The following is a 230,686-nucleotide window of genomic DNA, read 5'->3' as shown; positions in this document are numbered from 1 at the left end:
TCAACTCTGCGCGCTGATCGGAAATTTGCTGACTGGCGATCACAGCCAGTACCTGGCCTTTTTTCACCGCCTGGCCGAGGTCAACCTTGACCTCTTCCACGATCCCGCCAACCCGCGGTACGACGTGGGTGGTGCGATCTTCGTCAAAGCGAATTTCGCCGGGGAACGTGACTGAAGTGCTCATCGACCGAGGTGCGGCGACGGCCAGCTCTATGCCGGCTGACTTGATCTGTTCTGCGCTGAGTTCGAGCTTGCCTTCTTCTTCGTGGGAGTCTTCGGCCCCTTCAGCACCGTGACCTTTCTCGCCATGCTCTTCATCACCATGGCTTTCCTCACCGTGCTCTTCGTCAGCGTGACCTTTTGCGTCGGCCTTGCCGTCGCTATGACTGTCATTCTCGGCGTGGCCTTTTTCGTCCGCATGCCCTTCTTCTTCCGAGTGTTCATGCTTTGCGTTCTTGACCGCTTCTGCCGCAACGGGGAGCCCTTGATTGCCCAGCGTCAGGCTGCCCAGACCAATGATTGCGACCACCGCCAAGGCAAGCGTCATACTTCGTTTGTTATCCATGGATGCTCCCGGCGATCACGTACGGATGTACAAAGCGATGCGCCCGATAAGTGCGAAAAGTGAGGGTTTAAGGATTGGCAGTAAACGCGGTGATGTCGCCGTAGATGCGCTCGACAGTTACTCTGGCGTCCGTGGCGATGGCCAGCGATTCGAGGTATTGGCTGCGCGCCGCAATCAGCGTGCGCTGTGCGTCGAGAACTTCGAGAAAGCCGAATTTACCCATCTCGAAACCACGGGTCGCAGCATCCACCGCGCTTTTCGCCGAGGGCAAAATCACCTGATTAAAGGACTCGACTTCTCTGCTGGCGGTCGCCCACTGATCCAGAGCGGCCTGAGTCTGCGTGCGCAACCTGAGTTCGACCGCGTTGCGTAAATCACGGGCCTGATCTGCGCGGCGGGATGCGGCGAGGACGTTGCCCTGATTACGGTTAAACAGCGGCAGCGGTGCCGATAAGCCGACGACATTGACCCGCTCACGGTCTTCCCGGCTGTATTGACTGCCAATACTTACAGTGAGATCAGGAATGCGCTGCGCCCGCTCTGAGCCTAACGCTGCATCACGCTGTTCGATCTGGGCATTGGCAAGACGCAGCTCGGCCGATTGATTGATCGCCGTGAGCATCTTCGCCGCTGGCGGGGATTTGCCCGGCGACAGCTCAGCGTATTCCAGGCGATCAAATGAAGAAGTCGACGACCCGGTGGTGCGTGCCAGATCGCGATAGCTATTGGCTTTCAGGGTTTCAGCGCGCCGCACCAGCAGGTCGGTTTCAGCCAGTTGTACCTGCGCACGTGTCACCTCGACGGGGGAAGACTTACCCGCGCGAACACGCCCGTCAGCAACCTCAAGGCCGCGCTGAGCCAAGGCTTGAGACTGCTGCGCGAGTTCCAGACCGGTTTGCGCACGCAATGCGGTGTAAAAAGCCTGGACGACTTCGGCACGTAGTTCGTTGCCACGCCGCTCCAGTTCGATCTGCGCTGCATCCTGGGACCGGCTAGCTGCTTCAATGCGGGCACCGCGCTTGCCGCCCAGTTCCAGTGCCTGGCTGAGCATGACCGTGGTGGTGCTGGTATTGCGACGAGTGTCTTCGACTTCCCAGGACAACTCAGGATTGGGCATCAAACCTGCCTGCTGCCTGTCGCCTTCAGCGATGCCTATTTCCCATCGCGCGGCGGCGAGGTCAGGGTTTTCCGCAAAGGCTGCCTCGATGGCCTGAGGCAGACTCAGACTCTGCGCAACCGCCATGCCAGGGGCCGCAAAAGATAGCAGCAACGCGTAAAGCAACCCCGTTTTCAGGGTCGGCTTCACCTCGGGTGCCATGGAAAAAACTCTGTGCCTGAGCGGGTTTGCACTGCTCCCGTCGCGCCTCTGCATATGTATAAACCATCCCATCAGATAACCAGAACAGACCCCGGCTGCGTTCAGCGGAGTTGGATGCGGGGACTTTATGCAAAGTGAGTTAGCAGAAGGATTGCTGAAAAATTACAATCCTGTCATTTAAGGAAAGTTGCAGTGGCTCGCCATTACACTGCGCAACACAAAGAAGTCTTCGAATATCACAGACATAAAAAGCAATAACTTAAACTTGCTTTTTCAGGCGACAGCAAAAGACAAACCGCCATGCTGGCAGCTTCCAGAGACGGTAAAAAAAATCCTCATATTCAATAACCTGCGGGGTTGACCCTGAAGCCGCTACAGACTCCAGAATCGCCGCAAAATCGATAGCTCGTGGAAGGCTGCCGGATACTTACGGCAGCGTTCAGAAGCTTAGCTTTAAAGAGCTGCAACTTTAAAGCGGGCATCTTTAAACAATAAAAGCCTGCGACATTCAGTCACTTTAATTAATACAGGACACTGATATGCGAATCCTTGTTGTGGAGGACGAGCCAAAAACTGCCGAATACATGCATCAGGGTTTGACCGAAAGTGGTTATGTTGTGGACCTGGCCGTCACCGGCCTTGATGGGCTTTATCTGGCCCAGCATCAAACCTACGATCTGGTCATTCTGGATGTGAATCTGCCCGAAATGGACGGTTGGGAGGTGTTGACCCGACTGCGCAGAAACAGCAACACCCGAGTCATGATGGTCACGGCCCGGGGTCGTCTTGAGGAGAAGGTTCGGGGTCTGGAAATGGGAGCCGACGATTATCTGGTGAAGCCATTCGAGTTCCCTGAGCTGCTGGCCCGGGTTCGTACCCTCATGCGTCGCAGCGAACAGGCCGGGTTGCCCGAGGTGCTGCGAGTCGGCGACCTTGAGCTGGATCAGGGACGACACAGAGCCTTTCGCGGCACCCAGCGCATCGACCTGACGACCAAGGAGTTCGCCCTGCTCCACCTGTTGATGCGTCACAGCGGCGAAGTCATGTCACGCACGCAAATCATCTCGCTGGTGTGGGACATGAACTTCGATTGCGACACCAACGTCGTCGAGGTATCGATCCGCCGCCTGCGGGCAAAAATCGACGAGCCTTTCGAGCAGAAGCTGATCCATACCCTGCGCGGCGTGGGCTATGTACTGGAAGTTCGTGAATGAAACCCACGCGTCTTTCCACACGGCTGGGTCTTGCCGTTACCGCAATGAGTGCGGTGCTGGTGCTGGTGATGGCAGCATTCGCCTACGCTTCCATTTCCCATCAGCTGGATTTGCGAGCCAGAAACGGCCTGCAGGAAAAGCTGGAGCAGATCGAGCACAGCCTTTCCGAGGGCTTCAGCTCCCCCGCTGACGTGGTTCTGGCACCGCACCACCTGCGTGACCAGATTGTCGGGCACGATGATTTCACCCTGACGATCCTCGATTCGGGCACCCCGAGAAAACGTTTGCTGAGCCTGGGTCAGGACGAACAAATGGTGCTGCCGGTGCCCTTCACCGAGGGCACACGGGCAGATTTTCAGCGGGTTGAATCCTCGGCAGGTCACGAGATATTGATTGCCAGCAAACACGTGCGCCTCAAAGGCGGCCAGAAGGTGCTGGTATTGCTCGCACTCGACAGGGAAAACGATGCTTTATTGCTCGGCGCCTATGTGAAATCCACGCTTATTGCTTTGCCACTTATTCTGCTGCTGGTCGGCGGTTGCGCGTGGTGGATCGTGCATCGCGGGTTAAGACCCTTACGTGCCTTTCGCAAGGTGGCACACAAGGTATCGGCCCGGGATTTGTCCCATCGCATGCAAGCCGCCGGACTCCCTGACGAACTCCGTGACCTGGCCCACGCGGTCAACGTAATGCTCAATCGACTGGCCGAAGACATTCAGCAACTGGCGCAATTTTCGGATGATCTGGCCCATGAGCTGCGCTCGCCAATGAACAACCTGATGGGCAAGGCGCAGGTCACCTTGTCCAGGGAACGACCACCCGAAGAATACAAACAGGCGCTGGAGTCGTGTACCGAAGAGCTTGAGCGCCTGTCACTGATGGTTTCCCAGATGCTGTTCCTGGCCAGCGTGACTCAACCCTCGGCGCTGTTGACGTTTACTGCCGTGGACCTTGAAGAAGAAGCCAACAAGGTCGCCGAGCTTTTTGATCAGTCAGCGGAAGAAAAAGACATGAAGCTGGTGGTTCAAGGCAGCGCCAAAACCCAGGGAGAGCGACTGATGATCCAGCGCGCGATCTCCAACTTAATCTCCAACGCCATCCGCCACGGCACGCCCGGCAGCACAGTGACCATCACCCTCGAAAGCCATGCCAATGAAGTCTCTCTGGCCGTCAGCAACCTGGGCGAAGGCGTCGAAGCCGAGCACCTGCCGCGCCTGTTTGACCGCTTTTACCGGGTGCATGCCAGCCGCTCCCGTCAACAAGGCGGCACCGGTCTGGGGCTGGCAATTGTTCGCTCCATCATGAATGTTCATCAAGGGCGGGTGACGGTGGAGAGTGAGCTGGAGCGGATAACAACGTTCAGGCTGGTTTTTCCGCAAGCGAAGTGAGTTATCAGCGAGCCGGGCCTGCTAGCGCAGGCCAAAACCCAATTGCTGCAATGCCCTGACCAACTCTTCACGGCCATGCAGGCTGGCAGTACTTCGCAAACGATTCACGACTTGCTCCGACCAGCCCGCAGCCTTCATCCCCTCCTGCTGATAGAAGGCGCCGAGGCGCTGATCATATTGCTCAACCGAGGACTTTTCAGACTCCACGCTGTAGCGTTCGTGATGCAAGACAGCCGCCTGGGGCAAGCGCGGCTTTACCTGCGCCGGGCGTTCAGCATCGGGATAACCCACACACATGCCGAACACCGGGTACACCTGAGGAGGCAGGTCCAATTCCTTCGCGACACTTTTGATGTCATTACGTATCGCACCGATGTAGACGCTACCGAGCCCCATCGACTCCAGTGCAACCACCGCATTCTGGGCAGCCAGCGATGCGTCGATCGTGCCCAACAAAAGGCTCTCGATGTAAGGCAAGGCTTCGAGCTCGACGCCCGCGCGCTCTGCTACTCGGGAAACTCTGGAGAGGTCGGCGAGCCAGACCAGAAACAGCGGTGCCTGGCGAATGTAGGCCTGATTACCGGCAAGCTCCGCGAGGCGCGCTTTGCGAGATGGATCCTGAACAGCGATCACGCTCCAGACTTGCAGATTTGATGAAGTTGCCGCTGATTGCGCGGCAGTGATCAGCGCCTCAAGCGTTCCTTCTGGCAGTGGCTTGTCGTTGAAAGCACGGACGCTGCGATGATTCACCAATTGATCGAGAATCGGATTCCAGTTCTCGGGAATCGTTGAGTCTGCATCGCCGTAGCGTAGGGCCAGACCGTGTTGGGTTGCTTGTGTCATGAAATCTCCAATAGGCCGTAACCGGGAAGAGCCTTTGATGAACGGGTATTTTTAATCCGAGCTAAATTAGCACGCGACGAAAAGCGGTTAGACGATATCAGGGGATGGCAATGGCGAGTGATTGTCCACCATGAGCCTCGCTTGAGCTCTCCGCGCATCAACCTCCCGCACGATGCGCTCGAATATGCCGAATCAGCTCCTCACTCGCGGCACTTTGCGATGCCTTGGCGCGGTGCAACGTAATTGCCATGGGGGCCAGCTCGGGTAGCGCGGCGTCTGGTGGCAGGATGTCGAGGCCGCTGGGCACGGTGGACTGCAACCATACGGACACCGCAAGGTCGCTGCTGACCATAGTAATCGTGGTCTCCAGGCTGCCGTTTTCGAACAGGGTTTTCCAAGGCCGGTCCTGGGCCTGCAACGCGGCAATAACGGGCGAGCGAAATACGCAGGTCTCGGCGACCATCGAGACAGGCAATGGCGACTTCAGATACGCAGCGCCGCCCTTGGCACCGGCCCAGACCAGGCGCTCAATGGACAGGCATTCGCCGCTTGCCTGCTCGACCAATTCTTCGGCAATTGCCACATCCAGTTCGCCGTTGGCAGTGGCTTGTATCAGCTCGGGCGAAGCGCCGCATTTCATAGACAGCTCTACCTGCGGATAGGTGGCCATAAACGCTCTGACCGCCGGCATTATCCAGGCGCCGGCCAGGTCGTAGGGCACGCCGAGGCGCACGATGCCTTGCACGGGATTGCCGTGCAGCTCCGTCCAAAGCTGGTCGTTGAGCGCAAGCATCTGGCGCGCCTTGGCGATCAGTCGCTCGCCCAGCGGCGAAAGCCGGATGCACGGCCGCTGGCGAATGAATAGTGACTCGCCGAGCAGCTCTTCCAGCTTGCGGATCTGATGGCTGACGGCGCCTTGGGTGAGGTGCAGGGCGTTGGCGGCGGCGGTCATGCTGCGTTGCTCGGCAACGACGACAAAGGTGCGCAGCAACACCAGATCGAAGTTGCGTAAAACCTTGCTCATTACGATTTGTAATCCTGAGCATGCTGAATATTAGCTTCCATACTAGCGGCAGATTGGCTATCTAGTCGATCTCAACCAAGGAAATCTTCAGCATGCTCGACGCCTTTTTGCCGCTTGTTCTGTTTGTGCTGGTCGCCACTATCAGTCCCGGCGGTGCCACCACCTTGGCAACTGCTTCTGGCGCCACTTTCGGTTGGTGGCGTTCGTTTCCGTTGTTGTCCGGTATTTCGTTCGGCCTGGCCAGCATGGCCGTGGCCGCTGCGCTTGGCCTGGGCGGGCTGATTCTAGCGATGCCGGCGCTGCAACTGGCTATGAAGCTACTGGGCTCGCTCTATCTGTTCTGGCTTGCCGTGCAGATCGCGCTGCGCGGCCAGCCCGGTAAAGCGGCCGTTACGCAGAAACCATCGCGTTTTATCGCTGGGGTCGGCCTGCTCTGGCAGAACCCCAAGGCCTGGGCGATGACCCTGAGTGCCGCCGCCTCATTTACTTCACTGGCCCACAGCGCAGAAGGCTTGGCCGTATTGCTCGGTCTCGTATTCGCCGTGCTGTCATTGGCCTCGCTCGCGCTCTGGTGCGTGGCCGGGGTAGTGCTGGCGCGCGCACTGAAAACCGAACGGCAGTGGCGAATGCTGAACAGATTTCTGGGGGCGCTGCTGGTCGCTTCGATTGTGCCGCTGTGGCTGTGAAACCAGGCTGGGAACGAGAGAAGAGCATAGTTTTTTTCTTTACTCGAACCGCCCAGTCCTGGTCGTTTACTGCCCTTCATGACTGGCTGGGAGTCGGCCAGTAGCTGCCCCTTGATCACCCATTAGCTACGCGGCTCGTTACATCCAGGATGAGTTACTCAGGAGTCCGCCAACACTCATGCGGCTGCGCTGGATAATTGTGAGCTTCGCGTAGGAAAGGTAGACTCCGCCCCCTATACCTCCGGCCGTGAGGCCACACCCAGCCACCAACGGATCACCTCGTACGGGCTATCACCGTGCACGTATGGATGCAGGTAAAGCATGACCCGAAACCTCGTATCAACCGCCCTGCTGGTCGCCTTGACCGGCTGCCAGAGCCTCGGCGACATGGGTAGAAGCACTGCCGACTACATCAAGGAGGCACGTAACAAGCCGACGCCGATGGAACGCTACCTTGAAGATCAGCGCAACCCTTACAAGCCGCTGGGCACCTTCGATTTCTCGCAGGATGACAGTCAGAGCCAGGCCTGCCGTAGAGCTTCTTACGGCAGGGCTGTTGCACCTGCGGCGTGGGAGATCGTGAAGAGAGGGAGCGATGCTGGTAATGCGACGTGTCGGCATGTGCTTGGCACGTTTTACGAGAGCGGCAATGGAGTTGCCCAGGACATTGGCATGGCACGGAGTCTTTATATCGAAGCGGCAAAGGACGACCCTTATGCCTATGTCGAACTCGGTCGCATGAAGCGCGACGGGATCGGCGAGCCGACTGATCCGGTTAAAGCCCGCGATGACTTCCGGCTGGCGGGGCGAGCCGGCGTTGTAGCGCTGGGCGGGATGATGGAGCAAGGCCAAGGCGGTGCTAACGATAGCCACGGGGCCTTGAAGCTGTACATTGAGACGACGCAGAAGTATGGCGACGCAGCTTGGCAGGCAATGCGACCACTGTTGTCGAAAGGGCTGGAACTCGATGCCGGGCAAATGCAGAAATACAACCGTTTGTGGACCGAAGATTTGATGCGCCAACAGCGCTACCTGTTGGCGAGCTCTAATGTGTTCGAACATATCAAGGGATCCGGCCAGACCTTCACGGTCACCGTGGGTTACCAGTTTAAAGCTGGCCAGCCCTACCCCAAGAAATATCTGGTCAAGAGCTGCGGCGATCCAGTGATCGACAGTCTCGTGGTGTCGGCATTGAGGGGCCTGCGCGTGGACGATCCCTTTCTGGTGCCTGCCGGTAAAGACATTCCAGTCATACAGGCGCCTATCGTTTTGCAGCCATCTGCTGATTGAAGCCGTGTGGTGCTATTGCTGACCTTCTCGGGCTAGCCTGCCCTTGCCACCGGCATCAAAAGCATCGCCGCGTTTCCGGTACTCAACGCATTATTGGCTGATGTGCTTCAACTCAGTGATGGCCAGAAAAATGGTCGGCCCATCAGGCGGCGTGGGCGCTCGGTAACAGCCCAGTGCATTCAGATGATGGACCGCAATGGCCGCAAGCTCCCAAGCCATGGCTTCGTCCTCAATAGAAAACGCTTCTTCATCACCAAACAGGCCAACGCCCAAGATGGCCTGCAACTCTTTGATCGGCAGTACTCGTTCACGAGACTCTTCAAGCACAGTGGGATTGCTCCAGGCCCACTTCCAGCTTAAGCGCTTCGGTGCAAAGGATCCGATATCGAGAATCCGCGCTTCGACCACTTTCCTGTTCTGTACCAGCGCGCCATGTCGCCCAGGCCATACTTTTGTTGCAGCCTCTCCTGCTTGTTCATCAACTCGACCATGGCCGTTTCAAGCAGCACGTAAAAGGTGTCTTGAGATGGAGTGCCGAGGGAGTCAGGGGGCATGGCTGATGGTTTCCAACGAGAAGAAATTACTCCAAATTTATGGAGGTAGACGCTATAAGACAACTCGCCCGGCTTACGATTACAGGTGCCAACTATCTTCGAAGAAGTATTTCAGTTCCCTTCTCCAGCCCGGATACTCCCAAATCTGGAATAGGTCATTAGTTGGTTGATTGTTCTTCGGTCGGCTTTTTGTTTGGTCACAAAACACCTGGCCTCTCGCGAAGGGGAAATCAGATTAAGCTTCCTTCAAGGCCCGAGATAAGCGCTCATCCCCCGCCCAGACAGCATCGGTGACGTTGAACGCTTCCGAGGCACGATCGGACGCCATGGCCTGCTCTCTGGAGAGCATTTGACCGAGAATGCTATTGCTTGCCCAAGATGTTTCAGAGGCATCGATTACACGACAACCGGGTCCGCTGTCGCCATTTCTCCACTCCAGGGCAACACACTCTTTAGCTGCGGTATCCGCACCGTCCCCCCAGCCTCTCAGGCTTACGGCCATGGCAACCCCAAACTCGGGATGCGATGACGTATAGGTGCACAGGTACACCGCATAAGCATCCTGGTGATTGAAGACAAAACCGCGAAAGGTTCGTGTCTCGTGACCGCAAGAGTCGCAATGTCCAACGACTGACTCTGCACCCGGCTCGACCCTGAAGACACTGTCCATCGCTGCGTATCCTTCTACTTATTGGTCTGCAAGCTTATAGCGGTGTCACCTCTGATACTGGAGTTATCTACAAACCAGGGGAGGTTCACAACATCAAACCTTGGCCATACTATTTTCCATTGGGCCTAACGGCCTGGAGGTTTGACACCCTGCGATGAGCCCCGTGATTGCCAGTACAACAATTGCCTTTTTCATGTGATGCATCCGTGGAATCCTGAGGGTTTAAGCATGATCATTATCAAGGCACGCAGCGTCACTGATAGATCGAATGAGATTGACCTCGCATGGTTTGCCAGATTATCTCCTGCATGAATGCAATCACGATCAATTGCGACGTCCAACATGACCACTGCGTTTTACCGCTGTGCTGTCACTGGTTCGCCCACATTAGAGACGACAGCGGCTACCTGTCCACAGTCTGCTGCAAGCAGCCCCAATTGAAAATTTATTGAATAACTTACCACCTTCCGCCGCGGTTAAGACCGCAGCAAGATGTGTGACGTCCTACCGTTTCTTTAGGCTTTAGCTCACGATACAGGGCCAAGCGCTGATCGATGGAGCCAACATGCGTATCGCCCAAGATTTCCGCTCAGACGAAACTCTCAGGCTTGAGCATCTATTGGAGGGCTTCAACTATTGCGTCTGGGTTAACACCTACGGGCCTTTTTGATCTAAGTAGAACGCTTCAAGAGCAACTGTCCCATTGCACTGGTAACGAAGTAATCATTGGTGGCCACTCCTGCGTGACTGCAAGCGAAGCGCGCAGCGAGATTACTGAGCAACTGCTGCACCTGGGGGATGGCAGTTAAGGTCCAATAGGTCTAACGGCAAAGCGCTCAGAAATACTGATCCTCCTTGAGAACCTATTCACCTATGTGTGCCTCGACCAAGCGAGTGCCATAACCTCACTTTGGCTAACCAAAGGCCATCCGGCGTACCCAGTATTCTGGGACTTCTCTTTCGATATTCAGGCTATGGGAAAAGATGGATTCTGATGGGTAGCAGCAGCGACTAGGTTAAGAAAGCCTTCAAACTCCCGTTTGGCCAAGCCTGCTGCTAATGAGCGCTATGGGGTCGATAGCGGACGCTCTTATCTCTCCAGCACATGACGCATCAACGGTCTATGCGCAAGCGTGTGGCCATCAATTGAACTACCAAGGCTGCCGACCGTGACTTCCAAAAAAACCACCGGTAGGGCCGTCAGAACCAAGTAACGCCATCTTGATTGCTGTTGCCGCTCCCTCTTCAGGCGATAGTACGCCCGAGTTGCCATTGAGATCAGTCCGGACGTGCCCAGGCTCAACGGCGTTCACTTTTATGCCAAGCGGCTCCAATTCCTTCGAGAAGGAAACCGTCACGGCATTGAGTGCGACTTTGGATGAGGTGTAGTCAAGGAGATTAACGGTGGAGTAAATCGAGACCGGATCGGTAATCAGCGCCAAGGAACCCACCCCGCTGCTCATCATCACAATCCGGGCCTGATCAGCAGCTTTCAATAACGGCAAGAACGCCTGAGTAACGCGAACAGGCCCGAACAGATTGACCTCGTAAACAGCTTTCATGTCCTCCATCCGCACCTCACTGGGCGCTTTAGTCATGTCGACCGCGATCCCTGCGTTGTTAACGAGAATATCCAGCGCAGTAATCTCGCAGGCTAGTTCCACAGCTGCACGCTGTACGCTCGCATCGTCAGCCACGTCCAACTCAAGCAGTCCTGCGCAAAGCCCCTTGCCACGCAACTGAGCCACGGCCTGCTCTCCCCGGAGACGATCACGTGCGCCAATCCATACGAAAAACCCCGCTTCAGCGAGCCCTCGGGCAATGGCCAGACCGATCCCTTTGTTTGCGCCGGTGACCAATGCTTGTCGTTTGTCATTCACTTGTAATTCCTCATGGAGTCGTGCTTTTTACAGTCGCCAGACAGGCACTCTGGCTTGCGCGCCTAATGCCGGCCAGGATGTGACTATGAGTTCTCACGCCCGGCCATTGCGCCAGGACGGGCATGAGTCGGGGCTGCTTTTACGCAGACTGCCCAGCGGCTTCGCTTTGAGGCCCCTTGACGTGGTGCTGTAGGTCGCCAGCAAAGCGCAAAGTCACCTCACGGCGAGTGAATCGCCATTGACCCTCATGCAGCTCGAACTTGTCGAGGTACTTGCCGACGCAGATGGGTTGCAACGGAAAACCGTCAAGTTGCTGATGCACGGTGTAATAGCTTGCCGAAGTGGCTTTATCACCCGCAGGAGAGACGTCGATCAGCACATTGGTAATCGAATGCCACGTGCGGGGCGTGCCGTCGGCATGAACCTGAAGGCCCGCCTCGAAGAACCCCAAAAGCCCCTCTAGCGAGGATGCTTCGTTGCCAAGAACATGGATCACCGCATGCTGAAGTACCTCGGCCACACCAGCGAAATCCCCGCTATCGAGACGATGGATGTAAGTGGCATGTAGGCGATGGATTGCACTTTCGGCTGCGAGGCGTGCAAGGAGTTGTGGTTGATTACTCATGACTTTCTCCAAGGGAATGGCTCTTAAATAGATGGCGTATAGCGTTGGCCACACGTTTGACACGCTCAGCACAGGGCCTTGGCTAGACCCAATATGACTTCTGAAGAACGCTGGTTTTGGTGCGTGGGTCGCTAGCATCTTGGCCAGCGAGAAGCAGTTTCGACGCTCGACGCATGCACACCTGGGTCAACGTCGGGCCAGTAGCTGGCGAGGCCGATTAGCTCTGCGATGCCCCACCATCAGCGAACAATTCCACGCCATTGACATAGCTGGCTGCGTCACTGGCAAGGAACGCCGCAGCGGCTCCAATTTCATGGGCCTGGCCGATACGCCCGATAGTGCTTTTTTCACTCAGGGACTTGATCACTTCATCAGCTTGCTCCGCGAGCATGTTGCGCAGCGATTGCGTATCCACCGGGCCTGGGCTTAACAGGTTGATGCGCACACCGCTGCCTTTGATGTCGAGAGTCCAGCTTCTCACCAGTGTTCGCAGTGCAGCTTTGGTCGCGCCGTAAACACTCAAGCCTGGGCCGGGATCGATGGAAGCCGTGGAGCCAATGATGACAATGCTGCTCCCCTTTGCCATGAGCGGCAGGGCGCCCTGAACAGTGAAGGTCACACCCTTCACGTTGGTATTGAATACGCGCTCGAAATACGCTTCGGTGATGCTGCCCAGTGGGGCGATCTCGCCCATACCGGCATTGGCGACCAGCACATCGATCCGACCATGGCGATGTTTGATCTCGGCGAACAACGTCGCGAGATCGGCTAAAACCGAGACATCAGCGACCACCGCGCTGGCCCGTTCTCCGAGGCTTGGGAGGGCCTCGTTCAGCTGTTCCTGCCGACGCCCCGTAATCACAACTGTAGCGCCCTGCCCTGCCAGCTCCTGGGCAATGGCGAGGCCCAATCCCGAGGAGCCTCCGGTTACCAGAACGACCTTGTCTTGAAACAGCATGCTGATGCTCCTTTCTGCTGGGAAGAATGAATTTATATAGCGAACACTACATAGCACCAATCAACGAAGCAAGCTATTTAGTGACTGCTATATAAATCCACCTTTCAGCGCAGTGCAGTTGCCCTGTCATATAGCGACCGCTACAATCGCGACCACATCGACGAGATCCTCATGAACGACAAAATCCGCCAACGTCGGCCCGCTTTCGACAGAGAGGCTGGAGTCGCCACTGCCCAGGCCATGTTCCACCAGCATGGCTTCGATGCGGTGAGCCTCACGGATCTGGTCGAAGCCATGGATATCAAGCCGCCAAGCTTCTACGCGGCTTATGGCAGCAAGGCCGAATTGTTCGAGAAAGCGATGCTGCGTTACGCCAGTGAGCACGCCCTGCCGCTGGACAAACTGCTGGCACCGGATCGGCCTGTGTCTGAAGCGCTCACCGCCTTGCTGGTCGCGGCAGCGAAGCAGTACGGAAAAGACCCTATCTTGCGAGGCTGCATGATCACCGAGGGCATGCGTGCGGACGATGAGGTTGCCCGTAACATGGCGCAAACCTTGGCCGATGGGGGCATCAAAGCGATCCGGGATTATCTTGACCGAGTGCTTCCCGATAAAGCGCAATGCCTCACCGATTACCTTTCGATCAACTTGCGCGGGCTATCAGCCGCCGCGTGCAATGGCATGCCCCGCAAGCGGCTGATTGAGGTTGCGCAGACGGCGGGTCGTTTCATTGCTCACGAACTAGCTAGCTCGCAAGCTGCAGAGCTACCATTCAGGGATGATCGTCCCGACGATGCTACAGGCTGACCCAACGCCGCTTGCTCTGGATAGAGATGTTTATTACCCGGATTTAGCCAGGCAAGTCAGTACCCCACACCACGAACACCGCCCGAAGCACGGATGGATTCGCCGGTTACCCAATGCGAATCTTCAGATGCCAGAAACACCGCCAATGGTGCAATGTCCTCAGGCTCCCCAAAACGTCCCAGCGGGGTTCCAGCCACCAGTTTTTCTCCGAACTCACCGGCAAAATTCCCATCAGTCGCCGGGGTGTGCGTATGGCCTGGCAGAATCGAGTTGACCCTGATGCCCCGCGCGCCCAACTCCCTGGCCAGGGCAAAGGTCAAGGTATCGACCGCGCCTTTGGTAGCCGAGTACACACTCGACGCCAGATAGGGGTCGGTACTGAGGATCGAGCTGATATTGATGATGCTGCCATTGGGCCCGAGCAGTTTGACGGCCTCACGCACCGCCAGCAGATAGCCCAGCACGTTCAGGTTGAATTGCTTATGGAAGGCTTCTTCCGTCAGGTCATCGATCATCTCGAACACTGCTACACCGGCATTGTTGACCAGGATATCCAGAGTGCCGTAGTTCTCACGAACCGTTTCAAACAGGCGCACCACATCGGTCGCCTGACTCATGTCTGCCTGCACGGCGAACGCTGATCCGCCGCTGGCCCCGATCCAGCCAACGACGGCATCGGCATCCGCCTGGCTGGTAGCGTAATTGACGATGACCGTTGCGCCCTGCGCCGCCAAAGCCTTGGCAATCCCGGCGCCGATGCCTTTGGATGCGCCGGTGACAACCGCTATTTTCCCTTCGAGTTTCATGAGGTGCCCTTTGGAAGTTGCGTGACAAATGGCTGCGTCGGTCATTGGCAATGAAAAACCGCAAGGCAACGCGCCGCTTGCCCTCAGTATTCAGGCAACGAGGGCGCCGACGTTTGCCGGTAAATCGCACATACTTGCCTATTCTTCTCAGTTGGCTTGCCATGCGTTGGGATATGACTCACGGTGGGCGGCATGGACCAATCAATGGCAGAACTGCGCCGCATCGTGATGCGAGCGCAAGACAAGTGGACCGAGACCGGGTTACCCCGCGTAACGATGGTGCGTGCCGAGGCCTGTGCGAGTCAGGTTTATCAACCGATGCTGCACCTGGTACTTCAGGGCACCAAAACCTTGTCGATTGGGGAAGTAGTTTCCAGATATCCGGCAGGCCACTATTTTCTGGTGCCTATGGATGTGCCTGCCACGGGACAGATTCACGCAGACGGGGTTGACAAGCCCTATCTGGCGGTCAGCCTGACGCTGGACCCGGATGTGATCGCCACGCTGTTGATGGACGAAGGCAAGACGTCGAGACCACCGCAGAGTACCTGTTTTGAGGGCGTCCTCGCCCCTGCGCAAATGATCGATGCGTGGCTGCGCATGATGCGGCTCATGGATCATCCCCACGAGGCTGCGATCCTGGCGCCGATGATCGAACGGGAAATTCTGTTCCGCGCCTTGCAGGGACCGCTGGGTGGCATTCTGCGTGACGTCGCGCGGCCGGATGGGCGGATGACGCAGATCCGCCGCGTCACACAATGGATTCGAGACCACTACACCGAGCCGTTTCGGGTAGAGCCGCTGGCACTCATGGCGGACATGAGTGTTGCCGCTTTCTATCGGCACTTCAAATCAGTGACAGCCATGACACCCATCCAGTACCAGAAACGCCTGCGCTTGCTCAGGGCGCGCTGGCTGCTGCTGTTCGACACTCTGGACGCGACGTCAATCGCTTATGCCGTGGGCTATGAAAGCGCCTCGCAATTCAACCGTGAATACGCAAGATTGTTTGGTCTGCCCCCTGCGCGCGATGCGGCGAAATTCAAGTCTCACCTCCCTGCCACAGACTGATAGCAGTCGGTTGAGCCACCTCAGAAATCGGTGATCTGCGTACTTTGAATGCTCTCGGCAAACCCGCTACCGAATACGTTAGCGGGTGTAGCGAACCCCAGCAGACGTTCGCCTTCCAGTACCCGCCGCGCGGCCTCCACAGCGGCAAGTGGCGTATAGGAATAGCCGTTTACGGTCTCGATCACAGACCGCGCAATTGACCCGTCAGCCCCCATGACCTCAGCCACTGCACGAGCGCGATGGGCCTCCCTTTCCTCCGGCGTCGGACCATCGGGCAGTTGCGCCAGATCGCCTTCTGGAAATGCGTCGCCTGAAATGTGCACGAACATCGCGATGTTCGGGATGCCGGTCGAATGCCAACCCGTCACCAGATCACCAAACGACAGCGGCACGCAAAGGACCGGGCCGTCACCGAAATCGAAATAACGCGGCGTTGCATCAGGTGTAGCGACCAGTTCGCCGTCGACCCTCGCCAGCAAACCTGCCGCAATGATTTCGCTGACGCTCATGGCCGAGCCACGGGACATCGAGCCTGGGACCTGAAGCGCAATGCTCAGCGCTAAAGGTTGTGCGACACGCTTGGCGACATGCACTGCCAGCGAATCGGTCGGCACGACGTCCCAACCCACACCCGGCAAGAGCATGACGTGATGCGAAGCGGCTTCTGCGCCTAGCCGCTCGGCCAGCAGATAGACGTTAATCTCGGCCGTAATGTCCAGGTAGTCGACCCCGGCATTGATACAGGCACGCATCAACGGCTCTGCGGTGTGCGCAAAGGGGCCAGCGAAATTGAGCAGGACAGAGATACCGGACAACGCGCCCGCTGCATCCGTATCGGCATCGAATACCCGAAACGACACGTCCAGATGCGCAGCGAGTGCCGCCAGACGCGCGTGATTGCGCCCGGCGATTTCGAACCGCAGGCCCAGCGCTTTTGCCCGTTCAGCGGCCATGCGACCGGTATAGCCGGTGGCCCCGTAAATCAGAAGAATGCTCATTGGACGTGCTGCCATTTCTTATAAACGAATTCGAGGCTGTACCCATCCGGGTCCAGCACATTGGCAGCGTAGTAATCCGGGTCGTAGTGCAGACGCGCACCTGGTGCGCCGTTATCGACCGCGCCCTCTTTCATGGCTGCGGCGTAGGCGGCGTCCACCTCAGCCTTGCTCTTGGCGACGAAACCCACATGGGCGGCCCGTCCTTCAACGATCCCCTCACGCAGCCAGAAAAACACCCGGCCATTGGCGCCGAAGCCTTTGAGGTCAGCATGCCCCGGCGGGCCATCTTTGCCGTCGTAGTCCAGGCGGGCAGTAATGCCCAACGTGGTCAAGGCCGCTTCGTAGAAACGGATGGAACGGGTGATGTCGCTGACCGACAAAAAGACATGATCCAGCATTGCGTAATCCTCAAATGGTGTAGCTGCGGGCGGCTCAGATGCTGTAGCCGCCCGCGACTTCGATGGTCTGGGCATTGATCCAGCTACCGTCCTGCGACAGCAAACTGGTAATCACGCGCGCGACGTCCTCCGGTTCACCTACCCTGCCGAGCGCAGTCTGCCCCGCAAGCAAGACCTCGAACTCGTCGTTCAAGCCGCCGCCAAGTTCGGTACGGATCGCGCCGGGGGACACGGCGTTGGCCCGAATCCGTCGTTCGCCAAACTCCTTGGCCATGTAACGCGTGAGCACCTCCAGCCCGCCTTTGAACGCGGCGTAAGGCGCCACGCCCGCCGTGGCCACGCGAGTGGTCGCGCTGGTCAGGTTGACGATACTCGCACCGTCTGCCAGCAGCGGCAGCAATGTCTGCGTGAGGAAAAACGGGCCTTTAAGATGCACATTGAGCAGGCCATCAAACTGCGCTTCGGTGACGCTGGCCAAAGGGGTGAACAGACCATACCCGGCATTGTTGACCAAACCATTCAGCATGGTGATGCCCCAGGTTTCGCGCAGGGCAAGTGTCACTAATTCGCGAAACCCGGAGAAGCCTGCAACGTCAGACACATCGAGCTTGAGCGCAACCGCCTTGCCTCCTGTGTGCTCAATGCGCTCGACGACCGACGCTGCCTCTTGCGCATGACGGTTGTAGGTCAGGATGACGCCCATGCCCCGTTGAGCAATATGCTCGGCGGCGATGGCGCCGATCCCGCGACTCCCACCTGTAATGACGATAACGCTCATGTACTGATCCTCAGGACTTCGAATGAGGACACAGCGTACTGATCACCGTGGCGCTGAACGCACCCGTTCCTGTTCGAAACCTGCCTGTTTCTGCTTTTTGCTTGCAGCACACCAGCCTCTGCCCTCAGCATGCATGGCATGGACAATCATCTAAACGAACTCAGGTCACTCGCGGCCAAGGCTGAAAATCGGCGAACCGAAACCGGCATTCCTCGCGTGGCTATGGTCAAGGGCAAGATCCCCGAGCACATGCTCGCGGCGGTCTATGGCCCGATGATCAACGTGATTTTGCAAGGCAGCAAAAGCATGACCGTGGGCGACCGCACGTTGCGGTATGACCCCGCGACCTACTTCGTGATGTCCATCGACCTGCCTGCCGCGGGCTCGGTGCACCCTGCCGAAACCGGGGAACCGTATCTGGCCGTAAGCCTGACACTCGACCCAGCAGTGTTGTCCACGCTGTTCGCCGACCTGCCCAAACCTGCCAGCCGCGTCGACGCTCACCCAGGATTTTCGGTCGCATCAATGACCACCGAACTCATGGACGCGTGGGTTCGAATGTTGAGGCTCATGGGTGATGCCGATGCCATCGCCGCGCTTGCCCCGGCGTACGAGCGGGAGATCATTTTCCGCGTGCTTCAGGGCCCCCTTGGCTGGATGCTGAGAGAGATCGCGGCCCCCGACAGCGCAATGGCCCGTGTAAACCTCGCGATCCAGTGGATCCGCCGCGATTTCGCCCAGCCCATTGGCGTAGAGCGCCTGGCCGAACGAGCGTCGATGAGCGTCTCGGCGTTTCACCGCCACTTCAAGGCTGTCACCAACCTGAGCCCGTTGCAGTATCAGAAACGCGTGCGATTGCTTCAGGCCAGAACACTGATGGTGGCGAATGCGAAGAGTGTGATGGCGGCTGCTTTCGAGGTCGGCTACGAAAGCGCGACGCAGTTCAGCCGTGATTATGCAAAGTTATTTGGGCTTCCTCCCTCGCAGGATGCGAACAGGATCCATGGAAAGCGAGAGTGATAGCAGGCGATTGAGCCGAATACCGCTGGTGGCTGTGACTGACAGCTATCGGCCAACAGCAGTCAGTCAGACTCCACACAAATCTCACGCCACAGCTATGAAAATCAGTTACGGGAGTACTCTCTCAAAGAATGGAGTCCGGAGTATGGCAAGCACGTGAGGCTGGGGCCGGCGGAAAGTATGTTGCAGAAACGGACTAAGGGTTGACCTGGACTACACTCCCGCGCGTAAGACTCGCTACTCTATAGCGTTTATGCTTGACGGGAACAAATCAAGCGTGTCGCACAAGAACTCTTAGGGCGGCAAATAGTGCAGCCGAGATCCTCCACAGACGGACCTGGTATGAAAAGCCGTTTCGATCTAAACAAACCCCATAATCGTCTCTAGAGCGATGTTCGGTCGACACCTTGTACAATCTCACTTGTTACAAAACCCACCCCGCAATGATCGCAATAAAACCCATCAACCAGCTGCTCCAGCGGCGCTGCTTTCAGAAGGGCAGGCTTGCATTCATCAACTGCTAGCTGATCCAAGCGTTGATAGCCTGCTTTTTCTTCCCCATTGAAGCGTTTTTTTGGGCTTGCTGCTCCTATCAGAATTCCCTTTGGTCTGACGTGTTGGACGGATCCACAGCGGGGGCAGGATTCCATAGGGTTTTGGTTCATGGCATGACCTGATTTGAGAGGGGCGAGAGTAATGATACCGATGAACTCAAGAAATCCTTTAACCAATGTCGTAAGAACTGACTTCCAGAGCAGTGAAGATGATTCCGTATATCTACGGACTTCACGTAGATACGCCCCGTCCCTATCGACGCTGACGTTTTCAGACAGCCTGGGTCGATTGCTGCCCGTCGCACAGAACCGCAATCGGCGAGAAACAGCCCGTCACACCCGTACGTTCAGGATCCAAAGCCGTCGATCTCTGAGGTAACCACTGCCAATTTCCCCCCACAACGTCCGTCCCTTCTTACATTACGCCGCCAGCGTCCCCGCAATAACCTCAGCGATTGATCGCAGTCGCACACGTGCCTTCGGATCGTCTTGCCCGGCCTCAAGCAACACAAATTCAGCATCAGGCAGCGCGGGCAAAACGCCTTTGGGCGCCTGCACCATGTCCGGCTCGATCAAGGCCGAGGCGTTGAGGCAGCCAATCCCCAGCCCTGCCCCAACGGCAGCCTGTAAGCCCGCGACGCCTGAGGCGATATGCGCAATGACATAGGGCCGTCGATGCAGGTCGAGTTGCTGACGTACCAGCCGGTGCAGCGAACAGGTCTCAGGCAACAAAGCAAGTTCAAGAGTCTTCTGCTCACTCGACAGGGGTTGCCCGGTGGCCATGACCCAGATCAGCGGCTCGGTCCGAAGCACGCGAGCGTCGTTGAGTGTCCCGGACGCAGAGCCGGCAATCCGCATCACGATTGCAAGATCGAGGGCACCGTTGCGGTAGGCGGCTATCATCTCATCGCTTTTGCCCACCTGAGTGCGAATCCTTAAGCCTGGATGCTGCTGGGCAATTCGGTTCAGCAGGCCCATGAGATGACTCGGTCTAAAGTAATCCGAGATGCCGAGATTGAGTTCGCCTTCAAGCGCAATGCCGTGCATGTCACGCCATGCCGCATCGGACAACGCCAGTATCTTGCGCGCGTGGGCCACCATGCGCTCGCCCGCTGCGGTCATTTGCACCCCCCTCTTGCTGCGAACAAGGAGTTGCCCGCCGGAGGCCTCTTCAAGTTTGCGCAACTGCTCGCTCAGTGAGGACTGCGACAGAAATCGAGTGGGCACAGCCGCTGAAATGCTGCCCGCATCGACGACCGCTACCAATGTTCTGAGCTGTTCGAAATCAAAACCACGCATGTTTATCCATCCGAAAAAACGACGATAACTATCGCATCATACGGCTTTTCCAATGGAAGGAGTGCTCTCAAAATGGCAATCATCACCCCACCGAAAGGATACCGTCATGCCTTCTGTCACGCTTCAGTTATCTGGCCCACGCAACCCCGATCTCGGTCAAAAAGCGATGGCGCTGATTAATCAGCTCACTGCCGAGGTGCTGGGCAAACAACCTCAACTCATGGCGACGACCGTTCAATACGTCGCTGATGAAGACTGGTTCATCGCCGGCCAACCCTTGTCGGTGACTGGGGGAAGTGCGTTTCACCTGGTCATCAGCATCACCGATGAGACCAACATCAAAAAGGAAAAGGCGCTGTTTCTGGCACAGGTTCATGCCGCGCTGAAGCAATTGATGCCTGGCCTGCACGACGTGTCTTACGTGCATCTCGTCGATGCGCGCGCAGCCGCTTACGGCTATGGCGGGCACACCCAGGAATGGCGTCACCAGCAAGCCGGCGTTTGACAGGCAACGTTTGCTCGCGATGAGGTTGAATGCAATCTGCCTGATATGTGCGGTGCGCTTATCGCGAGCAAACTCTGCTCCCACAGGAATCACTAATGACGTGGGACCGGCTTTAGCCGGGAAAACGGTATTTCTGCCGATGAAGATTCATCGTCTGTCCCGGCCTCTTCCCGGCTAAAGCCGGTCCCACGTCGTCAATCAGCTTGCGGGCAAACATAGAACCTCTCATAAGTCCGACGGAATACCGGCCTCTTTGCAAATGAGTTCGCGGAAATTATGTCTGCTGGCCGACGTGTGCACCATTAACTCTAAACGGCTACCCTGTTGAATTACCTCAGGAGGAATAGCCCGTGATCAAGAAAGTCGGCCCCACTGAAATCAAACTCAAACACCGCGCCTCCTGCCACTGCGGCGCGGTGTTGCTGGAACTCGACTTACCAAACGGCATTGTCGATCCTCGACGCTGCGATTGTTCGATGTGTCGCCGCAAAGGTGCCATCGTTGCCACGGTTGCGCTGGATGGCATCAAGATCATTCAAGGCCAGACCCAGCTCAAGCTCTATCAATTCAATACCCGCACGGCGCAGCATTATTTCTGCGGCAACTGCGGGATTTATACCCATCACCAGCGGCGCTCTTCACCGGATCAATACGGCTACAACCTCGGCTGCCTGGAAGGCGTGAACCCATACGATCTGGGGCAGATCAAGACCAGCGACGGGGTCAACCATCCAGCCGACCGCGAGCCACCGAGCAACGCGTCGGGCTGATTATTACGGCCTGTTCTGCCAAACAAAGTCAGTGCGTTGCGTGCAATGGACACCAGGCATCATGTTACGCAAGCGGTTTGCCCTCTGGCCGGATCTTGAACCAGATGGAATACATGGCAGGCAGGAACACCAGTGTCATGACGGTGCCGCCCAAAGTACCGCCAATCAGGGTGTAGGCCAGCGTGCCCCAGAATACCGAATGGGTCAGCGGGATAAAGGCCAGGATCGCCGCGAGTGCGGTGAGCAGCACTGGGCGCGCTCTCTGGACAGTCGCTTCTACCACCGCATGGAAAGGATCGAGCCCTTCTTTTTCGTTTTGATCGATCTGTCCGATCAGGATCAATGTATTGCGCATGAGGATGCCGGACAGCGCAATCAGCCCCACAAGGGCATTGATCCCGAATGGCTGGCCGAACAACAGCAAGGTCGGAACCACGCCAATCAGCCCAAGTGGCGCCGTCAAAAACACCATCACCATCGCCGACATCGAACGCACCTGAAGGATGATGATCAACAACGTGATCGCGATCATGATCGGGAATAAAGGTGCCAGTGCCACGGTGGCTTTCGCCGACTCTTCGATCGATCCGGCTTGCTCAATGCGGTAACCGTCAGGAAGGCTATCGATGATGGGCTGCAGCGCCTTCATGATATTGGCTGACACGTCCGGAGGCTGCAGATTCTCGGCGATATCGCCCCGTACCGTGATCGTTGGCACACGGTCACGGCGGCGCAGGATGGGGTCTTCCATTCGCACGCCCACTTCACCAATCTGGGACAGAGGTACGCGCTGACCAGCAGAACCTACCAGTGTGAAACCCTCGATCTTTGCCGGGTCCAGACGGATATCTCCGGCTGCCCTCCCCACCACTTCGACCGATCGAATGTCTTCGCGCACAGCAGTAATGGGAACTCCCGAAAGCAGAAACTGCAATTGCTGGGCAACTGCGCTGGACGTTAGCCCGACTGCCTGCAACCGGTCCTGATCCAGAGAGAAATGCAGTGTTGGCGTGCGAGGCCCCCAATCACTGTTGACTGTGCGCATCATCGGGCTCGCCATCAGGACGGTTTCTACCTGCCTGGCGATGTCGCGCAGTGTGTCGGGGTTGGGTCCCATCACCCTGTAAGCAACAGGAAAGGGTGAGTAAGGGCCGAATACCAACTGCGTGACCCGAATCCGCGCTTCAGGCGCCAAGCCCTGGGCAACAGCTTCGCGGATGGTGTGCTTGAGAGAGTCGCGGGCATCCTGAGTGTCGGTCAACACTACGATCTTGGCGAACGATGGATCAGGCAGCTCCGGTGCCATCGCCAGATAAAAACGCGGCGAACCCTGGCCGATATAAGACGTGACGATTTTTGCTGCATCCTGCTGTTGCAGCCACGCTTCGATCTTCGCCGTCGTGGCGCTGGTTTGCTCGATAGACGTGCCATATGGCATCTGAACTTCGATCAATACCTCCGGACGATCCGAGGTCGGGAAGAATTGTTTTTTAACCAGTCCCATGCCGATGATCGCCACGGCGAATGCGCTGATGACCGCGCCTGCTACCCACCATTTGCGCGCGATGACGTGAGTCAGGACTCGTCTGAAGCGGTTGTAGTGAGCAGTGTCATAGATAGCGGCATGACCGCCTTCTACGGGTTTGATATCAGGCAACATTTTCACGCCCAGATACGGCGTAAAAACCACTGCGACCACCCACGAGGCGATCAATGCAATGCCCACAATCCAGAACATGTTGCTGGTGTATTCACCCGCAGTTGACTGAGCAAAACCGTTAGGCATAAAGCCAACGGCAGTGACCAGCGTACCCGCCAGCATCGGTGCCGCTGTATGGCTCCATGCGTACGCTGAGGCCTTGATACGGTCGTAGCCCTCCTCCATTTTCACCACCATCATTTCGATGGCAATAATGGCGTCGTCCACCAGCAGCCCCAGTGCCAGGATCAGTGAGCCGAGGGTTATACGATCAAAGTTCTTGCCCGACGCCTCCATCACCACGAAGACGATAGCAAGGGTGAGTGGCACAGCCGCCGCGACCACCACGCCCACTCGCCAGCCCATGCTGAGAAAGCAGACCAGCATCACCACCAGCAACGCAACAAAGAACTTGATCATGAACTCGTCAACGGCGGAACTGATGTTGACGGACTGATCGGTGACCTTCGACAACGTCATACCCAACGGCATGCTTGCGTTGATTTTCAGCGTCTCGGCATCCAGCGCCTTACCGAGGTCCAGACCGTTCCAGCCCTCGCGCATCACAATTCCCAATAGCAGAGCCGGTTCACCCTGGTTGCGAACCATGAACGTTGCCGGGTCTTCATACCCGCGCTCAACAGTCGCAACGTCTGAAAGCTTCAGTGTTCTGGCCTGGACCACGATGGGTGTATTGCGGATCTTTTCAAGCGTGTCGAAGGCGCCATCCAGGCGCAAAAACACCTGAGGTCCGCTGGTCTCAATCGAACCGGCAGGTGTCAAAACGTTCTGGCTGTTCAGTGCCGAGAAAATGTCCTGTGGCGAAATACCCAGTGTCGCCAGCCGCTCATGGGAAAACGACACAAAGATGCGCTCGGTTTGCTCCCCAATGATGTTGATCTTCTTCACGCCGGGCACATGCAGCAGACGTTGACGCAGTGATTCGGCGTCGCGAACCAGTAACCGCTGAGGCTCACCTTTTGCTTTTAGCGCAAAGAGAGCGAATGTCACGTCCGAGAACTCATCATTGACCATCGGACCGATAACACCGGATGGCAGCGTGCGCGCAGCATCACTCAGTTTCTTGCGCGCTTGATAAAACTCTTCCTGCACTTGGGAAGGCGGCGTTTTATCCAGCAGTGAAACCATGGTGAACGCCAGACCTGGACGGGTGTAAGTTTCGCTTCGGTCATACCATTTGAGTTCTTGCATACGCTTTTCAAGCGGCTCTGCGACCTGGTCCTGCATTTCCTGCGCAGTGGCGCCAGGCCAGGCGGAAATAATCGTCATCTGCTTAACGGTAAACGGCGGGTCCTCTGCACGTCCCAGCTTGAAAAATGACAGCGTGCCTGCCACCCCGATCAAGATAATCAGGAACAGCGTGATGGACCGTTCGCGAACGGCAAGCGCGGAAAGATTGAAGCGACCGCTGCTCATTGCCTTGCCCCTGCTATGCCATTAGAGCCTGGTTGCGACACCAGTACTTCATCACCGTCATGGAGCAGATGTGCGCCCAGCGCCACAACCCGCTCTCCGGGCTCGAGACTGCCACTGACGCGTGCCGATTCATCACTTAAACCCAGCAGTTGAATTGCGCGCCACGTCACCGTTGCAGGTACGCCTGAAACAACCCAGACGCCCGGTCCGTTGCCGGGGTCATGGATAGCCGCCACGGGAACCGCAAGCGCAGGCCCGCCAGCCCCGTCATCAGCGATGCTCAGGGTGACCGTAGCACCCAGCGGCGCGTCGGCATGTGCGCCTTCGAGCACATACCGGGCCTCGAAAGTACGAGTGAGCGGGTCCGCAGCGTCAGAGAGAAGTCGCAATCTTGCAGGAATGACGCTCGTATCACTACCGTACAGCCTTGCCCGAGCTTGGCTACCTGGTACCGGACGCAGTGTTTCGGGGAGGTAGACGACGGCCTCCCTCTGCCCTGTTTTCGCCAGCCTCACTACGGCCTGCCCTGCACTGACAACCTGTCCGGGTTCGGCCAGGGTTTCTACGATCACTCCGTCGGCATCGGCCAGCAATGACGAGTAACCCGCAGCATTGCGAGCAACGTTGGCTTGAGCTTGCGCAGCGCTCAGTTCTGCTTTTGCGGTGTCGGCCAAGGACTTGATCCGGTCGTAAGTCGACGCGGAAATGGCGCCTGACGCGATCAGATTTCGATTACGGGCCTCGTCAGATGCCGTCTGCCGCGCACGCGCCTCGGCGGCCGCAACGGCTTGCTGTTGGGCGCGGAATTGCAGATCAAGATCGATAGGGTCAAGGCGCATCAGCGGTTGACCACGCTTGACGGTCTGGCCCGTATCAACCAGACGCTCCAGCACCTTCCCGGATACTCGAAACCCTAGGTCGCTCTGAACACGAGCAACCACGACCCCGGTAAACGAGCGAGATGGATCAACGGCGCTGGTGACCGTCGCCGTCCTCACCAGTGGAGGTTGGTTGCGCGGGTCGCGTACGTTCGAGGACTCGCCGCATGCTGCCAATAGGAAAGGCAGCAAGCCAACGACAAGGATTGCGGAGCTGGGCCGGAACATGGGATCCCTTACTTCAGTAAGTGAGAAGGAATCCAATTCTCTATTTAGTGACCAATTTAGTCAATGGTCACAAATCAAGGCGCAAGACTTCTCAGTATCAACGCTGATAAAAGCACGGGCGCCGTCGCTACGATGTGCAGGTTGTATTGCAACTGGACCGGGCTGATGTAGGGACGCATTACCAGGTGAATGGCCTGGACCGCTTCATCCAGCGGGGTCTTGCGCTCGAACTCGCCCGACTCGCGCCCTTCCAGCACGATCTGCTGGATAAGCAGACGCAGACGCTCGTCGTGGGCGACGGCTGAAGGCCACTGATCGCGTGCGGCAACAGAGGCTATGTCATAGAGTTTGCGGTCATGGAAAAACAAGTCACTACCCGCCTCCACAATTGCCCGAAACAGGCGCCGCAGCTTCTCGGAAGCAGTGGGGGCATCGTTAATGGCCGTGTCCACAACGGCCATGATCATCGCAAGCCGGTTAGAGCAAATCAGCTCTCCGATGGCCTGCTTCGAGTCAAAAAATTTGTAGATGTAGGCTTTGGAAAAACCGATCGCCTTGGCAAGGTCGGAGACCGTGGTCTTCTCATACCCATAGTGTCCGAAATGTTGCGTGGCTGCTTCCACGACCTGGTCGCGAACGCTGTGATCGGAAGGCCCGCGCGATGGCGGCGTGCTGATTGAATTCGTCATATTTCCAGCTTAGCTCTGAGAGCACTCATTGACAACTTGTGACCAATTTATGATTTGGTCACAGCATTGATCAACTCAAGGGGTATCAAGGCGGCCGCTTCGTTATTACAGCATCGCTGATGAATAACGACCTGTTGTTGGGCGGCGCAGAAGGGAGAGATTACCATCGTCCAGACGCCCCGGTGCTGGAACGCCCTGGTTTTGGAGTCCTTGATTTTATGCCACACGCCGGACCTGTGGGAGCTGAGCTTGCTCGCGATAGAGTGCATGCGATCTCACGTGAATCGCGTATGGTCTCATCGCGAGCAAGCTCGGCTCCCACAACACTGATACCTGACATGTTGACCTTGTTCCGGCTAAAGCCAGTCCTACCAAAATGCACAGGTTAGCTTTTGTGAGCAGGCTCGCAGTGCTTTGAGTTCAGGCAGGATGTTCAGCGCTGGAAAGGATGAGTTTTTCTCGCCGAAGTGTCTCCCAGAACTCTTGAGGAACTTTGACATTCATGGATTCGACATTAGCTTTGACCTGACCGGGGACCCGAGCCCCAGGAATGATGGCCGAGACTATTTTAGGTGCGACCGCAAATTGCAAGGCAGCGGTACGTATATCGATACCAAACCGGTTGCACACGGATGTTAGCCTGGCTCGCTTTTCCAGAACTCCAGCGGGCAGTGTTGTACTGAAGTTATAACGATTTCGGCCCCCCAGGAAACCATCATTCAGCGGTGTACCCACAACCACCGATATGCCCTTGCTCGCTAAAGCAGGAAAGGTTTTCGCGATAGCGAATTCGTGATCAATAATTGAGTACTGACAGGCTAACAACACGATGTCTGGAGTCGGAACACTGGATTGCGCAGCAAGTATTGCCGCGTCGGGGGCATTGATACCAAACCCCCAGGCGCCAATAAGCCCCTCCTCCCTCATCTTCGTCAGTTCTGCCATAGCGCCCTTGGTCGCTACTTCATAGTTTTTTTGCCATGTGCCCGGCAGTTCAGTGTTATCCGGCCCCAAGTCATGAATGTAGACGATGTCTATTTTTGCCAACCCTAATCGTTGCAAACTGTCTTCTACTGAGCGACGTGTCCCTGCAGCTGTGTAATCATATTCATAGCGAAATGGCAGAGGCTCCGTCCACAAGGAATCATCTACTTTAGCGTCTGGACTCGGTTTGAATACTCGTCCAACTTTTGTTGATACCAGATAGTCCTGGCGAGGCTTGCGCCTCAAGAACTGGCCCAATCTATGCTCACTGAGCCCATAGCCATAAAAGGGCGAAGTGTCGAAATACCTCACCCCGGCCTCCCATGCCTGATTCAGTACTGCCTGGGCCTGATCATCGCTGACAGGTGCAAATATATTGCCTATTTGTGTACCGCCCATGCCAAAGCGAAAAGGTGTGCGATAACGCATGCCCTCGCGCCCTGCATTTAACGGTAACGCGGAACCCTGTAATGACCCTCGAGTGGGTAATACATAGCCCCGATCCAATGGAGAAGCTTGAGCCACTCCGGATGCAGGCCTGGTTTGATCGGCCGACGCGATACCTGGGAGTGCAGCCAGCGCAACAGCGCTACCCGCCAGCTGTATAAATTCCCGACGCTGCATGATGGACATCTCCGAAAGTAAAAATGCAAATGCCTCCGTCCCTAGTCTAAAAATGACACTTTATCAATGCAGAACGGCTGTTAGGCATCTGCATGGATACTACTCATCGAACTACCGTTTTAAAGTACTTACAAAAAAGTAAGTGCGACAATTAACAAAGACATCAATGTGTTTTTGTAAGTACATATTTCGAAAACTTCAGCCCCATAAAAACATTCTAAATACGACGTCGTTTTTTTCTACGGTGTCAGTTGCTGACAACACAAACACGACGAGAAAAATTTTATTGAGACGGGACAGGAGTATCGGTATTCATTGAGCGCCAATACTTCATTGCATATTTGTAATCTTTCAACCATCTCGTTGTTACCTTCCACTCGTCAAGATTGTGCCCACTGGCAGCGCTCGAACTTATAAAAAAGCCAGGTCGACACATAAGAAATCTGCCGATTTGAACGGAGCGAACATGACTCATCTCAACAAATTATCTTTGGCCGTGCTTTCGACAATCGCGAGTGTCACACCGCTTACTGCTTATGCAGAGGAGCAAAAGGAAGGGTTCATAGAGGGCAGCACGCTGACCGTGCTCAACCGAAGTTTCTACATGAACCGTGACCACCGCAAAGGCGAGTCAAGTCCCACCGGCAATGGCTATTCCGAAGCGTGGGCACAAGGCGTCATCGGCAAATTCGAGTCGGGTTTCACCCAGGGTACGTTCGGCGTCGGTGTCGACGCCTTTGCCATGCTGGGCATCAAGCTTGATACCGGTGATGGCCGTAACGGCGGACGCAGCTCCTTCGATGTGCTTCCGGTCGACAGTGATGGCGAGGCCGAAGACAACTACAGCAAGGTCGGCGGCGCGCTGAAAGCCAGAGCATTCGATACGGTGGTGAAGGTCGGGGATGTTTTTCCATCAACCCCGGTGGTCTCCTTTGGCGACTCGCGGCTCCTGCCTGAAAGCTTTCGCGGCGTCACGGCGACCAACACAAGTATCAGTGGCTTAACCCTCCAGGGTGGGCGCCTTCATTCAATGAGCCAGCCAGCCTCCAGCGGCATGCGAGATAACTTCGCGACGTTTTATGCAGGTTCGGTCAACGCACCGTGGGTTGCTTATTTCGGGGGCGATTACAATGCCACTGACCGTTTGAGTCTAGGGCTGTACACCAGCAGGCTGAAAGACGCCTGGGATCAGACGTACGCATCCACTTCTTACACGCTGCCACTCTCGGATAATCTGGCGCTGACCGGCAGCCTTAACTACTACAACGCGACCGACGAAGGCAAAAAGCTCCTCGGCGAATTCGACAATGACATCTGGAGTGCAAAGATCGGCCTTCAGTACGGCGCTCATACATTGGCCCTCTCGCACCAGCGAAATGAAGGCGACGATGACTTCGACTACCTCAGACAGTCCGACTCGATCTACCTCGCCAACTCTATCCAGTACAGCGACTTCAACTCGCCGAAAGAGCGCTCGTGGATGGTCACCTACAACCTGGACATGACCACCTTTGGTGTGCCCGGCCTGTCGTTCATGACGCGCTACGGCAAAGGTACCGATGCCGACTACACCAACGCGAACAGCACTTACATGCGCCGGAATGCGGATGGCAATCCACTCACTGATCAGAAGCGCTGGGAACGCGATATCGAAGCGAAATACATCGTGCAGACCGGCAACCTTAAGGACCTGTCACTGCGCGTGCGACAAGCCACTACGCGAGCGACTGCATTTGAGTCAGACCTTGATGAGGTCAGGGTGATTGTCGAGTATCCGCTGAGCGTCCTGTGAAGAGCAGTCTGAGGATTTAGCAACACCGCCTTGGAAGCTCCCGCTCTGCAATCAAGGTGTTTCAGGCGCTCTCACGAGCGCCTTTTTTTGGTCATGCCTTTCTGTGCCGCGCTGCAAAAACTGAACCTGTAGGAGCTGCCGAAGGCTGCGATCGCGGTGTATCAGGAGAAATGCTTCGCAGCCTTCGGCAGCTCCTACAGACAATGCATTTCAATCCATTAATTTGATGAGAGTGAGCTTGCTCGATTCGATTTTTCTGTCGATGAATAAGTCGCCTGTACTGACGCTATCGCGGGCAATGTGGATCGCCACCCCGGTCACTCCTACAGGGGCGACGTTTGCTGCTAACGGCACTGAAATGAGCCGCTTCCATGCCTATCCATTGATCCGGCGCAGCGATTGAGTCAGCAAAAGCGTCTAGGCTGCAGGTTACCCCCCGACCAACAAGGCCACTGTCATGCCTCCTGCGTCATCCGCACATCTGTCCGCACGCTCCGAACCGCTGCACATGGGATTTGTCATCGCCTGGCTGTTCTGCGCCCTCTTCTACTTTGTTCAATACGCCCTGCGCTCGGCGCCCGGGGTGATGATGCCGGAACTGACCGAAGCATTTGGCCGCGACGTGGTCGCAGTCAGTGCGCTGGTCGGTCGGTATTACTACACCTATTCGATTTTTTCGATTATTGCGGGCGCGGCACTGGACAGACTGGGCGCCAAGTACGTGATCCCGGCGGGTATTCTGATGGTTGCCGTGGGCGCTGCACTATTCGGGCTGGGTGAGCTGCAAGTCGCGCAAATCGGTCGCCTGCTGCAAGGCGCCGGGTCTGCCTGCGCCTTCATCGGCGCGGTCTACCTGGCAACGCACGGTTTCCCGCCTCGTTATCTGGCCACTGCCGTCGGTTTCACTCAATGCTTCGGCATGATGGGTGGTTTCGCGGGACAGTTTGCGGTGGGGCCGATCATTCACGGCACCATCGCTTGGCAGCAATTCTGGTTCATCGCCGCCGGTTGCCTGTTCGTCATCGCGGTACTGGTGTTGTTCATGACGCCCAAAGGTCACGATCCAAGGCCTGCGGGGAGCAGCAACTCGCTGGGTTCGGTGCTGACGCCCTACAAGCAGGTGCTGAGTAATCCGCAGTCCTGGCTATGCGGCTTCACGGCTGGCCTGCTGTTTCTGCCGACGACGATTGGCGACATGATCTGGGGCGTGCCATTCCTGCGTGACGGCCTGGCGGTCAGCTATAGCGAAGCAGTCAATCGCAGCAGCATGATCCCTCTGGGCTGGGTGATTGGCTGCCCGTTGCTCGGTTATATTTCCGACCACATTGGCAGACGTAAACCAGTGCTGATCGGTGGCGCGACGTTGATGCTGATCGCCAGCGCGTCGATCCTGTATTTGCCGGCCGGATTTGCCCCGCCGTATCTGTTCGGGTTGCTGCTGGGTATCGGTTCCGGCGCAGCGATGATTCCCTACTCGATCATCAAGGAAGTCAACGCCGACAACGTCAAAGGCAGTGCGACCGGTGCGATCAACTTTCTGGTCTTTACCTTCAGCGCCCTGCTGACGCCGGTGTTTGGTTACCTGCTCGCGCGCATGGCGATGGGTGGTGCGTTGACCCTACCGATATTTCAGGCTGCCGGCGCCTGGTTGCTGGGTGGCATCGTCCTCGCTATCGGGCTGGCACTGTTGATTCTGGAAACAGGACCGAAAGGTCGGCAAGCGGCTGGCTAGAAGGTTTAATGAACGCCTCGACAGGCTCTGGATCGAACATTCAGGCTTGAATGACGGCAGCATGCGTATATGATCAGAGCGTAGTTGTACGATGACATATGACGCTAAGCATGCATTCATGTTTCTCAAAAAATAAAATGACGAGCGATCCACTATGACTCAAAGCAAAGCCGAAGTACTGGTCTGGGGCCAGATGCACGCCTCTCTCACTGAAGCGCTGGCCCGGGACTTTACCGTGCACAATCGCTGGGAGATTGCGGACCTGGAAGCCTGGCTCTCTACCCATGGCAAGAACATTCGCGCCATCGTCACCAGCGCTGTTTACGGCACGGACAATCAAGTGCTGGAGCGTCTGCCAAATCTCGAAGTCGTGACCAGTTTTGGCGTGGGTTACGACGCCATAGACACCGACTACTTGTCGGGCCGCGGCATCAAGTTCAGTAACACCCCGGATGTATTGAACAAGGCCGTTGCAGAGACTGCCCTCGCGCTGATGCTCTGCGTGAGCCGCAAGATCAGCGAAGCCGAGCGTTTTGTGCGAGCAGGCAAATGGCCAAACGGCAAATTCCCGCTGGGTCGTGATCTCGCAGGCAAAACCTGCGGCATTGTAGGCCTCGGCAAGATAGGTAAAACCATCGCGACCCGCGCTGCGGCGTTCGACATGAACATTGCTTATTTCCGTCGCGGCCAGGCATATCCGGATGTGTCTTACACGCATTACGCCGACCTCCACGAACTGGCCAAAGTCAGTGATTATCTGGTGGTGATCGTGCCGGGCGGTGCCGACACCGAGAAGCTGATCAGCGCTTCGGTGCTCAAGGCATTGGGTTCGGACTCGTTCCTGATCAACGTTGCACGCGGTACGGTCGTCGACGAAAAAGCTCTGATCGCGTCCCTGCAGGCGGGAGAGATCGCCGGTGCCGGGCTGGATGTGTTCGAGGATGAGCCAAATGTGCCAGCCGAACTGATCAGCCTGGATCAGGTAGTGTTGACTCCGCACATCGGCAGCGGCACTTACGAAACCCGCAAGGCCATGGCGGATCTAGTGTTCGCCAATCTGAGTCGTTACATCGATGAGGGTAAGTTGACTACGCCGGTGCTGGGTTAAACATTCGCATCTCCCCTCGCGGCTAAAGCCGCTCCTACGACGATGAAGGTCGTAGGAGCGGCTTTGGCCGGCCTTACGAATCCGTGATACCGGATTTGCCTACTGTTTCACGCATTTAACGATCGCTGGCCATGCAGCCTCGCCAAAATCACCTATCGTTCTGTTTCAGGTCGAAAAAAAGGTGAGTCTTCCATGGATATTGAAACGCTGTTCACCAAGTTACCCAGTCTCCCCAGCATTCCCAAAGTCGCACAGGACTTGATCCAGCAATTTGACAGCCCTTCTTCCAGCCTGGAAAGCATCGCTCGCAACATCGAAAAGGACCCGGTAATTTCGGCGAAGATTTTGCGTCTGGCCAACTCGTCAAGATTTCGCGGTTCACGTGAATCATCGAGCATTGAAGACGCGGCGATGCGCCTGGGATTCAACACGTTGCGTACGCTGGTGCTGGCTTCGGCGGTGACCGGTGCGTTCAAGGCCGGGCCAAGCTTTGATCTGAAAGGGTTCTGGCTGAAGAGTTTTCAGGTGGCGGGTATTTGCCGGATTCTGGCCAAGCAGAGCGGTCAGGACGCGGAAATTGCGTTTACCTGCGGCGTGATGCATGACATCGGCGAATTGTTGATCCAGACCGGCGCACCAGAAGTCGCCGAGCGGATCAATGCCGGGAGCAAGACCGGTACCCCAGGCCGCGCAGCCAATGAAACGATGCAACTGGGTTTTGGCTATCCCGAGGTCGGTGCCGAACTGGCTCGGCGCTGGCAGTTACCGGTGGTCATCCAGCAAGCCATCGCCTATCAGGCAAAACCTCTGCAAGCGCCAGCCGATGCTCCCCTGCCCCGTATCGTGGCTCAGGCGATGCTGATTTCCGATGCGCTCGAAGCCCACGGCGGTGCCACGCCCGAAGCGCAGCAGGCGGTAACCGGGCCGCTGACCGAGGGTGTTGATCTGGACGCGCTGTTCGCCGCACTGCCCGCCGTGCTGGAGGCGGACAAAGCGTTCGCAGAGCTGTTGAATTGAAGTTTGGAGATCGTTTGCAAACCTGAACCGGGCCCACCTTATCGCGGGCAAGCCTCGCTTCCACAGGAGATGCGATCTCTTGTGAGAGCGAGCCTTGCCCGCGATAAAGTCATCCTGTAGCCAGCAAAACATAGAGTCTCGGTTACTTCCCACCCAACCCCGTGATCAACGCTTTGTTAAACCCAACCGGGTCCTCCATCTGCGGCGCATGCCCCATGCCCGGGAATTCCACCAGTTTTGCGCCGGGGATCATCTTCGCCACGTCTTTACCCAACACTTTGTAATTACCCAGCCTGGCCTTGAGCTCCGGCGAAACAATATCGCTGCCGATGGCTGTGGTGTCCGCATCGCCAATCATCAGCAAGGTCGGAACGCTGACTTTCGGGAACTCGTAGAACACCGGCTGAGTGAAAATCATGTCGTAGATCAGTGCCGAGTTCCACGCCACCGCTTCCTTGCCCGGCCCTTTGCTCAGACCCGCGAGCATATCGACCCACTTATCGTATTCAGGCTTCCAGCGGCCTGCGTAATAGGTGTTCTGCTCGTACTTGCGAATGCCTTCGGCCGTGACTTTCAGCTCACGTGCGTACCATTGATCGACGGTTCGATACGGCACACCCAAGGCTTTCCAGTCTTCCAGCCCAATGGGGTTGACCATGACCAGTTGCTGGGTCTGCTGTGGGTACATGAGGGCATAACGAGTGGCGAGCATACCGCCAGTGGAGTGACCGATGATGGTCGCCTTGTCGACGCCCAGTTTGGCAAGTAACGCGTGGGTGTTAGTCGCCAATTGCTGGAAGGTGTATTGGTAATTATCGGGTTTGCTAGAGGTGCAGAAGCCAATCTGATCCGGCGCGACGACACGATAACCTGCACCACTCAAGGCCTTGATACTGTCTTCCCAGGTTGCGCCGCAGAAATTCTTGCCATGCATCAGCACCACGGTTTTACCGTTGGCTTTGCCTTGGGCGGCGACATCCATGTAACCCATTTCCAGCTTTTTACCCTGGGACTCGAATTCGAATTTGCTCAATGGATAAGGGTATTTAAAACCCTCAAGTTGCTTGCCATAGCTGGGTGTATCGGCCATCGCCCCTATGGGTAATGTCAGAGCCAGCATGAAACCGGCAATCTGTGCAGCGCGCATGTGCAATCTCTCCTGAGCCAAGAATATTCAACCCAAGGTGATACACCGCGCTTTGTGTTACGGGCAAGCAATGAAACATGAAGTAAGAGTTAAGTGCGGCTCGCCGGTCCGAGCAGACAGAAAGCCGCACTCAGGATGGCGTCAGAGAATATCCAGCGGATAAGTCACGATCACCCGGTGCTCGTCGCTGTCACGCTGAGTGGTGACTTGCGTACGCAGAGAGGCATGACGCAACTGAATGCCTAGCTTTTTCAACGGCCCCGATTGCACTACGTAACCCAGCGTCAGGTTACGTTCCCACTCCTTGCGATCCCCGTCCGGGGTGCGGATGTTCGAGCCGCTTTCGTACATGCCCAGAAATGTCAGCCCCGGAATGCCAACCTGAGCGAAGTCATAGCCGTAACGAACCTGCCAGGTGCTTTCACCGGCACGCTGGAATTTGCCGATCATCGACTCGGTCATGAAGTAAGCACTGGAGCCATCGCCCTGATTAAGCCAGACCGCGTCGCTGTCGCCGCTGACTTGCTGGAAACCGGCAGACAAGCTGTGACCGGCAATCATATAAGTGAACAGCGCACTGGAAAGCCGACTGTCAACTTTGCCTTTGGTTATGCCATCGCCGTAATAGCCGAGGGTGTAAAACGCCGGGTCATTGCCGTTGGCGCCATCAGAGCTGTTGTCGAAGTAACGCAGGTCCGAACGCACTACACCCGGCCCCACCGGCATGTCGTACTTCAATCCCAGAAAATGCTGTTTGTAGAAGTCTTTCAAGTTGCCGTAGTAATACTGAACGGTCAGGTCCTTGGTCGGTTTGTAGTCCACACCACCGTAATAGAACTTGTTGACGAACTCGCCGCTGACCGCATTATTCGCGCCGGGGATCGACATGCCCATCTGGTCACTCGACCCGCGTCCTTTTACATGTTCCAGCTGGCCGAGAGTAAAGGTAAAGTTATCCAGGTCTCTGGATTGGACCTGGCCTCCATTAAAAGTCTGCTGCAGCATGCGGTCAGTGGAAATCACCACCGGCAACATCGGCACCAGTGTGCCGTAGCGGAATTCGGTTTTGGAAACCAGTGCCTTGGCTGTCAGGCCGATGCTGCCAAACTCATCCACTGCCCGGCCATCGCTGTCGGTAGGAAACACGTTACCGTTAAACGCCGTGCTGGTCGGGTTATAGTGACGACCTTTGCCCGAGTCCAGACGGATACCGAGCATGCCCAGCGCGTCTACCCCAAAACCTACGGTGCCCGGCGTGTAGCCGGAACGAAAATCGAAAATGAAACCCTGGCCCCACTCCTGTGTGTAATTAGGGTCTGCTGTACCACTGCGGTTGTCCGCGTTACTGAAGAAGTTACGCGCCAGTACACTGGCTTTGCTGTCTTCGACAAAACCGGCACTGAATGCCTGTTGGGCCATGACCATTCCACAAATGCCGGCCACCACGCGGGGTGAGCGATAAATAAGCTCCATCGAGATATCCTTAGCTGTAGGTAAGTGTTGTAAGCAGTCAGGAGTGGGCAGTTAATTTTTTATTATTCAGGAGCAGTAGATTCAGAAGAGACAGGTTTAACAGCTGCTAACAACTTGACTGGCGCCAGACGAACAAGAACCAGTAGTGCGACAACACCCAGTCCGGCACACATCAACAAACCAACACCTACCGAGCGCGCCAAGGCGTCACGCGCCAGTTCCAGTAATTGATGATTGTCGCTAACGGAAGCCGAGGTTGAATCAAGTAAAACCTGCGGGTCGATATAACGAACCAGTTCCCCTTCATGGCCCGCCGCCAGAAACACTCGATTCAAATGGCTCACGTACAGCAAGTTAACCAGCACGCCCATTGCGGCCGTGCCGAGCAACCCGCCGACCAGACGCAGCGACTGTGTCAATGCGGTAGCAATACCGAGAAACTGCCGCTCAGCAAGGGTCTGGGTGAACACGGTCAGGTTGAGCAAGATGAACCCCAAACCGACACCGGCCAGCAGAATCAACATCAACAAGGTGTTGAACGACGCTTGCCTACCCGCCAGCGACAACCCGATACAGGCCAATAGCAGCGCGACGAACCCCGCCAGCGGCAGCAGATTGGGGTTACGCAACCGGGTCACGATACGGCTGTTGACGATTGCGCCGAGAGTGATGCTCAACGCCAGCGGCGTGATCAACAAACCAGCTTCCTTGGGTGAATAACCGTAACTGCCCTGCAGCAGCAACGGCAGGTAAAACAGCAAGGTGAACATGATTGCCCCCGCCAACATTGAAAGCAGGAACAAAATTCGCAGGCTTGGAACAGCAAACATCGCTGGGGGCAGTAACGCGGATTTGCAGCGTCGCTCCCAGTACCAAAGTACCGCGACTGATACCAGACAGATCAGCCCCAGGGTCGCGCTTAGCGCTGTACTGGAATGCCCCATCCATTCAGCCCCCAATTGCAGGCTGCCCAAGGCCAGGGCGATCAATAAGGCGCCAAACCAGTCCAGACGAATACCGGTGACCTGCACCGGCCGGTAATACGGCAAATACCGCCAGGCAAAAAACAGTGCCAGACACCCCAAGGGCAAGTTCAGATAGAACACCGAACGCCAACCATACGCCTCGGTCAGAAAACCACCCAGGCCAGGGCCAATTGCATTGACCACGCTGAACAGTGCACTGAGCATCATCTGCCAGCGCAGCCGCAGCCGGGTATCCGGGAACAGCTCAGGAATGCAGGCGAAGGCAGTGCCAATCAACATGCCGCCGCCAACACCCTGCAGCGCACGACCAATCACCAGCACCAGCATGTCGTTGGCCAGAGCACAGACCAGCGAGGCCAGAGTGAAGACGATGGTCGCGGCGATCACGAACGGCTTGCGACCGTAGTAATCGCCCAGCCTGCCGAACACCGGAATGGTGACAATCGAGGTCAATAGATAACCCGTGGCGACCCAAGCGTAGAGCTCAAACCCTTGTAGCTCGGCGACGATGCTAGGCAATGCGTTGCCGATCACCGTCTGGTCCAGCGCCGAGAGCATCAGCACCAATGAAATCCCGAGCATCGCCAATAAGGCTTGCCGGAAGCTCAGTGCACTCACTGGGGTCGTCATGCTCGCGCCTCAGCCCAATGCCGCAACGGCAGCGGCGATTCTTGAACAGCCCTGCTCCAGGGTTTCCACTGCAGTGGCGATAGACATGCGGAAGAACGGCGCGAGACCGTAAGCCGTTCCCGCCACGACTGCCACGCCCTGACTTTCCAGCAGATACATCACTACGTCGCTGTCGGTTTCCAGATTCTTGCCATCCGGCCTGGTTTTGCCGAGCAACGCGCCGCAGTTCACATACAAGTAAAAAGCGCCATTGGGTTTCAGGCAGCTAAGACCGTCGATGGCATTGATCAATTCCAGACAGCGATCGCGACGTTGCTGGTAAACCACCACGCTCTCTTTTACGAAAGACTGATCACCGTTCAGAGCAGCCACGGCCGCCGCCTGACTGACAGAGCTCGCGTTGCTGGTCGACTGTGACTGCAAGGTCGCCATTGCATTGATCAGGTCGGCGGGACCCGCCGCGTATCCAATGCGCCAGCCGGTCATGGCGTACGTCTTGGAGACACCATTGATCACCAGCACCCGATCACGCAGCGCCGGTTCAACGGTCAGGATGTGAGCATTTGGCGCATCGTCGAAACGAATGTGTTCGTAGATGTCGTCCGTCATCACCAACACATCGGGAAACTCAAGCAACACGTCGGCCAACGCCCGTAGCTCTTCAGCGCTGTAGCTGGCCCCGGTCGGGTTGCTTGGCGAGTTGATCAGCAGCCAGCGGGTACGCTCGGTAATCGCGGCACGTAATTGCTCTGCGGTGAGCTTGAAGCCGTTTTCTTCCGGACATGCGAGCGTCACCGGCTCGCCTTCGCAGGCCAACACCATGTCCGGGTAAGACACCCAGTACGGCGCAGGAATCAGCACTTCATCCCCTGCCCCAAGAGTCGCGGCAAACGCATTGAAGATCGCACTTTTGGCACCGCTGGTGACAACCACTTGCGACGCCGAGTAATCGAGGCTGTTTTCACGGGCCAGTTTGGCGGCAATGGCCTGACGCAACTCAAGGGTGCCCGCGTTCAGGGTGTAGCGGGTATCGCCATTTTCGATGGCAGCGCTGGCAGCTTCGCGAATGTGCTTTGGCGTATCGAAGTCGGGCTCGCCGACGACCAGATTAATGATCGATTTGCCCTGGCGACGCAGTTCATTGGCACGGTCGGCAGCGGCGCTGCTTGGCGAAGGTTTGATGCGTTGCACGCGGGCGGCGATGCGGGAGGCGTTCAAGGTGGTGATCCTCGGAGGTGACATTCGAGGCTCTACGTTACGAGGCCGCATCCTTGAGCGGATAAGACAGTTTCGTTCTGGGTTAATAGGAAGTGCTTATGACCGGGCATGGATCAGCTATGCACCAAAATGGAACGACTTAGTCTTTACTGTGCTTTGCGCAGGCAAAATTGCGCGTAACGCGCGTGGTCATAGCAAAGGCTTATAGGTTAGGGGTGGACCTTTGGGGATGCGGATCTACACAACGTCTTTATTTGTGTACATATCCGTTGTTTTGGTTACGGCTGATATTGGTTCCGCCCTTACGGCGGGTCACTTTTGGCAAACGCCCGGAAGCCGGCCCAGCCAAAAGTAACCAAAAAGTCTGTGCCCCACCACTCGGCACCTCGCTGTCGCTCGGTGTACCCGAACGCAGATCCTGAACCGTGGGCCGCCGCAATGGGCCATCCATGGCCCGGTGCGGCTAACCCGGCATCCTTGCCGGGTTGCCCACGGCTCAGAATCTGCGTTCGGCCAGCGTGGTTTGACGGGGCGCCTCACATCAAAATCAAAAGCGCGGCGGGCTGACAGCCGACCTGATTTGCGAATTTTCCGGGCTTCTGTAGGAGCTGCCGAAGGCTGCGATGCGGTGAGTCAGGCGAAGAATGGGTTGGCTGTCGGGACATCTCGCGAACAAGTTCGCTCCTACCGGTCCGAGGCGATACCACCGTTCTCGCTCTGCTTTTGATCTGCTTTTGATTTTGATCTTAAGCGCCCCGTTAAACCACGCCGGCCGGAATTCGATATTGCTGTGTGGGGGCTCTTGTTAAATGAAGGGGCGGCAGGGATGCCGGTTTAGCCGCCTCAGGCCATGGATGGCCGGTGGCGGCGGCCCCACGGAGCAATGTCGGATTACGGGTACACCGAGCACCAGCGAGGTGCCAAGTGGTGGGGCAAGAGCGCTTTGGTTACTTTCGTCTGGGCCGGCTTCCGGATTTTCGAAAGTGACGCGCCGTAAGGGCGCAACCAATACCAGCCGTTACCCCAATAACGGATATGTGTACAAATAAAGAAGTTATGCAGATACCTATGCCTTCGAGGCCCGTCGCATTCGATGGCCTGGCTTTTGCTAACACCCAACAGATGTCAGCCCACCATGAGCCCTCCTTTTGAACCTCCGTCGCCTGAAGTACTTCGTGAAAATCGTCGACATCGGCAGCCTGACCCAGGCCGCCGACGTCCTGCATATCGCCCAGCCAGCCCTCAGCCAACAGCTCGCCACGCTGGAAGCTGAACTGCATCAGCAACTGCTGATTCGCACCAAGCGCGGCGTGACGCCGACGGAAGCGGGCAAGGTCTTGTACGGCCATGCGCAACACATCCTGCGCCAGTGCGAACAAGCGATCAGCGACGTCAACGACACCGGCCACGCCCTGTCCGGGCAAGTGTCGGTAGGTCTTGCGCCCGGCACCGCTGCGTCGACGCTGTCGCTGCCGTTGCTGCGTCGGGTTCGCGAGCGTTATCCAGGGATTTTGCTGTACCTGAACGAAAACTTTGGCACCACCCTTAGCGAGCTGATCATGAATGGCCGCATGGACATGGCCGTGCTGTATGGCGGTCGCGAAATACACGGCCTGAGCTTCGTGCCGCTGCTGCGCGAGAACCTGTATCTGGTCAGCGCTGAAGAGCATCTGGATGGACGTGACGAAATTGCCCTGACTGAGCTCGCACCTATGGAGATGCTCCTGCCACGCCCTTACAACATCATGCGCAAACTGGTGGACGAAGCCTTCGTAAGCATCGGCCAGGCCGCCAATGTCGTCGCCGAAGTGGAATCGTCGGCGACCCTGACCTCGGCGGTAGCTGAACGCTTTGGTTCGACCATCCTTCCCGAATCAGCCGCCAAAGTGCTGGTCGCCGCCACTGGGGCGCGCATGCTGCACATCGTCGAGCCGGATATTCAGGCGCCGCTGGCGTTGTGTCTGTCGGGCCATTTGCCTTTGTCGGTTCCTGCTCAAGCGGTCAAGGCGATTCTTCTGGAGCTGGTCGCAGAGATGCGTGCCCAAACCGTTTCAGCGTCATAAGCGTGCCTTATTACCCCACAGTCAAACCGTCTTGGCGGTCCCGCGCAGCCCTCGTTAGATTGAACTTCATTCAATACGGCAAGCTGCAAAGGTAAAGGCAAGGGTATGGATCAAGAACGCATCAAGGCACTGATCGAGTTGCTGGCCGAGTCCGACCTGATCGAGCTGAGCCTCACGGAAGGCGACAGCACGCTGCGCCTGTTCAAGGATGCCGCGATTGGCACCGTGCAGAGTACGCCTGCAAAAGTTCTGACGGCCAAGGCGCCTGAAGCAGCGCCGAAAAGCTCCATCAAGGCGGCCGGTCCAGTCGCAAGCAACAACGAGGTCAAGGCAAGCCTGTATGGCGTGTTGCACCTGACCCCGGCGGCAGGCGAAGCGCCTTTTGTGAACGTCGGCGACCGCGTCGATGCAGGACAAACCCTGGCGATCCTGGAGGCGATGAAGATGTTCCACCCGCTCAAAGCTCCACACGCCGGAGTCGTTGAAGCGATCCTGGCAAGCGGTGGTACTGAGGTCGAATCCGGCCAAGCGTTGTTCCGTCTAGGTTGATTCCGACTCGAACTCTTTAGGTATCCCCAATGTTCAATAAAGTGCTGATCGCCAACCGTGGCGAAATTGCCCTGCGTATTCAGCGCGCCTGTCGGGGCCTGGGTCTGAAAACCGTGGTGGTGTATTCCGAGGCTGACCGCCACGCGCAATATGTCACTCAGGCAGACGAAGCCTTATGCATTGGCCCCGCTGCGCCGACTCACAGCTACCTGAATCAGGCCGCCCTTCTCTTTGCCGCACAGGTCAGCGGCGCTGAGGCGATACATCCCGGCTACGGCTTCCTTTCAGAGAACGCTGACTTTGCAGAACGCATCGAAGCAGCGGGTCTGACATTCATCGGCCCCAGCGCAGAGTGCATCCGCACTATGGGTGACAAGGTCGCCGCCAAACGGGCGATGCGCGAAGCCGGTGTGCCCTGTGTTCCTGGGCCGGACTCAAGCATGTCCAGCGACCCACAAGCGATCCTCGCCGTGGCGCGTGAAATTGGTTATCCAGTGATCGTCAAAGCTGCTGGCGGCGGCGGTGGCCGTGGCATGCGCGTGGTCCAGCAGGAGGCAGATCTGCTCGACGCCATCGCTCTGACCCGGGAAGAAGCCCGTCTGGCTTTCGGTAATCCCGAGCTGTATATCGAAAAGTTTCTTGGCCACCCACGCCACGTTGAAATCCAGGTACTGTGCGATGCCTTCGGCAATGCCGTTTGGCTGGGCAGCCGCGACTGCTCGTTGCAGCGTCGCCATCAGAAAGTCCTTGAAGAAGCTCCCGCTCCGGGTATCGATCCACAGCTGATCGCGCATGTGGGCGAACGCTGTGTGAAGGCCTGTCAGCAGATCGGTTATCGCGGCGTGGGCACGTTTGAGTTTCTCTACGAAGACGGGCAGTTCTTCTTCATCGAGATGAATACCCGCTTGCAGGTCGAGCACCCGGTCACCGAAATGACCACCGGCATCGACATCGTTCAGCAGCAGATACGCATGGCCCGTGGTGAACGTCTGGCATTGAGTCAGACGGATATCGTCACCCACGGCCACTCGCTGGAGTGCCGGATCAATGCCGAGGACCCGCTCACTTTCATGCCGACACCGGGGCAGATCACCCGCTGGGAAGTGCCCGGTGGTTTTGGTGTGCGAGTCGACTCCCACGTCACCACAGGCTATCGCGTGCCGCCCTATTACGACTCGATGGTCGCCAAGGTCATCAGCCACGGCGCAACCCGGGAAGAAGCCGTGGCGCGTATGCGCCTGGCGCTTAGCGAGCTGTATGTCGAAGGCATTTCCACCAACATCCCCTTGCACCGGGAAATCCTCGACGACGCTGCGTTCTGCACCGGCGGTGTCGATATTCATCACCTTGAGCACTGGTTGAAGCAACGGAGCCCGCAATGAGCATCGCTCTCCCGGACACGAGTCCGACCATCAGCTTGTTGGGCACTACTGCCCTGCTTTTCGAAGCGCCCGGCAGCCTTGATCTGGCTCCGCAACAACGGATCTGGGCCATGGCCCGAGTGACGGCGCAATGGCCGGAAATCCGTGAATCGGTGCCGGGCATGAACAACCTGATGCTGACTTTCAATGTCCCGCCGCGCCACCTGAGCGCGTTGACCGAGCGGCTGCTGCAAGCCTGGGAAGCCAGCGAGCCGCTGCCGCTTGAGGGCCGGATTATCGAATTGCCGGTGGTGTATGGCGGCGAGTTCGGTCCGCACATGGCCGACGTGATCGCCCATACCGGGCTGGATATTGAAACCATTGCGCACCTGCACAGTGAACCGCTGTACCCGGTGTATGCCTTGGGCAGCCATCCGGGTTATTGCTATCTGGGCGGCATGGATCCGCGCATTGCCACGCCGCGCCGCAAAGTGCCGGTGCTGAGCATCGGTGCCGGAGCCGTGTCCATCGGCGGCGTACAGACCGGTGTTTCCGCGTCTGCCGGGCCAAGCGGATGGAACACCATTGGCCGCACCGAAATGGTGTTCTTCGACCCTGAGCAATCCCCTCCGGCGCTGCTGCAGCCGGGCGATCTTTTGCGTTTTCGCATCGAGAGGATTATTCGATGATCGAGATTTTATCCGCCACCGCGCTGGCCACCGTCCAGGACCTGGGCCGCATTGGCAGCCTTGGCTATGGCGTAGGTACTTCTGGCGCGATGGACACTCTGGCGGTGGCGACCGGCAATATTCTGCTGGGCAATGCCGAAGACGCAGCCGCCATCGAGATTCCGGTATTCCCCTTCGAAGTGCGCCTGCTTGAAGACTGCGCATTTGCCGTAACGGGTGCAGCCTGCCCTTCAAGTCTGGATGGTGTTGGCTTTGCGCCGAACTGGGTAATGCAGGGTTTGAAAGGTCAGACGCTGACAATCAATCAGCCAGTTGCCGGCTGCCGTGCTTACCTTTGCCTGGCGGGTGGCGTAGACGTACCGATGGTGCTGGGTTCGCGCAGCACTCAACTGCGGGGCGAGTTCGGCGGCTTTCAGGGTCGAGCCTTGCAGCAAGGTGATCAGCTGGCTGCCGCGGCGCCGGGACTGCTCCCCCGTTCTGTGGATTTTGGATTACTGAGCCCGACTCACGCGCTGCACCTGAGCGTCGATGGTTTACCCGCCATGCGCGTGCTACCTGCTGCGGAATATCAGGCATTCAAGGCTGACTCACGTGCCTCGTTCTGGAGCGATGACTGGAAGATCACCTCACAGAGCAACCGTTACGGTTTCCGCCTTGAAGGCACACCGATCCTGCCCGAGCAGGCCATGGAAGTTCGCTCCCACGGCATCGTGCCCGGTGTGATTCAGGTGCCTCACGGCGGCCAGCCGATCATTCAGATGCGCGATGCCCAGCCCAGCGGCGGTTACCCGAAATTCGGCACTGTGATTGAGGCTGATCTATGGCGTCTGGGTCAGGCGGCCATTGGCAGCCGGATTCGGTTCATCGAATGCAGTTATGACCAGGCGCTGGATGCTCTTGAGCAAAATCAGGCTTATCTGGCTGAAGTGCGACGCCTTGTGGCCCTGCAGAATCTGGCCCGGCGCTGAGGAGCGAAGCATGAATATTGAACAGATTCGCCAATTGGTCGCGGACCTGAAAGCTGCCGGTTTGTCCGGCGCAGAAATCGAAAAACCGGGTTTCAAACTGAGTTTGAAGCGCGGCGTTGCGGGCCAGCCTGTGGCTATAGCAGAGACATCCGAGGTCGAACCTGAGCAGGGCGAACTTCAGATCAAGGCAACTGCTGTAGGCCGCTGGCTGAATGCGCATCCTGACGACGGCATCGTGCTCGCGCCGGTGGGCGGTGACATTCAGGCGGGTCAACGGATCGCATTTCTGGCCGTCGGCAACCTGCTTCTGCCCGTGTACAGCGCGCATAGCGGCCAGGTTTCCAGCGTCCTGTTAGCCAGTGGCACGACGGTTAGTTACGGCCAGCCGTTGATCAGCCTTTCACCTTACGACGCCAAAGCGGTGCAACCATGAAGATTGATTTGAATGCCGACATGGGCGAAGGCTTCGGTGCCTGGCGCATGGGCGAAGACGAAGCGCTGATGGAGATCATTTCCTCGGCCAACGTCGCCTGTGGTTTCCATGCCGGTGACCCGTTGATCATGAACAACACAGCATTGATGGCCAAAGCCAAAGGCATCGATCTGGGGGCTCACGTCGGCTTTCCCGACCTGGTGGGTTTTGGCCGCCGGCAGATGAATATCGAGATCAAAGAGCTGTGCACGTATGTGACGTATCAGTTGGGTTCGCTGGCCGCTATCGCCCAGGTCGCCGGGCATCACATGACGCACATGAGCTTTCATGGCGCGCTGGGCAACATGGTCGCTGCCGATGCCGAAATGGCCGCGCACCTCATTCGCACAGTCGCAGCATTTGATCCCGAAATAATCATCAGTTCGTCCACCAGCCGCGCTATTGAAACGGCTGCCAGCCAGTGCAATCTGCGGGTTGCCACGACCTTTCTCGCCGACCGCGCCTATGACGACGAATGCCTGCTGGTACCGCGCAAGATTGCCAATTCAGTGATCAAGGAACCCGCCGCGGTGTTGCAGCGGGTTCGCCAGTTACTGGAAGACGGCACCGTGACCAGCATCAGCGGCAAGCTGATCAGGGTCAGCGCATGCTCGATATTGCTCCACGGCGACACTCCAGGTGCCGTCGAACTGGCGCGTACCGTGCGCACTGAAATCGAATCGGCGGGTGGGCAGATCGTGCCTGTCAGCCGGTTGATGGATTAGCCCGCCAAGCATTGAATGAACCTGTAGGAGCTGCCGAAGGCTGCGATGCGGTACTCCTGGAGGTCCGCAATTCGCAGCCTTCGGCAGCTCATACAGGTCCATCGTTTTGCGAGAGCCCTATGTCATAAGAGACGCTTATAGCCTCACAGCCATTCCGTCTTGGTCGGCAGGGTTGGGGCTGGATAGAGTCGATACATCAGCAACACAACCGTATTGAACGTTCGCTGGACAGACCGGCGAGCCAATGGATTCAGAGGTACACGCAATGCCATTTTCCGATTACAAAACCGCGCTGGTTACCGGCGCTTCTTCCGGGATCGGTGCAGCCGTGGTTGAGCGCCTGTGCCAGGAAGGCATTGAAGTTCATGCCATTGCCCGCAGCGCCGACAAGCTCGCTGAACTGGCGGCACGCACCGGCTGCATCGCCCACGCCATTGACGTGACCGACCTGCCAGCCCTTACCACGCTCTTCGAACAACACAGCTTCGACATTCTGGTCAATAACGCAGGGGTTGATCGTCCGGGCTCGATTCTCGCGGCAGACGCCGAAGGCATCGACTTCCTGATCGACGTCAACCTGCGTGCCGTGCTGCATCTGGCGCGTCTGGCGCTGCCCGGCATGGTCGAACGCGACAGCGGCCACATCATCAACATCAGCTCCATCGCAGCGGCCTACAACTTCGGCGGCAACTCCACTTATCACGCGACCAAAGCAGCGGTCAGCATGCTTTCGCGCCAATTGCGCATCGATGCATTCGGCAAGCGTGTACGCGTCACCGAAATCTGTCCGGGCCGGGTCGCCACTGACATCTTTGCCCATGTGCATGGCGACTCCGAAGAAACCTACAAACGCTTCGTCGAAGGCTTCGAATTGCCGGTGGCTGCCGACATCGCCAATGCCATCGCCTTCGCGATCGCAGCGCCGGTTGCAGTGAACATCGGCCATATGGAAATCACCCCGACGCTGCAAGTGCCCGGCGGCCTGTCCACGGCCCGCCCGCAAGACTATCAAGGTTGAGTCCAGCCCAAGCGACCAGAACGGACTGATCCGTCAATGCGCTCTTTGGCCAGGCCAGTGCCTGGCACTTTTTCTGCCCCTACCAATGGCGATAGGGATTGACCATGAATGACTTCGATCTGGCCCCGATCCTCACAGGCGAGTACGCCGAGCTGATCGTCAAGGGCATCGAAATGACGTTGCAACTGGCGCTGTTCGCCTGGTGCCTGGCCATGCTGCTCGCACTGCTTCTGGTGACGGTGCGCCTCACGGGCAACAAGTACGCCAATGGTCTGGTGGCGGCGTATGTTTCCTACCATCGCAACGTGCCGACGCTGGTGCAATTGATGCTCTGGTATTTCGGTATTCCAACACTGCTGTCGACCTCCACTCAGGTCTGGCTGGCGGGCTTCAACACCGAGTATCTGTTTTCGGTCATCGCGCTGGGGCTGTGTCAGGCCGCCTACTTCAGCGAAGACATTCGCAGCGGCCTGCGCGCCATTCCAGCCGGACAAACCGAAGCGTCACGGGCGCTGGGCATGGGCTACGTGCGCTCAATGCGCTACGTGATTCTGCCGCAAGGGGTACGCAACTGCCTGCCATCGCTGATCAACCACACCGTACTGCTGTTCAAGAACACCAGTCTGGCCATGGCCATTGGCGTAATGGAGCTGACCTACGCCACTCGCGAAGTCGAGAACTACACGTTCCGCACCTTTGAATCCTTTCTGGTCGCCTCGGTGGTGTACCTGGCCTTTTCGCTGCTGCTGATGGGTCTTGGCGCCCTGCTGGCCAAGCGATTCAACAAAGCCCTGGCGAGGTAAGCGAGCATGTCCGATATCTTCACGATCCTTCAGCAGAACTGGACGCTGTTCCTTATAGGCCAATACCCGCACGGGCCGCTGGGTGGTCTGGCAGCGACGCTGATTCTCGCGATTCTGGCGCTGATCTTCGCCTTCCCGCTCGGCCTGCTGCTGGCGCTGGCGAGAATTTCTCCCTGGGGCCCGCTGCGCTGGTTTTCTACCGTCTGGGTTTACGTATTGCGTGGCATCCCGTTGCTGATGGTGATCTTCTGGACCTACTTTCTGGTGCCGCTCCTGATCGGCCACAACATCACCGGCTTCACCACCATGCTGTGCACGTTGGTGATTTACCAGAGTGCTTACTTGTGCGAAATCATTCGCGGCAGCATTCAGGCATTGCCGGGCGGCCAGTACGAAGCGTCCCGCGCACTGGGCATGGGCTACATGCGCACCACAATCTGGGTGATTCTGCCTCAGGCCCTTTATAACGCCCTGCCCAGCCTGCTCAGCCAGTTCATTTCGATCATCAAGGAAACCTCGCTGGGTTACGTGATCAACGTTCAGGAAATCACCTTCGCAGCCAATCAGGTCAACAACCAGTTGCTGACCAAGCCGTTCCAGGTGTTCTTCATCCTTGCCGTCATCTACTACCTGTTGTGTTTCGCTCTGACTCATCTGGCTGACTGGCTGGAGCGGCGTATTGCCCGCAAACGTCAGGGCACCGTAACTGCTGCCGCCGTCGACAGCCCTTTGCTGACCCCCATTAATTGAAGAGGGCTGACTCATGCGTCCAATGATCATGTTTTCCAACGTCAACAAGTGGTACGGCGAGTACCAGGCCCTGACCAACCTGACGGCTCAAGTGAACACCGGTGAAGTGGTGGTGCTGTGTGGCCCGTCAGGCTCGGGCAAGTCGACACTGATCCGTACCGTCAACCGCCTGGAAGACATCCAGGAAGGCCAGATCCTGTTCGACGGCCAGGACGTGAACGGCACCGATGCCAACGTCAATCGGCTGCGCAGCCGGGTGGGGTTTGTGTTCCAGAGCTTCAACCTGTTTCCGCATCTGTCAGTGCTGGACAACATCATTCTGTCACCCACCAAAACCCTTGGTCTCAAAGGCTCGGCTGCCAGACAGCGCGCCATGCAGTTACTGGATCGCGTGGGCCTGGCGCACAAAGCCGGGGCGTATCCAGCGCAACTGTCCGGTGGTCAACAACAGCGCGTGGCGATTGCCCGCGCCTTGGCCATGGAGCCACCGGTGATGCTATTCGACGAGCCCACCAGCGCCCTCGACCCGGAAATGGTCGGCGAAGTGCTGAGCGTCATGAAAGGCCTGGCCAAAGACGGCATGACCATGATGTGCGTGACCCACGAGATGAATTTCGCCCGCGAAGTTGCTGACACCATCTGGTTCATGGACGCCGGGCAGATCCTCGAAAAAAGCGACCCGGAAAGCTTTTTCAGCCACCCCCAACACCCACGCGCGCAGCGCTTCATCTCAGACCTGCGCGCGCACTGATTTTCAAAAACTGCCGCTGGACCTGCTCTCAACCCAACTTGAATTTCTGGAGTTACCCATGCGTATCAAGCACTTGTTCGCCGCCGTAGCATTGAGTCCATTGGCAGTTACCCTCGCCCATGCCGATCAACTGAGCGACATCATGGCCAAGCAGTCATTGAGCTGCGGCGTGTACGCCGATGTTCCGCCATTTTCCGCACCGGATCCGAAAACCCGTGAGCTGGTGGGCATGGATGTGGACCTGTGTACTGCGCTGGCGAAGAAGCTTGGCGTCAAGCTGGAGCTCAAACCGATGTCGGTTGAAGCACGGATTCCGGAAGTGAAAATGGGCCGCGTCGACGTACTGTTCGCCAACCTGGCGTACACCAAGACCCGCGCCGACCAGATCCAGTTCAGCGACCCGTACTACATCGCCAAGGAAACCCTGGTGGTTCACGCGGTCAATGCCGACAAGGACAAGGCGTTCTTCAAGGGCAAGCGCATCAGCTCTACCAAGGGCTCGACCTCCGAGCAGTCGATTCGTATTGCTGAAGCCATACCCGTGACCTTCCAGGACACCGGTTCAGCGTACATGGCGTTGCAACAGAACAAGGTATTGGGCCTGGTGACCAACACCATGACCGCGATCAAACTGGTCAATCAGGCCAAGGCTTCCGGTGTTGAGCTGGCCATCGCCAAAGAACCGATGGCTCTTGAGCCAATTGGTGCCGGTATGCGCAAAGACGAGCCGGCCTTCCTCGCCAAGGTCAACGAATCGCTGAAAGCCATGGATGACGCTGGCGAAATCGACGCCATCTGGGAACGCTGGATCGGTCCCAACACCGAGTACAAAATGGTTCGTGAAGACAAAGTGCAGAGCTTGAGCTCACTGAAGTTTGATCCGTTGCCTTGATGAGTTAATGCCCTGCGCCAAGTGTGTGGCAGACTCTTTTTTCTGCCTGCTGGCTCAGACCTTTGTGGGAGCAGAGCTTGCTCGCGATAAGGCTATATGCGATTGACCTGTTATCTATGTCGTCCTTATCGCGGGCAAGCACCGCTCCCACAGGTTTTTTGCGCAACTCTGCGAGATGCAATCAACCTGATGAGCCGATCACTTACCGATACCCTCGCGCCTGCAAATCAAACAACTCGGCATAGCGGCCGCCCGCTGTCACCAGGCTGGCATGATCGCCCCGCTCCAGCACCTTCCCCTTATCCAGCACCACGATATGGTCGGCGTTGCGCACGCTGGAGAACCGGTGGGAAATCAGCAGCGTCATCCGCCCTTTGGCGTACTCGCGGAAGTGATCAAATACCGCAGCCTCCGCCCCCGCATCCAGTGCCGCTGTCGGCTCGTCCAGAATCAGAATGTCGGCGTTACGGCGCATGTAAGCCCGCGACAAGGCGATCTTCTGCCACTGCCCGCCTGACAACTCCTGACCACCGGCAAACCACCTGCCCAGTTGCGTGGCATAACCCTTGTCCAGCCGCTCGATGAACTCCGCGGCCATGCCCTGACCGGCTGCCTCGCGCCAACGGTTTTCTTCGCCAAACGCATCGATGTCACCCACACCCAGGTTTTCACCAACCACGAACTGATAGCGAATGTAATCCTGAAAAATCACCCCGATGCGCCGTCGCAATGCATCTTCGTCCCAGTCATTGAGGTCACTGCCATCAAGCACAATGCGTCCCTGATTGGGCCGATACAAACGGGTCAGCAGCTTGATCAAGGTGGTTTTGCCGGAGCCATTTTCACCGACCAACGCCACGCTGCGACCTGGAGCCAAATGCAGGTCGATGTTCTCCAGAGTCACATGGCTGGAGCCGGGATAACTGAAGCTCACGTTTTCAAAACGCAGGCCGTCGCCGGGCAATACGCCTTCGGTCAGATGACCGGTCGCTACTGGCACAGGCTGCCCGAGGTAATCGTACAGATCGGCCAGGTACAAACCATCTTCGTACAGCCCGCTGATTGCACTCAGGCTACTGCTGACCGCACTTTGCCCCTGCTTGAACAGCACCAGGTACATGGTCATCTGCCCCAGTGTGATCCGCCCGTGCACAGCGTCGATCACAATCCACGCATAGGCCAGATAGAACGCACTGGTGCCCAGCAGACCGAGCAGGAAACCCCAGCCATCGCGACGTAAAGTCAGCCGCCGGTCTTCGGCATAAAGCCGCTGGAAAGTGTCGCGATAACGCTGCATCAGCAACGGGCCGAAGCCAAACAGCTTGACCTCCTTGATGTAGGTTTCATGGGATAAGAGCGTTTCGATGTAATTCTGCTGACGGCTTTCCGGGGCTCGGCGGGTGAACAGCCGGAATGCATCGCCGGAAAAATGCGCCTCGGCGAAGAACACCGGCAACGCACCGATCACCAGAATCAACAACGCCCACGGCGAAAAATGCACCAGCAAAATGCCGAAGCTGATCAGGGAAATCAGATTCTGGACCAGCCCGAGGGATTTAGTCACCAGCGCCAAAGGCCGGGTCGACGCCTCGCGACGGACCCGCACCAGCTTGTCGTAGAACTCGGAGTCTTCGAACTGGATCAGCGACAGGGTCTGGGCTTTCTCCAGAATCAGCGTATTGACCTTCTGCCCCAGCTGTACGCGCAGCAGCGATTGCTGAACGGACAACGCCCGTTGAGTCCCGGCCAGCAGCGCCAGGACACCGGCCTCCAGCAACACGTAACGCAACACCGGCCACAATGGCGCCTCACCCGCTGAGGCGTGCAATTGCATGGCGGCAACCACCGCATCGACGATACGCTGGCCGAGCCACGCGGCCAGGGCTGGCAGCACGCCCGCCATCAACGTGGCGATAATCAAGCCGATCGACAAACCTCGGGACGTGGTCCAGACCAACCCCATGGCACGGCGTGCCTGATCGAGAAAAGCGGTGAAGCGACTGACAACGGGCATGCGCGGGGGGACTCTTGAAGATGCAGGATCGTAAAACCGTAGAAGCTGCCGAAGGCTGCGAAGGCATTCATGCTGACACACTGCTCATCGCAGCCTGCGGCAGTCCCTACAAAAGATGTTAACTGTGCAACCGGCTAAGCTCACATCATAAGCCCTGAGGACCTGTGACATGGAAGACACCTACGATTTGCAGCGTTTCGTCGACGCCCAGGCGCCGGTATTCAATCAGGTACTCAGTGAACTGCGTGCCGGTCGCAAACACAGCCACTGGATGTGGTTCGTGTTTCCGCAGATCAGCGGTCTGGGCCATAGCGAAATGGCCCGCCGCTATGCGATTACCTGCCTGGACGAAGCCTTGGCTTATCTTGCGCATCCGCTTCTTGGGCCACGGCTTGAGCAATGCTCGAAAATAATCGAGCCGCAATTGCAGTGGACGGCACGACAGATATTCGGTTCACCGGACGACATGAAACTGCACTCCAGCATGACCCTGTTTGCCACCGCCGCGCCTGAGCGCAAATTATTTCAGGGCGTACTCGATACATTCTTTGATGGCCGCCATGATCCATCGACGCTGGAAAAGCTAAGCCAAGGCAACTGAACTATCAGAACGCCACTAGTGTCATAGCGCTACCACACTTGGAGCGACCTATGGCAATCCGCCGACATTTCGAGATCCGCTACCGAATCCACGGGCAAATGAAACTGTTCGTACAAACTGACTCACAAATGACCGACAGCGATGCCTGGTACTACGCTTGCCTGCACGCAGGCATTGGCGTAATGCATGATCTGACACCGCCTCCCGAGGAAATCGTCGTGCTCAAGCATCACGCCGAACGCTCGGGATTAACCGACGTCAGTTGGCAAGAACAAACCTAGCGCCCGGCCCGCTGCACGCAACGCTCACGTCGATCATCAACCCGCTCGGCGAACCACGCGGTAGTCAAGTCCCGAGTGATCTTGGGGCTTTGCAGGGTAATCCCCGGCAAGATAGCCCGAGGCAGGGGTTTGCCTGCGGCCTGCTCAGCCAGCTCGAAGACCCGCTCGTAAACTTCGGTCTCCTGGAAATCCAGCGTGTCACCCTGTTTGAGCTGGCTGAAAATCGCCGAGTTGCTCATGTCCAGACGCTTGCCCAATGTGCGAATCGCCAACTCGGTCGCGCCCGGCGACGTCGAGTCATAGCGGATCAGGTCACCGTCCAGCGCCAGCTTGATGCCCGTGGCACGGCTGACCGCACTTTGAAAGGCAGCATTGCGACTGGCGTACCAGCCGGCATTGAAATCCGCGAAACGGTAAAGCGACTGCGGATAATCTGCGGGGTAACCGAGCAAATGCGCGATCCCGAAATACATGCCGCCACGTCGACTGAACACTTCCCGGCGAATGGTCCCGTCTATCGGATACGGATAACCCTTGGCCTGTTTCTCGGCGAAGGCGATGCTGACTTGCATCGGTCCGCCGGTGTGCACCGGATTGAGACTGCCGAACAGAGTCTGGCCCATGGGTACCATGCCAATGAAGTCATCAAAGATCGCACTGAGGTCCTTCTCCGTACGCGCCGCGTCAAGTCGCGCTGCATAGGTTTTACCGTTGGGCGAGCGGATCTTCAAAGCGCGGTTGATGAGCACCTGAGGGATGTGCAGCCGGGCGGCACGACGATCTATTTCGCCGCGAGCAATTCTGGCCATTCCCGGGACAGCCGGGTCGACTTGATAAGTGGATTCCTGCTCGGTCACTGCCAATACGGAACACAGGTTTTCGGTGCTGGGCTCCAGTTCCTGCGCTGCAAAAGCAGTCTGAATATCAGCGGCCCAGCCCTCCCGATCAGGCGTTTTGGCGGGCATCAGCCGCACGATCTGCGCGCGTACCTGGCCCGGCGTCAGCTCAGGTGCCTGCTGGCTGCGTTGTGTGCCGCAGGCAGCAAGCAGCAGACCGCCAAACACAATCAGCAGTGGCTTGAGTACGTCTGGAACACGGAGCGAAAACCCGAAAACCGGCAGCATTGATCGATTCAAAAGCATGCTTCCCCTGGCTCTAGTGAAATTTGAATCAACCGCATGGCAGCTGATTCGAATTCAATAGACCCGCGCAGAAGCGTGAATGCTCGGAGTTTTCCTGAATGGCGGTCAATCCGCGGTCAGAACACCGACCATTCAATCCGCGAACTGAGTTTTTCCAGAGCAGCCATGCCCGCCAGCGAATTGCCTGCGGCATTGAGCTCAGGCGACCATACGCACACCGTGAAACGCCCCGGCACCACAGCGACGATACCGCCGCCGACCCCACTCTTGCCGGGCAAGCCGACTCGATAGGCGAAATTGCCCGCTTCGTCGTACAGGCCACTCGTGGCCATGATCGAGTTGAGTTGCTTGGTCTGCCGTGCGCTGAGGATTTGCTCGCCGCTGTGTACGCAATAGCCCTGATTGGCAAGAAAGCCAAAGGCACGGGCCAGGTCGACGCAGCTCATGCTCAAGGCGCAGTGATGGAAATAGCTGCGCAGGACCGCCTCAACCTCGCCATGGAAATTGTCGAACGACTTCATCAGATAGGCAGCGGCTGCATTGCGTGAACGGTGCTGGTATTCCGAATCCGCTACTTTCGAGTCGGAAATAATCTCCGGATTGCCACACAATCGACGCACAAAGTCGCGCATCGACAATGCCGGCGCGGCGAAGCGCGACTGGTTGATATCACAGATCACCAGGGCCCCGGCATTGATGAACGGGTTACGCGGTTTGCCGCGCTCGAACTCCAGTTGCACCAGCGAGTTGAACGGTTGACCTGACGGTTCATGACCCAGACGCTGCCAGATATCCTCCCCGGAATGCCCGATGGCCTGCACCAGACTGAAGACCTTGGAGATACTCTGGATAGAGAAACGCGTCTCGGCATCGCCCGCGCAATACAGCTCACCGTCGTTGCCATATACGGCAATGCCCAATTGATTCGCAGGGACCTCGCCCAGCGCCGGAATGTAGTTGGCAACTTTGCCCATTCCAATCAACGGACGTACTTCGTCGAGTATCTCGTTCAGCAACTTCTGCATGGATGTGCTCATTGTTTTCGGGACCGCATGCTAGACGATCAATGGGCGAGGCGCATCACACGGTGTCTGAGGCTGGCTGATATTTCTGTAAGAACACGCATTGTGTCCTCGACATACTGCGCGAAGCATACATTGGACCTGTAGCTGCCGAAGGCTGCAATAAACGTTCTAACCAGCGTGCAGAAAAGCAGCCTCGCACGCCAGTATTCCGTCAATGAGCCCAGCGTCGATGTAGATTTCTGGCTAACGCGTCAAGTAAATACCCCAGAAAACCAATCACCAGCACCATCGCCATCAATTCCGAATACGCCAGCCGATCACGGGTATCGAGTATGAAGTAGCCCAACCCGGCGCTGACCCCAAGCATTTCGCACGGCACCAGCACGACCCAGAGAATGCCGATCGACAGACGTGTACCAGTCAGCACATGACCGACAATGCCTGGCACGACGACCTTGCTCAGGGTCTCCCAGCGCGTTGCACTCAGGCTGCGGCTCAACTGGAGCCAACGCGGATCAAGCTGCCTGACCCCGGCCACGGTATTGAGCAAGATCGGCCAGACGGCAGCGAAAGTCAGCAGAAAATAGATCGGCTGATCACCGACGCCCATGAGCATCACCACCACTGGCATCCACGACAAAGGCGAGATCATGCGCAACAGTTGAAAGGCTGGCGTGGTCGCGGCCTCAAGATTGCGCGAGCTGCCAATCAATAACCCCAGGGGAACGCCGATCAGCAGCGCCAGCGACAGGCCGACGACAATCCGTTTCAGGCTGATCAGCACGTGCTCGTAGAGCTCAGACCGCCCCAGCAACTCCCACAGGCTGACAAAAGTCGCTTGAGGAGAAAAACGCCCTGACAAGCCGTCCGTTTCGCCAAACAACTGGATGCCTGCCCACCAAAAGAGCAACAGACAAAGCAGCCCGACAATGCCGAGCACAATGTGCCCGGCTGCGGAATTTCGGGTCGTCGTCAAATGCCGAACTCCTCAGTGCGCTCAAAGCTGTCCCCGAGCCCGAAGGTCTTCAGGCCGCCCACAGCCGCAATACTGTTGCGCACAAAGCGATCATCCACCAGGTCGCGGGCGGCATACGCCGGATCCAGGTCGGTAAGGAAGCCTTTGTCGCCCTCGATCAACGTGTCTTTCAGACGGCGCACCAGTGCTTCGGTGTAACTAGGAAACGGGTACGGCTGAAAGTCGATCCGATGCTCGTCCCACTTGGAATGCTGGATGGCGCCGCTGGCCAGGTAGCCTTGACGCTCAGTGGCTTGAGGCGCCAAGACCCGATCAAGCACCGATTGGGCATGCGGTGTGTAGCGATTCTGACCATCTTTGGAAAGCAGCTTTGCCGCCTCGGCGCGATTGTCGCGAGTCCAGACCTGAGCCTGCACGATGGCGTTGACCACCTTCTGGGACCACTCGGGACGGTTGTTCAAATCATGCTCGTGCATGAACACCACACAGCAGGCATGGTTGCGCCACAGGTCACCTGTGAAGCGCTGAATACGTCCGACCTTGAGGTCTTCGGCCAGGGCGTTGAAAGGTTCAGCGACGATGTAGCCCGCAATCCGCTTACTGGCCAGTGCCGGAGGCATGTCTGAAGGAGGCAGCACAATCAGGTTGACCTCATTGGCCCCCAGTGCCGCACCACCTGACTTGCTGACCGGCACCAGGCCGTTATCACGCAACAGCCCTTGCAGTACAACGTTGTGTACCGAGTACCAGAACGGGATCGCCACCGTCTGGCCGCCCAGTTGTTTGACGTCGTGGATGTGGGGCGCAACGGTCAGGCCCGAGCCGCCGACGTGGTTCCAAGCGACCACCTTGGCTGGCACCTTGCTGGCGTAACGCGCCCAGACAGTCATGGGTGACAGCAAATGAATGACGTTGACCTGCCCGGAGATAAACGCCTCGATGACCTGCGCCCAGCTTCGCAGCAATACCGGTCGTTCTGCCTCGATGCCCTGCGCCTCGAACAAACCGTTGTTGTGAGCCACCAGTAATGGCGTCGCGTCGGTGATGGGCAGGTAACCGATTCGCACCGGAGCATCAGGTTCAGCTGCAGCCCTTGCCTGCAGGCTGTTGAGCAAGGGTAATGCGCCCGCCGCGGTCAGCATGGCGCTGAGTTTCAGGAAGTCACGACGGGTATGATTGAAGTCGTCCAGGCACATGGCCATTCTCCGGTGAGTCGAGCGATTTAAGGTTGTTGTTTGAATTGCGGCTCGCCCGCCGAAGGGTTTTGAGTATATCGATACGCAGTGTGCCCAGTTCTTCGACCAGCTCGGCCCGGGGCTGAGGCAGATCAATGCGCCACTCGCCTAACGTCCGCGCCGGGGTGTTGCCCAGTAGCAGGATTCGATCGGAGAGCAGCAAGGCTTCATCAATGTCGTGGGTAATCAGCAACGCTGCGGTGTCATGCCGCGCAATTACTTTTAGCAACAGTTGTTGCATGTCCGTACGGGTCACTTCATCCAGCGCACCGAACGGCTCATCCAGCAGCAACACCTGTGGCTGGCGCGCCAGGCAACGGGCCAGAGCCGTACGTTGGGCCATACCACCCGACAGTTGCGCCGGGTGATAGTGGCGTGCATGGTCCAGCCCCACCTCTGTGATCGCCTGAGTGATACGGGCCTCGCGCTCGACGTCAGTCAGGTGCGGTTGGCGAGCAAAATCGAGTCCGAACGCCACGTTCTTTTCCAGCGTCAGCCAAGGCAGCAGACTCGGATCCTGAAAGGCAACGGCCACCCTGGGATGTGGGCCATTCAAAGGTTCACCCAGCAAGCTGACACTGCCTTCTCGGGCCGTCTGCAGGCCTGCCAACACGCGCAGCAGACTCGACTTGCCGACGCCGCTGGGGCCGAGAATGGATACGACCTCGCCCTTGGCCAATTTCAGGTCAAAATTTTCCAGCACGCTTTGCCAGCCGTCATCACGGGCATAGCCAAGGCCGATACCCGACGCCTCCAGCAACAGCCGACTCATGCTGCGTCTTCCGCGGCGTGGCGACGAAGCTCGGCACGTAGCTGCACCAGACTCGGCGTGACGATTGGCAGGAACGCTGACTCGCGCCAGCGCCGCGCGAAATGGCTGCCGTATTCACATAGAAAGGCTTTGCCGCCACTGGCCTGGAGCTCCAGCTGTACCGCGCTCGCGGCCGACTCGGCCAAGGCAATACGCAGACGAAACAGTGCCGCCGGTTGAGTCAGGAAGCGGCCCTCCAGCAGCCCACGCTTGAGTTCATCCACGGTGTTTTGTAAATGGAGCGTGTGCTCCTCCAGCTCACCACGCAGGACTGAACGCGAACCCTGTAAATGATTGTCGACCTCCTTGAAGGCGCGCCGTGCTAGCCCGATCGACATGCCGCATTGCAACCCGAGAAACGCCGGACGTACTGCTGGCAGAAACTGCCGGGCATCTTCGTGCAGCAACCAGTCGGCGTTCAGTTGCACGTCCTTGAGTTGCAGTGCGGCGGTGTTGCTCGATTGCAGGCCCATCAACTGCAGGTCATCAGTGCGCTGCAAGCCCTCGGCAACCTGTGGGATTGCGAGAATAAACGGCTTGCCGCCCTGCTCGTGCTCAATGGCCGCGGCGACCACAAAACCACTTTTGCGCAGGTTCGTCACCCAGTGCAGCCGGCCATTTAGCGACCAGCCATCAGCGTGTGGCTGAGCACTGATCTGTAATGACTCAATGCCCGAGAGGAACTTCATCGCGTTGGATAACCCTGTCGCACCCGCCAACTGACCACTGAGCAAATCCGGCAGCAACCGCTGACGCAATGCCGTGTTAGGGCTGTACAGCAAATATTCGATAAATGCCCGCTGGCCCCATAACACGAACGCGGCGGCCAGTGAGTGGCCCGCCACGTGTGCAACCGCTTCGACGGCATCCGCAACATCACCGCCGCTGCCGCCCTGTTCGCTCGGGATGCCAACGCCTAGCACCTGCGCAGCAACCAGTTGCGCCAGTACCTGCTCAGGATCGTGACTGCCAAGGTCAAGCGCATTAGCATGAGCATCCAGCCATTGGCTTGATTCGGAGTTGAGCATGATGGTTCTCCCGTGCGGTGTATTAATGGCCTGGTCCCTGCCATTGGTAAGGCGCCAGTTCAGGATTGAGCGGCGTCCTGGCAAAGACATTGGCGAAGTTGCACAAGGTCGCCAGGCTCACGCCGAGGATCACCTCCAATGCGTGGCCCTCCGCGTAACCTGCTTTCAGAAACGTCGCATAGTCCGTATCGCTGACATTGCCCCGGGTCGCGATCACGGCACGGGTAAACGCGGCTAATACTTCGAGTTTTTCCTCGGGCAGCGCCTGGCCCTCGCGTAGCGCATCGACCACGGGCTGTGGCAGTCGAGCCTTGTTGAGCGCCACGGACGTATGCCCGGCGACGCAAAAACTGCATTCATGGGTGGTCGCCGCAATCAACTGCACGACTTCCCTTTCAGCCAGACTTAGCTCAGCCTTGCCGTTGAGTGCCGATACGGTGAGATAGGTTTCCAGCGCCGCTGGCGCGTTAGCCAGCACCCCGAGAAGATTGGGGATGAACCCGGAGGTCGCCTGAGCTTTTTCCAGAAAGCCCTTGGCTGCCTCAGGGGCGCTTTGTATGGAGTGAACAGTGACACGAGACATGGAGTGGACTCCTTGATACAAGATGGGTCCAAGTCTGTTGGTTATAAGAATTCCGATCCATATTCTAAAGTCGCAATTACTTGCTCCTGAGTGTTTCCCTTAGATGATTTCTTCAAGCCCCCTTATCGATTGGTTATTAGAAAGCCTGGAGTTGGACGCCAGCCTCTTCCACGTGGGTCGCTATTGCGGTGGCTGGCACGCCAGCACTCACGGTATGGCGCGAGCCAGCTTTCATCTGGTGGTGCAAGGACATTGCTGGTTGCACATTGATGGCGAAGAACAGGCACAACGGCTCAACAGTGGCGATGCAGTGTTCCTGCTACGAGACCTTGACTATCGACTGTCGAGTGAAGCGCAGCCTGAACTTGCGCGTAGCCAGCCACGGATCGAGATGCAGGCACTGGACAGTCAGGCCACCGAAGGGGTCGGTCTGGTCTGCGGCTTTTTCCATTTCCAGCCCGGCTTGTCAACGCTGCTGATCGAAGCGCTGCCCGACTGGTTGATCCTGCGTGCAGACGAGCCATCATCCGATGCGGCACGCAGCCTGTTCCAATTGATTCTGCTGGAGTGCGACCGCCAGCCAGCGCCCTCCTCTTCCATTCTTGAGCGGCTCAGTCATCTGCTGTTTTTATATGTCCTGCGTCAGCACGTGGCTGACAATGAGGCCTTGCGCGGCCTGGTGGCGCTGGCAAAAAACCCGTTGTTTGCCGGGCTGCTGGCAAAGATGATCGAGCACCCGGAACAGCCTTGGGGCCTGGAAAGCATGGCGGCCTGCACCGGTTTGTCTCGCTCGGCGTTTTTCAAGCGTTTCAATGAATTGGCAGGCCAGTCGCCGGGGCAGGTTCTACTGATGCTGCGCATGCGCCATGCGTGCCGTTATCTACAGGCCAATAAAACCGTAGAGCACGTTGCGACGGCAGTGGGTTATCAATCCACCGCCGCATTTACTCGAGCGTTCAACAAGACTATCGGCGTCCAACCCGGTGCCTATCGCAAGCAGCACGAAGTCCGTTAACTATTGGGTACCGGTGCCTGGCCGTCCAATAGCCGCGTTAACGCGTTGAGTACGTGCCGTGGCTTTTCCAGCATCAACTGATGACCGCATTGATTGAGCAATTCGAAACTGGCATTCGGCAGACGCTGGAAGAGCGCTTCACCGCCTGCAGCCGGGGTCAAGCCATCGCTGTCACCCGCCATGACGTGGACGGCCACCTTGATACTGTCCAGCTCGACCAGCTCCGGCCAGCGTGCTTGACTCATTAGCGCCTTGAACACGTAAAGCGGATTGCTCTCGGTGAGTTTTTCTTCATAGGCCACCAACGCCTGATCGGCCTGGGCATGCCAGGCTCGCGTCCTGAATCCTTTGGAAAGCCAAGGGCGTAGTATCTCCAATAGCCACGCAGGCAAGGACAGCACCGGGTTTTTGGCTTCAGGGCGAAGCAGCATAGAGCCCAGCAACAAAACACTCTCGACAGTGGACGCGCTGTCCTGGCGCTCCAGCCGGGCCAAGGCACTGAGGGTCAAACCGGTGCCGAACGAATGGCCGACCAGAACATTGCGTTCGCCCTTATAACGACGCAACACCTCGAGATAATCCTCGACCAGTTCCTCCCAGGCGTAGGCCGCCGACTGCTCTGGCTTGGCGCTGGCGCCATGGCCCAGCATGTCCCAGGCCAACAAGTTGTAGCCTTGCGCGGCCAATGCTCGCCACTGGTTACGCCATTGGTCCTTGTTACCGCCGCTGCCGTGGCAGAAAAACACCACCCGGTTTTCGTTCCGCGTACCGGTGTGGCGCGCTATATCAATGAAGCGCCCCGGCCGAATTTCCACGCGCTCCCCTGCTACTGTATTTCGGGCAATGCTGTTCCCGGCCTCATGCATACACTTTCTCTCCATTGAACAGGTCGCTTGCTTTCAACTGCAGATGCTCGCGCAAGGTATGACCGGCGTACTCACGACGAAACAACTCCCTGCGCTGCAACTCAGGAATAACTCCATCGACAAAATCCTCAAGGCCGCCCGGTAAAAACGCCGGCATGACGTTGAACCCGTCCGCCGCGCGCCCTGTGAACCACTCTTCCAGTTCGTCGGCAACCGATGCCGCAGTGCCGACCACCACGCGATGCCCGCGGGCAGCGGCCATCCGCAAATACAACTGACGAATGCTCAGGCCTTCTTTCTGTGCGACTTCACGCAACAGGTGCTGACGGCTGACGCCCGAGTTGGTTGGCGGCAAGTCTGGCAATGGTCCATCCAGGGGCACGCTGGACAGGTCAGCACCACCAGCGATATCAGACAGCAGTGACAATCCGACCTCAGGCTCCACCAGTGCCTGCAACTGCTGATACAAATCCTCTGCGTGGGCCTGGCTGCTACCAATCACCGGCAGGATGCCCGGCATCACTTTCAGGCTGTCCGGGTCGCGGCCAAGTCTGGCCATCCGACGTTTGATATCGGCATATAGCGCTTGCGCGCAAGACAGGTCCGGTTGGGCGGTGAACAGTACTTCAGCATGCGCGGCGGCAAACTCACGGCCCACGTCGGAGGCCCCGGCCAACACCTGCACCGGGGCGACGCCTTGCTGTCGCCAGACGGCGCGAACCGACTCCAGAAAGCCGGCCGCCTTCTGATAGCGCTGAGCATGTTCAAAATGCTGGTCGCGACCAAAATTGGGGGCTTCCTGAACATTACTCGACGTCACCAGATTCCAGCCTGTTCGCCCGCCACTCAGGCGATGCAGGGAAGCAAAACTGTGCGCCACGGTCTGCACACTGTTGTAGGACGAAGTCACCGTGGCAATCAGGCCGATGTTGCGAGTCACAGCTGCCAATGCGCCCAACAATGTCAGCGGTTCGAAGTGCTCGGTGCGGGCCATACGGCTCAAGGCAGGTAGCTCACCGGGCAGCATTGCCAATGTGTCCGACAAAAACACGGCATCGAAACAACCGCGCTCGGCCGTCTGGGCCAGGTGTTGGTAGTGTTCCAGGCTCAGGCCGCCATCAGCCTGAGCCTGGGGCAAGCGCCAGGCCGCAATGTGATGACCGGTGGCCATGAGAAATGCATTCAGGCTCATCTGCCTTGAAGTGTGGGTCATGAACAAACTCTGTCGGGTTCAACGTCCTCGGGCGTAAGCGCCGCCCCGGGCAACGCCTTGAGCAAGGCCTGCGTGTAAGGATGAACAGGTGAAGTGAATACCGCTGCCACTGACCCGGTCTCGACGACCTTGCCCCGATGCATCACGGCAATGCGGTCGCAAATTCGTGCGGCGACGCGCAGGTCGTGAGTGATGAAAATCAGGCTCAGCTTAAGGCGTCGCTGCAGGTCTTCGAGCAGTTCGAGAATCTGCACTTGAATCAGTGCATCGAGGGCGGAAACGCACTCATCGGCAATCAGGATTTTTGGTTGCACTGCCAGCGCCCGAGCGATGCCGATGCGCTGGCGCTGACCGCCGGAAAACGCTTGCGGGTAGCGCTCGAATGCACTGTCAGGCAAGCCCACCAGTTCAAGCATCTGCAACGCGATCAGCCTGGCTTGCTCGGTGCCGACACCATGAGCCAGCGGCCCGGTCATGATGATGTCCCCGACTCGCTGACGTGGGTTCAGGGATGCGAACGGATCCTGAAAAATCATCTGAATATCGCTGCGTAATGGACGCAGTCGAGCGGTGGACAATCTGGTAACGGTTTGCCCGTACCATTGAATATCACCTGAATCAGGACTAAGCAGGCGAATCAGATTACGCCCCAGCGTCGACTTTCCAGAACCGGACTCACCCACGATCCCCAGGGTTTCACCTTCGCGCAATTGCAAGTTGACGTCGAGCAACGCCTGATTCTGCTGACGCCGAAACCAACCCTTAGAACGGCTGAATGACTTACTGACACCCGCTGCGCTCAAGACGACGTCGGCAGCGGCGTCATAGCTGCGCGCATGAGCAGCCTTGGCCGACACCGCTTCAATGAGTCGACGGGTGTAAGTCTGCCGAGGTGCCTGCAATACCTGAGTGACATCACCCTGCTCAATCGAATGGCCTTTTTCCAGCACCAGCACCCGATCAGCGATAGCCTCAACCACCGCAAAGTCATGGGTAATGAACAACACGGCCATGCCCTTCTCACGCTGAATACGCCTGAGCAACTCAAGGACCTGAGCTTGAGTCGTGACGTCCAGCGCCGAGGTCGGCTCATCGGCAATCAATAGCAGCGGATCAAACGCCAGCGCCATGGCAATCACAACTCTCTGGCGCTGCCCCCCGGACAGCTGGAACGGGTAGGCATGCTGCAATGCCTGCGGGTCAGGCAACCCGACATAGCCAAGCAGCTCAACCACCCTGCTGCGGCGCGTTCTGCGCGATTGCACGCCATGAGCGGCAAGGGTTTCATCAATCTGCCGACCAATGCTGAGCAGTGGATTGAGCGCGCTCATCGGTTCCTGAAACACCATGCTGATGCCGCGCCCACGTAACTCACGCATGGCCTCCTCGTTCAGCTCCGCTAGCTCGCGCCCCTGAAACAACAGACTACCCGCCTCAGGATTCAGTTGCTCAGGCAGCAGACGGAGGATCGCGTTGGCGAGCATTGACTTGCCGGAGCCAGACTCACCCACCACACAAAGGCATTCGCCCGGCTCAATCTGCAGGGACAGGTCATAGAGCGCATGGCTGCGGTCAGCATCAGCAGGCAACGGAATACGCAAGCCGGAAATACTCAGCAACGGCTGGCTCATGAGTTCACCTCGTTACGCCTTGGCGGCTCGAACGCGATCCGCAAGCCTTCGCCGATACGATTGACGGCCAATACGCAAAACATGATCGCCAGTCCAGGCAACAGACTCATCCACCACGCCTGCCGCAGCATATTGCGCGATGCGTTGATCATGTATCCCCAGCTCATGGCTTCCGGGTCGCCCAATCCGAGGAATGCCAGGGCCGCTTCGGTCAGAATCGCGGTGGCCATGACAAAAGTCATGGTCACCAGCAACGGCGAAAGTGCATTGGGCAGGATCTGCGTGAGGATGATCGCCAGCGGGCGCTGACCGAGCACTTGCGCCGCCAGCACGAACTCCCGCTGACGCAAGCTGAGCACTTCGCTACGAATCAGCCGTGCCACTGGAGGCCAGGCCACCAGTGCGATACCGAGCACCACCGACCACAGCGACGGCTCCAGTACAGACACAAGAATCACTGCCAACACCAACTGGGGGACGATCTGAAAAAACTCAGCGATGCGCATCAAGAGCTCGTCCAGCCAGCCACCGACGTAACCTGCCAGCGCCCCGATGCTCAAACCCACCAGCAAAGTGGCCAGACTGGCCAGTGCGGCAACAGCCAGGGACATACGAGCGCCGTATAACATGCCACTGGCGATGTCCCGGCCCAGCATGTCACTGCCCAGCCAATGCTCGGCAACGGTAAACGGAGCAAGCAACGGTTTGGCAGTCATTGCCCAGGGGGACTCAATCCCCAGCCAGGGCGCGGTCAACGCAAGCACTGCCAATGCGAGCAAAAACAAGCTGCTGAACAACGCGCCAGGTTGCGTCACAAAGCGTTGTAAAACCGGAAAGCGGATCATCAGCGCGAACCTCCCCTACCAATGCGCGGATCGAGCCAGCGGCATATCAGGTCAGTCACCAAGTTGAAGCCCACCACCAATACAGAAATCACCAGAAACACGCCCAGTAGCAATGCGTAATCACGCTGACCGAGCGCGTCGTAGAGCAGCCTGCCGATCCCCGGCCAGGCATAAACCACTTCGATCAATAATGCGCCGCTCGCCAATTGCCCTAACTGCAGACCTGCAAAAGTAATGACCGGCAGCAAAGCGTTACGCAGCACGTGCCCATACAAAATACGACGTGGATGCAGGCCCTTGGCACGAGCCGTTTTGACAAACTCCTGGGCCATGGCCTCCAGCATCGCGGCGCGGGTCAGGTGTACGTACAACGCAAGAAACAGAAAGCTCAAGGACAGGCACGGCAACAGCAGATGCGCAGCATAATCACTGATCCACGCCCGGCCATGCAGCTCCTGCCCCACCGACGCCATGCCGAATGCAGGCAACCATTCGAGCAGAACCGAAAACAGCAAAATCAGCAGCAATGCCAGCCAGAACGACGGCGTCGCGTACAACACCAATGCGGCGTGAGTGATCAATTTGTCCAGCCAGGCACGCCGTGATCGACTTCGCGCAGCGACGATTCCCAATGCAACCCCGACCAGCGACGAGAACAGGAATGCCGAGCCCATCAGCAACAATGTCGCGGGCAAGCGCTCGGCAATCAGCGACCAGACACTGGTCTGGTTGCGATAGGAATAGCCCAGATCCAGTTGCGCGACCTGCGTGAGGTAATTGAACAACTGCTGCGCCAGTGGTTGATCCAGCCCCATGCTGTGACGCAGTTGTTCGATGTACCGCGCATCGTCGATTCCCGCCTCGCCCGCCATCAACAGCGCAGGATCGCCGGGAGCCATGCGAATCAGCAGGAAGCTCAGCACCAGCACCCCGACGATCACGACCAACGCCCGGCCCAAACGCCAGCCCAGATAAAGCAGCCAGTTCATGGCGCCGGACGCTCCAGATAAACGCTGTCATAGCTTTCGTTGAGACTGGTGGCGGTCTGCAACAGATTTTTCACCTGCGAGTGGTACAGCGTCGGGAAACGCATTTCGAAGATCGGCGCCAACGGCAGGTCGTGGTTGAGCACATTCTCCAGTTCGCTGTAGGTCTTGGTGCGCTCGGCGCCCTCGGTTAGGTCGGCGACTTTCTTCCACTGCTCATCCGCCACCGGATTGTTGTAACCACCAACATTGGAGAACGGCGAAGTCTTGTTGATGTTCTCGGAGCGGTACAGGTACGAAGTCACCAGGTACGGATCGCCAATCTGAAAGATGAAGTTGTAGGTCAGGTCGAACTCCCAGTTACTGACCCGCTGGAACCATGTCGCCGCATCGGACGTCACCACATCGACCTTGAAACCCAGCGGTTGCAGGGATTGTTTGGTGTACTCGGCCAACCGCTCCCAAGCCCCGCCTTTTTCGCCGTTGAGCAAGCGAATGCGAGTCTTGCTGACGTCCACGCCGGATTCGGCGATAAGTGCCTTGGCCTTGGCCAGATCGAATGAATACTGAGCCAGAGAAGGGTCATGAAACGGAGTACTCGAAGCGAACGGCCCCTGCGCAACCTTGCCTGCGCCGAAGAAAATGTTGTCGACGATAAAAGGACGGTTCAACGCGTAGAGAATCGCCTGGCGAACCTTGACGTTATCCAGTGGCGGCTTGCGCAAGTTCATCTGCAAAAATGCCAGGCCCGAATACAGCTCGTAGCCTTTCTCGCTGGCCGTCACGTCCGGCAATGCGCTCAAGCGCTGCAAGTCAGCGTAATCAGCATCGCCACTGCGTAGCACCTGCACATCGTTGCGCTCAAATGCGGCCGCCCGGGAAGATGCATCGGGCAACACATGGAAGATCACCTCGTCGAGATACGGCAGGCCTTTTTTCCAGTAATCAGGGTTCTTCGTCAGTTTGATATATGCGCCGCGCTTCCACTCCTTGAACACGAACGGGCCGGTGCCCACCGGTTTCAGGTTGTAGGGGTTGTTACGAAAGTCAGTACCGGCATAAAGGTGTTTGGGCGCAACCGGACGCAGACCGCTGCCCAACAGGGACAGCAACGGTGCGAATGGCTTTTTCAAATGGAAGACCACTTGAGACTGTGTCGGCGCTTCGATGCTGGCCACATAACTGGCAAAAATATCGCCCAGACGTTTGTCCAGTTCCGGGTAGAAGGTCTGGAAGCTGAACAATACGTCGTCGACCGTAAAAGGCTGACCGTCGTGCCAACGCACGCCCTCCTGCAAATCGAAGGTGTAGGTGAGGCCGTCCGGGGAGATCGTCCAGTGTCTGGCCAGTACCGGTTGTGGCTGGAGGCTGGTGTCGAAGGTCAAAAGCCCTTGCAGTACCTTACCGCTGACGTATTGGGTGGATACATGGGTGACGACGCCGTGCATCAACGATGGCGGCTCGGGTTGTGCGACGAGATTCAGGATGCCGCCCGCTTGCGGCTCGGCCTGCGCTATGCCGATGTTCAACGCCAGGCTGACAGCCAACCCGGTCAGCAGCGTCCACGCCCCTTGCCGCCAGGCACCACGTGATGACGAGACGGGTCGCGAGGTTTGAGGGATGTGGCGTATCGGCATGTGAACTCCTGGGCTATGTCGAGCGACGCCAACAGCGACGTCCGATTACCCTGATAGCAAGCGCTGTGCCACGGCCTGCAAATCCACTGCCATAGTGCTTCGCCGATTCTGCAGTACCCTGCACTGATGAAATATCCACACACTGGCCAGCATGTTGTGGAAAAAGCAGCAGCCTTTGGTGGCTGGATTTATGTGCAGAAGAGCGCTAATGGCATAAGCGTTCGTAGGTACGCTGCCTATTTTGAAGCCGGATTGGGGGACACATCCTTTACTGCAATACCGGCCTTCACCGCAAAAAAAGGATATGTACTCAAATCACGACACTCAAAAAATCTGACTGGCACAAGGTTTGCGACTACGGCGTAAATTCCATTCAGCGAGCAGCCAGACATGTCACAGGATTATCTGGGCAATCCCATCGACAGCCAGCGCGACGATACGCAACGCGGCATTGACGATTTCGTGGGCGGTTTCCTCGGCTATCAGCCACGGGCCGAAAACATAATTGCGGTTGCCGACGCAGACCCACAATCGGTCCTTGCCAACGCCTTCGCCGGCCTGTTAATGATGTTTATCGAATCCCCCGCAGGCCCTGGACTCGCTGAGCATTACCGGCAGCGCGCAGAACAGGCAAGCCCTGCCAGCCATGCTCGCGCAGAGCTGTACCTGCGAGTACTCAATGCCTGGACAACCGACGACGTGCCGCAAGTGCTCGCGCTCACCGAACAACTGGTCGACGAATATCCTCGCGACCTGTTCGCTGTGAAGCTGAACCAATACCTGCATTTCAATTGCGGCGACTGGCCCGCCATGCTGAGGATCGCGATAAAAGCACTGGAAAAAGCCAGCGACATTGCCCACACCCACGGGCTACTGGCCTTTGCCTACGAACAATGTCACTTGCTCGATCAGGCCGAGTTGTCGGCACGCAAGGCACTGGCTTTGCAACCTGACGAGCCTTGGGCGCAGCATGCGCTGGCTCATGTGCTGCTGACCCAAGGCCGGATCAACGAAGGCACTGCGTTTCTGCAGCAAGCCAGCCTTGGCTGGGCAGGCCTGAACTCTTTCATGCAAACCCATAACTGGTGGCACCTGGCGCTGTTTCATCTGGCGCGCGGCCGTCACCGTCAAGTCCTCGATATTTACGACCAACACGTGTGGGGAGTTTTCCCCGAATACTCACAGGACCAGATCGGCGCAGTGTCGTTGCTGACCAGGATGGAGCTTGCCGGTATCGACGTCGGACTGCGCTGGCAGTCGCTTGGCGAATACCTGCGGGTCCGGACAGAAGACACTGTGCAGCCGTTCCTCAGTCTGCAATATCTGTATGGCCTGGCCCGAGCGGGACTCGCCAGCGAAGCCGCACAACTGCTCGACGCGCTGACCGCCCGCGCTCGCCACGCCCCTCTGTTTTCCCGGGCGGTCTGGAGTGAGACCTGCCTGCCTTTGGCTCACGGCCTGCTGGCTCATGCTCAAGGTGACTATGCAGCAGCGGCGCGTTGGCTAGCCGGGGCCTTGCCGCGCCTGAACGAAATCGGTGGCAGCCATGCGCAACGTGATCTCTTCGCTCTGATTGAACTTGACGCCCGAGTGCAATCTGGCGACTGGCTGGCGGCGCAGCAGACACTTGAGTCACGCCGCCGATATGACGGCTTCGACGTCCCGACCAATCTGGGCCTGGAGCGGGTTTATCACGCACTGGACCTGCCGGCTGAAGCGCGCCGCGCCCGGCAACGCGTCACCGAAGTGCTGGCACCGCAAGACACCATCAAGCATTAACTGATGCCCGAGCCAGATGCACACCCCGGGCAATGGCTCGAGCCACACAATCAGCCGCAGACGAGCCGATGCGGCCGACGTCCACTTGCCGTCTTGAACCACTGGCCAGCTCTATGGCACCTGAGCTGATGGCGAAAACCGTGTCGCCATCAAACGGCAGATGAGCCGGCCGCACGGCACGGGCAATGCCGTCCTGAGCCATGATTGCTACACGCGTGCATTCGGCGGTAGTCAGTTGTGCATTGCAGGCAACCACCACCAGCGTGGTATTTACCCCGGCTTGCAGGCGCCCCATGGCGTCGAGCCTGGACAGCTCGGGGATCGGATCGCTGACGTCCATATCAAACGTCGGCCGATGCCCACCGAACTCACCACGAATCTCCCAGGGCCAGGCCCAGAAGGTTTTGCCATCAGGCATGTACACCGAGCCAATCGGGTTAGCGACGGCCAGCGCCGCCACGATCAGACCATCACCAAGGTCCAGCGACGCCGAGCCCAGCCCGCCCGGCAATACGCCCGCCATAGCGCCGAGACCCGCACCCACACTGCCTTGGGCAAAATCCTCAGCAGCCGCAGCAAAGGCCTCGAATCCCAGTCTCCGATACGGTGGCTCCAATCCCCAACGCTTGTCACCTTCGTTGGCCAGATCATGCAGCACAGCCGCCGGTACGATGGGTATGCAGGGTGTGCCGTGATTCAATTGCAGGCCAATACCCTCCGCAGAAAGCGCGGATGCAACCGCATCGGCGGCGCCCAGCCCGAATACCGACCCACCAGAAAAGACCAGTGCATGCAGTTGCCCCACCATGTTCTGAGGTTCCAGCGCCGCAGTTTCACGTCCTCCCGGCCCTCCACCCCGAACATCAACACCTGCGGTCCAGCCACGATCGGCACGAATCACCGTTACGCCGCTTTCAACCCTGTCGTCCGATGCATGTCCAACCCGCAGGCCGGGAACATCGGTGAGAGCATTACGAATACCAGGCAGCGGCATTTACATCTCCATCAATTGATCAACCAGTTGATGACGGACAGCAAACGCTGTGCCAGTGCAGATGGAAGCTGACAGCAGGAGGATTTCGTTGGACCGGCTTTAGCCGGGAGTGGCCGGGACAGACACTGAATCCTTCGCAGCAGACATACCGCCTTCCCGGCTGAAGCCGGTCCCACAGCATAGGGTCTGCGCAAGATCATTCGCCTCTGAAACCCCTCTGACGAAACGACTCAGCGCGCTGCGGGAAAACCAGCAGCCTGCCCCGCAAACTGTTAAAAAAACACCACCCTCCTTAGAAAATCAACCTATCACATTGATATTTATTGGTTTTTTAGGATGGCACAAGGCTTGCTCTATTGCTGCACCAGCGCTTGAGGCGGTCGCAGCACAGGACCGGCGACAAGCCGATAACAACTCAAACGACGCAACAAGAGTTTGCGCCAGAACAATGCCTTGGCTCGGCATCCCATGAGGGCACCGGCCACCGCCCAATGGGAGCATCAATAAACATGAGTCATTCGCACGCTAATCCGTCCCGGCAAAAACGCAGGCTTTTCGCCCATACGCTGCTGTTCCTTTCGATCTGCGAGGCCGCCGGTTACAGCAGCCTGAGCCTCGCTGCCGAAGCGGCCGACAACCCACTCGACACGGTCGTGGTAGTGGGTAACCGCGGTCAGGCTCGCACGTTGGCTGAAAGCCCTTCACCGGTTGACGTAATTTCCTCGACACAACTTCAGGCCACTGGCCAAGGCGATCTGACCCGGGCGTTGAGCCGCGTTCTGCCGTCACTCAACCTGCCGGCATCGTCCGGTTTCGGCTCCACGTCCATCGTGCGGCCCATCAGCCTGCGCGGTCTCAATGGCGATCAGGTTCTGGTACTGGTCAATGGCAAGCGGCGGCATAACAGCGCCTTACTGAACAATGCCACGTCGCTGAACTCGGGCTCGCAACCGGTGGATATCGACATGATCCCCACCGCCCTGGTCGACCATGTAGAGATCCTCCGCGACGGAGCGTCGGCTCAGTACGGCTCGGACGCCATTGGCGGAGTGATCAACATCGTGCTCAAGCAGACCGATCACGGCGGCAGCGTGTCCACCACCTACGGTCGAAACTACGAAAACGGCGACGGCGAAACCGTGCGCCAAACCGGTAATGTCGGGCTGGCACTGCCCAACGACGGCTTCATCAATCTGGCGCTGGACGTTAAAAAGCAGCGCGTCTCAGACCGCTCTGACAACGCGCCTTACACCGATTCCGCAGGTAACACCAGCAACCAGCACACCTATTACGGTACCGGTCTGCCGGAAGCTCGTAACTTCAGCCTGGGCTACAACGCCGAACTGCCCATTGGAGATTCGACCCTCTATTCCAATGCGACCTACACTCGACGCAACTCGGAAAAACCCTTGGCCTTCCACCAGCCCGCCTCATTCAACGGCATTGCCACGCCGTTCCCGGAAGGCATTGAAGATACCCTGCGCTTTATCGAAAACGACTTTCAGTTCACGGCGGGCAACAAGGGCCAGGCGCTGGGTTGGGATTACGACCTGTCGAGCACCTACGGCCAGGATCACGCCGAAGCCACTCTGCGCCACACCTACAACCTGAGCTACGGCGCCGACTCGCCCACCTCGGTGGACACCGGCGTCAAAACCTTCAGTCAGTGGACCAACAACCTCGACCTTACCCGCTCGTTCGATTTTGGCCTGGCCAGACCGACCCAGATTTCATGGGGCCTGGAGCAGCGCTATGAGAACTACAAAATCGGCAAAGGCGACTATGAGTCTTACGCCAGCGGCCCGTTCACTGTTGGCGCGAACGGCTCACCTATCCCGCCGGGGACCATTTCCGGCGCGGGTACTACACCGCAAGACGCAGCCGAGCGTGGCCGCACCAGCCTTGCAGGCTATGGCGAGATCGGCCAGGACCTGACCGATAAATGGCACATCGACCTGGCGGGACGCTACGAGCACTACAACGATGGCTCAGGCACAACCACTAATGGCAAGCTGTCGACCCGCTATCAACTGACGCCGATTCTCGCTGTGCGCGGTACTGCGAGCACAGGATTCAGGGCACCATCGCTGGCTCAGCAGATCTACAGTTCGACCTCCCAGAGCAACGTCAACGGCAACCTGTTCGACTACCGCAACGTGGCTGTGGACTCTGATGTCGCCAAAGCTCTGGGTGCTTCAAATCTGAAGCCGGAAAAATCCACCAACTACAGCCTCGGCGTGACGCTGCAACCCACCGATGTCACCAGCATCACCCTCGATGCTTACCAGATCAAGATTCGCGACCGCATTGCCCAGACCGGTTACCTGGGTGGCACACCAGCCATCCAAGCGATCCTGACCAACGCCGGACTTAACCCTAACCAGGCCGTGACCTACTTCACCAATGCCCTGGACACCACCACACGCGGCGTCGATCTGGTCGGCGATTACCGTCAGGATCTAGGCGCCTATGGCCGTGTGCGCTACACCCTTGGCTTCAACTGGAACACCACACAGATTGATGACATCCACGCTTCGAGCGTCGCTCAAGCCGCGCTGGGGCCAACCGGCGGCTATGACCGTCAGCGGCAAGGCAACCTCAAGCACGGTGTACCTGAATCGAAAACCCTGCTGGGTGCTAACTGGGACATTGGCAAGTTTCAGGTCGGCCTCAACCTGACCCGATTTGGCGAGTACACCGAATACGGGACTGCCGAACAGTTTGACCGCACCCACGCGGCGACCTGGATCACTGACCTCAACGTCGATTACCACGTCACCAGTCAGATCACCCTGACAGCCGGGGCGAACAACCTGTTCAACAAGTATCCGGAGCGCACCAATCTGCCTACCGCCTCGGGCGCTTTCCCTTACGGGACCTTTTCCCCATATGGCACCACCGGTGGCTACTGGTACACCGGTATCGCCTACGCATTCTGACCCTCGTTCCGCCGTCCCTTGTCCGGCTCATCCGGCCGAGGGGCGGCACTTTCTTCCGGGAGCCTCTCATGACCCGTCGCACTGATCAGATCAAACTCGGCGCATTTCTGGCCAACAGCGGTCACCATGTCGCCGCCTGGCGCCATCCATTGGCGCAGGCTGATGCCAGCCAGGATTTCGACCACTTCAAGCAGATTGCCCAGACGGCCGAAAGGGGCAAGTTCGATGCGCTATTCATCGCCGATGTTGTCGCCGTCTGGGGTCACCATCATGACGCCCTGAGCCGCACTGCCCGTGCCGAACACTTCGAACCCCTGACCCTGATGTCGGCCTTGGCCGCCGTTACCCGCAATATAGGCCTGATCGCCACCGCCACTACCACCTATAACGAGCCGTACCATATCGCCCGCAAGTTTGCTTCCCTGGACCACTTGTCCAAGGGGCGTGCCGCCTGGAATCTGGTAACGTCTGTGGTCAGCGACGAGGCCTGGAATTTTGGTCGTGAGCAACACACCGATCACGCCGACCGTTACCAGCGCGCCGAAGAGTTCCACGATGTAGTACAAGGCCTGTGGGACAGCTGGGAAGACGATGCGTTTGTGCGCAACAAACAAAGCGGCATTTATTTCGATGAGAGCAAGCTGCATGTGCTGAACCACAAAGGCCCGCACTTCTCGGTACGCGGCCCGCTGAACGTTGCACGTCCGCCTCAGGGTCATCCGGTGCTGGTGCAGGCAGGCGCGTCAGAACCCGGCAAAGCGCTGGCCGCCCGGGTTGCCGAAGTGATCTTCGTCGTCAATCACGATGTCGCCGGAGCGCAGGCGTTTTACAGCGATATCAAAGCCCGTGCAGCCGCACTGGGACGTGAACCGGACGCGATCAAAGTCCTGCCCGGCATCACCCCCTTTATCGGTGAAACCCGAGAGCAGGCGCAAGCCTTGTTCGAAGAGTTTCAGGCATTGATTGATCCGGTCCTGGGCTTACGGCTGCTGGCCGATACCTTGGGCGATGACATTGACCTGTCAGGCCATGATCTGGATGGCCCACTCCCGATCACTGAACCCGGCCAGCGTGGCAGCCGTCGTGACGGCGTGCTGGAACTGGCCCGCAAGGAAAACCTCAGCATTCGCCAGCTCTACCTGCGACTGGCGGCGGGCAACCCGGTGATTGGCACGGCAACAGACATCGCCGATACCTTGCAGACCTGGTTCGAGGCGCGGGCCTGCGATGGCTTCAATGTGTTCTTCCCCTACTTTCCCGGCGCCATCGAGGTGTTTGTCGATCAGGTGATCCCGCTGCTGCAAACCCGTGGCCTGTTTCGTACCGAATACGAAGGCAGCACACTTCGCGAAAACCTTGGCCTGAACAGACCGGAAAATACCTTGCAGAAGGCCCGAAACAAAACTTTGGCGAACGCGTCATGAAACGTTTCGGCGCCCTGCTGATTGCATTGAGCAGCCTGTTTGGCACACCTGCATTTGCGTTGAATATCTTGCTAAGCAACGACGACGGCTACGCCCACCCGAATATCCGGGCGCTGTACAGCGAGCTCAGATCACAAGGCCACAACGTCAAGATCGCCGCGCCCTTCAGCGAGCAAAGTGCACGGGGTGGCGCGTTCATTTACGGACGCGAAGTACAGATCGGGCAAGACGCAGACCCCGCGTGGCCCGACAGCTACTACCTGACCACCTCGCAACAGGGCGTGTGCACCAGCCCCGCCTGTGCTGGCCAGACAGTTGATATCACCATCAGCGCCACACCGGTCATGGCTGTTCTGATGGGCCTGAAGAAAGTGATGCCGCAAGCGGATCTGGTCATCGTCGGCCCCAACCCTGGCAACAATCTGGGCGTCATTAACAACGCTTCCGGGACTTTCAATGCGGCCAGTATCGCGCTGCTGGCTGGAATTCCAAGCCTGGCGTTGAGCACTGATCTGAAGGAAAAAGATCCGCAAAAAGTGGCTACGCTTATTGCCGGGCTGGTGAAGAATCTTGAACAGCATCGCCAGCCGGACGGGGCACTGCTGCCCAAGGGGACTGGGTTGAACATCAATCTGCCGCCGCTGACGGCCATCAAAGGCGTACGCCTGACCCAAGTCGGCAGCTACGTGCCTTTCGCGGTGATCTACACCGACGACATGGGTAAGCTAGACGCCAAACTGGCTGGACAACCCGGCATCAGCTTTCAGTACAATCCACCGCCAGGCGCCAGCGAACAGGATGATGAAGCGGTCTGGCTCGGCAAAGGCTATCTGACCATCAGCCCCTTCAGCGCCATACCGGCAACGGTCGACGCAGCGTCTGACCTTCAGTCTTTACTGAATCTACCGTTGCCGCCATTGCCCTCCTCAACCAGCAAGGCCACGCAATGAGTCTTGAGATCAGCTGGCAATTGGTACCTCGCCACACAGAGCACAACCTTGATGCACAGGCCTGGGCCGATCAGCCCGGCGAGTGGATTCAGTTGGCGCAGGCGGTAGAGTATGCAGGTATTGACCGACTGTGGGTGCCGGGTGACTCGGTCCATGCGGAGAGCCTCGGGGTGACAGCGGCATTGTGCGCTCACACCCGCTCGCTGGCATTTACGGTGAGCATCGCCCCGGAAGTTATCCTGCCAGCAGCGCTGGCGGCCACGGCGCAAAGCCTGCAATCCATCAGCGATAATCGTGTGCGTCTGCATTTGCCTGACGGTGAAAAAAAACAGCTGCGCAACGCCTTCGGTGAATGGCTCAACCGCGATCAACGTAGCGAGCGAATCGGCGAGTATCTGGATATCCTCCGGCACCTATTGAATCCGGTGTCTGATCCTTTGAATTTTTCCGGTCGCTACTTTCAGCTGGAAAACGCTGGTATTGCCCGGCGCACGCTCCCCGCCCCGGCGCTGATTCTCGATGACAGCCAAAGCATCACGCTGCTCGCCCGGCATGCCGATGAATGTGTTCTGCGCTCTGCCGAGCCACGCTGGGTCAGTAGCGAAATTGCCCGCCTGCAAGCAGCGGCGAGCGAGCAAGGACGCACAATCAGATTTGCCTGCAACCTTGGTTTGATCATGGCCAGCAGCGAAGCATTGGCATGGACTGCCGCGGAGCGGTATCTGGACAAACATTCATCAGTAAGAGCGCTGGCATCTTCTCGCCCCCAGGATCAGAAAGTCGCAGACCTGCCTTCACGAAACGCTTTGGTCCGACGCCATGAAATCCACCCCAATTTATGGCGGCCTTTCAAGGCGGAGCCAACCCTGCTGGTCGGCACGCCGCACCAGATCGCGACGCGTCTACAAGAGCTGCATGGCCAAGGGATTGGCCATATCAATATCTACTCCCAGCCAGCAGTCAGCGAAGCATTACGTTTTGGTGAAGAGGTTCTGCCACTGCTGCAAGCCAAAGGATTACGTGAGGAGCAACAGCATCATGTCCACTCGTAAACCTGGCTCTATTGAACTGAACTGGTTTCTACCCACCAACGGCGACGGTCGTCATCTGACCAGCAGCGGCCTGCCCAAAGTCGGGCTGTTCCAGGAGGGTGAACGCGCACCCTCCCTTGCGTACTTGCGCCAGGTTGTTCGCGCCGCTGAGCAGGCGCGTTTTGACGCGATCATGGTGCCCACTGCAAGTGGCTTCGAAGACCCATGGCTCATTACTTCGGTGCTGGTTCAGGAGGTACAGCGTCTTAAGTTTCTTTTGACGGTACGCCCTGGGCTGGAGCTGCCGAGCTACACCGCGCACCGTGCCGCGACACTGCAAATGTTGAGCAAAAACCGTCTGGCACTGCACGTGGTCAGCGGCTCCAGTCGCTTTGAACAACGGTCACTGGGGGACTTCCTGGAGCATGACGAACGTTACGCCCGTAGCGCGGAATTCATCCAGTTACTCCAGGCCACCTGGTCTGGCGAAGGGCATCGATATCAAGGGCGCTATTACAGAGCCACGGAAACCCCGGCCATTGCGGATCCTGGGAAAATGCCCGAGATTTATTTTGGCGGTGCATCATCAATCGCCGAGCAAACCGCCGCAGGTCATGCCCAGACCTATCTGATGTGGGGAGAACCTCCGGCGATGATTGGCGAGCGCATTAAGCGTATGCGCGATCTCGCCCAGGCTCAACGGCGGACCCTGCGTTTCGGTTTACGCTTGCATGTGTTCGCCGCGCCTACTGCGCAACAGGCCTGGGATCACGTGGAACAGCTGCTGGATGAAATCCCTCGGGAAGCCATTGAACAAGCCCAGCGTCAGTTGGCCAACTATGAGTCCGTGGGTCAGTCACGCCAGAACAGCCTGAATCAGGGCCGTACCCATGGCGTGCGTGAACTGGAGGTGTCAGCCAATCTGTGGGCTGGCGTGGGTCTGGTGCGCGGAGGTGCGGGCACTGCCCTGGTCGGCAGCTATCAGGATGTCGCCGAGCGCATCGAAGAATATCACCAGCTTGGCGTGGACAGCTTCACTTTGTCGGGTTTTCCACACCTGGAAGAAGCCATTCACGTAGGCGAAGAACTACTACCTTTGCTACGCGGGCTGCGTGCGCCCGACGCGCATCAGCCGCTCAACCGCCAGTCTTTTCCCGCCCCTTGAGCATGCCGTGATTAACCAGCAGCGTACGCATTGCGTTACGGGTGATGCCCAGTAACTCGGCGGTGCGCAGTTGGTTGAAACTGCAATGGGCGAAGGCTTCGCGCACGATCAAGTCTTCCAGATCAAATAGCAGCGAATCGCCTGGCACATCGAACAGGCGACGTAACTGATCGCGGATGGTTTCCTGTGGCAAGCGCGGGACGCCTTCGGTACTGCTCTGGATAGCGCTAAGCCCGGCAGAAAACTTCAGATGCTCAGGACGTATCACCTTGTCGCCTGCAACCAGAAGCGCCAGGTGCACCACATTTTCCAGTTCACGGATGTTGCCGGGCCAAGGGTAGGCAAGCAGCGCATTGACAGTTGCCTCGGACAGCATCGGCTCGGTGATTTTCAGTTTCAGGCTGTAGCTTTTGCGGAAATGCTCAACCAGCGGAAGAATGTCCAGCGGCCGTTCGCGCAGCGCCAGCACCTGAACCTGCGCAACGTTAATCCGGTAAAAAAGGTCCAGCCGGAAGTTACCCGCCTCAACCGCCTGTTCAAGGTCGATGTTGGTCGCGGTGACCAGGCGGATATCAATCTTGATAGGCTTGCGCGACCCGACACGGACAATTTCCTGCTCCTGTAAAGCCCGCAGCATTTTTACTTGTAAAGCCAATGGCAGATCACCGACCTCATCCAGAAACAGCGTGCCGCCGTCAGCTTCTTCAAACCAGCCTGCACGGCGCCCCACTGCGCCGGAAAACGCACCGGGTTCGTGCCCAAATAATTCGCTTTCAGCCAGGCTCTCGCTGATCGCACCGCAGTTGACTGCGACGAAGGCACCCTTGCGTCCACTGGCTTCATGTATGAACCTGGCAACCAGCTCTTTGCCTGTCCCGGTTTCGCCATTGATCAGTACCGGCACGTCACTCGGCGCAACCCGCTTGAGGTATTCAAGCAACTCCCGGGATCGAGGATCGGCAAACACCAAAGCTTTGGCGCGGATCGACAGTGGGTTCTTATCGCCCTGGGGCAATGTCAGCACTGGGACCGCGCCCCACGCGTTATCACTCATGGCTGAATACTCTCGGGAATCTTCCTGAACGGATATAAAGCTTCAACACCATCTTCCACACATTTATAAAAACAACGTCGCCAGCACACAGCAGGTCAACAACACATAAGGCAGTTCCATGGAACGCTTACTCCGTCATTCGAAAAAGCACGCGTTCCTTACGCGACCGGAACAGCTTGCAGAACACTAATGCGCTGAATGATCCATCATGCTGTTTATTTCTTAAAAGAATATTTTCTCGTCACAACCTGCTAAACAGGCATAAAAAACGTTTGTCTCTATCCGGGTTTATTGAGTGTCTGACGAATAACTGAGGCTTATTCGATAAGGCGTTACGCGCTGCGTTTTTTGTTATTTCAGTCCTGCAAGTCCGCTTCTTATAGTGTGCGGCTCCGCGACTATTCAACCCTGCTCCGCTTAAGGAAAACCTGATGTTTCGACGTCTGTTATTGCCCACAGTGTTTCTGGTCATGGCCGGTTGTGCCGCTACGCCAGTCGAGTCCGTTCACACCACCAACCCGACCAGTTCAACCTTGCAAGGCGACAGCAGTCGTCCCGCTCAAGCAGTCTGGCTGCGTACAGAGCTGTACTTCTCCACCGGCTTGCTGGATCGCAAGGAAGGCAATATAAGTCCGGAGCGCTGGCGTGAGTTTCTCGACAAGGAAGTCACGCCACGCTTCCCCGATGGTTTCACCGCTCTGGACGCCTACGGTCAGTGGCGTGACAAAGGTGCATCCCAGCCTGAACGACTGAGCACAAAAGTGATCGTGATCCTTCACGAAAACACAGCTCAGCACGGCGAGGACATCGAAGCCATTCGCCTGGCGTGGAAACGTATCACCGGCGATCTGTCAGTACTGCGCTTGTCTCAGCCAGCGGATGTTTCGTTCTGAGTGAGGCACGAAAATCCAGGGCCGATCTAAAGAAGATCAAAAATAGCGGTAGCGCCTCGGACCTGTAGGAATTCACCGATCGTTGTGTACCTGACACACCGCTTCGCAGCCTTCGGCAGCTCCTACAAGAGGTCGGTGAGGCGCTGTAAAAGCGCAACCCATATCAGCCTTAGCCGCAGAATCGGATATGCACACAAAAGCCGAAGGCTCGCTTAAAAACCGTAAGTAGCACGGGCATAGTAATAAGCACCATTGGTACCGATTGGCGACAGCACGTCATACGGCAGGTTGCCGCCGTAGTTGATCTGCGAACTGGAGCGTTCCGGGTATCGATCGGTCAGGTTATTACCGCCCAGCGCAATATCAAATTTCGGTGTGAATTTGTATTGCACCTCGGCATCCAGTTGCCAGACCGCGTTGTAAGTCTGCTCCGGTTGCGAGTCACCAAAATCAAATACCCGCGTGGTCTTGCCCTGACGCGTCAGGCGTCCCAACAGCCCCCAATGCTGACTGGCCCAGTTCGCGGAAAACACGAAACGGTCCCGGGGTGCGGCATCGGTCAACGTGTTGCGCTCTTCCACCCCCACCAGCGCGTCGCTGCCAATCCCAAGCGCGCTGAGCTGCGACGGCGTGCCTTTGGTCTTGGTGACCTTGGTATGGTTCCAGGTGTAAGCCGTAGTCAGACCCAGTTGCCCGGCAAACAAAGGCTGGTGGTAGTTGAGAACCAGCTCGGCCCCGTCGGTGCGGGTATCGGCGGCATTGGTGAAGAAGTTCACATCATGCACCCCGGCGACACCGAGGTTGTCATTGATGTACTGCTCCAGCGCGTCACTACCGATGCGTTGCGACAAGGTAATACGGTCTTTCACATCGATCCGGAATACATCCAGCGACGCATCAAAGCGCTCGCTCAGTTGCGCAGTCAAACCGAGGCTGAAGTTCTTTGACGTTTCCGGGTCCAGATCCTGAGCGCCAAGGGCACGAGCGATCGGATCGTTGACCGAGAGCACACGGATATCAGTCAGCGTGCCGCCAGTACCAAAGTTGCTGGTGGTGTTTTGAAAGCCGACCTGCGCCAAAGACGGCGCACGAAAGTTGTTCGATATTGCACCGCGCAATGCCCACTGCTCGGTCAGGCGATAGCGACCGCTGAGCTTGCCAGTGAGTTTGCTGCCCGCATCGTCATAACGCTCCCAGCGCGTGGCAGCGTCCACGAATAATCGATCGGTCAGATCGCCGGACAACTCGGCATAGGTGCCAAATACGTTGCGGTCCAGATCCACTTCTTCGCTCGGTCGCAAGCCATTGGCACCGTCGGCACCTGATCCGATATAGGAAGCTTCATCACCTGCGTACGTGAGGTAATTCTCGTAGCGGTACTCGCCGCCCACCGCCAAGACAAAGGAGCGAGCTCCCAGGCGCAATTCACGGGTGAAATCCAGGTTAGCCGTTGTCTGGCGCAGCTCATATTCACCGGTGTCAAAACGCGTCGGCGAGTCAGCGCCCAGGGCGACGTTCAACGTGCGCTGGGTAGCGGATTCAAAATGGTTACGGCCGTGGGTGATGCTGCTGTCGAAGTCCCAGTCGTCACCGATCAAACCTTTGAAACCAGCCGTCGCAGACAAGTCCTTGTTGTCGCCCAGCGATTGAGGAAGAAAGCCGTTTGGGTAGAACTGCGGCTGCTCTGAAGGGTAGCGATAAAACTCGGCGCCCGTGGTATGTCGCTCGTTATAGGTACCGAACGAATAAGCTTTACCGCCAGCCAGGGGCAACTCGCTGTTGAACCAGGCATTAACGTCTCGTGACACACCGTCGCCCATCACATAGTTGCGTTGCCCGGGCGTGTCAGCAAAACCATCGAATCCGGCCCGGTTGGTCGGGTTGCGGTCCTTATACTCAGTGCCGCCGCGAATGAACCCACCGTCCTCCCCCAGACGTGTACCGATCTTGGCCGTGGTCAGGCTGTTCTGGCCGTCAGTCGTGGTTTTGCCAATGGCATCCTGGTGGGTGTGATAAGCGCCATAAGTCGTGGAAACCTCACCGCCTTCGGGAGCATCGTCAAGGATGATGTTGATCACCCCTGCGATGGCGTCAGAACCGTATTGCGCACCGGCACCATCACGCAGCACCTCAATGCGTTTAATCGCACTGATGGGGATAGAGTTGAAATCCACCGGCGCAGTCCCGCGACCGATTTTCGATGAATCATTGACCAGTGCCGAGGTGTGGCGACGCTTGCCGTTGACCAACACCAGCACCTGATCGGGACTCATGCCGCGCAGTTGCGCAGCCCGCACGTGGTCTGCGCCACCCGAGTTGGACTGACGCGGAAAGCTGAACGATGGCAACAATGTCTGTAAGGCCTGACCCAGTTCGCCATTGCTGGCACCGGCAGACCTGAGATCAGCTGCGGTCAACACGTCCACCGGCACAGGCGAATCCAGCACGGTGCGCGAGGTGCCCCGCGTGCCGGTGACCAGAACCGCACCCAGGCGAGTATCGTCGTTAGTTGCCGAAGTCTCATCAGCCTGGGCAGGAAGTTGCGTCATCGCTGTCACGACTGCGACAGCAAGCAATGAACGTGAACGGTGGTACATGGAGCAGCTCCTTTGAATCGCAGGTAATACCGGACCGATCGACGATAAAATGCCGGCCACAGTGAGGCGGTAATCGCTGCTGTAATTTTTAAGTATCGGGAAAGTCCAACGCGGCGCACAAACAAACAGATCAGGCGCGGCAACGCCTGAAAACAAAACCCCAAAGTTAATTAAAACCCTTTGAGGCATCGATGCTAGATGAGCAGATCACTGAATCCAAAGAACGATTAATACTTAGGTTAGATCAGACAGAGCAACTGTTGCTTAATCAACAGTTAGTGTTGAACAGACAACAGTTAGTCTGCACGCCAGTAAGCTTCTATTCTTAAAAATTATGCACACAAAGTACCGAGCGAGCTTCGGCGACTCCTTTCAAACAATGTCTCAACTATCTGAATCACGCCTGCACAACTCAATCGAAAGCTTTATGCAGCCATTCATCTTCTGCAATATCCAGGGCTTCACCACTGAAACGCTGTTCGAGAAACGGATCGGCCTGCAGATGAAAGCCGTTGCTCTCCCAGAACCCCGGACGCTCATCTTTGATGAACTCCAACGTTCTTAACCACTTGGCACTTTTCCAGAAATAACGACCCGCGACGACCAACCGTAATGGCCAGCCGTGTTGTGGGGCAAGCGGCTGTCCGTTGTAATTCAAAGCCAGCAAACTGTCAGGAAGCAACAGGTCTTCAAGCCTCAGATTGGTCTGATAATCCTGATCGGCATGCGCCATGACGAATGCCGTGCCCGGCTGGATATCCAGCGCCCCCAGCAGATCGCTCAGGTGCACGCCACTCCACTGAGTATCGAACTTTGACCAGCGCGTTACGCAGTGGATATCACAACGCAATTCGCGTTGCGGCAAGCGCTGCAAGTCGGCGTAGGTCAACTCTACGGGGCGGGATACAAGACCAGACAAACGCAGCGACCAGGTTGACAGGTCGTATTCCGGCACCTGCCCCTCATGCAGAATCGGAAATCGCTCCGTCAGCACTTGCCCGGGAGGCAATCGCCCACTCAGCGCCGGATCGGTTTTCGGGACGCGACCTTTACGCAGCCGAGCAGCCTTGTCGTGCATTTCAGCACCTCATTTAGCCAGTGGGATCCATGGTGCGTTTGCTACACCGGCAGCCTCGCCGAATGCCGGTACTTTTTGCGCCAGATCGCGCACATTCTTCACATCCAGATCCAGCAGTTGCTGGCGTGTGATCAGTGCCGGAGGCACCAGCACATGCGCGCCCGGATCGTCACCGGCAATGCGCATGGCCAGACTGCGCACACTGATAGCCCCTGCCACTTCCGGGTTGACGGCGGCAGTGGCTACCCAGGCGCTGTCAGGTTCCTTCATGATCTGGATATCCGCCGTCGAAATGTCAGCACTGTAGATCTTCACCTGTTTGCCAAGGCCTGCTTCGTCCACAGCGATCTTGGCGCCTTTGGCGAATTCATCGAAGGGCGCGAAGATCACCTGCAACTGCGGATTGGCACGCAGGACGGCGCTCGCCTGATCCGCCACCGAGTTGGCGATCGGTGGGTTAAGGGTGCCAAATCGAGCTTTCTCGACGATGCCCGGATTGGCCGCTTTGACCTCCCGCCAGATTTCATCGCGGCGCTCCATCGGCGTGAAGCCACCGATGAACACATAACCGGCCTGGAACGTATTACCGTTGTCCTTCAGCGCCTGGCCCAGCGCCAAACGTGCCAGTTGATGATGGTCCTGCTCGATCTGAGTGACTTGTGGATTACCCAGATCAATGTCGAATGCCACAACCTTGATGCCCTTGGCGACCGCCTTCGCGACGGTATCCTTCAACGTCTCGGCAAGACCCAATTGAACAATGATGCCGTCGACACCCAGATCAATTGCCTGCTCCAGCATCTCCCGCTGAGTCGCCGCCTGTTGCCGCGCGTCGAACAAACGCAGATTCATCCCCAACGCCGCCGACTGTTTCTCCACGCCTCGCAAGTAAGCTTCGGGAAAATCTCCGGCAAACAGATAGCCCACCAAGGCGATGTTCACCTCGCCCTTGTCAAAAGGCGCCGGCGCACCGGCGATACCGGCCGCATGGACGCCACCGCCAAGAGAAAAAACCAGAGTGGCTGCGAACAAATGGCGCAGCCCGCGATTGATGAATCCAGACATCGAGTGATCCTTCTCTGAGGGTGGCTCAACGCGCACGTTGCGCGAGGCCGAAGGTAAACATCAGCGCCAATACCAACACCGCGCCCTTGACGAAGTCCTGGGCGTAGTAAGGCGCATTGAGCATGGTCAGACCGTTGAGCAGCGTCGCCACCAGCAGCGCGCCCACCAGCGTGCCGAAGGCATTAGGCTTACGCGCACCGAGTACCGCAAAACCAATCAGCGCAGCCCCTAGGGCATCCAGCACCAGACCGTTACCGGAGCTGACATCGCCGCGCCCGAGCCGTGCGGCCAGCAACAGCCCGCCCAGCGACGCCAGTAACGCCGACAGCACATAGGCGATCAGCTTGTATTTTTCAACCGGGGCACCGGCCAGTCGCGCCGCCCGTTCGTTGCCACCGATGGCGTAAAAAACACGGCCAAAGCGAGTCAGCTCCAACAAGCCCCAGACCAGCACGGCGAAGACCAGCATTACCAGCACCGGAACCGGCACCGTGTCCCACAACCGCGCACGCCCCAGCGCCAGGAAGGCCGTGCTGAAGCTACCGTTCGCCTCCTCCCCGTTGGGCAAGGTCATGCCGACCGCGATCGAGCGCCCGCCGGTAGGGATCAATTGCAGGCCGATGATCAGGAACATACTGCCAAGGGTCGCAAGAATATCGGGAATCCCCATGCGCACGATGAGAAAACCGTTGAGCAAGCCCACCAGCGCACCGCAGCCAAGGCTGATGAGGATCGCGGGCAGCGGTCCCCAATCGAGTACTACCATCACGTAACTGGCGCACATCAAGCTCATGGCCGCCACCGCACCAATGGACAAATCCAGACCACCCACCGACATGCTCAAAGTGACACCCAGGGCCAACAAGGCAACGATGGAAACCGACTGAAGAATGATGAACAGATTGCCGACTCGCAGAAACGCGGGCTCCAATATGGAGAAAAGCACCACCACGATGGCCAGGACCAGCAACAAGCCGTAATGGATGGTGAAGCGCAGCAATGAGCCACGCGCGCGTAGCTTTGGCGAATGTACAGATGTCGATTCAGACAAGCGTGGCTCCTCGACGGGGCAAAGGGTCGGTAATGGTTTGCGGCGAGATACCCGCCAGTTGCGCAACGAGTTGCGCGCGCTCCAGCCCGGCGCGTGAATAATCAGCGATGACGCAGGCATCACGAACCACCAAAATGCGATCGGCAATTTCCAGTGCTTCGTCGGGGTCAGAACAAATCACCAGCGTGGCGCGGCGAGCGGTACCGGCGCGGATGCGCGCGCCGATCTCCCGGCGAGCGCGGATGTCCACACCCTGAAAAGGTTCGTCGAGAATCAGCACGCGACCGTTACCCAGCAACCAGCGGGCCAGCACTACCTTCTGCTGATTACCGCCGGACAGCGTATCCATCGGCACGTCGATCCCGGCGCACTTGACGCCCAGTGTTTGCACCTGCTCTTGCACCGCCTCGCGCTCGACGGCGTGATGAATAAACCCGCCACGGCTGAAGCGACGCAAGAACGGCAAGGTCAGGGTTTGCGCCAAAGAAAAACCCGGCACCAGTGAGCCGCCGACGCGATCCTCACTGGCCATGAAAACACCGCCCGCGATGGCTTGCTGCGGTGAGCGCGGCGACCATTTTTTGCCATCCAGCTCGATGGTCCCGGCCATGGGGCGGCGCAAGCCGTAGAACAATTCGGCGATCTCGCTTTTGCCCGCACCCAGCAAGCCGGTCAGAGCAACCACCTCGCCTTCATGCAAATCCAGATCGAAACCAGCGCTGTGCTCGCTTACCCGGCAGCCGCGAACCTGCAAGACCTTCTGACCTCGTTCGACCGGCTGGTGAACCACCGGCGCCAACTCGCTTCCCAGCATCGCATGGACGGCAGCCGTCAGATCCAGCGGTGCGGCGAACTCGCCAGCCAGACGGCCGTCACGCAGGACGATCGCCCGATCAGCAACACGTTGCAAATCGGACAGGCGATGAGAAATGTAGAGAATCGAGACGCCCCGCTCGCGCAGCGTATCAATCAGTTCGAAAAGGCGCTCCGCCTCGGTGGAAGACAGTGCAGCGGTCGGCTCATCCAGCACGAGTAGTTTGGGCTTGAGCGCCAATGCGCGAGCCAGTACGACCAGTTGCCGCTCCGCCGTCCCCAGGCTTTCAACAGGCGCATCCATTGGCAGTCGCAGATCGAGATTCGCGGCTATTTGCCTGGCCCGCTCGTGCAACCGCCGTCGCCGACTGAAGAAAGGACCGCCCGGGTGGCAGAGCTCATCCAGCAGCAGATTTTCTGCGACGGTAAAACCCGGCACCACTGCCTCATCTACATGCTGATGCACTGCGACGATTCCGGCTTGACGAGCGTCCTTGGGAGAGGCGAAACGCACCGGCCTACCTTCCACCAGAAACTGCCCGGCATCGTGACCGTGGCTGCCCGCAAGTATCTTGACCAAAGTGGACTTACCCGCACCATTGGCCCCCAGCAAGGCCACAACTTCACCGGCGTACAGCTGCAAATCAATGTCCTGCAAGACGGGGTGCGCGGCAAAAGACTTGCCCAATCCGCAGGCACTGACCAAGGCAACATCACGGGCAGTAACAGGCGGGTTCATGGATATCTCAACGTCGGGGTTCAATAGGAAAAACTGACGAGCGAGTCGCACCGTGCAGCAAGAGATATAGCGTAATAGACTATTGATTCAGCAATAAATAACTAATACGAATATCCATAGAAGCGTCGCCCCATGAACGGATTCCCGGATTTTTGTCACTAGGGCATAGATGCAGCGGCTACCCCGGATAACGGGTTTCCATGACCACCGACAGCGCATCCGACCGCCAGAACTCCTGATCAAACTCTACTGGCTGCCCTTGCTCACCAAAGTTGAGCCGTTCCAGGTAGAGGCTGCTGGAGCCTGGCGTCAATTGCAGTAACTCGGCCTGATGTTCATCCAGGGTGCCGGTGTGCATGGCCAGTTCGCAGCGCGACTGCACACGTCCAAAACGCTCTTTTAGCACGCTGGTCAGCGAAGTATTCAGGTCGGCCTCAAGCAGGCCTGGGCACCAACTGGCGAGCAGCGTATTGAACTCCAGCAACACCGGCCGACGATCCACCCAGCGACGCCTTTGCAAATGAAACACTGGTTCGTCAGCCGACGCCAACCCCATGCGCCGGGCCAACCAGATGCCAGCCGGACGCAGCTCGGCGTGCAGGCACTCGGTCATGGGTGTACGGCCTTGGGCGACGACGTATTCCATGAAACCGGTAATACGGGTCGGGTCATAACGAATGCGTTGCGGGCTGACATACCAGCCACGACGGTTTTCGCGATAGATCAGACCTTCCGCTTCCAGTTGCTGCAAGGCCTGACGCAACGTCACCCGCGTACAGCCAAAGCGTTCAGCCATCTCCCGTTCCGAAGGGAACTTGTGATCGGCGAGTGGCGCGCCGCCTGCAATATCCGCCGCGATTTCATCGCGGATTCGCAGGTAGTGAGGTGATATCGGGTCGAAAGGCATTTCTGAATTCCTGTACGACCGGCTTTAGCCGGGAGCAATATTTCTGACGAAAGATGTGCAGCGAATGTGCCGACGTCCTCCCGGCTGAAGCGGGTCCTACAAAATTGCGCGCCCCCTACCCCCCGACTCCTATCTGCCCGCTCAACACCCCACGCCGTGCCTCCTGGCTCAGCAGATCACGCCGCCAGGCGCGATAGCCATAGAAAGCCAGCACCACAAATCCGGCGTACAAACCGGCAGTCAGATCCAGATCACGGTGCAGGTACATGCCGACGTAGACGCAATCGAGGACGATCCATAACCACCAGCTCGCGACATATTTGCGTGCCGCCCAGACGCTGGCGACCAGACTGAACGCGGTCAGCGATGCGTCCAGCCACGGCACGGCGGCGTCAGTAAAGTGCGCCATCAGGCTGCCAAGCAGAACAGCGGCCAACGCCCCGACGATCAGGCTCAAAACCGCGGTGCGCAGCGGCAGGCGCGCCACATGAACCTTGCCATTGTCCAGCCCGCCCTGGCTCCAGCGCCACCAGCCGTAACCTTGAAGGAAGGCGAAAATCACCTGCAACAGCATGTCCGAATAGAGTTTTGCATCGTAGAAAATCCACGCATACAACAACACCGCCACCACACTCACTGGCCAGCACCAACGAATGCGTTGGGTGGTAAGCCACACGCCAATGATATTGATGACCACCGCGATTATTTCCAGCGTTGACATGGTTTGCCCCTCGGTCAGCTGGCGCGCGGCGCCAGCCTGGAAAGCATTAGCGTTGGCCTTATTGCTGGAGATCCAGCGCCTGTTGTTTGAGCTCGCGTTTGCGCGTCATGGGCAGGTCTTCCTGATCGCCATAAGGTGCGCTGTACCATTTGCCATAAGTCGGATTAGGCAGCAGGAACCAGCGCTGCCCCAACCAGGCCAGATAGGGCGCGGCTGCCTTGCGCTGTGCCGCGAGGTTATTGCTGTCGGCCTGAACGAAATCACCAAACGAATCCCCCACCAGCATCAAAACCCTTGCGTGGCTGGCGACCCATTGGCGGCGACAGGTTTTGCCATAACCATCCTTCTCGCATCCCCCAGTGGGGGTTGCCGCAGCCAGAACCTGCTGCGCATCGCTCACCGGGAACCCCCGCAGACGCAGGTTTTTCACCGTTGCTGCTACCTGCGAATGCTCGCGGTTGGTCAGGTAATAGACTTTCACGCCACGCTGAGCAGCGGCTTGAAGGAAGCCTACCGCGCCCGGCAAATCCTGCGCCTTGGCCTGATCCACCCAAACGTTCCAGCGGTCATAGGAGTAGATCTGGTCGTTGCGGATATCACGGGCATTGAGCGGGATGTTATCGAGCAGCGTTTCGTCGATATCCACGATCACCGCTGGCGGCAAACCGCTCAAGTTGCGTGGCGCTTGCGGCAAGGCGTCCCAGGTCGGATCAGCCAGCGCAATATCAAGTTGCCGTGTGGCGCTGTCGAACACCTGTCGGTAGATCAGCTCATGCTCGATGGACGTTTGCGTCCACAGCACAGCGTCCAGTTGATCGTTGGCCGGTGGTCGTTGCTGACACCCGGCGAGCGCGGCGAATAGCGCAAGCGTGCCACTGATAAAAAGCTTACTCATGCTGACCTCAGAAATTCACAGTGGCTGACAATCGCGCAGTACGTGGCGCGCCGGGGAACAGATAGCCGTCGCCCGCAGACTCGCCCACGTCACGCCAGTAACGCTTATCAAACAGGTTATCGACCGTCAGACGCAGCACAGTGTCATAGCCCTCGACCCTGGTGCTATAGCGGCCGCCCACGTCAAACACCGCATAGTCGTCGACTTTCACGCTGCCCTGCCTGTTTGCGTACTTGCTGCCGCTGTACTGCACACCACCGAGCAAAGCCAGGCCGTTGAAGCCAGGAATGCTGTAGTCACCGTGCAGCGCAGCGCGAAATTTGGGGACGTTGATTGCCTGATGACCGTCGTATTCCTCGGTGCCGCTGCCGGAGACGCGTGCGCGAATCGCGGCGACGCTGGCCGATACTTGCAGGTTGGAGGTCACGTGACCATTGGCAGACAGCTCAAGCCCGGTATTTTTTTGCTTGCCTTGCTGAACATAGGTCAAGGTCCCATCGTCGTTGGGACGGTTGTACTGATAGTCCTGTGTGATCTGGAACAGCGCGGCTGTCAGGCTCAATCGCTGCCAGTCGTGCTTGACGCCCAGCTCGATTTGCCGGGACGTCGTCGGTGGCAGAATCTCATCGGCGTTGGTGCTGAACCAGGACGCTTCGCCTCCCAACGACAAGCCTTTGCTGTAGCTGATGTAGAGCGAAGTGTCCGGACGCGGTTTGTAGATCAGCGCCGCCTGAGGCAGAAACTCCGCGCGCTGCGTATGCCGGGTGGTAGCACCGTCGCTGTCATAGCTTTCCTCATCAAGGCGAACCTGGCGCCCGCCAAGTACGGTTTGCCACTGCTCGTTGAAGCTGATCCGGTCGGTGGCGAAAACACCGTACTGGCGGCTGTCCAGACGGCGATAGGTATGGCCCAACTCACCTGAATAAGGCTCGAAAGTATCCGGCGTGGTGCCAATGCTGCCACTGCCAATGTATTCATTGATCGAGGCACGACGATCCACCAGACGGCGGAAAGCCGTAGTCCCGAACGTCAGGTCATGCGTGAGAAATCCGGTGTCGAACTGCCCGTTGATCGCGGCCTGAGCTTCGTCATTGCGACGGGTGTCGTCAGGACTGCGGTAATCCGAAATATCGTACTCGCCCTCGGGGCTGAAATAGTTCGCCACGTTCACGCCTGCACAACTGGCCGAGCCATAACAGCCCCAGGCGAAGGTGCTGTAGTCATCAATCACCACGCGGCTGCGCGAGGCGCTGAGGCTGGCTTTCCATGAGTCGTTGAAACGGTACTCGTATAGCCCGTCCAGGTTAAGCGACTCGATACCTACCGGATTGGACCAGCTCTGGTAGCCCAGCAGATCACGTGGGTTGGGGTTGTGAGGCACCGTGGTGCCGCCCAGTAATTGGTAGCCCGGCACGGAGCGCTGTTCGCGGTTCTGATACTCGGCGTTCAGTTGCAGCACGCTGTCAGGGCTGATGTTCCAGTCCACCGCCAGCGAAGCAAAATCGCGCTTGCCGTCGGCGTGATCAACGTAGGAGCGAATGTCCTCATGCGCCAGGTTGGTCCGGATGCCCAATTGCTGCTCGCTGCCAAACCAGCCGCCAAGATCGGTGGCCAGGTAGCGCTCGCCCTGCTCATTGGTCGAGACCGTGACAGAGCGTACATTTTCTGGACGCTTGCTCACGTAGTTGACCAGCCCACCGGGCTCCGACACGCCGCTTTGCAAGCCAGCCAGACCTTTGAGCAACTCGACCTGCTGCTTGTTTTCAAGCGCAACGTTCTGTTCGCCGGTAATGGTCCGGCCGTTAATCTTGTAGCTGCTGGCTGAGTTAAGGGCGAAACCGCGCACCACGAAATTCTCGTAGTAGCCGACGGGGGCATAGCTGTCGCCCACCGAAGCATCGTTGCGCAGCACTTCGCTGAGTAGCCGCGCCTGCTGGTCCTTGAGTCGTTGTTCGGTGATGACGGCAATGGATGCCGGCGTGTCCAGCAATGGCGCCTGACCAAACCCGCCCACCGCGGCCTCAGTCGCCTGATAACCAGTGTCCTGTTCGCCGAGGACCGTGATTGCACCCAGCTGCACGCTATTGCCTGCGGCTGTCTCGCCTTCTGCCCATGCCGTACCGGCCAGCAAACCATTGCCCACACCGCAGGCCATCAATACGCCGACTCTCAGCAGGTTCGGCGTAAACCTCGGAGCGGTTGACTCGGATGTTCGATAAGAAATAACCATGAAAGCTCCTTTGTGGGCGCTGTATACCGGCGCTTTTTGCCGGGCGCAAGGCCGCAAACGCGCCGGGTCTGCAAACAGCCCCGGTACAACTGGATTATTGAAGGCCAGAAGGCGTCAGGCCGGAGCTGCTCCGGTGGTCATTGGCAAGCTGAGATCGGCGGCCCATTCTTGAAGCGAGCCGTCGTAAATGAAGACGTTGGAGCGTTCAAGCAATGTAAGCGCCAGCGCCTGCGCAGCGGCGGAGATCCCTCCCCCGCAATACAGAATCAGCGGTGCAGAAGACTCCAGTAGTGGAGCAAGTGCGACTTGCAGAGCATCGGTATTGAGGTAGCGCCCGTGCTCATCGAACAGCGTACGGGCGGCAAGATTGATACTGCCCGGGATATGCCCGCGACGTGCATAACGGCTCACCGCTGTGCCATCGAACAGCGCGGCTGACAATGCACACACCAGCGTGCCGGGGCGTTCCCCCGCCAGAACAGCCTGAACGCCTGGACGATCAATCCAGAAGCCGTCCTGGAAATCGGCTTGCCAGTTCACCGGGCGAGCGACTACGGATCCCGATTGCTGAGGTAAACCGGCGCGCTGCCAGGCACGCAAGCCCCCATCAAGTACCTGCGCCTGCAGGCCGAGACTGCGCAGCATCCACCACAGGCGAGCGGCCCAGAATCCGTCGTTACGGTCATACACCACGACGCGTCGCTGAGCGTTGACACCCAATGCCGCCAATGCGGTGCTCAGGGTCTGAGCATCTGGCAAAGCGAAACTGAACGAAGCGTGCGGATCGCTGAGGCCAGCCGCGTACAGGTCCGCATGCAGCGCACCGGGAATGTGTACCTGCAACCAGCCGTCACGACCGCTGCCCGCTTGATAATCAGCATCGAAACGTGGCGCTGGCAACTCGACCGTGGCATCCAGAATCAGCACATCTGACCTGTCCAGAATGGCGTGCAGTTCACTGACCTGAATCAGGATGGAGCGCGCTGACGAATTCATGACAGCACGCCCTCCGCGAGACTACTGATATGTGTAAGCAAACGCTGACCTTCAGCTCCATTGAACCAGCGCGTATGACCCATGAGGTAGGCGTCGTAAGCAATATTGGCACTGGCGACGGAACCCACTACACCTTGGTAATAAGCAATTTCAGACAAGGCGAAATCCGTGTGCACCAGCGGCAGGAGCACGGCCAGTGTCTGGAAATCCTGCGCCGACAGCGGCCTCACACGTTGGTAACCGGCGACAATTGCATCCACGGACTCCAGCGATGCTGCGGCACTGTCGCCGCTGTCCAGCTCCAGCCACGGCACGCAGTTACGTTCAAGCGCGGTCGCGAGATCAAACAAGGCAAAGGTCTGATCGGCGAGCCCAAAGTCCAGCACACTGCTGACCTGGCTGGCTTGCGACTCAGTGTTCCAGAGCAAATTGGACGCGTGCCAGTCGTTATGGGTCCACAACGGTTGTTGCTCGGCCAGCAACGGATACAACGCCCGATGAAACGGCAGATGCAGCTCCGTCAGATCACTGCGCCAGTTGCGCTGGTTTAAATAATCCGCGAGCGCTGGGTTGGCATTAGCCGCATGTTCAATGGCCGCTATGGGATCGCGCTGACTGAATAGACGGAAGTTGGCCAGCAACACCGGCGCCTGTCGTGGCGGCGCGCAGTAACCCGCAGCAGCCTCATGCAGTCGAGCCAGCGCCTGACCGGCAGCCAACGCATGCCGATGCTCTGCAAACGGCGTCCAGGACAGCGCCTCACGATACAGATCCTGCCCCGCCGCGATGGCATGCACCTCATACGTCCACTCGCCGATAGCGATGGCGGTTTCACCCTGCTCGTCCGCCAGCACGTCAACGACCGGCACACCGTTGCGTCGAAGATGAGCCATGAAGCGATGTTCTTCGCTCAACCAGCCAGGCTCCCGCACCGAGCGGTGATGACGTTTGACGAACACCGAACCGGTCGAAGTGCTGACGAGGCAAGCGGCCGAAAATGGCCGAGGGCTGTGCCAGGTCAGAGCCCGCAACTCGCCGACACCGGGAAAGCGCCGCAATAACTGTTCGACCGCCCCGGCGGAAATGGCAGGCCAGTCCGGCGCTACCGGCTCCACCCCCAAACCGTGGCCGATCAATCCCTCGACGGCCATCACACAAGCTCCGGCAGGTACGCGTTAGTGGTCGCACCTTGCCAGGCATTGCCATCGTCCAGCACCTGATACTCATGCAACCACTGCGCATAAGGTTGCAACAGGCTTTGGCGCTGCTCGCCCCACTGACCTTGATGTAACCAGGTGGGCGCAATTCGTTGCAGGGATTGGGCAAGCAGCTCGCTGGGGAAGTAAGGCGTGACGTGCTCGTAAGACTGCAAGGCGCTCAATGGATCCTGCGCGGCGGCAAGGAAGCCGCGAGCAGTGACCGCCACGAATGCGCAGATCAGCTCAGGCTCAGCGGCCAGAGTGTCTTCGTGCGCGCCCAGCAAATAGCTGTGATACGGCGGAGCACCGATTTCATCCACTGGCCAGACCACACGGCGCTCTTCAGCAACAGGGCTGGCCATTAACGCCTCCCAGGCCCAGTAACCGCCAAAGCTGGCGTCCGCGACACCTGCCGCCAATTGCTCCGGGCGCAGTTCGCGTACGCCGCTGTCGACCATGATTACCGCATCCGGATCGCCGCCGTCTGCCGCCACCAGATGACGAACCATGGCCAGACCACGAGGTGTCGGGTTCAGCGCGAGGCGTCGGCCGACCAGATCCCGTGGTCGGGAAATCCCTGAATCGGTGAGGGTCTGGATTGACTCGAGGCCACGGTGATTGATCGCTGCGATGCCCTGCAACGGCTGGCCCAGCGCCCGGCGCACCAACAAACGATTGCTCGGGAACACGCCGAACTGCACCGCTTTGTTCAGCAGGTGCTGGAGGGTATCGCCGTGCCATGGATCGTGTACGACCAGTTCGACATCCAGTCCGGCCTCGCGGTACCAGCCGCGCTCGCGAGCCAGATAAAACCCTGCCGAATTCGGCCAGGGATGGAAGTACTCGAGCATCACCCGTACAGCAATCATCACCGCGCTCCTGCCCTGCCACTTCTCCGTGTCGGGCCCTGTTTTTGAGTGAGCGATTTATAAAGGTGAAATCTGGTATATACCAATATCGTTTATTGCTATGGATATAGCTGATTGTATTTTGGAGTGCAGTTACTTAGCGGGTCAGCTTCAACCGGGAAGAGGTCAGTGCAGCCGACGCTTTTCCATCGTCAGAGCCATCGCCTTCCCGGATAAATTCGGTCCCACAGGAGTATTTCGAACCCGTGGGAGCGAGGCTTGCCTGCGATAACGTCACCAAAGGCTAACTGTCAGGCCTGGATCTCCCTTGTTAAAAATCCTGTCTCAAACCCGCGATTGACGCCCGAAAAACGGATGGCTTGGGTCGTTGTAGCCGGGTGTCGAGGAGTGCCCGGTGACAACAAGATCATTCACGAACGCCTCGTCTTCGGCTGTGAACGCATAGTTCAGCGCAGGCACGTAATCGTTCCACTGCTCTTCGGTACGCGGACCGGCAATGGCCGAGGTGACCAGCTTGTTGTTAAGCACCCAGGCCAAGGCAAATTGACCAGACGTGATGCCTCGCGCTGCGGCATGGTCCTTGACTCGCTGGGCCAGGTTCAACGACTCGGCGCGCCATTCGGTCTGTTGCAGGCGTGGGTCGTTACGCCCGGCGCGGGTACCTTCGGCCGGAGGCAGAGTTGGATCGTACTTGGCGGTCAGAACGCCACGGGCCAGCGGGCTGTACGATACCACGCCGATCCCGTAGTACTCGGCCGCAGGCAAGTGTTCGACCTCAATCTGACGGTTAGCCAGGTTGTACAGAGGTTGAGTGGCAGCAGGACGTTCGATGCCCAGCAAGTCAGCAGTACGGCTGAACTCTGCGAGTTTCCAGCCACGGTGGTTGGACAAACCATAGGAGCGGATCTTGCCCGCACGGATCAGGTCCGACAGCGCCCGCAGGGTTTCTTCCACCGGCACGCTGTCATCTTCGCGATGCAGATAAAGCAGGTCGATGTAATCAGTGTTCAAACGCTTGAGGCTGGACTCCACCGACTGAAGGATGCTGGCCCGTGACGCACCACGATCATTCGGCGCACGGCCACCGGGATTGGGGTTGCCGAACTTGGTAGCCAACACCCAGTGCGAACGACGCTCGGCGATCAATCGGCCTACCACTTCCTCGGACGCTCCGCCGTTGTAGTTGTTGGCGGTGTCGATGAAGTTGATGCCCTGTTCAAATGCCTTGTCGACAATGCGCTTTGCGACCGCATCATCGGTCTGCTCACCGAACATCATAGTGCCCAGGGTAAGTGGCGAGACCTTGACACCGTTGCGGCCAAGGTTGCGGTATTCGATAGCGCTCATGGGTGCTCCAGAAATGGGTGGATGACTTCGGCGTTGAGTTGGCTCGCCCTGCAAGATACTCCTGAAACAGATGCATTGGGATGCTAATCAAGGCCTGTACAATCCAATTCTGATCCACAATAACTCAAGGACGTCTCGATGCGCGCAGCCAGTTCACTGCTTACCTTCTCTCTCATTTCCAGCCTGCTTGTCGGCTGTGCACCCCACCCGACAACGCCGGATTCAATATCAGGTCCCTATACGAGTACGCCACAAAGCGTGGTATCCGACCGGGCGGATATGGACTTCCAGAATGACGGCGTCTATTTCAAGACTGAGGCTAACAAGCAAACCGCAGCGCTGTTCAGTGAAAGTCTGAACGCCTGCCTCCGGTCGCAGGTCGACGACTACAAACTGAATGGCCAGGGCGTACAGGTCATGCGCTCACTTGGTTTTTCCGAATCCAAGATAATCAATGACGGTAGTCGTCTGTGTATGGAGAGCAAAGGCTGGACGCTCTACAAAGCTATAAGCGGGCAGGCGCAACGGATCAGCAACAGCCAGACCCGTTACGCCAACATGTCCGAGATGGAGCTTAAAAGCGCCAGAGACCTAGTGGTCAGCCAGCGCAAGTGGTACCTGACCTACGAGCCGCAGGTGCTTGCTGTAGGGGATCTACTGCAATGATTTGATAAGCTAGCGCGGCCTCATTCTGGATGCCGCGCTAACTGATCCGGCTCCAGTCATTCAGGATAATCCGGGGAATTGATCGACAAGCCCCAGCCTGGGCACGACACTGCCCCGCTCCAGCAAGGCACCCGGCGCCACCACCGCATTGGCGCCGATTCTTGTGCCGTCCCCCACCAGCGCGCCAAATTTTGCGACGCCGGTTTCAATGACCGTATCGCCGTACAGAATCCGAATATCCGCCCCGGCAAATTCATTGCGATAGTTCGCGATCACCGCGCCAGCCTCGATGTTCACGCCCTGGCCCAATAACGAGTCGCCGACAAAATTGAAGTGGGCCAGCTTACTGCGGTCGAGCATGAAGCTGCTTTTCAATTCGCAACTGGGACCGACAATACAGTCGCTGCCAAGAAACACACCGCCGCGCAAATAGGCACCTGCGGCAATAAAACAGTTGGGGCCGATGACGATCGCTCCCTTGAGTACAGCGCCGTCTTCGACCTTAGCAGTCTTATGAATGGCGATATCACCCTGACGCTCATAGTCGGGGCCAAGGTTTGCGAGGACTCTGCGGACAAAGTGCTCGCACTGCTCAGTGACAGCCCATGGGGAAGTGACCTCCGCGCCCAGGCTTAGTGCCCCCCAATGTGTGATGAATTCTGAAATCGATATCCCGTGCATCCAGGGTCCCTCTGAAAGTTGAGATTGAACTGTAGCTACTCAGGAGCGGCAGGTTCAGCCAATGATTGCACAGTTCAACCCGCCCCCTGTGTTTGCTACACGACAGCGTGATCTCATAAACAGGAGCTTTCCATAAAACTACGTTTAACCACCGGCATGGATGGAGGGGTTGGAGTGAGGCTTGCCCGCGCATCAGCCGAGGCTGGCAAATCAGGCACGCCGGTGTCTGGCAAAAAAACAAAAATTGCCATGTGTTTCTTTCGTTCTTTCATACGTCGCAAGTTTCACTGTTCGTTTTTCTATGTCTGGAGCGCCCTCAATGCTTTCCCCCAAATCCCTGCCCACTGCACTGTTGGGTCTGGCCCTTGTCTGTCCGGCGATAGCTGAGGCTCAGGAAGTGGAACTGGGCCAGGTGCTGATTAGTGATCAGGAGCGAGGTGGCGAGGACCCGTCAGTCGAAGACGCGAAGGAACAACTTGCCAAGGTACCCGGCGGCACCAACGTGATCGACCTGAAGCGCCCTCTGCAAGGCCGCGTGGCCAGCAATCAGGACGTGTTGGCGTATCAGCCCGGCGTCTATGCCCAGTCCGCTGGCAACGAGGGGGTGAAGATTTCAATACGCGGCTCGGGCATAAACCGCGCACCGGGCGCCCATGCTTCAGGGCTGTATGCGATGCTCGACGGCCTGCCACTCACCGGCCCCGGCGGTACGCCCTATGAGTTGCTGGAACCGTTGTGGCTCGACCATGTGGAAGTGCTGCGCGGCGCGAACGCATTTGACCGCGGCGCTCTGGCGCTGGGCGGTGCCATCAACTATGTCAGCCATACTGGCTACGATGCGCCACTGCTGCAGGTGCGCTACGTCACAGGCAGCCACGGTTATCAGCAACGGCAGATCAGCTCCGGGCAAGTGCTGGGCGACTTCGACTATTACGTCGCGATGACCGATGCCCGATCCGATGGCTATCAGGACCACACGTCCAGCGAAAGCCAGGGCGTCATTGCCAACTTCGGCTACCGCTTCAACCCGAATCTGGAAACGCGTTTCTATTTTCGTCACCGTGAGACTGATAACGAGCTTGCCGGGCGGGTCACCAAGAACTCCATTGAGCACAACTCCCGCGCAGCCAACCCCGTTTACGAATCGCGGGATTACAGTCGCGACCAGCCGGGCAGCACGTTTATCGGCAATAAAACCACTTGGTATATCGACGACGATTCGAGCATTCAGACCGGCCTCGTCTACCACGACTACCCCATGGACTTGCGTGAAGGCCCGAACCGTCTGCGAGTGGCCTATACGGATGTCAGCGGCACGTTCGATTACAAGCGCCGCGACACGCTTTGGGGTCTGGAAAGCAATAGCACGCTGGGCTTGCGCGTGACCAAGCACCTGCCCAACTCTGGCGCCAGCGAGTTTGTGCGGGTCCCCGTTGGCAACACCGCCGCTTACGCACCGGGCACGCGCATTCGCGATTTCACTTATCAGGGTTCGGACACGGTTCTGCATGTCGGCAATGATCTGGAAATTGCCAATGATCTATGGCTGACCACCGGTCTTGCGGCGATCTACACCCGGCGTGAAAGTGCCGTTACCTACCCTGACGGCGGTGGCAAAACCAGCATGGGCGACTGGGACTATGCGCCACGACTGGGCATGCGCTATCAACTGACGCCTGACATGCAGGTGTTCGCCAATCTCAGCCGATCGGTGGAAGGCCCGCATCCGTGGTCGTTGATCTACAGCTCCAACCAATTGTTCCCGGCAGGCAGCGGTGTCGCCACCGGTGCCCAGCGAGACCCGGTCAAACTGCGCAACCAGACCGCTACCACGCTGGAAATTGGCGGCCGCGGCGACAGTTCGCTCGGCGAATGGAGCCTGGCCTGGTACTACGCGCAGGTACGTCATGAACTGCTTTCGGTGCTGCCGGACGCCAACGCGACGACGCCCTACGAACTCAACGCCAGCCCCACCGTGCACCAAGGCGTAGAGGCCAGTCTGCAAAGCAAGCTGTGGTCCCATGAAGGCGGCGAGCTGAGTTTGCGTCAGGCTTATACCTTCAGTGATTTCCACTACCGCGACGATGATCGCTTCGGCGATAACCGCCTGCCGGGTCTGCCAATGCATTACTACCAAGGTGAGTTGCGCTACGACTGGCCGCAAGGCTTCTTCGCAGCCCTCAACACCCAGCTAGTGTCCAAAGCCGCCGTGGATTATGCCAACAGCTACTACGCAGACCCTTACGCGCTGTTCGGGGCGACAGTGGGTTACAACGCGGCGAAGAACGACTGGGAAACCTGGGTGGACATGCGCAACCTGACCAACAAGCATTACGCCGCCACGGTTACACCGGGCTACGACGACAGGGGGCTGGACGCAGCGCGCTCTACGCCAGGTGAAGGCCTTGGGGTTTATGTCGGGGTGTCATGGAGTTTGCGCTGAGGTCCTGAACGGCTGTCTTTAAGCAGTTTGAAGCTGCTAGGATTCCGGCCTGCTATTGGCGTACTCACCGCTTGACGCTAAGGACTTCGATTGAATACCGCTGCACTGCCCCGCCGTCCCGGCAACGGCAAAATAGCCCTGCTCGGGCTGCTGCAAATATTGTCGTGGGGCGGGTCGTTTTACCTGCTGGGTGTTTTGGCCGACCCTATCGCGGCTGACACGGGCTGGCCCCATCAATGGGTGCTGGGCGGTGCCTCCATCGGCTTGCTGGTGGCCAGCCTGTTGTCACCCCTGTGCGGACGACTGATTGCCCGCATCGGCGGACGCAGAGTGCTGGCCACGCACGGCCTGATTCTCGCAGCAGGCCTCTGGTTGATGGCGCTCGCGCCATCGCTGCCGGTATTTCTGCTGGCGTGGGTGGTCATCGGCGTCGCCATGGCCAGCGGCCTTTATGATGCGCTATTCACCTCATTGGGCTCGACTTACGGGCTGGAAGCGCGGCCGATCATCGTCGGCATCACCCTGATTTCAGGGTTCTGTACCACCGTTATCTGGCCGTTGCTGGCAGTTATGGATCACCTCATGGGTTGGCGCATGACCTGTGGAGTGTTCGGCACCGTTGTGCTGTTTTTGCTTTATCCGTTATATCGCTATGCGCTCGACGCCCATGTGCCGGTCGCGGCATCGGCACACGCCAGCCAAGGCAATGGCGCCCCGCTTGCGCCCTCCATCTACTGGTCCATGACGGCGCTGTTCGCCATCGCTGCGGCGTTAATGACGTGTCTTTCCATCGTGATTCTGACCGTCCTGCAAGCCCGCGGGCATAGCCTGGCATCGGCGATTGCACTGGCAGCAATGATTGGCCCTGCGCAGGTGTTATGCCGGGTCATCGACCTGATGTTCAAGCGCAAAGCGCCGATGTTTACAGCCCTGCTGTCCAGCGGCATGACGGCTCTGGGTTTGCTGTTGGTCGATTTCGCGCCCGCTCTCGTGGCTTGGGGCCTGGTGTGTTACGGCGCGGGTAACGGCCTGCGCGCCATCGTGAAAAGCACTTTGCCTTTGGTGGTGGTGCATCAGAGCGATTACGCGGTGGTGTCCGGCAAAATGGCCCGCCCGGCATTGCTGGCACAGGCCGTAGCGCCGATTGCGTGCGGCTACGTCATATCGGAAATGGGCAGCGAGGCGATGATTCACGTGCTCACGGCCATGGCGCTGATTGCGTTTGGATTGTGCCTGTGGCTGGCGAGACTGGTGGCGCGGCGAGCGGCCTGACAGACCGAACTGCAATGCGCTTTCCTGTAGGAGCTGCCGAAGGCTGCGATGGTGGTGCGTCAGGGTGATCCTTCGCAGCCTTCGGCAGCAGCCACAGAAAACGCATTTCAACGCAGTGTTTGCATATTTTTTTGGTAGGAGCCAACTTGTTGGCGAGGCGTCATATCCATACGCAGGCCTATAGCCTCGCGAACAAGTTCACTCCTTGGAAGCTGCTCCAACACCTACAGCGTGTAGGAAATCCCGGCCTGAACGGTGCGCGGTGCACCTGGATAGGCGTAGATATTGCCGAAGGCCCCCTCGTCGTAATGGCTGTCAAACAGGTTTTTCAGATCAAGATTCAGCCGGATCTTGTCGTTGACCTTGTAGAAAGCGAGCAGGTCCACCACGGTGTAGCTGTCCATGGAAAACGCATTCGCGGCGGTCTGCCCGGCGCGCTGATCAATGTACTTGCCACCTACTCCGAGACCCAGACCTTTCAAGTCCCCGTCCTGAAACTCATAAACGTTGAGCAGACTGAAACTGTTTTCGGGGATATTCACCAGACGCGTACCGGTCTTGAGCGTGTTGTCCTTGGTCACTTCAGCATCGACATAGGCGTACCCCCCAATCACACGCCATTCGGGTGTCAGGTTGCCCGCCACATTCAGGTCAAAACCACGGCTGCGCACTTCCCCGGCGGCAACACTGAACGTGTTAACGACAGGGTCGGTGGTCAGCACGTTACGTTTTTCGATCTGATACACCGCCGCGTCAATACTCAGTTGGCCATCCAGTGCTTCCCACTTGAGCCCCATCTCGAACGATTTGCCCTGCTCCGGCTTGAAACCACCGCCCAGCCGGGCCGCACCATTGTTGGGTTTGAACGAACGCGCCGCATCGGCATAGATGGCGACGGTGTCGGTGAGGTCGTAAATCATGCCCAGGCGCGGGGTGACGGCGTTGTCGCTTTTCGACCAGGACCTGACTCCGGGCACGTAGGACTCGTACTCGTGTTCGAAGCGTTCGAAACGTGCTCCCGCCAGGACCTTCAGGCGCTCGGTCAGGGCCACTTGATCCTGAATGAACGCTGCGTAGGTCTTCAGGTTTTCCTTGTCGTCAGTAGGTGTACGGGTCAACGCCGGACGAGGCTGACCGTAAACGGGATTGTAGATATCAATAGGGTAAGCACCGACCGCACCGCTTGAGCGCTGAATAATCGACTTGTAGTCATAGTCTTCGTACTCGATGCCGGTCAGCAGCGTGTGATCGAATCCTCCTGTGGAGAAATGCCCGGTGAGGTTCAACTGGGTATCTTTCGACGTCCACTCCAGCTTGCGGTAATTGAAGTTGCGACCCAGCGTCCGCCCATCCGCCGCCAGCCCGTTGGCCTCAATGGCATTGCCTTGCAGGGTGCCGTCGAGCCACTGAGTGCCGCCGCCCAGGGTCCAGTTATCGTTGAGCATGTGCTCGAAACGCAACTGCGCCATGTTGTTGTCATTGTGAAGTTTGCCCGCGTCTTTCTCGCCAAAGAACGTATCGCGGGAGGCGGTACTGGTTTGCGCGGGATAGCGCGTCACGCCTCGATCCAGAGGATGATTGTTGCGCATGAAATCGCCTTCGAACGTCAAGCGCGTTGTGTCACTGACCTGCCAGGTCAGCACGGGTGCCACGCCATAGCGCTCGGTTTCTACATGATCCCGGAAAGTATCGCCGCCCTCGCCCACCACGTTGATGCGGTAGGCCAGACGGCCTTCTTCGTCCAGCGGACCGGTCGCATCCAGCGTGCCGCGACGCATGCCCTGATCGTTGATCTGGCTGCCCAGAGTCACCTGGCGCTCGGCAAGCGGCTGCTTGGAGATCACGTTGAACGTACCGCCCGGGTCGCCGCGGCCGTACAAGGTCGTCGCCGGCCCTCTCAACACCTCAAGACGCTCGATGGTGTTGGCATCCGGCATGTTGGGGTAACCGCGGTTGATCGGGAAACCGTTGCGGTAGAACTCACCCGTGGTGAACCCCCGGACCGTAAAGGTCGTCATGCCCTGGCCGCCAAAGTTATTGGCCCGGCCAACGCCACCGGCGTAATCCAGTGCGTCCTGCAAACGGGTCGCGCCAATATCCTCGACCACATCCCGCGAGACCACGCTGATGGACTGTGGCGTCTCATGGATCGAAGTATCGGTGCGCGTGGCGCTGGCTGAGCGCGTTGCCCGGTAACCATTTACCGGACCTTGCGGGTTTTCGGCGGCAGAGGTGCTGTTGATATCCGTCGCCTGAAGTTCAACAGGTAACTTTTCAGTCGTTGTTTCTTCGGCGAGGGCGGATACGGAATAAGCATTAAAAAGGCACAGTGAAACAAGAATTCGACGCATGAACATGCTGACCTTATAAGAAACCGGGCACACCTGTAGCCCGGCAATATTGTAGGGCAATGTTACTACGACTCATTCCCAATTACACACGATTCTTATACAGATCAGTACATTGCGATTGGGTCTTCTACTTGAAACGTCCTGTACGCGCCCTGCGCAAAGCAGGTGGTCAACCAACCGGATCATCGAATTGCGGCAATCAGGAGCTCACTGACTACAGTAGACCGAGCACTAATCAACGGACTTCAGCGCGGAAGGTGACTGTGGACAGGTTTCAAGAAATGAAGGTGTTGCTGGCAGTGACAGAGGCGCGCAGCCTTGCAGGTGGGGCCAGGCTGCTCGGCATGTCGCCGCCCGGCGTGACCCGCGCCATTGCCGCTCTTGAAAAGCGCCTCGGCATTTCGCTGCTGGCGCGAAGCACTCGTAGCCTGCGACTCACCGAAGCCGGTCAGCGTTACGTCGAAGACTGCAGACGCATTTTGCTGGAGCTTCAGGAGGCCGAAGAGCAGGCCAGCGGAAGCAACATCCGGGTACGCGGCAACTTGACGGTGACCTCCTCGGTCATGTTCGGGGAGCTGTTCCTGATCCCACTGATTACCGACTACCTCCACGAACACACCGAAGTAACCGTCAATGCGCTGCTCGTTGATCGACTGGTCAACATCGTCGATGAAGCCGTGGACGTCGCGATACGTATCGGTCAACTGCCAGAGGGGGATTTTCATGCGCTCAAAGTGGGTGAAATAAGGCCGGTGATCTGTGCCGCTCCGCAGTTTCTGGATCGCGTCGGCAGACCCGACACCCCGCAGGATCTGCAGACCGCGCAGATCGTCATGTCTTCTGCCAGCACCCTGTTAACCCACTGGGAGTTCGATGGCCCGGACAGTGAGCTTTCCCTGTCACCGCAACCGCGTCTGGTGGTCAGCTCCAATCAGGCGGCAATCAATGCCGCACGCATGGGCTGGGGATTCACGCGTGTTTTGTCCTACCAGGTGGCGGAGTCAGTCGCCAAAGGCGAACTCGAGATTGTGCTCGATGCATTCAGCACAAAGCGGCTTGCAGTTCACATCCTTTACCAAAGTGGTAGACCGCTATCAGGCAAAGTGCGCACGTTCGTCGACCACTGCTACAACGGCCTCCTGAAACATCCCGCCCTGCTTGAAACCAAGACGGAGTAGCGCCATGAGCCGGTATCGGGAAATGGAGATTTTCGATGCGGTGGCCCGGGCCGGCAGCCTGGCGTCGGCAGCAAGGCACATGGAGCTGTCGCAGGCCACGGTTATCCGCACGATGACAATACTGGAAGGCCGTCTGGGTTGTGCCCTGCTGATCCGCAGCCCGCGCGGGGTCAACCTGAGTCCGGAGGGTGAACTCTTCGCGACACGTTGCCGTTTGATCCTGCAGGACATCGCCGATGCTGATCGCTCGGTGCGTGGCATACACACCAATCCTGCCGGACACCTGACAGTATCGCTGCCGCTGCTGATGACTCATCAGGTGTTCATGCCGATTGCCCTTGAGTATCTGCAAGCATTTCCTGATGTACAGGTGCTGACCCGCTCCCGGGAAAACACTCCCAAGCTGCTGGAAGAAGGCATCGATGTCGCCCTCGTGGTCGGCCATCTTCCCGACTCAAGCGGGTTCGCCATTCCGATCGGTACGGTAAAGCCGCTGATTTGCGGCTCACCTGAGTACCTGAATAAATGGGGACGCCCCAATACCCCTGAGGATATCAAGGCGCATCGAACCATCCTGACCAGTTCAATGGATCATTTAGCCGAATGGCGCCAACCCTACAGCTCGTCCTGCCGACCTTTCAGGTCGACGCCAGTCCTGACCTGTACGACCCGGCATGCCGCTATTCAAGCTGCGGTGTCCGGACTGGGGTTGACCCAATGCATGAGCTACGAAGCTCATCAGGAACTGCACAGCGGTATGCTCGAACCTGTACTGGAGCGCTTCGCCACACCCAATCTACCGGCGCAACTCATGTCCCGCGAGGGTCGGAAAGCGTCGGCGCGCGTCCGGACGTTCCTCGACTTCGCGGTACCTCGCCTGCGTGCTCACCCGGCCTTCCATCACTGAACCAGGTCAGTTGCTGGACAAGTCCGGACTCCGTCATTTCAGAAAATGAAATTGTGGATTGCCCAGTCTGGTGATTCTGCCCACACGCCGACGGGCGCAGTATGCCCCCTCAGCGTGAGTCCCCCGCTTCGGCCCGACGCTGCCACCCAAGGAGCTTCAGACATGACCATCAAACTCTATCGTCACCCTCTTTCAGGCCATGCACACCGCGTCGAGCTACTGCTGGCGCTGCTCAATGTGCCTCATGAGCTGATCTCTATCGATCTGGCCAAAGGTGAGCACAAGCAACCCACCTTTCTCGCCCTGAACCCGCTCGGGCAGGTGCCGGTGATAGACGATGAAGGCACCGTTGTCAGTGACTCCAACGCGATTCTGGTTTATCTGGCGAAGCGTTACGATAAAGGTCAGTGGCTGGCAGAAGAACCTTTCGCCGCCGCGCGCATTCAACGCTGGCTGTCGGCAGCAGCAGGCCCGCTGGCCTATGGTCCGGCCTCTGCCCGGCTGATCACGGTATTTGGCGCGAAGCTCAATGCCGATGAGGTCATCAGCCGTGCCCACACCCTGCTCAAGGAGATGGAGCGCGAGCTGGGCGCTTCACCGTTCCTGGCAGGCGCCACGGCAACCCTCGCAGATATCGCGAACTACGCCTACATCGCCCACGCCCCGGAAGGCAACGTGTCGCTGGAGGACTACCCCAATGTGCGCGCCTGGCTGGAACGAGTGCAGGCGCTTCCCGGTTTTGTCCCGATGCAACACACCGCTGTAGGCCTACAGGCAGATTGAGCCCCCCGACTGTCTACTCGAGAGTGCCCTACCATGGAATATGTGCTCCCCAAACACCGTCAGTCCCCTTGGCACGCAGGTGAAAAAATCCTTCAGGAACGGGTCGGCGTGTCTGACCGGATGGAGATTTTTGGCCAGAAGGTGATCCGCGACTACATGCCCGATCAACACCGGGACTTTTACCAGCAGTTGCCTTTCATGATTGTGGGTGCAGTGGATGCAGAACACAGGCCATGGGCAACCCTCATCGAAGGGCCGGACGGTTTCATCACCTCTCCCGATCCAAGGCGCCTGACCCTGCATGTATCGCCTGACCAGCAAGACCCAGCGGCTATGGGCCTGCAAACGGGCGATGCGATCGGCATGCTGGGGATCGAGTTGCATACACGACGCCGCAATCGCATCAATGGAGTGATCACAGAGACTGCAGAGGATCGGCTGGAAATAGCCGTCGAGCATGCTTTTGGCAATTGCCCCCAGTACATCCAGAAACGTAACTTTTCCAGAGAGCCGGTCATCACCGGGTCCCCGTCCCGGCGCCTGGACCTTACTGCGCTGGACGACCGGACAAGCAAAATCATCCGCGACGCAGACACGCTATTTGTCGCCAGCTACGTTGATCACGAGGATCAGCAACGCTCCGTCGATGTATCGCACCGGGGGGGAAGACCGGGGTTCGTCAAAGTGGAAGGCAACCATCTGACGATTCCGGACTACGCCGGTAATTTACACTTCAATACGCTGGGTAACCTCGAGGTCAACCCCAAGGCCGGTTTGCTGTTCATCGATTTCGAGACGGGCGACGTGCTGCAACTCACCGGGCGTACCGAATTGATTCTGGAAAGCCCGATGATCGCGGCCTTTGAAGGGGCTGAGCGCTTGTGGACCCTTGATGTGGAGTCCGTGGTTTTTCGCCCTGCGGCAGTCTCGATCCGCTGGGCCTTTGAGGACTTCGCACCGACCAGTCTGATGACAGGCACCTGGGCCCAGGCGGATCAGCGACTGCAGCAAAGCGAGCAGCGTCGGCAATGGCATCAGTGGCGAGTGACTCGCGTCGAGCAAGAAAGCACAGAGATCCGCTCGCTGTTCATCCAGCCCGTGGACGGCAGCACCGTGACGTTCGCTCCGGGGCAACATCTGCCCGTTCGTTTGCCCGCAGGCAATGGTGCAGCGCTGATCCGGACCTATAGCATTTCCAGTGCGCCCTCTGACGGCCATTTGCGCATCAGCGTTAAAATGCAGGGCCCTGCGTCACGCTACCTGCACGAAAATCTGCGCGTAGGCGACACGCTGGAAGTACGCCCGCCACTGGGCAGCTTCACGCTAAAAACCGATGTAGACAGGCCGGCGGTATTGATCGGCGCAGGCGTGGGGATCACCCCTCTGATATCAATGGTGCGAGAGCTGGTCGATCAGATCGAAAAGCAGCAACGCAAGCAGCCCGTGTACCTGTTTCAAAGCGCCAGAACCTTGAAGGATCTGCCCTTCCAGAACGAACTCAAAGTGCTCCTGCAACGAGCATCGGGCCTTGTGCATTGCTGGCGTGTGCTCAGCGCGCCTGAAGATGATGCGGTGATGGGCGTGAATTACCAATTCTCGGGGCGGTTGGGACTCAGGCACGTCACGGCCAATCTGCTACTCGACGATTACGACTTCTATGTGTGCGGTCCTGCAAGCTTCACTCAGGACATCTACGACGGTCTGCAGAAGGTCAATATCCCGGATTCGCGCATTCATGCCGAGGCGTTTGGCCCCTCGACACTCAAGCGTAATATCGCCGGGGAAACACCGGCGCTTGCCCAATTGCCTGCCGCCAGCAGCCCGGTACCGGTCTACTTCGCGGAGTCAGCCAAGGAAGCTCGCTGGACACCGCAAAGTGGCAGCCTGCTGGAGCTGGCAGAAAGTCGGGGACTGTCTCCAGACTTCAGCTGTCGCGGGGGCTCGTGCGGAACCTGCAAGACCCGCCGGGTCAGCGGCAATGTCCACTACCCGAATCCTCCGGCAGAAATGCCAGAGGAGGACATGGTCCTGATCTGCTGCGCTGTTCCGGCAGAAGACCAGAGCGGGATCCATCCGCTGGTCCTTGAACTGTAGGTGCTTGAACTGTAAATGCCTGGACTGTAAGAGCTTGAGCTGTACCGGGCCGAGTTGTAGCGGCATCGCCGCTACAACAAGCTCTCATCAACCAGAACGCAATTTCGGGGTTGACCGAGATCCGATGTTTGTTGCGCGACAGCGCGGCCTGAGAGGCGTACTCGAGGAGCGTGATGTAGCGGGCAGTCACGCCTGTGAAGAAGGTTCAGTATCGAGATGGCTCATGCGGATGATACCCAAGTCATCGCGCAGCTCGTTGATCAGCGCCAGGACGTCTTGATGGGTTTTGAGCTGGTCAATGGCGATCCCGATGACCATCAGATCGACACGCCCCGACTCTCGGTCAAAAACGCGAACGCTCAGGGACGCATCGCCCCCGACCAGACACTCGCACGCCAGTGGCTCGAAACTGCCTTCGATTTCCTGACGTACCTGTGAGAGCCAGCTCACCGCTGGCCACCGTTTAATCGACCATCGTGCATCCGGGAGCGTTTGAAAGTCTGCAACTGAGGCCCCTGAAAAGGTACGGAAAATGGACCGTCAGGTTAAAGAAAAAGGCCTCACCACCAACAGACGAATTTGCACTGGTGGCACTAGTGCATTTGCACTTTCGACTAGTGCTATTGCTTGTGTTTGTCACTTGCAAATAACGCCCGCTCGCGTGCCCAGACAATTGCCTCGGCCCGGCTGTGCACACCTAGCTTGGAGTACATGGTTGCCACGTGATTGCGTACCGTATTGGGCGCAAGCTTCAGGCGTGCGGCGATTTCCTTGTCGGCCAGACCTTCGCAGATCAATCCCAGCACATCCTTTTCCCGAGTGGTCAGATCTGTCAGCGAACTGCCTGGCAATTGCGGAGCTTTGCCCTTCTTCACGTTGGCGAGTTTTTCGATCAGTGAACGGGCAAACCAGGAGGCGTCCTGCATGACTTCTTCGATGGCGGCGATCAATTCCAGGTCAGATCGCTTGCGCTCCGAAATATCCATGAGCACCAGCAGATAACAGGGGACGTCCTGAATGACCACCGTATCGGCAGACAGCACACAGTCGATGACCTCATCACCATGCTTGCGCACCTTGAGTTCCATGCCCTCGATGCTGCCGACTTTCTTCAAGACATCGAAAATCTGTTCACAAGTCTTTTTGTCGTCAATGAAGCCGAGCTCCTGAATGGATCGGCCCGTCAATTCCTGAGCGGTAAAACCGGTGGTATTGATGAAGGCATTGTTCACCTCGACGACAAACTGCGACTCGGCATTGCACACCAGAGTCGGCACGGGTGTCAGCCGAAAAGCCTTGGCGAAGCGCTCTTCGCTCTGGCGCAACGCAGTTTCGGTTTTGCGACGAGGCTCCATGTCCATGAATGAAAACAGCATGCAGTCATCTTCATTGATATCCAGCGGCTGCCCGGCGACGATCACCAGCTTGCTGCCGCCATCGGGTAGTTTCAGCTCGGCTTGCATCTGCGGGATGGTGCCACCGTCGTTCAGACGCTCGATGGCCAAATCCTTGCGCTCGGCATTTTCCAGCACGTCCAGTTCATAAACCGAACGGCCTATCACTTGCTCGCGGCTGTAGCCGGTCATTTCCAGAAACCCCGGGTTGACCTTGATGTAACGCAAATCGCTCAGCCGACAGATAACAGCCGGTGCTGGATTGGCCGCGAACGTGCGCTCGAAACGCTGCTCGGCACTGGCCAGTTCAGTGGCATCGGTAATGATCAGCGCCATTAACTCCGGCTCACCGGAGCGGCCGTCCAGAACCATGCTACGCACCCGATGCACCCAGCACTTCTCTTCATCGCTTGCTGGCCTGACCTCCACAACGACATCACTGAAGGATTCCCCTTGGGCGATTCGGCTGATCGGGTAGTGGTCCAGCGAAAGTGGGTGATTGTTGCGATAGCGCAGATGGAACCGCGACGCATATTCTCTGACGTTACGACCCAGCTCCTTGACGTGATTGACACCGTGCATCGCCAGCGCGGACTCATTGGCCCACAGAATGCTCTGATCCAGTTCGATCAACAGCACCCCGTCCGACAGGCCACCAATAATGCTCTGCAGTTGTCGACGATCGGTTTCTCTCTCAAGGACTGTCTGACTCATGGTTCCTCCATTCCATGCCAACGAGCGCCCTGCACGCGGCGCAGCAGCCGCGGCGGATCATTGCTCAACGTCGGTATGACAGTGGACCCTTGCCGGGAATTCCAAATAATTCAACGGTGTCCGGCTGGAATGTAACTCCTGTGACAGCCCTACGCGATTGCATGGAACCGTTGGAACGCTTCACCCAGGTGATCGCATTCAGATGAAAACTTGCGCCGACGCAAACCTTTTTCGAAGCGGCGGCTCCAAGCTCAATCATCGACCAATCGAGACATCCCGTGGACGCCCTTACCCAACGCCGTAATAACCGTTCACTGGATGCTCTGAATTTCTTTCTAGCCGACGTTCGCGACGGACTTGGACCTTATCTGGCCATCTACCTGCTGGCGGTTCATCACTGGGACCCGGCCAGCATCGGCGTGGTCATGACAGTTGCCGCGATAGCGGGCCTGATCACCCAAGGACCGGCAGGCGCGCTGATCGACAGCACCCATTACAAACGCGCAGTGGTCGCGGTGGCTGCGCTGCTGGTGACGGCAAGTTGCCTGGTGCTGCCCTTTACCTCCTCGGTCAGCCTGATTGCCATCACCCAAGCGGTCAGCGGGATCGCCGCATCGGTGTTCGTCCCGGCCATCGCCGCCATTTCGCTGGGGATCACTGGCCCCAAAGCATTCACCCGCCGAACCGGACGCAACGAAACCTTCAACCACGCGGGTAACGCCTGCGCAGCAATGCTGGCTGGCGGCTTTGCATACCTTTTCGGCCCTATCGCAGTGTTTTATCTGATGGCGGCAATGGCAATCGCCAGCGTCATTGCAGTCAGTTGCGTGTCGGCCAAGGCGATTGACCATGATGTGGCCCGCGAGCTGAGCCATGGAGATGCACAGCACGGCGCTCAGCCTTCCGGCTTCAAAGCATTGGCAAGCAACAAAACGCTGCTGTTATTTGCCGCCTGCTGCGCCCTCTTCCACTTGGCAAACGCAGCGATGCTGCCGTTGGTGAGCCAGAAGCTGGCACAGGTAAATCTGCAATTGGCGACCCCGTTGACCTCGGCCTGCATCGTCGCGGCCCAATGGGTCATGGTCCCCATCGCACTGCTGGTGGGGGCCAAGGCTGACGTGTGGGGGCGCAAACCATTGCTGCTGGCAGGGTTTCTGATCCTGCCAATACGCGGTGTGCTCTATGTGTTGTCCGATAACCCTTTCTGGCTGGTCGCCGTGCAATTGCTTGACGGTATAGGTGCAGGGCTGTTCGGCGCGTTGTTTCCATTGGTGGTAAAGGACCTGACACAAGGGACTGGACGCTTCAGCGTGAGCCTTGGGGTCATCTCCACGATATTCGGTCTGGGCGCGGCGCTGAGCAACGGTCTGGCCGGACTCATCGTCCAGCATGCTGGCTACAACGCGGCGTTTCTGACCCTTGCGGCCATCGCCACGGCAGCACTGCTGTTGCTGCTGGCGATGCCGGAAACGCTAAACACCTCCGAGCGTCCGGGAGGAACGACGGACTCCGCCCTCCCGCAGACGGTGTGAAAACTACTGCGCTCGGCAATACTGCGTGAGAAAACAGCCGAAAAAATGCTCATTTTCGCTACGTTTTCACACAGCCTGCCCGGCCGCATGATGCTGGATCACATCAACTCCTGGCTGGGCGCTCACTGCGCGCCCAGTCGGTGACCAGACTGTAACCCACAGCCAATAGCGTCGGGCCAATGAACAGGCCGATGAAGCCGAACGCCAGCAAACCACCGAAGACACCCAACAATACGATCACCAGCGGCAGGTTACCGCCGCGACTGATCAGGTAAGGCTTGAGCACGTTGTCGACACCACTGATGATGAACGTGCCCCAGATGGCCAGGAAGACGGCCATTCCATAGTTACCATTCCACGCCAGCCACGCCGTAGCAGGAATCCACACCAGCGGTGGTCCCATCGGGATCAGGCTGAACATGAACGTCATGATGCCCAGCACCAAAGCACCCGGCACGCCAGCAATCAGGAAACCGATCAACGCCAGCACCGCTTGCGCGGCAGCGGTGCCGATCACGCCATTGACGACTCGCTGAACAGTGCCTGCCACCAGATCCAGGTAATACTGCGCCCGGTCACCGATCAAGCGTTCCAGCAAACGCAGCACAAAAGCCGCCAGTCGTGGGCCGTCGCGGTAGAAGAAGAATACGAACACCAGGCTCAGCGTCAGTTCGAGAATCCCGCCGCCGATCTGCGCACTGCGCGCCAACAGCCAGTTACCCACCTGGCCAAGATACGGCTTGATGGTCGTCATCATTGCCGCGCCCTGTTCATCGATGCTGTTCCAGAATGCGACCAGCCGCTCGCCAACCAACGGAACACTGCCCAACCAGCCGGGTGGATCGGGCAGACCGTCGACCTGGATATCCTTGACCAGCGCTGTTGCATCACGCACATGGTCAGCCAGATTGAAGCCAAGCCAGACCAGCGGCGCGGCGACCAGAACCATCCAGCCCAGACTCAGGATCAATGCCGCAAGCGACTCGCGGCCGTCGAGCCAGCGTGTCAGCAAACGCATCAGCGGCCAACTGGCAAATGCCAGCACCGCGCCCCAGAACAGCGCCGACCAGAATGGCGCCATCACCCAGACACAGGCGCCGAGCAGCGCCAGGAGCAGGATCTGCACCAACAGGCGATCGTTATTGAACATGAGCAGTTTCCAAAAGAAGGGTCAGGACATCAGAAGTGAAGCATAACGGCGAACAGTGACAACGTCAGTGTCCGCCGTGGACCAGCGTATGAGCTGCGTTCAGCGAATGAGTTCGATAAGCAGGCCAGGTGTATCGCCGCTTCCTGCTTCCAGACGGGCCGCTCGTACCCCTTTGCTGACCAGCGCCTGACGCCAGGCTTCGGCTTGCGGACCGGATACCGTGGCGCGCAGGCTGCTGTCGAGATTCAGACCACGGGATAATAGCGTCAGCCATGCGTCCTGAGGCTCACCCACCAGCTTGGGCAGAGCCAGTTTGCCGGTGCTTTTCAATTGCCTGAGCAGCGTACCCGAAGTGGGCATCAGATCGCCCAGTGGCGCGGCGGAGTCGAACTGTTCGACATGCAGGTAGGCCCGGCGATTACCGCGGGTGATGCTGTAGAGAGCGACCAGGGTATCGGCTTTGGGCTCGGCCATACGCAGCAACAGATAAGCCTGCTGCTCATCAGCGCCGTACAGTTTGGCATTGCCGAATACCTCGTTGGCCCACAGGCTGCTTTCACCGCAGTCACGGGCCTGACACCAGAACAACAATTCGGCATTTTGCGCCTGCAAGGCCTCACGTGCAACCGTGAAAGCCTCATAGGACGTGCGTTCAGCAGGCAACTGATAGGTCACGCCGGTCACATTGCCCCTCGCGCTGACCTGGCCGTCAAAGCGCAACTGGCCACTGATCTTTCGGATCGAGCCCATGGGATAGATGCGTTCCAGCTCGGAAGCCGGACGATAATCGACAATTTCGGCGTCGGTCAGCCTTGGCACGATCTGCAGATCGCTGCTGCCGGGGACATCGGCAGCCCATAACGAAGTGCTGAATGCAGATGCACACAACGCCACTCCAAGCGCGCGAGTAAAACCCATAGACGCGCTCATCGCGGCACGTTCAGGGAAATAGCGTTAACGGGCAGTTCAAAGGGTACAACGATACATAGATCCATCATGATTGATTCCTGTTTCAACCCGCTCAGCCTCGGCAGTTGCCTTGCGCAAGTCAAGGCGCAGCGAAGAAGCGATTGAAACAGTCTGCAACAGCGCTTGCCCCGGCTTCATCATTCAAATGCAAATGATGGCCTCCTGACAGGCCCGTAACCTCAAAAGGCAGCCCTGAAAGCAGCGATTCGTTCTGCGCCAGCAACCCTTGAGAAGCTACTACCAAATGTGTCGGACAGCGGATTGCGTCGACAAACGCCATCGCTTGTTGGCGAGTGATACGAATCGCCGAGGGCAACATCAGGCGTCCGTCACTGCGCCAGGTGTAACCATCCGGCACAGGCATCAAACCACGCTGAGCGAGTAACTCAGCGGCCTCACGCGTGACAGCGACCGCGCCCTTCATTCGCGCGCAGATGGCTTGATCCTGATCGGGATAAACCGGCTTGCGCTTGTTTGCCAGCCGAAGTTGCGCCTGCAAGGATTTACCCAATTGCCCTGGCGCATCATCGGCCTCGCCCATAGGCGGAATAAGACCGTCGATCAACGCCAGCCGCGAAACACGTTCGGGCAACGCTCCGGCCAGGAACACCGAAATAATTGCTCCCAGAGAATGGCCGAGCAACGAAAACTGCTGCCAGCCGAGTTGCTCGGCGACTTGCAGCACGTCATGAACGTAATCCGCCAACGCATAGCCCGCCCCCGTTGGCCGGTGACTTGAATGCCCATGCCCCGCGAGGTCCAACGCAACAATACGCAAGCCATGAAGTTGCGGGGCCAGACGCGCGAAGCTGTTGGCATTATCGAGCCAGCCATGCAGGGCAATCACTGGCAGGCCATCCTCGGGACCAAACAGATGGGCAGCCAATTCGATGTGCGGCAGACTCAGGCGAACCTCTTCGACTGAATGGCTCATACGCGAGCGCCTGCGGCCCATCGGCTAAACAAAGACTTGAGCATCTGTGCGGTCGCTTCAGGCTGCTCCAGTGGAAACATGTGCCCGCCCGGCATCGACAGATATTCGCCCAAAGGCATTCGCCTGACAGAGCGCGCATGGTGGCGCATGACCACTCGGCTGTGCTCACCACGCACCATCGCCAGCGGCACTTTGAGCTGCCGCGAAGGCCCAGGACTGGTGTGCGGCACACTGCGGTAGATACTGATTTCCGTAGCAGGGTCGAAACGCAGGCGCAGCTGTTCGCCATCGCTTCGCAAGCCGTGCTGCAGATAGGCATCGAGACACTCGGGATCAAAGCGACGGAACAGGGTTTTGCCAGAGAAGTAACGACGCGCCGATTCAAGATCGGCAAACGCGTCGCGACGCCCCAGCGTACGCCCGGCCGGGGTAATGCGGTCAATAAAACCAAAGCGCTTGGCGGCGCGGATCATCCATTGATCCGCCAGGGTCAGCACCGGGGAATCAAGCATGACGACGCCGCGATACAGTTCCGGGCTGCGCATCGCCGCATGCAAGTGCAATACGCCGCCCAAGGAATGACCAACACCCCAGACGGGTTCAGGCTGCTCGCGCAAATGGTGAATCAGCTCATCCACCAGGTTCAGCCAGTTGTCATCCACCGGGAAACGCGGGTCATGGGCATGTTGCTCCAGATGGCTTACGGCGTAGTCCGGCGCGAGCGCGGAGAATAGCTTGCCATAAGTGCCGGACGGAAAACCGTTGGCGTGAGCGAAGAACACCTGTTGCGACATGCCAGAGCACTCATTGAGCCAAATCAGTTGCGATTGTGCGCAATGAGCTGCTCACTCGGCAATGATCGTAATGGCCATCGCACACGACGATCCGGCCACCATACGGCATAACCGGCACCTAACGCGCCGGAGGTTCCTGCCCCAGCGGTACCACGGCAACGGTCAACCGCGAGATGCAACTGGCCTTGCCATCCTCGCTGGTCAAACGAATATCCCAGACATGAGTGGTGCGACCGATGTGCACCGGATACGCCACGGCCGTTACCCGACCACTGCGCACGCCGCGCAGATGGTTGGCATTGACCTCAATGCCGACGCAGAAGTATTTGCTGGTATCGATGCACAGATAGCTGGCCGACGAGCCCAGGGATTCAGCGAGCACCACCGAAGCACCGCCATGCAGCAGACCATAAGGCTGATGAGTGCGATGGTCGACCACCATACTTGCGGTCAGGGAGTTCTCAGTAAAAGACTCGAAGCGAATATCGAGCAGTTCGAGAATGGTGTTCTTACTGTTGGCATTCAGTTGTTCAAGATCCGGAGTTTCGCGCCACAGGCCCATATTCAATCCTTGTTATGAAGCGCCCGAACACTGAGCGCTGGAATTCATCGCCTCACTCCTGCCAGACCACCGTTTCCGGTCGTGCGCTCCATTCCTGAAAGCGCTCGCCATAGACGGCCTCGATCACCGTGCGTTTGATCTTCAAGGTAGGAGTCAGGAAACCGTTTTCGACCGCCCAACTATCTTTCACCACCACTAGCCTGTGCAAGCGTGAATGTTTGTCGAGTTCAGCGTTGACCCGTTCCATTAGCGTTGCCAGGCTTTGATCCAGGGCCGCGCGTCCCGTACCGGCGGCCCGTTGCGTCTCGCACATTGACAGCACGCAAAGCCCAAGCGGCGCGACCAGACCCTCCCCGACGACGCAGACCTGTTCAATCCGCGAATGCATGGCCAACAGGTTTTCAATCGGAGCCGGGGCGACGTACTTGCCCTTACTCGTCTTGAAGATTTCCTTGAGCCGCCCCGTCAGGCGCAAATAGCCCTCGGGGTCCTGCTCACCCTTGTCTCCGGTGCGCAGGAATCCGTCATGGGTGAACGTCTCAGCGGTTTTCAGCGGGTCCTTGAAGTAGCCGAGCATGTTCGCCCCGCTACGCACCAGCACCTCCCCGTTATCCGCAATCCTCACCTCAACCTGCGGACAGGGCTGGCCAATCCAGCCGGGCTTGTGCTTTGCGGGTCGACCAATATGCGAGTAACCACAGCTCTCGGTCATGCCGTAGACCTCCAGTACGTCCAAACCCAGCCGCCGATACCAATGCAATAGCGTCTGCGGCACGGGCGCGGCGCCGGACAGGGAAACCTTCAGGGCATCCAGTCCCAACCCTTTGAGCACTTTGCGGCCTATATGCTTGCCAACCACGGGCAGGCTCAACAGCAGATCCAGGCGCGCAGCGGGAATCTTGCTGAATACGCCCATCTGAAACCTGGTCCAGATACGAGGAACGGCGAACAGTAAGGTTGGCCTTGCACGCTTCAGATCAGGGAGAAAAGTGTCGAGGCTCTGGGCAAAAAAAACCGTTTGCCCGCCATATAGCGACGCCAGCTCAACAAACATTCGTTCAGCAACATGGCATAACGGTAAGTATGAAAACAGCCGGTCCTTTTCGCTCAGGCCGAAGATGCTGCTGCCATAAGTTGCAGCGAAGGCCAGAGTGCCAAAACTGTGCATCACCCCCTTGGGCATGCCGGTTGTGCCGGGGGTATAGATGATCGTGGCCAGTTGATCAGCGTGCCCGTAGGGGTTGTCCTTGATGGGCTCCCAGCTCTGCAAATCCTGCCAGGTGAAGTCGAACTGCGCGTCAGCCGGACAAATTGGCAGGGCTATGGTTGGCAGGCCGACCTTGATTGCGCGGCTCATGGCTGGCCAATCGTCGAGCTTGCCGACAAACACCAGCGCCGCCTCGGAATGTTCAAGCACCTGGGCGACGGAATCGGCCGTCAGATTGGGATACAACGGCACCGACACATGCCCGGCCATCCAGATCGCGAGATCGGCAATGATCCAGTGAGCGCAGTTTTTGGAAATGATCGCGATGGAGCTACCCGCAGGGAGTCCTCGCCGTCGCAACCAATGCGCCGCACGCCGCGCCTGATCGCCTGCTTCGGACCAGTTCAAGGACTGCACTCGCCCGTCAGCCAGAGGCTGAACCAGGTAGCGTGTGTCAGGGTACAGAGCCTCACGGTCATAGAAGCGGCTCAAAGGCAAAGCTACGGCGATAGTCATTGCGACTCACTCCTTGTTATTTTTATTTGGAGCAAGCGTAGTCGACCAAGCAGTTGCTTGGTTGCCGATTATCTGAAAGGGGATTCAGGCACTGACTGCCTGGCTGGTGCGGTGTAAAGCTGGTGAAACGGGGCCTTCGCGCCTCCAGAGTCGCACTCTTTGTTGGAACGAGGATTGCCCGCGAATCAGACAGCAAGGTGTGTCAGTAAAACCTTGTCATTGCTCTTCGCGGGCAAGTCTCGCTCCAACGGGTTTTAGCCCCTGTAGGCGTTGTTTGCACGGGATTTGGCCAATGGACAAAAATCAAACGTGTCGCACGCTCGCCAGTTCCATCGCTCCAGCCAGGGCAAACTCACCTTTCAACTCCGCCAGACTGGCCGTACTCATCGGCTGCGGATGCTGATAACTGCCATGCTCGGCGAGTCCGATCAGCGCGCCCACCAAGGGTTGATGGCTGACCAGCAACACATCGTCAGCGGCGTAAGCGGCCAGGTGCCCCAGCACTTTGCCGGGATCACTTTCCGGAGTCAGCCAGGGCACGATGACCACAGCATCACTGAACCCCAACGCCTGACGTACCAACTCAGCGGTCTGCTGCGCCCGCACATAAGGGCTTACGAGAATGCGCGTCAGGGGTTTACCCAACAGGTGAGCTGCACTTTGCAACACCTCTTCACGACCATGGCCGGTCAGCTCGCGCTGCGAATCACTGCGCGCATGCGCCTGGGCCTCACCATGGCGCAATACCCATAGCTTCACAGCTTGGGTTCCTCATCACGTACTGGATGCGCGGCAGGAGGAACACTGTGCGGTGCCTCACCCTCAGGCACTCGAGGTGTCGGCCAGTCAGCAAACGGCCAAGGCTTCTGGTCACTGTGAAAAGTACCGAAACGGCCGATCTGCGCGAGAAACTGGCTCAGGCTGTCACCAAAGTTCATCAGGCTGCCACTTGGCGCACCGTAGATCAGGCGATAGCCCAACTGGACCAGCACCACGCCTGCCAGCAGCAACTCGGCCAGTTGCCAGATCACTACAAACACCACCATCCAGAGGATGCGCAGCAAAATCGATTCGTCTTGCTTGTTTTTCGGTTCGTTCAAGATCTTCTCCCGGTATGAGTGGCTTCAGTTGAAACCGGTGATGGAGATAAAGTCCACATCCGTTTTTGGCTCGGCACGCATCAACTGCTCAATGACTTGATTCAGCGTACGTCCCTCGAAAAGAATTGCATGCAGGCCCGCGACCAGTGGCATGTACACCTGCAGCTCATGCGCCTTGACCTTAAGCACCTTGAGGGTATTGACGCCCTCGGCGACTTCACCGAGCCGGTTGACCGCCTCTTCAAGACTCAAGCCCTGCCCCAGCGCAAATCCGACCTGATAGTTGCGACTTTTTGGCGAAGAGCAGGTCACGATCAAATCACCGACCCCGGCCAGCCCCAGGAAAGTCATGGGATTAGCGCCCTGGCTAACGGCGAACCGGGTCATTTCTGCCAATGCCCGAGTGATCAGCATGCTCTTGGTGTTTTCGCCCATGTCCAGCGCCACTGCCATTCCGGCGATGATTGCATAGACGTTTTTCAGCGCCCCGCCCAACTCCACGCCAAAGCGATCGGCACTGGCGTAAACCCGGAACGTCCTGCCGTGCAGCACTTCCTGAACCTGCTGGCACAAGTCTTCGTCTTCGCTGGCCACCACTGTTGCCGTCAATGCATGCTCTGCGATTTCACGCGCCAGATTAGGACCAGACAACACACCGATACGGGCGTTGGGGGCGATATCTTCAATGATCTGGCTCATCAACTTGAAGGTCTGCGCCTCAATGCCTTTGGTCAGACTGACCAGCATCTTGCCCGTCAGGCGTTCCACATGAGGCGCCAACACACTGCGCAATGCACTCGAAGGCAGAGCAACGAAAACCAGCTCGCACTCATCCAGCGTCGCCGCCAGGTCTGTGACCGGTTCAACCAGAGGCAGAATCTTGATGCCCTTGAGGTATCGAGGGTTCTCGCGATTGACACGAATGGCCTCAGCCTGTTCCGGGTCGCGCATCCATTGACGGACCTGACGGCCGTTTTCCGCCAGCAAGTTGGCCACTGCCGTACCGAAGCTGCCGCCACCTAGAACCGCGACAGGTTGCTGTGTGGTCATAAAGACATCCATCTAGAGCCATCTCATCTGGCGATGGAGGCATTATACGGAGCATGGCGATGGCGGCCAGTGACAACCTTCGTCTTGCTGCGATCATGGGTGTTGGGGGCAGCATCTTTTATGCAGCTCAATAACGAAAATGTACCCAAAAACCACTACACCAAAAACCACCCGAACTACACCCTGCGTGGCAACAAGCCGTGTCTCGGTTAACATGCCGGGCATGATAGTGCGGTAACTGGACGAACAGGTATGGACACGGCTGTAGCTTTCTTGGGCAGATTTCTGCGCTGCACCGCAATAGCGGCACTGATGTGGGTGAACTGCAGCGCTGCTTCAGCGGCCGAGATTTTGCTGACTGCTGCCAGAACCAGCCCAAGCATCCAGAGCTTTGTAAACGAGCTAAGCCTGCGCCGCCCAAGCGATCAGATCCGTTTTGTCGAAACCGATAAAATGCCTTCGCCCGGCAAAATCAGCGAGCACACGCGGCTCGTGCTTCTGGACACCGCAAGCCTGGACTGGCGCCTGGGCGATAGCGAGGGCCCGCGGGCGCTGGTACTGCGTGTCAGTCGGATTCAGGCCCACGAACGACTGGGTGAAAAGCGCCCACCGGCTTTGAGCCTGTTGTGGAGCGATCCACCGGTCACGCGCCAATTGCTATTGATTCGGCATCTGATGCCGCAAGCCAGAGAGATCGGCGTTCTGTTCAATAACAAAAGCCAGTTCCTGCTCAAGGAGTTGCGCCATGCGGCACTCTCCATGGGGTTACGGGTTATTTCCCAGCCCTGGACACCTAACGCCGAAAGCCAGTCGCTGCAGAGTCTGCTAAGTCGCAGCGATGTGTTGCTGGGGCTCGACGACCCGGATTTGTATAACGCCAGCACCGCGAAAAAGCTTTTGCTCAGCAGCTACGCCCATCAACAGGCGTTGCTTGGGCCTAACGCAGCATTTGTCAAAGCCGGAAGCCTGGCCAGCACCTATAGTGATGAAGTCGACTGGCTGGATACGCTGGACGCCCTGCTGAACAAGACGCCTGAGCAATGGCCGCGCGCGCAATATCCGCGGCATTTCAAAGTACTGAGCAACCCGCGGGTTGCCCAATCGTTAGGCATCATTGCGATTGACGATGCTGCAGTGACAACCAGCCTGAGTCAGGCGGAGCAGCAGCCATGAAAGTGAGTCGTCATTGGGATATCAACACCCGTACACAAATGATCAGCCTGGGTCCGGCGCTACTGCTGACGCTGCTGTTGATCTGCTTTTTTACCTTTGTACGTATTCAGGATCTGCGACAGGAACTGAATCACACCGGCCAACTGATCGCTAATCAATTGGCTCCAGCATCGGAATACGGCGTGATCGTCGGCAACGATGAAGTCCTCAAGAGCTTGATGCGCGCGACCCTGTCGACACCTCACGTGCGTTTTATCGAGGTTCAGGACAAGCTCAACAAAGTGTTGGTGTATGTCGAGCAATCCGACGATGCCAGCGCCCACCCCAAACAGGTGGAGATCTTCCAGGCGCCGATTCGCTCTCAACAAATCAAGCTGGGCAAGGACTTCCTCGGCAACCATGAGGATACCGTCAGCGCCGCTCAGGACTATCTGGGTCGGGTGTTGGTCGGCATGTCCAATGAAGCTTTCAGCGAACGTCAGCAAGAGATTCTGCTCAAAGCCGGGATTCTTGCGCTGTTCGCATTACTGTTCACGTTTATCCTCGCCAGGCGCCTGGCGTCGAGCCTGTCCCAGCCCATCAGCGCCATGGGCGACGCTGTAAAAGCGATCCAGCAAGGGGATTACCGGACACCACTTCCCGTGCCTGACGATGCGGAGCTGGGTGATCTGGCAAGGCACATCAATAATCTCGCCGCCAACCTGGAGAAAGCCAGTCGCGAGCAACAACACTTCATCGAGCAATTGATTCAGGCCAGAGAAGAAGCTGAGCGCGCCAACGGCGCAAAATCAGAGTTCCTGGCGATGATGAGCCATGAACTGCGCACTCCAATGAACGGTGTGCTGGGTATGCTGCAGTTGATGGAGACCACGCAGATGAGCGAGGAGCAGGCCGAGTATTCGGCACTCGCGACCGAGTCTACCGAGCATTTACTGCGAGTGATTAACGACATTCTCGACTTCTCCCGGTTCGAGCGGCACTCGCTGGAGATGGAAAATATCCCGTTCAATCTTGCAGAACTGGTGAGCACCTCCAGCCAGGCGTTCAGCCATGACGCGCAGCAGCGCAACCTGTCGCTGCAATTGCATATTCAACCCGGGCTGGATCATCTAAGGGTTCAGGGCGACCCGACCCGGGTCAGACAGATTCTGGTCAACCTGATAGGTAACGCGCTTAAATTCACCGAACAAGGCAGCGTTGACATAGAGGCTCAGTACGAACCACTGGAGCCGGGACGGATTCTTTTTGTGTGCCATGTGCGCGACAGCGGGATCGGTATTCGCCCAGAGCAACTGGAGTCCATGTTCGATGCTTTCCAGCAGGCCGACAGTTCAATCTCAAGACGCTACGGTGGCACAGGATTGGGGCTGCCCATCGCCCGCACGCTGGCGGAGCGCATGAACGGCACCCTGCGCGCGCAAAGCGCCGAGGGCTACGGCTCGCTGTTTACTCTGGAAGTCCCGATGAGCGTCTTGCCCGAAGTAGCCGACACTCCAGAGCAGGCCAACCCGCAGATCGATACCGATGGCGGGCAGCGTAATGTGTTGCTGGTGGAAGATAACGAGGTCAATTGCGCGGTGATTCGCGCCATGCTGCATAACCTCGGCTACCAGGTCGCCGTCGCGAGGGATGGCGCACAAGCGGTGAGCATGGCGGGCAGTGGACAATACGCGGCGATTTTCATGGATTGCCGACTGCCGGTCATGGACGGCTACGAAGCCACACGCCACATTCGCCAATTACCGGGCCTGAGTGAGATGCCGATTATCGCCCTGACCGCCAATGCATTGCAGGGCGATCGCGATGCCTGTTTACAGGCGGGAATGAGTGACTACCTGGCAAAACCCTTCAAACGTACTGATTTACAGCAGGTTTTACAGAAATGGATACCCGTTCGGGCATCTGCGACTGGCGATAATTGTTAAATTGCGGCAGTCTTGTCCGCTAAATCGACCTTGATGGTCGGCTGGATGGCAAATTTCAGTGCACAAGTGTACTTTCATTTCCCTTGTGCTGTGACTTTCACTACAACGCAATAGTCTATGAGTAGGCTGCCGGCAGACCCCTGGCGAGTCAGCCGGCCAGGACTGGCTTCTGGGGACACATCTCCCCACCCTGCCGCACAAGATTATTGAGGAGCTCGCATGACCAAACAAAACGCCTTTACCCGGGAAGACCTGCTGCGCTGCAGTCGCGGTGAGCTGTTCGGCCCAGGTAACGCGCAACTGCCCGCCCCTAACATGCTGATGGTTGATCGGATCACCCATATCAGCGAAGAGGGTGGCAAGTACGGCAAAGGTGAATTGGTCGCTGAGCTGGATATCAATCCGGACCTGTGGTTCTTCGCCTGCCACTTTGAAGGTGACCCGGTGATGCCAGGCTGCCTGGGCCTTGATGCCATGTGGCAGCTGGTTGGCTTCTTCCTGGGCTGGCAGGGCCTGCCGGGCCGTGGTCGCGCACTGGGTTCGGGCGAAGTAAAGTTCTTCGGCCAGGTCTTGCCGACCGCCAAAAAAGTTACCTATAACATTCAGATCAAACGCGTCCTCAAGGGCAAGCTGAATCTGGCCATCGCTGATGGTTCGGTCACTGTCGACGGTCGCGAGATCTACACCGCCGAAGGCCTTCGGGTCGGCGTCTTCACCTCCACTGACAACTTCTAAGGGTTATCCGCATGCGCCGCGTCGTTATCACTGGTCTGGGCATCGTTTCGTGCTTGGGCAATGACAAAGAGACCGTCTCCGCCAACCTGCGTGCAAGCCGCCCTGGCATCCGTTTCAATCCGGAATATGCCGAAATGGGTCTGCGTAGTCAGGTTTCCGGCTCCATTGACCTCAACCTTGAAGAGCTGATCGATCGCAAGATCTATCGCTTCGTTGGCCACGCGGCAGCTTATGCCTATCTGGCCATGAAAGACGCCATCACTGATTCGGGCCTCACCGAGGAGCAAGTCTCCAACCCGCGTACCGGCCTTATCGCTGGCAGCGGTGGTGCATCGACCCTGAACCAGATGGAAGCGCTGGATATCCTGCGCGAAAAAGGCGTCAAGCGCGTGGGCCCATACCGCGTTACGCGGACCATGAGCAGCACGGTCTCCGCATGTCTGGCCACGCCGTTCAAGATCAAGGGCCTGAACTACTCCATCGCTTCTGCCTGCGCCACCAGTGCTCACTGCATCGGTACCGCCATGGAACAGATTCAGATGGGTAAACAGGACATCGTGTTTGCCGGTGGTGGCGAAGAAGAGCATTGGAGCCAGTCGTTCCTGTTCGACGCCATGGGCGCACTGTCCAGCAAGCGCAACGACACTCCAGAACAAGCTTCCCGCGCATACGACGCTGACCGTGATGGCTTCGTCATCGCTGGCGGCGGCGGCATGGTCGTGGTTGAAGAGCTGGAACATGCTCTGGCCCGTGGCGCCAAGATCTACGCTGAAATCGTGGGTTACGGTGCAACTTCCGACGGCTACGACATGGTCGCACCAAGTGGCGAAGGCGCAATCCGCTGCATGCAGATGGCCCTGTCCACCGTTGAAGGCCCTATCGACTACCTGAACACTCACGGCACTTCGACTCCGGTCGGCGATGTCAAAGAGATGGAAGGCGTTCGTGAAGTGTTTGCTGGCAATGCCCCAGCCATCAGCTCCACAAAGAGCCTGTCGGGTCACTCCCTGGGCGCCGCCGGCGTTCACGAAGCGATTTACTGCATGCTGATGATGGAAGGCAACTTCATCGCTGGCTCGGCCAACATCGACGAACTGGATCCAGCTGTCGCCGACATGCCGATCCTGCTCAAAACCCAGGAAGATGCAAAAATCGACCAGGTCATGAGCAACAGCTTCGGCTTCGGTGGCACCAACGCTACGCTGGTCATGAAGCGCTGGCAGGGCAAGTAATTCTGCCCTTGCTGTAGAAACAGCTTCAGCTGTGTAAAAAGGCGCCTTTCGAGGCGCCTTTTTTATGAGCACCGATTTTATAGGCTGAGTAACCGCTATGCGGGTAGGATATTTTCCTTTGCCTAAAGCCGAGGCCGCCATGTCTGTCATCGTCAGCACCGTTACCCCTGACGGGTTTCGTCACAAGATCGATATCAACCAGCAGCACGAAGTGTTCACTGATCTGCCTGTTGATCTGGGTGGTGAAAACTCCGCGCCCTCCCCTCATGATTATTTCGATGCAGCGCTGGCTTCGTGCAAGACGCTGACCGTCAAGCTGTACGCGAAGCAGCATGACATCCCCCTGACAGGCGTCACCGTCAAGGTCACTCACGATGACAGCGAAGAAAGACAGGGCAAGTACCGCCTGAACGTCGAACTTTCCCTTGAAGGAGCTCTCAGCGAACAACAGCGCACAGTGTTGCACCGCATCGCGGATCGCTGCCCCGTTCATAAGCTGATGACCACCGCCGAGATCAGCATCAACACCCAACTGGTCTGACTACCGAGTACCGCCTGATGCTTACCATCAAACCTCGCGCCGAAGACGTTGAAGGCCAGCCTATTCTGCGCCCCCTGCCCTCCGCCAAATGTCGCAATGTCGGCCCGTTTGTATTTTTCGATCACATGCTGGAAACCGACTACGCGCCAGGTAAAGGCATGGATATTCGCCAGCATCCACATATCGGCTTGTCGACGCTGACGTATCTGTTCGAAGGTCGCCTTCTGCACAAAGACAGCCTCGGAAGCAATCAGCAAGTCGCTCCCGGCGAGGTCAGCTGGATGACGTCAGGCGCAGCCATCGCACACATCGAGCGCACGCCCGCCGACCTCTTGGCCAGCGGCTCGCGCATGCACGGCTTGCAGGTGTGGCTGGCTTCGCCCAAAAGCCACGAGACAGGCGAAGGTCATTACAGCCATCACCCAGCCAGCAGCCTGCCGCATAGCGATAACCTGGGCATTCTGATTCGGATGATCGCAGGCAGCGGCTTCTGCCTGACTTCGCCAGTGCCGGTATTGTCGCCGACGATCTATGCCGAACTGCATCTGCAAACTGCGACCACGCTACTGATCCCGACAGAACACGAAGAACGAGCACTGTATGTACTCAGCGGTGATGCGTCAGTGGACGGCGAAGTGCTGGAACCCCGGACGCTGGTCGTACTGGAGCCGGGTCAGGAGGTCAATCTGTGTGCGGAAAGTGAGTGCCACGCGGTATTGATCGGCGGCGCACCACTGGATGGGCCACGACGCATGAACTGGAATTTCGTCGCCAGTGATCCGGCGCTGATCGAACAGGCCAGAACCCGCTGGGCTGCTGGAGACTGGCCAACGGTGCCTGGAGAGATTGGCAGGATTGAGTTGCCATAACAGCGAACAGAATTTGTAGGAGCTGCCGAAGGCTGCGATAGCGGTGTGTCTGAGCGAATGCATTCGCAGCCTTCGGCAGCTCCTACAAATACGTCGTTAGTCTTTGAACACTTCATCCAGCAGGTTATGCATCGACACAAAGGCGCGCTTGGCGGTCTTTTCGTCGTACTGCATCATGCCAGGCGTCTGCGCATGAGGGTCGGTGAACGAGTGTACCGCTCCGCCGTAGCTCAGCAACTGCCAGTCCACACCCGCAGCATTCATCTCAGCTTCGAATGCTGGCAACTGCTCTTTCGGCACCAATGGGTCTGAAGCACCGTGCAGCACCAATACCGCACCCTTGATGTTTTTCGCATCAGCCGGGTTCGGCGTGTCCAGCGTGCCATGGAAGGACACAGCTGCTTTCAGGTTTGCGCCAGTGCGAGCCAGCTCCAGAGAGCAGCAACCGCCGAAGCAGAAACCGAAAGTAGCAACCTTGTCGGCATCAACTGGTGCATCTGTCTGAGCCAGCAGTTGATCCAGAGCCGCCTGCATGCGCTTGCGCAGCAAGGCACGATCGTCCTTGAGCGGCATCATTGCGGCACCAGCCTGATCGTTGTTCTGCGGACGCGTGCCCTGACCGTAAAGGTCGACCAGGAACACCACATAACCCTGTTCGGCTACCGCCTGAGCAATCTTCTCCGCGCCTTCGCTGACGCCCATCCAGTTAGGAGCCATTAACAGGCCAGGACGAGACGACGCATCACCCGAGTCGAATACCAGGCGGCTTTCGTAAGGCTGACCGTCGATCTGGTACACCACTGAACGCACAGTAACGTTACTGCTCATCGTTGACTCCTCAAGTAATGAAAGACAAATGGGTAGAGCACAATCAGAAAACCCGCCGAAGCGGGTTTTCTTTGACTCGGAATATTAAACCGACAACTCGACCAATAACTTGTTCAGACGGCGCACGTAAGCCGCCGGATCTTTCAAGCTGTCACCGGCCGCCAGCGCAGCCTGATCAAACAGGATGTGCGACAGATCACCAAAACGCTCTTCGCTCTGCTCGGCGTCCAGCTTGCCGATCAGTGGATGCGCCGGGTTGAATTCGAAGATCGGCTTGGAGTCCGGAACCTTCTGGCCGCTGGCCTCAAGGATCTGACGCATCTGCAGGCCAAGATCAGCCTCACCAATGGCCAGGATTGCCGGAGAGTCAGTCAAGCGATGGGAAACCCGTACTTCGCTGACGGATTCACCCAGAGCTGCTTTCAGACGCTCGACCAGACCTTCTTTGTCCTTGGCGATTTCTTCCTGGGCTTTCTTGTCCTCTTCGGAATCAAGCTTGCCCAGATCCAGATCACCGCGTGCCACATCAACAAAACCTTTGCCGTCAAAATCGCTGAGGTAGCTCATCAGCCACTCGTCGATACGGTCGGTCAACAGCAATACTTCGATGCCTTTCTTGCGGAAGACTTCAAGGTGCGGGCTGTTCTTGACCTGTGCGTAGGTTTCACCGGTGAGGTAGTAAATCTTGTCCTGACCTTCCTTGGCGCGAGCCAGGTATTCGGCCAGAGAAACGATTTGCTCGCCGCCCTCTTCGTGAGTCGAGGCGAAACGCAGCAGACCGGCGATTTTCTCTTTGTTGGCGAAGTCTTCTGCCGGGCCTTCTTTCATGACCTGACCGAAGTTTTTCCAGAAGCCTTTGTATTGCTCAGGCTCGTTTTTCGCCAGTTTTTCCAGCATGTCCAGCACACGCTTGGTCAGCGCCGACTTCATCGAATCGATGATCGGATCTTTCTGCAGAATTTCACGCGAAACGTTCAGGGACAGGTCATTGGAATCGACCACGCCTTTGACGAAGCGCATGTACAGCGGCAGGAACGACTCAGCCTGATCCATGACAAACACGCGCTGAACGTACAGCTTCAGGCCGCGCGGTGCTTCACGTTGATACAGATCGAACGGCGCACGAGCAGGCACGTAAAGCAGCGAGGTGTACTCCAGCTTGCCTTCGACCTTGTTATGACTCCAGCTCAGCGGGTTCTCGAAGTCGTGGGCGACGTGCTTGTAGAACTCTTGATACTCCTCGTCCTTCACCTCGGTGCGAGGACGAGTCCACAGCGCGCTGGCACGGTTGACCGTTTCCCACTCAAGCGCCGGAGCCTCTTCGCCTTCGGCGGCAGCGGATTCCTTCGGCAGCTCAATCGGCAACGCGATGTGGTCGGAATATTTCTTGATGATGTTGCGCAGACGGTAACCGTCCGCGAACTCGTCTTCACCGCTCTTGAGGTGCAGAACGATGCGGGTACCGCGTTCGGCTTTCTCGACGTTGGCAACTTCAAACTCGCCTTCGCCTTTGGAAGACCAGTGCACGCCCTCGCTGGCAGGTGTGCCGGCGCGACGGCTGAATACTTCAACCTGATCGGCAACGATAAAGGCCGAATAGAAGCCCACACCGAACTGGCCGATCAAGTGCGAATCTTTTTTCTGATCGCCGGACAGGTTTTTCATGAAATCAGCGGTGCCGGACTTGGCGATGGTACCCAGATGGGTGATCACATCGTCACGGTTCATACCGATACCGTTGTCTTCCAGCGTGACGGTTTTCGCTTCCTTGTCGAAGCTCACGCGGATTTTCAGCTCAGAGCCGCCTTCAAGCAGGTCCGGTTTGGACAGTGCTTCGAAGCGCAGTTTATCGACGGCGTCAGAGGCGTTAGAGATCAACTCGCGAAGGAAGATTTCCTTGTTGGAATACAGCGAGTGGATCATGAGGTGCAGCAATTGCTTCACCTCGGTCTGGAAGCCCAGGGTTTCCTTTTGAGTTTCCACACTCATGATCATCAAACTCCAATCAGATGGCATAAGCCGCCAGCTACAAGCCGGAACCTGTATCTGGCGGCGGGTTGTCATCAAGGTGGGGGCTGGGTCCCGGATTTCAAGGGCTTAACTTATTCGATCTGCAAGTCTTCGATTTTGAAATGCGCACGTGCGGTTGCGATGGGTTCTGCTGCCGTGGTCTGCCAGGCGGTAATGCCCACATTCGTTACACGTCGCCCCTGCCGCCAGACCTGACACTGAACGTAGGTGGCGCGGTAGAGACCGGCGCGTAGATAGTCCACCGAGAAATCGATGATTTTCGGCAACTGCGCAGTGCCCATGCCGATCATGAGATGCAGGCACGCAGATAACTCCATGAAACCGGCGATCACTCCGCCGTGCAACGCGGGAAGCAGTGGATTGCCCACATTGCCCTGAATCGCGGGCAGGCAGAAAATCAAATCATCACCCTGGCGAGAGCATCTGACACCAATGAGTCGTGCGTAGGGAATGCTGTCGAGCAGCAGCGAGAAATCACCGCAGACCTGAGCCAGGCGTGCTTGCTCCTGAAGATCAATCGTCATTGACCACCTCCGGCAAACGCACGGGTCCCGATGACCCCCTTGCCCAACCGCATGAACGTACCCACCACATGAGCAATCGGTTGCTGCGGATCATCCTGCCATGCAAAGCCTCGAATGAAGAGCACCTCTGGCGTGACCCTGTAACACTGCGCAAAGCCGAATACATCCTGATGAGGCGTCGCGGCGCTCATGTAGTCGATGCGCAGGTCCAGTGTCGGGCAGACTTCGAATTCCGCCAACACGCAAAGAATCGAGATACCGCATGCACTGTCCATCAAAGAAGTCAGCGCCCCGCCATGTATAACGCCAGTCTGCGGATCACCAATGATTTTCTCGGAATAAGGCAGCACCAGTGTCATGCCGTTTGCGTCGGCACTGACTACCTGCAATCCAAGCACCTGACAATGGGGCAAGGCAGAGAGAAAACGTTTGGCACGCTCAAACACAAGGGTTTCATTCATAGGGCTCACAACTATTTTTATAGTTCGATCGAAAGTTGCTGCCATTCAGCATAGCGGCTCGGTTATGCGCCCGAAATACAAATTCAGTCCGCCGGTAAAAGAGTTGGAACTTAATTTAACGCCCAAGGCTCTTAGGCTCGTAGATATTCAATAAGGAGAAACACCCCATGCGCAATACTTTAGCTTATGCCTTGATGCTCTCTGCCACCTTGGGCCTTGCCGCGTGCGACAAGAAATCCGAGAACACTCAACAAGATGCGAACAAAGCAGCTCAAGAATCCCAGGAGTCGATGCAAAAGGCTCAGGACAAAGTGAACGACGCTGCCAAAGAAAGCCAGGAAGCCGCTCAGAAGAATGCCGAAGCGGACGCACAGCGCGCCCAGGAAGCTGGCAAGACCACTCAAGATCCAGCGACCACCAAGTAAGCCGAAAAGTTTCCCCGACTTTTCAGATAATAAAGCCCGCTATAAGCGGGCTTTATTAGTTGCGAGTTTAATAACCTCACCTGTCGATATTATCCAGTGCGCTTATCGCAGGCCATTAAACCTCAGGCCAGCGCCTCGCTGCGCTTGCCGATAACACGATCACAGACAAACGCTACGCACAGAACAATGATTGCGGGTATCAACCACGCCAGCCCTTGTTCACTCAGCGGCAAATCGCTCAAGACGTGCGGCAAGTAATCCGCGAAACCGGCACCTTTGATTGCATCGATCAGACCGAATATAAACGCCACCAGCATCACAGGCGCGACGATACGCCCCTGGGAATACCAGAAACCTTTGCAGAAGCTCAGCGCGACCAGCACGATGCAGGGCGGATAGATCGCCGTCAGCACGGGGATGGAGAAAAGGATCAGCTTGGTCAGGCCCAGGTTAGAGACCAGCAGCGAAAATGCCGCAAGTATGATCACCAGGGTTTTATAAGAGAGCGGCAGCACCTTGGCAAAGTACTCGGCGCACGCACACGTCAGCCCTACCGCAGTCACCAGACAAGCCAGCGAGATCAGCACCGCGAGGAAGCCGCTCCCCAGGGAACCGAAGGTATGTTGCACGTAGGCATGCAACACCGCCGCGCCATTGCTCGCCCCTGCCGCGACGGCATGGCTCCCGGAGCCAAGACGGAACAGGCTGATATACACCAGCGCCAACCCCACCCCGGCAATCAATCCGGCAATGATCGCGTAGCGAGTGATCAGACGCGGCGACTCCACACCACGGGAGCGAATGGCATTAACAATAACGATGCCGAACACCAAGGCACCCAACGTATCCATGGTCAGGTAACCATTGATGAAGCCCTGGGAAAATGGCGCAGCGACATAAGCTGGCTCAGCGACACCGATGTCTCCTGCGGGCAATGCAAAAGCTGCAATCCCCAATACCGCCAGCGCGATGATTTTCAGCGGCGCCAGAAATCGTCCAACTGTGTCCAGCAAACGGCCTGGGTAGAACGACACCCAGAGTACGATCAGGAAGTACACCAGACTGTAAAGAAACAACGCTGTCGCGCTGTCCCCTGTCAAAGGCGCAAGACCGACTTCGAATGAGACGGTTGCCGTGCGCGGCGTAGCGAACAGCGGGCCTACGGCCAGATAACAGACAGCTGCGAGGATACTGCCAGCGACCTTGCCAATGGGACTGCTCAGCGCATCCATCGCGCCGCCGACTTTGGCCAGCGCGATGACGGTGACCACTGGCAAGCCTACCGCAGTGACCAGAAAGCCAAGCGCGGCCATCCACACGTTCGGCCCGGCCTGCAGCCCTACGATAGGCGGGAAGATGATGTTGCCAGCCCCGACGAACAGGGCAAACGTCATGAAACCCAGTGCCAGGATGTCCTGACCTTTCAACACTTTCATTGAGAAAACCACACTTCAGAATCGGAATTGGAGGGCGATTTCCCGCTGAGTGGGGGAAATTCATGCCGGTCCTTTTAGGACGAGCCGCTGCGCAGCGGCTCCTTGTGAGACCCGCGATGCACAAAATGGCGGCTAGCCTAACCAATTTGCGTGTTTATTGCACTAATAGAGGGCGAAGCGGCCGATGAACGCACGGTTGGGGGTCGAAGTGTCGACACCAATTTCTGTGGCGGGATTTTTGTGTACATATTCATTGGTGGGTATTGGCTGATATTGGTTGCGCCCTTACGGCGCCTCACTTTTGAAAGGAGCCCAAAAGTAAGCAAAAGGCTCTTGCCGGTATGACTCACCCACATGGGTTACAAATCAGTTCACGCACATAGGTAACAGTTTTTAACTGGCAGGGTCGATTTCGCGAGGATCTGACCATGCCCTGGAAAGAGCTGAAACCTATGGACCTTAAAGTGATGTTTATCGCCGACTACCTGTCCCAGAAGCACAGCCTTAGCCAACTGTGCCGGGACTATGAGGTCAGCCGAAAGACTGGGTATAAGTGGATCAGGCGTTACGAGGCAGAGGGTCCGAGCGGGCTTGATGAACATAGCCGCTGCCGCCACAACCAAACCTACGTGGTGCCCTTGGTGGTGAAGCAGGCAATCGTTGAGTTTCGCTTAATTGGCGAGACGATCCCCGGCCCGAAGAAGATTCAGAACAGCCTCATGCAGCGTTTCCCAGACCAGGATCCGCCCTCTAAAACGACCATTTACAACATTCTCAAAGCAGCTGATTTGATTACCCCCAAGCCATTGCGCCGACGGGTGGCTGTGTATCCCAAGCCTTTACGTAAGGCAGAAAATCCCAACCAGTTATTCAGTGCTGACTACAAGGGCCAATACCTGACCGGAGCAGGGATTTGGTGTTATCCGCTGACGATCATGGATCATGCCAGCCGGTTTTTGCTGGCTTGCCAGAGCATGAGCAGCACCAATCTCAAGGAAACACAGCAAACCTTCGAAAGGGTTTTTCGCGAATACGGCCTGCCAGAGCGTATTCGTACTGACAATGGGATTCCGTTTGCCAGCACCAGTCGTGCAGGGCTGTCACAGCTGTCGATCTGGTGGATGAGACTTGGGATCATTCCTGAGCGAATCGAGCCCGGTCGCCCAGACCAGAATGGGCGGCATGAGCGTATGCACCGGACGCTGAAAAGTACGTTACCTCATCCATCGGCAATTGCCTGGGAGGCCCAGCAGCGCCACTTTGATCGCTTCCTGCAGCACTACAATTACGAGCGTGGACACGAGGCGCTTGGTCAGAAAACGCCTGCTGCTTGCTATACGCCTTCAACTCGAATGTACCCAGAAACGCTACCGGAAATGACCTATGCGAGTCATATTGAGAGTTACCTGGCCGACAGTAGCGGAATCATCAATCGAGGAGGCATGCGGGTTTATGTGGGCAATTTACTTTGTCATCAGACCATCGGAATGGAGATGATCGGTGATGGGGTATGGAATGTAATCTTCGGTCCGGTGATCTTGGGCCATGTGAATGCGAGAGATGCAAAAAACGGTTATGTCTCAATCAAAGTGTCACCTATGTGAATGCACTTTTTTGTAACCCATGTGGTTGATCCGTACATGCCCCACCACTGGGTCCCTCGCCTAGGCTCGGTATGCCCGTAATCCGACATTGCGGCGCGGGGCCGCCGCCACCGGCCATCCATGGCCTGAGGCGGCTAAACCGGCATCCCTGCCGGGTTGCCCCACGCCGCAATATCGAATTCCGGCCGGCGTGGTTTAACGGGGCGCTCAAGATCAAAATCAAAAGCAGATCAAGAGCACGGGGGGTGAGAATAGCGGGATCGTCTCGGACCGGTAGGAGCGAACTTGTTCGCGAGACGTCAGCACATCCAACACAGGTTTCGTCTGACACACCGCATCGCAGGCTTCGGCAGCTCCTACAGAAAATCGGTAAGTTCACAAATCAGGTCGGCTGTCAGGCCGCCGCGCTTTTGATTTTGATCTGAGGCGCCCCGTTAAACCACGCTGGCCGAACGCAGATTCTGAACCGTGGGCAACCCGGCAAGGATGCCGGGTTAGCCGCACCGGGCCATGGATGGCCCATTGCGGCGGCCCACGGTTCAGGATCTGCGGGCGGGTACACCGAGCGACAGCGAGGTGCCGAGTGGTGGGGCAAGAGCGTTTTGGTTACTTTTGTCTGGGCCGGCTTCCGGATCCATCAAAAGTGACGCGCTGTAAAAGCGCAACCAATATCAGCCATAACGCAGCAACGGATATGTACGCAACCGCCCGGAATGATGTTCGCCCCCTCCACAACGCACAAAGGCCACCCGAAGGTGGCCTTTGTGTAGTCGGTCAATCAAATAAGCATTCGCTTATTTTTTGACTTCCCAACCTGTCAGCTCAGCCAAAGCCTTGCCGATGTCTGCCAGCGAACGCACGGTTTTAACGCCTGCGTCTTGCAGCGCAGCGAATTTCTCGTCTGCAGTACCTTTGCCGCCAGAGATGATTGCGCCAGCATGGCCCATGCGCTTGCCCGGAGGAGCAGTCACACCAGCGATGTAGGAAACAACCGGCTTGGTCACGTTTGCCTTGATGTAGGCAGCCGCTTCTTCTTCAGCCGAACCGCCGATCTCACCGATCATCACGATCGCTTCGGTCTTCGGGTCTTCCTGGAACAGCTTCAGGATGTCGATGAAGTTGGAGCCAGGGATCGGGTCACCACCGATACCAACGCAAGTCGACTGACCGAAACCGGCGTCAGTAGTCTGCTTGACAGCTTCGTAAGTCAGGGTGCCGGAACGCGACACGATGCCTACTTTACCTGGCAAGTGAATGTGACCTGGCATGATGCCGATCTTGCACTCGCCCGGAGTGATAACGCCTGGGCAGTTAGGACCGATCAGGACCACACCCAGCTCGTCGCACTTGACCTTGGCTTCCAGCATATCGATGGTCGGGATGCCTTCGGTGATGCAGACGATCAGCTTGATGCCGCCGAACGCTGCTTCAAGGATGGAGTCCTTGCAGAACGGTGCCGGAACGTAGATGACCGAAGCAGTTGCGCCGGTTTTATCTACAGCTTCTTGCACAGTGTTGAACACTGGCAGGTTCAGGTGAGTGGTGCCACCTTTGCCCGGAGTCACGCCGCCGACCATTTTGGTGCCGTAGGCAATGGCTTGTTCGGAGTGGAAAGTACCCTGCGAACCGGTGAAGCCCTGGCAGATTACTTTGGTGTCTTTATTGATCAGGACGCTCATTACTTGCCCTCCGCAGCTTTGACAACTTGTTGAGCAGCGTCGGTCAGGCTGGTAGCAGCGATGATGTTCAAACCGCTTTCTGCCAGTACTTTAGCGCCCAGTTCAGCGTTGTTACCTTCAAGGCGAACAACAACCGGGATTTTCACGCCGACTTCTTTCACTGCACCGATGATGCCTTCAGCAATCATGTCGCAACGAACGATGCCGCCGAAGATGTTGACCAGTACTGCTGCGACGTTGGTGTCGGACAGAATGATCTTGAACGCTTCGGTAACGCGTTCCTTGGTTGCACCACCACCTACGTCGAGGAAGTTGGCTGGCTTGCCGCCATGCAGGTTGACGATGTCCATGGTACCCATGGCCAGGCCAGCACCGTTGACCATGCAGCCGATGTTACCTTCCAGCGCCACGTAGTTCAGTTCGAACTTGGCAGCGTGAGCTTCGCGCGGATCGTCTTGCGACGGATCGTGGAAAGCCTTCAGCTTAGGCTGACGGTACATGGCGTTGGCATCGATGTTGATCTTGGCGTCGAGGCAATGCAGATCGCCGTCAGCCTTGATTACCAGCGGGTTCACTTCCAGCAAAGCCAGATCGTGGTCCTGGAACAGCTTGGCCAGACCGGTGAAGATCTTGGCGAACTGGGAAACCTGCTTGCCTTCCAGACCCAGCTGGAATGCCAGATCGCGACCCTGGAATGGCTGAGCGCCAACCAGTGGATCGATCGTGGCCTTGAGGATTTTCTCAGGAGTGTCGTGAGCGATCTTTTCGATGTCCACGCCACCTTCGGTGGAAGCCATGAACACGATACGACGGCTCGAGCGGTCCACTACAGCGCCGAGATACAGCTCTTTAGCGATGTCGGTGCAGGACTCAACCAGGATCTTGGTCACTGGCTGACCATTAGCGTCAGTCTGGTAAGTTACCAGACGCTTGCCCAACCATTGCTGGGCGAACGCTGCAGCGTCTTCTTTGCTGCGAACCAGCTTTACGCCGCCCGCTTTACCGCGACCACCAGCGTGAACCTGGGCTTTGACAACCCATTCAGTCCCGCCAATCTTGTCGCAAGCTTCTGCTGCTGCTTCCGGGGTGTCTACTGCGTAGCCTTTGGATACTGGCAGGCCGTACTCAGCGAACAGCTGCTTACCCTGATACTCGTGAAGATTCATGCTTATTACCGTCTTCGTTAGGTACTGCGCATTCGGTGCTGCACGTCTGGCGTGCCGCACCACCTGTGACCGCTACTCCGGGCAATCCCGTCAGGAAGAGTCCGGAGGTCGAGTCCGGCGGACATTCCGCGGTGAGTCTTGCTCGCAAGGCTCACGACGGGCAGTCCGTCGTGGTTTCTCTTGTTGTCTTAACGCTTTTTGCGGTTCTGGATGTGAATGGCACCGCCATTCACGGCCAGAGCAGCTTCATGCAATGCTTCGGACAGCGTCGGATGGGAGAAGACCATCATGCCGATATCTTCGGCACTGCTGCCGAATTCCATCGCGATCGCGCCTTGCTGTACCAGCTCGGCAGCGCTTGGACCAATAACGTGAACACCCAGAACACGGTCAGTCTTGGCGTCGGCAATGATCTTGACGAAGCCGCCCGTGTCGTTTGCTGCCATGGCACGGCCACTGGCTGCGAACGGGAAAGTGCCGACGTTAACTTCAACGCCTTCAGTCTTCAAGGTCTGTTCGGTTTTACCCACCCATGCGATTTCTGGGTGGGTGTAGATAACCGAAGGGATCAGATTGTAGTTCATCTGAGCCTTGTGACCCTTGATGCGCTCAACAACCATGATGCCTTCTTCAGAAGCCTTGTGGGCCAGCATCAGACCACGAACCACGTCGCCGATCGCGTAAACGCCCGGAACGCTGGTGGTGCAGTAGTCATCGACGTAGATGAAACCACGCTCATCCAGGTCCACGCCGCTGTCAGCTGCCAGCAGATCAGTTGTCACCGGACGACGACCAACGGCTACGATCAGGCGGTCGAAAGTGATCGACTGCTCGCCTGCTGCGTCGGTGTAGCTGACCACAACTTCTTCGCCTTCAACTTTCGAACCGGTAACGCGAGCGCCCAGTTTGATGTCCAGGCCTTGCTTGGTGAAAGTTTTCAGCGCTTCTTTGGAAACAGCTTCGTCAGCAGCAGGGATAAATTTATCCAGGGCTTCCAGAACAGTAACCTGTGCACCCAGACGAGCCCATACCGAACCCAGCTCCAGGCCGATAACGCCAGCGCCGATCACACCCAGACGCTTCGGAACCTGTTGGAATTCCAGGGCACCAGTCGAGTCAACGATGACTTTCTGATCAACCGGAGCCGGTGGAATGTCGATCGGACGCGAACCGGAAGCCAGAATCACGTGATCAGCTTCGATGACTTCAACGGTGCCATCAGCAGCGGTCAGCTCGACTTTCTTGCCGGCCAGCAGCTTGCCGTGGCCTTGCAGAGTGGTCACGCCATTGGCTTTGAACAGGCTGGCAACGCCGCCGGTCAGGCCTTTGACGATGTTAGCCTTGCGACCGACCATGGCCGGTACGTCCATGCTGACTTCAGAAGTCGAAATACCATGGATCGAGAAACCATTTTTGGCTTCGTAGAACTTCCAGGAGCTGTCCAGCAGCGCCTTGGACGGAATGCAACCCACGTTCAGGCAAGTACCGCCGAGGGCCAGCTTGCCCTCCTTGTCCTGATACTTCTCGATGCAGGCAGTCTTGAGACCAAGTTGCGCAGCCTTGATGGCGGCAACATAACCGCCAGGGCCTGCGCCAATCACTACCACGTCGAATTTCTGGGACATAACAAAGAGTTCCTCTTTAGCTGCGAGCTTTAAGCTACAAGCTGCAAGCTGGCCTGTGATGTATTACAGACGAGCGTTGCAACTTGTTCATTAGATGTCATTTGCAAAACCCGAGCTCCACCCCACGCTGCTTTTCTCTCGCAGCTTGCGGCTTGCAGCCCGGGGCTGCCTCATCAGATATCCAGCAGCAGACGAGCTGGATCTTCCAGCAGGTTCTTGATGGTCACCAGGAACGTCACAGCTTCTTTACCATCGATCAAACGGTGATCGTAAGACAGAGCCAGGTACATCATCGGACGAATCACAACCTGACCATTGACCGCCATCGGGCGCTGGATAATGTTGTGCATACCCAGGATGGCCGCTTGCGGCGGGTTAACGATCGGAGTCGACATCATCGAACCGAAAGTACCACCGTTGGTGATGGTGAAGGTACCGCCAGTCATTTCGTCGATGGACAGCTTACCGTCACGGGCTTTCTTGCCGAAGGTAGCGATGCCACCTTCGATTTCAGCCAGGCTCATCTGCTCTGCATTACGCAGAACCGGAACCACCAGACCACGATCGCTGGATACCGCAACACCGACGTCAGCGTAGCCGTGGTAAACGATATCGGAACCATCGATCGAGGCGTTGACAGCCGGGAAGCGTTTCAGCGCCTCGGTGGTTGCCTTGACGAAGAACGACATGAAGCCCAGGCGTACGCCATTGTTGGACTTCTCGAACAGGTCCTTGTACTTCGAACGCAGCGCCATGACTTCAGTCATGTCGACTTCGTTGAACGTGGTCAGCATCGCCATGTTCGATTGAGCTTCAACCAGACGCTTGGCAACGGTGGCACGTACACGAGTCATCGGTACACGCTTCTCGGTACGGTCGCCAGTAGCAACCACAGGCGCAGCGGCGGTAGCTGGCTGGGCAGCAGGAGCAGCGGCAGGTGCAGATTTCTTGGCTTCAACAGCAGCAACCACGTCTTCCTTGGTGACGCGGCCATCTTTACCAGTGCCTTTGACGCTGGCCAGGTTGATGCCGTTTTCTTCAGCCAGTTTGCGAGCAGCAGGAGCAGCAACCGAATCTTCGTCGCCAGCGGCAGCTGGAGCAGCGGCCGGAGCAGCTGCTTGAGCCGGGGCAGCAGCAGGTGCGGCAGCGGTGGCCGGAGCAGCAGATGCGGTAGCGCCACCGTCCAGAGTTGCGATCAGTTCGTTGGAGAGGACGATTTCGCCCTCGCCTTTCACGATCGATGCCAGTACGCCGTCAGCTTCGGCCAGTACTTCGAGGACAACCTTGTCAGTCTCGATGTCAACCAGCAGCTCGTCACGTTTTACCGCTTCGCCCGGCTGTTTGTGCCACTTGGAAATGGTGCCGTCGGCAACTGATTCCGGGAAAGAGGGGGCTTTGATCTCGATAGCCATTATCTGTAATTCCTTAATTCGGTTTCTAATGCGCGAAGGCGTTAAACAGTGAAGGCATCTTGCAGCAGTTTTTCCTGCTGCTCGGCGTGCATCGAAGCGTAACCACATGCAGGCGCTGCAGAGGCGTCACGACCGGCATACTCGAGAACGAGATTGCGGTTGTGATTACCAACGCTGCGACGCAGGTGGTGCTGGCTGCTGTACCAGGCACCCTGGTTCATCGGTTCTTCCTGACACCACACAACCTTCTGCAGGTTGGTGTAAGGCGCAATCGCCTCCATCAGGTCGTCTTCCGGGAACGGGTACAGCTGCTCGATACGCACGATGGCGATATCTTCGCGGCCTTCGGCACGGCGTTTTTCCAGCAGGTCGTAGTAAACCTTGCCGCCGCACAGCACCAGACGCGTCACTTTGGCGGCATCGAGCGTATCGATTTCCGGGATGACAGTCTGGAACGAACCTTCGGCGAGATCTTCCAGGGTCGAAACGGCCAGCTTGTGACGCAGCAACGACTTCGGTGTCAGCACAATCAGCGGCTTGCGCAGCGGACGGATAACCTGACGGCGCAGCAAGTGGTAGATCTGCGCTGGCGTAGTCGGTACGCACACCTGAATGTTGTGCTCGGCACAACCCTGCAAGTAACGCTCAAGACGTGCCGACGAGTGTTCTGGCCCCTGCCCTTCATAACCATGAGGCAGCAACATGGTCAGACCGCACAGACGGCCCCACTTGTGCTCACCGCTGGTGATGAACTGGTCGATAACCACTTGCGCACCGTTGGCGAAGTCGCCGAACTGGGCTTCCCAGATAACCAGGGCATCTGGCTGGGTGGTTGAGTAGCCGTATTCGAAGGCTAGTACGGCTTCTTCCGATAGGAAGGAGTCATACAGATCGAAACGTGGCTGACCGGCATACAGATTCTGCAACGGAATGTAGGTACCGGCGTCTTTCTGGTTGTGCAGCACCGCATGACGGTGCGAGAACGTACCGCGGCCGATGTCCTGACCCGTCATGCGAATCGGGTGACCTTCGAATGCCAGGGTTGCGTACGCCATGGTTTCGGCGTAACCCCAGTTGATCGGCAGGCCGCCGGCTTGCATCTTCTGACGGTCTTCGTAGATTTTCTGAACCTGACGCTGAACCACGAAACCTTCTGGCAGTTCCATCAGCTTGGCCGACAGTTCCTGCAGGGTCTTGAGGTCAAAGCGGGTGTCGTGACGTGCAGTCCAGGCGTGGCCCAGATACGGACGCCAGTCCACGAAAAGCTCTTTGTTTGGCTCTTTGACCAGACTTTTCACAACATGCAGACCGTTGTCCAGCGCGTTGCGGTAGTCGTCGATCTTGGCCTGTACGCGAGCATCATCCAGAACGCCGGCCTTGATCAGGCTTTCGGCATACAGCTCACGCGTGGTGCGCTGTTTGGTGATTTGCTGGTACATCAAAGGCTGAGTACCGCTTGGTTCATCCGCTTCGTTGTGGCCGCGACGACGGTAGCAGACCAGATCGATTACCACGTCACGCTTGAACTGCATGCGGTAGTCGATAGCCAGCTGGGTTACGAATACAACGGCTTCAGGGTCATCGCCATTCACATGGAGAATCGGCGCCTGAATCATCTTGGCAACGTCGGTGGCGTACTCGGTGGAACGCGAGTCCAGCGGGTTGCTGATGGTGAAACCAACCTGGTTGTTGATGACGATATGGATCGTGCCGCCCGTCTTGAAGCCGCGAGTCTGCGACATCTGGAAGGTTTCCATGACCACGCCCTGCCCTGCAAAAGCAGCATCACCGTGGAGGGAAATTGGCAGAACCTTGTCACCGTTCGGATCGTTACGACGATCCTGACGAGCACGAACAGAACCTTCGACCACCGGAGAAACGATCTCCAGGTGAGACGGGTTGAACGCCATGGCGAGGTGAACTTCGCCGCCCGGGGTCATTACGTTCGAAGAAAAGCCCTGGTGATATTTAACGTCACCGGAACCCAGCTCGACTTTTTTCTTGCCTTCGAACTCGTCGAAAAGCTCGCGGGGGTTCTTGCCGAAGGTGTTGACCAGCACGTTAAGGCGACCACGGTGGGCCATGCCGATAACGATTTCCTTGGTGCCGTACGAACCGGAACGCTGGATCAATTCGTCCAGCATCGGAATCAGGCTTTCGCCACCTTCCAGACCGAAGCGCTTGGTGCCTGGGTATTTGGTGCCCAGGTACTTTTCAAGACCCTCTGCCGCGGTAACGCGCTCGAGCAAATGGCTCTGAATTTCGGCAGAGAACGCAGGACGGCCACGGACGCTTTCAAGACGCTGCATGAACCAGTTGCGCTGCTCGGAATCCACGATGTGGGTGAACTCAGCGCCGATGGTGCGGCAATATGTCTTATGTAGGGCGTCCTGGATTTCGCGTAGGCTCGCTTCCTCTTTGCCGATGAACAAGTCTCCGGCACGGAAAGTGGTATCCAGGTCAGCGTTGGTCAATCCGTAGTGATTGATCGACAGGTCAGCTGGCGCCGTACGTTGCCACAGCCCCAGCGGGTCGAGCTGGGCCGCCTGATGGCCGCGCATACGGTAAGCCTGGATGAGCCGCAACACTTCGACCTGCTTCTTTTCATGCTCGCTGCTCACGCTCCCGGCGGATACCGGTTGGGCGCGGCGCTGGTTTTTGGCCAGCAACACGAAATGATCGCGAATCGTCGAGTGCGATACATCGGTGGCAGAGTTGCCGTCAGCGGGCAACTTCTGAAAGTAGGTGCGCCATTCCTCTGGCACAGCGTTAGGGTCGTGCAGGTAGAGCTCATAGAGCTCTTCCACATAGGCAGCGTTACCACCGGAAAGGTGGGCACTGTTCCACATGCGCTGCATCACGCTTTCTTGCATGCTTGGTCACCCTCGGTAAGGGGACACCACCGGCGAAGACACCACAGCAAACCTGAGATAGTCATGTGCAGCGACTGTATCAAGTCACTTAGGATCACGCAGATAGTCCGGGTACCAGCCCGGATGCCCCTGCTGGTCTTATTTCTTCAAAATAAGAGCCGCAACATTACTTGTTGCTGCTCAGGTTAAAACTACGGCGCCGGTTGAAGCCTGCGCCGCAGCGGTTACGGGTATTACGGCATTACGGTGTAACAGTCAAATCAGACGCCGTTTTGCAGGAGCATGTTGCGCACGTGACCGATAGCCTTGGTTGGGTTAAGGCCCTTCGGACAAACGTTTACGCAGTTCATGATCCCGCGGCAGCGGAATACGCTGAACGGGTCATCAAGCGAAGCCAGACGTTCGGCGGTCTTGTTGTCACGGCTGTCAGCCAGGAAACGATAGGCTTGCAGCAGTGCAGCTGGACCGAGGAACTTGTCCGGGTTCCACCAGAACGACGGGCAGGAGGTCGAGCAGCAAGCGCACAGAATGCACTCGTACAGACCATCCAGCTTCTCACGCTCTTCAGGAGTCTGAAGACGTTCGATGGCCGGAGCCGGGGTGTCGTTCAACAGATATGGCTTAACCTTCTCGTACTGCTTGTAGAAGATGCTCATATCAACAACCAGGTCACGTATCACAGGCAAACCAGGCAGCGGACGCACCACCAGCTTGTTGCCCTTGACCACGGCCGACAGCGGCGTGATACACGCCAGGCCGTTTTTGCCGTTGATATTCATACCGTCGGAACCGCAAACACCTTCGCGGCACGAACGACGGTAGGAGAAACCTTCATCCTGTTCCTTGATCAGGGCCAATACATCCAGCACCATCAAGTCTTTGCCACCGGTATCAACGTCGAACACCTGGGTCTTAGGCGCAGAGTCGCTGTCGGGGTTGTAGCGATAAACTTCAACTTTCAACATAGCGGCCACCTTTAGTAAGTCCGAATTTTCGGTTCAAACGCCGGTACTGTCTTCGGCGCAAAGTTGACTGCACGTTTGGCAACCCGCTTCTCGCCCGGGAAGTACAGGGTGTGGCACAGCCAGTTTTCATCGTCACGATCTTCATAGTCTTCGCGAGCGTGAGCACCGCGGGACTCTTTACGCACTTCCGCAGCAACCGCCGTGGCTTCGGCGACTTCCAGCAGGTTCTGCAACTCAAGCGCTTCGATACGCGCAGTGTTGAAGCCCTGGGACTTGTCGTTGATCTTGACGTTGGCGATACGAACGCGCAGGTCTGCCAGCTGGGCGATACCTTTCTGCATGTATTCGCCGGTGCGGAACACACCAAAGTAGTTCTGCATGCAGCTTTGCAGCTCGCGACGCAGAGTGGCAACGTCCTCACCTTCGGTACGCTCGTTGAGGCCATTGAGACGGCTCAGCGCGGCATCGATATCGGTTTCGCTCGCGTCAGCATATTCAATGCCTTCGGTCAGCACTTTCTCCAGGTGCAGGCCTGCAGCACGACCAAATACCACGAGGTCGAGCAGCGAGTTACCACCCAGACGGTTGGCACCGTGCACAGATACGCACGCCACTTCACCTACCGCGAACAACCCTGGAAGGATCTGATCGTTACCGTCAGCATCCTGGGTCATGGCCTGGCCATGAATGTTGGTGGCAACACCACCCATCATGTAGTGACAGGTAGGCACAACAGGTACTGGAGCAACAACCGGATCCACGTGCGCAAAGGTCTTCGACAGCTCACAGATACCTGGCAAGCGGCTGTGCAGCACTTCTTCGCCCAAGTGATCGAGCTTCAGCATCACGTGATCGCCATCAGGGCCACAACCGTTACCGGCAATGATCTCTTTAACCATCGAGCGCGCAACAACATCACGACCAGCAAGGTCTTTCGCGTTCGGCGCATAGCGCTCCATGAAACGCTCACCGTGCTTGTTGATCAGGTATCCACCTTCACCACGGCAACCTTCAGTAACCAGTACACCTGCACCAGCAATGCCAGTCGGGTGGAACTGCCACATTTCGATGTCCTGAACAGGAACACCGGCACGCAGTGCCATACCAACGCCGTCACCGGTATTGATCAGGGCATTGGTGGTAGAGGAATAGATACGGCCAGCGCCGCCGGTAGCCAGTACAGTCGCCTTGGCGCGGATGTACATGGTTTCGCCGGTTTCGATGCAGATCGCAATCACACCCACGAACGCGCCGTCCTGGTTTTTCACCAGATCAACAGCGTAATACTCGTTCAGAAAAGTGGTACCTGCTTTCAGGTTGCCCTGATACAGGGTGTGCAACAGCGCGTGGCCGGTACGGTCAGAGGCCGCACACGTACGCGCAGCCTGACCGCCCTTGCCGAAATCCTTGGACTGACCACCAAACGGACGCTGGTAGATACGACCGGTTTCGGTGCGGGAGAATGGCAAACCCATGTGGTCCAGCTCGAAGACCGCAGCCGGGCCTTCCTGACACATGTATTCGATAGCGTCCTGGTCACCGATATAGTCGGAGCCCTTGACGGTATCGTACATGTGCCAGCGCCAGTCATCGTTCGGGTCGGCAGATGCAATTGCACAGGTGATGCCACCCTGAGCAGAAACGGTGTGCGAGCGAGTCGGGAAAACCTTGGTGACTACGGCGGTCTTGTGGCCGCCCTGAGCCAGCTGCAAGGCTGCACGCATGCCTGCACCGCCGCCACCAATAATGATGGCGTCGAATGTAAGTGTATTTATGTTAGCCATGAATCAGATACCCCAAAGAATCTGCACACCCCAGACAAAGTACGCGAACATCGCAACGCCGCAGACTGCCTGGAAAAGGAAACGCACAGCGGTCGCCGACTTGCCCAGCGCCATTGGCGTCAGGTAGTCAGTGGCGATGGTCCACATGCCAACCCAGGCGTGAGCGCCCAGAGCAACGAGGGCCAACAGGCTGAAAATGCGCATTCCCGTATGAGAGAACAGACCATGCCACTGGGCATAGTCGATGCCCGGGTGGGCAACGAGGTATCCAATCAGGAAAATGAAATAAGCCGCGAGCACGACCGCAGATACGCGCTGCGCCATCCAGTCATAGAGGCCCGAACGCGACAGGTTAGTGACGTTGGTTACCATATCCATACTCCCGCCAGAACGATTACCACCACGGATACGGCGATAACGATTTTGGAGCCCAGCTTGCCGCCTTCCAGCGTCTCGCCAATGCCCGCATCCATGATCAGGTGGCGGATGCCCGCTACCAGGTGATAAAGCAAGGCGGACAGCAGAGCCCAAATCACAAGCTTGGCCAGCGGGCTGGTCAGACACGCTTTCACCTCACCGAAGCCTTCCTCGGAGCTCAGCGACTTGTCCAATGCATAAAGCATGATGACGAGGCCGACAAACAGAATAACTCCGGAGATGCGGTGAAGAATGGACGTGTAAGCAGTGACTGGGAGTTTGATGGTCCTTAGGTCTAGGTTTACAGGTCGTTGGCTTTTCACGGCTTTATTTCACACTGAAGAGCCCCTAACAATCAGGGCAAATTATTGGGAAGTGCACTGGTCAGGTACCCACCACCCAGGGAGTGACGACCACCGGTATACAGGCCCTAAAGCCCCTGGCGGTCGGACGCCGAGTATAGACAGTTAGGTCACTAATGACAACGCAGAGAAGCCCTTCAAATAGGTGATTGCGCTGGCCGGATAAAAAGCGTAAGTGACACAATGTCGCAGGGCAAATCAAGCCTGAAAGCCTTCTGGAACACGACTTTAGGCAAATTGACTTTAGATTTTATCTAACTATAGTGGTGCGGGCCCTGCGTGGGGGGCCGTCTGATGATTTGAAGCATAAACAGGAGGCCACATGGCTGATAATAAAGCGCAGTTGATCATCGAGGGCGCAGCCCCCGTCGAGCTGCCCATTCTGACCGGCACCGTAGGCCCCGACGTTATCGACGTACGTGGTCTGACAGCCACCGGCCGCTTCACATTCGACCCAGGCTTCATGTCGACCGCCTCTTGCGAGTCGAAGATCACCTACATTGATGGTGACAACGGGATCCTGCTACACCGCGGCTATCCGATCGAACAACTGGCCGAGCAGTCGGACTACCTGGAAACCTGCTACCTGTTGCTGAACGGCGAATTGCCAACCGCCGAACAGAAAGCACAGTTCGTTGTTGTCGTGAAAAACCACACCATGGTTCACGAGCAACTCAAAACATTTTTCAACGGCTTCCGCCGCGACGCTCACCCGATGGCAGTGATGTGCGGTGTGGTGGGCGCTCTCTCCGCGTTCTATCACGACTCTCTGGATATCAATAATCCACAGCACCGTGAAATCTCGGCCATCCGTCTGGTCGCCAAGATGCCGACCCTGGCAGCAATGGTTTACAAGTACTCCATGGGTCAACCCATGATGTACCCGCGTAATGACCTGAGCTACGCCGAGAACTTCCTGCACATGATGTTCAACACACCGTGCGAGATCAAACCGATCAGCCCGGTACTGGCCAAGGCCATGGACAAGATCTTCATCCTGCACGCCGACCACGAACAGAACGCCTCGACGTCCACCGTACGTATGGCGGGCTCTTCGGGGGCTAACCCGTTCGCCTGCATCGCAGCCGGTATTGCCGCGCTCTGGGGCCCGGCACACGGCGGCGCGAACGAAGCAGTACTGTCCATGCTGGATGAGATCGGCGATGTGTCGAACATCGACAAGTTCATCGCCAAAGCCAAGGACAAGAACGATCCGTTCAAACTGATGGGCTTCGGTCACCGGGTTTACAAGAACCGCGACCCGCGCGCCACCGTGATGAAACAGACCTGCGACGAAGTCCTCAAGGAGCTGGGCATCACCAATGACCCGCAACTTGAACTGGCCATGCGCCTGGAAGAGATCGCCCTGACCGATCCTTACTTCATCGAGCGCTCGCTGTACCCGAACGTCGACTTCTATTCGGGCATCATCCTCAAGGCAATCGGCATTCCAACCAGCATGTTCACCGTAATCTTCGCCTTGGCGCGGACTGTCGGCTGGATCTCCCACTGGAAGGAAATGCTTTCCAGCCCGTATAAGATTGGCCGTCCACGCCAGCTGTACACAGGCTACGTATCCCGCGATATCGTGCCACTGGAAGACCGCAAGTAAGCTTCACGCTACAACTGAAAAGGGCTGCCAATGGCAGCCCTTTTTTATGCCTGCTTACCTGGAACGCTCAGCAGATACGGAACCTTGCAGGAGCTGCCGAAGGCGGTGTAGCAGGATAAACGCATAGCAACCTTCGGCAGCCCTGCACGCAATGTGATTCAAATCCATGATTGATGGGATGCGCAATAAGCGAGACTACTTCTCAGCCCTTTCCTTCAACGCCTTCAACGTATTAAACGGCGCATCTACTACGAACTTGTTAGCCAGCCATGAAGGCACGCTACCGCCTGGCTCGGTGTGCACTTGATAAGTCACTAAAGTCTTGTTCGGCCCTTGCGGCACAAACCTCCAGAAGCCGTCGACTTGCGACACCCGCACAAACCCTTTTTCCTCAGGTATGTACTTGGGTACCTCCTGAAGTTTGCGGGTCAGGCTGCCGTCAGCGCCCTCTTCCGTCGTCACCAGCAATACCGAATCACGAGGCGTTACCGGCCACGGCGTATTGATCTGAGTGTACGTCCAGGCTTGATTGCCTTCATGTTTCAGCATCTTCTGCGACTTGCACTCATGAATCCAGGCACAGGCACCCGCTACGTCTTCTTGAAGACTGCGCAACTTAGCGACACTCGCGTTGATAACGGTCTCGCCACGATAAGCCTTGTACTGAGAACCCGACACCTCGCTCAGCGAAACCTTGATCCCCGCCTCATCTTTTGCAACTTTCCAGTCCTCAGCCTGAGCAACAGCAGAGATGAGCACAGTCATACCGCAGACAACAGCTATTCGATGCAGCGAACTCATTGTTGTATTCCTTATTGTTTGAAGTTCCAGCCAATCAATTCTGTCGCACAGCAACCCTCACGCAACTGCTGTAGCGTCCTCCCACCAGGTAATCAGACGAATCGCATCAGCTTGATCCACTCCACAGACATCGTGCGCAGCCTTGAACTGACTGCACACTGCGGGACGTTCGGGCTGACCAAAAATTGCGCACAGCATATCGAGCGATAAATGCAGACAACGCTCGCCTGCAGGCTTGCCATCAGGCATACCGGGTATGGGAGAAGTGATAGAAGGCGCGATGCAACAAGCACCACAGCCTGAGCGGCAGTCCATGACCAGCACCCTGAAAGAGAAATTCGAAGCGTGATAGTACCCGCTGAAACGCGCGTTTGAAATCCCTGGCGCTACTGCCTGAACTTGAAGTCCAGCGCAGCACCTTCCACCTCACGCCGACTGTCGTTACGCATCTGCAAATCCATCTCGTTGCTCAGAATGCGCCCATTGAGCTCAAAAGGGTCATTACCAGAAGCGCGCTTATCGCCAAACATTGGCGGCAAAATTGGCTTGCGAGGTTTGGCCTTGGTCGTTCCGGCAGGCTGCAGCTCTTCGGCCAGCTCAGGAGGCAGGCTCAAATCGAGCTTGGCATTGTTCAGGCTAGTGTCTTTGAGCGCTTTTTTACTCTCGGCCACCGACTTGCGGGCCACCGCATCGCGCTTTTTCTCGGTCACTGTTTTGGTTGCAGGCGTTTTTGTCGCTTCAGCCTTCGGCTTGCCTGACGCACTTGCGCCATCTTTGGCCGTCACCGGAACCACCGATATATTAGGCGCCAACTCATGCGTCGGCGCCTTTGCAGGCTCAGGCGCAGAGGGTGTCGACTCAGCCACAGAAGGGCTGGCATCAGTCCTCTTCGGCACCTGGGTTTCAGCTGATACCTTGGGCTTGGGCGCGGCCCCGTCCTGAGCATCACAGGCACCCAGAAGAACGACCAACGACAACGCTACACAACGAAAAACATTCATAGGGCAGAAATGGCAAAGGCAGAAAACAACATGCTGGCCTGTTGCACGTCCAATAACAAGACAGAGATCAACCTGCAGAGCGATACGCTATTTCTGCAGGACCTAAATAGCTGACCTCAATAGAGCTCAACCGTTTCCTGACATAACTGTTTGGACAGCATTCCGAGCGTCATAAGCGCTCTCTCCGCCTCGCGATTCCACGGGATGCCACAGTTCAGACGAATGCAGTGATTGAACTGTTCTGTATTGCTGAAGATCAGTCCCGGCGCAATGCTGATCCCCTGCTCCAGTGCCCGGATGTGCAACTCCTGTGTATTGACTCGCCCTGGCAGGCTGACCCACAAGATAAAGCCACCCAGCGGTCGGCTCATCTGCGTACCTTCGGGAAAGTACTGTTGCACCGCGAGCTGAAAAGCGCTGAGGTTTTTCCGATACTCGGCGCGAATAAACCGCAGATGCCGGTCATAACCGCCATTTTCCAGATAAGCGGCAACGCCCATTTGCGTGACGCTGCACGCTGAATGAGTGCTGAATATCTGAAGGCGCTGAATTTCCGACTGGTATTTTCCCGCAATCATCCAGCCGATACGCACGCCGGGCGACAAGGTTTTGGAGAAGCTGGAGCAATAGATAACGCGCCCCAGACGATCAAAGGCCTTCAAAGCCTTGGCTCGCCCTTGCTCAAACATCAGCTCGCCATAAATATCATCTTCAACCACTTGAATATCGAAATCCGAAACAAGCCGCAGCAAATGCTTCTGGCGCTCTTCAGGCATGCTACTGCCCAGCGGATTACTCAGGCGCGAGGTCAACACCAGGGCCTTGATCGACCACTGATTCGCTGCCAGTTGCAACGCTTCCAGGCTGATACCTGTCTGCGGGTCGCTGGGTATTTCAATAACCTTGAGCCCTAACAAGTCAGCCAGTTGCAGCAAACCGTAGTAGGTCGGCGACTCTGCGGCGATCAAATCACCAGGCCTGGTGACAACCCGTAATGCCATCTGCAGGGCGTCGACGCAGCCGTGAGTAATCACTACGTCAGCCGGATCAACCACTACGCCAGCGTCTCGCATGCGAATGGCAACCTGACGACGCAAGGGTTCGAAACCCGGACTGAACATGTAACTGAACGCCCGAGGGCTCTGAAAACGGGTCACTTTTGCTATCTGCTGATGCAAGGCACGCACAGGCAGGTAATCGACATGCGGCACCGCAGCGCCTAAAGGGAAAACCCCTTCACGGCGTGACTCCATCAAAACCTGCTGAATAATGCTGCTGCGCGTCACCAGCCCCGGTCTTTCCACACGAGCAATGTCGGGTGTAGGCGCCGTGAGCGCGGGGGTCTGGTGCACGTAATAACCCGACTGCGGCCGAGCCCGAATCAACCCCTGGTCCTCCAGATTCGCATACGCCTGCAAGACGGTCGCATGGCTGACATTGAGCTGCGAACTCATCTTGCGCACCGAGGGCACACGCTCGCCCGGCTGATAAACACCGCGACGAATATCTTCAGCCAGCTGCTGAGCGATTTTTTGATAGAGCAGAAGGTTGGTCATGACGCAGCCTCGATACCGCTGGCGACTTGCTTTTGTAGGAAGATAGTCGATTTGTCACCAGAACAGTTGCGAAGTGTACTGGGACAGTTTCCTGAACGGCTAGCCCTTGAACACTTTGATTGAAAAATTTATCAGGCAAAATCGCCAAGTCGTCGGCTTTTTAGGCCAAAAAAAATCGACACCTGAAAACAGGCGTCGATTTTTTTTAAAGTTTTTCAGCGATTGGGGCCGAGATGCCCTTTGGAATCAGAAAAGACGATCTCAACACGACGGTTTTTCGCACGGCCCCGCTCGGAAGCGTTGGCCTCCACAGGGTATTCATCACCATAGCCCTGCACATGGATGCGTTTTTCATCGACGCCGAGATCGGTCAACACGTCGGCCACCGATTGTGCGCGCTCTTGGGACAACCGCAGATTTTCCTGCTTTTCACCCGTGTTGTCGGTATAGCCCTCGATACGAACAACGCGCTTGGGGTTGAGCTGCAAAAACTGCACAACCTTGAGCACTGTGCGGTTGGCCGAGCTTTTGAGCTCAGCGTGACCGGTATCGAATAACACATCACCCAACGTCATGACCAACCCGCGCTCGGTCTGCGTAGTAGCCAGGCTGACAATCTGGTCTTCCAGCCACTGGCCGTGTTGCTGGGCGCTGGCCAGCTTCGCTTCACGCAGCGCCAACTGAAGCCGCTGACGCTCCATTTCCTGCTTTTCAAGCCGCTCGGTGTTGAGCAGCAAATTGCTGTGCTCACGGGCGATCGCGCTGTAGCGGCTGCTGAGATACGCGTAATGAGCCACATCACTGCCGCTGCCCAGGTAACTCGACAGGCGCTCAGCCTTGCCCAGCAACTCACCTGCGCGCACTACGTCTTTCGGAGCACTGCGCAGCACATCGCCGTCCTCTTTCACTTTCTGGAAGTCAGCATTTGCCTGCTGCAATGCCTGCTCACCCACCTGATGACCTGCACAACCATAAAGACCGGCGAAACCCGACAGCAGACAAGCCTTTAATACTCGAGACATACGCTTCATTGCCCCTCCCCCAACTGCTTGCGCAGACGGTTGAGGCGAGTGTCCAGCTGAGTTATTTGCTCCTGACTCTTCTCAGTCAGAACCCGAGCCTCTGCCAGGCGCGCATCCAGTTCGGCCTGTTCAGCTTGCATGCGCGCAGCCTTGAACGATTCATTGATCATTTCAGAGCGAGCCTGCCCCAGTTTCGATTCCGCCATCTGCATTTCCGGCTCATCGACGGCCCCCACAGCCTTGGCCTGGGCGACGGCTTTCTCGGTCAGTTTCATTTGTTCAATCGGTGCCGGATCGTTGGCACAGCCCACCAATGCGGCAAATGCAATGGTCGCGAATAAAGGGCGGCTTTTCACAAAAGCTGTCACAAAAGAAGTCACAAAAACATTCCTACTTGTTTGAGGCGCTGGCCGGATGCAGTAATTGAGCCTTCCAGATTTCCAGATTGCGTTTGACTGCTTCACCCGACAGGTCAGAAGCGGCCGATTCTGTCATCTTTTTGGCCAGCTGTCCGCGCAACCAGGGATCGTTGCAAGCCGAATTGAAAGACAGTGCGAGATATAGACCCGGCTGGTCCAACGGTTGCGGTCGTGCAACCAGATCCTTGGCAAGGCCGAGTGTCTGCACCATCGCCGTACCTGGGTAGCGACTGGCGAGAACGTAATCCACCTGCCCCAGCATCAGTTTCTGAAAGGCCTCGGTGAGATTAGGCAGACGCTCAAGGGTCAGGCGTGCCTTGACGGCTGCATCGAATGCCTGCGTCAGGCGAATGCGTTCGGACGCCGCCCCCTTGTGTCCCTGAAGATCAGCCAATGTATCCATCGGCAACGCTTGATCATGACGCGTCCAGACCATGACTTCATTCTGAATCAGTGGCGGATGGATGTAGTCCAGCGCCTCTAGCTCAGCCTGATTCAGTGGCGCATCCACCAACATGTCCATGCGACCGCTACGCACTTCTTCAAGCGCCTGACTGCGTTTGCCGGCGAACAATACTTCAACTTTTATCCCTAGCTCTTGCGCCGCCTGCTTGAACAGATCAGCACTGGCGCCCATCAAGTGCTTGGGGTCCTGAGGATCACGCCACAGATAAGGCGGGGCATCCGGACTGCCGGTCACAATCAGGCGCTCACATTTGCCCCCCGCCATTGCCAGACCGGGCGCTGCAAGCACACCTATGAAAAGCGCAGAAAGCAGCCTGTTTGACTGACCCATGGAGAATCCTTTTTTTTGCGTTCAGATTTTTCTATGAAGCTTTAAAACAGCCAATAAAAAACCCGTTCGCCCGGACCACGTGAACTCGCACTAACTGCGATGCTCACAGGCCGAAACGAACGGGGCTTTAGAGAAGCACTTATAAGCGAAGCATCTGGATTAAACCAGCTTCTCCAGCTCAGGGATTGCTTCGAACAGGTCGGCAACCAGACCGTAATCAGCTACCTGAAAGATCGGAGCTTCTTCGTCCTTGTTGATAGCGACGATGACTTTCGAGTCTTTCATGCCCGCCAGATGCTGGATCGCGCCGGAAATACCGACCGCGATGTACAGCTGTGGTGCAACGATCTTGCCGGTCTGACCGACCTGCATGTCGTTCGGTACGAAGCCTGCGTCCACTGCTGCACGGGAAGCGCCAACAGCAGCGCCCAGCTTGTCAGCCAGCGTGTACAAGTGCTTGAAGTTGTCGCCATTCTGCATGCCACGACCGCCAGATACGACGATCTTGGCAGCGGTCAGTTCGGGACGATCAGACTGGGCCAGCTCTTCGCCCACAAAGCTCGATTTGCCTGCGTCGTGAGCTGCAGCAACAGCTTCAACCGCAGCAGAACCGCCTTCAGCAGCAACTGGATCGAAACCGGTAGCCCGCACGGTGATCACTTTGACCGATGCCGACGACTGAACAGTAGCGATAGCGTTACCGGCGTAAATCGGGCGCTTGAAGGTGTCAGCCGATTCGACCGAGATAATCTCGGAGATCTGGTCAACGTCCAGCAGTGCAGCAACGCGCGGCAGAATGTTTTTGCCGTTGGAAGTAGCGGCGGCCAGGATGTGGCTGTAGCCACCGGCCAGCTCGACGACCAGAGGAGCGATGTTCTCTGGCAGTTGATGGGCATAAGCAGCGTTGTCGGCCACCAGCACTTTCGCGACGCCAGCGACCTTGCCAGCAGCATCGGCGACAGCCGAAGCGCCTGCACCGGCAACGAGCACATGAATGTCGCCGCCAATTTTGACTGCAGCCGCCACGGTATTCAGCGTGGCTGGAGCCAACGTTGCATTGTCATGTTCAGCGATTACCAAGATAGTCATAGTTAGATTACCTTCGCTTCGTTTTTCAGTTTCTCGACCAGTTCAGCCACCGACTTGACCTTGATGCCCGCGCTACGTGCAGCCGGTGCTTCGACCTTGATGGTCTTGGTCGTGGAAGCGGTTGAAACACCCAAAGCCTCGGGCGTCAGCACTTCAAGCGGCTTCTTCTTGGCTTTCATGATGTTTGGCAGTGACGCATAGCGCGGCTCGTTCAGACGCAGGTCAGTAGTGACTACAGCAGGCAGGCTCAACGAAACAGTCTGCAGACCGCCGTCGATTTCGCGCGTTACGGCAACCTTGTCGCCGCTGACTTCTACCTTAGAAGCAAAGGTGCCCTGAGCGAAGCCGCTCAACGCTGCCAGCATCTGGCCAGTCTGATTATTGTCGCTGTCGATCGCCTGCTTACCGAGGATAACCAGTTGTGGCTGCTCCTTGGCCACGACGGCATTGAGCAACTTGGCAACGGCCAGGGAGTTCAGCTCATCAGCGGACTCAACGAGGATGGCACGATCAGCACCCAGCGCCAGCGCGGTACGCAGCTGCTCCTGAGCATTGGTCGGACCAATGGAAACGACGACGATCTCGGTCGCAACGCCTTTCTCTTTCAGGCGTACTGCTTCTTCCACAGCGATTTCGCAGAAGGGGTTCATCGACATTTTGACGTTAGCGAGATCGACGCCGGAGTTGTCCGCCTTGACGCGAACCTTGACGTTGTAGTCGACCACTCGTTTGACAGCTACTAGAACCTTCATGGATTCCTCGTTTCTCTCCGGTGAAAAGAAAGTCGCCCGGTGCAAGACCCGGCGATGCATATGTACCCGTGAAACAGCCTCTGGAAACAGACGTATTCGTACAGAACGAACGGTGACCTCAATAAACAAGCCACCTGAACACGGATAAACACCAGATGCCGCACATCTGGGCTATGCAGGCGTGTAAACTTTGCACCCGCAAATTCGTGACGTGGATTTGCCTGTAACGCGCTCGCGACGCCTCAGAGGTGCAGTTCAGGCGATGTTCAGCCTACGGCGAGCGCAAAACCGTCCGTATCTTGACCGCAAGCCGTTATGCGGTCAATACGACAAAACCGCCAGTCATGAGCCGCACGTCTATGTTTTATCTGGCCTGCGGCCATTTCAAACAAACGTTTGTATTGGCCCTGCCGGGTGGTGTAGATATACTGCGCAGCATTCGAAGATGCGGGTTACTGATGCACCGCACGCTGGTTAGTACGCTGCATATAAAAAAATACTGTGAGCCTTGAGTAGGAGATAGCCTGTGGAACGCGAATTTATGGAATTCGACGTCGTCATCGTCGGTGCCGGCCCCGCCGGGCTTTCTGCCGCGTGCCGTCTAAAACAAAAGGCTGCTGAAGCCGGTCAGGAAATCAGCGTCTGCGTAGTAGAAAAAGGCTCCGAAGTTGGCGCACACATCCTATCGGGCGCGGTGTTCGAACCCCGCGCACTGAACGAGTTGTTCCCGGACTGGAAAGACCTCGGCGCGCCGCTGAACACGCCCGTCAAGCGTGACGACATCTATGTCCTGCGCAGCGCTGAAAAATCGGTAAAAGTGCCTGATCTGTTTGTGCCCAAGACCATGCACAACGAGGGCAACTACATTATCTCGCTGGGCAATCTGTGCCGCTGGCTCGCCCAGCAGGCCGAGAACCTCGGTGTAGAAATCTACCCGGGCTTCGCCGCTCAGGAAGCGCTGATCGATGAAAACGGTGTGGTACGCGGTATCGTCACCGGTGATCTGGGTGTTGACCGTGAAGGTCAGCCAAAAGACGGCCTGTACACCCCCGGCATGGAATTGCGCGGCAAGTACACCCTGTTTGCCGAAGGTTGCCGCGGCCACATCGGCAAGCAACTGATCAAACGTTTCAACCTTGATACCGAAGCTGACGCCCAGCACTACGGCATTGGCCTGAAAGAAATCTGGGAAGTCGATCCGGCCAAACACGAGCGAGGTCTGGTGGTGCATACCGCTGGCTGGCCGCTGGACGACGAGAACATGGGTGGCTCCTTCCTTTATCACCTGGAAAATAATCAGGTGGTCGTGGGCCTGATCGTCGACCTGTCCTACAGCAACCCTTACCTGTCGCCGTTCGATGAATTTCAGCGCTACAAGCATCACCCGGTAGTTTCGCAGTATCTGGAAGGTGGCAAGCGCATCAGCTATGGAGCACGAGCGATCTGCAAGGGCGGCCTGAATTCGCTGCCGAAGATGGTATTCCCGGGCGGCGCACTGATCGGTTGCGATCTGGGTACGCTGAACTTTGCCAAGATCAAGGGCAGCCACACCGCCATGAAGTCCGGCATGCTGGCCGCCGAGTCAGTGGCAGAGGCCTTGTTAGCGGGCAAGGAAGGCGGCGATGAGCTGAACACTTATGTTTCTGCATTCAAAAACAGCTGGCTGCACGAAGAGCTGTTCGCCAGCCGCAACTTCGGTCCCGCACTCCATAAGTACGGCGCCATCATGGGCGGCGCGTTTAACTTTGTTGATCAGAACATATTCGGCGGCAAGCTACCGTTCACGCTGCACGACACCAAGCCAGACTATGCTTGCCTGAAACTGGCAGCAGACTCGGCGAAGATCGACTACCCGAAACCCGACGGCAAGCTCAGCTTCGACAAGCTCAGCTCGGTGTTCATCTCCGGTACCAACCACGAAGAAGAACAGCCTTGCCACCTGAAGCTGACCGACCCGAGCATCCCGATCGGTACCAACCTGCCGTTGTATGACGAACCCGCTCAACGCTACTGCCCGGCGGGCGTCTACGAGGTGGTGACGCAGGAGGATGGTGAGAAGCGCTTCCAGATCAACGCCCAGAACTGCGTACACTGCAAGACCTGTGACATCAAGGACCCTTCGCAGAACATCACCTGGGTGACACCGGAAGGCAGCGGCGGCCCTACCTACCCAAATATGTAGCAAACCTGCGACGGCGCGTTGCCTCTGACACCGCGCCGTCTTGCTTCAAACAGAAGACCTGTAGGAGCTCACGAGCAGCGCGAGGCAGCGATAGCGGTATGTCAGACAAATCGCTATCGCTGCCTCGCGCTGCTCATGGGCTCATACAGGTTCAGTAACATTCAGGCCGGAATTCGCAGCTGCACACCCTCTTCCCCCGGATTCCGGTTGAAGTAGCGTTTATATTCGCGGCTGAACTGCGACGTGCTTTGATACCCCACACAGTGCGCGACCTGCGCCACCCCCATACCCTCGGTAATCAACATCTGCTGAGCCTTGAGCAGACGCAAACGCTTCAGATACTGCACGGGTGACAACAAGGTGCTGCGCTTGAAATGCTCATGAAAGGTGGAAGCACTCATGTTGGCCTGACGCGCCAGGGTATCGACGTTCAACGGCTCGGCATAATGGCTGTGCAGATACGCCAGCGATGCTGCTACACGCGAGAAATGGCTCTGCTGGGCGACCAACGCACGTAACACCCCGGCCTGAGGACCGCGCAATGCGGCGTAAAGCACTTCGCGCAACCGCGACGGCCCCAACACCTGACAATCGAGCGGATCGTGCAGGCAACGCAACAAACGCTCGACACTTTCCCGCATCGGCGCATCAAGCAAAGCCGAGGTCATTGATTCTGGAGTCTGCGCTTCAACGATCTGATCCGGCATCGGCCCCATGGCCTGTACCAGTTCGCCGAGCATCACCCGGTCAATTGCCACAGAAACGCCAAACAGCGGCGCCTCGGGCGAGGCGAAGGTTTCACACATGAACGGCACAGAAAGCGCCTGAACCAGATAATGCCCAGCACCGTAATCGAGGGTCCGTGTACCAAGGCTGGCCAGCTTGCCACCTTGAGCAATGATCATCAGGCTCGGTTCATAGATCTGCGGGCTACTCGCCACATAGCTGGCGAACGACACCACGTTGACCTCAGGCAACAACGTCGGCACAAAACCCGGACGAGTCGCCAACGGCTTGATCAGGGAAACAAGGGTGGCATTGGCATCGGATTGATGGGGCAACAACATGAGGCACCGGGCGGAGGATTAGACAGCTGCATGATCGCAGAAATGCTACATGTAGCAATATCAAACCCAAAAATTCCGGAGGATCAGGCATGAGTCGCGGAGGAATGACCATGGTCGTGACCCCTACCTTCCCGCAAAATGGTCAGCCTCAATTATTCATTGCCCTGCGAGGTTCACCATGTACAAAGCTATCGGTTATGCCGCCCAATCATCGACCGCGCCCCTCGCCCCCCTGTCCTTCGAACGTCGCAGCCCGCGTCCGGATGATGTGGCCATCGAAATCATGTTCTGCGGCGTCTGCCACTCTGACATTCACCAGGCCCGCGACGAGTGGGGCTTCGCAGCTTACCCATTGATGCCCGGCCACGAAATTGTCGGCAAAGTGACTGCGGTCGGTGCTGATGTCAGCAAGTATAAAGTCGGCGATCTGGTAGGCGTTGGTTGCATGGTTGACTCGTGCCGCACTTGCGACGCCTGTAAAGCGGATCTGGAAAACTACTGCCAGAACGGCATGACCCCGACCTATGCCGGACAGGACCGCATCGACGGCAGCCTGACCATGGGCGGCTATTCCGACAGCATCGTGGTCAGCGAACGCTTCGTCGTGAGCATCCCTGAAAAACTGAACCTGGCCAGCGCCGCACCGATTCTTTGCGCCGGTATCACCACCTACTCGCCGCTCAAGCACTACGGCGTCAAGGCCGGTGACAAGGTTGGTGTACTGGGCATGGGTGGCCTGGGCCACATGGGCATCAAGTTCGCCAAGGCCATGGGCGCTGAAGTCACCCTCTTCACCCGCTCCGCCAGCAAGGCAGAGGAAGGTCGTCGCCAGGGCGCTGATCACGTGGTCATCTCTACCGACGAAGCGCAGATGCAAGCTGTTGCCGGAACGTTCAACTTCCTGCTGGACACCATCCCGGTGCAGCACGATCTAAATCCCTACCTGCAGACCCTGCGTTTCGACGGTGTGCACATTCTGGTTGGGCTGATCGAGCCAGTAGATCCGCCGGTGAACGCAGTAAATCTGGTCATGTCCCGTAAGGTACTGGCTGGCTCGATGATTGGCGGCATGGCAGAAACTCAGGAAGTACTGGACTTCTGCGCTGAACACGACATCACCTGCGACATCGAAATGCTCGACATTCGCAATATCAACGAAGCGTTCGAGCGTGTTGTAAAAGGCGACGTGAAGTATCGCTTTGTGATTGATATGGCGACTCTGAAAGCTTAAGCGCTGCACTGTCACTGTAGGAGCTCACCGAGGTTACGAGGCCAGCGATGGCGGTGTGTCAGACGTACCGCCATCGCTGGCCTCGTAACCTCGGTGAGCTCCTACAGGGGTACCGCTTTACCCACCCAATTCCGCCGACAACCTGCCCGCCACCTGCTTGATCAACGGCACCAGCTCGGCCATTTTTTCCAGCGGCATGTAAGGCACGGTACTGGCAATGCTGATACCGGCAACAATGTGCTTGCCCGCATCACGAATCGGCGCTGCCACGCAGCGGATCGACGGTTCGTTGTCCTCCAGATCAAAGGCGTAACCGCCTTGCACGTATTCATGCATCCGTTGACGCACCTGCTCCCAGGATTGCTCCTCGTGGGCGGGCCATAAAGGGTTGCGCGCCACTTCCGGCAGACTGATCTGATACAAACGCAGCCACTCGCTTTCCGGACTGTCCAGCAGCAACGCCTTGCCAATCCCGGTACGCGCCAGCGGCATACGATGGCCGACTCGCGAGCGCATTTCGGGACCGTTACGCCCAGGATTCTTGTGCAGATAAAGCACTTCATCGCCATCACGAATCGCGAGGTGGACGGTGTCACCGGTCAACTGTGAAAGCTCATCCAGATACGGCCGGGCGAGCATCGCCAAGGGCACTTCCTCCCGCGCCTGAAAGCCCAGTTCGATCAGCTTTGGCCCCAGCAGATAGCCGACCTGCGGCACTACCCGCAAGTAACGCTCCTCCACCAGGCAACTGACCAGCCGGTGCGTGGTGCTTCGCGTCGTACCAATTCGGCGGGCAATCTCTTTCAGGTCCCGCGCACCGTCGGCAACGGCCTGAACCACGCCGAGTCCGCGCAACAGGGTTTGCGTACCCGTCGGAGCAGGATCCTTGGCAGTGCTGCTTGCTGTGTCGTCGAGCGCTTGCGACATATCAGGCTTTACCCCATCAAAAAACTGGCGGCATTATCGCCGCCAGCCCATCTCCATGCTACCTGCGAGACCTGCGATTACAGCTCGATACGCTCGACCTTGCCCACCAACAGGATGTAGGACAGCGCACCAATCAGTGCCAGCGCGGCAATGTAAGTGATAGCAGGCGCAAACGAATCGCCCGAGACCAGAAAGCCAATCACTATAGGCGTAGCTATCGCCGACAGGTTGCCGATGAAGTTGAAGGTCCCGCCCGTCAGGCCCAGCAGACGCGCCGGAGCCAGGGTCGACACCAGCGACCAGGTGATGGACGCCAGACCATTACCGAAAAACGCCAACGCCAAAAATGCGATAACCAGCGGCGTCGAATCCACGAAGTTCGCGCCAATGATCGAAGTGGAAATCAGCAGCCCCGCGATGATCGGCAATTTGCGCGCAAAACCAACGGTGTAACCACGACGGATCAGCCAGTCGGAGAAAAACCCCGAACACAGCACACCGACGAACGCCGCAAGAAATGGCAGCGACGCCAACAGGCCGGACTTGATGAAATCCATGCCGCGGTATTTCACCAGATAGGTCGGGAACCAGGTCAGGAAGAACCACAGCGTCGAGTTCAGGCAGAACTGCCCCAGGTAAATCCCCCAGAGCTTGCGCTTGGTGAGCACGATGCCCAGATCCGCCCAACTGAACGGACGTTTTTCCTTGGCCGTGTCAGCCTGGATATCCACCAGCCCGCCGCCCTCGCGGATCAACTCGATTTCTGCCTCGTTAACGCCTTTGAAATCACGAGGCTCGCGATAGACCATGTACCAGATCACTGCCCAGAGCACGCCCACCGCACCGGTGCTGACGAACACCATGTGCCAGCCGTAGTGCGCTTGCAGCCAGGCCAGCACCGGCGTCAGAAATGCCAGGCCGACAAACTGTCCGGACGTGTAGAAACCGATGGCCGTGGCCCGTTCACGCTCAGGAAACCATGTGGTAACCACACGACTGTTGATCGGATACGCAGGAGCTTCGAGCGCGCCCACGGCCATGCGCAAAACAAACAGCGCGATGAAACTGGCAGCGAAGCCGAGCATGATGGTCGCGATGGACCACAGCGCCAGCGCGGCGGTGTACAGAATCCGCGGCGGTACGCGATCCACCAGCCAGCCACCGGGCAGTTGCATGGCGGCATAAGTCCAGCCGAATGCAGAGAAAATCAACCCGACATGGACCGGGTCGATCCCCAGTTCGCTGGTCAGTGCTGGCGCAGCGATGGACAGGTTGCTGCGGTCCAGATAGTTGATCACGACGGTGATGAACAACAGGACCATGATGAAATAACGCTTGCGGGTAGGCGTCGCTAAAGACGCCGCCCCTTCGAGAGTGCGGGTTTGCATGTGAGGTGCCTCTTTTTGTCTTTATTGAGGTCGCTACGAACAGGGTGAATTTTTGTAGGGGCTGCCGAAGGGTGCGAATTGAGGCGGTTCAGGCCCATCGCTTTCGCAACCTTTGGCAGCTCCTACAAGGCTCAGGCATCAGCCCGAAAAATCACCACTCCGCAAAGCTGCCATCGGCATGGCGCCAGATCGGGTTGCGCCAGCGATGACCAATAGCCGCGCGCTCCTTGACGTACTCTTCGTTGATTTCGATGCCCAGGCCTGGCCCGTTGGGGATTTTCACCATGCCTTTTTCGTAATCGAATACCTCGGGATTCTTGATGTAATCCAAGAGGTCATTGCTCTCGTTGTAGTGAATGCCCAGGCTCTGCTCCTGAATGAATGCGTTGTAGCAGACAGCATCCAGTTGCAGGCACGCGGCAAGTGCAATCGGCCCCAACGGGCAATGCAGCGCCAGTGCCACATCGTAGGCCTCAGCCATGTTGGCGATCTTGCGGGTTTCGGTGATACCACCGGCATGCGACGCATCCGGCTGGATGATATCGACGTAGCCTTCACTCAGTACCCGCTTGAAATCCCAGCGCGAGAACAGCCGTTCGCCCAGGGCAATCGGCGTACTGGTCAGCGGAGCCAACTCTTTCAACGCCTCGTAGTTCTCGCTGAGCACTGGTTCTTCGATGAACATCAGCTTGTACGGGTCCAGTTCTTTCATCAGCACTTTGGCCATGGGCTTGTGCACCCGGCCATGGAAGTCGACGCCGATGCCAACGTTCGGCCCAACTGCGTCACGCACCGCGGCAACGTTGGCCAGCGCCAGATCGACCTTGTCGAAAGTGTCGAGGAACTGCAGCTCTTCAGTGCCGTTCATCTTCACTGCAGTGAAACCTCGCTCCACCGCTTCTTTTGCAGCACGTGCCGTGTCAGCCGGACGGTCACCGCCGATCCACGAGTACACGCGAATCTTGTCGCGTACCTGGCCGCCGAGCAGATCACTGACCGACACACCCAGATGCTTGCCCTTGATATCCCACAATGCCTGATCGATACCGGCCAGCGCACTCATGTGCACCGCACCGCCACGATAGAAGCCACCACGGTAGAGCACGGTCCAGATGTCTTCAATGTTGCGCGGGTCTTTACCGATCAAGTAATCAGACAGCTCTTCGACAGCAGCTGCCACCGTGTGGGCGCGGCCTTCAACTACTGGCTCGCCCCAACCGGTAATGCCCTGGTCGGTTTCAACCTTGAGGAAGCACCAGCGCGGCGGAACGATAAAAGTCGTGAGTTTGGTGATTTTCATGTGTGCGATTCTCTTATTTGAAGTGGCGCCTGAAGCGCTCTGGTTACTCAGAAACGTTCGGTCAACTGTTTCCAGGCGGCAACATAGGCATGGGCCCGCTCGTCGACATCGGCCACGCTCATGCCCGGTTTGAACAAGCCGGAGCCGAGGCCGAAACCTTTGACGCCAGCGTCCAGAAAGGCCTTCATGTTGTCCGGCGTAATGCCACCGACCGGAACCAGCGCGGTGCCAATCGGTAACACTGCCAGCCATGCTTTAACGACCGCCGGGCTCATTTGCTCAGCGGGAAACAGCTTGAGCACGTCGGCGCCTTCAGCCAACGCAGCGAAGGCCTCGTTGGGCGTTGCCACGCCAGGTGACAGGAACAATCCCGCCTCTTTCGCAGCACGCAGCACCTTGGCATCGCTGTGCGGCATGACGATGACCTGCCCGCCCGCCTCCTTGACCAGATTGACCTGTTCGGGGGTCATCACGGTGCCTGCACCGATCAGGCAATCGGCAGGCAGGCTTTGGCGCAACAGACGAATGCTGTCGTAGGGCTGCGGCGAGTTGAGTGGCACTTCAATGACCCGGAAACCCGCCTGATACAACACATCACCGATGGCAGGCGCTTCCGCCGGGCGCAGGCCGCGCAGAATGGCGATCAAGCCGTTTTCGAGCAGTGCTTGCTTGAGCATGTCAGACCTCTAATGGAATGTTGGCGAGCAAGCCGGCTTTGAGTGCCACTTGCCATAGACCGCGCTCGGTGGCCTGTTCTGCCACCGTCACATGGAGAAAACCGCAGGCGTGCAGAGCTCGCCCGTAACGCAGACACAGTTGCTCGCCGCCCAGAAGAATGACGGCGGGCAATTCGGAATGGAGGTCACGCTGCATGGCAGCCAGGGTCGCTAATTCATGACCAATCAACAGACCTGACAGGTAGTCGGGCTGTGCATCGGCACTGAGCTGACCGGTCAGGCCAAGCGTGCGGCAACTGAAAATCGTCGACAGCGGTCCCGCTGCGCCGTCGGCTGACAAGGCGACCGCAACACCCAGATCGAATGCCGACTGATCGAAGACATCGCTGCGCTGCATGGTGCGGCCGAGAATCGTGTGGTTGCTCAACGCAGCGAAGACTTCGCCGGTCATGAACGTATCGAAATGCAGGATGCAGCCGTCGGCGGCCTGAACCCATTTCGAGTGACTGCCGGGTAAACCAATCAGCAGGGGTTTGAGGGCTTCGGTGGCAGACAGCCCTGCCAGAACGCCCAGCACTTGGGTTTCTTCACCACGCATGACATTGGGCAGGACCGAGCGCTGAAGTACACCGGGAATAATGTGGACATCGACACCGCGCAGGCTGCGTATGGTTTGCAAGGCAGAGCTGAGGCCGGACACGCTGGCCGGGGTTTCCCGATAGACCGCTTCGCGCCAGCCTTGGGCGCTGCCGACCATGCCACAGGCAATGACAGGCAGATTCGGCTCGGCATCGAGCCAGTCGCCGCACGCCTCGTCGAAAGCCAGTTCGAAACCGTCGCTGCAGAGTTCGCCGGCGATCATTCGCGGCGTACTCGGCAATTGCATGATGCCCGCGCTCAGCGAGCGCTGTTCCAGAACCCGGCCTTGGTCGCCGAGTCGATAAGCACGAAGTGAGGTTGTCCCCCAATCGAGCGCGATCAAATGCGCTTGCATCGCTTCACCTATTATTTTTTGAGCAGTGAGTGCGAGGGGGACTATAAACCTTAAAGGGGAAATATCTCAATATGTAAATTTGCATCCCATATTTTGGGACAAACGATACTCCAGACTATTCAGACCTTATGCGGGAGCCGAGCTTACTGGCGATAAGCCTGGACGAGCTCGACCTGCGATGCGCGGTGCCCTTATCGCGAGCAAGCTCAGCTCCAGTTAGGGAATGCATTTCAACCAAAAATCTTCGCCCATAAAAAAACCGCCCCAAAAGGCGGTTTTTCATGTCGGCGCTACAACCGGGCGATCAACGCTCCAGCAGAATCCGCAGCATGCGGCGCAGCGGTTCAGCCGCGCCCCACAGCAGTTGGTCGCCAACGGTGAAGGCGCCCAGATACTGCGAACCCATGTTCAGCTTGCGCAGACGGCCCACCGGGATGCTCATGGTGCCAGTCACGGAAGTCGGGCTCAGCTCCTGAATGCTCGCTTCGCGATGGTTCGGCACCAGTTTCACCCAAGGGTTGTGCTGGCTGATCAAACCTTCGATGTCGGCGATTGGCACGTCCTTATTAAGCTTGATGGTCAGTGCCTGGCTGTGGCAACGCATCGAACCGATCCGTACGCAGATACCGTCGACCGGAATCGGGCTCTTGAAGCGACCCAGAATCTTGTTGGTCTCGGCCTGGCCTTTCCACTCTTCACGGCTCTGGCCGTTCGGCAGTTCTTTGTCGATCCACGGAATCAGGCTACCAGCCAACGGCACACCGAAGTTTTCCGTTGGGTAGGCATCGCTGCGCATGGCTTCAGCGACTTTGCGGTCGATGTCCAGAATCGCGCTGGCAGGGTTGGCCAGATCGTCGGCAACAGCCGCGTGGGTCGCGCCCATTTGCTTGATCAGTTCGCGCATGTTCTGCGCGCCCGCACCAGAGGCGGCCTGATAGGTCATGGCATTCATCCACTCCACCAGACCGGCTTCGAACAGACCGCCCAGACCCATTAGCATCAGGCTGACGGTGCAGTTACCACCAATGTAGTTCTTGGTGCCCGCATCCAGTTGCTGATCAATGACCTTGCGGTTCACCGGATCCAGAACGATGACCGCGTCATCCTGCATACGCAGGCTGGAAGCGGCGTCGATCCAGTAACCCTGCCAACCGGCTTCGCGCAGCTTCGGGAACACCTCATTGGTGTAGTCGCCGCCCTGGCAGGTCAGAATCACGTCGAGGGTTTTCAACTCGTCGATGCTATAGGCATCCTTGAGCGGAGCCACGTCCTTGCCCACGGAGGGGCCTTGGCCGCCCACGTTGGAGGTGGTAAAAAACACCGGCTCGATCAGGTCAAAATCCTGCTCTTCCAGCATCCGCTGCATGAGCACGGAACCGACCATTCCACGCCAACCGATCAGACCTACACGTTTCATCGCAACTACACCTTTTACAAAAAGTGGGCCGTTGCATTCGGGTTCGAATTCGCAACGGGCCGCAGATATTACAGATTGCGCAGCGCGGCGACTACAGCGTCGCCCATTTCCTGCGTACCGACTTTCGCGTTACCGGCCGACCAGATGTCGCCCGTGCGCAAGCCCTGATCAAGAACCAGGCTGACAGCCTTTTCAATGGCGTCTGCCGCGTCGGTCAGATTGAAGCTGTAACGCAGCATCATCGAGACCGAAAGGATAGTCGCCAATGGGTTGGCAATGCCTTTGCCCGCGATATCAGGTGCCGAACCATGACAAGGCTCGTACATGCCCTTGTTATTGGCATCCAGCGAGGCCGAAGGCAGCATGCCGATGGAGCCGGTGAGCATCGACGCTTCGTCGGAAAGGATGTCGCCAAACATATTGTCGGTCACGATCACGTCAAACTGCTTCGGCGCACGCACCAGTTGCATGGCGGCGTTGTCGACGTACATGTGGCTCAGTTCGACGTCCGGGTAATCCTTGGCTACTTCCTCGACCACTTCACGCCACAACTGGCTGGAAGCCAGAACGTTGGCCTTGTCCACCGAGCACAGTTTCTTGCCACGCACGCGCGCCATGTCGAAACCGACTCGAGCGATGCGGCGGATTTCGCTTTCGCTGTACGGCAGCGTGTCGTAAGCCTGACGCTCGCCGTTTTCCAGCGTCTGGCTGCCACGCGGGGCACCGAAGTAGATGCCGCCGGTCAGTTCACGAACGATGAGTATGTCCAGACCGGCAACGATTTCAGGCTTGAGGCTGGAGGCATCGGCCAGTTGCGGATACAGGATCGCCGGACGCAAATTGCCGAACAGGCCCAGTTGCGCACGGATTTTCAGCAGACCGCGCTCTGGGCGGATATCGCGCTCGATGGTGTCCCATTTCGGGCCGCCCACTGCGCCCAGCAATACCGCATCAGCAGCGCGGGCACGATCCAGGGTTTCGTCGGCCAGTGGCACGCCATGCTTGTCGATGGCTGCGCCGCCAATCACGTCGTGGCTGAGTTCAAAGCCCAGTTGATACTTCTCATTGGCCAGTTCCAGCACCTTGACCGCTTCGGTCATGATTTCCGGACCAATACCGTCACCTGGGAGAATCAGAATCTGCTTGCTCATAACATCCTCAATTTTTTGTAACGGCACTGTCGGTCAGCGCCTCTTCGTCTACTGAACGGAAAGAACTAGCGTTCGGCCCACAGCACCAGAACATCGGTGCTGAACGAGCCGTCAGCGGAAATCTCGAAATACTCGCGCACTTCTGCGCCCATCGCCTGCTGCAACTCCCGAATCGCGACCCGAAAGGCTTGCGGGGTACGCATGCGTTCTACCCAGGAGTTGTACTCCAGGTGCAGACGCTGACGGCTGTGACTACGGGTGAACAGACCAGCTTCACTGACCTGACGCAACCACTCGGCAGCGGAATAGTCGCGCACATGACTGGTGTCACGCAGCACTTCAACGCTTTGCAGGTAGGTATCCAGCAACGGACTGCCCGGCGACATTACGTCAATAAAGGCGGCGACGCCTCCCGGCTTCAGGACTCTGCGCACTTCACGCAAGGCCGGCGCCAGATCGCTCCAGTGGTGGGCCGAATAGCGACTGAACACAAAGTCGAACTCGCCATCCTCAAACGGCAGACTTTCCGCCGCGCCGCACACGGTGCTGACGTTGGTCAGCCCTCGCTCCTGCGCTGCAGCCGCCACCACATCGAGCATCTGCTGCGAAAGGTCGTACGCTACCACTTCGCCCACCGACGACGCGACATTGAAACTCACATGCCCCGCGCCGCATCCCAGGTCCAGAACCCGAGCATCACTGCGCCCCGCCACTTCGGCCTGTAGCAGCGCAAACTCGGTACCTTGGGCGTGCACGGCACTGCTCAGATAGGCCGCGGCCTGTTCACCGAATTGACGTTGTACGACTTGAGTGTGGGCTGTGGTCATGAAGGTTGCCTTTTGAGTAATCGCGAATAATCCTGCTAGCGCTGAACCTGTGGGATGCATTCCAAGCCTTCTATCTCAACCGCGGAACAACCAAGGCTGGCTGGCGCGGTGCTTCGCTTCGAAACCGGCAATCGCTTCGCCATCCACCAGGGTCAGGCCGATGTCATCCAGACCTTCCAGCAGGCAATGCTTGCGAAACGCATCGACTTCAAAGCTGTATACCTTGCCATCCGGACGAGTGACCGTCTGGGCCGCCAGGTCGATGGTCAACTGGTAGCCTTCGCAGGCTTCAACCTGCTTGAACAGCTCGTCAACCTCAGCCTCGTCAAGAATGATCGGCAGCAAGCCGTTCTTGAAGCTGTTGTTGAAAAAGATGTCGGCATAGCTGGGCGCGATAATCGCGCAGAAACCGTATTCATCCAGTGCCCACGGCGCGTGCTCACGGCTTGAGCCGCAGCCGAAGTTTTCCCGGGCCAGCAACACGCTGGCGCCTTGATAACGTGCGTCGTTGAGGACGAAGTCCGGGTTCAACGGGCGCTTGGAGTTGTCCTGATACGGCTGGCCAACGTCCAGATAACGCCACTCATCGAACAGGTTCGGACCAAAGCCCGTGCGCTTGATCGACTTGAGAAACTGCTTGGGAATGATCTGGTCGGTATCGACGTTGGCACGATCCAGAGGAGCGACAAGGCCGGTGTGCTGAGTAAAGGCTTTCATGCTGGGCTCCTTAGTGCTGAATCAGTTCGCGAACATCAATGAAACGACCGTTGACCGCCGCTGCTGCGGCCATCGCCGGGCTGACCAGGTGAGTACGACCACCCGCACCCTGGCGACCTTCGAAGTTACGGTTGGAAGTGGAGGCGCAATGCTCGCCACTTTCCAGGCGGTCCGGGTTCATCGCCAGACACATCGAGCAACCTGGCTCACGCCATTCGAAACCGGCCTCGAGAAAGATCTTGTCCAGACCTTCGCTTTCAGCCTGCGCCTTGACCAGCCCCGAGCCCGGCACGACGATCGCCTGCTTGATGGTGGAAGCGACTTTGCGGCCTTTGGCGATTTCAGCCGCAGCGCGCAAATCTTCGATCCGCGAGTTGGTGCAAGAACCAATAAACACGCGATCCAGCTGGATATCGGTGATGGCCTGATTGGCTTTGAGGCCCATGTACTTCAAGGCACGCTCGATAGAGCCGCGCTTGACCAGATCAGCTTCCTGAGCCGGATCAGGCACGTTCTGATCAACGGCCAGGACCATTTCCGGAGAAGTGCCCCAACTGACTTGCGGCTTGATTTGCGCGGCATCGAGTTTGACCACGGTGTCGAAGTGCGCATCAGCATCGGAAACCAGGTCTTTCCAAGCCTCTACTGCCAAATCCCACTGCTCGCCTTTAGGTGCGAAAGGACGTCCCTTCACGTAGGCAATGGTCTTTTCATCCGTAGCCACCAGACCGACGCGAGCGCCCGCCTCAATGGACATGTTGCAGATGGTCATACGACCTTCAACCGACAGATCGCGGATCGCGCTGCCCGCAAATTCCATCGCATGGCCATTACCGCCAGCGGTGCCGATTTTGCCGATTACCGCTAACACGATGTCTTTAGCCGTCACGCCAACCGGCAATTTGCCTTCGACGGAGACCAGCATGTTCTTCATTTTCTTGGCCACCAGGCACTGGGTGGCGAGCACGTGCTCAACCTCCGAGGTGCCGATGCCATGAGCCAGCGCACCAAATGCGCCATGAGTGGAGGTATGCGAATCACCACACACCACGGTCATGCCCGGCAAGGTTGCACCCTGCTCCGGGCTGATGACGTGAACGATGCCCTGACGCACGTCGTTCATTTTGAATTCGGTAATGCCGTACTCGTCGCAGTTGTCGTCGAGGGTCTGCACTTGCAGACGCGACACCTGGTCAGCGATAGCCTCGATACCACCTTTACGTTCCGGAGTAGTCGGCACGTTGTGGTCCGGGGTCGCAATGTTGGCGTCGATGCGCCACGGTTTACGACCAGCCAGACGCAAGCCTTCAAACGCCTGCGGCGAAGTCACTTCATGAATGATATGGCGGTCGATGTAAATCAGCGACGAACCGTCGTCACGCTTCTTTACTTCGTGGGAATCCCAGAGCTTGTCGTACAACGTTTTGCCGGCCATCGGATGGTTCCTCATCAGCGTGTTTCTATCTTTCTATGCCCTGGGTGATCGACCGATGACCCTTTGGCTTGTGAGGCAATGCTATGGAATATGCTTAAATAACTCAAATTCATAATTTTTATGCTTTGGATAACCAACTGGAATCTGAAATGGACTTGGCTAACCTCAATGCTTTTATCGCCATTGCCGAAACCGGCAGCTTTTCCGGGGCCGGGGAACGCCTGCACTTGACGCAGCCCGCTATCAGCAAGCGAATTGCCGGGCTGGAGCAGCAGTTGAATGTGCGGCTGTTTGATCGACTAGGCCGGGAAGTGAGCCTGACCGAAGCTGGCAGAGCCTTGCTGCCAAGGGCCTACCAGATTCTAAATGTGCTGGATGACACCCGCCGGGCACTGACCAATCTGACCGGTGAAGTGACCGGCCGTCTGACGTTAGCCACCAGCCATCACATCGGCCTGCACCGTCTGCCGCCCCTGTTACGGGAGTTCACCCGTCGTTTTCCTGAAGTGGCGCTGGACATCCAGTTTCTGGATTCGGAAGTTGCCTACGAAGAAATTCTTCATGGCCGTGCCGAGCTGGCCGTTATCACCCTGGCCCCTGATCCCCACTCGCTGGTCAAGGCCGTACCGGTCTGGGACGACCCGCTGGACTTCGTCGCAGCGCCGGAACATCCGCTCGCCAACAGCGGCCCGGTGAGTCTGCAGGACATCGTCGGCTACCCGGCAGTGTTCCCCGGCAACAACACGTTCACCCACCACATCGTCAGCGGATTGTGTGAAGCGCAGGGACTCAAGCCAGATATCGCCATGAGTACCAACTATCTGGAAACCATCAAAATGATGGTTTCCATCGGCCTCGCGTGGAGCGTGCTGCCACGCACTATGCTGGATGAACAAGTGGCGCGCATTCCATTGCCGGGCATACAGCTCAGTCGTCAGCTAGGCTACATACTTCATACGGAGCGTACGTTGTCTAATGCGGCCCGAGCGTTCATGGCGTTACTTGATGCACAGGCCAGTCAATCTTGAAAGTTGAAACCGCTGAAGATCGTATTACTGCCTTTATCACTACAGGCGCGTGATCCCATGCCAATACCCGCAGACAGCATCACCCTTGAGTCGTCCGGCACCGCGGCGCCGCTGAGCGAATCGGAAAAGCGTTTTGCAACGCTCTACAACCTCAGCCCTAACGTCGTGATTTTGTCCCACATCGATAGCGGGATCATCTGCGAGGTCAATCGTCAGTTTGAAACACTTCTGGGCTGGCCCGCTGCCGAAGCCATTGGCCGGACGGGAGTCGACCTGGCGCTATGGGACGACTCCGAACAACGCAACAGCCTGGTCAGGCGAGTTGTGACACAAGATGAGCCTGTCAGGCTGGATGTAAAGTTGCGGGCCCGCGATGGCAGAATGGTCGAAGGCACCTTCAGCGCGTTGAAAGTCGAACTGGAGCAGCAGCTCTATTTACTTAGTACGTTCATGGACAACAGCGCACATCTGCGGGCTGAGCGCGCCCTCAAAACCAGCGAAGAGAAATTCGCCAAGGCGTTCCACGCAAGTCCTGACGCAATTACCATCACAGAGCGCGCAAGCGGCCGTTATCTGGAGGTAAATGGCGGTTTTTGCCGTTTGCTGGGGTTTACTCCCGAGGAAGTCATCGGACATACGGTCGCCGAACTCGGGATCTGGTCGGACATCAACCAACGCCAGCAGCTCCTTCGCGACCTGGAAGAAAATGGCCGGGTGCATCACCGGGAAATGACCGGCTGCCACAAGGACGGGACACATGTCACCGCCGAAGTGTCGATCGAAACCATTACCCTCAACGACACTGAATGCCTGCTGATGAACGCTCGGGACATCAGCGAATTGAAAAGCGCGCAAGAGCAGGTCCAGCATCTGGCCTATCACGACTCTCTGACCAACCTGCCCAACCGGGCATTGCTCATGGATCGCCTGAGCCAGCAAATAATCCTGCTGCAACGCCATAGCTTGCGTGGCGCCCTGCTGTTTATGGACCTCGATCACTTCAAGCACATCAACGATTCACTCGGCCACCCGGTGGGCGATAGCGTGCTGAAAATCGTCACCGCGCGGCTTGAAGCCAGCGTACGAATGGAAGACACCGTCGCCCGCTTGGGGGGCGACGAGTTTGTAGTGCTCATCAGCGGCCTGGAAGGTAGCCGCGACGACGTCACTGATCAGGTACTGGAGCTGGCCGACATGCTCCGCGCCCTGCTCACCCAGCCGATGTTTCTGGACAACCAACGCCTGCAAATTACACCGAGCATCGGTATCGCACTGATCCCCGATCACGGTCTGACCAGTGCTGATTTGCTTAAACGCGCCGATATCGCGCTGTACCGGGCAAAAGACTCTGGCCGCAACGCCACCCAGCTTTTCCACGATTCCATGCAAAAAGCAGCCATCGAACGCCTGCGCATGGAGAATGACCTGCGCCTGGCATTGCCCCGAGGTGAGTTCAGCCTGTGTTATCAACCGCAAGTGGACACACGCCTCAACCGGATCATTGGTGCAGAAGCGTTATTGCGCTGGGAGCACCCGGAAACCGGAAACCTGCCCCCCAATCAATTCATTCAGATTCTGGAGGAAAGCGGAATGATCCTCGAGGTCGGCGCCTGGATTCTTGAGGAAGCCTGTCGGGCGGCGAGCAAACTGCTGCGTGACAAGCTGGTCGACCTGCAGCACTTCAGTCTGTGCGTCAACATCAGCCCCCGTCAGTTCAGACAAAACGACTTCGTTGATCGGGTCAAACGCTGCCTGCGCATGAATAGCCTTCCGAGCAACCTGCTCAAGCTGGAAATCACCGAAGGCATCGTTATTCAGAATCTGGACGAAACCATCGCCAAGATGCATGAGCTGAAAAAACTCGGCGTGAGCTTTGCCATGGATGACTTCGGCACCGGCTATTCATCCCTGACCTACTTGAAACGGCTGCCAGTCGACGCTTTGAAAATCGACCAGTCTTTTATCCGCGATGCGACCACCGACCCTAACGACGCAGAAATTATTCGTGCCATTGTGGCCATGGCGCAGAGTTTGAACCTGACGGTGATTGCCGAAGGCGTTGAGCAACCTTTGCAGTTGGAGTTTCTTGAGCAACTAGGGTGCAGCTTGTACCAGGGCTATCTGTTCAGTGAACCGCTGACCCTGAGCGCATTCGAAAAACGATTGAAACAACCAGAGAGCCTGTTCGAGAGCAGCCAGATGAATTTATTGGGATGAAAGAAGGCGCCATAAAGGCGCCTTCTTTTGCTGGCAGGTGAACAATCAGCTGTTCAGAACTTTCTGACCATTGATCGGGATGCGTTTGGCTTTAGCCTCTTCAGGCACCAGACGCAGCAGATCAATGTTCAGCAAGCCGTTGGACAAGCCAGCGTTCTGCACTTCGATGTGATCAGCCAACCGGAACGACAATTTGAAAGCCCGCTGAGCAATACCCTGATGCAGGTAGGTCACGCCCTCAGCAGTATTTTCACGCTTGCCGCCCGAAACAGTCAGCACGCCCTTTTCGACCTGAAGCTCAAGGTCTTCTTCAACGAAGCCTGCGGCCGCGATCACGATGCGGTATTGGTCATCCGCGTGCTTCTCGACGTTGTAAGGAGGGTAGCCGCCAGCGGATTCATTGCGGGCAGCAGCCTCGAACAGGTCGTTAAAACGATCAAAGCCCACAGAGCTACGGAACAGAGGGGCCAGAGAAAATGCAGTAGTCATGATAAATCTCCTGTAAACAGCGAGTGGTTTAATCCGCGACCCGAATTCGGCATCGCGTAATCCCTAAGCTAGGGTCGGCCAAAAGCTTTTCAAGAGTTAATTTTCAAATTTTTTATGACCGTTCGTCGGCACCGACACCCAGCAGAACACTGATGCGCTGACAGTCGGTTTCACGGCGCAACGCATCAAACATCTGCGTTGCCTCCGGGTAGCTTTTGGTCAGCAGCACCAGCCATTGTTTAAGACGGCCAGGTGCCTGAATCAGGGTCATTTTCTCCAGACACTGCAACCAGAAGGTCCGCAACATGGGCTGCATTTCGGCCCAGGTCATCGGCACAACTTCTTCGCCTTTCTGCGCGGCGGCAATCTGCCGGGCCAAGTCGGGACGTGCCACCAGCCCGCGTCCGATCATGATGTCCCGAGCGCCACAAATTTCCCGGCAGCGGCGCCAGTCATCGACGGTCCAGATTTCTCCGTTGGCAACTACCGGCACCTTGACCACTTCCTGAATCCGCGCAATCCATTCCCAGTGGGCAGGCGGCTTATAGCCGTCGACCTTGGTGCGGGCATGTACGACGATCTGCTCTGCCCCGCCGTCAGCCAGCGCACGCGCGCAATCCAGCGCGCCGTCGGTGTTTTCGTAACCCAGGCGCATTTTGGCGGTGACCGGAATCTCTTTGGGCACCGCGCTGCGCACCTGATTGACGATGGAGTACAGCAACTCAGGTTCTTTGAGCAGAATCGCGCCGCCGCGGGAACGGTTGACGGTTTTGGCCGGGCAACCGAAGTTCAGATCCAGCACTGGCGCGCCCAGCTCACAGGCAAACGCGGCGTTCTCCGCCAAACAGACCGGATCGGAGCCCAGCAACTGCAGGCGCAACGGCGTTCCGGCATCGGTTTTCGCACCTTTGTGAAACTCGGAAGCGTACTTGTAGAAGTAATGAGCCGGCATTAAGCGCTCGGACACCCGAATGAATTCGGTCACGCACCAGTCGATCCCGCCGACTTTTGTCAGGGCATCGCGCAGGATGTCGTCAACCAGCCCCTCCATGGGCGCCAGAGCAATTTGCATGGGGTCACACTCGAAAAAAAGTCCGGCAGTTTACGGCGCGCTGGCGGTATTGGAAACCAGAGGATTAGCCACGGCGACGCCATACCCCTCGATGAACTCTGCGGGCATGCGTTTAGGCTTGCCACTGGACAGCTCGATGCAGACAAAAGTGGTCTGAGCACGCAACAACGTCACCCCGTCACTCGGGCGTCTGAGCTGAAAACGTCGAGTCATTTTCAGGCGTTTGTCCCAGTCGACAATCCAGGTGGCCAACTGCAACTCATCGTCCTGATAGGCGCTGGCCAGGTAGTCGATCTCATGCCGAACCACCGCCATCGCCCGATCCAGGCGACGATACTCACTCAGGTCCAGCCCCAACTGCTGGGAATGGCGCCAGGCGCAACGCTCCAGCCACGTCACATACACCGCGTTATTGGCATGCCCCAGCCCGTCAATATCATCGGCCGCGACATTGAGGTCGATCACAAAAGGCGTTGTCAGATCCCAGACCATGCTTGCTCCTGCGTTGCTGGTTTGTATTGGCTGATGAGTGTAACCAAAGCGGCTAATGAGAGGTGGGTCAACTGCTAGTGACCTATAGGCGCGCCTCGACATCCACCGTCTCGCGGTAAACGCCGAACCTGCAGGAGCGCACGAGCACCGCGAGGCCGCGATGGCGGTGTATCAGACAGGACGCCATCGCTGCCTTGCGGTGCTCGTGAGCTCCTGCAGAAAACCGGGGGGACTAAGACGTACCTGGAGGGAAGGCGTTTTATCAAACGCCAGAAAAACAAAAGGGCCATTCAATAATCGAATGACCCTTGGTCTCGCAGAGCGAGAAATCGTGGCGTCCCCTAGGGGACTCGAACCCCTGTTACCGCCGTGAAAGGGCGGTGTCCTAGGCCACTAGACGAAGGGGACGCAAAACCTTCGAGCAGATCCGCTTTAAAAACGAACCCTGGCAAAATTGGTGGAGCTTAGCGGGATCGAACCGCTGACCTCCTGCATGCCATGCAGGCGCTCTCCCAGCTGAGCTAAAGCCCCGGATTTATAGCCTCGCGGCTCACATCACGTTCAAATGATGCATTTTAAAATGGCGTCCCCTAGGGGACTCGAACCCCTGTTACCGCCGTGAAAGGGCGGTGTCCTAGGCCACTAGACGAAGGGGACAAAACCTTCTTTATGCTGATAATCGGCGCTGGATCCGCTTATCTTGCATCGCTTCAAAGCATTGTAGCCGAGCTTTGAAACTCTAAATTTGGTGGAGCTTAGCGGGATCGAACCGCTGACCTCCTGCATGCCATGCAGGCGCTCTCCCAGCTGAGCTAAAGCCCCACATCAGTGGACGGGGCGCATGTTAAGCGTGAGTGGCAAAGCTGTCAAATTTATTTTTAACAATTTCTAAAGTTTTTTGTCGGTAATACAACCACTTACCATTCAGCCCCCGGAAAACCGGGGGACTGACAGGCACAGGCATTGCCTCAGGCGATGGCGCCCAGAAGCTTTTCCCATTCCTTGTTTTCTTTCTTCGAGACGCCGCCCAGCAAATCAAGCGCCTGACGCAAGCGGAAGCGGGTCAGGTCCGGGCCGAGAATTTCCATCGCATCAGTCACCGACACGGAATTGGCTTGCCCGGTAATCGCGGCAAACATCAACGGCATGGCATCCCGCAGCTTGAGCTCCAGATGATCGACGACCGCCTGAATACTGCCCATGATCCGGTCCTTCTCCCACTGACGCAGAGACTCCAGCTTCCACAGAATCAACTGCATGACCTGACGAACCTGATCAGCAGACAGCTTCTTGTGCTCGAACAGTTTGGCGTCCGGTGTCACGCCACCGGCGAAGAAGAAACCGGCCAGAGGCGCGACCTGACTGAAGGTCTCCACCCTGCCCTGCACGTGCGGCGCGATCTTCATCATGTATTCAGGATTCAACGCCCAGTGCTGCAGACGCGAAGCGAACTCTTCGACTGGAAGTTCACGCAGCCACTGGCCGTTGAGCCACGAAAGCTTCTCGATATCGAAGATCGGACCGCCCAGAGAAACCCGCGACAGATCGAAATGCTCAACCATTTCTTCCAGGGAAAACTTCTCGCGCTCGTCAGGCATCGACCAGCCCATACGACCGAGATAGTTGAGCATTGCTTCAGGCATGAAGCCCATGCGCTCGTAGAACGTAACTGAAGTCGGGTTCTTGCGCTTGGACAGCTTGCTCTTGTCCGGGTTACGCAACAGCGGCATGTAGCACAGTTGCGGCTTGTCCCAGCCGAAGTATTCATAAAGCAGGATCAGCTTGGGCGCCGATGGCAGCCACTCTTCACCGCGCAGCACGTGGGTGATGCCCATCAGGTGGTCATCGACGACGTTGGCCAGGAAGTAAGTCGGCAGGCCGTCAGTCTTCATCAACACTTGCATGTCCATGCGATCCCACGGGATCTCCACTTCGCCACGCAGCATGTCCGGCACGATGCAAACGCCCTCGGTCGGCACTTTCATGCGGATCACGTGGGGCTCGCCTGCCGCCAGACGACGGGCTACTTCTTCTTTGGATAGCAACAAGGCGCGGCCGTCATAACGCGGCGTTTCGCCACGAGCGGTTTGCTCGGCACGCATTTGATCCAGTTCTTCTGCGGTGCAGAAACACGGGAAGGCATGGCCCAACTCAACCAGCTGTTGCGCGTACTTCTGGTAGATGTCGCCCCGCTCGCTTTGCCGATACGGACCATGCGGACCACCGACATCCGGGCCTTCACTCCATTCAATACCCAGCCAGCGCAGCGCGTCGAAGATCTGCTGTTCCGACTCACGGGTCGAACGCAGTTGATCGGTATCCTCGATACGCAGGATGAACTCACCGCCGTGCTGCTTGGCAAAGCAATAGTTGAAAAGCGCGATATAAGCCGTGCCAACGTGAGGGTCGCCGGTAGGCGAAGGCGCGATGCGGGTACGAACGGTGGTCATGAAAAATCCCGAAATAGGTCAAACAAGCCGTGAATATTAACAGGCGCCAGTGATCATGTGGGAGCTGAGCTTGCTCGCGATAAACGATAACGCGGAATGTCTTCTAGCACCGTCTCATGTATCGCGGGCAAGCCCGGCTCCCACAGGATAGGCTCCAGACCCCAAACCGCTATACGGTCAGCAAACGCTCGCGCAGCTTGCCGATTTCGTCGCGCATCTGTGCCGCGGCTTCGAACTCCAGGTCGCGGGCCAACTGGTACATTTTCTCTTCCAGTTGCCGAATACGCTTGGTGATCTCGCTCGGTGAGCGCAGTTCGTTTTCGTACTTGGCGCTTTCTTCCGCAGCCTTGGCCATGCCTTTGCGCTTCTTGCTGCGCGAACCCGGCACCGTGGCGCCTTCCATGATGTCGGCGACGTCCTTGAACACACCTTTTGGGGTGATGCCATTGGCCAGGTTGAACGCGATCTGTTTGTCACGGCGCCGCTCGGTCTCGCCGATGGCGCGTTCCATGGAGCCGGTGATGCGATCCGCATAGAGGATCGCCCGCCCATTAAGATTACGGGCCGCACGACCAATGGTCTGGATCAGCGAACGCTCGGAACGCAGGAAGCCTTCTTTATCTGCATCGAGAATTGCCACCAGCGACACTTCAGGCATATCCAGACCCTCGCGCAGCAGGTTGATCCCCACCAGCACATCGAAAGTCCCCAACCGCAGATCGCGAATAATCTCCACCCGCTCCACCGTATCGATGTCCGAGTGCAGATACCGAACCCGCACGCCATGGTCAGCCAGGTAATCGGTCAGGTCTTCGGACATGCGCTTGGTCAACGTCGTGACCAGCACTCGCTCCTCTAGCGCCACCCGCTTGGTGATCTCCGAGAGAAGATCATCCACCTGAGTCAGCGCCGGACGAATCTCGATTTGCGGATCTACCAGCCCGGTTGGCCGCACAACCTGCTCGACGATACGACCAGCGTGCTCTGCCTCGTAATTGCCCGGAGTCGCCGAGACAAAAATCGTTTGCGGACTGACTGCTTCCCACTCGTCGAAACGCATCGGCCGGTTATCTAGCGCCGATGGCAGACGGAAGCCGTATTCGACCAAAGTTTCTTTACGCGAGCGGTCACCTTTGTACATGGCGCCGACCTGCGGCACGCTGACGTGAGACTCGTCGATGATCAGCAGCGCATCAGGCGGCAGATAGTCGTACAAGGTTGGCGGCGGCGCACCGGAAGGACGTCCCGACAGATAGCGCGAGTAGTTTTCGATACCGTTGCAGTAACCTAGCTCGAGAATCATTTCCAGATCGAAACGGGTCCGCTGCTCGAGACGCTGAGCTTCAACCAGTTTGTTGTTGGTGCGCAGGTACTCAAGACGCTCCTGTAACTCGACCTTGATGCCTTCCATCGCCTCCACCAGAGTTTCCCGTGGCGTGACGTAGTGGCTCTTGGGGTAAAAGGTAAAACGCGGCAGCTTGCGGATCACCTCGCCGGTCAGCGGATCGAACGACGAAATGCTCTCCACCTCATCGTCAAACAGCTCGATGCGAATCGCTTCCAGATCCGACTCCGCAGGATAGATGTCAATTACATCGCCGCGTACCCGGAACGTCGCCCGGGCGAAGTCCATGTCATTTCGGGTGTACTGCAAATCAGCCAGACGACGCAGCAAAGCGCGTTGATCGAGTTTGTCACCGCGATCCACGTGCAACACCATGCGCAAATAAGTTTCCGGGCTGCCCAGACCATAAATGCACGACACCGTGGTGACGATAATGGCGTCCTTGCGTTCCAGCAAAGCCTTGGTAGCGGATAGACGCATCTGCTCAATGTGATCGTTGATCGACGCATCCTTCTCGATGAAGGTATCAGACGACGGTACATAGGCTTCAGGCTGGTAATAGTCGTAATAAGAGACGAAGTATTCGACGGCGTTGTTCGGAAAAAACGCCTTGAACTCACCGTACAACTGCGCAGCCAGGGTTTTGTTCGGGGCGAGCACCAAAGTCGGGCGCTGCACCTGGGAGATCACGTTGGCAATGCTGAACGTCTTGCCCGAGCCTGTTACCCCTAGCAAGGTCTGGTGAGCCAGACCGGCGTCGATCCCTTCGACCAGTTGGCGGATGGCCTCGGGCTGATCGCCAGCAGGCTCAAAGCGGGTTACGAGCTGAAACTCGGACATAACGTACCTCTGGGTGGGTTCTCGCAATGTTGCAGGCGAGAACCGGAGAACTGCCGCCGGCTAACCACTAAGGATCAGTCGTACAGAATATGAAGTGATGGGACTACAAATGGAGTCGCCATCGCAACCTTTCAACCCGCCGCCTTCAACCGATTAAATTGGCCTCAGGTACACGAAGCGTGTTGCAACACGACCATTGACTGACAAATAACCTCAAAAACCTTTAAAAAATCCGTCACCGGCTGTCGCCCCGGCCAGAGATGGCCTCTATACTGACTCCCCGTTTGTGCACCGCTCTGGCGCATTCGGGTCAGAGCGGGTTTCCCCTCACCTCTCACACAGAGCCGCCACAAAAATGAGCCTGTTCTCCGCTGTCGAAATGGCACCACGCGATCCTATCCTGGGCCTCAACGAAGCATTCAACGCCGATACCCGTACCACCAAGGTCAATCTTGGCGTGGGCGTCTATTGCAACGAAGAAGGACGCATTCCCCTTCTGCGCGCCGTTGCCGAAGCAGAGAATATTCGCGTGGCTCAACACGCTCCTCGTGGCTACCTGCCGATCGACGGCATCGCAGCCTACGACCTTGCGGTACAAAAACTGCTGCTGGGTGCTGATTCGCCGTTGATCGCTTCCGGCCGCGTTCTGACCACTCAGGCCGTGGGTGGCACCGGCGCTCTCAAAATCGGTGCTGACTTCCTCAAGCAATTGCGCCCTGATGCAGTCGTGGCAATCAGCGATCCAAGCTGGGAAAACCATCGCGCCCTGTTTGAAACCGCCGGTTTCCCGGTGCAGAACTATCGCTATTATGATGCGACCAGCCATGACGTGAACCGTTCCGGCATGCTGGAAGACCTGCAGAATCTGCCATCCGGTTCGATCGTCGTGCTGCACGCCTGCTGCCACAACCCGACTGGCGTTGATCTGACGCTGGACGACTGGAAAAAAGTGCTGGAAGTGGTCAAGAGCAAAGGCCACGTGCCTTTCCTGGACATGGCGTACCAAGGCTTCGGCACCGGCATTGATGAAGACGCAGTTGCCGTCCGTCTGTTCGCAGAATCGGGCCTGACGTTCTTCGCTTCCAGCTCGTTCTCCAAGTCGTTCTCGCTGTATGGCGAACGCGTCGGCGCGCTGTCGATCATCACTGACTCTAAAGAAGAGACCGCCCGCGTCCTGTCCCAGGTCAAGCGCGTGATCCGCACCAACTACTCCAACCCGCCTACACATGGCGCAACCATCGTTGCAGCGGTACTCAACAGCCCTGAACTGCGCGCAAAATGGGAAGAAGAGCTGGGCGAAATGCGCGTCCGCATCAAGAGCATGCGCCAGGCGATGGTCGAGCGTCTGGCCAACAACCCTGCGGGCCAGGACTTCAGCTTCGTCGGTCGCCAGAGCGGCATGTTCTCTTACTCAGGCCTGACCACTGAGCAGGTGCATCGCCTGCGTAACGAGTTCGGTATTTACGCCCTCGACACCGGCCGGATCTGCGTTGCAGCGCTGAACCAGAGCAACATTGATACCGTGTGCAAGGCGATCATCCAAGTGATCTAAAGGTTGCGGCGGTGAAAAAAGGGAAGCAGACGAGAGTCTGACTTCCCTTTTTTTGGCCCAGCCGTTTATCTCGCGGCCCTGCGTTGCTCAGGAGTGCCCCTCAAAAGCAACTAGCTGATTTGGGATGTTTTTCTGTCGAAGCGCACGAGCATCGCGAGGCCGCGATAGCGTCCTGCCTGATATACCGCTATCGCGGCCTCGCAATGCTCGTGCGCTCCTACAGGTTTTGTGTTTGCCGCTAAGTCAGGCAAAGCATCAATGGCATCAGGGCAGACAGAAACGCGCCTGAAAACACATCCAGAAACAACTTTTAAATATGTAATGAGAATTAACACTGCGGGTATTTGATTCTCATCCGTCCTAGTAATATGCAGCAGTCGCGTCGGCAAAAGCCACGACTGCTTTTTATGGATACCGTAAGCCCGAACGATTATCGGGCTGCTCCACACCGTGAATCGAGACCGTTACTCCATGTCTAAGAAGTCCCGTTCGAAAATCTGGTTTCTTGTCCACAGCTGGCTGGCCCTGCCCATCTGGTTCTTTGTCCTGATCGTCTGTTTCACCGGGACGCTGGCAGTGGTCAGCAAAGAGATCATGTGGCTGGTTAACCCGGAGATGCGCGCCAATCCGCCGTCTGCCGACGCCCCGCGCCTGAGTTTCGAGACGGTCAAGGAGACCATCCAACGTAACGATCCACAGATCAAGGTCGGCAGGATTTCCGAGCCCGACGGTGACTATTTCGCGCTTAACGTTCGGGCAACCTATCCGGGCGGGCGCGCCGTTGTCGCCTATGCCAACCCGTACACTGGAGTTCTTCAGGGTATCGCGCCATCGTTCGACTTCCCTGCATTCACCCGGGCACTGCACGGCTGGTGGCTGGTCCCGTTTACCAACGGGTTCTCCTGGGGCTGGTACATGGTGTCGCTGTTAAGCATTCCTCTGCTGGCTTCGTTGATTACCGGCCTAGTCGTTTACAAAAAGTTCTGGAAAGGCTTCTTCAAACCCACGCTGCGCTTTAACCATGGAGCACGGATTTTCTGGGGCGACTTCCACCGACTGAGCGGAATCTGGTCGATCTGGTTCATCGCCGTCATTTCCATCACCGGGATGTGGTTCCTGATTCAGGCCATTCTGTTTGATAACCAGATCAGCATTTCCAGCCAGTCGCCCATTGCTTCAGTCATACCCCATGCCAGCGTGCCTCTGACCGCAGATGGCAGCCCGGCACCGATGATCAGCCTCGATAAGGCCGTAGAAATCACCCGAGAGAAGATTCCAGGGCTGGAGCCCAGCTCCATCAGCATGCCGCTCAACGCCTACAGCAACATCAGCGTCGCGGGTCGCAGTTGGTACCCACTGATGTTCCAGACTGCAGAAATCAACCCGTACAGCGGCGAAATTGCCACATCCCACCTGCTGTCGGATCGCTCGGCACTGGAGTTCGTCACCGAATCCATGCGCCCTCTTCACACGGGTGACTTCGGGGGGATATGGATCAAGCTGATCTGGACCTTCTTCGCCCTGATTCTGAGCATGATGGTCCTCAGCGGTTTGCTTATCTGGACCAAACGGACCGCTCAGGCAACCGTCAATGCGCTCAAGCGCAGTGAGAAACTCGAACGTGCCAGCGTCAGTCAGCAAACGCTCGCGCCCGTGTCCACCAAGATTCCGGAGAGCACACTGTGAGCAAGGCCGCCGTGGCAACACAACCGTCGAACCTGAGCCGTTTCTGGCATAAATGGCGCTTTCACATCAACATCTTGCTGGTGCTGATCCCGCTGGGCTTCATGCCCAAGTACTTTACCGAAGTGGCCCTGTTCCGCGGCGACAACGGTCTGGGTCAACGTGAGATAGGCGAAGTCCCGGTCGGCCCGTGGAGCATCCGCATGGCGGAGTTTCTTGATGGACCGCCACGTCTGGAAGGCGCCTCCGGCTACACCAAAAGCTTTAATGCGGCGCTGTGTGCCGAATGTGCGGACAAGGTCAAGGCGACCTACCTGCGCATTGGCAAACCCCGCAGTCTGCGTGCCGCCGGGGTCATTTTCTTCGGCTCGCCCTATCGGATGAGCGCCTTCATGCAGATTCCTGAACGCACCGACCCTGACGCCGACCTGTGGATCACCATGGAAGGCTGGGACGGCTCGATGCATCAGGCATCCATTCCGTTATCACAGGCATCCCCGGCCACCGTTGCCTGGCTGAAAAAACAAGGAGTCAAACCATGATCGGCAGACCTAATCTGCGCTGGCTCGGCGTCAGTGCCCGCCACCTCATTGCCGTGAGCTTGCTCGGCCTGAGCACACAAGCGCTGGCACACAACCCGATGTGCGAGTGCAAACAGATCGACAATGAACAGATCCGTTGCACCGGCGGCTTTTCCGACGGCAGTGGCGCGCCGGGCGTGACACTCGACGTAATCGGCTACGACGAAACCATTTTGGTGCCCGGCAAACTGGGTGAGGACTCGACCGTCACGTTCAAAAAACCGGCTTCCGAGTTTTATGTGCTGTTCGATGCCGGCCCAGGCCATGTGGTCGAAATCGACCAAGCCGACATCGAGGCCCCATGAGTACGCCAACCCATCAAGTAGTCCGTCCGGCGGGTGCCGGTCATGAAACGCTTTATGTACTGGCGTTGTGTCTGGTGATCCTGCTGGTTGCCGGGACCGTTATCGGCTGGCACGGGGAAAGTCAGGACGTGCAAAGCGTCGCTGCCCATGAGCTGGATGCCCGGCGCGATCTGACCGCTTCAGAACAAGGTATCTACGCCGATTTGCGCGTCACGCTGGACGAGATTCGCCTGCTGGCACCCGAGCAAGCCACGCCGGTAACGCCGCAACAGCTTAGCGATGAAGGTCTCGCGCCTTTCGTAGAGGACGCCAGTTCAGTTAGCCGTGGCGGCCATGGCTGGCAGATGGTCGATAAGTCCTACGTTGGGCTGAGCCAAGACCCTGCCGTCGCCGGATCGTTTCTGTTGCGCATCGGAGCGGTCGATGACGCTCAGGCCGACATCTGGATCAATCGCAGTCCCTCGCTCAGTAATGGCATTACCGATATCAGCGACAAGGCCCTGATTGCTTCGGGCTGGAAGCAGGTCGTCGCCCAGTTCGATGCAGGTGTTACTCGCCAGCACAAACACTGATCTCCACGCACTCATTTGAAAGAAGACTGCTCGCCCATGCCAATTTCTCTGAAACGCCGACCTTTGCTGCGCGCGGTACTGGTCGGCCTGCTGGCCACCCTCCTCACTCCACTGGCCAATGCCGACGCCAAACGCTTGCGGATCGGCATCACCCTGCACCCTTATTACAGCTATGTCGCCAACATCGTCGGTGACAAGGCCGAAGTAGTGCCGTTGATTCCTGCCGGTTTCAACCCGCACGCCTACGAGCCGCGCGCCGACGACATCAAGCGTATCGGCTCGCTGGACGTCGTGGTGCTCAATGGCGTGGGTCACGATGACTTTGCTGACCGGATGATTGCCGCCAGTGAAAAACCGGATATTGCGGTGATTGAAGCCAACGCCGACGTTCCATTGCTGGCCGCCACCGGCGTGGCTGCGCGGGGCGCGGGCAAAGTGGTCAACCCTCACACCTTCTTGTCGATCAGCGCGTCCATTGCCCAGGTCAACAACATTGCCCGCGAGCTGGGCAAGCTTGATCCGGACAATGCCAAGACCTACACCGCCAACGCACGCGCCTACGGTAAACGTCTGCGCCAGATGCGTGCTGATGCACTGGCCAAGCTGACCAAGGCACCCAACGCCGATTTGCGGGTGGCTACCGTACACGCCGCTTATGACTATTTGCTGCGTGAGTTTGGTCTGGAAGTCACGGCAGTGGTGGAACCCGCACACGGTATCGAGCCGAGCCCGAGCCAACTGAAAAAAACCATCGATCAACTGCGTGAGCTGGACGTAAAAGTGATTTTCTCGGAAATGGACTTCCCGTCCACCTACGTTGAAACCATCCAGCGCGAGTCAGGGGTCAAGCTCTACCCGCTGTCACACATTTCCTATGGCGAGTACACCGCCGACAAGTACGAGAAGGAAATGGCTGGCAATCTGGACACCGTCGTACGCGCCATTCAGGAGTCCGGGGCATGACCGCTGCTGAAAAAATCGCGATCACTGGCAACGGTCCGGGTGTTGATTTCGCGGATGTCAGCCTGACCCTCGGCCGTACCGCGATCCTTGATCGTGTCACGTTCAAGGTCCGCCCGGGCAGCATCCATGCACTCGTCGGCCCTAACGGCGGTGGCAAAAGCTCGCTGATCAAAACCATGCTCGGCCAGATGCCCCATCAAGGGCAACTGAGCCTGCAATGGCCGGGATCACCGGGGCTGATCGGCTATGTGCCGCAAGCACTGGAATTCGACCGCGGCCTGCCGATTACCGTCGATGACTTCATGGCTGCCATGTGTCAGCGCCGCCCGGCGTTTCTTGGCCTGTCGAAGCATTACGCGGCAGCAATCGGCGAAGCATTGGAGCGCGTCGGCATGCAGGACAAACGCAAGCGCCGCATGGGCGCGCTGTCCGGTGGCGAACGCCAGCGCGTGCTATTGGCTCAAGGCTTGATCCCGGCCCCGCAGCTGCTGGTGCTGGATGAACCGATGTCGGCGCTGGATGAAGCAGGTATTCAAGTATTCGAACGCCTGCTCGGGGATTGGCGCAAGGCGGGTATCACCGTGCTTTGGATCGAGCACGATCTGGAGGCCGTGAAGCGTTTGGCCGATAACGTCACAGGCCTGAATCGCCGGGTGTTGTTCGATGAACCGGCAGCCACCGCACTGACACCGGATCGTCTGTTGACCTTGTTCTCTGCTCATCCTCGCGCCGCTGACACAACCCAAGGGAGCGCTGCCTGATGGACTACGAGCAGTTTCGTCTTTTCATTCAAGGCCTGGCGTCGTCCGGCTATTTGCCTGAGGCATTGGCCTACGGTTTCGTGGTCAACGCGTTGCTGGCAGGGTTACTGATCGGTCCCGTTCTTGGCGGCCTTGGGACGCTGGTGGTGGTCAAACGCTTTGCGTTTTTCTCCGAGGCCGTGGGGCATGCCGCGCTGACCGGGGTTGCCGTCGGTATCCTCCTCGGCGAACCGTACACCAGCCCCTATGGCGCGCTGTTTGGCTATTGCCTGCTGTTCGGCATTGTCCTCAACTACCTGCGCAATCGCACTGGCCTGGCGCCAGATACGCTGATCGGTGTATTCCTTTCGGTTTCCCTGGCCTTTGGCGCGAGTCTGCTATTGATTCTGGCGGGCAAGATCAACATCCACATCCTGGAAAACGTGCTGTTCGGGTCGGTGTTAACCGTCAACGGTGGTGATCTGTTGGTGTTGGCAGTGGTTGGTTCACTGGTCATGGGCCTGAGCTTGCCGCTGTATAACCGCATCATGCTGGCCAGCTTCAACCCGCAGCTTGCGGCCGTGCGCGGCGTTGCAGTCAAAGCGCTGGATTACCTGTTCGTGATCCTGGTAACGCTGATTACCGTTGCCGCCGTCAAGGTTATCGGCGCAATTCTGGTCGGTGCACTGTTGGTGATCCCCGCCGCTGCCGCACGGCTGCTCAGCCAGTCACTGAAAGGCTTCTTCTGGATATCGGTGGCCATCGCCACTGTCAGCACCCTGTGCGGCATTCTGTTACCGATCGTTTTCGACCTGCCCGTACCGTCCGGCGCGGCGATCATTCTGGTAGCAGGCATTGCTTTCGCCCTCGCAGCCATCGCTCGCGGTACCGTACCGAGCCTCAAAGGGAATATTGGATAAATGTTGCGTAAATTGACCCTGGCACTGGCCCTATCCGGCCTATTCGTCGCCACCTCCCACGCCGCAGCCACTGCGCCTGAGAATCAAAAACCGGTACGGGTGCTGGCCAGCCTGCCAATCACGTTTGGCCTCGGGCAGATCCTGCTCAAAGACAGCGGCGTGGTGCTGGAGCGCGCTGCCGCAGCCAATCTGCCCGGCTCTCGCCAGACGGCTTACTTCACCGGTCGAGGTGTCGAAGCACTACGCAAATTGTCGGTGGACGCTGACGCGGTGATCGGCCTGCGTTCAATCTGGGCCGATGACCCGCTTTATCCCAATGCGCGCCGCAGCAACATTCGTATCGTCGAAATCGACGCAGCACGACCAGTGGATGGCAGCTTGCCCGGCATTGCCGTGCAGCCGGGCCAGGGCGTGGATGGCCTGAACAGCCAACCGTGGCTGTCGAGCAACAACATGGGCCGTATGGCGGATGTCATGGCTGCCGATCTGGTGCGCCTTGCCCCTGCCGCCAAACCACGTATCGAAACCAACCTGTCGGCGCTCAAGCAGCAACTCCTGAAACTGACTGCCGACAGCGAAGCGAGCCTGGCCAGCGCTGACAACCTCACCGTGGTCAGTCTGTCCGATCATCTGAGCTATCTGATCAGCGGGCTGAATCTGGAACTGGCGGGTACGCAAGTACTGCCCGACGATCAATGGACGCCCGAGGCTCTGAAAAAGCTGACCGACACCCTCAAGGACAATGACGTTGCTCTGGTCCTGGATCATCGCCAGCCACCAGAGCCGGTAAAGGCTGCAATCACGGCCGCTGGCAGCAAGTTATTGGTGTTGACTGTAGATGGTGAAGATCCGCTGGCTGAATTGCAGGGCAACATCGGGCAAGTGACGCAGGCACTGGCCGGGAAAAAATAGCTGTTCGACAGGAGGCGCACTTAAAGCCTTTGTGGGAGCAGAGCTTGCTCCCACAGAAATACCCTGGCCTCACCTACACCTGCAGAACTCGATCAAGCCACCTCAAACGTTTCCAGCCGCCTCAAAGCCGGGCGTTGCGCACCGGACGATGCCACCTTCGGTGACAGACACCCCACCGCCCACGATCACACATCATCTTCAACCCAACAAAACCGGGGCTGTGTTTGCTTGGCCCGGCTTTTGCCTTATCTTGTATATACAGGATGATATAACCCACTATAGCGACAACCCGGATAATCTCCGAGCCGGTCGGCAAAACTACAACCCAAGCAGGAAAGCGCACCATGCCAGCAGCACTTCTACTCAAGCCAGGCCAATTCAACCTCGATCAATTGCGCGCTATTTATCAGCAGCAGAGCCCTTTCGAGCTTGATCCCGCAGCCCGTGAAGTGGTCGACGCCAGCACCCGCACAGTGAATGAAATCATCGCCAACCAACGTACTGTGTACGGCATCAACACGGGTTTCGGTTTGCTGGCGCGCACCTCCATCCCCACCGAGTCGTTGGCCAAACTGCAACGTAACCTGCTGCTTTCACACTGTACTGGCACCGGCCCCTTATTGGACGATGCAAGCGTGGCGCTGATCATGGCGTTGAAAGTAGGCTCGCTCGCGCGAGGTTTTTCCGGGATCCGTTGGGAAGTCATCCAGGCATTAAGCGCGCTGTACACGGCCGGGGTTTATCCGTGCATCCCCTCGCAAGGTTCGGTGGGTGCTTCAGGGGACCTGGCACCGCTGGCGCACATGTCGGCGGTACTGATCGGCGTTGGTCGGGTGCGTCATCAGGGCCGCGAAATGGACGCGGTTGAAGGTCTCGCGCTGGCAGGGCTCGAGCCCATGGTGCTGGGGCCAAAAGAAGGTCTGGCGCTGATCAATGGCACTCAGGTGTCCACCGCTCTGGCCTTGCGCGGTCTGTTTGCCGCCGAGAAGCTGTTCACCGCAGCGGTTGTCGCGGGCAGCCTGAGCGTGGAAGCCTTGAAAGGCTCTGACGTGCCGTTTGACCCACGTATTCAAGCGGTACGCGGTCAACCGGGGCAAATTGATGTGGCGGTGTTGTACCGCGAGCTGTTGGACACCAGCGAGATACGCAAGTCGCACGTCGATTGCGGTCGCGTACAAGACCCGTACTCCTTGCGCTGCCAGCCACAAGTCATGGGCGCATGCCTGGATCACATGCGTTTCGCCGCTGGCGTTTTCCTGCGCGAAGCCAACGCCGTATCAGATAATCCACTGGTGTTCAGCGCGGATGGCGACGTATTGTCGGGCGGTAATTTCCATGCCGAGCCGGTCGCCATGGCATCCGATGTATTGGCGCTGGCGATTTCTGAAATCGGCGCACTCTCGGAGCGCCGTATCGCCCAACTGGTAGACCCGGCGTTGTCCGGCCTGCCAGCGTTTCTGGTCAAGGAAGGCGGTCTGAACTCGGGTTTCATGATTGCTCAGGTCACCGCCGCAGCATTGGCATCGGAGAACAAGACGCTCGCCCACCCCGCCTCAGTCGACAGTTTGCCAACCTCTGCCAATCAGGAGGACCATGTGTCCATGGCGACGTTTGCCGCACGCCGTCTGCTGGACATGGCAGGTAACAGCAGCGCCGTCGTAGCCATCGAACTGCTCGGTGCTGCGCAAGGCGTAGACCTCCACGCTCCGCTGCAAACGTCGGAAAAGCTCAGTGAAGTACTGGCCATGATCCGTAGTGAAGTCCCTCACTACGACGAAGACCGCTATTTCGCCCCGGATATCGCAGCTGCGCGGGCTTGGGTAGAAGGTGGAGCATTCGCTCGCTGGCTACCGTTCGAACGTCTTTACGGCTGATCCCTGACCGCTGGCGACCGGGCAGCCGTTTAGCACGGCGCTCCGTCGCAACGGCGGATAGGATGCCGGTCGTCACATGGATCGAACGACCGGCAAGCACCGTCCTCAGATTTTTGTAAGCCATCGCAGCTGAACAATAATCAGAGGTGAACAATGAGCGATCAAACTCAAAATCCAATCGACCGTAACGACCCGGCGATCGAACCCGACACTGCCCCCGACGCGCCAGCCCAGAAGCAACAAACTCAAGAAAGCGGCGCTCAATCCCAAGGTAAGCCACAGGGTCAGCCTGATACCCAGTTCGAGCAGAATCAGGATTCGGGTGGCAACACCTTTACGCCTGATTACGAGCCTGAAGAAAAACCCGAAAAAGTGCCCAACAATCTGCATCCAACGCAAGGTCGGGATGCAGATATTGATACCGACGGGGGCTAGTCGCTCCAATCAACTTTCATTAGTTTTTTTGCTATTTATGCTCTCGCGGCTTTAGCCGCGAAGGCATTATTTCTGGCAAGAGACATCTGGGCGAATCTACCGCCCGCCCGCCGGTGAAAGCTGGTTCCTCCAAAATCCCGCATACGCCCGACCACAACGCCTCCGCCGCCGAAACATCCGCACACACTCGGTAAAACTTCTCACGTTGTACGACGTCTGACGTTGTGTTCGACTTGCACCGTCTCACTAAAAATAACAATGGAGATCCTCCTTATGGCGAGCACCAGCTCCGTCGATAAAAAAGCTACTGCTGCGCGTGAATCGGTCTTTGCCAAAGTCACCAAGCTCCTTGGCCCTGGCATCATCGCGGTTCTGTCATGGCTGGGTGCCGGTGACCTGATTACTTCTTCAGTGGCAGGTGCCAACTACGGCTACGCCATGATGTGGGTACTGGCGGTCTCGCTGTTGCTCAGATTCCTCATCGTTAACATCATTGCCCGCTTTCAGCTCTGCAATAACAAGGGCATGAGCATTCTCGAAGGCTACGCCCAGCTCCATCCAATCTTTGCCTGGTTCATGCTCGGCTACGCCTTGCTCATGGGCCACTTGATCAACGCCTACATGATCAAAGGCGCAGGCGAAGCACTGGCTATGCTGCTGCATATCAATCAGCCGCTGCTGTGCTCGTTTGCGGTGGTGATCGCGGTCTGGTTGCTGGTGGGACGCAACATCTACACCATGATCGAAGGTGTGATGAAGGGCCTGCTGGCGCTTATGACGCTGGCATTTCTGGCTCTGGCAGTCATGTCCAAACCGGATATGGTGGGCATCCTCAAAGGCACCATCGGCTTCAGCATTCCACCCGATGAAGGTGTACATGGCGCGCTGCTGGTAGCGGTTTCGGTGATCGGCGCGGTGGCAGGCTCCATTGCCAACTTCGTACACCCGTATGTGATGCGTGAAAAAGGCTGGATCGGTCCTCAGCACAAGCGCATGCAGCGTAACGATCTGCTATTCGCAGTACTCGTCGGCATCATCATCAATCTTGCGATCTGGGTAGTGGGTGCGGAAATTCTGCGTCCTAACGGCATCCAGGTGACCAACTTGCAGGACCTGGGCAAAGCCCTTGAAATGTTCTTTGGCTCGGCAGGCTGGTACATCTTCTTCGTGGGTGTGTTCGCAACGCTGTTCGCCAGTATTGCGGGTAAAACCACTGCCTTCCCGATGCTGATCACCGATGCCTTGCAGCACATCCTCCCGAAACGTCGCGAGAAATACGGGAAGGAGTTCCACAAGGACCCAATGCACAAGTGGTTCATGTTGTTCATTCTGGTCACTCCACTGGTGTGGTCGCTGCCTGGCATGCCGGACTTCGTGACCCTGACCATTGGCGTGAACGCACTGAACATCATCGGTCTGCCGATTATCTCGCTGGGCCTGCTGATCATGTCCAACCAGAAAAAGCTGCTCGACAAGGAATACCGCAACAATCTGTTCGAGAACATTGCTCTGGTATTCGCGACAGGTCTGGCGTTGTGGGTAGCGTTCCAACTGGGGGCTGATTTGCTGAGCTAATGCACGAACTTGCTCTTTTAAACTGACGCCATTTCTGTAGCAACTACCGAAGGCTGCGATTGCATCAAGCCAGACACATCGCAATCGCAGCCTTTGGCGGCTCCTACAGTTGATACACCTGCAGCCTTGAAAACATTTGCAACAAACCATTGCACAGCAGCCGCATAAAACAGCAGGATCGTTCCAGCGCCTGCTTCGAGCAGGCATTCCCTGCTCGAATATGCGGAGCCTCGCAGGTAATGGATCAAACGACTTCCCCCACCTCTACCCGGCTCACCTCCCGCGAATTTCGCGGGATGGTCGCCATCCTGTTGTCTATCGCCCTCGCCACACTTGATACCGCCATTGCCAATACGGCATTGCCCAGTATTGCGGCCGATCTGAATGCGTCGCCTGCGGCCTCGGTGTGGGTCATCAACGCTTATCAACTCGCAGCAGTCGCAACCTTGCTGCCCTTCGCAGCCCTGGGCGGCGTCATCGGGCATCGCAAAGTCTATCTGGGCGGGCTTATTTTGTTCGTGCTGTCTTCGGCCTTATGCACGTTTGCCTGGTCGTTGCCATCGCTGACCATCGCACGGGTTATCCAGGGCCTTGGGGCCAGCGCGATCATGGCTGTCAACGCTGCACTGATCAGCTCGATTTTTTCTCACGAGCATCTGGGCCGCGGGCTTGGCATGAACGCGCTGGTGGTGGGCACTTCGTTTGCAGCCGGCCCTACCATCGCCTCGCTGGTGCTGTCCGTAGCCAGCTGGCCCTGGCTATTCGCGATCAATCTGCCTCTTGGCCTATTCGCGCTGGCCTTTGCCTGGAACTCGTTGCCCACCAGTAAGCCCGGCACCCTGACGTTTGATCGACTCACCGCAGTGCTCAGCGTGATCACCTTCGGTGCGCTGATTTATGCCCTCAGTGAAGCGGCGCAGCTGGGCTCCAGCACTGGCGTACTTATCGCGCTCGCAGCGTTTCTGATTGCCGGTGCCGCGATGCTTCGTCGCGAAGCCGGACACCCTGCGCCCATGTTTCCGCTGGATCTGCTCAAGCGACCGATGTTCGCCCTCTCCGCCCTTACCGCATTCTGTTCATTTGCCACCCAGGGCCTGGCGTTCGTCTCGTTACCGTTTTTCTTCGAAACGGTGCTGGGCCGCGATCCGATTCAGACCGGTTTCCTGATGACCCCCTGGTCAGTGGTTGTAGCCATGATTGCGCCCATTGCCGGGCGTTTGTCTGACCGCTACGCCCCAGGAATGCTGGGCGGTATCGGACTGGCGATACTGTGCGCAGGCATGATATCTCTGACCATGATCCCTGCCGACGCCAGCGCGTGGGAAATCGGCATCCGGATGATCATCTGCGGATTAGGCTTCGGTTTCTTCCAGGCCCCCAACCAGAAAGCGCTGATGACCAGCGCGCCCAAAGCACGGGCCAGTGGTGCCAGCGGCACAATCGCTACTGCGCGCTTGATTGGTCAGGCCACGGGGGCAGCATTGGTGGCGTTGAGCTTTGGCATCAGCGGCGAGCATGGTCCGGTTCTGGCCTTGTCCATTGGTGCCGGATTTGCTGCGGTGGGCAGTATTTCCAGTGCGTTACGGCTGGTGACCTCCAGCTCGACCGCAAGCAAAAACTGAACGAACTTCACAGCAACTGAAAAAAGTGCCGTTCGTAGGAAACCTTCTTCAACACTAACCGTCCCAGCTATGATGGCACAAGGCCTCAATACCACCACTACTCTGCGGCTGTACGGAACGTTTATGCATTTATCACTACAAGCCGAAAAACAACGTCTCGCGGCGGTACGCGCCATTCAGTGGCTGGAAACCGCCGCAGACGAGAACTTTGACCGCATCTGCCGACTGGCCGCCGCCTACTTCAATGTTCCAACAGTGCTGGTGTCACTGGTTGAGCAGGAGCGCCAGTGGTTCGCTGCCAGAGTCGGCTTTCCGAATCCGCAGACACCTATCAATCAGTCGTTCTGCGCTCACACGATCAAACAGGACGGCGTGATGCAGGTTGTCGACGCCTGCCAAGATCCACGGTTCATGGACAATGAACTGGTGACGGCTGAAGGTGGCATTCGTTTCTACGCCGGCGCTCCTTTAGTGACGCGAGACGGGCACGCCATTGGCAGCCTTTGCCTCATTGATAAATTCCCTCATCAACTCAGCCACGCCGAAACGCTGGTCCTTCAGGACCTGGCCGAGATGGTGATTTCGCAAATTGAACAGCGACAACAGACCAGCATGTGCCATACCGTCAGCGGCCTGCCCAATCTGCGGCAGTTTCTGAACGACAATGCTGGCCCATGGCTTAATACCGAAACACCGACCCGCATCTTGATGGTTGTCGAGGTTATCGACAGTCAGTGGACTCATGACTTTGCCCTTGAGCACGACTCTGGGTTGATCGGTGCGAAAGCAACCGACATCACTGAGCGTTTGAATCAGGCCCTGGGTGAAAAGCTGACGGCCTATCACATCAGCGAACGGCATTTGTGTCTGCTGCTGCCGGCGCGGCCTCAGGATCAAAGCGAATTGATCCTCACCCTGAGCACACTCGTTTGCGAACCGTGTGCGGAGGATTCGATATCGACGCTGCCCGGCATTCGCATGGGCATTGCCGTCTGCAGTGATGGAAAGCAGTCCATCGGTGACTTGCTGCGCAAGGCTCGTGGCGCTGTGGACTCTGCCGCCCGGGACGGCATGGATTGGTCCATATGGGATGAGGATCCGAATTGCGCGTCGCGACGTTCCGAGGCCTTGATCCACGATGTGGCAGGTGCCTTGTGCAACGGCGAAATTTGTCTGGTATTCCAGCCCCGTTTCAGACTGGAAGATGGTTGCCAGGTCAGCGCCGAAGCGTTGTTACGATGGAATCACCAGATTTTCGGACCTGTATCTCCTGCGGAGTTCATCCCGCTGATTGAACGTTCTGGGCAGATAAGCATTGTGACGCGCTGGGTCATCGACAATGCATTGGCCGCCGCGGCTGGCTGGGCCGACAACGAATCCAAAGTTTCGCTGAATCTCTCCGCGCTGGACTTTCAACACATCGACATCGCCCAGGCGCTGAGAGCCGGGTGCGAGAAACACAACATCGGCGCACATCGAGTTGAAGTGGAAATAACTGAAGGTGAATGGATCAGAGCCAGCAACACTGTGCTGGCTCAGCTAGCAGACATCCGGCAGCTTGGCGTCGATGTTGCCATTGATGACTTTGGCACGGGCTACAGCAACTTTGCATATCTGCATGAAATCCCTGCCAACGTGATCAAGCTGGATAAGTCGATCATCACCGACCTGGAAAACAAGCCACGCAATCGCATCATTGCCCAATCGGTTTTCCAGCTGGCGCATGAACTGGGCTACCGGACTGTTGCAGAAGGCATTGAAACCTTCAAATGCCTGGATCTGGTCAGAGGCTATGGCTGCCATGAAGCACAGGGCTTCTTCCTCAGTCGGCCACTCTCCAACGACCAGATCAAACAGACGACAACGGGCAGTCATTTCCTGCTGACTGCATGAAGCTATAAAAACGGGTGAGCGGGCAGTCTATTCCCCATCCTTATAGGGAGGATAGTCGTCATCACCCTTCACTCGCTTGTTCTCATCGGCGTCGCGGCCGCTATCGGGAGACCCTGCGGGCCCTACCGGATCAACTTGAGGATCTGCAACGTCGGGAGAATCAGGGTCAAAGCCCAAATCCTGCTCGGGGTCGCGCTGATTAGTCGTCATACTCACCTCCAGATAAATGCCCAACAATGTTGGGCTGTCTACCTAAGAAGAAAGCCAGCTCGCAAAGTGCAGCGTAACTGACGAGCGGATCCTCATCACTGCTGCGGCATCGCCGAGGAGTGGTGATTCAGGATGAGCCATTCGCCGTTAATTTTCTGATAAAGGTAGGTGTAACGCGCCTGAACCTGGTGTTTGCTGCCGTCAGCTTCGGTGAGCGTGAAGGTATACACGCCGGTGTCGAGCGCTTTGTTTTCATTCAGGCGGCGAATCTCGCGGAAGTTGATCACGCCGACCGGCTTCAGTAACAGGAAATGGTCAAAGTAATCCTTGATCTCCGCATGGGTGGTACGCACCTTGTTGGACACGGTGGGTTGCAGAATCGCATTCTTCGCATAAAGCGCGGTGACCTTCTCGGAATCTCCGGTCTGCAGCGTGCGGTTCCAGCGCTCGAACAGAGCGGCAATTTCGCGATCTTTAACGTCAGTCGGCTGCCCGGCAATCGTCGTGTAGGAATACGGTTTGACCGGTGCGGTATCCACTGCATGGACCAGCGGTGTTGCCAACAGAGCAATCAGCGTCACAGCAGACATTTTCACGTTGAGCTTCATTTACGGTATTCCTATCGGCTTTTGGTGGAGCTACTGTGCCGCGTCACGAATATCCGGCCATCGGCCGACTGGAGCTATTTGCCTATGCCATTTGGCAGATAGCGACACTGCACCGGAAACGGGTCTAATAGCCCCACTTTTTGCCGAATGGATCCGGCCCCTGTGTTGGAGCAGTACATGCACAAGCCCCCCGATGATTCGGCCAGCGCATTGAACCTGCGCAGTCAATACCGCCAATGGGAAAGCCGTGCAGCGCGTTTGCGACTGCTCGTGGAGACCGGCCAGGAACTCACACGGCTGTCGCCGACGGCCATGCGCCAACGAGCCTTGCAGCGAGCCTGTGCATTTCTGGCCATGGACCAAGGGGTCTTGCTTGAATGGGAAGACGGTTCGGCAGCAGCAATCAGCGCCACCCATGGCAACCCACAGCGTTTTGAAACGCTGACATCGCTTCTTGACCGAACAATCCTGGTACCCGAATGGCGTGTCCAGCCCTGCGCCCAGATCCATTGCCTGCTGCATTTGCCCCTGCTGAATGCAGATGGCGAACCGTTTGCTGCCCTGCTATTGGCCAATAACGCGAACATCGCAGCACCCGACACCGAAGATCTGCAGTCACTTCAATTGCTGGCGACGTTACTGGCCGCGCACCTGGAAAACAGTCGCCTGCTTGATACGCTGTCGGCTCGTGAGCGAGCAATGTCCGAACTGGTTCATCGCTTGTTCAACGCTCAGGAAGACGAGCGCAAGCGGGTGGCCTACGACCTCCACGACGGGCTGGCACAAACCCTGGCCGGGCTGCACCAACGCTTGCAGGGCTTTGCGAGTCGCTGCCCAGACCTTCCGGATCAGCTGAGTCATGAGCTCTCCACCATCCTGCAACTGGCGCAACGTTGCGTGGGTGAAGGCCGACAAGTCATCGGTGGCTTGCGCCCTGTTGTACTGGATGACTTCGGTCTGGTTCAGGCGATTGACAAAGAGGCCGACCGCCTACGCGAGGCGGGCTATGCCGTGCAATGGACGGCCCGGTATGCCGAGCGATTGCCCGACGTGATTGAAATCACCCTGTTCCGCATTGCACAGGAAGGCATCAACAACATCCTCAAGCATGCAGGCCCATGTAGCGTCCGGCTTGCCTTGCAAATGGGGGAATCGCAGGTATCCGTCGTGATTGAAGACCTCGGCCGGGGATTCGCTGCCCGCCCCCCTTCACAACCCGGCTCTACAGACGGGCTGGGACTCACGGCCATGCAGGAGCGCACCCATCTGGTCGGGGGACGTTTCGACTGCGTCAGCTACCCGGGCAAAGGCACACGCCTGAGCGCTGTTGTCCCGCTGACTTCCTCTGAGGTACGCACATGAGCACACCATTACGACTGGTCATGGCAGATGATCATGAGGTGACGCGCGCCGGGTTCCTGTCACTGCTGGCCGGCCATCCGGAGTTCGAAGTGGTTGGCCAGGGTGGCGACGGTCAAGAGGCGCTGGAGTTATGTGAGCGTTTGCGTCCTGATATCGCCATTCTCGACGTCCGCATGCCCATCCTTAACGGCCTCAGTGCCGCCCGCCTGCTCCAACAGCGAATGCCTGAAGTCAAAGTGGTGATGTTTACCATGGACGACAGTCCGGATCACCTTGAGGCAGCAATGGCCGCCGGAGCTGTCGGCTATCTCCTGAAAGATGCAAGTCGCGAGGAAGTCATGGATGCCTTGCGCCGCGTTGCTGCCGGAGAGGACGCACTGAACAGCGCGATGAGCGCACGTCTGCTTAGGCGCATCGCCACCCGCCGCACCTCGGGGGTAACGCCACGGGAAAGTCTGACCGAACGTGAGCGTCAAGTCCTGGGGTTGGTCGCTGGAGGGTTCAGCAATCGGGAAATCGGCGAGAAGCTGGGTATTGCCACCGGAACCGTCAAAGCCCATGTCGAGCGCGTGATCAGCAAACTCGATGCCTCTGACCGGACCCAGGCGGCGGTGCGCGGCATAGCGCTCGGACTGGTTGCACAGCCTGACGGAAACTGGACATGAGTCGCTGGTCAAATCTACCGCTACGGGGCAAGGCGCTGGTGGCGATCGCACTGCCGCTCGTGATCCTGCTGTCATCGTTGGTGTTGATTTACCTTGCAGAAAGACAGACCGCACGAGCAGAAGAGGATGTTCGCCGGGTTCTGTTGGTACAGGGCGACATCCAGACTGTTCATACGCTGCTCGCTGAGGCCGCCGCAGGCGAGCGAGGGTATTTGCTGACCGGCCGTGAAGACTTCCTGCCCGCCTATAACAACGCAAGACCTTTGATCGACGCAGCCCTGAAACGCCTGGATAACAATGTTCGCGATCCGGAAATCCGCGACCGGCTGCAACTCATGACCCCGCTGATCAGGATCAAGCTCGGGGCCTTGGCAAAACTGCGCGAGGGCAACGGCAAGGACCCGGCGCAGGTCACCACGATCCTGATCAACAACAAACAAGTGCTCGACACCCTGCGCGAACAGATCAGCGCTATGCGCGACCGCGAAGCCACATTGCTGGCTGAACGCACTGCCGCCGCCGCAGAAACCCGTGAGCGACTGGTGTTCGCCACCTTGCTGGCCGCGTGCTGCGGGGTGTTTGCCGCCATTGCGGCAATGCTGTTGTTGTCCAGGGGTATCGTCAGCCGCGTCGAGCATGTGAAGCGTAATGCGCAGCGGCTGGCCTTGGGTCATCCGCTGTTGCCGCAACCACCGGAGCAGGACGAAATTGGTCAGCTGGGCACACGTCTGGTGGAAGCCGCGCACTTGTTGGCCCAACGCGAAGGAGCACTGCGCGATAACGAAGAACGCTTGCGTCTGATCATTGATGCAGTCAAGGACTACGGTATTTTCGCCCTTGATGCCAACGGTCGAGTCACCTCATGGAACGTCGGCGCGGAGCGGATCAAGGGCTACAGCGAACAAGAAATCGTCGGCCAGCCGTTTTCGGTTTTCTATTTGCCGGAACAGTGCCCTCAACGCCCGGAAATGGCGTTACGAGAAGCCCGAAGCAAAGGCTATTTCATGGAAGAAGCCTGGCGACGCCGCAAGGATGGCAGCCGGTTCTGGGCCAGCGTGGTCATCAGCGCCCAGTACGACAGCAGTGGCACCTTGCGGGGATTTTCCAAGGTGACACGCGATATCAGCGATCGCCATGCGGCCGAAATCGCTTTGAGCGCAGCCCGGGAAGAGGCCGAACGCGCCAGCCGCGCCAAGAGTGAATTCCTGTCGCGCATGAGCCATGAACTGCGTACCCCCTTGAACGCCATTCTTGGCTTTGCGCAATTGCTGGAGATCGATCCTCAGCCAGCTCAGCGTCAGCAAATCGGACACATCCTGAGGGCTGGTCAGCATTTACTGACGCTAATCAACGAGGTGCTCGACATTACCCGCATCGAATCAGGGCACCTGCCGGTCAATCTGGAACCCATAGCTCTGAACACCGCATTGCAGGAAGCCCTCGCCCTCGTCGCCCCCATGGCCAGTGAAGCGCGAATTCGCATCGCTCCCCTGCCGATGATCCGCCACGAAGAAGGTGTGATTGCCGACCGACAGCGCTTGATGCAGGTGCTGCTGAACCTGCTGTCCAATGCCATCAAATACAATCGTCCAGAGGGAGAAGTCGCTATTCAGGTTGCGCGAAACGAGCAACAGGTCACGGTAACGGTGTCAGACACAGGGCCAGGCATCGCCAAGGATCAGTTGCACAAGCTGTTCCGGCCGTTTGAGCGTCTGAACGCAGACCATAAGGTCGAGGGCACCGGTCTGGGACTGGCGCTAAGCAAGAACCTCCTGGAAATGATGGACGGTAGCCTTGATGTACTGAGCGCAACAGATGCAGGCTGCCGTTTCACGCTGAGTCTGCCACATACCATCATTCGGTCAGACACCGCAGTGCCAGCTTTGAAGCCAGACACGGTAATAGATGAACCAGAGAAATCGGCTGACGGGTATCGGGCCAGCGTACTGTGTATCGAAGACAATCTGGCCAGTCTGACGCTGATTGAAACCCTGCTGCAGCGACGACCAGGCATCCAGCTGCTTTCAAGCATGCAAGGGCAGATGGGGCTGGATCTGGCGACTCGACACACGCCCGACCTGATTTTGCTGGACATCAACCTGCCCGATATTTCCGGCATCAAAGTCCTGCGACGCCTGCGTAATGCGGCGCAAACTGCACATACCCCGATCCTGATGATGACCGCCGATGCCACATCGATAACCCATCGCATACTGCGCGAGGCGGGCGCGACGGCCATCCTGATCAAGCCGATCAATGTCCGGATGTTTTACGACCAGATTGACCAGTTCCTCACGGAGCCTTTATGACCCAAGATCTACGTATTCTGCTGATCGACGACCAGCGGGCCAACCTGGAGCTGATGGAACAGTTACTGGCCCGCGAAGGACTGCTTAACGTCCTGAGCACTACTCAGCCGACTCACACGCTTGAACTGTTCAACAGCTTCGAGCCGGATCTGGTGATTCTCGACCTGCACATGCCTGAATTCGATGGTTTTGCGGTGCTCGAACAACTGGGTCGACGTATCTCGCCCCATGAGTACCTGCCTGTTCTGGTGCTGACCGCCGATGCGACCCGTGACACCCGAATACGCGCATTGGCATTAGGTGCAAGGGACTTCGTCAGCAAACCACTGGATGCCCTGGAAACCATGCTCCGGGTCTGGAACCTGCTCGAAACCCGTGTCCTCTACAAAAGCTTGCGGCAGTTGCTGCCAGCGGAGCAGATTGAGTTCCTGCAGCAGCGACGTGGAGCAAATCTGTAGAAGCCCACAAGCAACGTGAGGCAGAGATAGCGTTTTATCTGGAGCTGGGCCATCGCTGGCCTCATTACCTTCGAGGATGTCCACACGACTGCGCTGAGTACGGACTGCGGTTTTATCGCAGGTAACGACAGCGTCCAGATTGCAGTTTGCTCAGGCTTGGCGCTCACTGCCTTGGGCAGTGCCGGAAACAGTCGGTGTTACACGTGCGCTGATCTCATTACGCAGCAGTCGGGCCAGTGCTTCAACCGAATAGGGCTTCTGCAGGAAGGTAAATCCCTGGGAATTACCCTGAGCCAAAGCAGGACTGTAACCACTGGTCAAAACGATAGGCAGCTTCGGGTACAAACGCTGCACTTCAAGAGCCAGCTCTACGCCATTCATACCCGGCATCACAACATCGGAAAACACTGCGTCGAAGGTATCGGCTCGTTCCGCCAATACCGCCAGAGCATCAACTGCATTCCTGGCCCAGTGGATGTCGTACCCCAACTCCCGCAACGTCTGGCTGGAAAACTCACCGATCGCAGGATTGTCCTCAACCACCAGCAAGCAGGCACCCTCACCACTGGTTTGAAGCTCCACCTCCATCGCGGCATATTCGGCACTCGACGTGGCCACTGATCGCGGCAGGTAGAGCGTGAACTGGCTGCCTTTGCCTAACTCACTTTCCACCACGACTTCGCCGCCAGACTGTTTGGCAAAGCCAAACACCTGAGATAACCCAAGTCCCGTGCCTTTGCCAACGTCTTTGGTGGTGAAGAACGGATCAAAAATTCGGTCCAGTTGGTCTGGCGCAATCCCCGATCCAGTATCAATCAGCGACACCGCCACATAATCACCGACTAGCTCGGCATGGGTGCGGCGCGCAGGAATTTGCTGTACTGGCTCGACAAAGATTCTCAGCGTGCCCTCACCGTTCATGGCATCCCGTGCGTTGACCGCCATGTTAATCAGCGCCGTATCGAACTGCCCGGCATCGGCATTGATATAGCACGGCTGCGCAGGAAGCTCGACCAGCACCTTGATCCGCGCTCCGGTCAGCGAACCGATCATCTCGCCAATAGCCCGAACGCTCTTGCCTACCTCAAAAACTTCAGGACGCAGGGTTTGTTGGCGGGAGAACGCCAGCAATTGCCCGGTCAATTTGCTCGCCCTGTCAACTGCATCGGAAATGGCGTCGATGTAGCGGCGACGTCGCTCCTCATCCAGATTACGCTTGAGTAAATCCGTTGATGCCTTGACCACGGTCATCAGGTTATTGAAGTCGTGAGCCACGCCACCGGTCAATTGCCCAACGGCTTCCATCTTTTGCGACTGGCGTAGTGCAGCTTCTGTGCGGCGCAAGGTTTCGGCAGCCTCACGCTCAACCTGTACATCGCGACCTACGGCATGGATGTAGGACTGATCCGGCACTGCCGCCCAGGCTATCCAGCGATATGAACCGTCTTTGTGCAAATAGCGATTCTCGAAACTGGAGAAGCTGATGCCTCGAGACAAATCGGCAGCAGCGGCAGCCGTGATCACATCGTCTTCAGGGTGCAGAAAATCCAGGAACGACTTGCCCACCAGTTCGTCGTCGGACCAGCCCAGCACCTGCGTCCACGCAGGATTGACCGCGACGATATCGCCAGCGAAACCGGCGATCAGCATCAGGTCCGTAGACAACCGCCAGATCCGGTCACGATCCTGCGTGCGGGCCTCGACCCGCTCTTCCAGCGTGGCATTGAGCTTGCGCAGATTTTCTTCGGCAGCGCGGGTTGCAGTGATATCGCGGGAAATACAGAGGATTTTTTCCACAGCACCTGCCGCATCGAACATCGGCGTAACCTGTACATCCCACCACTTCGGGGTGCCCATATAGGTGTTGGCAAATCCCTGAAAGCGACCTGCCAGTCCTGCTTTGGCATTGGCGATGGCAGCCTTGGCGTCAAGATGCCCTTGATCCTGCCAGAAGTCTGGCCACGGGCAACCACGCACGGCATTGAAATCACCTATTTCCATGACACGCATGCCGCCTTCGCTCATGAACGACAGCTTGCCTTCCAGGTCGATGACCTTGATGCAATCGTTGCTGCTGGCCAGTACGCGACTGTTGAATTCTTCGGTATCACGTAATGACGACTCGATACGCCGGGCCTCAGTCACGTCCTTGAACAGCATCGCAATTCGGTTATCGGCATACTCATCGACTTTGTAGGCGTAAATTTCATACCAGCGCCTGCCCAAGGCGACGGCAGGCGCATTGAACCCTATCGGGTCGCCACTCAACACCACTTGCGCATAGGCTTCAAACCATGGCACCGGGCGACCTTCGGCGATGTCCCGCATGCCATGAACGATCCGCTGTTTGAGTTCAGTCATGCCCTCAAAAGCAGCATTTACCTCAACGAAATGACAGTCCGACAGCGCATCATCTGCATACGAAACTTCGAGTACGCAAAAGCCGATATCAATACTACTGAACAGTGCGCGATAACGTTCATCGCTGGATTGGAGTTGCTGGTCTACACGCACTGAATGCGTCGTTTCGACGGTATGGCAGAGCACGCCCAATACAGACTCTTCACGCTCGTCGTAAACCGGCGAAAACGAGAATGTCCACCAGGTCTGCTCCTCTACCCCATACCGAGCCATGCTGATGGGCTGGTTTTCATAGCGGCTGGCCTGGCCAGCGAACGCCAACTCCACCAGTGGTCGCACCTGTTCCCATGCGTCGGCCCATAGCGTGGTTATGCTTTGCCCCAAAGCACCGTCCAGTCGTGGGCCGAGAATAGGCCGGTAAGCATCGTTGAAGAAGAAGTTGAGATCCTTGCCCCAGATCAGATAAAGGCTTTCCGGCGAGTTGAGCATCACGCTCAAGGTCGAGCGAATGGTCGCAGGCCACTGTTCCATGGGTCCAAGGGGGGTCGCAGACCAATCGATGGATCGAATGGCAGCGCCCGTCTCTCCGCCGGGGAGGATGCGTGAAGCCGGGCTGATGAGAGAAGGCATGGGCATTTACTACTGGGGCGTCACAAGACGAGGATGATCGGCCGCATCAGCGGAACATGACCGCTGATTCTGGAGTGCTAGCGAACAAGTGGCAACCAGCACGAAACGTTTGTGCGTGCGATCACTTGTCGCACACCGATTGACTCCCGAGACGCCAGATCGTTCTGCGCGCTCTGCCCCGACTCACACAAGCGTTGCGACACAAGGCTGCCATATACTGACGGGCCGCACCCGCACTTAAGGAATGAATGCCAATGCGCGCCCCGTCCTCAGCCATCGTTCTCGAGCGTTTTACCGAGGCACACGCCGAAGGTGTCACTGCGCTGTACAACGTACCCGCAGTCGCCCGGCAGGTGCTGCAAATGCCTTTTCAATCCCCTGACATCTGGCGCAAACGCCTGGACGCCAGCAATGAACGCTTGGTCAGTCTCGTGGCTTTGCACGAAGGGACTGTCGTTGGGCAAGGTTCTCTCGAGCAATTTTCCCGTATTCGTCGCAGCCATTGCGGCTCGATTGGTATGGCCGTCGCCCAAGACTGGCAAGGCCGGGGGATCGGTAAACAGCTTTTGAGCGCGTTACTGGATATCGCCGATAACTGGATGAAACTGCGCCGCGTCGAGTTGACGGTTTATTCGGACAATCAGGCAGCGGTGATTCTTTACGAGAAGCTGGGCTTCGAAACCGAAGGGCTGCTGCGCGACTATGCCGTGCGCGATGGTCAGTTCAGCGATGCGCTGACCATGGCGCGTATTCGTCCGTGAACGGAGCTCCTGGCTTATCTTCCGGGCGAAACCAGTGCAATTAATGGTATCCAGAGACTCGCCCGGCAATCCCTGACGCTGAAACGATTAACCCTTCATTCAATATGTTTCAGGTTTTTACGGAACTCGCCCGACTGGCCATCCCCTAAGCCTTCAAGCCAGCGGTCTGGCAGGGCGTCGTCCCGATAAGCCAAAGAAGCACCGGATCCCCCTTCCCGGCCGCCCCATCGTTCAATCCAAGGATTTGCAGTTCATGTCCTCAAACACTACCTCTGCCCCTGTGCATAGCGATAAAGACGGGCAACGGGTTTCGGCTCGCAGGTTGGTATTTATCTCGGTACTCGTCGCCACTATGGGCGCTCTGGCGTTCGGCTATGACACGGGCATCATCGCCGGTGCGCTGCCCTTCATGACGCTTCCCGTTGATCAGGGTGGACTGGGGCTCAATGCCTTCACTGAAGGACTGATCACGTCCTCGCTGATTGTCGGCGCAGCGTTCGGCTCACTGGCCAGCGGTTATTTGTCTGACCGTTTCGGTCGACGCGTGACACTGCGCTTGCTGTCTCTGCTGTTCATTGCCGGCGCCCTGGGTACCGCCATCGCGCCGTCGATTCCGTTCATGGTTGCTGCACGTTTTCTCCTCGGCATCGCCGTCGGTGGCGGCTCAGCCACGGTCCCGGTGTTCATTGCGGAAATTGCCGGTCCGAAAAAACGTGGCCGACTGGTCAGTCGTAACGAATTGATGATCGTTAGCGGGCAATTGCTGGCCTACGTTCTCAGCGCGTTGATGGCGGCATTGCTGAGTTCATCGCATATCTGGCGCTACATGCTGGCCATCGCCATGCTGCCTGGCCTGTTACTGCTGATCGGCACCTTCTTTGTCCCGCCCTCCCCGCATTGGCTGGCCGCCAAAGGGCGCTTTGATGATGCGCAGGATGTGCTGGAAAAGCTGCGCGATACGCCTGAGGAGGCAAAGCGCGAAGTCGAGGAGATGAAGTCGCAGAAAGAGCACGCCCGCAAGCGTCCGCCTCTCTCCGAATTGTTGCGTCAGAGCTGGGTAATCAAACTTCTGCTGATCGGCATCGGCCTGGGTTTCACCGCCCAGTTCACTGGCGTGAACGCCTTCATGTACTACACGCCGATTATCCTCAAGACGACCGGCATGGGCACCAACGCAGCCCTGACGGCGACCATCGGTAACGGTGTCGTTTCGGTGATCGCCACCTTGCTTGGCATCTGGGCCATCGGCCGTTATGGGCGTCGGCATTTACTGATGGCCGGACTGGTCGCGGTCATTCTGGCGCAGGTCGCACTGGGCTGCGTGTTGCAGTTCATGCCGCAGAATCTGACCCAGAGTTATGCAGCCCTTGCCTGCATCCTGCTGTTCCTGCTGTTCATGCAAATGTGCATTTCGCCGGTCTATTGGCTGCTCATGTCTGAGCTGTTCCCTTCGCAGATTCGCGGTCTGCTGACTGGCACGGCGGTGTCGATGCAATGGCTGTTCAACGCCGCAGTCGCATTCCTGTTCCCGATGGCGCTGGACACGCTGGGCAACCCTACGTTTTTCGTCTTCGCCGTTATCAACGTTGGCTCTTTACTGTTCGTGTTCTTCTGTTTGCCGGAAACCAAAGGCAAATCGCTGGAGCAAATCGAGAAGCACATGAAAAAAGAGCTGTAAACGCCTCAGGCCTGCTGCTCTAATCGCGGGAGCTTGCAGGCCCAAAGGGCCCGGTAGCTCGGAAATACACCCGGCGGACGCTCGAACGCTCAAGCGTCCGCCAATTTTTTTGCGAGGATTCATGAGTACCTCTGCCGACACCCAACAGACCAGCTGGATCAGTGTAGGCGCACTGGCAGTAGCGGCTTTCATCTTCATCACCACCGAGTTTGCTCCGGTGGGTCTGCTGTTTGCCATCGGCAGCAGCTTCGACATGACCGCCGCTCAAGTCGGCCCGATGCTTACGGTCTATGCCTGGACCGTTTCACTCATGTCACTGCCGATGATGTTGCTGACTCGCAACGTGGAGCGACGACTACTACTCAAGGTGGCCATTGGCACCTTGATCGTGAGCCATATCGCGCTCAGTCTGGCCCCCAACTTCACACTGGTGGTTATCAGCCGGATCGGTATCGCGCTGGCGCACGCCGTATTCTGGTCGGTCACCGCTTCGCTTGCGGTTCGATTGGCACCAGGTGGCAATCGGGCACGGGCTTTGAGCCTGCTGGCGATGGGCGCTTCTCTGGCAATGGTGCTGGGGATCCCTATCGGCCGGGTACTCGGTGAAAGCATGGGCTGGCGCGCGACATTTGCGACCATCGCCGTAGTCGCCGCCCTGATCTGGTTTCTGCTGGCCAAGAAGCTGCCACTGCTTCCCAGTCAAAACAGCGGCAGCCTGAAAAGCCTGCCGATTCTGTTCAAACGCCCGGCGCTGGTTTCGCTTTATTGCGTGACGGCGTTGGTGGTGACGGCCAACTTCACTGCCTACACCTATATCGAAGCCTTTGTGCAGTCGGTAGCGGGTTTCAGCGAACAGACGACCACCTGGATGTTGTTGCTCTTCGGTCTGGCCGGTTTGATGGGGTCAATCTTTTTCAACGCGCTGTACACCCGCTTCGCGAACCACTTGACCACGCTGGCCATCGGCTCACTGTGCATTTGTCTGACCCTGATGCTCTGGGCGTCCTGGAGTGTTTACACACTGGTCGTAGTGTTCGCGCTATGGGGCCTGGCCATGTTGTGCTTCGGGATTCTGATGCAGTCACAAGTGATCCAGCTGGCACCGGACGCCACCGACGTAGCGTCCGCCATGCACTCGGCTATCTACAACGTCGGCATCGGCGCCGGTGCCTTGCTGGGCAGCATCGTGGTGCATCACCTGGGGTCGGCATGGGTCGGATTTGTCGGCGGTTTCCTGGCCCTTTGCGCACTGGTCATAAGCCGGGTGACCAGCAAACGTTATGGCGATGCGGAGCCGTTGCCAGGCAATGTGGAGATCATGCACTAAACCTGGCACGCATCGACGAACGCCTGTTTGAGCCGCTCGGTGGTAACCACTGGGGGGCCGAACAAAAAGCGAAAGCGCCTCCCGCCGTCAGCTCGCGCAAGGTCCGGATATTTTCATCTTTTTCGAAGCCTCCAACGCTGCGTCTCGCAACTGGCCCGCCCTCCAGGGCGGCCTTGTCTCCTAAACACAGGCCGGGCTTGCCAAACCTCGTTACAACTATGAAAATGAGAGTCATTACCAATTAATTGATTTCGGGTTCCCACCATGTCCTCCGCCGACCCGTCGCTGCAACAAGCGGTGCATACGCTGTATGTGGATCACCATCGCTGGCTTTGCGCGTGGCTGCGCAAGCGTCTTGGCTGTGTCGATCATGCTGCGGACTTGGCCCAGGACACTTTTATTCGGGTCCTGACCCAACGTAAAGGGCCGGAGTTGCGAGAGCCTCGTGCCTATCTGAGCACCGTAGCGCGCAGCCTGATGATCGACAGTTTCCGGCGTCGGGCGCTGGAGCAGGCCTACCTGGAAACCCTCGCTGCGCGTCCGGAACTGCTCGATATCTCACCCGAAACCCGCTTGCTGATCATCGAAACACTGGTGGAAATCGATCGCCTGCTGGATGGTCTCGGCAGCCGCACCCGTGAGATCTTCCTCATGGCGCAGTTGGACGGCCTGAGCTACGTAGAGATCAGTCGGCAATTGAAGGTCTCGGTGAATACAGTGAAAAAGCATGCCGCTCGCGCGCTGACTCATTGCCTGCTGTCGGTCGAGGATTAAGACGTGGTCGTCGCTCGTTCGCCTGACCGCGCTACCCTTGAAGCCGCCGCTCGCTGGTATGTAGACCTGCATTGCGAGGAACTGAACGACGCTACTCGTGAGGCTCATCGTAGCTGGCTTGAGTGTGACCCCAGCCATCAGCAAGCCTGGGAACGGCTGGGGCGATTGCAGGAAAAATTTGACCTGGTCACCCCCGGCATCGCACGACCGACATTGAACCGGGCCCGCGCCAAACGGCGTGACGTGCTCAAAGTCCTGTCGATTCTGCTGGCCGCAAGTGCCGCGGGTGGAGTTGCCTGGCAAACCACTCCATTGCCAAACCTGATGGCTGATCAGCGGACCGGCGCTGGAGAACGTCGACGTGTGCGCCTGGACGATGGCAGCCAGTTGCAACTGAACACCGCTACGGCCGTGGATATTCACTACAGTGCGCAGTTACGGGAGCTAAGCCTGCTTGGCGGCGAGATCCTCATCGAAACCGCCCGGGATACTCTGGCCCGGCCGTTTATCGTGCACACCCATGAAGGTAGCATCCGAGCCCTCGGCACCCGTTTTATCGTCCGGCAAGAAGGCAGGCAAACCCGGGTTTGCGTGCTGGAGCATGCAGTAGAGGTGCGTCGCGCGAGCTCCACTGAGGCGGTACGCGTGGACACTGGCCAGCAATTGAGTTTCAGCGACACCGGGCTCGGCGCGCTGCAGTCGGCAGACCTGCAGGCCGACGCGTGGACCCGTGGCATGTTGGTAGTCAATGACTGGCGGCTGGGGGATTTCATTGCCGAGCTGCAGCGTTATCGAAGCGGCCATCTGGGCTGCGATCCGGCTATCGCAGCCTTGCGAATCTCGGGCGCTTTTCATCTGGGCAACACCGATACCGTCCTGGAAAATCTGACCACTACCCTACCGGTCCGCATTCGTCATTTCACTCGCTACTGGGCGAGCGTTGAGCCCGTTTGAGACCCGTCGCAGGCGAACAACGCCACGACATAAAAAAATATCGGTCACGGGGTTGTTGATTCCTGTTCTCGTTCGACTTTGTAGATAGAGGCGCAACAGACGCCTCCATCATCGCAACAGGACGAAAAGGAACCCGCATGTCAGCGCGCACGCCAATTACTGGAATCTCTCGAATCAACACCCCGTCAATCCAGACGCCGCCCAGAGTATTGGCGCGGGCTGTCCACCTTGCATTGTTCAGCATCATGCTGGGGGTGACGTCTACGGCCGTGATGACCGCAGCGCCCGCCTGGGCCCAGACCAGCCCTGAAACTGAGTTCAACATTCCGGCAGGCTCGGTCAGCTCGGCACTGGAGCAGTTTGCCGCCACTGCGGGCGTAACCGTTTCCTTCGAACCCGGTGTAGCCCGGGGCAAAACATCTCCTGGATTGCATGGCCGCTACACCGTGGCGGCAGGTCTGCGGCAACTGCTGGTCGGCAGCAAGCTGCAGGCATTGCCTCACGCAAACGGCAGCTACTCGCTGGTGCCGGTGATCGGCGACGCCTCAACCGTGCAACTGGAGGCGACCAGTATTTCCGGCAGGGCCGCTGAAACTGCAGCAGGTCCTGTGGACAGCTACGTGGCTACCCGGACTGCTGCGGGGACCAAAACCGATACGCCGATTATCGAAGTGCCGCAATCGATCTCAGTTGTCACGCGCAAGCAGATACAGGACCAGGGCGCTCAAACGGTAACCGAAGCACTGCGCTATGTACCCGGCGTAAAAGTCGAAGGCTACGGCCTGGACCCTAAGGGTTTTGACTGGCTGTTCATTCGCGGCTTCAACGGCCAGTCCACCAGCGACTATCTCAACGGCCTGCGTCAACAGAACAACAGCTACGCGTTTTTCCGCAGCGACCCTTATGGCTATGACCGTATCGACGTCGTCAAAGGCCCCTCTTCAACCCTGTTCGGCCAAGGCGACGCGGGCGGCATCATCAACCGCGTCAGCAAAAAGCCTGAAGCCAACCACGTCAACGAAGTGCAGTTATCGGCAGGCAATAATGATCGTCGCCAGGGTCAGTTCGATCTCGGCGGCGCACTGGATGACGAACAACACTTGCTCTATCGCGTGGTCGGTTCGGTGCGTGATGCCAACACTCAGGTGGATTACGCCGATGGGCACGAGTTGAAAGATGACCATCTGTACATCGCGCCATCCTTCACCTGGGCGCCGAACGAAGACACCAGCCTGACCCTGCTCAGCGATTTCATGCAGGACCGCAACGGTGGATCGCTGTTTGCCTACAGCACGCCGAACGGTCACACGACCAACACATTGATGGGCGACCACAGCTTCAACCATCTGAATCAGGATCAATACAGCTTCGGCTACGAGTTCCGCCATCGCCTCGACGACACGTGGGAGTTTCGCCAGAACGCACGCTACGGTCAGGTGGATGTGATCTTCCAGAACCTGCTGCCGTTCAGCGTCGATACCACCACCGGCGAAACGATTCGCGGGGCCGATCGCTTCGATCAGCACATGAACACCTTTGCTCTGGACAACCAGTTGCAGGCGGACTTCGACACCGGGTCGCTAAGCCACAAGCTGCTGATGGGCGTCGATTACACCTGGCAGGAAGCCGACATTACCCGGTGGCGTATTCAGGGGCCGAACCTGAACATCTACAACCCGATTTATGGCCAGCCCGTTACCCGGCCAACACAAGCCAACAGCATCAACTCGATCAACTACGACCAGAACATCGAACAGATCGGTGCTTACGTTCAAGATCAGATCAAGTTTGACGATCACTGGATCCTCACTGCAGGCGGTCGCTATGACTACGTGCGTAACGATCTGGACAACCATGCCAATATCAACGGCTCATCCAACCAGAAGGACAACGCGTTCACCGGTCGCCTGGGTCTGACTTATGTCACGGAATTCGGCCTCGCGCCGTACGTCAGCTACGCCGAATCCTTCGCACCCAATACCGGTCTGGACAGCAGCAGTAGAGGCTTCGATTCCAGCGAGGCGCACCAGTGGGAAGTCGGGGTGAAATACCAGCCAAGCGACGCCATCCTGATGACCCTGGCGGCCTACGACCTGACCAAGACCAACGTGTTGACCGCCGAACTGGTCAACGGCGTCAGCACCGGCTTTTCGGTCGCGACCGGTGAGCAGCAATCGCGGGGTATCGAAGCGGAAATCAGAGCCAAGCTGGACCAGAACTGGGACCTGATCGCGGCTTATACCTACACCAACGCCGAGATCACCAAGAGCAACCGGGGCGACGAAGGCAATCGTCCCGCCAATGTGCCTAAACACATGGCCTCAACCTGGCTGAGCTACACCTTCCGCGACAGTATGCTCAACGGCCTGATGCTCGGGGGTGGTGCCCGTTACACAGGTGTGTTGTATGGCGACAACGCCAACACCTTCCACATCGACAACTACACACTGTTTGATGCGGGCGTGAGTTACCCCGTCAACAAGAACGTGACCGTGTCGCTTAATGCGCAAAACCTGCTTGATGAGAAATACGTCGCCACGTGTGATGACTCCTACGAATGCTATCCAGGCCTGCGTCGTACCCTGCTTAGCAGCGTGAAGTATTCCTGGTAATACGTGAACGATCGCCTTCTGCACTGGGAGGCGCTTGACCGGGATTTTGTTGACGCCGGTCTCGCCAAACGTAGCTCGAACGTGTTGGTGTAAACGCTGATAAAGCTCACCAGCACGTTGCCCGGCCATGGAAATCCTGAATGCCGCTGGGGTCACCAAACATTGAAGTGATACAGTCGCTGTTTCCCTCAATCGCCGACCAAGGAATCCCTGTGAGCAAAACTGTTCTGTTGACCGGCTTCGAACCCTTCGACGGCGAAACAATCAACCCTGCCTGGGAAGCGGTGAAGGCACTGGATGGCGTTGAGATTGCGCCTGGCTACCACATCGTCAGCCGGCAACTGCCCTGTGTTTTCCAACGATCACTGAAGGTGCTTGAGCAGACGCTACAAGCCCTGCGCCCTTCGCTGGTCATTGCTGTAGGTCAGGCGGGTGGACGCATGGATATCTCGCTGGAACGCGTGGCGATCAATCTGGATGATGCGCGTATCGCGGACAACGCCGGTCAGCAACCCATCGACACCGCAGTGGTTGAACACGCCCCGGCGGCATATTTTTCTACGCTTCCACTCAAAGCCATGTTGCTGGCTTTGCGCGAGAACGGTATCCCGGCCAGCGTGTCGCAAACCGCCGGGACGTTTGTCTGCAATCACGTGTTCTACGGCCTGATGCACTTACTGCGCGACTACTCCTCGATGGTCCGCGCAGGTTTTGTGCACATCCCCTACTTGCCGCAACAAGCGGCACGTTTTCCCGGAACGCCCAGCATGAGCGCCGAGCAAGTCACCGCAGCCCTGCGGCAAATGGTGCTCACCGCACTGGATGTGAAGGAGGATGTGGCGGTCAGTGCGGGGGCGTTGCACTGAGTGGGTGATAAGGGGAATAAACGGCAGCGTTGCGAAAACGCTGCCGATATCGCAATTGTGCGCGGCAATCCGACGGCGTCACCGCTTCCAGCAGTCCGGAAAACGCTTACACACACCGTACTGCTCATCCATTTTTGCCATGCGCTCAAGATGATGATTGATTGCCTCGACCAACAGTGCTCTTTGCGACTTGAGATAGTACGTCAGCATGGACGTGTACTGCGCGTTAGCGGCGGCATTGGCGGGTCTGCCTGATTTGTCCTGAGGCTCTGCCCACATTTCCAGTTGCTGGTCATTTACGTACTGCAGCCGACGCCGGTATTCGCTGTCATAGCGCTGCAAGGCCTTGGGACCATTGCTGATGGTTTCGTCCTGGAAAGCGACAAGGTTTGCCCGGTAAAGCGTCCAGTAATCGTCCGGCATGACAAAGCCAAGCCTGGCCTTGCGTTCCGCGATCATCTCATCGAGCTTCTGCTCACCAACGGGTGGACGCTTCGCATACGCGGGATCGTCCTTCATGGCCGCAGGTGTCGCGTTATCCATGATCTGCTCAATCAACTGCGCCCGCAGAGGAGTCTGCGCGAAAGCTTTCGGGAACAGAGGCCCACTACCGTCACAAGCGGGCAAACCTTTGTCTTCCAGCATCACGGGCGTGCGAACCACCTTGCCACCGACGCTTTTAACTTGCTCCAGCAGCGTAGAGCACTGCCTGCCTATGGATTTGAAAGTCAGTTCATACTCGGCATTGGCTTCGGGGATCACATTGAAGCTCGCCCCACAGACCGAATAACTACCCAGTGTATTGACCCGCAGGTATGCCTCTTTGCCTGGCGCGAGCTTGACCTCCAGATAGCCCTTCGCATCCGCGGGCGGCGCGAAGCTCATGCCCACCCGGCGGTCGGTGTCGCGTGAGAACAGATTATTAAGCAACCCGGTGTTCTGCCCCGTGCAATGCTCGCCGTCGAAGTAATCCAGCGTGGCATTTTCGGTGTTGGCGACGAATCGCAATCTGGCGGCATCAGGCGCTGTGGCGTCAGGGTAGGTGCCATGAAAACTGCAGCCCGCCAGCACGGCGGGTAGCAATGCGAGCGTCGCGAAGGAGCGAAAGAAACGGAAACGAGGCGTCAGCATGGTTTCATCCTTGATACAGACAGGCATGGAAAAGCGCGCACGATACTTAATAGCCATCACTCTGTCGAATATCAGGATCGCGCTCGCGCAAGCCTTTCTACGTGCGAGACCTCAATGCCTGATCGCTCTGCTCCACGCCTGGTCCTTACTGTGCTGCCAGTCCCGGTCGGCCTGGCTGTCGATGCCGACATGGCGCTGGAAGTCGCTGGTGGTACTGGCCTGACACTGGCGGAAGCCATCATCCCAGCCCGTGGCGTACTTGCGATCCTCCAGGTAGACGGACACGTTCTTGCGAAACTCGCCGAGGGCTCCGGCAGCTTGCCGACCACTGCCGCAGCCGTCTTCAAAGCCACTGGCATAGGGCGCGGGATACCCCTGAGCAAGCAGTCGCTCGCGGGTGCTTTCACAGCCTGCCAGCACAGCGACAGACAGCAACAACGACGCCGCAACGGCACGTCCACCCGAGACTCGCATAAGCTTCATGTTCAGCCCTTCCCGCCTGCCGCTTCTATAGAGCCAGGGTTGAGCGATGTCTGTGCTTGCGGACGGTAGAGAATCCAGCGGTAGCAGAGCACACAAATCACCCAGTCAAAGAGTAAGGTCCAGATGTTATGGGAAAGGAAATGAGCCCCCTGCATCATCCGGCCTACCGATAAAATCACCCCCAACCCCAGAGCAACCCCCAAGGCGACTCGCGCCCCTTTCAGATGGCGGTCACGCAAGGCAAAGAACAAGGCCAATAACGAGAAACCGGTAGACGCATGACCGCCCGGCCAGCAGAGGCCGGGCTTCAAGGTCTCCGGACGGTGGCTGAGCAGCGGCGTGTAAGTCTCACTGCCGCCGAAATCGCTCAGGCTCCAAGGGCATTGCACTGCTGTCACCACTTTGAGCGGAGTAACAATTGCAGTGGTCAACGCCATCGCCAGAACCGTGTAGCCCAATGGACGACGCCACTCAGCGAGCTTCGACGAAAACCAGCTGCTCAGGTAAGCAATCGTCAGTAGAACAAACAGCACTATCACCGCCTGTTTAACGCGGTCATGCAGGATGTCTTCCAGCCAGTAACTTCTACGTCCGATAAAACCCTCTCCCGGCACATAGAACATCCGGGCGATGGAGAAATCCAGAGCAGTCGGGTCGAGCAGCAGCATCAAGCCCATCAACACGATCGGAATGCCAAGAGCGAGGCGAAAATTGAAAGGCCGCGATGCGCGAAGTGGTAGTGCAATAGCCATGGACAGGTTCCGTTATTGGATGACAGATGCAGTGCTTGTTATGTGATGAGGCGCCGGATTGATTGATGCCGGTTCAAGTTGAGGCTCTGATTTGATGCGGATCGGCTGTTGCAATGCCGAGCGGCCATAGAAAAACAGCGCCACGAGGAACGTGCTCAGCCAGACAAAAATGCCCGCCCAGAATGTATGTGACAGGTAGTGCCAACCCTGCAAAACCCGCGTCGTGCCATACACGAGGCCCAACAGAATCACGCCAGCCAGCAACAGCCTGGAGTGCTGCCAACGGTAGCGTCGTGCTACGAAATATAGGGCGAACAGGCTGAAGGCGCTGGAGGCATGCCCTCCTGGCCAGCAACGGCCAGCGCCCGCTTCACGCCAGAACGTGAAGTTCTCGAACCATTCCTGATGTAATTCTTTCCCGCCATACAGCGTTGTTTCCACAGGGCAATAAATACTGGTGTGGCTTTTAAGGTAATGAATCAGGCCGGTACTCAGCGCAAAGGCGACGATGACGAAAAAGAAATCCACACGATGGCGCTGCAGGAACCTCAGCGGGCTTGCGACTCGCGAGCCGGCGATCAATCGGCCAGGCAGTGTTTGACGGTACCGCTCAACGCAGGGCCAGATGAACGACAGCAAAGCACCAACGATTGCCAGCTCACCCGTCCAGTCAGGAATGATCCGCGACCACTTGTGAGTCACCTTTTCAAAAAAATGACTTTGGCCGATGGGAAAAACCCCTGCGGCAGGGTCGTAGAACAGGTTACTGAACAGCCGGTCGAGATCCGTCAGATCAAAAGCCAGAAAGGTGAGCAACGCCAACAACAAGGGCAAGCCCAGGTAACGGGAATAGAAACCGGATCGAGCACTCAAGGCCTTCATCAATTCACCTGCCCGATGGTCATGTTTTTCCACTGCGTTGCGTCCATTGAGCCGATGATGCTCGGAGCGTGCTTACCGTCCACGTTAACGAACACAGCCTGGGCGTAATCACTGGAACGGTCCCCGGCACGCACCCCCATCTTGCGCTCGAACTGATCGATGCAACCGCTGTGAGTAATCAGCACCAGGTTCTGTGCAGGCTTTTTGTGTGCCAGAACCGAGTCTCTGAAACCACTAGTACAATCGCTGACCCAGCTTTGAGTTGGCACGACCCGGCCCAGAATAAAGTCAGCAGTCTGGCGGGTGCGGGTGAGCGGGCTGGCAATGGTCTGAGAGTTCTCAAGACCCATTTGCTGCAAGCCGACGCCAACTGCACGCGCTGCCTGACTGCCTCTCACAGTAATCCCGTCAACACTGCCAAGGCATGGGTTGGCAGAGCGATCACAGCGTTCTGCATGTCGGACCATGACCACCACATCTCCCCGAATCCAGCGCTCATACAATTTCGAATTATTAAAGTTGTTATTGACACTTAGATCCACAACCGGGGTGGCACGGCAAAACCAGGTTATTAATACCACGGCGAAAATAGTCACTGCTATGGCGATGACTGAACGGCGGCTGAACATTGAGACGAAAGAGTTTTTAACGGGAATAACTGTTTCATTGATCAAGGTAGTGCTCACGCCATCGCTCCCGCAAAAAAACCTCACGGCAACCTCAGACGTTATGTCCTTTAAGTTCGCCGCACAATGAGCAGCACCCTAAATTGAGCGACGTGGGAGAGCAGTGAAAACAATGTGAAAAATAAGTCGCAAACAGTGCGCAAAAAAGCGGTTATTCAGCCGCCGTTCAGTTGCTAACAATTAGCATTAAGTTCTATGCCGCCGCCCACTTTTTATTGGCATGCTTTTCACAAAAATTTGATGATTCCCTGCCTAGAGTCTGCGCCATTGGAGACGCCTGCTCAGCCAGCCGAGAGCCCTCCCTAATTAAGTGAAGCGCAATCACATGTTTAAAATTAAACCCCTCCGGCCAGAAGTTGCGACGCTGCTCGCCAGCGCCTTCTTGTTGCTCGGATTCAACAGCACCCTGTGGCAGCACCTCGTGAGCATCACCGACCATAACGCAATGCTGCGTTTGGCGTTCGGCATCATGTTGTTTGGTGTGTTCAACATCACGCTCACGTTACTGGCGTTTCGTAAAACATTTAAACCGCTGTTAATCGCCTTATTCATGATCAGCGCGGGCGTTGCTTATTTCATGAGCCGTTACGGAGTACTGATCGACGCTGGCATGTTACGAAACTTCGCTGAGACCAACGCAACTGAGGTGTGGGATTTACTTTCACCTAAACTGTTCGTTTACATTTTATTGCTCGGGCTGTTGCCGTCGTTCCTGTTGTGGAAAACACCCATTAACCATCGCCCGATGCCCCGCGAGCTCATCAGCAAGACACTGGTCAGTATCGGCTGTGCTGCTGTTATCGGCGGCGTCGCATTACTCAACTATCAAGGATTGTCATCGCTGTTTCGCAACCATCACGAGTTACGCTTGATGGTCGTGCCCAGTAATTACATCGGCGCCTCGATTGGTTACCTGCGTGAACAAGTCGTTACCGCACAAAAACCCTTTATGAAAGTGGGCGAAGACGCCACACGGGACAGTGCCTGGGCAGAGCGGCCACGCAAATCTCTTACTGTATTGGTCGTGGGTGAAAGTGCCCGCGCCGAGAACTTCGGCATCCTCGGTTATAACCGGGATACGACTCCGCAGATGCGAGCAGAACAAGGCGTGATCGCCTTCACGGACGTTCACTCCTGCGGGACTGAAACAGCCGTGTCGGTACCGTGCATGTTTTCCAATATGGGGCGCAAGAACTACGACGCCTCCACAGCCAAAACCGAGGAAGGTCTGCTGGATGTGCTCAAGCGTGCCGGAATAGACGTGATCTGGCGTGACAACCAGTCTGGCTGCAAAGGCACCTGCGACCGCGTCACGCTGCAGGATGTCAGCAACCTGAAAGACCCTGGCCTGTGCGCCAACAGTGAGTGCAGGGATGAAATCCTGCTACAGGAGCTGCAGAATTTCATTGAGCACCTGGACAAAGACACGGTGCTGGTACTGCATCAAATGGGTAGCCACGGCCCGGAATACTTCAAACGATATCCGAAGGAATTTGAGAAATTCACCCCCGTCTGTGAAAGCAATGCGCTGGATAAGTGCAGTCGGGAAAGTATCGTGAACGGCTATGACAATACCCTGCTCTACACCGATCATGTATTGGCCAGCCTGATAGATATCCTGCGTCGTAACCAGGCCAGTGTAGACACCGCGATGATTTACCTTTCCGACCATGGTGAGTCACTGGGCGAATACAACCTGTTCTTGCACGGCACGCCTTACATGCTCGCCCCGGACCAACAAAAACATGTGCCGATGATGGTCTGGTTTTCTGATAGCTATCAGCGGTCATTTGCCCTCGATACGGGATGCCTGCAACAGACCCGTAACGCGTCCTTGAGCCAGGACAACCTGTTCCATTCAATGCTGGGTCTGTTGAAGGTGCATACTCACGTTTACGACCCGTCGCTGGATATGTTTGCCGGTTGCAGAAACGGTACTGCCGACGGCGTATTGGCCAACAAATAAGAAACGTCATGTCCGGGACAGAAACACGCCAGTCCCGGTGGACCACACAATAATGTGAGCCCGATGCGCATACTTGTTATCGAAGACCACAAAGATATTCTTGCCAACGTCTCAGAGTACTTCACGCTCAAGGGCTGCGAAGTCGTTGGAGCGCTCGATGGATTGACGGGGCTGCATCTGGCAACCACGGGCAATTTCGACGCGATCATTCTCGACCTGATGCTGCCCGGCATGGACGGCAATATGCTCTGTCGAAAGCTGCGCGAGGACGCCCGGCAGCAGGTTCCGGTTCTGATGCTGACTGCCCGCGATCAACTGGAAGATCGTTTGACCGGTTTCCACGTCGGCGCCGACGACTACATCGTCAAACCTTTCGCGCTTTCAGAGTTGTATGCCCGGGTAGAGGCGGTCACGTGGCGCTCAACCGGCCTGAAGAAAAACGTACTCAAGATCCATGACCTGACCTATGACCTGGACTCGCTGGAAGTCCGGCGAGGCGCAGTATTGCTCAAGCTCAACCCCACCAACATGGTACTTCTCGAATTGTTGATGCGCAAAAGCCCGATGGTGGTCAAACGCAAAGAGTTCGAGCAAGCCGTCTGGGGCAGCAATACACCTGACTCCGACAGCCTGCGCACCAGCTTGTATGTGCTGCGCAAAACCATCGATAAACCGTTCGATATCCCTTTGTTACATACCGTTCATGGCATGGGCTACAAACTGCAGGGGCCGCGCTAAGGAGCGACGCTGCTTGTGTTTCAGCCCGAAGCAACAGCAAACTTGATCGTTAACGTGATGTATCTGGAGTTTGTCTTTGTCTTCCCCTGCCTTGCCGAACCCTCACGGCGCCAAACTGATCGAAGCCTGTGCACTCAGTCGCCAGGGTCAGAACGGAGTTACTGCACTGCTCCATCCCGTGAATTTCACTTTGAACGGCGGCGACCGAGTGGCGATAACCGGCTCGTCAGGCTCAGGCAAAAGTGTGTTCTTACGTACACTGGCGTTACTGGATGCGCCCGGTTCAGGTGAAGTGCTCTGGCACGACCAACCCGTTGTAGCCGCGCAAATCCCCGGATACCGCAGCCGGGTTTGCTACATCGCCCAACGTCCATCGCTGATGGATGGCAGCGTTGAAGACAACCTTCGTTTCCCCTACAGCCTGAATGTCTTCAGACAGCAGAAGTTCGATGCAGAGAAGGTCAAAGATCTTTTACGTCAGGCTGGAAAGCCAGAGAGCTTCCTGCTTAAAGCGGCGGACGATCTTTCCGGAGGTGAGGCACAGGTAGTTGCGCTGATTCGAACCCTTCAGCTAGACCCCGAAGTGATCCTGCTCGACGAACCTACGGCCGCGCTTGACCCTCAATCGTCCCGAGACGTTGAAGTACTGGTCAATACCTGGTTCACCAATGTGCCAGCGCAGACGCGCGCCTACATCTGGGTATCACACGATCTCGACCAGGCGCAGCGGATGAGCAATATCAGACTTGAAATGCACGCTGGTGTGCTTAGCGCGATGGGTAACCCATGAATTATCAAAGCTTGTCCGCAGCGGACATCGCCATCGCCGCGTGCCTGATCCTGATCAACGGTGCGTTGTCTCTGGGTATGAAACTGGGGCTTGAACGCCAACTGATCTGGGCCTCGATCCGCACGGTCGTTCAACTGCTTGCTATCGGATACATCCTCGGCTGGGTATTCGAGTTTGCCTACTGGTATGTCGTCCTGCCGCTGATGTGCCTGATGACGCTTATTGCGGGGGTTTCAGCGGCCGGACGAGGCAAGCGGACCTATGCCGGGCGGAGTGTGGACAGCATCGTTTCAGTATGGGGCAGCTCGTGGCTGGTGACCGCGATTGGCCTGCTGCTGGTCATCCAGATTCGGCCATGGTACGAACCGCAGTACGCCATTCCGATTCTGGGAATGATCCTGGGCAACACTCTCACCGGCGTATCTCTGGGCATCGAGCGCATGATGCAGGAACTGTCATCGGGACGCAGCACCGTGGAGATGATCCTGGCATTGGGCGGCTCACGCTGGGAAGCGGCGCAAATGGCGGCACGACAAGCCGTTCGGGCAGGCATGACGCCGACGCTGAATCAGATGAGTGTGGTGGGTATTGTCAGTTTGCCGGGCATGATGACGGGGCAGGTTCTGGCGGGACAATCACCCATCGAAGCCGTGCGTTACCAGATCGTGATCATGTTCCTGATCGCCGCGTCCTCGGCATTGGGTACGGTGTGTGCGGTATTGCTGACCTACCGCCGATTGTTCTCGGCGGATCATCGCTTCATGATGCATAAGCTGACCAATAGAGTCTAAGGCGCCAGCACCAAACTGACACAGCACCATTGCAGCCTTCGGCAGCGCCTACAGAACCCCATGACAACCCTAATCCCTATAGGTGGTCGCGAAGCGGTGTGTCAGTTTCGCCAACTCACCTACAAGCTGGCTTTACAGGTTAAGCGTTTAATCGGGGTATGAATTTCATCAATTCCGATAATCAACGGAAGCATTTGAAATTATTAATGAAATAGCGTCCCCTTGCGAACCGCAACTATCAAGTTGTCTCGCAAGTCTGGAGCTTTTGTTTTGCCCCTCATTTTTAAAGATTTAAAAAATGCTTCGCTCATGTTCCTGCTCAAGCTTGTACTGACGGGCATCATTTTCGGGATGATCTGGCTGGACATCGCCGTATTTGATACGCAACTTCTAGAGGTTTCATTTACCGAAATCACTCAGGAACTGCTGCTTTTCGCCTGCGCCCTGCTCTTCTGGTTGTCACCTGCAAGCGATGGACAGAAAGGCTTCAACAACTTGGTTGCAGGCTTCTTCGCCTGTTTGTTGATAAGGGAGCTGGATGGCCTTTTCGACCCCATCAGCCACAGCGCCTGGTGTTGGCCATTTCTGCTGATCGCTATTACGTCGTTGACCATTGCCTTCAAACCAGCGAATCGCCAAGACACTTTGCGTGCGTTGGCAGCCTTCACCCGAACACCTGCTTTCGGGACGATATCAACCGGCTTGTGCGTGTTGGTGTTTTCCAGGGTATTTGGTATGGGAGCGCTTTGGCATCTGATTCTGGATGACGGCTACGCTCGACTGGCCAAGACTGCTGTGGAAGAAGGGATCGAATTGATGACTTACGCCATGTGGCTGTCAGCGAGTGTCGGTTACTGGCTGCAACAGCGGTCTGTGGCTGCGGATGCTCCGAGCCGGGTGGAGACCTCAAAACTGCAGACGAGCACTATCTGAGGCCAAGTTAAATCACAAGCCGGATCCCCGTAGGAACTCACCGAGGTTACGAGGCCAGCGATGGCGGAGTGTCAGACAAACCGTGATCGCTGGTCTCGTAACCTCGGTGAGCGCCCACAGGATCGGGGGGCAACTAGAAATAAGGGCCAGGTTTCTAGTTCCTGCAGACCAACAATTTCACAGCCACAAGAAAACTACTGCAGCCAAAATCAAACGCTGTCTGGAACGCCCAGCAGCTGCCTGGTCGTCTTCATAGACATCTGCAGAGGCCGACCATCACGTTGCAGCTTGTTCAGCAAGCTGGCGCCCAACCACATCTGATACAGCGTTTCCGCCAACTGTTGGGCATCTTGCCCCGGCAGACAACCTTCGGTCTGGCCTTGCCTGATACACGCAGTGAGCCGCAGCACGATTTGCTCGGCACCGTCACGCAAGGTGATACGCATCGACTCGGACAAGTCCGCTACTTCGGCGCTTAACTTGACCACCAGGCACTCATTGCCGCTGAACGGCTCGACGCAACGCTGCTGCCATCCAAGCCAGTAATCCATAAGCCGCTCGCGAGGCGTCAACCCTGGCAAGGCCAGGCGTCTGTCCATGTCAGCGAGATAGCCAGCGAAGTAATCTTCCAGCAAGGCTTGCCCGTACTGCTCCTTGGATTTGAAGTAGTGGTAGAACGAGCCTTTGGGCACGCCCGCTACTTGTAGGAGTTCGCTGAGGCCCACGCTAGTGAAGCCCTTCCCGGCCATCATGCGGTGGCCGGTGTCGAGTAAATGCTGGCGAGTGTCGTCGTAGGTCGGTTTCATGAAACGGAAAATATCAAAAATTAGACCAGTCGTCTATTGTTTGAACCATTTAGCCGGATCCTTGACCAACCCTGAGCAAACGCATTGAAAAAAACTCTAGACGACTGGTCTATTCCGAGTCTAAGCTTTGTCCCATCGGTGACCTGAAGCGCTGACGGTTTAGCCTCGGCGTCGCTTCTCTTCATTGCCACCCCTTCACCTTCGAGGAACACCTTATGAAAATTCTGATGGTTCTGACTTCGCACGATCAATTGGGTAATACCGGCAAAAAAACCGGCTTCTGGCTAGAAGAGTTTGCGGCCCCCTACTTCGCATTCAAGGATGCCGGTGCCGAGATTACCGTCGTCTCGCCAGCCGGTGGCCAGCCACCGCTTGATCCAAAAAGTGACGAGCCGGATGCGCAAACCGCCGAGACAGATCGCTTCCGCAAAGATGCTGATGCTCAGCGCGTACTCGCCAACACCGGACTGCTGTCAGGTGTCCGCGCTGAAGATTTCGACGCCGTCTTCTATCCAGGTGGCCACGGTCCACTGTGGGATCTGGCTGTAGACAAGGATTCGATTGCGCTGATCGAAGCCTTTGATCGCAGCAACAAACCTCACGGCTTTGTCTGCCACGCACCTGGCGTCCTGATTAATGTCAAAGGCGCAGACGGCGAGCCGTTGGTCAGTGGCCGCAAAGTGACTGGTTTTACCAACTCGGAAGAAGAAGCCGTTGGCCTGACTGACGTAGTGCCTTTCTTGATCGAAGACGAATTCCAGCGTCTGGGCGGGGACTACTCCAAGCTTGGCGACTGGCAGGTTTATGTTGTTGAAGACGGTCAACTGGTCACAGGCCAGAACCCTGCCAGCTCGGCAGCAGTGGCTAAATCGTTACTGAAAAAACTGGGCTGATCCCTCACTTCCACGCCCTGCGACACGATTACAGTGGACGCCAAGCCGAACGGCAAAGCGTCCATTATTTTTAAACGACAATTAGTCGACTGGTCTAATAAAAATTGGACATTTAACGTCGACCAAGGCAGATCAATGAGCAACTCAGTAAAGAACAGCAATTTCTTCACCCCGACCCAACTGGGCCATCACACCCTCAAAAACCGTATCGTCCTGCCGCCCCTCACCCGGCAACGCAGCACCCAGCCCGGCAACGTCGCCAACGAGCTAATGGCGCAGTACTACAGCCAGCGCGCAGGTGCCGGGTTTCTGGTTACCGAAGGTACGCAAATCGAGCCGCGCGGTCAGGGCTACGCCTGGACCCCAGGTATCTACACACCCGAGCAAGTCGCTGGCTGGCGTAAAGTCACCGAAGCGGTGCATGCCGAAGGCGGCGTCATCTTCGCCCAGCTGTGGCATGTCGGTCGGGTGTCTCATACCGCACTGCAACCAAATGGCGACGCCCCCGTATCGGCGTCTGCCATCGCGGCGGATCAGGTGAGCGTGTTTATCGAAACCGCGCCCGGTGCTGGCGAACTGGTCAAACCTTCTGTGCCAAGGGCACTGACCACTGATGAAGTGCAAGAGCTTGTTCAGCTCTATATTCAAGCCGCACGCAATGCTATCGAAGCCGGTTTCGACGGCATCGAATTGCACTGCGCCAATGGCTATCTGGTCAACCAGTTCATCTCGGCTCACAGCAATCACCGCGAAGATCAATACGGCGGCTCACTGGATAATCGCCTGCGCTTCCTGCGTGAAATTGTCGCCGGTGTTGCCGAGTGCATTGGCAAAGAGAGGGTCGGCGTACGTTTTGCCCCTCTGTTCACGACTACGGATGAAGACCGTACTTATCTGGGTCTGGTGGAGGAAGATCCGCACGCCACGTACATCGAAGCCATCAAGATTCTGGAAAACGCTGGTATCGCTTATCTGTCCATCGCCGAAGCTGACTGGGATAACGCGCCAGCCATGCCTGAAGCGTTTCGTCGTGACGTGAGAAGCACCTTCAGCGGAGCCATCATGTATGCCGGCAAATACACAGCGCAAAGCGGCTCAGCGCTGCTGGACTCAGGATTGGCAGACCTTGTTGCGTTTGGTCGCCCGTTCATTGCCAACCCGGACCTGCCAGCCCGTATCGCCAATGACTGGCCCTTGAATCCGATCAATCCAGCCACCGTGTATGGCGGCAATGCCGAGGGCTATGTGGATTACCCGTTGTACGCTGAATGACGGCTGAAGCCTGATGTGGCGGGGGCGATCCTGTTTTGACGCCGCGCCGTCACACAGCAACAATTAACCTGTAGGAACTCACCGAGGTTACGAGTTCAGCGATAGCGGTTTGTCTGACATTCCGCCATCGCTGGCACTCGTAACCTCGGTGTGTTCCTACAGGGCCAGGTTCAATCAGGAGTATTTCTTTTGGCTTGAAAGGTGTCGGTTTGCGCTTAGACTTCCCTCAAGCGCGCCAACAAAACCTGCAACGGATGAAGCACCGTTGCCCCCTCTTGGCGCTTGACCTGACTGCGGCAGGAATAACCGTCAGCAACGACCCGCCCGGACTGGTTGAACTTCTGGATCAACAGTTTCCAGGATTGACCGTAGATGATGTCCGACGTGGCGGCGTTTCGTGTTTCGTGCCCGTAAGTCCCCGACATCCCGCAACAGCCGCTGGCCTGAACCTGGAGCTTTAACCCTGCTCGCTCAAAAATCTTTTGCCACATGCCGATGCTGCCCGGCTCATTGGTTTTTTCCGTGCAGTGCGGGAGGAAATGATAAGGCTCAGCCTCCTTCAATGCCTCGCTCTGCGGCAGCGCATTGATCAGCCACTCTTGCGCCAGCAGCACCGACGGCGCCTTGTCGGCCTCCAGCGTCTTGGCGTATTCCTGTCGGTAAACCAGGGTCATGGCTGGGTCCAGCCCCACCAATGGCACGTCGTACTGCTGAAGATTGAAAAGCGACTGGCCATTGAAGCTGGCGGCCTTTTCAAACGCTTTGAGAAAACCCTGCACTTGAAGCGGCTTGCCATTGGGTGCATAGGGTGCCAGATAAACCTTGTAGCCAAGCCTTGAGATCAGCTCTACCCAGTCAGCCAGTAACGGGGTTTCGAAGAACCGGGTAAACGCGTCCTGAACGAGAATCACACTTTTCGCCCGCTGTGCGTCCGACAGCATGACGAGACGCTGAGGGGTCGCCACTTCTACGTTCCAGCGTCGGCACACTGCGGTGAAGTCCATCAGGCTGAGCAATGGGCTGTCGACCATTCCCGCGATGCGCTCAAGGCCCCAGCGAACCGGGCGAGCACTCATGGCGAAATTGTAGAGTCGCGGCATCCTGGCGATGTAAGGAACGGTGTATTCCAGAGAACCGATCAAGTAGTCCTTGAGGGGGCGCAGATACCGGGTGTGATAAAGCTCAAGAAAGCGCGAGCGAAACTCGGGCACGTTCACCTTCACAGGGCATTGCCCGGCGCAGGATTTACACGCCAGGCAACCCGCCATCGCGTCATAAACCTCATGGGAAAAATCGTCCTGCCCGAGCTTTTGCCGGACGGTATTGATCGCTCGCCGGGCGATGTTCTGCGTCGCGCCCGAGGCCGCCGCCAGTACATCAACGCCCTGCGCGCCCTGCAAGCGCAGCCATTCGCGGAGCAGCGAAGCGCGCCCCTTGGGCGAATGAATACGATTGCGGGTGGCCTTCCAGGACGGACACATGGCGTCATCAGGGTCGAAGTTGTAGCACGCGCCATTGCCGTTGCAGTGAAGCGCGGCGTCATAGCTCTGCCAGACACGCTCATCAATCGTGCGGTCCAACTCGCCACGCAATCGGACTTCGTCCACCAACGTCAATTTTGCGGCCGGCACCGTTGCGGGGGTCGCGATCTTGCCTGGATTGAGCTGGTTGTGCGGATCGAACGCCGCCTTGAGTGCTTGCAATGCAGGGTAAAGCTCACCGAAATAGTCAGGGACATATTGCGACCTCAATCCCTTGCCATGCTCGCCCCACAATAGGCCGCCATGTTTTTGCGTCAGTGCCGCGACAGCATCGGAGATCGGCCGGATCAGGGCTGCTTGAACCGGATCCTTCATGTCCAGAATCGGCCGAACGTGCAGCACGCCCGCATCGACATGACCAAACATCCCGTATTGCAGGTTGTGGCTGTCCAGCAGCGCCCGGAACTCCTGAATGAAATCTGCGAGATTTTCAGGCGGCACAGCAGTGTCCTCAACGAAAGGCTGCGGCCGGGCCTCCCCTTTGACGTTACCGAGCAAGCCCACCGCTCGTTTACGCATGGCGTAAATACGTTTGAGCGCATCAGCGCCTATTGCGAGGGTGTGGCCCAGGCGCACAACAGATGTGTCACGCTGCAAGTGCAAGACGAAGTCGTGGACTTTTTGCTGGACGACCTCTTCGTCATCACCGCTGAACTCGATGATGTTGATGCCCAGGGTTGGCGTATCGGGATTTTCCGGGAAGTACTCTGCGACGCCATGCCAGACGATATCTTTCATCGCCAGCATCAGCACTTTCGAATCCACGGTCTCGATGGACAGCGGCTTCATTTCCATCAAGGCTTTGGCGTCGCGCAACGCATCCATGAAACCGGCGTAACGCACATTCACCAGAATCGAATATTTGGGGATAGGCAGGACGTTGAGTTTGGCTTCAACGATAAAGCCGAGCGAGCCTTCGGAACCGCAAAGAACGCTATTTAGGTTAAAACGCCCGTCCGCCTCGCGCAGGTGCGCCAGATCGTATCCGGTCAAGCAGCGGTTGAGTTTCGGGAACGTGCTTTCGATCAGTTCGGCCTGGGTCTCGACGATGTCCAGCGCACAGCGATACGCCTCGCCAACGCGGTCAGTCCGGCTGACCAGCGCCTGTAACTGTTCGGTGTCGATCGGCAGGCTATCGAGGCGACTGCCACCCAGCATCACCGTGGACAACTCGAGCACATGATCGCGGGTCTTGCCATAGGTGCAACTGCCCTGCCCGCTCGCATCGGTGTTGATCATGCCGCCAATGGTGGCTCGATTCGAGGTTGAAAGCTCCGGCGCGAAAAACAGCCCGTGAGGTTTGAGCGCAGCGTTGAGCTGATCCTTGACCACACCGCTCTGGACCCTGACCCAGCGCTCTTCGACGTTGATCTCAAGGATATTGTTCAAGTGCCGTGACAGGTCGACGACCACACCATCCGTCAGCGATTGGCCGTTGGTGCCTGTACCGCCGCCACGAGGCGTGAGCACTACCGAACTGTGTTCAGGCTTGGCGACAAGCCGCGAAACAATCGCAACGTCCTGCTCATCCAGCGGAAACACCGCGGCCTGGGGCAGCCGTTGATAAATCGAGTTGTCCGTTGCCAACACGGTCCGGCCGCCATAATCACGCGCAATCTCCCCGCGAAAGCCCGCCGCCCCGAGGGCATCGAGAAAGGCTTCATACGTCGTACTTTGGGCAACTGCCGGGGACAAACGGGCGATCATATGGAATTCCTACAGGCCAAGAAGCTAATCTATGCATTCACGTTGCGTATGCTCGGCTTGACGGGCGCAGAGCATCAGATTCTATTTTTTTTAATTTTTACGCCTCTCAGCCTTTGTCACAAGCGT

At 57.5% G+C, this 230,686-nt stretch carries 202 protein-coding genes, 4 tRNA genes and 1 pseudogene (1 of these 207 only partly in view); 89 read left to right on the top strand and 118 right to left on the bottom strand.

Going from position 1 to position 230,686, the window contains the following annotated elements; all coding sequences use genetic code 11:
- A protein-coding gene (locus ABRP31_RS11085; protein ID WP_349970685.1) for an efflux RND transporter periplasmic adaptor subunit crosses the window boundary here: on the bottom strand, nucleotides 1-565 show its start. The gene continues 770 nt to the left of window position 1, outside the view; the window shows 565 of its 1,335 coding nt (coding positions 1-565); it begins with the start codon at nucleotides 563-565; its stop codon lies off the left edge, out of view.
- A gap of 67 nt (nucleotides 566-632) precedes the next feature.
- A complete protein-coding gene (locus ABRP31_RS11080) occupies nucleotides 633-1,883 on the bottom strand; it encodes a TolC family protein (RefSeq protein ID WP_372489372.1) in 1,251 nt (416 codons plus the stop codon).
- A gap of 539 nt (nucleotides 1,884-2,422) precedes the next feature.
- Here ABRP31_RS11080 and ABRP31_RS11075 point away from each other — a divergent pair.
- On the top strand, nucleotides 2,423-3,097 hold the full coding sequence (locus ABRP31_RS11075; protein WP_087268114.1) for a heavy metal response regulator transcription factor: 675 nt from the start codon (nucleotides 2,423-2,425) through the stop codon (nucleotides 3,095-3,097).
- Nucleotides 3,094-4,485 (top strand): heavy metal sensor histidine kinase, encoded by a 1,392-nt coding sequence (locus tag ABRP31_RS11070; RefSeq protein ID WP_349970684.1) that lies wholly within the window; start codon nucleotides 3,094-3,096, stop codon nucleotides 4,483-4,485. The genes ABRP31_RS11075 and ABRP31_RS11070 overlap by 4 nt, the downstream gene beginning before the upstream one ends.
- Nucleotides 4,486-4,506: 21 nt before the next feature.
- On the opposite strand, the gene nfsA is transcribed toward ABRP31_RS11070, so the two are convergent.
- Complete coding sequence (gene nfsA / locus ABRP31_RS11065; protein WP_349970683.1) at nucleotides 4,507-5,328, bottom strand: oxygen-insensitive NADPH nitroreductase; 822 nt, start codon at nucleotides 5,326-5,328, stop codon at nucleotides 4,507-4,509.
- Nucleotides 5,329-5,485: 157 nt separating this feature from the next.
- Entirely contained in the window at nucleotides 5,486-6,352 is an 867-nt protein-coding gene (locus ABRP31_RS11060) for a LysR family transcriptional regulator (RefSeq protein ID WP_087268105.1), read from the bottom strand.
- Between the two features lie 92 nt (nucleotides 6,353-6,444).
- Between ABRP31_RS11060 and ABRP31_RS11055 the strand changes: the two genes are divergently transcribed.
- Nucleotides 6,445-7,038: a LysE family translocator gene (locus ABRP31_RS11055; RefSeq protein ID WP_349970682.1), complete on the top strand. Its 594-nt coding sequence runs from the start codon at nucleotides 6,445-6,447 to the stop codon at nucleotides 7,036-7,038.
- 321 nt (nucleotides 7,039-7,359) lie between these two features.
- Nucleotides 7,360-8,328, top strand: coding sequence for a tetratricopeptide repeat protein (locus tag ABRP31_RS11050; protein ID WP_087268099.1), 969 nt, complete (start codon nucleotides 7,360-7,362; stop codon nucleotides 8,326-8,328).
- Between the two features lie 90 nt (nucleotides 8,329-8,418).
- Here the strand turns inward: ABRP31_RS11050 and ABRP31_RS11045 are convergent, their stop codons facing one another.
- From ABRP31_RS11045 to ABRP31_RS11025, 5 genes are all read right to left on the bottom strand, one after another.
- Nucleotides 8,419-8,736, bottom strand: coding sequence for a DUF6882 domain-containing protein (locus ABRP31_RS11045; RefSeq protein WP_238599577.1), 318 nt, complete (start codon nucleotides 8,734-8,736; stop codon nucleotides 8,419-8,421).
- 381 nt (nucleotides 8,737-9,117) lie between these two features.
- Complete coding sequence (locus ABRP31_RS11040; RefSeq protein WP_349970681.1) at nucleotides 9,118-9,552, bottom strand: hypothetical protein; 435 nt, start codon at nucleotides 9,550-9,552, stop codon at nucleotides 9,118-9,120.
- 1,151 nt (nucleotides 9,553-10,703) lie between these two features.
- A complete protein-coding gene (locus ABRP31_RS11035) occupies nucleotides 10,704-11,432 on the bottom strand; it encodes an SDR family oxidoreductase (RefSeq protein ID WP_087268093.1) in 729 nt (242 codons plus the stop codon).
- A gap of 139 nt (nucleotides 11,433-11,571) precedes the next feature.
- The gene (locus ABRP31_RS11030; RefSeq protein ID WP_349970680.1) at nucleotides 11,572-12,057 is read right to left on the bottom strand and encodes a nuclear transport factor 2 family protein; all 486 of its coding nucleotides are present in this window, start codon (nucleotides 12,055-12,057) and stop codon (nucleotides 11,572-11,574) included.
- A 217-nt stretch (nucleotides 12,058-12,274) separates the two neighbouring features.
- On the bottom strand, nucleotides 12,275-13,015 hold the full coding sequence (locus ABRP31_RS11025) for an SDR family NAD(P)-dependent oxidoreductase (protein WP_087268086.1): 741 nt from the start codon (nucleotides 13,013-13,015) through the stop codon (nucleotides 12,275-12,277).
- A gap of 171 nt (nucleotides 13,016-13,186) precedes the next feature.
- Between ABRP31_RS11025 and ABRP31_RS11020 the strand changes: the two genes are divergently transcribed.
- The gene (locus ABRP31_RS11020) at nucleotides 13,187-13,822 is read left to right on the top strand and encodes a TetR/AcrR family transcriptional regulator (protein WP_087268340.1); all 636 of its coding nucleotides are present in this window, start codon (nucleotides 13,187-13,189) and stop codon (nucleotides 13,820-13,822) included.
- A gap of 56 nt (nucleotides 13,823-13,878) precedes the next feature.
- Here the strand turns inward: ABRP31_RS11020 and ABRP31_RS11015 are convergent, their stop codons facing one another.
- Complete coding sequence (locus ABRP31_RS11015) at nucleotides 13,879-14,628, bottom strand: glucose 1-dehydrogenase (RefSeq protein ID WP_087268082.1); 750 nt, start codon at nucleotides 14,626-14,628, stop codon at nucleotides 13,879-13,881.
- Between the two features lie 192 nt (nucleotides 14,629-14,820).
- Between ABRP31_RS11015 and ABRP31_RS11010 the strand changes: the two genes are divergently transcribed.
- Entirely contained in the window at nucleotides 14,821-15,699 is an 879-nt protein-coding gene (locus ABRP31_RS11010; protein WP_087268079.1) for an AraC family transcriptional regulator, read from the top strand.
- 20 nt (nucleotides 15,700-15,719) lie between these two features.
- On the opposite strand, the gene ABRP31_RS11005 is transcribed toward ABRP31_RS11010, so the two are convergent.
- From ABRP31_RS11005 to ABRP31_RS10995, 3 genes are read right to left on the bottom strand one after another with little or no spacing between them, the layout of a single operon-like run.
- Entirely contained in the window at nucleotides 15,720-16,697 is a 978-nt protein-coding gene (locus tag ABRP31_RS11005; RefSeq protein ID WP_087268077.1) for a trans-acting enoyl reductase family protein, read from the bottom strand.
- On the bottom strand, nucleotides 16,694-17,095 hold the full coding sequence (locus ABRP31_RS11000) for a VOC family protein (RefSeq protein ID WP_349970679.1): 402 nt from the start codon (nucleotides 17,093-17,095) through the stop codon (nucleotides 16,694-16,696). The genes ABRP31_RS11005 and ABRP31_RS11000 overlap by 4 nt, the downstream gene beginning before the upstream one ends.
- Before the next feature lie 34 nt (nucleotides 17,096-17,129).
- Entirely contained in the window at nucleotides 17,130-17,873 is a 744-nt protein-coding gene (locus tag ABRP31_RS10995; protein WP_087268071.1) for an SDR family NAD(P)-dependent oxidoreductase, read from the bottom strand.
- 138 nt (nucleotides 17,874-18,011) lie between these two features.
- Between ABRP31_RS10995 and ABRP31_RS10990 the strand changes: the two genes are divergently transcribed.
- Nucleotides 18,012-18,893, top strand: coding sequence for an AraC family transcriptional regulator (locus ABRP31_RS10990; RefSeq protein WP_087268068.1), 882 nt, complete (start codon nucleotides 18,012-18,014; stop codon nucleotides 18,891-18,893).
- A 383-nt stretch (nucleotides 18,894-19,276) separates the two neighbouring features.
- Here ABRP31_RS10990 and ABRP31_RS10985 read toward each other — a convergent pair whose 3' ends face one another.
- Together ABRP31_RS10985 and ABRP31_RS10980 are read right to left on the bottom strand one after the other, a co-directional pair.
- Nucleotides 19,277-19,558: a hypothetical protein gene (locus ABRP31_RS10985; RefSeq protein ID WP_130910228.1), complete on the bottom strand. Its 282-nt coding sequence runs from the start codon at nucleotides 19,556-19,558 to the stop codon at nucleotides 19,277-19,279.
- Nucleotides 19,559-19,867: 309 nt separating this feature from the next.
- Complete coding sequence (locus tag ABRP31_RS10980; protein WP_349970678.1) at nucleotides 19,868-20,746, bottom strand: LysR family transcriptional regulator; 879 nt, start codon at nucleotides 20,744-20,746, stop codon at nucleotides 19,868-19,870.
- 106 nt (nucleotides 20,747-20,852) lie between these two features.
- Here ABRP31_RS10980 and ABRP31_RS10975 point away from each other — a divergent pair, with 106 nt between their 5' ends.
- Nucleotides 20,853-21,251, top strand: coding sequence for a 4-oxalocrotonate tautomerase (locus ABRP31_RS10975; RefSeq protein WP_349970677.1), 399 nt, complete (start codon nucleotides 20,853-20,855; stop codon nucleotides 21,249-21,251).
- A gap of 350 nt (nucleotides 21,252-21,601) precedes the next feature.
- On the top strand, nucleotides 21,602-22,021 hold the full coding sequence (locus ABRP31_RS10970) for a GFA family protein (protein WP_349970676.1): 420 nt from the start codon (nucleotides 21,602-21,604) through the stop codon (nucleotides 22,019-22,021).
- Nucleotides 22,022-22,085: 64 nt separating this feature from the next.
- Here ABRP31_RS10970 and ABRP31_RS10965 read toward each other — a convergent pair whose 3' ends face one another.
- The 4 genes from ABRP31_RS10965 to ABRP31_RS10950 form a co-directional block, all read right to left on the bottom strand.
- Nucleotides 22,086-25,157 (bottom strand): efflux RND transporter permease subunit, encoded by a 3,072-nt coding sequence (locus ABRP31_RS10965; RefSeq protein WP_349970675.1) that lies wholly within the window; start codon nucleotides 25,155-25,157, stop codon nucleotides 22,086-22,088.
- Nucleotides 25,154-26,263, bottom strand: a complete 1,110-nt coding sequence (locus ABRP31_RS10960) for an efflux RND transporter periplasmic adaptor subunit (RefSeq protein WP_349970674.1) — start codon at nucleotides 26,261-26,263, stop codon at nucleotides 25,154-25,156. Before ABRP31_RS10960 ends, ABRP31_RS10965 begins: the two co-directional genes overlap by 4 nt.
- A gap of 74 nt (nucleotides 26,264-26,337) precedes the next feature.
- Nucleotides 26,338-26,952, bottom strand: a complete 615-nt coding sequence (locus tag ABRP31_RS10955; RefSeq protein WP_349970673.1) for a TetR/AcrR family transcriptional regulator — start codon at nucleotides 26,950-26,952, stop codon at nucleotides 26,338-26,340.
- A gap of 420 nt (nucleotides 26,953-27,372) precedes the next feature.
- Nucleotides 27,373-28,365 carry an aldo/keto reductase gene (locus ABRP31_RS10950; protein WP_349970672.1) on the bottom strand — a complete coding sequence of 331 codons (993 nt, stop codon included), beginning with the start codon at nucleotides 28,363-28,365 and terminating at the stop codon, nucleotides 27,373-27,375.
- Between the two features lie 661 nt (nucleotides 28,366-29,026).
- Between ABRP31_RS10950 and ABRP31_RS10945 the strand changes: the two genes are divergently transcribed.
- From ABRP31_RS10945 to ABRP31_RS10925, 5 genes are all read left to right on the top strand, one after another.
- Nucleotides 29,027-30,352 (top strand): OprD family porin, encoded by a 1,326-nt coding sequence (locus ABRP31_RS10945; protein WP_349970671.1) that lies wholly within the window; start codon nucleotides 29,027-29,029, stop codon nucleotides 30,350-30,352.
- Nucleotides 30,353-30,590: 238 nt separating this feature from the next.
- Nucleotides 30,591-30,755, top strand: a complete 165-nt coding sequence (locus ABRP31_RS10940; RefSeq protein WP_349972323.1) for a hypothetical protein — start codon at nucleotides 30,591-30,593, stop codon at nucleotides 30,753-30,755.
- Nucleotides 30,756-30,809: 54 nt separating this feature from the next.
- Nucleotides 30,810-32,084: an MFS transporter gene (locus tag ABRP31_RS10935; protein WP_349972322.1), complete on the top strand. Its 1,275-nt coding sequence runs from the start codon at nucleotides 30,810-30,812 to the stop codon at nucleotides 32,082-32,084.
- Between the two features lie 154 nt (nucleotides 32,085-32,238).
- On the top strand, nucleotides 32,239-33,192 hold the full coding sequence (locus tag ABRP31_RS10930) for a 2-hydroxyacid dehydrogenase (RefSeq protein ID WP_349972321.1): 954 nt from the start codon (nucleotides 32,239-32,241) through the stop codon (nucleotides 33,190-33,192).
- A 192-nt stretch (nucleotides 33,193-33,384) separates the two neighbouring features.
- Nucleotides 33,385-34,209 carry an HDOD domain-containing protein gene (locus tag ABRP31_RS10925; RefSeq protein ID WP_087268034.1) on the top strand — a complete coding sequence of 275 codons (825 nt, stop codon included), beginning with the start codon at nucleotides 33,385-33,387 and terminating at the stop codon, nucleotides 34,207-34,209.
- A 142-nt stretch (nucleotides 34,210-34,351) separates the two neighbouring features.
- Here the strand turns inward: ABRP31_RS10925 and ABRP31_RS10920 are convergent, their stop codons facing one another.
- The 4 genes from ABRP31_RS10920 to ABRP31_RS10905 all read right to left on the bottom strand — a co-directional run bounded on the left by ABRP31_RS10920 (nucleotide 34,352) and on the right by ABRP31_RS10905 (nucleotide 39,663).
- Nucleotides 34,352-35,356: an alpha/beta hydrolase gene (locus ABRP31_RS10920; RefSeq protein ID WP_349972320.1), complete on the bottom strand. Its 1,005-nt coding sequence runs from the start codon at nucleotides 35,354-35,356 to the stop codon at nucleotides 34,352-34,354.
- A 141-nt stretch (nucleotides 35,357-35,497) separates the two neighbouring features.
- Nucleotides 35,498-36,829 carry an OprD family porin gene (locus ABRP31_RS10915; protein WP_349972319.1) on the bottom strand — a complete coding sequence of 444 codons (1,332 nt, stop codon included), beginning with the start codon at nucleotides 36,827-36,829 and terminating at the stop codon, nucleotides 35,498-35,500.
- Nucleotides 36,830-36,891: 62 nt separating this feature from the next.
- Nucleotides 36,892-38,445, bottom strand: coding sequence for an MFS transporter (locus ABRP31_RS10910; protein ID WP_349972318.1), 1,554 nt, complete (start codon nucleotides 38,443-38,445; stop codon nucleotides 36,892-36,894).
- A 9-nt stretch (nucleotides 38,446-38,454) separates the two neighbouring features.
- Nucleotides 38,455-39,663 (bottom strand): aspartate transaminase, encoded by a 1,209-nt coding sequence (locus ABRP31_RS10905; protein ID WP_349972317.1) that lies wholly within the window; start codon nucleotides 39,661-39,663, stop codon nucleotides 38,455-38,457.
- A 1,148-nt stretch (nucleotides 39,664-40,811) separates the two neighbouring features.
- On the opposite strand from ABRP31_RS10905, the gene nac reads away from it, so the two are divergent.
- The 12 genes from nac (at nucleotide 40,812) to ABRP31_RS10845 (ending at nucleotide 50,704) form a co-directional block, all read left to right on the top strand.
- Nucleotides 40,812-41,726, top strand: coding sequence for a nitrogen assimilation transcriptional regulator NAC (nac, locus tag ABRP31_RS10900; RefSeq protein ID WP_349972316.1), 915 nt, complete (start codon nucleotides 40,812-40,814; stop codon nucleotides 41,724-41,726).
- 105 nt (nucleotides 41,727-41,831) lie between these two features.
- On the top strand, nucleotides 41,832-42,275 hold the full coding sequence (locus ABRP31_RS10895; protein ID WP_349972315.1) for an acetyl-CoA carboxylase biotin carboxyl carrier protein subunit: 444 nt from the start codon (nucleotides 41,832-41,834) through the stop codon (nucleotides 42,273-42,275).
- A gap of 29 nt (nucleotides 42,276-42,304) precedes the next feature.
- Nucleotides 42,305-43,657, top strand: coding sequence for an acetyl-CoA carboxylase biotin carboxylase subunit (gene accC / locus ABRP31_RS10890; protein WP_349972314.1), 1,353 nt, complete (start codon nucleotides 42,305-42,307; stop codon nucleotides 43,655-43,657).
- On the top strand, nucleotides 43,654-44,325 hold the full coding sequence (gene pxpB, locus ABRP31_RS10885; protein ID WP_349972313.1) for a 5-oxoprolinase subunit PxpB: 672 nt from the start codon (nucleotides 43,654-43,656) through the stop codon (nucleotides 44,323-44,325). Before accC ends, pxpB begins: the two co-directional genes overlap by 4 nt.
- Nucleotides 44,322-45,293, top strand: a complete 972-nt coding sequence (locus ABRP31_RS10880; protein WP_349972312.1) for a biotin-dependent carboxyltransferase family protein — start codon at nucleotides 44,322-44,324, stop codon at nucleotides 45,291-45,293. Before pxpB ends, ABRP31_RS10880 begins: the two co-directional genes overlap by 4 nt.
- Nucleotides 45,294-45,303: 10 nt before the next feature.
- Complete coding sequence (locus ABRP31_RS10875) at nucleotides 45,304-45,726, top strand: biotin/lipoyl-containing protein (protein ID WP_349972311.1); 423 nt, start codon at nucleotides 45,304-45,306, stop codon at nucleotides 45,724-45,726.
- Nucleotides 45,723-46,490, top strand: coding sequence for a 5-oxoprolinase subunit PxpA (locus ABRP31_RS10870; RefSeq protein ID WP_349972310.1), 768 nt, complete (start codon nucleotides 45,723-45,725; stop codon nucleotides 46,488-46,490). Before ABRP31_RS10875 ends, ABRP31_RS10870 begins: the two co-directional genes overlap by 4 nt.
- Before the next feature lie 265 nt (nucleotides 46,491-46,755).
- Nucleotides 46,756-47,508 (top strand): SDR family oxidoreductase, encoded by a 753-nt coding sequence (locus ABRP31_RS10865; RefSeq protein ID WP_349972309.1) that lies wholly within the window; start codon nucleotides 46,756-46,758, stop codon nucleotides 47,506-47,508.
- 104 nt (nucleotides 47,509-47,612) lie between these two features.
- Complete coding sequence (locus ABRP31_RS10860; protein WP_349972308.1) at nucleotides 47,613-48,311, top strand: amino acid ABC transporter permease; 699 nt, start codon at nucleotides 47,613-47,615, stop codon at nucleotides 48,309-48,311.
- Nucleotides 48,312-48,317: 6 nt separating this feature from the next.
- On the top strand, nucleotides 48,318-49,061 hold the full coding sequence (locus ABRP31_RS10855; RefSeq protein ID WP_349972307.1) for an amino acid ABC transporter permease: 744 nt from the start codon (nucleotides 48,318-48,320) through the stop codon (nucleotides 49,059-49,061).
- A 22-nt stretch (nucleotides 49,062-49,083) separates the two neighbouring features.
- Nucleotides 49,084-49,812: an amino acid ABC transporter ATP-binding protein gene (locus ABRP31_RS10850; protein WP_349972329.1), complete on the top strand. Its 729-nt coding sequence runs from the start codon at nucleotides 49,084-49,086 to the stop codon at nucleotides 49,810-49,812.
- A gap of 58 nt (nucleotides 49,813-49,870) precedes the next feature.
- The gene (locus ABRP31_RS10845; protein ID WP_349972306.1) at nucleotides 49,871-50,704 is read left to right on the top strand and encodes an ABC transporter substrate-binding protein; all 834 of its coding nucleotides are present in this window, start codon (nucleotides 49,871-49,873) and stop codon (nucleotides 50,702-50,704) included.
- Nucleotides 50,705-50,906: 202 nt separating this feature from the next.
- Here ABRP31_RS10845 and ABRP31_RS10840 read toward each other — a convergent pair whose 3' ends face one another.
- Entirely contained in the window at nucleotides 50,907-52,718 is a 1,812-nt protein-coding gene (locus ABRP31_RS10840; protein WP_349972305.1) for an ABC transporter ATP-binding protein, read from the bottom strand.
- A gap of 169 nt (nucleotides 52,719-52,887) precedes the next feature.
- On the opposite strand from ABRP31_RS10840, the gene ABRP31_RS10835 reads away from it, so the two are divergent.
- Both ABRP31_RS10835 and ABRP31_RS10830 read left to right on the top strand, forming a co-directional pair.
- On the top strand, nucleotides 52,888-53,319 hold the full coding sequence (locus tag ABRP31_RS10835; RefSeq protein ID WP_349972304.1) for a DUF1810 domain-containing protein: 432 nt from the start codon (nucleotides 52,888-52,890) through the stop codon (nucleotides 53,317-53,319).
- 50 nt (nucleotides 53,320-53,369) lie between these two features.
- Nucleotides 53,370-53,600 (top strand): DUF6555 family protein, encoded by a 231-nt coding sequence (locus ABRP31_RS10830; protein WP_349972303.1) that lies wholly within the window; start codon nucleotides 53,370-53,372, stop codon nucleotides 53,598-53,600.
- Here ABRP31_RS10830 and ABRP31_RS10825 read toward each other — a convergent pair.
- The 7 genes from ABRP31_RS10825 to ABRP31_RS10795 all read right to left on the bottom strand — a co-directional run bounded on the left by ABRP31_RS10825 (nucleotide 53,597) and on the right by ABRP31_RS10795 (nucleotide 60,400).
- On the bottom strand, nucleotides 53,597-54,742 hold the full coding sequence (locus ABRP31_RS10825; protein WP_372489369.1) for a DUF1615 domain-containing protein: 1,146 nt from the start codon (nucleotides 54,740-54,742) through the stop codon (nucleotides 53,597-53,599). The genes ABRP31_RS10830 and ABRP31_RS10825 overlap by 4 nt on opposite strands.
- A gap of 116 nt (nucleotides 54,743-54,858) precedes the next feature.
- Nucleotides 54,859-55,767 (bottom strand): glutaminase B, encoded by a 909-nt coding sequence (glsB, locus tag ABRP31_RS10820; protein WP_349972302.1) that lies wholly within the window; start codon nucleotides 55,765-55,767, stop codon nucleotides 54,859-54,861.
- Between the two features lie 211 nt (nucleotides 55,768-55,978).
- Nucleotides 55,979-56,710: an ABC transporter permease gene (locus ABRP31_RS10815; protein ID WP_349972327.1), complete on the bottom strand. Its 732-nt coding sequence runs from the start codon at nucleotides 56,708-56,710 to the stop codon at nucleotides 55,979-55,981.
- A gap of 29 nt (nucleotides 56,711-56,739) precedes the next feature.
- Entirely contained in the window at nucleotides 56,740-57,939 is a 1,200-nt protein-coding gene (locus ABRP31_RS10810) for an ABC transporter substrate-binding protein (protein ID WP_349972301.1), read from the bottom strand.
- Nucleotides 57,905-58,750 carry an ABC transporter ATP-binding protein gene (locus tag ABRP31_RS10805; RefSeq protein WP_349972300.1) on the bottom strand — a complete coding sequence of 282 codons (846 nt, stop codon included), beginning with the start codon at nucleotides 58,748-58,750 and terminating at the stop codon, nucleotides 57,905-57,907. The genes ABRP31_RS10810 and ABRP31_RS10805 overlap by 35 nt, the downstream gene beginning before the upstream one ends.
- Entirely contained in the window at nucleotides 58,747-59,817 is a 1,071-nt protein-coding gene (locus ABRP31_RS10800) for an acyl-CoA dehydrogenase family protein (protein ID WP_087268011.1), read from the bottom strand. The genes ABRP31_RS10805 and ABRP31_RS10800 overlap by 4 nt, the downstream gene beginning before the upstream one ends.
- A 22-nt stretch (nucleotides 59,818-59,839) precedes the next feature.
- Entirely contained in the window at nucleotides 59,840-60,400 is a 561-nt protein-coding gene (locus ABRP31_RS10795; RefSeq protein ID WP_349972299.1) for a carboxymuconolactone decarboxylase family protein, read from the bottom strand.
- 103 nt (nucleotides 60,401-60,503) lie between these two features.
- Between ABRP31_RS10795 and ABRP31_RS10790 the strand changes: the two genes are divergently transcribed.
- The gene (locus tag ABRP31_RS10790) at nucleotides 60,504-61,415 is read left to right on the top strand and encodes an AraC family transcriptional regulator (RefSeq protein ID WP_349972298.1); all 912 of its coding nucleotides are present in this window, start codon (nucleotides 60,504-60,506) and stop codon (nucleotides 61,413-61,415) included.
- Here ABRP31_RS10790 and ABRP31_RS10785 read toward each other — a convergent pair.
- The 6 genes from ABRP31_RS10785 to ABRP31_RS10760 are packed head-to-tail and all read right to left on the bottom strand — an operon-like array spanning nucleotide 61,412 to nucleotide 68,593.
- A complete protein-coding gene (locus ABRP31_RS10785; protein WP_349972297.1) occupies nucleotides 61,412-62,230 on the bottom strand; it encodes an alpha/beta hydrolase in 819 nt (272 codons plus the stop codon). The two genes, ABRP31_RS10790 and ABRP31_RS10785, sit on opposite strands and share 4 nt — an antisense overlap.
- Before the next feature lie 43 nt (nucleotides 62,231-62,273).
- Nucleotides 62,274-63,494: an LLM class flavin-dependent oxidoreductase gene (locus ABRP31_RS10780; RefSeq protein ID WP_349972296.1), complete on the bottom strand. Its 1,221-nt coding sequence runs from the start codon at nucleotides 63,492-63,494 to the stop codon at nucleotides 62,274-62,276.
- On the bottom strand, nucleotides 63,491-65,125 hold the full coding sequence (locus ABRP31_RS10775; protein WP_349972295.1) for an ABC transporter ATP-binding protein: 1,635 nt from the start codon (nucleotides 65,123-65,125) through the stop codon (nucleotides 63,491-63,493). Before ABRP31_RS10775 ends, ABRP31_RS10780 begins: the two co-directional genes overlap by 4 nt.
- Complete coding sequence (locus tag ABRP31_RS10770) at nucleotides 65,122-65,970, bottom strand: ABC transporter permease (RefSeq protein WP_349972294.1); 849 nt, start codon at nucleotides 65,968-65,970, stop codon at nucleotides 65,122-65,124. The genes ABRP31_RS10775 and ABRP31_RS10770 overlap by 4 nt, the downstream gene beginning before the upstream one ends.
- The gene (locus ABRP31_RS10765) at nucleotides 65,970-66,959 is read right to left on the bottom strand and encodes an ABC transporter permease (protein ID WP_349972293.1); all 990 of its coding nucleotides are present in this window, start codon (nucleotides 66,957-66,959) and stop codon (nucleotides 65,970-65,972) included. Before ABRP31_RS10765 ends, ABRP31_RS10770 begins: the two co-directional genes overlap by 1 nt.
- Entirely contained in the window at nucleotides 66,956-68,593 is a 1,638-nt protein-coding gene (locus ABRP31_RS10760; protein WP_349972292.1) for an ABC transporter substrate-binding protein, read from the bottom strand. The genes ABRP31_RS10765 and ABRP31_RS10760 overlap by 4 nt, the downstream gene beginning before the upstream one ends.
- A 390-nt stretch (nucleotides 68,594-68,983) precedes the next feature.
- On the opposite strand from ABRP31_RS10760, the gene ABRP31_RS10755 reads away from it, so the two are divergent.
- Nucleotides 68,984-70,372 carry a tetratricopeptide repeat protein gene (locus ABRP31_RS10755; protein WP_349972291.1) on the top strand — a complete coding sequence of 463 codons (1,389 nt, stop codon included), beginning with the start codon at nucleotides 68,984-68,986 and terminating at the stop codon, nucleotides 70,370-70,372.
- On the opposite strand, the gene ABRP31_RS10750 is transcribed toward ABRP31_RS10755, so the two are convergent.
- Complete coding sequence (locus tag ABRP31_RS10750; protein ID WP_349972290.1) at nucleotides 70,362-71,366, bottom strand: P1 family peptidase; 1,005 nt, start codon at nucleotides 71,364-71,366, stop codon at nucleotides 70,362-70,364. The two genes, ABRP31_RS10755 and ABRP31_RS10750, sit on opposite strands and share 11 nt — an antisense overlap.
- A gap of 509 nt (nucleotides 71,367-71,875) precedes the next feature.
- On the opposite strand from ABRP31_RS10750, the gene ABRP31_RS10745 reads away from it, so the two are divergent.
- The 5 genes from ABRP31_RS10745 (at nucleotide 71,876) to ABRP31_RS10725 (ending at nucleotide 78,875) form a co-directional block, all read left to right on the top strand.
- Nucleotides 71,876-74,305: a TonB-dependent receptor gene (locus tag ABRP31_RS10745; protein ID WP_349972289.1), complete on the top strand. Its 2,430-nt coding sequence runs from the start codon at nucleotides 71,876-71,878 to the stop codon at nucleotides 74,303-74,305.
- A gap of 68 nt (nucleotides 74,306-74,373) precedes the next feature.
- Nucleotides 74,374-75,729, top strand: a complete 1,356-nt coding sequence (locus ABRP31_RS10740; RefSeq protein ID WP_349972288.1) for an LLM class flavin-dependent oxidoreductase — start codon at nucleotides 74,374-74,376, stop codon at nucleotides 75,727-75,729.
- Nucleotides 75,726-76,679 carry a 5'/3'-nucleotidase SurE gene (locus ABRP31_RS10735; RefSeq protein WP_349972287.1) on the top strand — a complete coding sequence of 318 codons (954 nt, stop codon included), beginning with the start codon at nucleotides 75,726-75,728 and terminating at the stop codon, nucleotides 76,677-76,679. The genes ABRP31_RS10740 and ABRP31_RS10735 overlap by 4 nt, the downstream gene beginning before the upstream one ends.
- Nucleotides 76,676-77,731, top strand: a complete 1,056-nt coding sequence (locus ABRP31_RS10730; RefSeq protein ID WP_349972286.1) for an LLM class flavin-dependent oxidoreductase — start codon at nucleotides 76,676-76,678, stop codon at nucleotides 77,729-77,731. The genes ABRP31_RS10735 and ABRP31_RS10730 overlap by 4 nt, the downstream gene beginning before the upstream one ends.
- A complete protein-coding gene (locus ABRP31_RS10725; protein WP_349972285.1) occupies nucleotides 77,718-78,875 on the top strand; it encodes an LLM class flavin-dependent oxidoreductase in 1,158 nt (385 codons plus the stop codon). The genes ABRP31_RS10730 and ABRP31_RS10725 overlap by 14 nt, the downstream gene beginning before the upstream one ends.
- On the opposite strand, the gene ABRP31_RS10720 is transcribed toward ABRP31_RS10725, so the two are convergent.
- On the bottom strand, nucleotides 78,847-79,929 hold the full coding sequence (locus ABRP31_RS10720) for a sigma-54 dependent transcriptional regulator (RefSeq protein ID WP_349972284.1): 1,083 nt from the start codon (nucleotides 79,927-79,929) through the stop codon (nucleotides 78,847-78,849). The two genes, ABRP31_RS10725 and ABRP31_RS10720, sit on opposite strands and share 29 nt — an antisense overlap.
- A gap of 431 nt (nucleotides 79,930-80,360) precedes the next feature.
- On the opposite strand from ABRP31_RS10720, the gene ABRP31_RS10715 reads away from it, so the two are divergent.
- Entirely contained in the window at nucleotides 80,361-80,822 is a 462-nt protein-coding gene (locus tag ABRP31_RS10715; RefSeq protein WP_349972283.1) for a DUF3574 domain-containing protein, read from the top strand.
- A gap of 212 nt (nucleotides 80,823-81,034) precedes the next feature.
- On the opposite strand, the gene ABRP31_RS10710 is transcribed toward ABRP31_RS10715, so the two are convergent.
- From ABRP31_RS10710 to ABRP31_RS10650, 13 genes are all read right to left on the bottom strand, one after another.
- On the bottom strand, nucleotides 81,035-83,419 hold the full coding sequence (locus ABRP31_RS10710; RefSeq protein WP_349972282.1) for a TonB-dependent receptor: 2,385 nt from the start codon (nucleotides 83,417-83,419) through the stop codon (nucleotides 81,035-81,037).
- A gap of 412 nt (nucleotides 83,420-83,831) precedes the next feature.
- Nucleotides 83,832-84,497 carry a molybdopterin-dependent oxidoreductase gene (locus ABRP31_RS10705; RefSeq protein WP_349972281.1) on the bottom strand — a complete coding sequence of 222 codons (666 nt, stop codon included), beginning with the start codon at nucleotides 84,495-84,497 and terminating at the stop codon, nucleotides 83,832-83,834.
- A 9-nt stretch (nucleotides 84,498-84,506) separates the two neighbouring features.
- Nucleotides 84,507-85,562: a substrate-binding domain-containing protein gene (locus ABRP31_RS10700; protein ID WP_349972280.1), complete on the bottom strand. Its 1,056-nt coding sequence runs from the start codon at nucleotides 85,560-85,562 to the stop codon at nucleotides 84,507-84,509.
- Nucleotides 85,563-85,587: 25 nt separating this feature from the next.
- Complete coding sequence (locus tag ABRP31_RS10695) at nucleotides 85,588-86,562, bottom strand: ABC transporter permease (RefSeq protein ID WP_349972326.1); 975 nt, start codon at nucleotides 86,560-86,562, stop codon at nucleotides 85,588-85,590.
- Nucleotides 86,563-86,605: 43 nt separating this feature from the next.
- Nucleotides 86,606-88,165, bottom strand: a complete 1,560-nt coding sequence (locus ABRP31_RS10690) for a sugar ABC transporter ATP-binding protein (protein WP_349972279.1) — start codon at nucleotides 88,163-88,165, stop codon at nucleotides 86,606-86,608.
- A gap of 178 nt (nucleotides 88,166-88,343) precedes the next feature.
- Entirely contained in the window at nucleotides 88,344-89,072 is a 729-nt protein-coding gene (locus ABRP31_RS10685) for a UTRA domain-containing protein (protein ID WP_349972278.1), read from the bottom strand.
- 115 nt (nucleotides 89,073-89,187) lie between these two features.
- Nucleotides 89,188-89,793, bottom strand: coding sequence for a nicotinamide riboside transporter PnuC (pnuC, locus tag ABRP31_RS10680; RefSeq protein WP_349972277.1), 606 nt, complete (start codon nucleotides 89,791-89,793; stop codon nucleotides 89,188-89,190).
- Between the two features lie 58 nt (nucleotides 89,794-89,851).
- Nucleotides 89,852-90,688, bottom strand: a complete 837-nt coding sequence (locus ABRP31_RS10675) for a 5'-nucleotidase, lipoprotein e(P4) family (RefSeq protein ID WP_087267995.1) — start codon at nucleotides 90,686-90,688, stop codon at nucleotides 89,852-89,854.
- Nucleotides 90,689-90,695: 7 nt separating this feature from the next.
- The gene (locus ABRP31_RS10670; RefSeq protein ID WP_349972276.1) at nucleotides 90,696-92,918 is read right to left on the bottom strand and encodes a TonB-dependent siderophore receptor; all 2,223 of its coding nucleotides are present in this window, start codon (nucleotides 92,916-92,918) and stop codon (nucleotides 90,696-90,698) included.
- 114 nt (nucleotides 92,919-93,032) lie between these two features.
- The gene (locus tag ABRP31_RS10665) at nucleotides 93,033-93,914 is read right to left on the bottom strand and encodes a rhodanese-like domain-containing protein (protein WP_349972275.1); all 882 of its coding nucleotides are present in this window, start codon (nucleotides 93,912-93,914) and stop codon (nucleotides 93,033-93,035) included.
- Nucleotides 93,911-95,065, bottom strand: a complete 1,155-nt coding sequence (locus tag ABRP31_RS10660) for a phosphotransferase (RefSeq protein ID WP_349972274.1) — start codon at nucleotides 95,063-95,065, stop codon at nucleotides 93,911-93,913. The genes ABRP31_RS10665 and ABRP31_RS10660 overlap by 4 nt, the downstream gene beginning before the upstream one ends.
- On the bottom strand, nucleotides 95,065-95,982 hold the full coding sequence (locus ABRP31_RS10655) for an ABC transporter substrate-binding protein (RefSeq protein WP_349972273.1): 918 nt from the start codon (nucleotides 95,980-95,982) through the stop codon (nucleotides 95,065-95,067). The genes ABRP31_RS10660 and ABRP31_RS10655 overlap by 1 nt, the downstream gene beginning before the upstream one ends.
- Nucleotides 95,983-96,306: 324 nt before the next feature.
- On the bottom strand, nucleotides 96,307-97,329 hold the full coding sequence (locus ABRP31_RS10650) for an aldo/keto reductase (RefSeq protein WP_193441862.1): 1,023 nt from the start codon (nucleotides 97,327-97,329) through the stop codon (nucleotides 96,307-96,309).
- Between the two features lie 138 nt (nucleotides 97,330-97,467).
- On the opposite strand from ABRP31_RS10650, the gene ABRP31_RS10645 reads away from it, so the two are divergent.
- Nucleotides 97,468-97,995 (top strand): hypothetical protein, encoded by a 528-nt coding sequence (locus ABRP31_RS10645; RefSeq protein WP_349972272.1) that lies wholly within the window; start codon nucleotides 97,468-97,470, stop codon nucleotides 97,993-97,995.
- Between the two features lie 60 nt (nucleotides 97,996-98,055).
- On the opposite strand, the gene ABRP31_RS10640 is transcribed toward ABRP31_RS10645, so the two are convergent.
- A complete protein-coding gene (locus ABRP31_RS10640; RefSeq protein ID WP_349972271.1) occupies nucleotides 98,056-98,676 on the bottom strand; it encodes a DapH/DapD/GlmU-related protein in 621 nt (206 codons plus the stop codon).
- A gap of 319 nt (nucleotides 98,677-98,995) precedes the next feature.
- On the opposite strand from ABRP31_RS10640, the gene ABRP31_RS10635 reads away from it, so the two are divergent.
- Nucleotides 98,996-101,119, top strand: coding sequence for a TonB-dependent receptor domain-containing protein (locus tag ABRP31_RS10635; protein ID WP_349972270.1), 2,124 nt, complete (start codon nucleotides 98,996-98,998; stop codon nucleotides 101,117-101,119).
- A 90-nt stretch (nucleotides 101,120-101,209) separates the two neighbouring features.
- Nucleotides 101,210-102,391: an MFS transporter gene (locus ABRP31_RS10630; RefSeq protein WP_349972269.1), complete on the top strand. Its 1,182-nt coding sequence runs from the start codon at nucleotides 101,210-101,212 to the stop codon at nucleotides 102,389-102,391.
- 224 nt (nucleotides 102,392-102,615) lie between these two features.
- On the opposite strand, the gene ABRP31_RS10625 is transcribed toward ABRP31_RS10630, so the two are convergent.
- Entirely contained in the window at nucleotides 102,616-104,742 is a 2,127-nt protein-coding gene (locus ABRP31_RS10625; RefSeq protein WP_349972268.1) for a TonB-dependent siderophore receptor, read from the bottom strand.
- A gap of 281 nt (nucleotides 104,743-105,023) precedes the next feature.
- Between ABRP31_RS10625 and ABRP31_RS10620 the strand changes: the two genes are divergently transcribed.
- The 4 genes from ABRP31_RS10620 to ABRP31_RS10605 all read left to right on the top strand — a co-directional run bounded on the left by ABRP31_RS10620 (nucleotide 105,024) and on the right by ABRP31_RS10605 (nucleotide 109,704).
- Nucleotides 105,024-105,920, top strand: a complete 897-nt coding sequence (locus ABRP31_RS10620; RefSeq protein ID WP_349972267.1) for a LysR family transcriptional regulator — start codon at nucleotides 105,024-105,026, stop codon at nucleotides 105,918-105,920.
- Nucleotides 105,921-105,924: 4 nt separating this feature from the next.
- Nucleotides 105,925-106,827, top strand: a complete 903-nt coding sequence (locus tag ABRP31_RS10615; RefSeq protein ID WP_349972266.1) for a LysR family transcriptional regulator — start codon at nucleotides 105,925-105,927, stop codon at nucleotides 106,825-106,827.
- Nucleotides 106,828-106,989: 162 nt separating this feature from the next.
- The gene (locus ABRP31_RS10610; RefSeq protein WP_349972265.1) at nucleotides 106,990-107,610 is read left to right on the top strand and encodes a glutathione S-transferase; all 621 of its coding nucleotides are present in this window, start codon (nucleotides 106,990-106,992) and stop codon (nucleotides 107,608-107,610) included.
- Between the two features lie 33 nt (nucleotides 107,611-107,643).
- Entirely contained in the window at nucleotides 107,644-109,704 is a 2,061-nt protein-coding gene (locus ABRP31_RS10605) for a pyridoxamine 5'-phosphate oxidase family protein (RefSeq protein WP_349972264.1), read from the top strand.
- Nucleotides 109,705-109,890: 186 nt separating this feature from the next.
- On the opposite strand, the gene ABRP31_RS10600 is transcribed toward ABRP31_RS10605, so the two are convergent.
- Both ABRP31_RS10600 and ABRP31_RS10595 read right to left on the bottom strand, forming a co-directional pair.
- On the bottom strand, nucleotides 109,891-110,154 hold the full coding sequence (locus ABRP31_RS10600) for a DUF1652 domain-containing protein (protein ID WP_087267963.1): 264 nt from the start codon (nucleotides 110,152-110,154) through the stop codon (nucleotides 109,891-109,893).
- A 170-nt stretch (nucleotides 110,155-110,324) separates the two neighbouring features.
- The gene (locus ABRP31_RS10595; protein ID WP_349972263.1) at nucleotides 110,325-111,812 is read right to left on the bottom strand and encodes a helix-turn-helix transcriptional regulator; all 1,488 of its coding nucleotides are present in this window, start codon (nucleotides 111,810-111,812) and stop codon (nucleotides 110,325-110,327) included.
- 278 nt (nucleotides 111,813-112,090) lie between these two features.
- On the opposite strand from ABRP31_RS10595, the gene ABRP31_RS10590 reads away from it, so the two are divergent.
- Nucleotides 112,091-113,344 carry an MFS transporter gene (locus ABRP31_RS10590; protein ID WP_349972262.1) on the top strand — a complete coding sequence of 418 codons (1,254 nt, stop codon included), beginning with the start codon at nucleotides 112,091-112,093 and terminating at the stop codon, nucleotides 113,342-113,344.
- Nucleotides 113,345-113,447: 103 nt separating this feature from the next.
- Here the strand turns inward: ABRP31_RS10590 and ABRP31_RS10585 are convergent, their stop codons facing one another.
- The 9 genes from ABRP31_RS10585 to ABRP31_RS10545 form a co-directional block, all read right to left on the bottom strand.
- On the bottom strand, nucleotides 113,448-114,494 hold the full coding sequence (locus ABRP31_RS10585) for an AI-2E family transporter (protein ID WP_349972261.1): 1,047 nt from the start codon (nucleotides 114,492-114,494) through the stop codon (nucleotides 113,448-113,450).
- 99 nt (nucleotides 114,495-114,593) lie between these two features.
- On the bottom strand, nucleotides 114,594-115,424 hold the full coding sequence (locus tag ABRP31_RS10580) for a DUF4892 domain-containing protein (protein WP_372489365.1): 831 nt from the start codon (nucleotides 115,422-115,424) through the stop codon (nucleotides 114,594-114,596).
- Between the two features lie 118 nt (nucleotides 115,425-115,542).
- Nucleotides 115,543-116,397, bottom strand: a complete 855-nt coding sequence (locus tag ABRP31_RS10575) for an alpha/beta hydrolase (RefSeq protein WP_349972260.1) — start codon at nucleotides 116,395-116,397, stop codon at nucleotides 115,543-115,545.
- A complete protein-coding gene (locus ABRP31_RS10570; RefSeq protein WP_349972259.1) occupies nucleotides 116,394-117,191 on the bottom strand; it encodes an alpha/beta hydrolase in 798 nt (265 codons plus the stop codon). Before ABRP31_RS10570 ends, ABRP31_RS10575 begins: the two co-directional genes overlap by 4 nt.
- Before the next feature lie 118 nt (nucleotides 117,192-117,309).
- Entirely contained in the window at nucleotides 117,310-117,753 is a 444-nt protein-coding gene (locus ABRP31_RS10565; protein WP_349972258.1) for a hotdog fold thioesterase, read from the bottom strand.
- A gap of 52 nt (nucleotides 117,754-117,805) precedes the next feature.
- Nucleotides 117,806-119,476: an AMP-binding protein gene (locus ABRP31_RS10560; RefSeq protein ID WP_349972257.1), complete on the bottom strand. Its 1,671-nt coding sequence runs from the start codon at nucleotides 119,474-119,476 to the stop codon at nucleotides 117,806-117,808.
- Nucleotides 119,477-119,779: 303 nt separating this feature from the next.
- Nucleotides 119,780-120,235 (bottom strand): phosphohistidine phosphatase SixA, encoded by a 456-nt coding sequence (gene sixA / locus ABRP31_RS10555; RefSeq protein WP_349972256.1) that lies wholly within the window; start codon nucleotides 120,233-120,235, stop codon nucleotides 119,780-119,782.
- The gene (locus ABRP31_RS10550; RefSeq protein WP_372489364.1) at nucleotides 120,232-120,576 is read right to left on the bottom strand and encodes a DUF4389 domain-containing protein; all 345 of its coding nucleotides are present in this window, start codon (nucleotides 120,574-120,576) and stop codon (nucleotides 120,232-120,234) included. The genes sixA and ABRP31_RS10550 overlap by 4 nt, the downstream gene beginning before the upstream one ends.
- Before the next feature lie 24 nt (nucleotides 120,577-120,600).
- Nucleotides 120,601-121,626, bottom strand: a complete 1,026-nt coding sequence (locus ABRP31_RS10545) for an NAD(P)H-dependent glycerol-3-phosphate dehydrogenase (protein ID WP_349972255.1) — start codon at nucleotides 121,624-121,626, stop codon at nucleotides 120,601-120,603.
- A 252-nt stretch (nucleotides 121,627-121,878) separates the two neighbouring features.
- Between ABRP31_RS10545 and ABRP31_RS10540 the strand changes: the two genes are divergently transcribed.
- The 6 genes from ABRP31_RS10540 to ABRP31_RS10515 all read left to right on the top strand — a co-directional run bounded on the left by ABRP31_RS10540 (nucleotide 121,879) and on the right by ABRP31_RS10515 (nucleotide 128,101).
- A complete protein-coding gene (locus ABRP31_RS10540) occupies nucleotides 121,879-122,799 on the top strand; it encodes an ABC transporter substrate-binding protein (protein ID WP_087267924.1) in 921 nt (306 codons plus the stop codon).
- Nucleotides 122,796-124,724, top strand: a complete 1,929-nt coding sequence (locus ABRP31_RS10535) for a response regulator (RefSeq protein WP_349972254.1) — start codon at nucleotides 122,796-122,798, stop codon at nucleotides 124,722-124,724. The genes ABRP31_RS10540 and ABRP31_RS10535 overlap by 4 nt, the downstream gene beginning before the upstream one ends.
- Before the next feature lie 219 nt (nucleotides 124,725-124,943).
- Nucleotides 124,944-125,459: a 3-hydroxyacyl-[acyl-carrier-protein] dehydratase FabA gene (gene fabA, locus ABRP31_RS10530; RefSeq protein ID WP_027898655.1), complete on the top strand. Its 516-nt coding sequence runs from the start codon at nucleotides 124,944-124,946 to the stop codon at nucleotides 125,457-125,459.
- An 11-nt stretch (nucleotides 125,460-125,470) separates the two neighbouring features.
- Entirely contained in the window at nucleotides 125,471-126,691 is a 1,221-nt protein-coding gene (gene fabB, locus ABRP31_RS10525) for a beta-ketoacyl-ACP synthase I (protein ID WP_087267917.1), read from the top strand.
- A 139-nt stretch (nucleotides 126,692-126,830) separates the two neighbouring features.
- Entirely contained in the window at nucleotides 126,831-127,232 is a 402-nt protein-coding gene (locus ABRP31_RS10520) for an OsmC family protein (RefSeq protein WP_349972253.1), read from the top strand.
- Between the two features lie 17 nt (nucleotides 127,233-127,249).
- Nucleotides 127,250-128,101: a pirin family protein gene (locus ABRP31_RS10515; RefSeq protein WP_349972252.1), complete on the top strand. Its 852-nt coding sequence runs from the start codon at nucleotides 127,250-127,252 to the stop codon at nucleotides 128,099-128,101.
- 96 nt (nucleotides 128,102-128,197) lie between these two features.
- On the opposite strand, the gene ABRP31_RS10510 is transcribed toward ABRP31_RS10515, so the two are convergent.
- The 4 genes from ABRP31_RS10510 to ABRP31_RS10495 all read right to left on the bottom strand — a co-directional run bounded on the left by ABRP31_RS10510 (nucleotide 128,198) and on the right by ABRP31_RS10495 (nucleotide 131,945).
- The gene (locus tag ABRP31_RS10510) at nucleotides 128,198-128,929 is read right to left on the bottom strand and encodes a dienelactone hydrolase family protein (RefSeq protein ID WP_349972251.1); all 732 of its coding nucleotides are present in this window, start codon (nucleotides 128,927-128,929) and stop codon (nucleotides 128,198-128,200) included.
- An 84-nt stretch (nucleotides 128,930-129,013) separates the two neighbouring features.
- Nucleotides 129,014-130,918: a molecular chaperone HtpG gene (gene htpG / locus ABRP31_RS10505; protein ID WP_087268315.1), complete on the bottom strand. Its 1,905-nt coding sequence runs from the start codon at nucleotides 130,916-130,918 to the stop codon at nucleotides 129,014-129,016.
- Between the two features lie 113 nt (nucleotides 130,919-131,031).
- Complete coding sequence (locus ABRP31_RS10500; RefSeq protein ID WP_349972250.1) at nucleotides 131,032-131,484, bottom strand: PaaI family thioesterase; 453 nt, start codon at nucleotides 131,482-131,484, stop codon at nucleotides 131,032-131,034.
- Nucleotides 131,481-131,945, bottom strand: coding sequence for a PaaI family thioesterase (locus ABRP31_RS10495; RefSeq protein WP_087267901.1), 465 nt, complete (start codon nucleotides 131,943-131,945; stop codon nucleotides 131,481-131,483). Before ABRP31_RS10495 ends, ABRP31_RS10500 begins: the two co-directional genes overlap by 4 nt.
- A 167-nt stretch (nucleotides 131,946-132,112) precedes the next feature.
- Between ABRP31_RS10495 and ABRP31_RS10490 the strand changes: the two genes are divergently transcribed.
- Nucleotides 132,113-132,370, top strand: coding sequence for a hypothetical protein (locus tag ABRP31_RS10490; RefSeq protein ID WP_087267897.1), 258 nt, complete (start codon nucleotides 132,113-132,115; stop codon nucleotides 132,368-132,370).
- Between the two features lie 122 nt (nucleotides 132,371-132,492).
- Here the strand turns inward: ABRP31_RS10490 and brnQ are convergent, their stop codons facing one another.
- A complete protein-coding gene (brnQ, locus tag ABRP31_RS10485; protein ID WP_349972249.1) occupies nucleotides 132,493-133,806 on the bottom strand; it encodes a branched-chain amino acid transport system II carrier protein in 1,314 nt (437 codons plus the stop codon).
- Nucleotides 133,807-134,234: 428 nt separating this feature from the next.
- Between brnQ and ABRP31_RS10480 the strand changes: the two genes are divergently transcribed.
- Entirely contained in the window at nucleotides 134,235-135,410 is a 1,176-nt protein-coding gene (locus ABRP31_RS10480) for an IS481 family transposase (protein ID WP_349973837.1), read from the top strand.
- Between the two features lie 794 nt (nucleotides 135,411-136,204).
- On the opposite strand, the gene sucD is transcribed toward ABRP31_RS10480, so the two are convergent.
- From sucD to sdhC, 9 genes are all read right to left on the bottom strand, one after another.
- Nucleotides 136,205-137,089 carry a succinate--CoA ligase subunit alpha gene (gene sucD, locus ABRP31_RS10475; RefSeq protein ID WP_087274183.1) on the bottom strand — a complete coding sequence of 295 codons (885 nt, stop codon included), beginning with the start codon at nucleotides 137,087-137,089 and terminating at the stop codon, nucleotides 136,205-136,207.
- Nucleotides 137,089-138,255, bottom strand: a complete 1,167-nt coding sequence (gene sucC, locus ABRP31_RS10470; protein ID WP_032629164.1) for an ADP-forming succinate--CoA ligase subunit beta — start codon at nucleotides 138,253-138,255, stop codon at nucleotides 137,089-137,091. Before sucC ends, sucD begins: the two co-directional genes overlap by 1 nt.
- Before the next feature lie 188 nt (nucleotides 138,256-138,443).
- Nucleotides 138,444-139,880: a dihydrolipoyl dehydrogenase gene (gene lpdA, locus ABRP31_RS10465; protein WP_087274181.1), complete on the bottom strand. Its 1,437-nt coding sequence runs from the start codon at nucleotides 139,878-139,880 to the stop codon at nucleotides 138,444-138,446.
- 173 nt (nucleotides 139,881-140,053) lie between these two features.
- The gene (gene odhB, locus ABRP31_RS10460) at nucleotides 140,054-141,292 is read right to left on the bottom strand and encodes a 2-oxoglutarate dehydrogenase complex dihydrolipoyllysine-residue succinyltransferase (RefSeq protein WP_349970854.1); all 1,239 of its coding nucleotides are present in this window, start codon (nucleotides 141,290-141,292) and stop codon (nucleotides 140,054-140,056) included.
- Between the two features lie 41 nt (nucleotides 141,293-141,333).
- Complete coding sequence (locus ABRP31_RS10455; protein WP_087274177.1) at nucleotides 141,334-144,165, bottom strand: 2-oxoglutarate dehydrogenase E1 component; 2,832 nt, start codon at nucleotides 144,163-144,165, stop codon at nucleotides 141,334-141,336.
- Between the two features lie 260 nt (nucleotides 144,166-144,425).
- The gene (locus ABRP31_RS10450) at nucleotides 144,426-145,130 is read right to left on the bottom strand and encodes a succinate dehydrogenase iron-sulfur subunit (RefSeq protein ID WP_027900895.1); all 705 of its coding nucleotides are present in this window, start codon (nucleotides 145,128-145,130) and stop codon (nucleotides 144,426-144,428) included.
- 11 nt (nucleotides 145,131-145,141) lie between these two features.
- Nucleotides 145,142-146,914: a succinate dehydrogenase flavoprotein subunit gene (sdhA, locus tag ABRP31_RS10445; protein WP_087274175.1), complete on the bottom strand. Its 1,773-nt coding sequence runs from the start codon at nucleotides 146,912-146,914 to the stop codon at nucleotides 145,142-145,144.
- Between the two features lie 3 nt (nucleotides 146,915-146,917).
- On the bottom strand, nucleotides 146,918-147,286 hold the full coding sequence (gene sdhD / locus ABRP31_RS10440) for a succinate dehydrogenase, hydrophobic membrane anchor protein (protein WP_087274173.1): 369 nt from the start codon (nucleotides 147,284-147,286) through the stop codon (nucleotides 146,918-146,920).
- On the bottom strand, nucleotides 147,280-147,654 hold the full coding sequence (gene sdhC / locus ABRP31_RS10435; RefSeq protein WP_087274171.1) for a succinate dehydrogenase, cytochrome b556 subunit: 375 nt from the start codon (nucleotides 147,652-147,654) through the stop codon (nucleotides 147,280-147,282). Before sdhC ends, sdhD begins: the two co-directional genes overlap by 7 nt.
- 361 nt (nucleotides 147,655-148,015) lie before the next feature.
- On the opposite strand from sdhC, the gene gltA reads away from it, so the two are divergent.
- On the top strand, nucleotides 148,016-149,305 hold the full coding sequence (gene gltA, locus ABRP31_RS10430) for a citrate synthase (RefSeq protein ID WP_027900891.1): 1,290 nt from the start codon (nucleotides 148,016-148,018) through the stop codon (nucleotides 149,303-149,305).
- Nucleotides 149,306-149,500: 195 nt separating this feature from the next.
- Here the strand turns inward: gltA and ABRP31_RS10425 are convergent, their stop codons facing one another.
- From ABRP31_RS10425 to ABRP31_RS10385, 9 genes are all read right to left on the bottom strand, one after another.
- Nucleotides 149,501-150,106, bottom strand: coding sequence for an START domain-containing protein (locus tag ABRP31_RS10425; protein ID WP_349970855.1), 606 nt, complete (start codon nucleotides 150,104-150,106; stop codon nucleotides 149,501-149,503).
- Between the two features lie 57 nt (nucleotides 150,107-150,163).
- Nucleotides 150,164-150,421, bottom strand: coding sequence for a YkgJ family cysteine cluster protein (locus tag ABRP31_RS10420; RefSeq protein ID WP_372489362.1), 258 nt, complete (start codon nucleotides 150,419-150,421; stop codon nucleotides 150,164-150,166).
- A gap of 71 nt (nucleotides 150,422-150,492) precedes the next feature.
- The gene (locus ABRP31_RS10415; RefSeq protein WP_349970856.1) at nucleotides 150,493-150,891 is read right to left on the bottom strand and encodes a translation initiation factor 2; all 399 of its coding nucleotides are present in this window, start codon (nucleotides 150,889-150,891) and stop codon (nucleotides 150,493-150,495) included.
- Nucleotides 150,892-151,223: 332 nt separating this feature from the next.
- On the bottom strand, nucleotides 151,224-152,663 hold the full coding sequence (locus tag ABRP31_RS10410) for a PLP-dependent aminotransferase family protein (protein ID WP_349970857.1): 1,440 nt from the start codon (nucleotides 152,661-152,663) through the stop codon (nucleotides 151,224-151,226).
- A gap of 215 nt (nucleotides 152,664-152,878) precedes the next feature.
- The gene (locus ABRP31_RS10405) at nucleotides 152,879-153,694 is read right to left on the bottom strand and encodes an OmpA family protein (RefSeq protein ID WP_349970858.1); all 816 of its coding nucleotides are present in this window, start codon (nucleotides 153,692-153,694) and stop codon (nucleotides 152,879-152,881) included.
- The gene (locus tag ABRP31_RS10400) at nucleotides 153,691-154,041 is read right to left on the bottom strand and encodes a DUF4398 domain-containing protein (RefSeq protein WP_087274186.1); all 351 of its coding nucleotides are present in this window, start codon (nucleotides 154,039-154,041) and stop codon (nucleotides 153,691-153,693) included. Before ABRP31_RS10400 ends, ABRP31_RS10405 begins: the two co-directional genes overlap by 4 nt.
- A gap of 34 nt (nucleotides 154,042-154,075) precedes the next feature.
- Nucleotides 154,076-154,900: a transporter substrate-binding domain-containing protein gene (locus ABRP31_RS10395; protein ID WP_349970859.1), complete on the bottom strand. Its 825-nt coding sequence runs from the start codon at nucleotides 154,898-154,900 to the stop codon at nucleotides 154,076-154,078.
- 159 nt (nucleotides 154,901-155,059) lie between these two features.
- Nucleotides 155,060-155,989, bottom strand: a complete 930-nt coding sequence (locus ABRP31_RS10390) for an FAD-binding protein (RefSeq protein WP_349970860.1) — start codon at nucleotides 155,987-155,989, stop codon at nucleotides 155,060-155,062.
- A 2-nt stretch (nucleotides 155,990-155,991) separates the two neighbouring features.
- Nucleotides 155,992-156,741, bottom strand: a complete 750-nt coding sequence (locus tag ABRP31_RS10385) for an electron transfer flavoprotein subunit beta/FixA family protein (protein WP_349970861.1) — start codon at nucleotides 156,739-156,741, stop codon at nucleotides 155,992-155,994.
- A gap of 526 nt (nucleotides 156,742-157,267) precedes the next feature.
- On the opposite strand from ABRP31_RS10385, the gene ABRP31_RS10380 reads away from it, so the two are divergent.
- Nucleotides 157,268-158,923 carry an electron transfer flavoprotein-ubiquinone oxidoreductase gene (locus ABRP31_RS10380; RefSeq protein ID WP_349970862.1) on the top strand — a complete coding sequence of 552 codons (1,656 nt, stop codon included), beginning with the start codon at nucleotides 157,268-157,270 and terminating at the stop codon, nucleotides 158,921-158,923.
- Nucleotides 158,924-159,084: 161 nt separating this feature from the next.
- Here the strand turns inward: ABRP31_RS10380 and ABRP31_RS10375 are convergent, their stop codons facing one another.
- Entirely contained in the window at nucleotides 159,085-159,990 is a 906-nt protein-coding gene (locus ABRP31_RS10375; RefSeq protein ID WP_087274151.1) for an AraC family transcriptional regulator, read from the bottom strand.
- A gap of 178 nt (nucleotides 159,991-160,168) precedes the next feature.
- Between ABRP31_RS10375 and ABRP31_RS10370 the strand changes: the two genes are divergently transcribed.
- Nucleotides 160,169-161,221 (top strand): NAD(P)-dependent alcohol dehydrogenase, encoded by a 1,053-nt coding sequence (locus tag ABRP31_RS10370; protein WP_349970863.1) that lies wholly within the window; start codon nucleotides 160,169-160,171, stop codon nucleotides 161,219-161,221.
- Nucleotides 161,222-161,338: 117 nt separating this feature from the next.
- Here ABRP31_RS10370 and ABRP31_RS10365 read toward each other — a convergent pair whose 3' ends face one another.
- From ABRP31_RS10365 to leuC, 10 genes are all read right to left on the bottom strand, one after another.
- Nucleotides 161,339-162,148: an IclR family transcriptional regulator gene (locus ABRP31_RS10365; RefSeq protein WP_349970864.1), complete on the bottom strand. Its 810-nt coding sequence runs from the start codon at nucleotides 162,146-162,148 to the stop codon at nucleotides 161,339-161,341.
- Nucleotides 162,149-162,225: 77 nt separating this feature from the next.
- On the bottom strand, nucleotides 162,226-163,536 hold the full coding sequence (locus ABRP31_RS10360) for an MFS transporter (RefSeq protein WP_087274145.1): 1,311 nt from the start codon (nucleotides 163,534-163,536) through the stop codon (nucleotides 162,226-162,228).
- Between the two features lie 151 nt (nucleotides 163,537-163,687).
- Nucleotides 163,688-164,836, bottom strand: coding sequence for a galactonate dehydratase (gene dgoD / locus ABRP31_RS10355; RefSeq protein WP_087274143.1), 1,149 nt, complete (start codon nucleotides 164,834-164,836; stop codon nucleotides 163,688-163,690).
- 47 nt (nucleotides 164,837-164,883) lie between these two features.
- Entirely contained in the window at nucleotides 164,884-165,513 is a 630-nt protein-coding gene (locus ABRP31_RS10350) for a 2-dehydro-3-deoxy-6-phosphogalactonate aldolase (protein WP_087274141.1), read from the bottom strand.
- A gap of 1 nt (nucleotide 165,514) precedes the next feature.
- A complete protein-coding gene (locus ABRP31_RS10345; RefSeq protein WP_349970865.1) occupies nucleotides 165,515-166,507 on the bottom strand; it encodes a 2-dehydro-3-deoxygalactonokinase in 993 nt (330 codons plus the stop codon).
- Nucleotides 166,508-166,811: 304 nt separating this feature from the next.
- A complete protein-coding gene (asd, locus tag ABRP31_RS10340) occupies nucleotides 166,812-167,924 on the bottom strand; it encodes an aspartate-semialdehyde dehydrogenase (protein ID WP_027900872.1) in 1,113 nt (370 codons plus the stop codon).
- A 68-nt stretch (nucleotides 167,925-167,992) separates the two neighbouring features.
- Nucleotides 167,993-169,075: a 3-isopropylmalate dehydrogenase gene (gene leuB / locus ABRP31_RS10335; RefSeq protein ID WP_087274137.1), complete on the bottom strand. Its 1,083-nt coding sequence runs from the start codon at nucleotides 169,073-169,075 to the stop codon at nucleotides 167,993-167,995.
- A 65-nt stretch (nucleotides 169,076-169,140) separates the two neighbouring features.
- Nucleotides 169,141-169,902: a class I SAM-dependent methyltransferase gene (locus ABRP31_RS10330; RefSeq protein WP_349970866.1), complete on the bottom strand. Its 762-nt coding sequence runs from the start codon at nucleotides 169,900-169,902 to the stop codon at nucleotides 169,141-169,143.
- Between the two features lie 75 nt (nucleotides 169,903-169,977).
- Complete coding sequence (leuD, locus tag ABRP31_RS10325; RefSeq protein WP_349970867.1) at nucleotides 169,978-170,619, bottom strand: 3-isopropylmalate dehydratase small subunit; 642 nt, start codon at nucleotides 170,617-170,619, stop codon at nucleotides 169,978-169,980.
- A gap of 10 nt (nucleotides 170,620-170,629) precedes the next feature.
- Nucleotides 170,630-172,054, bottom strand: a complete 1,425-nt coding sequence (gene leuC, locus ABRP31_RS10320; RefSeq protein WP_087274132.1) for a 3-isopropylmalate dehydratase large subunit — start codon at nucleotides 172,052-172,054, stop codon at nucleotides 170,630-170,632.
- 149 nt (nucleotides 172,055-172,203) lie between these two features.
- On the opposite strand from leuC, the gene ABRP31_RS10315 reads away from it, so the two are divergent.
- Both ABRP31_RS10315 and ABRP31_RS10310 read left to right on the top strand, forming a co-directional pair.
- Nucleotides 172,204-173,082, top strand: coding sequence for a LysR family transcriptional regulator (locus ABRP31_RS10315; protein WP_087274130.1), 879 nt, complete (start codon nucleotides 172,204-172,206; stop codon nucleotides 173,080-173,082).
- Between the two features lie 111 nt (nucleotides 173,083-173,193).
- Nucleotides 173,194-175,299: pseudogene (locus tag ABRP31_RS10310) on the top strand (putative bifunctional diguanylate cyclase/phosphodiesterase); the annotation flags it as partial.
- A 45-nt stretch (nucleotides 175,300-175,344) separates the two neighbouring features.
- Here the strand turns inward: ABRP31_RS10310 and ABRP31_RS10305 are convergent.
- From ABRP31_RS10305 to uvrB, 9 genes are all read right to left on the bottom strand, one after another.
- On the bottom strand, nucleotides 175,345-175,788 hold the full coding sequence (locus ABRP31_RS10305) for an Hsp20 family protein (RefSeq protein ID WP_349970868.1): 444 nt from the start codon (nucleotides 175,786-175,788) through the stop codon (nucleotides 175,345-175,347).
- A gap of 112 nt (nucleotides 175,789-175,900) precedes the next feature.
- Entirely contained in the window at nucleotides 175,901-176,860 is a 960-nt protein-coding gene (locus ABRP31_RS10300) for a tRNA-dihydrouridine synthase (protein WP_349970869.1), read from the bottom strand.
- 30 nt (nucleotides 176,861-176,890) lie between these two features.
- Complete coding sequence (locus ABRP31_RS10295) at nucleotides 176,891-177,352, bottom strand: thioesterase family protein (protein ID WP_349970870.1); 462 nt, start codon at nucleotides 177,350-177,352, stop codon at nucleotides 176,891-176,893.
- 332 nt (nucleotides 177,353-177,684) lie between these two features.
- Nucleotides 177,685-177,760 (bottom strand) — tRNA-Glu (locus ABRP31_RS10290).
- A 47-nt stretch (nucleotides 177,761-177,807) separates the two neighbouring features.
- Nucleotides 177,808-177,883, bottom strand: a tRNA-Ala gene (locus tag ABRP31_RS10285).
- A gap of 50 nt (nucleotides 177,884-177,933) precedes the next feature.
- A tRNA-Glu gene (locus ABRP31_RS10280) sits at nucleotides 177,934-178,009 on the bottom strand.
- An 89-nt stretch (nucleotides 178,010-178,098) separates the two neighbouring features.
- A tRNA-Ala gene (locus ABRP31_RS10275) sits at nucleotides 178,099-178,174 on the bottom strand.
- Between the two features lie 146 nt (nucleotides 178,175-178,320).
- On the bottom strand, nucleotides 178,321-179,802 hold the full coding sequence (gene gltX, locus ABRP31_RS10270) for a glutamate--tRNA ligase (RefSeq protein ID WP_087266052.1): 1,482 nt from the start codon (nucleotides 179,800-179,802) through the stop codon (nucleotides 178,321-178,323).
- A 169-nt stretch (nucleotides 179,803-179,971) separates the two neighbouring features.
- Entirely contained in the window at nucleotides 179,972-181,987 is a 2,016-nt protein-coding gene (gene uvrB / locus ABRP31_RS10265; protein WP_087266054.1) for an excinuclease ABC subunit UvrB, read from the bottom strand.
- Between the two features lie 355 nt (nucleotides 181,988-182,342).
- Here uvrB and ABRP31_RS10260 point away from each other — a divergent pair, with 355 nt between their 5' ends.
- The 14 genes from ABRP31_RS10260 to ABRP31_RS10195 all read left to right on the top strand — a co-directional run bounded on the left by ABRP31_RS10260 (nucleotide 182,343) and on the right by ABRP31_RS10195 (nucleotide 197,614).
- Nucleotides 182,343-183,539, top strand: a complete 1,197-nt coding sequence (locus ABRP31_RS10260) for an amino acid aminotransferase (RefSeq protein ID WP_099270790.1) — start codon at nucleotides 182,343-182,345, stop codon at nucleotides 183,537-183,539.
- Between the two features lie 471 nt (nucleotides 183,540-184,010).
- The gene (locus ABRP31_RS10255; protein WP_087266058.1) at nucleotides 184,011-185,225 is read left to right on the top strand and encodes a PepSY domain-containing protein; all 1,215 of its coding nucleotides are present in this window, start codon (nucleotides 184,011-184,013) and stop codon (nucleotides 185,223-185,225) included.
- Nucleotides 185,222-185,764 (top strand): thiamine pyrophosphate-binding protein, encoded by a 543-nt coding sequence (locus ABRP31_RS10250; RefSeq protein ID WP_349970871.1) that lies wholly within the window; start codon nucleotides 185,222-185,224, stop codon nucleotides 185,762-185,764. The genes ABRP31_RS10255 and ABRP31_RS10250 overlap by 4 nt, the downstream gene beginning before the upstream one ends.
- A complete protein-coding gene (locus ABRP31_RS10245; protein WP_087266061.1) occupies nucleotides 185,761-186,108 on the top strand; it encodes a hypothetical protein in 348 nt (115 codons plus the stop codon). The genes ABRP31_RS10250 and ABRP31_RS10245 overlap by 4 nt, the downstream gene beginning before the upstream one ends.
- Nucleotides 186,105-186,680, top strand: coding sequence for a DUF6162 family protein (locus tag ABRP31_RS10240; RefSeq protein WP_087266063.1), 576 nt, complete (start codon nucleotides 186,105-186,107; stop codon nucleotides 186,678-186,680). The genes ABRP31_RS10245 and ABRP31_RS10240 overlap by 4 nt, the downstream gene beginning before the upstream one ends.
- Before the next feature lie 36 nt (nucleotides 186,681-186,716).
- Complete coding sequence (locus ABRP31_RS10235; protein WP_087266065.1) at nucleotides 186,717-187,643, top strand: metal ABC transporter substrate-binding protein; 927 nt, start codon at nucleotides 186,717-186,719, stop codon at nucleotides 187,641-187,643.
- Nucleotides 187,640-188,404, top strand: a complete 765-nt coding sequence (locus ABRP31_RS10230; RefSeq protein WP_349970872.1) for a metal ABC transporter ATP-binding protein — start codon at nucleotides 187,640-187,642, stop codon at nucleotides 188,402-188,404. Before ABRP31_RS10235 ends, ABRP31_RS10230 begins: the two co-directional genes overlap by 4 nt.
- On the top strand, nucleotides 188,404-189,303 hold the full coding sequence (locus tag ABRP31_RS10225) for a metal ABC transporter permease (RefSeq protein ID WP_087266069.1): 900 nt from the start codon (nucleotides 188,404-188,406) through the stop codon (nucleotides 189,301-189,303). The genes ABRP31_RS10230 and ABRP31_RS10225 overlap by 1 nt, the downstream gene beginning before the upstream one ends.
- Nucleotides 189,304-190,215, top strand: coding sequence for a metal ABC transporter solute-binding protein, Zn/Mn family (locus ABRP31_RS10220; RefSeq protein ID WP_349970873.1), 912 nt, complete (start codon nucleotides 189,304-189,306; stop codon nucleotides 190,213-190,215).
- Nucleotides 190,216-190,559: 344 nt separating this feature from the next.
- On the top strand, nucleotides 190,560-192,089 hold the full coding sequence (gene hutH / locus ABRP31_RS10215) for a histidine ammonia-lyase (RefSeq protein WP_349970874.1): 1,530 nt from the start codon (nucleotides 190,560-190,562) through the stop codon (nucleotides 192,087-192,089).
- Nucleotides 192,090-192,242: 153 nt separating this feature from the next.
- Nucleotides 192,243-192,524 carry a hypothetical protein gene (locus ABRP31_RS10210; RefSeq protein WP_349970875.1) on the top strand — a complete coding sequence of 94 codons (282 nt, stop codon included), beginning with the start codon at nucleotides 192,243-192,245 and terminating at the stop codon, nucleotides 192,522-192,524.
- A gap of 273 nt (nucleotides 192,525-192,797) precedes the next feature.
- Nucleotides 192,798-194,099: an Nramp family divalent metal transporter gene (locus ABRP31_RS10205; RefSeq protein ID WP_349970876.1), complete on the top strand. Its 1,302-nt coding sequence runs from the start codon at nucleotides 192,798-192,800 to the stop codon at nucleotides 194,097-194,099.
- 296 nt (nucleotides 194,100-194,395) lie between these two features.
- Nucleotides 194,396-195,721, top strand: coding sequence for an MFS transporter (locus ABRP31_RS10200; protein ID WP_349971005.1), 1,326 nt, complete (start codon nucleotides 194,396-194,398; stop codon nucleotides 195,719-195,721).
- A 123-nt stretch (nucleotides 195,722-195,844) separates the two neighbouring features.
- Nucleotides 195,845-197,614 (top strand): EAL domain-containing protein, encoded by a 1,770-nt coding sequence (locus tag ABRP31_RS10195; RefSeq protein WP_349970877.1) that lies wholly within the window; start codon nucleotides 195,845-195,847, stop codon nucleotides 197,612-197,614.
- Nucleotides 197,615-197,641: 27 nt separating this feature from the next.
- Here the strand turns inward: ABRP31_RS10195 and ABRP31_RS10190 are convergent, their stop codons facing one another.
- Together ABRP31_RS10190 and ABRP31_RS10185 are read right to left on the bottom strand one after the other, a co-directional pair.
- Nucleotides 197,642-197,824 (bottom strand): DUF6021 family protein, encoded by a 183-nt coding sequence (locus tag ABRP31_RS10190; protein ID WP_087266081.1) that lies wholly within the window; start codon nucleotides 197,822-197,824, stop codon nucleotides 197,642-197,644.
- Nucleotides 197,825-197,919: 95 nt separating this feature from the next.
- The gene (locus ABRP31_RS10185; protein ID WP_349970878.1) at nucleotides 197,920-198,432 is read right to left on the bottom strand and encodes an SgcJ/EcaC family oxidoreductase; all 513 of its coding nucleotides are present in this window, start codon (nucleotides 198,430-198,432) and stop codon (nucleotides 197,920-197,922) included.
- Between the two features lie 177 nt (nucleotides 198,433-198,609).
- Here ABRP31_RS10185 and ABRP31_RS10180 point away from each other — a divergent pair, with 177 nt between their 5' ends.
- The 4 genes from ABRP31_RS10180 to ABRP31_RS10165 are packed head-to-tail and all read left to right on the top strand — an operon-like array spanning nucleotide 198,610 to nucleotide 203,226.
- Nucleotides 198,610-199,794 (top strand): sensor histidine kinase, encoded by a 1,185-nt coding sequence (locus ABRP31_RS10180; protein ID WP_349970879.1) that lies wholly within the window; start codon nucleotides 198,610-198,612, stop codon nucleotides 199,792-199,794.
- The gene (locus ABRP31_RS10175; RefSeq protein WP_349970880.1) at nucleotides 199,791-200,459 is read left to right on the top strand and encodes a response regulator transcription factor; all 669 of its coding nucleotides are present in this window, start codon (nucleotides 199,791-199,793) and stop codon (nucleotides 200,457-200,459) included. Before ABRP31_RS10180 ends, ABRP31_RS10175 begins: the two co-directional genes overlap by 4 nt.
- Entirely contained in the window at nucleotides 200,456-202,768 is a 2,313-nt protein-coding gene (locus tag ABRP31_RS10170; RefSeq protein ID WP_087266085.1) for an ATP-binding protein, read from the top strand. Before ABRP31_RS10175 ends, ABRP31_RS10170 begins: the two co-directional genes overlap by 4 nt.
- Nucleotides 202,765-203,226, top strand: coding sequence for a response regulator (locus ABRP31_RS10165; RefSeq protein ID WP_349970881.1), 462 nt, complete (start codon nucleotides 202,765-202,767; stop codon nucleotides 203,224-203,226). Before ABRP31_RS10170 ends, ABRP31_RS10165 begins: the two co-directional genes overlap by 4 nt.
- Before the next feature lie 150 nt (nucleotides 203,227-203,376).
- Here ABRP31_RS10165 and ABRP31_RS10160 read toward each other — a convergent pair whose 3' ends face one another.
- Nucleotides 203,377-206,217, bottom strand: a complete 2,841-nt coding sequence (locus ABRP31_RS10160; RefSeq protein WP_349970882.1) for a PAS domain-containing protein — start codon at nucleotides 206,215-206,217, stop codon at nucleotides 203,377-203,379.
- Nucleotides 206,218-206,471: 254 nt separating this feature from the next.
- Between ABRP31_RS10160 and ABRP31_RS10155 the strand changes: the two genes are divergently transcribed.
- From ABRP31_RS10155 to pcp, 7 genes are all read left to right on the top strand, one after another.
- The gene (locus ABRP31_RS10155) at nucleotides 206,472-206,978 is read left to right on the top strand and encodes a GNAT family N-acetyltransferase (protein WP_372489359.1); all 507 of its coding nucleotides are present in this window, start codon (nucleotides 206,472-206,474) and stop codon (nucleotides 206,976-206,978) included.
- 253 nt (nucleotides 206,979-207,231) lie between these two features.
- Complete coding sequence (locus ABRP31_RS10150; RefSeq protein WP_087266090.1) at nucleotides 207,232-208,656, top strand: sugar porter family MFS transporter; 1,425 nt, start codon at nucleotides 207,232-207,234, stop codon at nucleotides 208,654-208,656.
- Nucleotides 208,657-208,777: 121 nt separating this feature from the next.
- Nucleotides 208,778-209,983, top strand: coding sequence for a sugar transporter (locus ABRP31_RS10145; protein ID WP_087266092.1), 1,206 nt, complete (start codon nucleotides 208,778-208,780; stop codon nucleotides 209,981-209,983).
- A gap of 264 nt (nucleotides 209,984-210,247) precedes the next feature.
- Nucleotides 210,248-210,757 carry a sigma-70 family RNA polymerase sigma factor gene (locus ABRP31_RS10140; RefSeq protein ID WP_349970884.1) on the top strand — a complete coding sequence of 170 codons (510 nt, stop codon included), beginning with the start codon at nucleotides 210,248-210,250 and terminating at the stop codon, nucleotides 210,755-210,757.
- A gap of 3 nt (nucleotides 210,758-210,760) precedes the next feature.
- A complete protein-coding gene (locus tag ABRP31_RS10135) occupies nucleotides 210,761-211,711 on the top strand; it encodes a FecR domain-containing protein (protein ID WP_349970885.1) in 951 nt (316 codons plus the stop codon).
- Nucleotides 211,712-211,956: 245 nt separating this feature from the next.
- A complete protein-coding gene (locus ABRP31_RS10130) occupies nucleotides 211,957-214,323 on the top strand; it encodes a TonB-dependent siderophore receptor (protein WP_349971006.1) in 2,367 nt (788 codons plus the stop codon).
- A 212-nt stretch (nucleotides 214,324-214,535) separates the two neighbouring features.
- The gene (gene pcp / locus ABRP31_RS10125) at nucleotides 214,536-215,189 is read left to right on the top strand and encodes a pyroglutamyl-peptidase I (RefSeq protein WP_238599547.1); all 654 of its coding nucleotides are present in this window, start codon (nucleotides 214,536-214,538) and stop codon (nucleotides 215,187-215,189) included.
- 78 nt (nucleotides 215,190-215,267) lie between these two features.
- Here the strand turns inward: pcp and ABRP31_RS10120 are convergent, their stop codons facing one another.
- From ABRP31_RS10120 to ABRP31_RS10100, 5 genes are all read right to left on the bottom strand, one after another.
- Nucleotides 215,268-216,320, bottom strand: coding sequence for a hypothetical protein (locus ABRP31_RS10120; RefSeq protein ID WP_349970886.1), 1,053 nt, complete (start codon nucleotides 216,318-216,320; stop codon nucleotides 215,268-215,270).
- A 111-nt stretch (nucleotides 216,321-216,431) separates the two neighbouring features.
- Entirely contained in the window at nucleotides 216,432-216,794 is a 363-nt protein-coding gene (locus ABRP31_RS10115; protein ID WP_349971007.1) for a hypothetical protein, read from the bottom strand.
- A gap of 11 nt (nucleotides 216,795-216,805) precedes the next feature.
- Nucleotides 216,806-217,555: a phosphatase PAP2 family protein gene (locus ABRP31_RS10110; RefSeq protein ID WP_349970887.1), complete on the bottom strand. Its 750-nt coding sequence runs from the start codon at nucleotides 217,553-217,555 to the stop codon at nucleotides 216,806-216,808.
- A 12-nt stretch (nucleotides 217,556-217,567) separates the two neighbouring features.
- On the bottom strand, nucleotides 217,568-218,437 hold the full coding sequence (locus ABRP31_RS10105) for a phosphatase PAP2 family protein (protein WP_349970888.1): 870 nt from the start codon (nucleotides 218,435-218,437) through the stop codon (nucleotides 217,568-217,570).
- Nucleotides 218,437-219,123: a histidine phosphatase family protein gene (locus tag ABRP31_RS10100; protein ID WP_372489357.1), complete on the bottom strand. Its 687-nt coding sequence runs from the start codon at nucleotides 219,121-219,123 to the stop codon at nucleotides 218,437-218,439. The genes ABRP31_RS10105 and ABRP31_RS10100 overlap by 1 nt, the downstream gene beginning before the upstream one ends.
- Before the next feature lie 325 nt (nucleotides 219,124-219,448).
- Between ABRP31_RS10100 and ABRP31_RS10095 the strand changes: the two genes are divergently transcribed.
- From ABRP31_RS10095 to ABRP31_RS10075, 5 genes are all read left to right on the top strand, one after another.
- Nucleotides 219,449-221,089, top strand: a complete 1,641-nt coding sequence (locus ABRP31_RS10095; protein ID WP_349970890.1) for a phosphoethanolamine--lipid A transferase — start codon at nucleotides 219,449-219,451, stop codon at nucleotides 221,087-221,089.
- 63 nt (nucleotides 221,090-221,152) lie between these two features.
- On the top strand, nucleotides 221,153-221,827 hold the full coding sequence (locus ABRP31_RS10090) for a response regulator transcription factor (RefSeq protein ID WP_349970891.1): 675 nt from the start codon (nucleotides 221,153-221,155) through the stop codon (nucleotides 221,825-221,827).
- A 76-nt stretch (nucleotides 221,828-221,903) separates the two neighbouring features.
- Nucleotides 221,904-222,617: an ATP-binding cassette domain-containing protein gene (locus tag ABRP31_RS10085; protein ID WP_372489356.1), complete on the top strand. Its 714-nt coding sequence runs from the start codon at nucleotides 221,904-221,906 to the stop codon at nucleotides 222,615-222,617.
- A complete protein-coding gene (gene fetB / locus ABRP31_RS10080; RefSeq protein ID WP_349970892.1) occupies nucleotides 222,614-223,408 on the top strand; it encodes an iron export ABC transporter permease subunit FetB in 795 nt (264 codons plus the stop codon). Before ABRP31_RS10085 ends, fetB begins: the two co-directional genes overlap by 4 nt.
- Nucleotides 223,409-223,630: 222 nt before the next feature.
- Nucleotides 223,631-224,341 (top strand): hypothetical protein, encoded by a 711-nt coding sequence (locus tag ABRP31_RS10075; RefSeq protein WP_349970893.1) that lies wholly within the window; start codon nucleotides 223,631-223,633, stop codon nucleotides 224,339-224,341.
- Nucleotides 224,342-224,550: 209 nt separating this feature from the next.
- Here ABRP31_RS10075 and ABRP31_RS10070 read toward each other — a convergent pair whose 3' ends face one another.
- Nucleotides 224,551-225,147, bottom strand: coding sequence for a TetR/AcrR family transcriptional regulator (locus ABRP31_RS10070; protein ID WP_349970894.1), 597 nt, complete (start codon nucleotides 225,145-225,147; stop codon nucleotides 224,551-224,553).
- A gap of 215 nt (nucleotides 225,148-225,362) precedes the next feature.
- On the opposite strand from ABRP31_RS10070, the gene ABRP31_RS10065 reads away from it, so the two are divergent.
- Nucleotides 225,363-226,040 (top strand): type 1 glutamine amidotransferase domain-containing protein, encoded by a 678-nt coding sequence (locus tag ABRP31_RS10065; RefSeq protein ID WP_349970895.1) that lies wholly within the window; start codon nucleotides 225,363-225,365, stop codon nucleotides 226,038-226,040.
- A gap of 135 nt (nucleotides 226,041-226,175) precedes the next feature.
- Nucleotides 226,176-227,312 carry an alkene reductase gene (locus tag ABRP31_RS10060; RefSeq protein WP_349970896.1) on the top strand — a complete coding sequence of 379 codons (1,137 nt, stop codon included), beginning with the start codon at nucleotides 226,176-226,178 and terminating at the stop codon, nucleotides 227,310-227,312.
- Between the two features lie 215 nt (nucleotides 227,313-227,527).
- Here the strand turns inward: ABRP31_RS10060 and ABRP31_RS10055 are convergent, their stop codons facing one another.
- Nucleotides 227,528-230,560, bottom strand: a complete 3,033-nt coding sequence (locus tag ABRP31_RS10055) for an FAD-binding and (Fe-S)-binding domain-containing protein (RefSeq protein ID WP_349970897.1) — start codon at nucleotides 230,558-230,560, stop codon at nucleotides 227,528-227,530.
- Nucleotides 230,561-230,686: the final 126 nt, after the last annotated feature.

This window comes from Pseudomonas caspiana, assembly GCF_040224095.2.
GTDB classification, from domain to species: Bacteria; Pseudomonadota; Gammaproteobacteria; order Pseudomonadales; family Pseudomonadaceae; genus Aquipseudomonas; species Aquipseudomonas caspiana.
The sequence above is the reverse complement of the archived record's forward strand: the minus strand, read 5'-3'. Positions and strand labels throughout refer to the sequence as shown.

Bases quoted from the DNA above. Each gene is read 5' to 3' on its own strand.
- ABRP31_RS11080 (WP_372489372.1), bottom strand. From the start codon at position 1,883: ATGGCACCCGAGGTGAAGCCGACCCTGAAAACGGGGTTGCTTTACGCG.
- ABRP31_RS11075 (WP_087268114.1), top strand. From the start codon at position 2,423: ATGCGAATCCTTGTTGTGGAGGACGAGCCAAAAACTGCCGAATACATG.
- ABRP31_RS11070 (WP_349970684.1), top strand. From the start codon at position 3,094: ATGAAACCCACGCGTCTTTCCACACGGCTGGGTCTTGCCGTTACCGCA.
- nfsA (WP_349970683.1), bottom strand. From the start codon at position 5,328: ATGACACAAGCAACCCAACACGGTCTGGCCCTACGCTACGGCGATGCA.
- ABRP31_RS11060 (WP_087268105.1), bottom strand. From the start codon at position 6,352: ATGAGCAAGGTTTTACGCAACTTCGATCTGGTGTTGCTGCGCACCTTT.
- ABRP31_RS11055 (WP_349970682.1), top strand. From the start codon at position 6,445: ATGCTCGACGCCTTTTTGCCGCTTGTTCTGTTTGTGCTGGTCGCCACT.
- ABRP31_RS11050 (WP_087268099.1), top strand. From the start codon at position 7,360: ATGACCCGAAACCTCGTATCAACCGCCCTGCTGGTCGCCTTGACCGGC.
- ABRP31_RS11040 (WP_349970681.1), bottom strand. From the start codon at position 9,552: ATGGACAGTGTCTTCAGGGTCGAGCCGGGTGCAGAGTCAGTCGTTGGA.
- ABRP31_RS11030 (WP_349970680.1), bottom strand. From the start codon at position 12,057: ATGAGTAATCAACCACAACTCCTTGCACGCCTCGCAGCCGAAAGTGCA.
- ABRP31_RS11025 (WP_087268086.1), bottom strand. From the start codon at position 13,015: ATGCTGTTTCAAGACAAGGTCGTTCTGGTAACCGGAGGCTCCTCGGGA.
- ABRP31_RS11020 (WP_087268340.1), top strand. From the start codon at position 13,187: ATGAACGACAAAATCCGCCAACGTCGGCCCGCTTTCGACAGAGAGGCT.
- ABRP31_RS11015 (WP_087268082.1), bottom strand. From the start codon at position 14,628: ATGAAACTCGAAGGGAAAATAGCGGTTGTCACCGGCGCATCCAAAGGC.
- ABRP31_RS11010 (WP_087268079.1), top strand. From the start codon at position 14,821: ATGGACCAATCAATGGCAGAACTGCGCCGCATCGTGATGCGAGCGCAA.
- ABRP31_RS11005 (WP_087268077.1), bottom strand. From the start codon at position 16,697: ATGAGCATTCTTCTGATTTACGGGGCCACCGGCTATACCGGTCGCATG.
- ABRP31_RS11000 (WP_349970679.1), bottom strand. From the start codon at position 17,095: ATGCTGGATCATGTCTTTTTGTCGGTCAGCGACATCACCCGTTCCATC.
- ABRP31_RS10995 (WP_087268071.1), bottom strand. From the start codon at position 17,873: ATGAGCGTTATCGTCATTACAGGTGGGAGTCGCGGGATCGGCGCCATC.
- ABRP31_RS10990 (WP_087268068.1), top strand. From the start codon at position 18,012: ATGGACAATCATCTAAACGAACTCAGGTCACTCGCGGCCAAGGCTGAA.
- ABRP31_RS10985 (WP_130910228.1), bottom strand. From the start codon at position 19,558: ATGAACCAAAACCCTATGGAATCCTGCCCCCGCTGTGGATCCGTCCAA.
- ABRP31_RS10980 (WP_349970678.1), bottom strand. From the start codon at position 20,746: ATGCGTGGTTTTGATTTCGAACAGCTCAGAACATTGGTAGCGGTCGTC.
- ABRP31_RS10975 (WP_349970677.1), top strand. From the start codon at position 20,853: ATGCCTTCTGTCACGCTTCAGTTATCTGGCCCACGCAACCCCGATCTC.
- ABRP31_RS10965 (WP_349970675.1), bottom strand. From the start codon at position 25,157: ATGAGCAGCGGTCGCTTCAATCTTTCCGCGCTTGCCGTTCGCGAACGG.
- ABRP31_RS10960 (WP_349970674.1), bottom strand. From the start codon at position 26,263: ATGTTCCGGCCCAGCTCCGCAATCCTTGTCGTTGGCTTGCTGCCTTTC.
- ABRP31_RS10955 (WP_349970673.1), bottom strand. From the start codon at position 26,952: ATGACGAATTCAATCAGCACGCCGCCATCGCGCGGGCCTTCCGATCAC.
- ABRP31_RS10950 (WP_349970672.1), bottom strand. From the start codon at position 28,365: ATGCGTTATCGCACACCTTTTCGCTTTGGCATGGGCGGTACACAAATA.
- ABRP31_RS10945 (WP_349970671.1), top strand. From the start codon at position 29,027: ATGACTCATCTCAACAAATTATCTTTGGCCGTGCTTTCGACAATCGCG.
- ABRP31_RS10935 (WP_349972322.1), top strand. From the start codon at position 30,810: ATGCCTCCTGCGTCATCCGCACATCTGTCCGCACGCTCCGAACCGCTG.
- ABRP31_RS10930 (WP_349972321.1), top strand. From the start codon at position 32,239: ATGACTCAAAGCAAAGCCGAAGTACTGGTCTGGGGCCAGATGCACGCC.
- ABRP31_RS10925 (WP_087268034.1), top strand. From the start codon at position 33,385: ATGGATATTGAAACGCTGTTCACCAAGTTACCCAGTCTCCCCAGCATT.
- ABRP31_RS10920 (WP_349972320.1), bottom strand. From the start codon at position 35,356: ATGCGCGCTGCACAGATTGCCGGTTTCATGCTGGCTCTGACATTACCC.
- ABRP31_RS10915 (WP_349972319.1), bottom strand. From the start codon at position 36,829: ATGGAGCTTATTTATCGCTCACCCCGCGTGGTGGCCGGCATTTGTGGA.
- ABRP31_RS10910 (WP_349972318.1), bottom strand. From the start codon at position 38,445: ATGACGACCCCAGTGAGTGCACTGAGCTTCCGGCAAGCCTTATTGGCG.
- ABRP31_RS10895 (WP_349972315.1), top strand. From the start codon at position 41,832: ATGGATCAAGAACGCATCAAGGCACTGATCGAGTTGCTGGCCGAGTCC.
- accC (WP_349972314.1), top strand. From the start codon at position 42,305: ATGTTCAATAAAGTGCTGATCGCCAACCGTGGCGAAATTGCCCTGCGT.
- pxpB (WP_349972313.1), top strand. From the start codon at position 43,654: ATGAGCATCGCTCTCCCGGACACGAGTCCGACCATCAGCTTGTTGGGC.
- ABRP31_RS10880 (WP_349972312.1), top strand. From the start codon at position 44,322: ATGATCGAGATTTTATCCGCCACCGCGCTGGCCACCGTCCAGGACCTG.
- ABRP31_RS10875 (WP_349972311.1), top strand. From the start codon at position 45,304: ATGAATATTGAACAGATTCGCCAATTGGTCGCGGACCTGAAAGCTGCC.
- ABRP31_RS10870 (WP_349972310.1), top strand. From the start codon at position 45,723: ATGAAGATTGATTTGAATGCCGACATGGGCGAAGGCTTCGGTGCCTGG.
- ABRP31_RS10865 (WP_349972309.1), top strand. From the start codon at position 46,756: ATGCCATTTTCCGATTACAAAACCGCGCTGGTTACCGGCGCTTCTTCC.
- ABRP31_RS10860 (WP_349972308.1), top strand. From the start codon at position 47,613: ATGAATGACTTCGATCTGGCCCCGATCCTCACAGGCGAGTACGCCGAG.
- ABRP31_RS10855 (WP_349972307.1), top strand. From the start codon at position 48,318: ATGTCCGATATCTTCACGATCCTTCAGCAGAACTGGACGCTGTTCCTT.
- ABRP31_RS10850 (WP_349972329.1), top strand. From the start codon at position 49,084: ATGATCATGTTTTCCAACGTCAACAAGTGGTACGGCGAGTACCAGGCC.
- ABRP31_RS10845 (WP_349972306.1), top strand. From the start codon at position 49,871: ATGCGTATCAAGCACTTGTTCGCCGCCGTAGCATTGAGTCCATTGGCA.
- ABRP31_RS10840 (WP_349972305.1), bottom strand. From the start codon at position 52,718: ATGCCCGTTGTCAGTCGCTTCACCGCTTTTCTCGATCAGGCACGCCGT.
- ABRP31_RS10835 (WP_349972304.1), top strand. From the start codon at position 52,888: ATGGAAGACACCTACGATTTGCAGCGTTTCGTCGACGCCCAGGCGCCG.
- ABRP31_RS10830 (WP_349972303.1), top strand. From the start codon at position 53,370: ATGGCAATCCGCCGACATTTCGAGATCCGCTACCGAATCCACGGGCAA.
- ABRP31_RS10825 (WP_372489369.1), bottom strand. From the start codon at position 54,742: ATGCTTTTGAATCGATCAATGCTGCCGGTTTTCGGGTTTTCGCTCCGT.
- glsB (WP_349972302.1), bottom strand. From the start codon at position 55,767: ATGCAGAAGTTGCTGAACGAGATACTCGACGAAGTACGTCCGTTGATT.
- ABRP31_RS10810 (WP_349972301.1), bottom strand. From the start codon at position 57,939: ATGTGCCTGGACGACTTCAATCATACCCGTCGTGACTTCCTGAAACTC.
- ABRP31_RS10805 (WP_349972300.1), bottom strand. From the start codon at position 58,750: ATGAGTCGGCTGTTGCTGGAGGCGTCGGGTATCGGCCTTGGCTATGCC.
- ABRP31_RS10800 (WP_087268011.1), bottom strand. From the start codon at position 59,817: ATGCTCAACTCCGAATCAAGCCAATGGCTGGATGCTCATGCTAATGCG.
- ABRP31_RS10795 (WP_349972299.1), bottom strand. From the start codon at position 60,400: ATGTCTCGTGTCACTGTTCACTCCATACAAAGCGCCCCTGAGGCAGCC.
- ABRP31_RS10790 (WP_349972298.1), top strand. From the start codon at position 60,504: ATGATTTCTTCAAGCCCCCTTATCGATTGGTTATTAGAAAGCCTGGAG.
- ABRP31_RS10780 (WP_349972296.1), bottom strand. From the start codon at position 63,494: ATGACCCACACTTCAAGGCAGATGAGCCTGAATGCATTTCTCATGGCC.
- ABRP31_RS10775 (WP_349972295.1), bottom strand. From the start codon at position 65,125: ATGAGCCAGCCGTTGCTGAGTATTTCCGGCTTGCGTATTCCGTTGCCT.
- ABRP31_RS10770 (WP_349972294.1), bottom strand. From the start codon at position 65,970: ATGATCCGCTTTCCGGTTTTACAACGCTTTGTGACGCAACCTGGCGCG.
- ABRP31_RS10765 (WP_349972293.1), bottom strand. From the start codon at position 66,959: ATGAACTGGCTGCTTTATCTGGGCTGGCGTTTGGGCCGGGCGTTGGTC.
- ABRP31_RS10760 (WP_349972292.1), bottom strand. From the start codon at position 68,593: ATGCCGATACGCCACATCCCTCAAACCTCGCGACCCGTCTCGTCATCA.
- ABRP31_RS10755 (WP_349972291.1), top strand. From the start codon at position 68,984: ATGTCACAGGATTATCTGGGCAATCCCATCGACAGCCAGCGCGACGAT.
- ABRP31_RS10750 (WP_349972290.1), bottom strand. From the start codon at position 71,366: ATGCCGCTGCCTGGTATTCGTAATGCTCTCACCGATGTTCCCGGCCTG.
- ABRP31_RS10745 (WP_349972289.1), top strand. From the start codon at position 71,876: ATGAGTCATTCGCACGCTAATCCGTCCCGGCAAAAACGCAGGCTTTTC.
- ABRP31_RS10740 (WP_349972288.1), top strand. From the start codon at position 74,374: ATGACCCGTCGCACTGATCAGATCAAACTCGGCGCATTTCTGGCCAAC.
- ABRP31_RS10735 (WP_349972287.1), top strand. From the start codon at position 75,726: ATGAAACGTTTCGGCGCCCTGCTGATTGCATTGAGCAGCCTGTTTGGC.
- ABRP31_RS10730 (WP_349972286.1), top strand. From the start codon at position 76,676: ATGAGTCTTGAGATCAGCTGGCAATTGGTACCTCGCCACACAGAGCAC.
- ABRP31_RS10725 (WP_349972285.1), top strand. From the start codon at position 77,718: ATGTCCACTCGTAAACCTGGCTCTATTGAACTGAACTGGTTTCTACCC.
- ABRP31_RS10720 (WP_349972284.1), bottom strand. From the start codon at position 79,929: ATGAGTGATAACGCGTGGGGCGCGGTCCCAGTGCTGACATTGCCCCAG.
- ABRP31_RS10715 (WP_349972283.1), top strand. From the start codon at position 80,361: ATGTTTCGACGTCTGTTATTGCCCACAGTGTTTCTGGTCATGGCCGGT.
- ABRP31_RS10710 (WP_349972282.1), bottom strand. From the start codon at position 83,419: ATGTACCACCGTTCACGTTCATTGCTTGCTGTCGCAGTCGTGACAGCG.
- ABRP31_RS10705 (WP_349972281.1), bottom strand. From the start codon at position 84,497: ATGCACGACAAGGCTGCTCGGCTGCGTAAAGGTCGCGTCCCGAAAACC.
- ABRP31_RS10700 (WP_349972280.1), bottom strand. From the start codon at position 85,562: ATGTCTGGATTCATCAATCGCGGGCTGCGCCATTTGTTCGCAGCCACT.
- ABRP31_RS10690 (WP_349972279.1), bottom strand. From the start codon at position 88,165: ATGAACCCGCCTGTTACTGCCCGTGATGTTGCCTTGGTCAGTGCCTGC.
- ABRP31_RS10685 (WP_349972278.1), bottom strand. From the start codon at position 89,072: ATGCCTTTCGACCCGATATCACCTCACTACCTGCGAATCCGCGATGAA.
- pnuC (WP_349972277.1), bottom strand. From the start codon at position 89,793: ATGTCAACGCTGGAAATAATCGCGGTGGTCATCAATATCATTGGCGTG.
- ABRP31_RS10675 (WP_087267995.1), bottom strand. From the start codon at position 90,688: ATGAGTAAGCTTTTTATCAGTGGCACGCTTGCGCTATTCGCCGCGCTC.
- ABRP31_RS10670 (WP_349972276.1), bottom strand. From the start codon at position 92,918: ATGGTTATTTCTTATCGAACATCCGAGTCAACCGCTCCGAGGTTTACG.
- ABRP31_RS10665 (WP_349972275.1), bottom strand. From the start codon at position 93,914: ATGAATTCGTCAGCGCGCTCCATCCTGATTCAGGTCAGTGAACTGCAC.
- ABRP31_RS10660 (WP_349972274.1), bottom strand. From the start codon at position 95,065: ATGGCCGTCGAGGGATTGATCGGCCACGGTTTGGGGGTGGAGCCGGTA.
- ABRP31_RS10655 (WP_349972273.1), bottom strand. From the start codon at position 95,982: ATGATTGCTGTACGGGTGATGCTCGAGTACTTCCATCCCTGGCCGAAT.
- ABRP31_RS10650 (WP_193441862.1), bottom strand. From the start codon at position 97,329: ATGAGCGCTATCGAATACCGCAACCTTGGCCGCAACGGTGTCAAGGTC.
- ABRP31_RS10645 (WP_349972272.1), top strand. From the start codon at position 97,468: ATGCGCGCAGCCAGTTCACTGCTTACCTTCTCTCTCATTTCCAGCCTG.
- ABRP31_RS10640 (WP_349972271.1), bottom strand. From the start codon at position 98,676: ATGCACGGGATATCGATTTCAGAATTCATCACACATTGGGGGGCACTA.
- ABRP31_RS10635 (WP_349972270.1), top strand. From the start codon at position 98,996: ATGCTTTCCCCCAAATCCCTGCCCACTGCACTGTTGGGTCTGGCCCTT.
- ABRP31_RS10625 (WP_349972268.1), bottom strand. From the start codon at position 104,742: ATGCGTCGAATTCTTGTTTCACTGTGCCTTTTTAATGCTTATTCCGTA.
- ABRP31_RS10620 (WP_349972267.1), top strand. From the start codon at position 105,024: ATGAAGGTGTTGCTGGCAGTGACAGAGGCGCGCAGCCTTGCAGGTGGG.
- ABRP31_RS10615 (WP_349972266.1), top strand. From the start codon at position 105,925: ATGAGCCGGTATCGGGAAATGGAGATTTTCGATGCGGTGGCCCGGGCC.
- ABRP31_RS10610 (WP_349972265.1), top strand. From the start codon at position 106,990: ATGACCATCAAACTCTATCGTCACCCTCTTTCAGGCCATGCACACCGC.
- ABRP31_RS10605 (WP_349972264.1), top strand. From the start codon at position 107,644: ATGGAATATGTGCTCCCCAAACACCGTCAGTCCCCTTGGCACGCAGGT.
- ABRP31_RS10595 (WP_349972263.1), bottom strand. From the start codon at position 111,812: ATGAGTCAGACAGTCCTTGAGAGAGAAACCGATCGTCGACAACTGCAG.
- ABRP31_RS10585 (WP_349972261.1), bottom strand. From the start codon at position 114,494: ATGTTCAATAACGATCGCCTGTTGGTGCAGATCCTGCTCCTGGCGCTG.
- ABRP31_RS10580 (WP_372489365.1), bottom strand. From the start codon at position 115,424: ATGAGCGCGTCTATGGGTTTTACTCGCGCGCTTGGAGTGGCGTTGTGT.
- ABRP31_RS10575 (WP_349972260.1), bottom strand. From the start codon at position 116,397: ATGAGCCATTCAGTCGAAGAGGTTCGCCTGAGTCTGCCGCACATCGAA.
- ABRP31_RS10570 (WP_349972259.1), bottom strand. From the start codon at position 117,191: ATGTCGCAACAGGTGTTCTTCGCTCACGCCAACGGTTTTCCGTCCGGC.
- ABRP31_RS10565 (WP_349972258.1), bottom strand. From the start codon at position 117,753: ATGGGCCTGTGGCGCGAAACTCCGGATCTTGAACAACTGAATGCCAAC.
- ABRP31_RS10560 (WP_349972257.1), bottom strand. From the start codon at position 119,476: ATGACTATCGCCGTAGCTTTGCCTTTGAGCCGCTTCTATGACCGTGAG.
- ABRP31_RS10545 (WP_349972255.1), bottom strand. From the start codon at position 121,626: ATGACCACACAGCAACCTGTCGCGGTTCTAGGTGGCGGCAGCTTCGGT.
- ABRP31_RS10540 (WP_087267924.1), top strand. From the start codon at position 121,879: ATGGACACGGCTGTAGCTTTCTTGGGCAGATTTCTGCGCTGCACCGCA.
- ABRP31_RS10535 (WP_349972254.1), top strand. From the start codon at position 122,796: ATGAAAGTGAGTCGTCATTGGGATATCAACACCCGTACACAAATGATC.
- fabA (WP_027898655.1), top strand. From the start codon at position 124,944: ATGACCAAACAAAACGCCTTTACCCGGGAAGACCTGCTGCGCTGCAGT.
- fabB (WP_087267917.1), top strand. From the start codon at position 125,471: ATGCGCCGCGTCGTTATCACTGGTCTGGGCATCGTTTCGTGCTTGGGC.
- ABRP31_RS10520 (WP_349972253.1), top strand. From the start codon at position 126,831: ATGTCTGTCATCGTCAGCACCGTTACCCCTGACGGGTTTCGTCACAAG.
- ABRP31_RS10515 (WP_349972252.1), top strand. From the start codon at position 127,250: ATGCTTACCATCAAACCTCGCGCCGAAGACGTTGAAGGCCAGCCTATT.
- ABRP31_RS10510 (WP_349972251.1), bottom strand. From the start codon at position 128,929: ATGAGCAGTAACGTTACTGTGCGTTCAGTGGTGTACCAGATCGACGGT.
- htpG (WP_087268315.1), bottom strand. From the start codon at position 130,918: ATGAGTGTGGAAACTCAAAAGGAAACCCTGGGCTTCCAGACCGAGGTG.
- ABRP31_RS10500 (WP_349972250.1), bottom strand. From the start codon at position 131,484: ATGACGATTGATCTTCAGGAGCAAGCACGCCTGGCTCAGGTCTGCGGT.
- ABRP31_RS10495 (WP_087267901.1), bottom strand. From the start codon at position 131,945: ATGAATGAAACCCTTGTGTTTGAGCGTGCCAAACGTTTTCTCTCTGCC.
- ABRP31_RS10490 (WP_087267897.1), top strand. From the start codon at position 132,113: ATGCGCAATACTTTAGCTTATGCCTTGATGCTCTCTGCCACCTTGGGC.
- brnQ (WP_349972249.1), bottom strand. From the start codon at position 133,806: ATGAAAGTGTTGAAAGGTCAGGACATCCTGGCACTGGGTTTCATGACG.
- ABRP31_RS10480 (WP_349973837.1), top strand. From the start codon at position 134,235: ATGCCCTGGAAAGAGCTGAAACCTATGGACCTTAAAGTGATGTTTATC.
- sucD (WP_087274183.1), bottom strand. From the start codon at position 137,089: ATGAGCGTCCTGATCAATAAAGACACCAAAGTAATCTGCCAGGGCTTC.
- sucC (WP_032629164.1), bottom strand. From the start codon at position 138,255: ATGAATCTTCACGAGTATCAGGGTAAGCAGCTGTTCGCTGAGTACGGC.
- lpdA (WP_087274181.1), bottom strand. From the start codon at position 139,880: ATGTCCCAGAAATTCGACGTGGTAGTGATTGGCGCAGGCCCTGGCGGT.
- odhB (WP_349970854.1), bottom strand. From the start codon at position 141,292: ATGGCTATCGAGATCAAAGCCCCCTCTTTCCCGGAATCAGTTGCCGAC.
- ABRP31_RS10455 (WP_087274177.1), bottom strand. From the start codon at position 144,165: ATGCAAGAAAGCGTGATGCAGCGCATGTGGAACAGTGCCCACCTTTCC.
- ABRP31_RS10450 (WP_027900895.1), bottom strand. From the start codon at position 145,130: ATGTTGAAAGTTGAAGTTTATCGCTACAACCCCGACAGCGACTCTGCG.
- sdhA (WP_087274175.1), bottom strand. From the start codon at position 146,914: ATGGCTAACATAAATACACTTACATTCGACGCCATCATTATTGGTGGC.
- sdhD (WP_087274173.1), bottom strand. From the start codon at position 147,286: ATGGTAACCAACGTCACTAACCTGTCGCGTTCGGGCCTCTATGACTGG.
- gltA (WP_027900891.1), top strand. From the start codon at position 148,016: ATGGCTGATAATAAAGCGCAGTTGATCATCGAGGGCGCAGCCCCCGTC.
- ABRP31_RS10425 (WP_349970855.1), bottom strand. From the start codon at position 150,106: ATGAGTTCGCTGCATCGAATAGCTGTTGTCTGCGGTATGACTGTGCTC.
- ABRP31_RS10420 (WP_372489362.1), bottom strand. From the start codon at position 150,421: ATGGACTGCCGCTCAGGCTGTGGTGCTTGTTGCATCGCGCCTTCTATC.
- ABRP31_RS10410 (WP_349970857.1), bottom strand. From the start codon at position 152,663: ATGACCAACCTTCTGCTCTATCAAAAAATCGCTCAGCAGCTGGCTGAA.
- ABRP31_RS10405 (WP_349970858.1), bottom strand. From the start codon at position 153,694: ATGAAGCGTATGTCTCGAGTATTAAAGGCTTGTCTGCTGTCGGGTTTC.
- ABRP31_RS10395 (WP_349970859.1), bottom strand. From the start codon at position 154,900: ATGGGTCAGTCAAACAGGCTGCTTTCTGCGCTTTTCATAGGTGTGCTT.
- ABRP31_RS10390 (WP_349970860.1), bottom strand. From the start codon at position 155,989: ATGACTATCTTGGTAATCGCTGAACATGACAATGCAACGTTGGCTCCA.
- ABRP31_RS10385 (WP_349970861.1), bottom strand. From the start codon at position 156,741: ATGAAGGTTCTAGTAGCTGTCAAACGAGTGGTCGACTACAACGTCAAG.
- ABRP31_RS10375 (WP_087274151.1), bottom strand. From the start codon at position 159,990: ATGTTGTTGCCCCATCAATCCGATGCCAATGCCACCCTTGTTTCCCTG.
- ABRP31_RS10370 (WP_349970863.1), top strand. From the start codon at position 160,169: ATGTACAAAGCTATCGGTTATGCCGCCCAATCATCGACCGCGCCCCTC.
- ABRP31_RS10365 (WP_349970864.1), bottom strand. From the start codon at position 162,148: ATGTCGCAAGCGCTCGACGACACAGCAAGCAGCACTGCCAAGGATCCT.
- ABRP31_RS10360 (WP_087274145.1), bottom strand. From the start codon at position 163,536: ATGCAAACCCGCACTCTCGAAGGGGCGGCGTCTTTAGCGACGCCTACC.
- dgoD (WP_087274143.1), bottom strand. From the start codon at position 164,836: ATGAAAATCACCAAACTCACGACTTTTATCGTTCCGCCGCGCTGGTGC.
- ABRP31_RS10350 (WP_087274141.1), bottom strand. From the start codon at position 165,513: ATGCTCAAGCAAGCACTGCTCGAAAACGGCTTGATCGCCATTCTGCGC.
- ABRP31_RS10345 (WP_349970865.1), bottom strand. From the start codon at position 166,507: ATGCAAGCGCATTTGATCGCGCTCGATTGGGGGACAACCTCACTTCGT.
- asd (WP_027900872.1), bottom strand. From the start codon at position 167,924: ATGAAACGTGTAGGTCTGATCGGTTGGCGTGGAATGGTCGGTTCCGTG.
- leuB (WP_087274137.1), bottom strand. From the start codon at position 169,075: ATGAGCAAGCAGATTCTGATTCTCCCAGGTGACGGTATTGGTCCGGAA.
- ABRP31_RS10330 (WP_349970866.1), bottom strand. From the start codon at position 169,902: ATGACCACAGCCCACACTCAAGTCGTACAACGTCAATTCGGTGAACAG.
- leuD (WP_349970867.1), bottom strand. From the start codon at position 170,619: ATGAAAGCCTTTACTCAGCACACCGGCCTTGTCGCTCCTCTGGATCGT.
- leuC (WP_087274132.1), bottom strand. From the start codon at position 172,054: ATGGCCGGCAAAACGTTGTACGACAAGCTCTGGGATTCCCACGAAGTA.
- ABRP31_RS10315 (WP_087274130.1), top strand. From the start codon at position 172,204: ATGGACTTGGCTAACCTCAATGCTTTTATCGCCATTGCCGAAACCGGC.
- ABRP31_RS10305 (WP_349970868.1), bottom strand. From the start codon at position 175,788: ATGACTACTGCATTTTCTCTGGCCCCTCTGTTCCGTAGCTCTGTGGGC.
- ABRP31_RS10300 (WP_349970869.1), bottom strand. From the start codon at position 176,860: ATGCAAATTGCTCTGGCGCCCATGGAGGGGCTGGTTGACGACATCCTG.
- ABRP31_RS10295 (WP_349970870.1), bottom strand. From the start codon at position 177,352: ATGGTCTGGGATCTGACAACGCCTTTTGTGATCGACCTCAATGTCGCG.
- gltX (WP_087266052.1), bottom strand. From the start codon at position 179,802: ATGACCACCGTTCGTACCCGCATCGCGCCTTCGCCTACCGGCGACCCT.
- uvrB (WP_087266054.1), bottom strand. From the start codon at position 181,987: ATGTCCGAGTTTCAGCTCGTAACCCGCTTTGAGCCTGCTGGCGATCAG.
- ABRP31_RS10260 (WP_099270790.1), top strand. From the start codon at position 182,343: ATGAGCCTGTTCTCCGCTGTCGAAATGGCACCACGCGATCCTATCCTG.
- ABRP31_RS10255 (WP_087266058.1), top strand. From the start codon at position 184,011: ATGTCTAAGAAGTCCCGTTCGAAAATCTGGTTTCTTGTCCACAGCTGG.
- ABRP31_RS10245 (WP_087266061.1), top strand. From the start codon at position 185,761: ATGATCGGCAGACCTAATCTGCGCTGGCTCGGCGTCAGTGCCCGCCAC.
- ABRP31_RS10240 (WP_087266063.1), top strand. From the start codon at position 186,105: ATGAGTACGCCAACCCATCAAGTAGTCCGTCCGGCGGGTGCCGGTCAT.
- ABRP31_RS10235 (WP_087266065.1), top strand. From the start codon at position 186,717: ATGCCAATTTCTCTGAAACGCCGACCTTTGCTGCGCGCGGTACTGGTC.
- ABRP31_RS10230 (WP_349970872.1), top strand. From the start codon at position 187,640: ATGACCGCTGCTGAAAAAATCGCGATCACTGGCAACGGTCCGGGTGTT.
- ABRP31_RS10225 (WP_087266069.1), top strand. From the start codon at position 188,404: ATGGACTACGAGCAGTTTCGTCTTTTCATTCAAGGCCTGGCGTCGTCC.
- ABRP31_RS10220 (WP_349970873.1), top strand. From the start codon at position 189,304: ATGTTGCGTAAATTGACCCTGGCACTGGCCCTATCCGGCCTATTCGTC.
- hutH (WP_349970874.1), top strand. From the start codon at position 190,560: ATGCCAGCAGCACTTCTACTCAAGCCAGGCCAATTCAACCTCGATCAA.
- ABRP31_RS10210 (WP_349970875.1), top strand. From the start codon at position 192,243: ATGAGCGATCAAACTCAAAATCCAATCGACCGTAACGACCCGGCGATC.
- ABRP31_RS10205 (WP_349970876.1), top strand. From the start codon at position 192,798: ATGGCGAGCACCAGCTCCGTCGATAAAAAAGCTACTGCTGCGCGTGAA.
- ABRP31_RS10200 (WP_349971005.1), top strand. From the start codon at position 194,396: ATGGTCGCCATCCTGTTGTCTATCGCCCTCGCCACACTTGATACCGCC.
- ABRP31_RS10195 (WP_349970877.1), top strand. From the start codon at position 195,845: ATGCATTTATCACTACAAGCCGAAAAACAACGTCTCGCGGCGGTACGC.
- ABRP31_RS10190 (WP_087266081.1), bottom strand. From the start codon at position 197,824: ATGACGACTAATCAGCGCGACCCCGAGCAGGATTTGGGCTTTGACCCT.
- ABRP31_RS10185 (WP_349970878.1), bottom strand. From the start codon at position 198,432: ATGAAGCTCAACGTGAAAATGTCTGCTGTGACGCTGATTGCTCTGTTG.
- ABRP31_RS10180 (WP_349970879.1), top strand. From the start codon at position 198,610: ATGCACAAGCCCCCCGATGATTCGGCCAGCGCATTGAACCTGCGCAGT.
- ABRP31_RS10175 (WP_349970880.1), top strand. From the start codon at position 199,791: ATGAGCACACCATTACGACTGGTCATGGCAGATGATCATGAGGTGACG.
- ABRP31_RS10170 (WP_087266085.1), top strand. From the start codon at position 200,456: ATGAGTCGCTGGTCAAATCTACCGCTACGGGGCAAGGCGCTGGTGGCG.
- ABRP31_RS10165 (WP_349970881.1), top strand. From the start codon at position 202,765: ATGACCCAAGATCTACGTATTCTGCTGATCGACGACCAGCGGGCCAAC.
- ABRP31_RS10160 (WP_349970882.1), bottom strand. From the start codon at position 206,217: ATGCCTTCTCTCATCAGCCCGGCTTCACGCATCCTCCCCGGCGGAGAG.
- ABRP31_RS10155 (WP_372489359.1), top strand. From the start codon at position 206,472: ATGCGCGCCCCGTCCTCAGCCATCGTTCTCGAGCGTTTTACCGAGGCA.
- ABRP31_RS10150 (WP_087266090.1), top strand. From the start codon at position 207,232: ATGTCCTCAAACACTACCTCTGCCCCTGTGCATAGCGATAAAGACGGG.
- ABRP31_RS10145 (WP_087266092.1), top strand. From the start codon at position 208,778: ATGAGTACCTCTGCCGACACCCAACAGACCAGCTGGATCAGTGTAGGC.
- ABRP31_RS10140 (WP_349970884.1), top strand. From the start codon at position 210,248: ATGTCCTCCGCCGACCCGTCGCTGCAACAAGCGGTGCATACGCTGTAT.
- ABRP31_RS10130 (WP_349971006.1), top strand. From the start codon at position 211,957: ATGCTGGGGGTGACGTCTACGGCCGTGATGACCGCAGCGCCCGCCTGG.
- ABRP31_RS10120 (WP_349970886.1), bottom strand. From the start codon at position 216,320: ATGCTGACGCCTCGTTTCCGTTTCTTTCGCTCCTTCGCGACGCTCGCA.
- ABRP31_RS10115 (WP_349971007.1), bottom strand. From the start codon at position 216,794: ATGCGAGTCTCGGGTGGACGTGCCGTTGCGGCGTCGTTGTTGCTGTCT.
- ABRP31_RS10110 (WP_349970887.1), bottom strand. From the start codon at position 217,555: ATGGCTATTGCACTACCACTTCGCGCATCGCGGCCTTTCAATTTTCGC.
- ABRP31_RS10105 (WP_349970888.1), bottom strand. From the start codon at position 218,437: ATGAAGGCCTTGAGTGCTCGATCCGGTTTCTATTCCCGTTACCTGGGC.
- ABRP31_RS10095 (WP_349970890.1), top strand. From the start codon at position 219,449: ATGTTTAAAATTAAACCCCTCCGGCCAGAAGTTGCGACGCTGCTCGCC.
- ABRP31_RS10090 (WP_349970891.1), top strand. From the start codon at position 221,153: ATGCGCATACTTGTTATCGAAGACCACAAAGATATTCTTGCCAACGTC.
- fetB (WP_349970892.1), top strand. From the start codon at position 222,614: ATGAATTATCAAAGCTTGTCCGCAGCGGACATCGCCATCGCCGCGTGC.
- ABRP31_RS10070 (WP_349970894.1), bottom strand. From the start codon at position 225,147: ATGAAACCGACCTACGACGACACTCGCCAGCATTTACTCGACACCGGC.
- ABRP31_RS10065 (WP_349970895.1), top strand. From the start codon at position 225,363: ATGAAAATTCTGATGGTTCTGACTTCGCACGATCAATTGGGTAATACC.
- ABRP31_RS10060 (WP_349970896.1), top strand. From the start codon at position 226,176: ATGAGCAACTCAGTAAAGAACAGCAATTTCTTCACCCCGACCCAACTG.
- ABRP31_RS10055 (WP_349970897.1), bottom strand. From the start codon at position 230,560: ATGATCGCCCGTTTGTCCCCGGCAGTTGCCCAAAGTACGACGTATGAA.